Source organism: Nonomuraea sp. 3N208, from assembly GCF_052245935.1.
Lineage (GTDB): Bacteria > Actinomycetota > Actinomycetes > Streptosporangiales > Streptosporangiaceae > Nonomuraea.
Genome location: NZ_JBQQBR010000014.1, coordinates 1 through 230,686, shown reverse-complemented (window position 1 = coordinate 230,686; position 230,686 = coordinate 1). Strand labels below are relative to the sequence as shown.

Genomic DNA, 230,686 nt, shown 5'->3' with positions numbered 1-230,686 from the left:
CACCGGGCCAGCTGGCACAGCGGATCCCGCCCGGTCATCAGCTGCCCATCGGTGTGCTCACCGGAGTGCTCACCGGAGTGCTCAGTGGTAGCTGATCAGCTGGCCTGGCTGCTCGTCGCCGCACGCAGAGCCGGCAGGTTGTAGAGCTCCAGCTCGTAGACGGCATACATGCTCCAGCGGGTGTAGTTCGCATCGTTGATCTTCAGGCGCAGCTTCCTGACGCCTTGCAGGTCGGGAAGATCGGCGACGGAATACTCCATGATTCCGTCGTCATCGTCATGCGTCCACCGGAACGCGACGCCCTGAGCGGCGGTCGTCCAGTCGGTGCCGTTGGCCGAGACCTCGACGTCGACGTCGGTCAGGCCCTGCGGAATGCCACCACGGGTTGCGACCACGAGCGTGTTGAACGCCTTCGGCTCGTTCCAGTCCAGCACGACCTCGTGCGGGAACGGGTTCGCATCGGTGTAGCCCTGCTTGGCGGCGAACATCGTGCCGTATTCGCCGTCGACCATCTTCTGCGGGCCGTATTGCACGCCGCCATCGCCATCACGTGCCGCCGAAGCCGACACCGCCGAATAGCTGCGGGCGATGTTGGCGTCCGCCGTGTTGACCGCGCCCTTCACGAGCGTGAGCTCATAGGCCTTCGCGGTCTGGCCGTCGCTTGCCAGCGTGCGGATCTGGACCTTGTTCTTGCCGTTCGCCACGTTGACGTTGACGGTTGCACCATTGGCGACGGCGCTGCCGTCGACGGTGATCGTGCCGCCGGCGTCGGCCAGCGTCGGGGTCAGGCCGACGGTGTTCGCCCCCTGGTTGACGAGCAGCGCATAGTCACCGCGATGCCCCTCGAACTTGAATTCCGAGACATTGGTGAGCTTCAGGTCCTTCAACGTCGCGTCGAAGTGCTGCTGCCCAGGTGCGAGATGCACGCGGAATCCGTCGAACCGCACCTCTCTGTTTTCGAGGTTGGTGATCTCGATCCGGTGCTTGCCCGGTGTCAGCCCGGACTTTCGATACGCGGTGAAGCGGTCGTATTGGACCGCCTCGTAGAGATCGATGACCGTCGCCGGCCCACCGTCGACCGACACGGATACCTTTCCGGTCGTCGTGTTCTTCTCGAAGAACGCGTCGATACCGGTGCCGTCGAATACGTAGGTCGCCTTGTTGCCGGCGGTCTTGCTGAGGTGGATGCTGCCGAGGTAGGCGGACTGCCGCTGCCGCGGCGCCCAGCCGGCGGAGTAGCTGATGCTGTCATCGGTGCTGTCGAGCAGGAATGTACGCGGGACATCCTGCCCCTCATATGGGCTTGTCGGCTGGGGAATGGCGCCGACAGCCTCGCCTGCGGCCGCCCGCACGATGTAGCTGTGCAGAGTATCGAGATATGCCGGGTCGAGTGTGTAGCGCCGCGGGTCCTCCGGGCTGATCGCGCTGTCGACGATCTGCTCCGCCAAGGCCGAGTTGCGCTTCCTCAGGATGTTGAGGAGCTCGTAGTCCTCGAGACCATCGCGATGTGCCTCGAGACGCAGGCTGCTCTTCACCGTCAAGTTGGCCTTGTCGGGATAGACGATGTAGGAGTCGCCCTTCCAAGGACCCACGTACCACGCATTCCACGCCCAGTGCAGATGACCCTGCACGCCCTCGCGCTCGAGGTCCCAGAACAGCATGCGGCCGGTCATCGTCGGCTGCGTCCAGAACCGGTTGAGCCACGGAGGAGTGTTGACCTCGCACGTGTAGACCCACAGGTCCTGACCCGCGGCCTGCTGTGCCTTGTAGCCGGCCTTCTTGTGCTCGAATGCCGGCGTCAGCGGAACCCAGGTGTCGACATAGGGCTTGGTCTTGTCGTCGAGCAGGATGCCCTCGGGGTCGGCGTCCATGGTGCGGAAATCGGCGCCGATGCCGGCATTGATCTGCTGAATCTTGCGCGCGACATAGGTCCAGAGGTTGCGCTGGTCGGCGGTGATGGGCTCGTCGCGAATGTGCTGATACCACGTCAGGCCGTTCGTCCAGCCCTTGCTCTTCAGGTGCTCGTGCAGCGCGGTCAGATAGTTCGTCAGGAAGGCGTCGGTGACCGGCAGGCTGTCCGGCAGCTTGGTGTTCCAGCTGTCGTCGGGCTTTTCGTTGTCCGGCATCTTGTTCAGCGCGTGGACGAGATGCTGGTTCGCGAAGTTGGTGATCCCGTGCCGCTTGAACGCCTCGACGTAGCGGTCGAAGTTCGTCCAGTCGACGTCGCTCGGAATCCCCTGGACGAATTCCGACAGCTCCGTGCCGGTGGACTGCAGGAACAGGTCGGTGCGGAGCCAGACCATGTTGGTGCGATAGTCAGCAAGCTTGCGTGCGAACTCGTCCATGAGGTCGAACCACGCGTCGCTGTAGGTCTCGACGCCGTAGTAATACTTGCCGACGTCGTAGGCCTGGCCGGCCTCGCCGTTCCAGCTGAAGCCGTCCCAGGTGAAACCGTTCGTCATCGTCCAGTGGTAGTTGGTGAACGGTGACTTGTCGATCGTGGGGATCTCGATGTTGTGCACGCTCAGCTGGATGGGGACCGAGTAGTCGCCACGAGTCGTCTCGACCGTCGCCGTGCCGCGATAGGCGCCGGGCGCCGTGCCGCGTGGCACGAAGCCGGTCACGAAGACGGGCTGAGTCTGGCCGGCCTCGACCCAGGTCGCCCGGTCGTTGGACAGCGGGTCTGGCATGACCGACTCGGGATAGAGCAGGTTGCCCTCACGGTCGGGGAAGAACGGGTTCGCCGCGACCGTGCTGTCGTCCTTGTAGGCGACGAAGTGGTAGCTCAGGTTGGCTCCCGCAATCGGCCGCTTGCCGCCTGCGGTCAGGTTGCCGAATCTGACGCGCTCGATGCGCAGCCGTTCTTTCGCGCGCACGGCGATCTGCGCGCTCTCGTATTCACCGCGGGCGGCTACGAGGTTGATGGAGGTGCTCGGGCTCTGCGGGACCGTCGTCGTGCGATAGAGGGTCTTTTGCGGACTCTCAACCCATAGCTGCGCAGCGTTCGGACCGGCCATGGCAGCCGGCGCGAATGGTGCGAATAGTGCGAGCAGGATGGTAACGCAGAGTAAGGGGAGGGCTCGATGTCGCATGGCCACTTATGATGAGTTCTTGTGTAAGTCTGGTCAAGTGCCCTCATGCGACGATGATCGTCAAGAGGACGGCTTCGGGAGGGGAGCGTCGAAGTCGTAGAGGCGGGCGTCGACGTGATCGAGCGCGCGCCGTACCGCACCCAGGACCACGGCCTGCTCCCCCAGATCGGAGATCGCCACCACGGGAGGTTCGAGGCAGAACGGGTCCAGATGCCGGCGAACCGGCGCAAGCAGCACGTCGCCCGAGCGCGAGACGCCGCCGCCGAGTACCACCAGCTCGGGATCCACGGTCAGCACCAACGCGGCGATGCCTTCCGCCAGGTCGCGCGCGTAATGCTCGACCGCCCACTGCGCGGCCGGGTCGCCGGACCTGGCCGCGGCGAAGACCTGGGCGGCGGCGTCCCGTGGCGGCGTGCCGGGCGGCAGGCCCTGGAAGCCGGTCAGATGGACGGGCGCGCGGTGCCAGCCGAGCAGCGGCAGCGCACCGATCTCGCCCGCGCCGCCTCTGGCGCCTTTGAGCAGCTTGCCGTTCACCAGGATGCCCGCGCCCGTGCGCACGCCGGCCAGCACGAACACCAGGTCGTCCACGCTGCCGGCCTGGCCGCGCCAACGCTCGGCCAGCGCGGCCAGGTTGCAGTCGTTCTCCACCAGCACGGGGCAGTCGAAACTCGCGCTCAGCTCGCCCGCCAGATCGAGGCCGGTCCACTCGGGAAGGCCGACCGACAGCTTCACCACGCCCTCGGCGGTCACCACACCGGTGGTGCCCGCGCAAACAGCGGCGATGCGGTCGGCGGTCAGCCCGCCCTCCTCCAGCGCGGCCGCGATCGCTGTCCTGAGACCGGCCAGCCGCTCGGCGCGGCCGGCGGTGGAGGCGATCTGCTCGTCGTGCGCGGCCACGACCGTGCCCTCCAGATCGGCGACGCTGGCCCTGACCGTGTAGGAGCCGATGTCGATCCCGAGCACGTGGCCGCCCGCCGCGTGGAAGGCGAACAACCTGGCCGGCCGCCCCATCTGGCCGCTCTCCGGCGGCAGCTCCCTGAGCCAGCCTGCCCCCAGCAGCTCCTCGACCAGACCCTCCACGGTCGGTCTGGAGAGCGCGGCCCTCTTGGCGAGGTCGGTCAGTCCGAGCGGCCCCTGCGACCGGACCGTACGGAGCGTCGTCACGAGATTGATCCGGCGAAGCCGCGAGGTGTCGCCGCCGCGAATTGTCAACGCTTGCCCCCTTGACAGATGCTCTGCCGCACAAATAAAAACATCTTTCATTAGTAATGTACAACCCATGGGGGATGCGGATGGTCACTCTTGCCGTGATTGGGGCGGGCCTGCGCGGCACCGGTTACGCCAGACTGGCGCGCGAAGGCGGGTTGGCCGAGGTCGTGGCCGTCGCCGAGCCCGACGAGGGCAGGCGGGCCGACTTCGCCGCCGAGCACGGCATCCCGGCCGAGCGCGCCTTCGCCGACTGGCGGGACCTGCTGGCCGGCGGGCGGCTGGCCGACGCGGTGATCGTGGCCACGCAGGACCGCCTGCACCTCCAGCCCGCCGTACGCGCGGCCGAGCTGGGTTACCACATCCTGCTGGAGAAGCCGATGGCGCCGACGGAGGAGGACGCCGCGGCCATCGCCGAGGCCGCCGACCGCAACGGCGTGATCCTGGCGGTCTGCCATGTGCTTCGCTACGCGCCCTACACGACCAGGCTCAAGGAGCTCCTGGACGCGGGCAGGATCGGCCAGATCATGAACATCCAGCACCTGGAGCAGGTCGGCTGGTGGCACCAGGCACACTCCTTCGTGCGGGGGAACTGGCGAAACGAGGCCGAGTCGGCCCCGATGCTACTCGCCAAGGCCTGCCATGATCTCGATTGGATCGTGCACATCAAGGGCGAGGTGCCCGAGCGGGTCTCCTCCTTCGGCAAGCTCGTCCACTTCACCAAGGAGAACCAGCCCGCAGGTGCTGCCGACCGATGCCTGGACTGCTCGGTAGAGCCCACCTGCCCCTACTCGGCCAGGCAGTTGTACATGGAGTGCCTCGCCGATCCGAACCGGCACGTCTGGCCGCTCGGCGCGATCACCCGCGACTTCACCGAGGAAGGCGTGCTCACGGCCCTGCGTGAGGGCCCGTACGGCAGATGCGTCTACGCCTGCGACAACGACGTGGTCGACAGCCAGGTGGTGATCATGGAGTTCGCCGACGGCACGAGCGCCACCTGCACCATGACCGCGTTCGGCGCGCTCGAGCACAGGAAGACCAGGATCTTCGGCACGCACGGCTCGATCGACTGCGACGGCGAGACGCTCCGCGTCCACGACTTCCTCACCAATGAGGTGTCGGTGATCGACGCCCTCGCCGGTGCGGACGCCTCGGCCGCCTCCGGGCACGGAGGCGGTGACGGAGCGCTGATGGAGGTGTTCCTCGCCGCCGTCCGCGACAACGACCCGGCCTTGGTCCCGACCAACGCACAAGCCAGCCTCGCCACGCACCGGGTGGTCTGGGCCGCGGAACAGGCCAGGCACACTCGAACCGTCGTCTCGATAGGAAAGGCCCCCCACCATGCGTAAAATGACGGCTCTCCTCCTGATCGGTGCCCTCGGCCTGGCCGCCTGCGGCAAGAAGAACAGCGGTGAACCCGCCCAGCAGTCCCTGTCCTACCGCTCGTCCTGGGGGGCGGCGGAGCCCCAAGCGAAGATCATTAAGACGATCCTCGACGACTTCGCCAAGGAGACGGGCACCAAGGTCGACCTGAAGTTCGTCGGCCGCACCGGCAACGAGAACCTCAACGCCGAGATGGCCTCCGGCCAGGGCCCCGACCTGTTCGACACCACCACCGGCGACATCGACACCCTGACCGCCCAGCAAATCATCGGCCCGCTGGACGACGTGGAAAACGCGCAGGTCCCCGGCGAGGGCAAGACGGTCAAGGAGGTGCTCCCCGAGCCGGTACGGCGAGCCTCCTCCGGTAAGAACGGCCTGGCCTACCTTCCGCACACGATCATCTCCACCGCCGTCTGGTACAACGCGGCCAAGCACCCCGGGCTGAAGCCGCAGACCTGGGAGGAGTTCATCGCCTTCCTCGATGAGTCCAAGAAGGCCGGCCGTACCCCGATCGGCCAGGACGGCACCATCGCCTTCTACAACGTCTACTGGTTCTACAGCCTGCTGGTGGGCGCCAACGGCGCGGGGAGCCTCGCCGAGCTGGCCAAGGACGCCGCCAACTGGGACAAGCCCCAGGTGCTCGACACGGCCAAGAAGGTCGAGCAGCTCGCCAAGGGCGGCTACTTCCAGCGGGACTTCATGGCGACCAAGTTCCCCGCCGCACAGAACGCCTGGGCGCAGGGCACATACGACCTGAACCTCAACGGCACTTGGCTGGCCAGCGAGGTCCAGCCCCAGCTGGCTCCCGGCTTCAAGGTCGCCTCGTTCCAGATCCCCGCCGGCGGTAAGAGGTCCACCGAGGTGGGAACCCTCGGATGGGGCGTGAACGCCAAGGGCAAGAACGTCGAGACGGCCAAGAAGTTCCTGGCTTTCGCGCTGCAGAAGAAGTACATGGAGCAGTTCTCCACCGTGGCGCTGAACATCCCCTCGCGCGGTGACGTGCCCGCGCCCGCGCACATGGCGGACGTGCAGAAGGCGGTGCTGGAGGCCAAGGAGACGCACCTGAGCTACGACTACGCGGGTGCCGACAAGACCTGGTGGGGCGATATGTTCCTGCCCCTGAACGACAAGCTGCTCTCCGGCAAGATCGACGCGACCACGTTCGTCCGGGAGGGCAAGAAGCGGACGGCGGAGCACCTGGCGAACGGATGAAAGCCTATGAACGGGCCTTCTGGCCCTTCCTGCTGCCCGCGCTCCTCGTCTATACCCTGCTGTTCGTCGCGCCCTCGCTGTTCGGTATCTGGGTCAGCCTCACCAGATGGTCGGGACCCGGCTCGGAGATGGCCTGGCGGGGGCTGGACAACTACGTGGCGCTGCTGCACAACGAGGTCTTCGCCACGGCCTTCACCAACACGTTCGTGATGGCGATCGTCGGCGGCGGTCTGATCTTCTGCTTCACCTTCCTCGCCATGGTCGTGCTCAGACAGCTCAAGGGGCGGGCCTTCATCCGGGCCATCGTTTTCCTGCCGATGGTCATCTCGATCATCGCGATCGGCGCGGCGGTCGGCTTCCTGCTCAACCCCGAGGGCGCGGTCAACATCGTGCTCGGCTGGTTCGGCCTGGACCCGCAGCCCTGGCTCGGCCCCGAGATGGTGTTCCGCTGCATCGTGGGTGGGCTGGTCTGGTCGAGCACCGGCTTCTACGTCGCGCTGATGATGTCGGCCGCCGACGCCATCCCGGCGCACGTGTACGAGGACGCCCAGCTCATCGGGGCCACCAAATGGGAGCAGTTCCGGCACATCACGCTCCCGTTGACCTGGGACGTCTTCGCGGTCTCCGCCGTACTCTGGGTGGTCGGCAGCCTGAAGATCTTCGACATCGTGCTGGCCTTCACCACCGCGGGAACCGCTGCCGCACCGCCGATCCCCGCCCGCACGATCGCGGTGCAGCAGTACATCGTGGTGAAGGGCGCCGGCCTGCCGGACCTCGGAAGCGCGGCGGCCATGGGCGTGATGACGCTCCTCGTGACGGCCGTACTGATCGTGCTGACCCGGCGCATTACCAGGCGTGATCGAGTGGAGCTGTCATGAGACGTCTGATCGGGGACATCCTGCTGCCCAGGGCCACGGCCGTCGCGCTGTGGGCCTGGGTGGCCTTCAACCTCGCCCTGATCGCGTGGGTGGGCATCCAGTCGCTGAAGGAATCGGGCGAGGTGTGGCTGCATCCGTTCGGCCTGCCGGAGACCCCGCGCTGGGACAACTTCAGCTCGGCGTGGCAGGCGGCCGAATTCTCCGCCGCGGCCATGAACAGCGTGGTGCTGACCCTGTTCGGATCCGTGGTGATCGTGGCGGTGTCCGCCCCCGCCGCCTATGTGCTGGCACGCTCGAACCGGCGCGTCGCCGGCCGCACTATCAACTACTTCGCGATAGGGCTGAGCATCCCGATTCAGACGATCCTGGTGCCGATCGTGGTGATCAAACTGTCGGTCTACACCTTCATGGAGGACTGGGTCACCGGCTGGTGGGACAACCGCATCACCTTGCTGGTCTTTCAGGTGGCGCTGTCGGTGCCCTTCGCGGTGTTCGTGCTCACCGGCTACATGCGCTCGCTGCCGCACGAGATCGAGGAGGCGGCCGAGATCGACGGCGCCGGCCCGCTCCGCGCGTTCGTTCAGGTCATCATGCCCGTGGCCAGGCCGGGTCTGACCACTGTATTCGTGCTCAACGTCATGGGTCTGTGGAACGAGACCCTGCTCGCCCTGCTGATCGCCCCACTCCCTGAGGAACGCACCCTGCCTGCCGCGCTCCTCGGTCTGTACAGCAGCATGCAGTACAGCTCCGACTGGGGCGGCATGTTCGCGGGCATCGTGATCCTGGTCTACCCCATGATCGTGCTCTACATCTGGCTGGGCCGCCGCATCGTCGACGGCATGACCGCCGGAATCAGCAGATAACCCGCCGATCATCGGCACACGCTGCTGCCGGGCCAGAGCGTCACCGTCGGCATCGACGGCCGGCACGGCCACCTGCGCTGGTCGAAGGCGTACTCAAGTGCGTCACCCATCCACCCGCCCTTGGCGCCCCTGCCAGGACCCCGAACTCGGCAAGGGATGGTTTCGTGCGCGTCATCCCCGTCGATGACGGCTCATTCCGGCTGGACGGCGCCGAGTTCAGGTGCCGTCGGGCGCACTGCACTACTTCCGCGTTCACCCCGAGCAAGGGAAGCACCGGCTCGCCATGGTGCGCGCCATGGGCCTCAACACGGTCGAGACCTACGTGCCGTGGAACCTGCGGCTGCCGGGCCAGAATCGCGGCGCCGGTCACGGAGCAAGCCCTGCCTCGCGGGCACGGTAGCGCACGAGGCAGGGCCTGCTCCTGCGGAGTGCTGTCCGGTCAGAGAAGGCCTCGGGATGCGAAGGCCTCGCGGACCGCGGTGGCGGCGGTGGCGCCGCCGTGGCGTTGCGCCGTGGCCACCGTCGCCTCAGCGGCGGCGCGGAACGTGGTGTCTTTGGCGAAGTCGAACTGGGCATCGATGATGATCGCGCTGCCCAGGCTGTCGCCCAGGCGGGCGCGGATGTCGTACAGGGCCGCCGACCAGATCTCACCGTCGCGGTGGACCTCTCCCACCGCGTCCTCCGGGTAGCGCTTGGTACCGTCGAGGCGGCGCAGGCAGTGCGGGGTAGTGGAGGTGTAGGAGACTGCGTCCCAGTCGGCGACGCAGGCCTCCGGCGCATTCGCGGGAACGCCGGTCTTCCAGCTCGTCACGGCGACGGCGAGGTAGTCGCTGAAGCCCTCGCCGATCGCGCCGGACTCCAGCGTGGTGCCGAAGCCAGGCACCTGACCGTCCTGCACCGAGTGACCGTACTCGTGGACGATCACCTCGGCGTCCTCCGCGTCGTCCACACCTCCCTTACCGAGGGTGATGTTGGCCTTGTCCTCGCGGAAGAAGGAGTTGTCGGGACCGTACTGGTTGATCCGCAACTCGATCTGGCGCTGGTTGACCGGACGCAGCCGGGAGCCGAAGCCGACTGACTGCAGGTAGTGCTGGGCGGCGGTGACCCAGTAGTACCCCATCACCTGCTCGAACTGGTCGGTGTCGCGGTGGAAGGAGAACGTGCCCTTCACCGGCTTGCCGGTCTCACTCTTGACCCGGACGTAACGCCCGGTGAGGGTGCCGGAGCCGTCCAGGTCGGTGAGGGTGACGGTGCGGTAGGCGAGGGCGAAGGCCGCGCTGTCGCGGTCCTTGTCGTCGGTCAGTAACTGGTCGCCGAGGGTCTGGACCGGGTTGGGGTAGAAGATCGTCGCGGTGGGGTCGGTGCCGGCATGGGCGGTGCCGGGGACCAGCAGCGCGGCGGCGGTAGCGAGGGCGAGGCAGGCGGTAGTTCGGCGCTGCCGGGGGGTGAACACAAACAGTCTCCTCTTTAAGGGGGGTTATCGGGCGAATGTACGGCTCGGAGTGACCAGCTGTCACCTCGTACTCGACAGCGCCGTCGGCTCTTTCAACGCGCATTGGCCATAGACACCGCGCACAATGGCGCCGATCAGATACAGGTGCCGATCGACCGCAACAACTTCCGGCGAGCCGGACGCTCAAGAGATCGCAATGCTCGCGGAGAATACTTCGAAAGGTTCCGACGTGAAGCCTTGGAGCATTCGCGTGCTGGGGCTCCGCCGCGCATACAGCCAGGCAGCGGGGCCCTCGTCTGGCATGAGCTGCTGCTGCCGTCCGTGTCGGTCCTACCCGTTGACGAGGCCGCAGACCCCGCAGCCACCAAGTGCGGTCAGTTCCCACGAACAAAACCACAACGCAGGTCAACGAGGCGCCGTTGGCATTACTAGCACCGTTCGAGCGTGAGCAGCGGCTCAGAAAACACAGGCGCCGGTGCGTCGGGATCTGCGGCAACAGCCTGCTCCAGGCGGCGGAAGCCGGCCTCCAGCTCGTCGGGACTGAGGTGAGCGAAGAACGAAAGGGTGCGCAGGCGCAGCCGTTGGAGCATGTCACCGCGGGTGCCGGAGGACGGCTCGGTAACCGTGCCGAAGCCGGCAACGCGCCAGCCGGCCGACGTGAACGTCGCGATGACCTCATGCAGCGGCTGAAACAGCGAGGCGTCCACCTCAAGGCCGCGGGGGAAGTGCTCCAGCCACCACGGCCTGGGATGGTGGTCGCTGAAATTTCCGCGCAGTAGCAGCCGCCCGGCGGGCCTGAGCACCCTGGCCAGCTCCCGGGCCGCCCGCGGCTTGTCCTGGACATGGTGCCAGGACAAGAACATAAGAGCGTAGTCGGCGCTGCCGGACGGCACTGGCATGTCCTCGGCGGAGCCTGCCAGATACCGCACACCAGGATGCAGGGACTGCGCCTGCGCCATCTCGCGCATGCGGACCGACGGCTCGACGCCGATCACCGGCCCGAACGCTCGCGCCAGCGCGGGGGTGAACCTGCCCGTCCCTGAGCCGACGTCCAACCCGGCCAGCGGGCGCCGCTCGGGCAGCAGGGCTCCGAAGGCGCTGATCCACGTCTGCAGCTGCCGCTCGGTGAGCGCACGGCCACGCGCGTAGTTCTGGTACTGCTCCGTGTCGTAGTCGATCCGCCTCATCGGCAGCTCCCGCGTCAACCGGGCTACGGCAAACCGTCGGCCCGATATATCGAGTTGATACATCGGCACGATATGCGGAGTCGCGCCATGCCGCAAGTCGGGCATGGCGGTCGGGCGTGCCTGCGCCGCGATGACCAGCCAGGTCTAGGGTCGCGGCCGGATCCGTCGCAACCTGTCGCACAAGCGGAACCTGCCCCGGGGCCCCGTCCGGAAGTTCCGTCCGGCACCCGGATGTGTCACCAGGCTGGTCCACTTGCACTGAAATGATCAGAGGGCCGGACTCGCTGAGCAGGGCCGACTTCTCACAGACGGGACAGCCCGTTGACGAGGCCGCAGACCCGCAGCCACCAAGCGCGGCCACTTCTCGCGAACATCGATCATGCTTCCGACCGCCCAGTGCGGTAAAGACTCACGAGCATGTGTGGTCAGTTCCCACGAACGGAACCAGTTTCCCGTCCTCAGGTGGATACGCCGCACGTGATCGTCTCCCTTCGTGCGACCGCAGAACAGAAGCCGGGTCCGCCGGCTCAGTTGCCATGGGAGGATCCACGCCGGCGGCGGCCACGTCATTTCCTCCGTACGGCGGGCGTGCCGGAGGCGGCGTCGGCCGCGCCGGGGCGCGTGAGGCGTTCGGGGTCGACCACCTGGTCGAAGAGCGTCTCACTGATACCCGCGTCGAGTGCGGCCTGTTTGAGGGTCAGGTTCTCATCGAGTGCGTGGTGGGCGATGCGGGCGGCACGGTCGTAGCCGATCACCGGGCTCAGCGCGGTCACCATCATGATGGAGCGCTCGATGTTGCGCTTCAGAGTCTCCTCGTCGAGCTGCACGCCCTCAACGAGGTACACGCGGAAGTGGTCCATCATGTCGGTCAGGATGCGGACAGAGTGCAGGACGTTGTTGATGATGATCGGCCGGAACGCGTTGAGCTCGAAGTTGCCCTCGGCCCCGGCCAGGGAGACCGCGGTGTCGTCGCCCATCACCTGCAGGGCCACCATGAGCATCGCCTCGGCCTGGGTGGGGTTCACCTTGCCCGGCATGATCGAGGAGCCGGGCTCGTTGGACGGCAACCGCAGCTCGTGCAGGCCCGTCCGCGGCCCCGACCCGAGCCAGCGCATGTCGTTGGCGAACTTGAACAGCGTCACCGCCAGCGCGCGCACTGCCGACGAGACGCGTACGAGGGCGTCGCACGACGCCTGGGCGGCGAACTTGTTGGCGGCGCTGACGAACGGGTGACCGGTGAGCTCGGCGAGTTTCGCGGCGACCTCATCGGCGAAGCCGGGGGGCGCGTTCAGACCGGTGCCGACCGCCGTGCCGCCGATCGCCAGACGGTAGAGGCCGGACCGCGTGGCGGTCAGGTGCTCGATCGCGTCCTGCAGTTGGGCGGCATAGCCCGACCATTCCTGGCCCACGGTGAGAGGGGTGGCGTCCTCCAGGTGGGTGCGGCCGATCTTGACGACGTGCTCCCAGCGGCGGCTGTTGCGGTCGGCGGCCTCCCGCAGACGGGACGCCGCGGGCAGCAAGTGGCCGTCGATGGCGAGCAGGGCGGCCAGATGCATGGCGGTGATGAAGGTGTCGTTGGAGGACTGCCCCATGTTGACATGGTCGTTGGGGTGGATGGGCTCTTTGGCGCCCAGCCTGCCGCCGACGAGCTGGATCGCCCGGTTGGAGATCACCTCGTTGACGTTCATGTTGGATTGGGTGCCCGAGCCGGTCTGCCAGACATACAGCGGGAACTCTGAGTCGAGGTCGCCGGCGATCACCTCGTCGGCCACCCGGCAGATCAGGTCGGCCTTCCACTGGGGCAGCCGTCCGGCGCGGGCGTTGACCATCGCGGCGGCCTTCTTGATGTAGCCGTACGCGTGGTAGACGGCCTTGGGCATGCGGTCGTCGCCGATGTTGAAGTGGATCAGTGACCGCTGGGTCTGCGCGCCCCAGTAATGGTGCGCAGGTACCTGGAGCTCCCCAAGGGAGTCGCTCTCGGCGCGTGTGCCGCGCTCGTCCAGCCCGATCGGGACGTCCCTGATCGCCGGTGGGGATCCGGTCTTGGTCATCGCTGCTCCATGGCCTTGATCGGGTGGTAGGTGGGCTGCCACATCGCCTGGCGGATCTGTTCCACCGCGTTGTGGATCTCAGTGCGGGCCAGGCCCTCGGTGGCGGCTTGCTCAGCGACGGCCACGGCGACGGTCGCCGAGACCTCTCTGAGGTTGTCCACCTGGGGCAGCAGCGACGCGCCCGGCAGCGATGGGTCCACGAGCCCGGCGACGGCGTCAGCGGCAGCCTCCAACATGCCGTCGCTGACCTGGCGCGCCTTGGACACGACCACGCCGAGCCCGATGCCGGGGTACAACATCGCGTTGTTGGCCTGGCCGATGGTGTACGTGACACCGTTGTACGTGATCGGGTCGACCGGGATGCCCGTGGCGATCAGGGCACGGCCGTCCGTCCAACGGAGCAGGTCGGCCGGCATCGCCTCGATCCGCTCGGTGGGGTTGGAGATCGGGAAGATGATGGGTCGACCCCCGTCAGAGGCCATCGCGCGGACGACGTCCTCGGTGAAGGCGCCGTGCATGGTCGAGGTGCCCAGCAGCATGGTGGGCTTGACCCGCTCGACGACCTCGTGCAGCCCGACACCGTCCTCGCCGCGGCTCCAGCCGTCCACTTCGGCGGCCGGGCGCGCGTAGGGCCGCTGGAAGTCGCGGAGGTCCGTCATGTCGTCGATGAGGAGGCCCTGCTTGTCGATCGTCCAGATGCGGCGGGTGGCGGTGTCGCGATCGAGGCCGTCGCGGACCATGGCATCCCGCAGCTGGTCGGCGATGCCGCAGCCGGCCGTGCCCGCGCCGAACACGACGATCCGCTGGTCCCGCATGGCCGTTCCGGACACCCTGAGCGCGCTGAGCATGGCGGCCAGAACGATCGCGCCGGTGCCCTGCATGTCGTCGTTGAACGTGGGGATCTTGTTCCTGTAACGGTCCAGGATCCGGCGTGCGTTGGAGGGGCCGAAGTCCTCCCAGTGCAGCATGACGCCGGGGAACATGCGGGTGGCCGTGGTGACGTAGGCGTCGATGAAGGCGTCGTAACGGTCGCCGCGTACGCGGGCGTGCCGGTTGCCGACATAGGCGGGGTCGTTGAGCAGGGCCTCGTTGTCGGTGCCGACGTCCAGCGCGACCGGGATGACGCGGCCCGGGTCGATGCCCGCGGCGGCGGTGTAGACGGCCAGCTTGCCTGCGGCGATGCCCGCCCCGCCGCCGACGCCCCAGTCGCCGATGCCGAGGATCTCCTCGGCGTCGGACGCCACGATCAGGTCGACGTCATCCGGTCCCATACCTAGGTCCTCGAACGCCTTGGCGATCCCGTCAGGGTCGTTCACGGACAGATAGAGTCCGCGCGGTCGGCGGTACTCGTGGCTGTAGCCCTTGATCGCCTCGGCCACCGTGGGGTCGTACACGATCGGCAGCATCTCGCGGAGGTGGTCACTGAGCAGTCGGTAGTACAGGACCTCGTTGCGGTCCCGCAGCCCTTCCAGGAAGACGTTCTTGAGCAGGTCCGTGGGCTGGGCACGGTATTGCGCGTAGGCCCGCCGCGCCTGCTCGTCGATCGTCTCCACCGCGGGCGGGATCAGACCGTCGAGGTCGAGCTCGGCGCGTTCCTGCCGGGTGAAGGCGGTCCCCTTGTTCAGCAGCGGCTCCTGGAGCAGGCCGAGCCCGCGCACGGCCGTGACGTAACTTCCGTCGTCCTCTTCGGTGAAACCACGGCGTGAACTGGTGGAACGGCTGGCATAGGACATCATCGCCCCCGTGAGATTGAGTGTGCTGTCGATGCCCAGTTCGTGCCCCTCGCTCAGCCCATATAGCCCAATATGCGATAAAAGGCGCGTATCGCCATAAGCGCATGGGTTGCCGTGGGTGAGCATGGAGGATGCCGGAGACGACGACCTGCTGCGCTCGACGGTCTGGGATGTGGAGCCGTCCCCGGTGAGTGAGCTTCACCCGATCCAGGGGCCTCGAAGTCGGAGCGGTACATCTTCATCGCGCGGGCTCGCGACCCGGCCACGATCTTCTCCGACACCCCCTCGAACAGGCCGTCCGGCAAGCCGATCGTCTTCACCCGCTCCAGCTTGACGATCTCGGCCAGCAGCGTGTCCAACTGCAGTGGCCTCGGATCCTGCTTCAACTCCTGCGGGAACGCGCGCCCGCCGCCGACGCCCCCGGCCTTACCGTTACTCGGCGATCCTGATCATCCTGGTGTTCGGGGTGGCGACCGACTACGCGCTGCTGCTCGTCGCGAGATACCGCGCGGAGCTTCGCCGGCACCAGCAGCCGCGGATCGCCATGGGCATCGCCTGGCGGCCGTCTGCCTCACGTAACCGGATCTGCTAACCCACCACGCGGGCGACCCACGCCGTTCGCCCTGCTCCCACCGCTCCCCGGACGGAATCCGGCCAGCTGATCGAGTGCGACCTGCTGCCACACTCCTTCACCGTCCTCCGGGCGCGAGGAGCCGCATTACTTCATTTTGTGTTGAAGTAATGGCCCTGATCGCCTACATTTCTTCCCCAGGGGATGAAGTTTTTTCCGGAATCAGGGAGCAGATCATGAGCATCGACGGCACGTGGGCGTTCACCGCGGAGTCTCCGAGGGGCGCGCAGAGCTTCTCCGCGACGTTCACCTCGCACGGCGAACAGCTGACAGGGACGATGACCGGCGCGCAGGGCTCCTGGGAGATCGCCGAGGGCTCGGTGCGCGGCAACGAGGCGGGCTGGCTGGTGCGCAGGGCGATCATGGGGATGAACCTGCGCTTCACCGGTGTCATCGACGGCGATCAGTGGACGGGCAAGGTCAAGGCCGGATTGCTCGGAAGCTTTCCGGCCAGCGCGGTCCGCACGACACAGGAGCGGCCACCGCCGGCCCCGTCCGAGCCCACCTTGATCAGCCCGGAGGAACGGGCCGACCCGTACCCCCTGTACGCCCGCATGCGCCAGGAGGGTCCCGTCCGCAGCGTCGAAGGCCCGCTGGGCGCTCAGGTCTGGATGGTCACCGGGTACGGCGAGTCCAGGGCCCTGCTGAACGACTCGCGCATCTCCAAGCACCCCCGGTATGCCCCCCAGTGGCTGCGCGAGCTGGGCATCGTCACCGCCGACGAGGGGCCGACCGGAACGAACATGCTCAACAGCGACCCGCCTGACCACACGAGGTTGCGCCGCCTGGTGAGCAAGGGGTTCACCCCGCGCCGCATCGAGGCGCTGCGACCCAGGGTGCAGCACATCACCGACGATCTGCTCGACCGGATGGCACCGCTGGGACAGGCAGACCTGATCGACGCGTTCGCCTACCCGCTGCCGATCACGGTGATCAGCGAGCTGATCGGCGTGCCGGAGGAGGACAGGGCCGACTTCAGGTCCTGGACCGCCGCCATGTTGCTGCTGCCGCTGGAGGAGGACCTGCGTGCCAGGCGCTTGAAGGGCATCGAGGCCATCAACGCCTACCTCGCCGCCCTGATCGAGCGCAAGCGCGGCGATCTGCGGCCCGGCGTGCCGAGGGACGAGCAGCCCGACCTGGCCAGCGCGCTGGTGGCGGCTGCGGACGACGAGGACGGCGTCCTGAGCGGGCGGGAGCTGGTGGGCATGCTGAATCTGCTGCTCGTCGCCGGCCACGAGACGACGGTCAACCTGATCGGCAACGGCATGGCGGCGCTTCTGCGCCACCCCGACCAGCTCGCCCTTCTGCGCGCCCAGCCGGACCTGCTGCCTTCCGCGATCGAGGAGATGCTGCGCTACGACGGCCCCGTCGAGCAGGGAACAGGGCGGACGGCGGTGGAGGACATCCAGATCGGCGGGGTGACCATTCCGGCGGGGAGCCAGGTGACGGTGGCTCTGGCCGCCGCCGACCGGGACCCCGGGCGCTTCCCCGAGCCTGACCGTTTCGACATCCGGCGCGAGGACAACGCCCATGTCGCTTTCGGCCACGGGCTGCATTTCTGCCTGGGCGCGCCGCTGGCCAGGATGGAGGCGGAGATCGCCTTCCGCGGCCTGCTGGACCGCTTCCCGGACCTCGCGCTGGCCTGCCCGCCCGAGCAGCTGCGTCAGCGGCCGGGGACGGCCATCCTGTTCCGCGGCCTGGCCGAACTGCCCGTGAGGTTCACCCCAGCGGCTCGGTGATCAGCCGCTGGATGACCGGCGCCATCAGCGTGACGAGCGTTTCCGTGGACGCCGAGGCCAAGGGCTCCACGCCCAGCAGGTGGCGGGCCACGGCCAGGCCGGCGAGCTGGGCACCGATCAAACTGGCCCGCAGATGCGCGTCCGGCAGGTCGAGGTGCTTGGCGAGCGAGCCGGCGAACTCGTTCTCGATGAACTCGCGCAGCTTGGCCGCGGGCTCCCGATCGGTGACGGCCAGCCGGGTCAGGGCGCCCACCCCGTCTGCGGCGTCGCCTCCCTCGGTGACTTCGAGGAACCGGCGCACCAGCCTTTCCCCGAAGTGCTCCACCCCCTCCGACAGCAGCTCACCCACCGGATCGCGCTGCGGGCTGTACCTGTTCAGCACGGCCTCATAGAGACCCTGCTTGCTGCCGAAAAAGTAGTGGATCATCGCCGGGTCGACACCGGCGTCGACGGCGATCGCCCTGATGGTGGCCCGCTGGAACCCCTCGGCGCCGAACCGCGCCGCCGCGGCCTCGACGATCCGCTGCCGGTTGGCCGCGCCGGTGCGCCAGCGGCCGCGGCGCCCCTGCTCGCCAGCCGTGTCGTTCACGGCGTCAGTTTACTTCACCGCATGTCGAACTTATCCGAGACGGAGGACCCATGGACCGCAGTGTCCACGTCCTGGTGGTCGGTGGAGGGCTCAGCGGCTTGGCCGTAGCCACCCTCCTCGGCCACTATGGCGTGCCCTGTTTGATCGTCGAACGCCGGACCGAACTGCCACCCACCTCGCGCAACGAACGGCTCAGCGTGCGCGCCATGGAACTGCTGCGCACCCTCGGCTTAGAGGAACCGGTCCGCGCGGCCGGATTCCACCCCGATGAACTCGGCGACATGCTGCAGGCCGACACCCTGGCCGGCGCCGAACTCGGGCGGGCGCCGCAGCCGTGGGTGGCCGTGCCGCCGCAGCTGAGCCCGCTCGAGCCCGTTTGCTGCAACCACGCGTGGCTGCGTGAGCTGCTGCGCGAGCGCGCCTGCGTGCTGGGCGCGGAGATCTGGACCGGCTCCGAGCTGACCGGCCTGCGGGAGGAGACTGACGGGCTCGTCGCCGACGTGCGCCGGCCGGGGGGCGAGACGACCGTGCGGGCCTCATACGTGGTCGGCGCCGACGGCCCGCACAGCCTCGTCCGCGAGCGCGCCCTGATCGAGGCCGAAGGTCCGGGCACCATCGCTCAGCTGTACGGCGTGGCCTTCCGCGCGGATCTCAGCGAGGCCATCCGCGGGCGGCACTTCGCCGGCGTGCAGCTCGATGGGGTGGGCGGCACCCTGCTGAAGGAGTCCGGGCCCGACTCGTGGGTGCTGCTGCGCCCTCGCCCGGCCGACGACTCCCCCGACGACGGCGAGGACCTGGTCGAACTCGCCCGCGCAGCGGCAGGCCTGCCGGACCTGAAAGTCGAGATCAACGGCATCTTCAGCTTGCCGATCACCCTGCTCACCGCTGAGCGGTTCACGCGCGGCAGGGTCGCGCTCATCGGCGATGCCGCCTGCTCGCTGCCACCCACACCCGGCATGCACGGCGGCAGCGTGCTTCAGGACGCGCAGAATCTCGCCTGGAAGCTGGCTCTGATACTCAGCGGCAGGGCCGGTCCCGGGCTGCTCGACAGCTACGACACCGAGCGCCGCCCGCTCGCGAGCCTCGCGCTCACCGACGCGCTCACCCGGATCAGCGTGATCCCACCGTCGGAGGATCTGCCCGACCGGCTCACCCTGGAATTCGGTGCGGTGTACCGGTCCTCGGCAGTGGTCCCGGAAGGCGAACAGACCTTCGCCGACCCCCTGGAGTCCGCAGGACTGCCAGGCACCCGCGTGCCCTACCTGGGGCTCGACCTGTTCGGCCGGGACTTCGTCTGCCTGGCCGGCCCCGGCTGGACCAGCACCGACATCCCCCTCACCGCACTGGAGCCGTCGTGGGCCGAGGCCCTCGGCGTGAGCGCGAGCGGGGCCGTACTCGTCCGTCCCGATGGCATCATCGCCTGGCGCGCGCGGACGGCATCACCAGAACACGACCTCGAAACCGTACTCAACCAGATCCTGAACAGAGGAGATCAGCCGTGACCTTGCGCGTCATCATCGCCGGAGCCGGACTCGGCGGACTCACGCTCGCCCACGGGCTACGCCGAGCCGGGATCGACGCGGCCGTTTACGAACGGGACCCGGCACCGGACAGCCGCGCCCAGGGAGCCCGCTTCCACATCGACGACAGGGGAAAGCAGGCCTTGCACGCCTGCCTGCCCCCGGCCCATGCCGAACTGTTCGAGGCGACCCTGGGGCGCGACAGCCGAGCACTCAAGGTGATCGGCGACGTGAACGGCCGCCTGGAGCTGCTGGCCACCAACTCCTTCGACGGCGGACAGGGCAGGCCCGACGCCGTGCGGCCCGGCCACCCGGTGAGCCGTCAGCTACTGAGGCGCATCCTGCTGAACGGCCAGGAGGACCGCGTGCACTTCGGCCGGGAGCTCGTCCGGTTCGAGTACCTGAGCCAGGGTGTACGCGCGTACTTCGCCGACGGCGCCCACGCCGACGGAGATCTCCTGGTCGGAGCCGACGGCATCGGCTCCGCCATACGCCGCCAGCTCCTGCCGCACGCCGAGGTGATCGACACGGGGGCGCGCTGGCTCGGAGGCAAGACCCCGATCACCACGGAGATCACTAGCACCGGGATCATCGATCTGATCGGAAGCAACTTCACCATCACCGAGCTGGACGACCTCGGCATGATCCTGGCGGCCATGCAGTTCAGCGAGCCGCCACCGCGCGCCGCCGCGCGGCTGCTGCCAGAACTGGACCCGGGCGAAACCGCCGACTTCCTGATGTGGGCGCTGATCCCGCCCAGCGACAGGCTCGGGACGGGATTCCAGACCATCGGCGCCAGGCGGCTCTGGGAGCTCGCGCGCGAGCTGGTCGAGCCGGCTCATCCGACGTTGCGGCTGGTCGTCGAGCAGGCCTGGCCGGAGCAGACGCTCTGCCTGCCGCTCGGCGCCTCGATGCCGGTCGACCCGTGGCAGCCCACCGCCGTCACCCTGCTGGGCGACGCCATCCACGCCATGCCGCCCAACCGCGGCTCGGGCGCCAACACCGCCCTGCAGGACGCCGCGCGCCTGTGCCGCCACCTGGCCGGCGGACAGCCGCTGCTCGATGCGGTGGCCGCCTACGAGGAGGAAATGCGTCGTGACGGGTTCGAAGCGGTCAACGCTTCGGTGTCCGCCATGGGCGACTTCCTGCTGCGCGGCTGAACCCGTGCATCTGCTGCGCCGGGTCGGCGCCCACGTTCTCGAGACCGCGCTGCCCGTCATCGGCTTCACCGTCGCCTACGCCACGACGAGGCAGATCGCTCCCTCTCTGGCGGCCGCGCTGGTGGCAGCCGCCGCTGTGGCCCTCTTCCGAGTACGGCAGGCCCAGAAGCCGTGGGCGGCGCTCGCCGGGTTCGGCGTGTCGGCAGCGGCGGCGGCACTGGTCACCGCCTCAGGCAACGCCGCCGACTTCTTCCTGCCGCTGCTGGTGATGCGCGGGACACTCGCCGTCGCCACGCCCATCCTGCTCTTGCTCAGGCTGCCGCCGTTCGGGCTTGCGTACGGCGTGCTCACCCGGCAGGGCCTGGCCTGGCGACGCTGCGCCATCCAGTTGCGCGCCTTCACCATCGTCAACCTCGTCTGGTTTCTGGTGGACGCCACGCTCACCGCCAACCAGATCAGGCTCTACCTCGACGATCAGGCGGTCGCGATGGGAGCCGTCAAGGTCCTCATCGAGGCACCCACCTACCTTCTGTCCGCGGTCGTTCTCTGGAGGCTCTATCGCCGCCTGACCGCCCGGCCCTGCCACGGGCCAACCTGCCCCTACCACGCTCACGAGGATCAGGCCGCCGCTCGGTGACCGCTCCTCACGGCGCGCAGAGGATCGGTGCCAGGACTCGATCCGTCGCTGTGGTGCCGCATCCGTCCAGTCGAACGGTGACCTCGCCTTTCACCTGGTTTGACCTGCTCCCTCGCCAATGCCGAGCAGGATGGGAGCATGCGCAGTCCGGTGTTCACACAGCAGGTTGGCAATCTTCCTGCTGAGGTGACCAGCTTCGTGGGGCGTCGGCATGAGATGGCCGCAGTCCAGAAGCTCATGTCGACTTCGCGTCTGGTGACGCTGACCGGCATGGGAGGTGTGGGCAAAACACGGCTGGCGCAGCGGGTGGCCTCCGAACGCCACCGAGCGTTCGACGCGGTCTGGCTCGTCGATCTCGCCGATCTTACCGATCCATCGCTGATGACCCAGACGGTGGCAGCCGTCGTCGGGCTCCGGGAACGACCGGCGTGCTCGCCGATCGCCGTTCTCGGCGAGTTCTTCGCCCCGCAGCACGCCTTGCTGGTGATGGACAACTGCGAACACCTGATCGACTCTTGCGCCGTCTTGACCTACGAGCTCCTGCGCGCCGCGCCGAAGCTCCAGATCCTCGCCACCAGTCGCCAGTCGCTCGGCGTCCCCGGTGAGAGCACTGTGACGCTTCTCCCCCTTCCCGTGCCCGACCAGGACTCGCCCGAGGCGGAGCGGCCTGAGCAGTGCGAGGCGGTCGACCTGTTCGCCCAGCGAGCGGCGGCCGTCCTGCCCGAGTTCGTCATCGACGAGCACAGCCACGATTCGGTGGTCCGGATCTGCAGATTGTTGGACGGCATCCCTCTGGCTATTGAACTGGCCGCGGTACGTTTGCGCTCGTTCGCGCTCGGCGACATCGTGCGACAGCTGGATGACCGATTTCGATGGTTGACGGGTGCGGTAGCACCGCCGCGGCAACGGACGTTGCGCACCCTGGTCGATTGGAGCTACCGGCTTCTCACTCCTGGGGAGCGGACGCTTTGGGAGCGGATGTCCCTCTTTTCAGGGCATTTCGATCTGGATGCCGTTGAGTTCGTGTGCGGATACGGTGATATCGAGCCGCGTGACGTGGCCAACCTACTGGACGGCCTCATAGACAAGTCCCTCCTCCTCCGGGAAGATCACGCTGGCCACGTCCGCTACCGCATGCTGGAAACGCTACGCCAGTTCTGCCACGACAAGCTTGGCCGTCCTGACGAGCAGCGCATGTTCTTGCGCCGGCATCGAGACTGGTACGGCCATCTCGCTGAGCAGGCGGCCGCCGACTGGTTCGGGCCCGAGCAGGCAGCCTGGTTCACCCGTCTCAGGCTCGAGCATCCCAATATCCGGACCGCTTTGGACTTCTGCCTGCGCGAGCCGGGCGCGGCCGAGATCGGTCTACGCATGGCCATCGCGCTCCAGCAGCCCTTCTGGCTCGCCCACTCCTTCTACGACGAGGGGCGCCAATGGCTGGCGCGGCTGCTGCGAGCCGTGGCCGAACCCGCCGCGCTGCGCGCGCAGGGGCTGTACGTGAACGGATGGCTTGCGACGATGCAACGCGACATTTCGGCGGCCCTGCCAATGCTGGAGGAAAGCCGCATTCTGGCCGAACAGAGCGGCGATCGCGATTGCCTCGCGTACGCCACCGGTCTTTCCGGAATGGCCGTGCTCTACGAGGGACACCCGGAGAAAGCGGCGCCGCTGCTCCGTGACGCGATTGAGGGACACGCCGCCTGCGGCGATCAGTACGGGATTACGATGGCGTCGATCGTCCTGGCCTCCGCGTTGTATGAATTGGGCGATGCCGGACGCGCGGATGCGCTCACCGAGGAGTGTTTGGCACGCAGCGAAGACCATGGCGAGAGCTGGTGTCGTGTCTGGGCGCTGACCTGGCTCGCCATGGACATATGGACGCGCGGCCAGACCGCGCGTGCGGCATCGCTGGCGCGGGAGAGCCTACAACGAAGCCGCTCTTATCATGATCGGTCGACCATAGCGCTGAACGTGGAGCTTCTCGCATGGAGTGCCACCGTCGACGGGGATTGCGAGCGAGGAGCCAGGCTCCTCGGTGCCGCCGCGAATGTCGCCGGAGCGGTGGACGTTTCCGGCCTTCTGATGAAGTCTCACGTCCAGCAGCACGACCGCTGCCGGAGCACGCTGCTGAGCTCCTTGGGAGACACGGTCTTTACCAGGGCTTATGAGCGTGGTCGCAGGCTCACTCCCCAAGCGGCGATCAATGACGCTCTGTGCGAGCAGGACCGCACGACGCTGCCAGAGTCCGAACGCGAGCAGACACCATCGCCGTTGACCCGACGCGAAAGTGAGGTCGCGGAACTGATCGCCAGGGGGATGAGCAACAAGGAGATCGCCGCAACTCTCGTTATCGCTCAACGCACCGCCGAGGGACACATCGAACACATCCTGACCAAGCTCGGCTTCGACTCACGAGTCCAGATCGCGGCATGGTTCAGCACGCAGAAGACCGCCGAGTAGCAATGACTTAAGCTTGCGATTTAAGCAGGTTCGGGCACTCACCGGCGCGGCGGACCTGGGCGCCTACATCTGCTTCGAGCGACGAGGCAGGTCAGGGCTGAGGCCGCCTAAAGGACGAACCTGGGCACCGCGCGGCACCCGTCCGCGGGTGACCATCCGAGGTAAACGCGTCGGCCGGGTCAACATGGCCGGCGTGCTGTGCTTCCGGCCCCCGCATCTGTTCTACAAGCTGCTCGTCTATCACGGACGCAAAGACGAGCCGAAGAGCTTCACCTGGAGTGACTACCGTGACCTGATCGTCTCCGCCCACCTGCAGCTCGATGCCCCGCTCGTGTGGTGCTGGGACAACCTGAACATCCACCTGGCCGCGGAGCTGACCGAGTTCGCCGAGGCCAACGCCGACTGGCTGCGCCTCTACCACTTCCCAACCTACGCCCCGGAGCTGAACCCGGCTGAAGGCATCTGGTCTCTGCTCCGGCGGGCGATGGCCAACTTCGTCGTCGCCGACCTCCCCGGACTCGTCCGGATCATCAAACGCAAACTCAAGAAGATCCAATACCGGCCACCTGCTCAACGGCTGTCTCGCCCAGACCGGCCTGACGATCAAAGATTCCTTGATCGCATGACCGAGACCCTAGGAATTCAGCCTGTGTACTGCACGGCGTTCTCAAAGCTGATAGGCCAGCGGTGAGCTGGCAAGACGGCCTCTACCATGACCTCGCGCGACATTTCCATTCACGCGTGTCGGCGCTCGACCTCACTCGGCAGGCATGGGAGAAACGATGAGCGTCTGAGCGTGCATGTCAAGATCGATGACACCGCCACCGGCTTTGCGCAGCTTCCGCCGTTAGTTTACGGTCCCTTACTTGACGCGACGTACTGGAGACTTCTGCGCGAGATGCCTGGTCAGCGCGACTATCGCACTGTTCCCTTGTTCTGGGTGCCCTCCAAGGGGCACCGCAAAAAGGTTCGGGGTCCTCTGTGTGCCGCTCCAGGGATTCGAACCCTGAACCTCCGCCTCCTGAAGACGGCGCCTCTTGCCTATTGGGCTAGAGCGGCTGGGCCCCGGGCTTGGCTGGCGTGGGCCTGGCCCGGGGCGAGGGCGTGGTCCGGCCGGGGGGCGCCATTCCCGTCGGCCAGGCCGTGGCCCGCGGCCCTTTTCTTTCAGGGCCGTCGTCCGAGTGGCAGGATTCGAACCTGCGATGCTCCTGCTCCCAAGGCAGGCGGGCCGACCAAGCTACCCCACACTCGGATATGAATGTCGTGCATGAAAAGAGCCGCCTCGGATATGGCCGAGACGGCTTTCCTGGTAATCCTCGGGGACTATCCGGAAAGCCTGCGCGGCGGCAGCTCGGGGAGGGTCGCGGGTGGCCAGGTGGTGCTCAGGTCGCGCATTCTCGCCCCCTTCCCCGTTTGCTTTTCTCGGGTGGACGGTTACTACGGTAAACCAGTGATCGGCGAGGGTGCCACATATTTATTTTTCCGCGTGGTCCCAGGCCAGACCGACCCTGGTCTCCGGGGTTTCGACGCGGAAGCGGGGCAGTGATTCCGGGAAGTTGTCCCTGACGTAGTCGACCAGGAACTCGCGTACGTCGCATTTGAGGTCCCAGGAGGATGGCGAGTCGGCGGCGCTCATGAGGGCTCGGAGCTCGACCAGCCCGTTGGGCAGCACGTCGGTGACCTGGAGCGTCCAGTCTTTCTGGTCCCACAGCGGGTTGCCCTGCAGGAACTCGTACAGGGCCTCGCGGAGCTTTTTCACCGGCACCGACCAGTCCACCCGCAGGAACACGACGGCGAGGACGCGGCTGCCGTGCCGGGTCCAGTTCTCGAACGGGGTCTGGGTGAAATAGCTGACCGGCAGGACGAGCCGGCGCTCGTCCCACAGGCGCAGGACGACGTACGTGAGGGTGAGCTCCTCGATTCTGCCCCATTCGTCCTCGACCACGACGACGTCGTCGAGGCGTAGCGCGTCGCTGAAGGCCAGTTGGAGCCCGGCGAGCATGTTGCCGATGGTGGGCTGGGCGGCGATGCCGACGATGGCCCCGGCGATGCCGGCCGAAGCGAGCAGGCCGGCGCCGAGGGCCCGCACCTGCGGGAACGAGAAGAGCATCGCGCCGACCGCGACCATGATGATGATCGCGCCGGCGACTCGGCGGACCAGCGCGATCTGGGTCATGATCCGCCGCGCCCGGCGGTTGCGCTCGCCCTCGACCTGCACCAGCCGGTCGAGCACCACGTCCGTCAGCGCGTACGTCGCCTGCACGATCAGCCAGGTGAGCGCGGCGATGGTGACGAGGCCGAGCACCCGCTCGACCGTGCTCGCCAGGCCCCGCTCGGACGGCGAGTCGCCGAACATGCCGGGCCCGAACACCACGTTGAACGCCAGCACGGCGGCCACCGCGAACGCGGGCCACGTGCAGTGCTCCACCAGATGCCGGGCGAGCGCGAACTTGCGCCCGACCCTGTTCAGCATCCTGCGGACCGCCTCCACCAGGATGATCGACCCGATCACCGAGATCACGAGAATCGGCCAGTCCAACGGAGACTGCACGCAGATGCCCCCCTTTGTCTTAGAACGTCTCGTCAAAGGTCACATTGCCCTCAACCGCCACTTGGTAAGCGGAGACGCGCCGTTCGAAGAAGTTGGCCAGTTCCTGGACGTCCTGGAGCTCCATGAACGCGAAGGGGTTGGCGGAGCCGTAATGGCGGGGCATGCCGAGCCTGGCCAGGCGCTGGTCAGCGACGTACTCGAGGTATTGGCGCATCTGGTCCACGCTCATGCCGGCCATGCCGTCACCGCACAGGTCCTCGGCGAAGGCCAGTTCGACGGTCACGGCCTCCTCCAGCATGGCGGTGACCTGCTTGCCCAGTTCGTCGTCGAACAACGACGGTTCCTCGGCCCGGACCGTGTCCACCACGCTGAAGGCGAACTCCATGTGCATGGACTCGTCCCTGAACACCCAGTTCGTACCGGTGGCCAGGCCGCCGAGCAGGCCGCGAGAGCGGAACCAATACACGTAGGCGAAGGCACCGTAGAAGAACAGGCCCTCGATGCAGGCGGCGAAGCAGATGACGTTGAGGAGGAATTGGCGGCGCTCGGCAGCGGTTTCCAGGCGGTCCAGACCGTTGATCGAGTCGATCCACTTGAAGCAGAATTCCGCCTTGTCGCGAATCGAGGGGATGTGCTCGATGGCGGCGAACGCCTTCACCCGCTCATCAAGGTCGGGGAGGTAAGTGTCGAGCAGCGTCAGGTAGAACTGCACGTGGACGGCCTCCTCGAACAGCTGCCTGCTCAAATACAGGCGCGCTTCGGGGGCGTTGACGTGCTGGTAGAGGTTGAGCACCAGGTTGTTGGCCACGATCGAATCGCCGGTGGCGAAGAACGCGACCAGGCGGTTGATGAGGTGCCGCTCCTGCGGCGTCATCTTCGTCAGGTCGGCGAGATCGGAGTGCAGTTCCACCTCCTCGACCGTCCACGTGTTCCGGATGGCGGCGCGGTAACGCTCGTAGAAGTCCGGATAGCGCATCGGTCGGAGTGTGAGGTCCATTCCGGGGTCGAGCAGCAACGCTTTCTCCTCAATAACATCTACTTCTGTCTTTTACGGTCGCCCAGCGTCACCGCACGCGCCGCACAAGGCTGGGGTCTGTCATGGCCGGTCGTGAAGGCTCACGGGGTACGCGCCGTTACGAGCGCGTCGTTGGCCGTGTTCTTCGGTGAAGCGGTCACTTGGGTCACTGGGTCACTGGGTCACTGGGTTACTGGCAGGCTTCGCAGACCTCTGGGTTCTCCAGTGAGCAGGCGACGGCCTCCTGCTCGGGCGCGGCCACCGTGGTCTGGGCGATACGGGTCGCGGGGCGTGAGCGCAGGTAATAGGTGGTCTTCAGGCCCTTTTTCCAGGCGTAGGCGTACATCGAGGAGAGCTTGCCGATCGTCGGGCTGGCCATGAAGAGGTTCAGCGACTGCGACTGGTCGATGTACGGCTGCCGCGCCGCTGCCAGGTCGATCAGCGCCTTCTGCGGCAGCTCCCAGGCAGTCCGGTAGAGCGCCTTGAGGTCGCCGGGGATGCCGGGGACGTCCTGGATCGAGCCGTCGGCGCGCTTGATCGCGTCCCGCATCTGCTGCGTCCACAGCCCGCGTGCCTGCAGGTCGGCCACCAGGTAGCGGTTGACCTGGAGGAACTCTCCGGACAGGGTCTCACGCTTGAACACGTTGGACACCTGCGGCTCGATGCACTCGTAGCAGCCGGCGATGGAGGCGATCGTGGCGGTCGGCGCGATGGCGATCATGAGGGAGTTACGGAGACCGTTGATCGCGATCTTCTCGCGCAACGCGTCCCAGGGTGGCGTGCTCCCCACGTAATGGTCCGGGTGCAGGACTCCCCCGGCCGCCCGGGTGTCGGCGTACGACGGATGCCTGCCGCGCTCGGCGGCCAGATCGGCCGAGGTGTCGTACGCGGCCAGCGCGATCTCCTCGGCGATCCGCGTGGACAGCGCCAGGGCCTGCGGCGAGTCGAACGGCAGCCGCAGCGTGAAGAACACGTCGGCCAGCCCCATCACGCCGAGCCCGATCGGCCGCCACCGCTTGTTGGCCGCCTCGGCCTCAGGCGTCGGGTAGAAGCCCAGGTCGATGGTGCGGTCCAGGAAGCGGACCGCGGTGCGGACAGTGCGGCGCAGCCGCTCCCAGTCCATGTCGCCGCCCGCGAGGTGTGCCGCCAGGTTGACCGAGCCGAGGTTGCAGACCGCGGTCTCGGCGTCGTTGGTGACCTCGAGGATCTCGGTGCACAGGTTGGACAGGTGGATGACGTTCTCGGGGCGGGCGGTCTGGTTGGAGGCGCGGTTGGCGGCGTCCTTGAACGTCATCCAGCCGTTGCCGGTCTGGGCGAGGGTCCGCATCATGCGGCCGTACAAGGTGCGGGCGGGGAGCTGCCGGACATAGCGCCCGGCGGCCTCGTACGTGCGGTACGCGGCCGTGAACGGCTCGCCGTACAAATCCGTGAGGTCGGGCACCTCCTTCGGGTCGAACAGCGACCAGACCTCATCCGCCTCCACCCGGCGCATGAACTCGTCGGGCACCCAGTTGGCCAGGTTGAGGTTGTGCGTGCGACGCGCGTCCTCGCCGGTGTTGTCGCGCAGCTCCAGGAACTCCTCGATATCGGCGTGCCAGGTTTCCAGGTAGACGCAGGCCGCGCCCTTGCGCCGGCCGCCCTGGTTGACCGCCGCGACCGAGGAGTCGAGGGTACGCAGCCACGGGACGATGCCGTTGGAGTGGCCGTTGGTGCCCCGGATCAGGGAGCCGCGCGAGCGCACCCGAGTCCAGGAGATGCCGATGCCGCCGGCGTACTTGGACAACCGCGCCACCTGGCCGTACCTGTCGTAGATCGATTCCAGCTCGTCGCGCGGCGAGTCGAGCAGGAAGCACGATGACAGCTGCGGCCGGCGGGCGCCGGAGTTGAACAGCGTGGGAGAGCTGGGCAGGTAGGACAGCGTGGACATCAGGGCGTAGAGCTCGGCGGCCTCCTCGACCGTCTCCGACAACCCGCAGGCCACGCGCAGGAAGAAGTGCTGCGGCCGCTCCAGCACGGCCCGTGTCTCGGGGTGGCGCATCAGGTACCGGTCGTAGACGGTCCGCAGGCCGAAGTACTCGAACCGGCCGTCGGCCGCCTCCGAGACCAGCGCGTCCAGCTCGGCGGCGTGCGCGGCAACGAACGCGGCCAGCCCGTCCTGGATGAGGCCGGCCGCGTGGGTGGCGGCGATGGACTCGGAGAACGTCCGCACCCCGTGGCCGGCCGCCTCGTCGGCGATCTCCTCGGCCAGCAGCCTGGCGGCGACTCGGGAGTTGGCCGGGTCGGTGATCACCCGGGCCGCGGCCTCCTCGATGGCCAGCCGGCGGTCGATCTCAATGACCTGCGTCACGTGCTCTCTCCTCGCGAGCTCATCCCCGTGAGAGCGCGCGAGAGCACGGCGGGTCCCCGTAGCTCCGCGGCCCTCCCTCGAGGCCATGGACACTGCACAACGCTGGCAGGTCTTCGGGCTCGCGGGCGCGCTCAATGGCTCCTACTGGCCGTCGCTTCCCAGATCGCTCCAGTGCTCATGACGGCGGTCGTTCCCGCTCACCGCTGCGGGGCAGCCCCGGAATCGCACCGGGTTCCCTTTTGCTCCGCCTCCGGAGAGGCGAACCAGCGACGATCAGGATCCTACATCTAGTGGCCGTTCCCGCAACTACCCCAGCATGTTGTGGCTTTGGTCGCGTCCACCAATCCGAGATCCCGCAGGACGGCGCGGGTGCGCTCCACCTCGGAGCCGAGCCATCGCGTGAAGTCGTCGCCGCTGAGCGGGATCGAGATCCAGCCGGCCGCCCGGCAGGCGGCCTGCCAGCCGGGCGAGCCGGTGACGTCCTCGCACATACGGATGGCCGATTCGCGGCTCTCGTCCGGCATGTCGTCGGGCCCGAAGGCGGCTGTCCAGTCGGCGAAGTCCACGCGGACGCCGGACTCCAGCAACGTCGGCACATCGAGATCGGGCATCCGGACGGCGGAGGAGACGGTAAGCGCCCGCACCCGGCCCTTGGCGATGCTCGTACGCCAGTCCGCGAGCGTCCCCGCGGCGGCCACGGCCTTGCCGGACAGCAGCGCGACCCCGGCCTCCTGGCAGCTGGGGTAGCCGGTGTAGTCGACCTGCCTGGTGTCCGCCCCGAGCCCCTTGGCGATCAGGCCGAACAGCAGGTGGTCGGGCGCCCCCTGCGGCCCGCCCGCCAGCAACGTCTGCCCCGGCTGGGCGAGTAGGTGAGCGCCGAAGTCGGCGAAGTCCTTGAAGCGGGAGTTCGCGGGCACGACCACGACCTCCACGTCGCCGGCGAGCCTGGACAGCGGGGTGGCGGTGTGGAGCAGTGCCTTGCTGCTGTTCAGCTCGGCGTCGGCCAGCGCGGGCAGGCCGGTCAGGGTGATCCTCGTGCCGGCGCCGGTCTCGTACCCGGAGGTGCGGGCCGCGCCCGCGAACGCCTGTCCGACCCGGTCCCAGCGGCGCCCGCCAGGATTGATCGAGAACTCGGTCCGCCGGCCCGCCGCGCCGCGGGTGACGTGCTCGGTCCCGCAGCCGGCCGCGATCGCGGCCACGCCCAGCCCCCATGCGAAGAACCGCCGACGGCGCATGTGCCTCTCCTTCGCCTGCCCCTCCTTACCCTAAGTTATTCACCCATTACAGAGAGATGCACACGTAGGTGTTGAGATCACGCCGAAGACAGATCGCGAAATAGCGGGATTCATTCGGTCAAATAGCTACTTTTTCGCTGCTACTTTTTCGCCACGCCCGCCATCAGTGACGACGGCAACGACCAGTCCCCCACCAGTTTGGGCCGGTCAGGACGCCAGTCGACGGCTTGCACCAGCCCCGGCGGCTCCAGCACGAAGTCGCCGAAGAACGCACGGATCTCGGCAGGCGTACGATCGCCGCCGCTCGCCGCCGAGCCCTGCAGCCGCTCCTCCTCCAGCCGCCCTCGGGTGGTGGCGTGGGTGATCACCAGATAGCTGCCGGGGGGCATCCGCTCGCGCAGCGCGGCCACCGCCCGCTGCGGCTGCGCGGAGTCGGACAGGAAGTGCAGGATCGACACCAGCAGCACCCCGACCGGCTCGGCCAGGTCGAGGAAGCGCGCGGCCTGGGCCAGCACGTCATCGGGGTCCAGCAGGTCGGCCTCGACCACGACGGCCCCGCCCGAATCCGAGCTCCGTCGAGCTCCGTCGAGCTCCGCGAGCAGGGCCTTGGCGTGCGCGGCGACCACCGGGTCGTGGTCGACGTAGACGACCTGGGCCGCGGGTGCGACCTCGTGCGCGCTGCCCTGGGTCGGCAGCCCGCTGCCCAGGTCGAGGAACTGGCGTACCCCGGCGGCGGCCACGTACCGGACGGCACGCTGCAGGAAGGCCCGGTTGGCGCGGGCCAGCGGGACCGCCTCCGGGATCAGCTCGGCGAGCTGCTCGATGGCCAGACGGTCGACCGCGTAGTTGGCCGACCCGCCGAGCATGTAGTCGTACATGCGTGCGGGATTTGGCCTCTGTTGCTCGAACGGCCGCACAGTAATGAATTTATGTCGTTCGCAGCGGAATAACGAGGTTTGCGGCTGAATTGGGGGCCGATTACTCGACCGTTACGCTCTTCGCAAGATTGCGCGGCTTGTCCACATCGCGGCCGAGCGCGACCGCGGCGTGGTAGGCGAGCAACTGGAGCGGGAGCGTGAGCAGGATCGGGTCGAGCTCGATCTCGTTCTTGGGGATCACGATCACGTCGTCGGCCAGCTTGTGGTCGGGCTCGCGGTGCCCCACCATGAGGACCCGGCCGCCGCGGGCGCGGATCTCGCCGAGCGTGGTGAGGTTCTTGTCGAGCAGCTCGTCGTCGGGGACGATCGCGACCGTCGGCATGTCGGGGCCGATCAACGCGAGCGGTCCGTGCTTGAGCTCGCTGGCCGGGTACGCCTCGGCGTGCACGTAAGAGATCTCCTTGAGCTTCTGCGCGCCTTCCCTGGCCACCGGGTAGCCGCGCACGCGGCCGACGAACATCATGCTCGCGTGCGTGGCGTACTTCTCCGCCAGCTCGGCGATCTTGTCGCTCTGCGTGAGGATCTCCTCGATCTGCCCAGGCAGCCGGCGCAGACCCTCCACGATGCGCCGCCCGTCGGCCGGCGACAGGTCGCGCACCCGGCCCAGGTGCAGGGCGAGCAGCGCGAACGCCACCGAGGTGGAGGTGAACGCCTTGGTCGAGGCCACGGAGACCTCCGGCCCGGCGTGCAGGTAGATGCCGCCGTCCACCTCGCGTGCGATGGCGCTGCCCACGGCGTTGACGATGCCGATGACCCGGCCGCCCTTGCGCTTGAGCTCCTGCACGGCGGCCAGCGTGTCGTAGGTCTCGCCCGACTGGCTGATCGCGACGTACAGCGTGTTGGGGTCGACGACCGGGTTGCGGTAGCGGAACTCACTGGCCGGCTCGGCGTCGGACGGGATGCGCGCCAGCTCCTCGATGAGCTGCGCGCCGATCTGCCCCGAGTAGTACGCGGACCCACAGCCGATGATCTTCACGCGGCGGAAGCCGCGCGTCTCGCGGGCGTCCATGTTGAGCCCTCCGAGGTGCGCGACGTGGAAACGCTCGTCGAGGCGGCCGCTCATGGTGCGCGTGATCGTCTCGGGCTGCTCGGAGATCTCCTTGAGCAGGTAGTGCTCGTAGCCGCCGGTGTCGTAGTGGCCGGCGTCCCAGTCGACGGTCAGCGGCTCCTTGGCGGTCTCGCGGGCGTCGCTGGCGAAGGTGTGGAAGCCGTCGGCCTTGAGCACGGCCAACTCGCCGTCCTCCAGGTGCACGACCTGGCGGGTGTAGCGGACCAGGGCGGCCACGTCGGAGGCGGCGAACATCTCCTTCTCGCCGATGCCGAGCACGATCGGGCTGCCCATGCGGGCCACGACCACCTCGCCGGGCCGCTCGGCGTCGATGACGGCGATGCCGTACGTGCCGACGATGCTCTTGAGGGTCTTCCTGACCGCCTCCTCGAGGGTGTCGTTCTCGTCGGCGGCGTGGGCGATCAGGTGGGCGAGCACCTCGGTGTCGGTCTCCGAGGCGAACTCGACACCGTCGGCGATCAGTTTGGCGCGCAGCTCGCCGGCGTTCTCGATGATGCCGTTGTGCACGACCGCGATGCGCTGGTCGGCCGACAGGTGCGGGTGGGCGTTCTCGTCGCTGGGCACGCCGTGCGTGGCCCACCGGGTGTGCCCGATGCCCAAGCCGCCCTTGAACCGCGTGGGCACGACCTTGGCCAGGTCGGCCACCCGGCCTTTGCACTTGCGGAGCTTCAGCCCTTTGTTGGACACCACGATCCCCGCCGAGTCGTAGCCCCGGTACTCAAGCCGCTGCATGCCCTCCAGCAGGATGGGCGCCGCGTCCTTGGGGCCTACGTAGGCCACGATTCCGCACATCGAGGTCTCCTCTTTATCCGTAAACGATTCTGCGAAGCTGCCGGAGCGACAGCTCTGGCGCGGCCACGCGGCGGCCGCGTAATTCGGCGGCGATCCTGGGGAAGATCTCCTCGTTGGTATGGCCGCGGGACTTCAGCTCGCCGTGGCGGCGGCGGACGTACTCCTCGACGGACTCGAAGAAGTACGACAGCACGTCGGCGACCACCCGGGCGGCCTCGCCAGGGCCCAGTGGGCTCGTCCTGGTGAGGTGGGCGATGAGATCTTCGTACGGATGTCGTGCCGTGGACACAGAGAAGGACACTACGCATCTGGAACGAGACACGCCAACATCCTGCCCGATATCGGGCAGGATTTAACGCCAACCCCTCGGAGCTGGACGCTGGTAGTCCACATCTCGCACCCGATGTCCGTAACCCTCATGAACCTCATCCGTATCGTCCGGCCCGTCTGACACAGGCCTTTCAGGAAAACAGTTACGCTGAGTAGTCATATCGTGACGATCTATGGGGGAGATGTCATGCACATCTGGCTCGCCGCCATCCTTGCCGCCGGTGTGCTCACCGCGCCCGGGGAGGGTCTCGCCTCCGGGAGGCAGCACGATTTCGCCGCCGCCGCGCGCGAATTCGGGGTGCCGGTGAGCGTGCTGCTCGGGGTCGCGTACCTGGGCTCCCGCTGGGACGCGCACGGCGGGTGGCCGAGCACCGCCGGGGGGTACGGGCCGATGCACCTGGTGGACATGATCCCGGCAGGATCCTCCCTGATCGGCGACGCGCTGGGGGATGCGCGAGGGGACGACGCCCGGCCGATGCCGCGCCGGGCCGCCACGCCCCCGGCCACGGCTCTGCGTACCTCCCAGGCCGCGCCGCGGACGACGCTGCCCGAGGCCGGGCGGCTGGTCGGCGTCGATCCCGCCCGACTGCGGCACGACCCGGCCGCGAACATCCGCGCCGGTGCCGCCCTGCTCGCCTCCTATCAGGGCCGCTCCAGCACCGACCCGGCCGACTGGCACGGCGCGATCGCCCGATACTCGGGGGCGCAGGATCCGGCCGCGGCACGGGAGTTCGCCGACGAGGTGTTCGCGGTGATCCGGGAGGGGATGGAGCGCCGCACCGACGACGGGCACCTGATACGGCTGGACCCCGTACCAGGCCTGCGTGCTCCCCAGCCCGGCACGGACGTCGAGGGGCGTGCGAGCGCCGCCGGCGAGCAGGAGGCCGCCGACGCGGAGGCCAAGTCGGCCAGGCACGCAGGCGACCCCCAGCCGGTGGAAGGCGACGCTCAGGACGCCGGCGGCACGCTGCCCGGGGCCGGACAGCCGGCCCACGCCGGCGGACAGCTCCCCGGCGGCGGCTCCGGCGCCGGCGGTGATCTCGGCAGCGGCGAGGACCCCGGGGTAAGCGCGGAGACCGGCACCGTCCCCAACCCCAACGTCAGCGCGCAGACCAGCACCGTCGCCAACCCCGGGATCGGCGGAGAGACCGGCGCCGTCGCCAACCCCGTGGTAGGCGCGGAGACCGGCGCCGGCGTGGACGGCACAGGCGCTGCGCCGACGTCCGTGAACGGCCCTCTGTCCCAGGGCTGGAACGCCGAGCAGGCGGAGCCGCCGGTTCAGGGTGCCGGACAGGCGGAGTGCCCGACCACCCTCGCCTGCGAATGGATGCCCGCCGCCTACCAGCAATTCGGCAAGAAGAAGAACAGGGACTACGGCAACCACGACCGCATGATCCGCCCTCGATCCGTCGACTACATCGTCATCCACGACACGGAGGGCACCTACCAGGGCATCCCCTCCATGATCCGCAACCCGCAATACGTGAGCTGGCACTACACGATCCGCTCCAGCGACGGACATGTCGCCCAGCACGTGGCGACGAAGGACATCGCCTGGCACGCGGGCAACTGGGACGTCAACACCCGTTCCATCGGCATCGAGCACGAGGGCTACCTCGCGAAGGGAGGGACGTGGTACACGGAGGCGATGTACCGGGCGTCCGCCAAGCTCGTCCAGTACCTGGCCGGCAAGCACGGCGTCCCGCTCGACCGTGCCCACATCCTGGGCCACGACAACGTCCCGGGCACCACGCCGAAGGGCATCGCCGGCATGCACAACGACCCCGGCCCGTACTGGGACTGGGGCCACTACTTCGACCTGCTGAACAGCCCGCTGAAGGCGGTGGAGGGCGGCGACTCCGTCATGATCCGCCCGACGTACGGCAGCAACCGCCCCCGCTTCACCGGCTGCCTCACCGCCAAGGCCGGCCAGGACTGCCCGCCGCACGGCGCCACGACCGTGTGGCTGCACACGTCGCCGAGCGAGAGTGCCCCGCTGATCACCGACGTCGGCAAGCACGGGGGCAAGCCCAGCTCGTACAGCGTGTACGACCACGCGGCGCGCGCCTCGACCGGCCAGCGCTTCGCCGTCGCGGAGCGGCAGGGCGACTGGACGGCCATCTGGTACCTGGGCCAGAAGGCATGGTTCCACAACCCGGCCTCGAACCCCACCGCCGTCCCCGCCAAAGGCCCGCTGGTCACTCCGCTGAAGCCTGACACCCAGGTGTACGGCCGCGCCTATCCCGAGAAATCCGCCTACAGGCTGGCGTCGTACCAGCCGCTGACGCCGCTCCAGTACAAGATCGCCCCGGGGCAGACGTACACGGTGGGCGACACGATCACCGGCTCCTACTACGCCGCCGGCACGTTCCACCCGTCCAAGCACGTCACGACCACCGGCCAGACCAGCTACCACCAGATCCAGCTGGGCCACCGGGTGATGTTCGTCATGGCGAAGGACGTCCGCCTGATCAGCTGAATTTCACCCACGGGCCTTCGAGTGCGCGCGGGCACTCCGCGGAGACGATATGGTTTTCCCGTAGCCCGGCGCACGTCGCACGGGGTTCACGCGGAAGTGGCTCAGTGGTAGAGCATCACCTTGCCAAGGTGAGGGTCGCGGGTTCGAATCCCGTCTTCCGCTCGGAGCGAGACTCCTGGTGGAGTGGCCGAGAGGCGAGGCAGCGGCCTGCAAAGCCGTCTACACGGGTTCAAATCCCGTCTCCACCTCGGCGACCGGCGGACCATCCAGGATCCGCTAAAGTAAAGTGCAGCGCCATGCGGAAGTGGCTCAGTGGTAGAGCATCACCTTGCCAAGGTGAGGGTCGCGGGTTCGAATCCCGTCTTCCGCTCTGAGTTTCTAACTCAATATGGACGATTAGCTCAGCGGGAGAGCGCTTCCCTGACACGGAAGAGGTCACTGGTTCAATCCCAGTATCGTCCACCAGGCTCCATGGCAGATCAGCTCTGACCTGGTCAAACAGGAAACAAAGCCCTGGACTCCCGGCATATGTCGAGAGTCTGGGGCTTCTTGTTATTCCGGGTTGATCATGGCTGTTGTCGCCACCGGTGCTGACGTTGCGCTGACCCCTCATGCGGGTCCCACGACTTACCGGCGGCTCCCCCAGCGGGCTAGAGCCCGGACCCACGCGATGAGCAGGCCCCAGGCCGGCTACAAGCGTGCGCGCTGGATGGCGGCCAGATGACCCGGGCTGCCTTCATCGCAGGATCGCAGCGGCGATGATCGTGTGGATCCAGCGTTCCCACTGGTCGGGTGTCCACCCGCGTACGCCGGTGAGCAACAGGTAGACCTCGAAGCTGACCAGGGTGAAGATGATGTCGGCCGCCTCCTCGGTCGAAAGGTCCGGGCGCAGGGCCTGCTTGTCAGCGAGGAGCCCGGCGAGGTTGTGGTGGGCGGTGTAGCGCTGACCCTGGTTGGTCTCCCACTGGGCGGCCATCTCGGCATCGGAGCCGGCGGCGTCGCGGACGATCTTCATGATCGGCGCCACCCGGCCGAAGATGACGCGGCTGTTGGCCAGCCAGATGGCCAGCGCGCGGTGGCCGTCGGGCTCGTCGCGTACCTGCTCTACCCAGGGCCGGTCCAGCACCGGTATCGGATCGTCGTCGCCGACCGACAGCACGTCGATGATCTCTTTGAGAACCGTGGCCTTGTTGCCGAAGTGGAAGTACACCGTCTGCACCGCCACCCCGGCCGCGGCAGCGATCTGATCCAGGGTGGTCGAGGCGTACCCCTGCCGCAGGAACAGCTCCCGCGCGGCCTCGATGATCCGTCTCCGGGTGGTCCGCGCCTGGGCGGCCCGGCGGGTGCCTCTTCCGGTCGTGCTCTTGACAGGATCAGTCATTCGCTAGAGCCTACTACAAAGAAGTTCGCTAGAGCTTCCTCTAGCGAGACTCTATGGAGGTGCTCATGGATCCGGCCCTCAACGGCTTCCACCACGTCAAACTCCCGGTGACGGACGTAGAACGCAGCCGCGACTGGTACGAGCGCGTGTTAGGCCTGCGCCTCTTCATCGAGTTCGTCGAAGACGGCAAGCTCATGGGCGTCGCCCTCCGGGATGCGAACAACACCCTCGATGTGGCACTGCGCCAAGATCCGGTACGGGCCGCCGCGATGTCTGGATTCGACCCGATGGCCCTGTGCGTACCCACCCTGCGTGATCTGAAGGGCTGGCAGCAGCGACTGGACGACCTGGCCGAGCCGCACGGCGGCATCGTGACGGGTCACGTCGGCCAGGTGCTGGTCGGCCTGCACGATCCCGACGGCATCGAGATCCGCTTCTACCACCCCGCCCAGAGCGAGCCCGAGGACGCCCGATGAGCTTCGACCCCAGCGGCTATCTGCTCACCTCCACCGACGGGCCGCACCTGTGGTTCCTGGACACTCGGATGGCGGTGAAGGCCGGCGCCGACCAGACCGGCGGCGCCTTCACCCTCATCGAGTGGTCCGCCCCGGCCGGCTTCGGACCGCCCCAGCACATCCACGACCGCGAGGACGAGGCGTTCTACATCCTCGAGGGAAAGATCACCATCGACTGCGGCGACCACCACTGGACCGCCGGACCCGGCGACTTCGCCTTCCTGCCCCGCCGCATCCCGCACTCCTTCATCGTCACCGACGGACCAGTACGAGGTCTGCAGATCACCACGCCGTCGGGATTCGAGCAGTTCATCGCCGAACTCGGCCGCCCCGCGGAACATCCCGGCCTACCCGCCCCGGCCCCGCCCGACATCCCCTGCCTGATCGAGGCCGGCCAGCGCTACGGCCACCAGATCCTCGGCCCTGCCCCACGCCTTCGCTAACCGCCAGAACTCTCCGCTGCGCCTGCTGCAGCCGAGCAGGCTCCGCCTCTACACCCACCAGAGGGCGACCATGAGCGCGCTTCATCTGCTCGATGCCACGCCCTCCCCAGTCGCGTTGATCGCCGTGGCTTCGACGGCGATGTTGTTGTCGGCCGGCACCCCGGCCAAGGCCACAACGGCCGTGGAGGCGGGGCAGATGCGTGCTGCCGACGCGCCCCTGGCCTGGGGTCCGTACTACTCGCCGGGCGCCAGGCGAGCCAAGGCGCTCGGCACGGTCACCCCGACCGGCGAGGACCACGAGGTGATCCCGTCCGCCGCCACGCTGACCGTGTCCGGCAAGGTATCCGACCTGACCCTGACCTCCTCCTGCGGGTGGGCGGTGTTCAACATCGCCACGGTCAACGCTGCCGGCAACAAGGTGACCTGGAAGCCACACCACGTACGCACCTGCACCTACCGCACACCAAAGACCTTCTCCTTCAGCTACCACCGCGTGTACCAGGTCGACCTGAAGGTGTGCGCCGAGCGCCGGGCACCGGAGCCGTCGATCCAATGCACGACAGGCAATCCCGCCTGGGAGCCCATCTACATCTCCCCACACTGACCCGGCCTCCCGCCCGGATCGGGCCCGCAGGGAGAGCAGGGCCCGAAGGGTGACACCGGCCCGAAGGGTCCCCCGGGTCCAGCGGGAGCGGTCACCGTCTCTCACAAATCCGCCCTCGCCCTTGGCCACCATGCGACAGTGGGCACGTCGCGACCGGCGGCGGCTACGCGATCAGCAGCCCTTACAGCGCCAAGTATCCCTTCACGATCCTCTTCAACCCCGCCGTGATCACGAATGGGAAGCCGACCGGTTGGCAGTTCGTCGGCGGTAGCACCTTGGGGATCAGGGGCACTGTCTATGTGTTCTGTGTCCCGGGCTGACCACCCGCGGGATCGACCACGATGGTCTCGACGCCTCGGGCTTTGAAAGGTTCGAGGGAATCGGCGGTGGCGGACGCGTCCGTCACCAGGGTCCAGTGATCGGGCATGCGGGCCCAGGCATGGAACGGGCGGCGGCCCAGCTTTGCCGCGTGGACCAGGAGATAGACGCGGCGGGAACGCTTCATCATCAGCTCCTTCAGCCGCGTCTGCTGCAGGCTGGCCTCGCAGATGCCGTCCTCCGCCGTCACCCCGTCGGCGCCCAGGAAGACCCGGTCGAACGTCATGCGCTCCAAGGCCGCCTCCGCAAGCGGGCCGATGAAGCCCTGGCTCACGTGGCGGAGCGTGCCGCCCAGGCATTCGACCTGGACGCCGTGGGCTCCGGCCAGCTCCTGAAGGGCGTTCAGGCCCGTGGTGGCGACCGTCAGGTCCACCGCACGGCGCAGTTCGTGGGCCAGGGCGCCGGTGGTGGAGCCCGCGTCGAGGAGAACGGTTTCGCCAGGACGGATCTGGGAGGCGGCCCAGGCGGCGATGGCTCGTTTGGCGTCGAAAGCCTCGCCGATGCGCTGGCGCAGCGACGCCTCGGGGTGGGTGACCACCGCCATGGCGCCCCCGTACGTGCGGGCCAGCAGACCCGCGGCCTTGAGGTGAGCGAGGTCGCGGCGGATGGTGGAGGCCGTCACGCCCAGCTGGGCCGACAGCTCCTCGACGCTGGCCAGCCCGGTGGTGGTGGCCAGTCGGACGATCTCGTCGCGGCGTGCCTGTGCTGCGCGGCCCATCGGTGGTCCCTTCCCGTCACGCGCCCTGGGCCGACGACAGCTCGGCCGCCTGGCGGAGGGCTTCGATCATGCTACCGGCGTCGGCGACGCCCTTGCCCGCGATGTCGAACGCGGTGCCGTGGTCGACCGACGTCCTGATCACGGGCAGGCCGACGGTGATGTTGACACCTGCCTCGAGGCCGAGGATCTTGACCGGGCCGTGTCCCTGGTCGTGGTACATCGCCACGATGAGGTCGTAGTCACCGCGGCCCGCGAGGAAGAAGGCCGTGTCGGCGGGAAGCGGACCGTGGACGTTCATGCCCTCGGCGCGGAGGCGCTCGATGGCCGGGACGATCTTTTCTTCCTCCTCGCCGTACCCGAACAGGCCGTTCTCGCCGGCGTGTGGGTTGATGCCGCACACGCCGATCTTGGGACGGTCGAGGCCGGAGCCGCGCATGGCGGTCTCGCCGCGGCGGACGGTGCGCTCGACCAGGCCGGGCTCGATGCGGGCGACCGCGTCGATCAGGCCGATGTGGGTGGTGACGTGGATGACCTTGACCTTGGGTGTCGACAACATCATCGACACTTCCGCCGTGCCAGTGAGGTGGGCCAGGAGTTCCGTATGCCCGGGGTAGACGTGGCCGGCCGCGTGCAGGGCCTCTTTGTTGAGCGGTGCCGTGCAGATCGCCTGGACGTCGCCGGACATCGCCAGCTCGCTGGCCAAGCGGACGTACTCGTACGCGGCATGCCCCGCGATCCGGGACACCTTGCCCCACGGGAGGTCACCGGGAAGCAGGCCGGGGTCGATCACGTTGATCCGGCCCGGCTCGAACGTGGCCTCACCGACCCCCTCCACCGTGACCACCTCCGGCCGCACGCCGAGGATGCCGGCGGCCTTGCGCAGGCGTCCGGCGTCGCCGACGACGACCGGGCGGCAGAACGCGGAGACCTCGGGGGCGAGCAGCGCGCCGACGATGACCTCCGGTCCTACTCCGGAGCCGTCCCCCATGGTGAGGGCGATGAGAGGGATCATGTCAGCCTTTCGGTCGAGGGGAAGAGGTGCGGCCTGAGGTGGGCGGCTATGCGGAGGAGGCTGTCGCGGCCGCCGAAGCTGCCGGGTCTGGTGACGACCGACGCGCCTTGAGGAGTGCGGCTGTGCACGGCGCCATGGTGCACTTGGCCTACGGGTGTCAGCTCGCGGACGTCCAGCGCCTCCAGGACCCTCCTGGCGGTCTCACCGCCGGTCAGGACCAGGTCCGCGGGCTTCGTTCCGCCGTCGAGCGCCCGGCGGACGAGGTCGGCGAGGTCCGTGGTGAGGGTCGAGGGGGCCGCGGTGAGGGTCGAGGGGGCCGGGCACTCAACGGTCACGGTCACCACGGTGGGACCTGCGGTGAGCGCCTCACGGACGCGTGCCGCAGCGGCACCGTCGAGGCCAGCCGCGTCCAGGGTCACGGCTTGAGCACCGTGCTCGGCGAGCAGCCTGGCCTGCGCGGCCGCCGCCGGCTCCGCGGTGCCGACCACGACGAGCAGCGCGCCGGTTCCCGGTGACGCGTCACAGGCGCAAGTGCGGGCGGGTCGTGCGGCCGGTCGCCCAGCGGGCTCCAGGGCGCGGCCGAGGGCGGCGGCGAGGCCCCCTGCTCCGACGAGGCGGGTCCTGGGGTCGCCCTCGAGCGTGGCGGTGACGATGGCGTCCAGGTCGGCGTCCGTCTCCGCGTCGCACACGGCCACCTGCCCGGCATCGGCGGCCTCCGACAGCGCGGCCGCCAGGGATTCGCCGCCTACGCGTACGACGGCGAGAGGAACGAGGACCGAGGGAAGCCCGCCCAACACCTTGGCGACCGAGACAGGTGCAGGGCGGGGCTCTGCGTGCCATGCGCGCGTTTCACGCAGAGGCGTCCCGTACATGTAGGGGATGCCGCCGACGACCGTACGACCGGCGGACGGAAGCGCAGGAGCAAGCACGACGGGGACGGACGCGCAGGCGGCGAGCGTGGCGGCGACGGCGCCCCTGAGCAGGGAGTCGATCTTGACGAAGACACGGCGGTCGCCGGTGTGCCTCAGCGCTTCCCACACCACCTCCCCGGCCCGGGGATGGTGCCTGGTGTCGAGGTCGGCGACCAGGACCGGAGCCGGTGCGTAAGGCGGCCCGGATAGCGCGATTCGCGCAGGTCGCTCGCACGTCATGAGCACGGCCGCCGTCTCCGCCGCCCCTGACAAGTCGTCGGCCAGGGCGAACACGGCCGTCCGACCCATGCCCGCACCTCCAACTTCAGCAAATTGCGCGAATCACGCCGCAAGTATTGCACGAAACGCGCACGTTATGCCACAGTTGCCAACAAGTGAACGAAGGTGACGCGGATGTTTCCCGCACCCCCCGCTACGACATCCCACCTGGTCAACGGAGGGCTGATGTCTCAGTCCACACCCCCGGAGGTTTCCCGCCGCGCGTTCTTCAGGCTGGGAACCGGGCTCGCCGCCGGCTCACTCGCCGCCGGGTGCGCCGGGCCGACGGGCAGTCCCGCACCCGGCTCGATGGTGCTCGCCCTCAACCGCTCCCTGGTCTCCCTGGACAACAAGCTCAACCAGTTCGAAGCGGCGGTGACCGTGCAACGCGGCGTCCGCCAGGCCCTGACCCGGATCGGCCCGCGGCTCACCACGCAACCGGTGCTGGCCGAGAGCTTCGAGCTCACCGCACCGACGGAGTGGACGGTACGCCTGCGTCCCGCCGCCCGTTACTCCGACGGCTCCCCCGTCACCCCCAAGGATGTGGCGACCGCGCTGGAGATGTACCAGCAGGTCAGCGGCTCGTTCATCGCCACGTTCTTCCCCGAGTGGCCGGAGGTGACGGACGACGGCGGCGGCACGTTCCGGCTGCGCACGCGCAAGCCGCTGCCGATGCTCGACTTCCTGATGGCCAACATCCTCATCACCCCGTCCGGCGCCAACCAGCCGCAGGAACTGCAGAGCGGCCTCGGCAGCGGCCCCTACACGGTGACCGAGGCCGACCGCGGCACGGGCGTCTACACGCTGCGGGCCAACCCCGCGTACTGGGGGCAGAAACCGCGGGTGAGCACCGTGCACGTGCGGTTCATGCAGGAGGAGTCCAGCCGTGTCGTGGCGCTGCGCAGCGGCGAGATCGACGTGATCGACACGATCCCCCCCGACTCGGCCGAGCAGCTCAGGAACCTGCCCGACGTCGCGCTGGCCTCGGCCGTCGGCACCCGCATCAACCAGCTGTTCTTCAACTTCCGCAAGCCGCCGGGGCACCCGCTGGCCGACGCGCGGGTGCGCAGGGCGCTGACGTTCGCGGTGGACGGCCGCACGCTCGCCGAGGACGTGCTGCAGGGCACGGTGATCCCGGCCGAAGGCGTCGTCTCCCCCATCCTGGCGGGAGCTGTGAAGACCGGCCAGTACGTCCACGACCCCGCCATGGCCGCCCGGCTGCTCACGGAGGCGGGCATCAGACCGGGCGACCTCAACCTCAAGATCATCTGGGAGACCGGCGAGTTCCCGAGCGACAGCCTTCTCATGGGGGCCGGTGCGCACGCTCGTCCCGGCCGGCTCCGACGGCGGCGTCTTCGTCCGCCAGCCCATCGTGGTCGTGCCCGATGGCCGGTGGCTGCTGCCGATCTTCCGCTGCAAACGGCCCACGACCGGCAAGTGGGTGGGCGATGAGGACACCAGCGCCCTGTACGTGTCGGAGGACGGCGGCACGACCTGGACGTCCCAGGAGATCCCGGACAGCATCGGCTGCGTGCACATGAACGTCGTCCCGTTGGCCGACGGCACGCTGCTGGCCTTGTTCCGCAGCCGCTGGGCGGACGCGATCTACGAGTCCCGGTCGCCGGACGGCCGGACGTGGAGCGCGCCCGTGCCCACCGCCCTGCCCAACAACAACTCCTCCATCCAGGCCACCCACCTGGCCGACGGCCGGGTGGCGCTGGCGTTCAACCGCAGCAGCCGGGCCGACGCCACCGAGCGGCGCACCTCGCTCTACGACGAGATCGAAGGCCACGGGCAGAGCTCCGGCGCGGCGTTCTGGGGCGCGCCGCGGGCGCCGCTGACGCTGGGACTGTCCCGCGACGGCGGGCGCACCTGGCCCGACCTTCGCGACCTGGAGACGGGCGACGGCTACTGCATGACGAACGACTCCCGCGACGGGCTCAACAGGGAGCTGTCGTACCCGTCGATCACACAGACGGCCGACGGGGACGTGCACGTCGCTTACACCTACCACCGAAAAGTGATCAAGCACATCCGCATCGGCGCAGAGGAGATCGAGAGCGCATGACCGCAGCCGAGCTCGCCAGGAAGATCCGCAACCGGGAACGGGCCGTCGGCTACTGGGTGGTGCTTGACGCACCCGTCGCCACCGAGCGCCTGGCCCGGCTCGGGTACGACTACGTCGCCCTGGACGGCCAGCACGGGCTCATCGGTCATGCGGGCCTGCTGGCGAACCTCATGGCCATCGACGCCGGCGGCCGCTCGATCGGCCTGGTGCGGGTCGAGTCCGGCGACCCCGCGGTCATCGGCAGAGCCCTCGACTACGGCGCGGGCGGCGTGATCGTGCCTCTCGTGGACACGGCCGAGGACGCGGCCCGGGCCGTGTCCGCCGCCCGTTACCCCGGCACCGGCCGCCGCTCCTACGGCCCCATGCGCTCCATGTTGCGGATCGGCCCCACTCCGGCGGAGGCCGACGAGAGCGTGCTGGTCCTGGCCATGATCGAGACGCCGGACGGGCTGGCGAACATCGAGGCGATCTGCGCCACGCCCGGCCTGGACGGCGTGTACGTCGGCCCGTCCGACCTGTGCCTGGCCGTCGGCGGCAGGTTCCCGAACGATCCCGACGTCGCCGGCGTCTTCGAAGCGGCGCTGGAGCGCATCCGGACGGCCGCCGAGCGGGCCGGGATCGCGGCCGGCATCCACAACCCCACCGGCGAGCAGGCCGCCCGCCGCCTGGCCGAGGGTTTCACGTTCGCCACCGTTGCCTCCGACCTCGTCCACCTCGAGCAGGCCGCGGCCGCGCAGCTGAAGGCCGCGCGGGGCGGCGCCTGAAGGGTTCCTCCTCGGCGCATTGCTCGTGTCACCCGACGGCCCAAGCTGAAGCGGCCTGCCAAGAGTCTCACGGCCAGGTGTTGGCCTCGGCCTCGAACACCTCCCTGTCGCTCTCCACGGGCAGCACGCACAGCAGATGCCCTCCGGGAGCGCGCAGGATCCGGCACTCCATCCACTGCGACACCTGGGTCGCACCGAGCGCCACCAGGCGCGCCGTCTCGGCCTCCACGTCATCGGTCTCGATGTCGAGGTGGAAGCGGGGCGCGTCGTCGACCGCCTGGACGGCCGTGACGAGGCCGGGAATCGCCTGGTGGAGCGAGATGAACTGCTCCTCGCCCTGGAGGGGACGGGCGGTGGCGCCGAGCGCGGCCGCCCAGAAGGCCGCGGCCCGGTCGGCCTCGGGCGCGGGGGTGTCGATGAGGAGGGCGTAGACGCGGCTGCGATGCACGACCGCTCACCTTAGCGAAGCCGCAGGCCGTTGGCGCATCCCTTGCCGTCCGCATGCCGACCCTCGGCGAAATGTCGCCCAGCGCGAACTTTTGATGCCGCTGCGTGCATAGACCGTTTCGGCCCGGGTAGCGCCGTGGCATTGACTCCTCGGAGGAGGAAACCGTGGACATCAACATAGGCCAGGGCATCCAAGACGCCTGGCGGCAAATAGCGACGTTCGTTCCGAGGCTGGTCGCGTTCCTGGTGATTCTCTTCATCGGGTGGATCGTGGCCAAGGCTCTGGAGAAGATCGTCAACAAGATTCTGGAACGGGTGGGGTTCGAGCGGGCGGTGGAGCGCAGTGGTGTGCGCCGCTGGCTGGAGCGGAGCAAGTACGACGCCAGCGGCCTGCTGGCGAGGATCGTCTTCTACGCGATCATCCTGGTCACCCTGCAGATAGCGTTCAGCGTCTTCGGGCCGAACCCGATCTCGGCGCTGCTGACCGCCGTGGTGGCCTGGCTGCCCATGGCCCTCGTCGCCATCGTGATCATCGTGGTGGCCGGCGCCATCGCCAGGGGCGTCAGGGACATCCTGAACGGGGCGCTCGGCGGGCTGTCGTACGGCCGCTGGATCGCCACCGCCGCGGCGGTGTTCATCTGGGCGCTGGGCATCATCGCGGCGCTCAACCAGATCGGCGTGGCCACCACGGTCACGACTCCGGTGCTGATCACCGTGCTCGCCACCATAGGAGCCATCGCGGCCATCGGCATCGGCGGCGGGCTCGTCCGGCCGATGCAGCAGCGCTGGGAGCGCTGGCTGGGCCGGATCGAGGAGGAGGCGCCGCAGGCCAAGGCGCACGCGGAGGCGTACCAGCGTGGGCGCCAGGACGCCGCGGCGATGACCGAGGAAACGGCGCCCATCCGCACCACTCCGGGGGCTCCGTCCCGGCCGGAGGACATGCCGCCGACGTCGGGCCCGCCCCGCTCGGACATGCCGCCGCCCTCGGGCCCGCCCCGCTCGGACATGCCTCCTGGCTGACCCACCGTCGGAGATGCCTCCTGGCTGACCCACCGTCGGACATGCCGCATAGCCGGCCCGGACGGCGACCCGCCCACTCGGCCCCACCTCCGAGCCGAGCGGGGCGGGTGGCTCGCCGGTCAGCGGGTCCGGTGGGCCCCGGTCAGGCGGGGAGTTCGTCGTTCAGGAAGCCGAGCTCGCGGGCGAGCCAGCAGACCGCCGTCAGCCGCAGGGCCGCGGCGTCGAGCTCCGCGGGCTCGCCGGTGAAGGCCCAGCCGCGGTGGCGGAGCTCGTCGAGGAAGCCGAGCAGGTAGTCGCCCAGGGTCTCGCGATCCAGCGGGATCGCATCACGCAGCACAGCAGCGTGCTGGTCCACGGCCGCGACGAGCCCGGGCTCGCTGCCCATCCGCGCGAGCTGGGTGTCGCCTAGCTCGCCCATCAACCACCGAAAGGGCGAAGCCGCCCAACCTTCCTCAAAGACCACCAAACAACCCTAAAGCATTTTCCAAGGTCAGCTGCCATATGGCAGGCCGACGTAGTTCTCCGCGAGCGTCGTAGCCGCGGCCTCGGACGAGGTGACGTAGTCCAGATACGACAGCTGCAGCCGCCGCCCGTAGGCGTCGTCGTCCTCGAACGTGTGCAGCAACGTCGTCATCCACCACGAAAAGTGTTGCGCTCGCCACACCCGCTTCAGGCACGCCTGCGAGTACCCGTCCAGCAGCGCGGTGGAGCCGTCCGAGAAGTACGCGGCCAGCGCCTCGGTGAGCACGCGCACGTCCGCCACGGCCAGGTTGAGGCCCTTCGCCCCGGTGGGCGGCACGATGTGGGCGGCGTCCCCGGCCAGGTAGAGCCGCCCGTACTGCATGGGTTCGACCACGAAGGACCGCATCGGCGTGACGCCCTTCTCGGTGATCTCCCCGGTGGTCAGCGTGAAGCCGGGCACGCTCTCCAGCCGTTCCTTCAGCTCGTCCCAGATCCGCTCGTCCGGCCAGTCCTCGATCCGGGTGTCGGCGGGAACCTGCAGGTAGAAGCGGCTGACGGTGGGCGAGCGCATGCTGTGCAGCGCGAAGCCGCGCTCGGTCCTGGTGTAGATCAGCTCCTCCGATGACGGCGTGACGTTGGCCAGGATGCCGAGCCAGGCGAAGGGATATTCACGCTCGAAAACGCTCAGGACGCCCTCGGGGATGGACGGCCGGGTCACGCCGTGGAAGCCGTCGCAGCCGGCGATCACGTCGCAGTCGAGCCGCTCGCCATCGAACGTCACGTACGGCTCGGACTCCAGCCCGTGCACGGCCACGTCCTCCACCTCGAACCGCACGTCGCCGCCCGCCGCCAGCCTGGCCGCGATGAGATCCTTGACGACTTCCTGCTGCCCGTACACCGTGATCGACCTGCCGGGGACGAGCTTCTCGAACGGGATGCGGTGGCCTGCGCCGCCGTACCTGAGCTCGATGCCGTGGTGCGGCAGCCCTTCGCGCAACATCCGCTCGCCGACGCCCGCCTCGACAAGCGTGTCGACGGTGCCCTGCTCCAGCACGCCGGCCCGCACCCGCCGCTCGACGTAGTCGCGGCTGCGCTTCTCCAGCACCACGGAGGAGATGCCGCGGAGGTGGAGCAAATGAGACAGCAGCAGGCCAGCTGGGCCCGCGCCAATGATCCCGACCTGAGTTCGCATGAGGGAAGCATCCTGCCTCGAGCGGGGTAGGCCGAGTGTCTGCTTCCACTGAGCGGAATATTGGTGTGGAATGATTACGAGCATGTCAGGCGGATCCCGTGAGCCAGGCCGCACCGTGACGTCCAAGGTGCTGGCCCTGCTCGGCGCGTTCGACGCGGCCCACCCTCAGCTCACGCTGACGGACCTGGCCAGGCGGAGCGGGGTGCCGCTGAGCACGGCGCACCGGCTGGTGGCCGAGCTGGAGGAGTGGCAGGCGCTCAGCCGCGACCCCGACGGGCGGCTGCGGGTGGGGCTGCGGCTGTGGGAGCTGGGCCAGCTCGCCCCGGACAGGCTGCTCGGCCTGGCGCATCCCTGGTTGCAGGAGCTGTTCGTCACCACGGGCGAGAACGTGCACCTGGCGGTCCGCGACGGACTCGAGGTGCTGTACGTGGACAAGGTGTACGGCCGGCGCGCGGTCCCCATCGTCTCCAGGACCGGCGGCCGGCTGCCGATGCACCCGACGGGCGTGGGCAAGGCGCTGCTGGCGTACGAGCCCGACTGGTTCGTCAAGTCCTACCTGGCCCGCAAGCTCGAGCGGCCCACCCGGCACACGATCACGGAGCCGGGCCGGCTGGCCAGGGAGCTGGCGGCGGTCCGGGCCCAGGGCTACGCGCTCACGTACGAGGAGATGACGCTGGGCTCGTGCTCGGCCGCGGCCCCGATCCTGGTGGACGGGCGGCCCGTGGCGGCCGTGGGCATCGTGGTGGCCTCCCGGCGCGCCCGCGAGCTGCCCCGCCTCATCGATCCCCTGTTGAACGCCGCGGCCGCGATAGCGAAAGCTAGTCCCCCATCCTCTGGATCCGGTCCTTGAACAACGTGGTGGCGATGGCGGCCCGGTGCGGCTGCCCCCTGAGGAACGCCTGGGCGAAGTTCTTGGCCTGCTCGTAGGAGACCTTGGCCGGCAAAGGCGGCTCGTTCGGGTTGACGTCCACGTCGACCAGCGCCGGGCCGTCGTGCGCGAGCGCCTGCCCGATGATCAGGCCCACGTCGTCCGACTTGGTCACTTTGGCCCCGAACCCGCCGCACGACCGGGCCCAGGCCGAGAAGTCGGCCTCCGGCTCCGGGTACCGCACGCCGTGCTCCGGGTAGCCGAGCACCATCTGCTCCCACAGGATCTGGCCGAGCGAGTTGTTGTTGTTGACGATCACCTTGATCGGCAGCCGCTGCTGGACGGCCGTCAGGAACTCGGCCATCAGCATCGAGAAGCCGCCGTCGCCGACGTACGCGATGACCTGCCGGCCGGGGTAGGCGTGCTGCATCGCGATGGCGTACGGCAGCCCGTTCGCCATCGTGGCCAGCGTCCCCGACAGGTAGAACTCGCGCTCGCCGCGGATCGTCCAGTGCCGGGCCGCCCAGGTGGCGACGGTGCCGCTGTCGCACGTCATGATGGCGTCGTCGGCGGCGAGCTCGTCGAGCATGGAGACGGGGTACTGCGGCGCGATCGGGTCGCGCTCGGGGTTCTCCAGCGTGTCCATGCTGGCCCGCCACTCGGCCATCATTCGCTGATATTTCTCCAGATGGGCGTTGCCGTCCCGGCGGGACAGCAGCGGCAGCAGTGCCGCCAGCCCCTCCTTGGCATCGCACACCACCGGCACGTCGGTCGCGATCCGCGCCCCCGCCCTGGTCGGCTCCGCCTCGAACTGCACCACCCGCGCCTTGCCCGGCTCCGGCAGGAACTTCGAGTACGGGAAGTTCGTGCCCACCATGAACAGCACGTCGGCGTCGTCCATCAGCTCCTCGCTCGGCCGGGTGCCGAGCAGCCCGATCCCGCCGGTCGTGTACGGCGAGTCGTCCGGGATGACGGCCTTGCCGGGCAGCGTCTTGACCACGGGCGCGCCGAGCGCCTCGGCCACGGCCAGCACCTCCTGCCGGGCGTGCAGCGCGCCCTGCCCGACCAGCATGGCGGGGCGCTCGGCATGGTTGAGCACCTCGGCCGCCCACTCGACGTCCTCCTGCCGGGGAATGCCGGACGGTCGCAGGTAGACGGGCGCGGTCTGCGGCAGCCTGGCCGGCGCGACGTGCTGGTACGGGTCCGCGCCCGCCTCGGCCACCTGGATGTCGTTGGGCAGGGTCAGATGGGAGACCCCACGCCGGGCGTACGCCGTCCTGACCGCCTGGTCCACCAGCGACGGCAGCTGCGCCGGATTGGTGACCATCATGTTGTACTCGGCCACGTCGGAGAACAGCTTGTCCAGGTGGACCTCCTGCTGGTAGCCGGTGCCGAGCACGGACGTCTCCTGCATGCCGGTGATCGCCAGCACGGGCACGTGGTCCAGCTTGGCGTCGTAGAGTCCGTTGAGCAGGTGGATCCCGCCCGGCCCCGAGGTGGCCAGGCAGACCCCGATGCGCCCGGTGGCCTTGGCGTAGCCGGTGGCCATGAAGGCCGCGGCCTCCTCGTGGTGGACGAGGACGAAGCGCACCCGGTCGCGATGGCGCCGCAGCCCCTCCATGATGCCGTTGATGCCGTCGCCCGGCAGGCCGAAGACGGTGTCCACGCCCCACTCCGCGAGCCGTTCGATCAAGGATTCCGATGCGATTCGAGCCATGCGAGCGGCCCTACCCCACATCGCCGCGCCCATGTCAAGGGTGCGGATTCGAGGGTAGAGGGGCGGCATGCGCATTTTGGTCACGGGAGCCACGGGCACGCTGGGCAGGGCCTTGGTGCCCGCGCTGGTCAAGGCGGGTCACCAGGTGCGGGCGCTGAGCCGTACCAAGAGGGAGAGCCGCGGGAACGTCGAGTGGATGTGGGGCGACCTGTTCTCCGGCAACGGCGTGCCGGAAGCCGTCGCCGGTGTGGAGGCGATCGCGCACCTGGCCACGAGCGGCCGCAAGGGGCGCGGCGCGGTGGACATCCCGGGCACCCGGCTGCTCGTGATGGCCGCCCGCGAGGCCGGGGTCGGCCACCTGCTGCTCACCTCGATGGTCGGCGCGGACCGCGCGCCCGTCGGCTATCTCCGGTACAAGCTGGAGGCCGAGCGCCTGGTCGAAGAGAGCGGCCTGGGCTGGACGGTGCTCCGCGCCACCCCGTTCCACCAGTGGCTTCACCAGCGGCTGCGGGACTTCTCCGCGCTGCCGGTGTTGCCGGTCGACCCGACCGTGCCCTGGCAGCCGGTCCACACGGGCGAGGTCGCCGCCCAGGCGGCCGGCCTGCTGGCCGCCGGCCCGCAGCGCACCGAGATCGAGTACGGAGGCCCACAGGTGCTCGACACCGCGGAGCTGACCAGGACCTGGCTGCGTGCCCAGCACCTGCGCCGCGCCTGCCTGCCCGTCCGCTACCCCGGCCGTCTGTACGCGTCCATGCGCGCCGACCTCCTGACCACGGACGCGACCCCCAAGGGCGAGATCACCTGGCAGGACTACCTGGCCCCACCCCCGCCGGTCCTCTCGGACGACTTCGCCTCCGAGCACACCGCCTCCCCGACCAGCCCGGCCACCCAGCCGGAGCAGGACCCCGACCGGCACGTCTACGGCGGCGACGAGGGTTACGAACGCCCGACCCGCGGCTGACGCCAGGCAGCTCGGGCACCAGGCAGCTCAGGCACCGGGCGGGCCGGAGGCGCCGCCCCAGGGGTCGTAGTCGACCTCCAGCGGCTCCTGGGGCGGCCGCTCCCCCTCCGGCACATGCTGCAAGTTGACCCGGATGCGATACCACACGCTGCTGCGCCCCCGCATCCCGTCCACCAGCACGTCGGCGGGCTCCAGCTTGGCCGCCACCTCGGGATGCCGGGCCTTCCACCGCTCGAACCCCGCCATCGCCTCGTCCTTGTGCTCGGCTCTCGCGATCTCGATGACCGGCATCGTCTGCTGCCTGCGCCCACTGCCCTTGGGCGGCTTGGGTGCGGGCCCGAGCTCCTCGGCGAGCGCCAGCAGCCCGTCCAGGGACCCGGCGTGCAGGTCCATGTCCTCCCAGGGATCGCCGATCTCGGCCAGCCGCTGGGGCACGGTGTCGATGGTGAAGAGCTCCGGCCGGCACCCGGGCACCTCGTCCCAGGTCAGCGGCGTGGACACCCGGGCGTCCTGCACGGCACGCACCGAATAGGCGGAGGCCACGGTCCGGTCATAGGCGTTTTGGTTGAAGTCCACGAACACGCCGTGCCGCTCCTCCTTCCACCACCGGCTGGTGGCCAGGTCGGGGGCTCGCCGCTCGACCTCCCGCGCCACCGTCTCGGCCGCCTTGCGTACCTTCGCGAACGGCCAGCGCCGCTCGATCCGCGCGTACACGTGGAACCCGCGCGACCCGGACGTCTTGGGCCAGGCCACCAGCCCGTGGTCGGCCAGCACCTCCCGCGCCACCTGGGCGGTCTTCAGCACGTCGGCCCAGTCGACGCCCGGCACCGGGTCGAGGTCGATGCGCAGCTCGTCGGGCTTGGCGAGGTCGTCGGAGCGCACCGGATGCGGGTTGAGATCGACGCACCCCAGGTTGACCACCCACAGCAGCTGCGCCAGGTCGGTGCACACAACCTCCTCGGCGCTGAGCCCCGACCGGTATTTGAGCTCGGCCACCTCGATCCAGTCGGGCCGCTTGGCCGGGGCGCGCTTCTGGAAGAACGCCTCCTGCTCGATCCCGTGCACGAACCGCTTGAGCACCATCGGCCGCCCGTGCACGCCGCGCAGCGCGGCCTCCCCCACCGTCTCGTAGTAGCGGATCAGGTCGAGCTTGGTGTGCCCGGCCTGGGGGAAGACCACCTTGTCTGGGCTGGTGACGCGGACCTCGCGCCCGGCGACCTTGATGTCAGGCATACGGTCACGATACGCGGCGTCCCTCTCATTTCTCCGTGTCATCCGCGCCCGGCGGCACGTGGCAGGCGCAGCAGGCCGGAGACCCGCGCCGCCGCGGCATCCACCAGTGTGCCCGGCAGTGGTCGTCCCAAAGAGCGGACCTCTGGAGCGGCCGCGGCGTCGGACAGCGCATCGGGCAACGTGCGAGCCAGCTCCTCGATTCTTGGCATGTCCGTCGGTCCCGGCCAGCAACCAGTTAAAGACGAGCGCGTCCACGAAAGCCCGCACCGAACCCTGCGCCTCATGGGGTGGCTGCACCCGGCGGAACAAGCCGACGATCTCCTCAGGGCCAGGGCCGCCCTCACTCTGGTATTTGTGCACTGGATGGATTCCGAGGGACTGGCATAGGTCCTCCTGGTGCACCCGGACCCACACATCGTTCGCCCGGAGCCTGTCATAGCGCTCAACGACCACGGCGGTCTGGTCGCCGAAGGTCCGGATATCGGTCCGAGCCGCGGTCAACCCCACGGCCCGGGCGGCGCGGAGGCAGAGGTGCTCGTTGACGTCCTGGTCGATGAGGTCGGGGATGGCCGGCTTGATGATGTGCGTTGTAGGGATCCGCCCCCACGTTCGTCCCCATTTGCCACCCTCGCATAGGAGCGCCACTTTGGCCTGCACTCCAGCAAGGCTGAACTGCCCTTCCTCCGGACCGGAGTGCCATGCAGCGGAGTCGTGGTTCAGGCCGTGCACTATCTGCGCGATCCCGCCTCGTCCAGCCATTCGACGCCACCCGCATCGAGAACCCGCTCGTAGTGGCGCAAGGGGACGAACTGCGCAGCACCTCCTGGTCATAGGAGAACCGGATCCGGCCCATGGCGTCCTGCGTCAGCTCACCGACGCAGATGCCGTTCAGCAGGACCATCAGCGTGCGACCGGGCATCAGGGGTTCCTTCGTACGGCTGCGAGGACCTCATCCAGGTCGATGGGATGGCCAGGGGGCATCGCCCGCCTGGGCACGGCACGATCGTTGATCTCCATGGTGAGTCCCAGCACGCCCAGCGTCCGCATGACCAGGCCGAGTTCCAGCGTGTTCCGGCCGCCCTCCAGTCGGACGATCCACTGACGGCTCACCCCGACCTCGTCCGCCACCGCCTGCTGCGTCCGGCCAAGCGCCCGGCGTCGCTCACGTACGAGCGCGCCAAGCTCCATCGGAGTTCTCACGTACATGGCACCTCAGCAGTTGTCAACGTTCGGCGACATCAGCCTACTTGTCGCCGTACGGTGACACCAGTTTATTTCCTGGGCCGGTTGTGGGTCCTGCTTACCGAACCGAGCGACGACCATCCCCAGAAAATCCGCCCACCAGTCCTCCCGCCACGCCCATCGGTCGAGCAACTGCCACTAGATCGCGCCGAACTCACCATGGCGGCCGGCGCCGGCGGCGAAGCGGGCCGCTCCCTCAGCGGCGTCGGGCAGGGAAACCAGGCCGTGGCGCAGCTCGTTCCGCATGGCCTCCTCCTCGCCGAGCCCGTCCTGCTCCAGCACCGACAGCCGGTCGCCGCGCAGGCAGGCCTGCGGGAAGCGGGCGATCTCGCGCGCCAGCTCCTCGGCGTGCCGCCGGGCCGTCCCGGTAGGGACGAGCCGGTTGACCAGCCCCATCTCGTATGCCTCCCGCCCGCCCACCGGTCGCCCAGTGAGGATCATGTCCATGGCCCTGGACGCCCCGATAAGCCTGGGCAGGCGCACGGTGCCGCCGTCGATCAGCGGCACGCCCCAACGGCGGCTGAACACCCCGAACACCGCGTCCTCCTCCGCCACCCGCAGATCGCACCAGAGCGCGAGCTCCAGCCCGCCCGCGACGGCGTGCCCGGACACAGCGGCGATGACCGGCTTGCCCAGGCGCATCCTGGTCGGCCCCATCGGCCCGTCACCCTCCTCACCGACATGATTGTCGAGCGCCTTGAGGTCGGCCCCTGCGCAGAACGTGCCACCCTCGCCCCACAACACGGCCACGTCGGCGTCGGAGCCCTCGAAAGCACGGAACGCGTCCGCCAGGGCGTCGGCGGTCTTGCGATCGACGGCGTTGCGCGCCTCCGGCCTGCTGATCACCACGGTGATGACCGGCCCCTGGCGCTCCACGCGTACGGTCATGCGCTCCTCCTGGTGAACGTACCGGAGCTCGGATTCTCCTCGGGGAACCGTGCCGAGCGTACGCTGCACGCCAGGGTTCGGGCCAGCACCCTAGCGGCGGCGCGACCGGGCAACCCACGGTGCGGGTGGTGGGGGAACCCTCCCGGTGCCGACGGCGGCGGCGGCGGCGACGCGACGGGCGAAGAACGGAAGCGCGGACACGCACAGAACCAGCACCGCGAACACTCCAACCCCGGTCCACTGGTATGCGCCCGCAACGAACCTCGCCGTCATCAGCCCCTTCGAGTCCGCGGTGACCTCGGCGGGAAAGCCCTGGTCGTGCCGGTCCTCCTCCCCCGTCCGGATCTCGTGGACGCGTGCGCCCGGGCAGCGGACCGTGTGCACATAGGTGGTATTCGTCCTTCCTCCCCGTGCGCGCGTGGTCTCCGTATCGACCTCAGTCACCGTGCACGTCTGCCTCTCGCCGAGCGCCGCCAGCGCGACCGTTCCGCCGGCCACGGGCGCGAGGCCTATGAGGGCACCCCACATCCCGCAGGCGAGGACCACTATGACAATCGATGCCACGGGCCGGACCAGAACCTGTCGCGGCCAGCCGCCGATCAGGGCAACCCCGACGGTGTAGCAGAGCGCCCCAGCCAGCCCGAGTAACACCGTGACCACCGTCAGGTGCGGGGGAAAGATGTGGATCAACGTGCCGATCACGGTCAGGGCCGCGGCGATGACGATGAAGACGGTTCCGGTTCGCTGCCTCATTGCGATGAGCGTAGAGAGGCGCGGTATAGATCAGCTATAGCGGGACGCCCGAGGCCTTTTCCGTGGCGGTCACCATAAACTGCGGGTACGTGGCGACGTAGCGGCTGGTGTGGTCGGCGCGCGAGCTCTCGAACCCGGCAACCGTGGCACGCACCTCGTGGTCGGTGACCAGATCCGGCATTGTTCTCTGGAACACGCGCAGGGCGCTCACCATGAAGTCGCCGAACCCGGTGCCCATCTCGACGTTTGTTGCGCAACGTTATGTCGAAGTCGTCGACGACGAAACCGGCGCCTTCGACCAGCGTGGGGAGCTTGGCGCCGATCAAGCTGTCGGTGCCTGAAGCAGCAGTGACCCTCGGCCAGGCGTCACGCACCACCCGGAACCGCAGCCAGTCCTGCCGCGTGGTCAGTCAGGAAGGTGAGGTCCTCTTCGATCACATAGATTTCCCCGCCCGGCGGCAGCACCTCGTGCACGGCCCGCAGGACGCCCGCGGGGTTGGAGACGTGCTGCAGCAGAACCGGAGGATGCAGCCGTCGAAACGGCCACGGGCCAGAAAGCTTGCCTCAGCCCGCGGGTGGCGCACTCCCCTTCGGACTCGGCGTCACAGCCAATCATGCTTGGCCGCGTGCCAGACGAGCTGGAGCCTGGTCTCCACACCAGCCAGACGGGTGAGCTGGCGCACACGCCTCTGCACGGTCCTATGACTGAGGCCGAACTGCTTGCCGATCGCGCGATCGGTGTACCCGGCGATGATAAGAGAAAGCAGCCGCCGATCCTCTGGGCCGAGCGTGTTTTCGGTCGCGGGGAAGGGCACTGCACCTGCCCACACGGTTTCGAACACCCAGTTGAGTACGCCCAGCAAGGTGCCCGACGTGATCACCAGGGCGGCAGGTTCAACACTGGCCGACATCAATGGTACGAATGCCGCCCGCCCATCGAAGATCATCAGTTTGGTGGGAACGTCGATCGCGATACGCATCAGCTCGCCATTGGCGGCCGACCAGGCCAGCTGGTACGGATCGCCGGGCACGTCGATCATCGTGCGCTCATACACGGTCCGGTAGACAATGCCGGAGGCCATGGCCGCCCGCTGAGCCTGGTTGTCGGCCGAGATCACGATCGGCTCCTTGGCCAGGCTCTTGACCTCCTCCTGGGCCGCGCGTTGCAGGTGCTGCCAGCGAGCCATGACCTCGGCAGCGCCGATCACGACCTCCACCGCCTCACGGGCGTCACGCAGGGCGGAACGCTCGCGATACTCCTCCATGAGAGTGGCTATGAACGTCTGCACCCGCTGCATCTCTCCGTGGCGGCGCAGCAGCCCGGGTCCGAAGGCGACGTCCGGCTGTACGGCGTGCAGCCGGTTGCCGGCCCGCCGGATGAACCCCTCCTTGACCAGGTGATCAACGGCTACGGAAACCGTCTCGGCGGGGCGCCCCAGGCGCTCTGAGAGGTCGCTCTCGTCGCTCGCGGGCAGGCGGAGCAGGGCGAGATAGGCGTTTTCCTCCAGGTCATTAAGACCGAAAGTGTGTAACAAGAATCAAACCTCCCTTTCTATCGAGCCTTGCGGGTCTATTTACCTGACGTATTGCCGCCGTGTCGCTGATACGTCACGAGAACTCCGTTGATCCATAAACGACCTTGCCTGACTATCACTGTCAGATGATCTCGCACCCACGTGATCATCGGATAGTTCGAGCCCCCTCAAGGAGCACTGTGGATCGAAACACCAGGCGATGGCGCACGACCATCGCCGGCATCCTCGCGGCCGTGGCCTTACCCCTGGCCGCGGGACCGGCCCTCGCCAACGACGACCCGCCCGACGCCGTTCAGGCGAAGACGGAGGCCGAAGTCCTTCGGCAGCTCGACAAGGAGGACAAGGCCGTCTACTGGGTGCGTCTGAAGGACCAGGCCAACCTCCTAACCGCCCAGCAGGCCACCGACAAGGTCGCCAAGGCCGAGGCGGTCTATGCGGCCAAGACACAGACGGCCGAGCTCACCCAGAAGAACCTGATCGCCCTGCTCGACCAGGAGCAGGCCGAGTACGAATCGTTCTGGATCGTCAACATGGTCAAGGTCATCGGCGACACCGCGACGCTCGAGCGGATCGCCGAACTGCCCGAGGTCGCCGCCATCGAGGCCGACGACGAGATCGCGATCGACATGCCCGAGCCGGGCAAGGACGAGCCCTCGGTCAACGCCGTCGAGTGGAACATCAGCGCCGTCAACGCGCCCAGGGTGTGGACCGAACTCGGAGTCAAGGGCGAAGGCATCGTCGTCGCCAACCTCGACTCGGGCGTCGACTACACCCACCCGGCGGTCAAGTCCAAGTACCGGGGCCTGAACGCGGACGGCTCCTACAGCCACGCGTACAACTTCTTCGACGCCACTGGCCTGTGCACCGGCGGCGTCCCCTGTGACAACAACGGCCACGGCACCCACACCATGGGCACCATGGTGGGCGAGGACGGCGCCAACCAGATCGGCGTGGCGCCCGGCGCCAAGTGGATCGCGACCAAGGGCTGCGGCTCCAGCAGCTGTGCCCGTGAGCACCTGCTGGCCGCGGGCCAGTGGATCGCCGCGCCCACGGACGCCAACGGGCAGAACCCCCGCCCCGACCTCGCCCCCGACGCGGTCAACAACTCCTGGGGCGCCGACACGGTGGATCTGTGGTACACGCAGATCGTCGACTCGTGGGTCGCCGCCGGGATCTTCCCGTCCTTCGCCATCGGCAATGCCGGATCCTCCTGCGGCACCGCGGGCAGCCCCGGCGTCTACCAGCAGAGCTACGCCAGCGGCGGGTTCGACAGCGCAGGCAACGTCTACACCTCCTCCTCGCGCGGCCCCGGCATCAATGGCGACATCAAGCCGGACATCTCGGCCCCCGCGGTGAATGTCCGTTCCAGCCTGCCCGGCGGCGGCTACGGGTCCAAAACCGGCACCTCCATGGCGACACCGCACACGACCGCCACGGTGGCGCTGATCTGGTCCTACTCTCCCGCGTTGCGCGGCAACCTGGCCGAGACCCGGGCCCTGCTCGACCAGACGGCCCTCGACGTCAACAACGTCACCTGCGGCGGCACAGCAGCGGACAACAATGTCTGGGGCCAGGGCAAGCTCGACACCTACGCGGCCGTCTCCATGGCGCCGCACGGCCCGACCGGCATTCTGGCCGGCAAGGCCACCTCGGGAGGCGAGCCCCTCTCCGGCGTGACGCTGAACATCGAGGGTCCGATCAAGCGCTCGGTGGTCACCGGCGCCGACGGCACCTACGAGTCCAAGAACCTTTCCGTGGGCGACTACACGATCACGGCGATCAAGTTCGGTTACGAGACAGCGACGATGACCGCGACCGTCCTTGAAAACGAGACGGTCACCAAGGACATCGCACTGACGGCCGCCCCCTCGGGCAAGGTGAGTGGCACGGTCAGGAGCCGGGCCGGGGTCGCGGCCGGCGCCGCCATCACGGTGACGGGAACCCCGGTCACCGCGACCACCGACGACGAGGGCAAGTACGACCTGACCCTGCCACTGGGCGACTACAGCCTGGAGCTCGCCTCGCCCGACCTCTGCGCTGCGGACGCGACCAAGGCGATCTCGGTCACCGGTGACATCACCGCCGACGTCAATCTGGCCGACCGGATCGACTCCTACGGCTACACCTGCACGGCAGGCGAGGAGCCCTGGGTCGAGGGCACCGACCCGGTCACCCTGACCGGTGACAGCACCACCGCCACCTTCACCCTGCCGTTCACCTTCAACCTGTACGGCACGCCGTACACCTCCGGGCGGATCGGCGTCAACGGCGGCATCGTGTTCAACGGCACCACGCTGGGCAGCACCAACGTCACCATCCCCGCAACCGGCACGCCGAACGCCGCGCTCTACGCCCTGTGGGACGACCTCTACCTGGACGCGGACTCGGGGGTCTACACCCGGGTCACCGGCACCAGCCCGCGCAGGACGTACGTGGTGGAGTACCGCAACGCCGCTTTCTACAATCCCCGCACGTCCCGGCTGTCCTTCGAGGTGCTGCTGGGTGAGGACGGCTCGATCGGCTTCCGCTACAAGGACATCGACCCGACGGTCAGCCGGGAGACCGGGGACCAGGCCACCATCGGCATCGAGAACCACACCGGCACCGTCGCCTTCCAGTACTCGCTGAACAAGCCCGTCCTGTCCGAAGGGCTGAGCATCGACTTCAAGCCCACCAAGACCGGCATCCTGTACGGCTCGGTCACCGACGCCAACGACGGCGAGGCCGTCGCGGGTGCCACAGTGACCGTGAAGTCGGGTGAGACGGTGGCCGGCACCGTGACGACCCTCGCCGACGGCACCTACGCCGCCCAGTACCCAGCCGGGGACTACCAGGTCGAACTGGCGGCGCCGCACTACGAGAGCACGACCAAGACGGTGACCCTTGAGGGCGCCGGGGTGGCTGAGGGCTCTGCCACGCTGCGCACCGGCGCGGTGGCGGCCTCGCTCGACAGCCTCGAGGTGGTGGTCCCGGTCGCGCAGACGAGGACCAGGACACTGGAACTCAGCAACCCAGGCCTGGGCACCGCCTTCACCGTCGAGGGCGCCACCCCGTGGCTGACCCTCACCCCGGCCACCGGGAACCTGGCAACCGGCGGCACGACCACGCTGACATTCGGGATCGACACCTCCGCCGCCGAGCGGGGCACGATCCTGGAGACCACCCTGGTGGTCACGTCGGAAAGCGGCAGGACACCGACGATCAGCATTCCGGTCAAGGTCATCGTCCCGGCCTACCAGGCCGCCATCGACTCGGCCTCGAACACCTCCAGCGTGGACGCGGCCGGTGACACCTGGTACCAGGATCGGGCCTACACCACCACCACCGGGGTCGGCTACCTCGGCAGCACCTCCACCAAGTCCACCAGCCGCACCATCGCGGGCACCGACAACCAGATGACGTACCGCACCAATCGGCAAGGCATGTACGAGTACCGGTTCGACAACGTGCCGAACGGCACCTACACCGTCGAGCTGGGCTTCGCCGAGGTTGAGAGCACCAAGGCCAACAAGCGCGTCTTCGACGTCCTGATCGAGGACGCCGAGGTACTGCCCAACCTCGACATCGCGCTGAAGGTGGGCACCTACACCGCGCATACGCGGACCTTCACCACCGAGGTGACCGACGGCCAGCTCAATGTCCGTTTCGTCAGCAGCGCGGGCAAGCCGCTGGTCAACGCGATCAGGGTGACCGAGCGCTCCGACAAGTAAGTCCTGATCAGTGATTGGCCGGGGTCCCGTCCGGGGCCCCGGCCTCCTCCTGTGCCCCGCGCGGCCCTGGAGCGAGGGGATCTGGTCGCTCATCTGCGGGCCGATGGCATGGGTCGGGCCGTACAGTTCGATACCCAGCGACATCGGGCTCATCGGGTGGCCGCCCCTTGGCCGGGTCGACCCGCTTGAGGGAGTCCAGCACGGACAAGGCCCGATCCAAGAAGTCCTTGAAGCCATTGTCCCAGGCGCGCAGATCGGCGATGAGTCGATCTCCGGCTTGGCCTTTGAGCGCACCGCCATCGACCAGGCGAACGAGCGCGATCACGTCGTTGGCGTGCTGATCGCGCAATCGTTCGAACTGACGCCGGGCAGTCGCCTCTCTGACCGTGGGTGGATGGCGGGTATCACTCTGGGTGGATGTGCGGGGAGCCGGCTGTTCCTACGATGAGCGGGTGGTGGTGACTCCCCGCTGGCTGTTACCGGCCGGCCTCGGGCTGCTGATGCTGCTAGTTGGGTTGTCGTGGGTGCAAACGATCACGCGTGGCTGCGACTGCGTCTGGCCGTTCGCCGGAGGGGCCGCCCTTATCGTTGTCTGTCTCGTCATCGTGCGTGCGGGGCCAGGCCGTCCCGCCGAGGTGGCCGCTCTCCTGGCTCCTGCGGCCATAGCAGCGCTCACGGGGCTCGCGGTCAACAGCATCGGCTGGTTCATTCTGGTGCTCTACATCGCGTTCGTCGCGCTGACCCTGCGGCTCTGGCCGGGCATCGTCATCTGGCTCGCCTCGCTTTCCGTGGTGGTCACGGCGGCGTTCACTTCGCCCGACCCCGGGTGGCCGAACTGGCTGGCCGCCGTGACCCTCGTCTTCTGGAGCGGCTGGGCCGCGCGTTACCGCATTGAGGTGGGCGAGCGGTTGCACCGGGCGGAGAGCGCCGCCACCGCTGCCGCCGCCCTGGCCGAGCGGCAGCGGCTCGCCGCCGATCTGCACGACATCGTCGCGCACACGCTCGCCGTGACGGTGCTGCATCTGGGCGGTGTACGGCTGGCGCTCGAGCACGATCCCAAGGAAGCAGCGGCGGGGATCGCCGAGGCCGAGCGCCTCGCCCGGCAGAGCATGGCGGAGCTGCGAAGGGTGGTCAGTGTCCTTGCCGAGGAAGGCTCCGATCCTGCCGTGGTCGCTCCCCAGCCCACCGCGCCCCGGCTTCCCGAGCTCTTCGAGGAATACCGGACGGCGGGTCTGGAACTCGAGTCGAGCGTCGACGGTGAGCTGTCGGCGGTGAGCCCGACGACCGGGATGGTGCTCTACCGGCTCTTGCAGGAGGCACTGGCCAACGCGAGCCGCCACGCTCCGCGGTGTTCCGTCGAGGTACGGCTGCGCATATCGGAGGAAGGTGCTGTGCGGGCCACGGTCACCAATCCATTGCCCGACCGCCCACCTCGGCACAATAGCGGCATGGGACTTCGCGCGATGGCCGACAGAGTGCGCATGGTCGGTGGCCACGTCACTGCCGGCCCCGAGAACGGCCGGTGGGTCGTGCGGACGGAGCTGCCGGCATGATCTCGGTGGTGCTCGTCGACGACCAGGAGCTCGCCAGGGCAGGGCTGCGAACGATCCTGCGCCAGCCGTACGGATTCGACGTGGTCGGTGAGGCGGCCGACGGCCAGGCCGCGCTGGCGGAGGTCGCGCGCGTCCGGCCCGACGCCGTGGTCATGGATATTCGCATGCCGCGGATGGACGGAGTCGAGGCCACCCGTGCGTTACTCGCCGCGGATCCGGCGTCCCGCATCCTGGTGCTGACCACGTTCGGTGAGGACAGCGTTCTCGCGGCAGCTCTGCGGGCGGGCGCGTCAGGATTCTGCCTCAAAGACGCTCCGGCCGAGGACATCCAGCGTGCCGTCCGGGCGGTGGCGGCAGGCGACGGCTGGCTGGATCCCGCCGTCTGCGGGCGGGTCCTGCGACGTTATCGCACAGATCCGGTGACCGACCCCGACGCGGTTCGGCGGCTCGGCGACCTCACCTCTCGCGAGCTCGACGTGCTCAAGCTCATCGGCCGAGGGCTCACGAACGCCGAGATCGCCCGTCATCTCGTGGTCGGCGAGGGCACGATCAAGACCCACGTCGGCCGGATCTTCACGAAGCTGGCGGTGCGCGACCGGGCCGCCGCGGTCGTCTTCGCGTTCGACCACGGCGTGGTCCGCCCTGGGGAGCCACCGCCTATGCCTGGGGTCTGACTCCACGTTCTGTTCCCGGCCAGACGACAGGGAGCGGCCCATCGGAAACCGTGGAGGCATGCTTCTTCAAACCCCCCGTCTTCAGATCACCGCTCCCTCGCTCCCGGCCTTCGCCTGGCGGACCATCGCTTCCATCGCGGGCGTCGTCGTAGTCACTTTGCTGATGCTGAGCCCGTGGTACGGCTACCACCGCGACGAGCTCTACTTCCGCATGCTCGGTCAGTCTCCCGCCTGGGGGTACTTCGACCAGCCTCCACTGACCCCGCTTCTGGCGCGGCTGTCCACGGAGCTGTTCGGGGACACCATCGTCGGGCTGCGGGTCGTCCCTGCGCTGTGCGCGGGACTGCTGATCCTGATCGGTGCCGCGATCACGCGGGAGCTCGGCGGTCGCAGAAACGCGCAGACGCTCGCCGCCGCCGGCCTCGGCACCGGGATGTTCCCCCTGCTCGCCGGACACACCCTGCTGACCCAATCGGCCGACTTCGTGTTCTGGACGGCCTGCCTCCTGTTCGTGCTCCGTGCCCTGCTGCGCGGCGACGGACGATGGTGGGTGGCGGCCGGCGCCATCGCGGGAGCCGCCACGTTCAACAAGCACCTCATCGTCCTGCTGATCACCGGGCTGGCCACCGGCCTGCTCATCACCGTCGGATTGGCAGTGAAGGGGCCGCGCGCCGTCTTCAGCGACAGATGGTTCTGGTCCGGCGCGTTCCTGGCCGCTGTCATCGCCTCTCCGAATCTTCTCTACCAGGCCGCCAACGGCTGGCCTCAGCTCACCATGGCTGCCACGCTCAGCGAACCCGTGAATCGGATCATGTTCGTGCCCATGCTGGTGGCGCTGCTCAGCATGGGAGCGTTCGTGATCGCCGTCGTCGGGTGGCTCTGGCTGCGTCGGCGGCAGGAGACCCGGCCACTGACGATCGCGACTCTGGTGACGATCCTGCTCGGGCTGGTGTCAGGAGGACGGGCGGACTATGTCGCCGGCAGCCTGATCTTCGCCTTCGTGGCCGGCTGCGTGCCCACCACCGCGTGGATGGAGAGCCGGGTCGCCCGGCGCCGGATGGTGTGGTGGGGACTGCTCGGCAGCTCGGTCATCGGGATCGCCGTGGCGCTGCCGCTGCTCCCACTCGCGGCGCTCGGTTCCTCACCCAACGAGGTGTCCAGGGAGTCGGTGGGCTGGACGCAGTTCGTCGCCCAGGTGGCCGGGGTGCACCGGGCGCTGCCTTCGGGGACGATCGTGCTCACCTCCAACTATGGCGAGGCCGGCGCACTGGACCGGTTCGCACCGGACATTCCCGTCTACAGCGGCCACAACGAGCTGTGGCACCAAGGGCCGCCGCCAGAAACGGCGCAGACGGTAGTCGCCGTCGGGCTGCCGCCCGAGCGTCTGCGGCAACGCTTCGCGCTCTGTGAATCCGCCGGGGTCATCGATCACGGCACCGGAGTCGCGAACGAAGAGCAGGGCCTGCCCATCACGGTCTGCTCAGGACCGCGGACTCCGTGGATGACCGCCTGGCCCGACTTTCAGCACGCGAGCTGAGGAACGAGCATGAACACCGTCTTGGTCATCACGCCGACCTATAACGAACGAGACAACCTCCCCGGCATCGTCGGCAGGATCCGCGCAGCCGCACCCGCCGCCCACATTCTCGTCGTCGACGACAACAGCCCGGACGGGACGGGCCTGATCGCAGACAGGCTCGCGTCCGAACTCGACGGCGTGCACGTCCTGCATCGGGAACGCAAGGCAGGGCTGGGCGCCGCGTACCTGGCGGGCTTCCGCTGGGGACTCGCCCGGGGGTTCGACATGCTGGTGGAGATCGATGCCGACGGCTCACATCCGCCTGAGCGGCTCCCCGCCTTGCTGCACGCGGCGGAGCACGCCGACCTTGTCGTCGGCTCGCGCTGGGCGCCTGGCGGCCGCGTGGCGAACTGGCCACGGAGACGGGAACTGCTTTCACGGCTGGCGAACCGTTATGTACGGCTGGCGCTCCGCCTCCCCGTCGCCGACGCCACGGGCGGGTTCCGCGTCTACCGGGCCGCCGCACTCGAGAAGATCCTTCTCGGCGGCGTGGAGTCGCGGGGTTACTGCTTCCAGGTGGATCTCACGCTGCGAGCCGTACGTCACGGATTCACGGTGGCGGAGGTGCCGATCACCTTCGTCGACCGTACGGCCGGCGCGAGCAAGATGAGCGTTGGTGTCCTCTTCGAGGCGCTCTGGCGGGTGACCATATGGGCACTGGTCACTGAGCGCGGTGGTAGCGGCGCCGCTGGGCGGCCCACGGCGGGGGCGGTGGGGCGAACCCTCCCGGGTGGGAAGACTGGCCCTGCCGTACTGGGGGCACTGAAGGAGTGCTTACTGCACAGGGCAGTACATGAAGGAGAGGGATGGCAGCGCCGTGACTGACGATGTCACGCCCCGCGCGGGCGAGATGATCTGGATGCACAACACCTGGATGCGGTATGTCGCGACGGCCGCGGACACCGACGGCCGGCTGGCGGTGCTCGAGCAGCGCCTCAGCCCGGCCGGTGACCCGCCCCGCCACGTGCACGCCAACGAGGACGAGGCGTTCTACGTCCTCGACGGGCGGCTGGCGGCCACCATCGGCGATGACACCACGGTCAGCGCCGGGCCGGGGGAGTTCGTGTTCCTGCCCCGGGGAATTCCGCACAGCCTGCACGTTCAGACCGATGAGGTCCGTTGCCTGGTGCTGCTCACCCCGGCCGGGTTTGAGCGGTTCTTCGCCGCCATCGGCCGGCCCGCCCCCGGCAATGAGCTGCCCGAGCCCGCCGCCCCCGACGTGGCGGCGGTCGCCGCCGCGGCGGCCCGCTACGGTGTCACCGTTCTGCCGCCCGGCTGACCAAGCCCGAAGGTCGTGTGCAGGGGTTCGAGTGCCGTCCATGAGCATCCGGGCGGTCCAGGCCCAGCCGTCGGCGTCCCGCGATTTCCGAAGCCATGCCGTACAAGACGCCCGCGCAGTGCCAAGGGCCGTGGAGTGGATGGGACTCGGGCGGGGCTAGGCGTACCCTGACAGCGGCCGCACCGCCTGGATCGGCCGGCGCTGCGGGCTTCTGTCGCACCTTCGTCCCTGACAGCCGCTTCGAGGAGGCATCCCGGTGGATCTGGACCGATTCTTGGCCGAACTCGCAGACTGGTCCGACCAGCACGACGTTTCCGTGGAAACCCATCGTTACGGGCCTCTTCCTGACCACGAAGCCGATCTGCGGCTCCCTCCCGGTGCATCGCCACGCGGTCTCGTCGTGGTGATCCACGGCGGATTCTGGCGCTCCCGGTTCGGGCGCGAGACGACCCGGGCGCTCTGCGCCGACCTCGCCTTGCGGGGGTGGGCGAGCTGGAACGTGGAGTACCGGCGGCTGGGCACCGGTGGAGGCGTGCCCGCGACACTCGACGACGTGGCGGCAGCCCTCCGGCACCTTGACGAGGTGGGGCCGCCCGGCGACGGACCGGTCGTGCTGCTCGGGCACTCGGCCGGCGGCCAGCTCGCGTTGTGGGCGGCCGGGACGCGGCCGGTCGCCGCCGCCGTGTCGCTCGGCGGCGTCTGCGATCTGACCGAGGCGGCGCGTCTGGGGGTGGGAGACGGTGCGGCGCTCGAGTTCGTCGGCGGCGCGCCTGAGCAGCGGTCCGAGCTCTACGACCTGGCCGACCCGGCGCGCCGCCTCCCGAGCGGGTCTCCGACGCTCATTGTCCACGGCACCGATGACGATCGGGTCCCGGCAGAGCTCAGTCGCCGGTACGTGAAGGCCGCACAGGCGGCCGGGGATCCCTGCCACCTGCTCGAGCTGCGAGACGTCGGCCATTTCGAGGTGATCGACCCGCGGACCGCGGCCTGGTCGGCGATCGTCCAGAGGCTCGAGGCCTTGGTCAAGGGTGGGTGACGGCTCAGAGCGTCACCGCCCCCGCGACGAGATCGTCGAAGTGCTCCAGTTCCTCGGCCGGGCGGTCGATCCCACGCAGCGGGCCGTGGTCGACGAGGTGGGCGTCGGCATAGAGGCGGGCCACCAGAGCCTTGCGGTCGCCGTGGCCTGCGCGCTGCTCCCAGCCCGCCTGCTCCAGCAGCAGGGCTGCGGCGTAGACGTCCGCCATGAGCTGGGCCAGCGGGAACAGCCGGGCCTCGGCGGCCGAGGGCTCCAGCGAGGACCAAGCGGTGATCGCCTTGCGGAGATCCTCGATCCGTTCCCGCACGAGGTCTCCGGAGCCGGGCGGGGCCTGGTCGACGGCCGCTTCGAGCCGGTCGAGGAACGGCTCGTGGGCGTTCTCGCGCACCATCGCCCGCCGTACGTCCAGGCACAGGATGTTGTCGCCGCCCTCCCAGATGGGGTTGACCTGGGCGTCGCGCAGCAGCCTGGCGACCGGCCACTGCTCGATGTAGCCGTTGCCGCCGTGCACCTCGATCGCGTCGCTGGCGGCCGTCACGCCGAGCCGGGCCGCGCGCAGCTTGATCAGGGCGGGCGCCAGGCGCAGCCGGGGGCCGGCGTGGCCGTCGAAGACGAGCGCCTGCGCGGCTTCGACCTCGACGATCAGCTCGGCGAGCTTGCGGCGCATGAGCGGCTGGTCGATGAGCGGCCGGCCGAACGCCTCGCGGGCGCGGGCGTAGCAGATCGACTCCACCAGCGCGCGCCTGGCCACGCCGAGGCCCATCATGGCCACGCCGAGCCTGGAGGCGTTGGTGAGCTTCATCATCGTCCCCAGCCCTGACCCGGAGCCCTGCCCGGCCAGCAGGAACGCCTCCGCGTCGGTGAACTCGACCTCGGCCGAGGCGACCGAGCGGGTGCCGAGCTTGTCCTTGAGCCGCCTGATCCGCACCCCGTTGCGGCTGCCGTCCCGCCGTTCCCACAGGACCAGGAACGGCGCCACGGTCCCCTCGGGCAGCCGGGCGAGCACCACGAACGCGGACCCGTTGGCGTTGGAGGCGAACCACTTGAAGCCGGACAGCAGCCAGGAGTCTCCGGACAGCACGGCCGCGGCCTCCAGGGCCGCCAGGTCCGAACCGCCCGTTCGCTCGGTGAACATCTGAGCGGCCTCGCCGGAGTAGAAGCCGTCCGCGAAGATCTCCCGCACCCGATCGCGTACGTCCGGCGGCGCGTGCTTCTCGGCCAGCTGCACCACCATGTCGCCACCCGTGCCGAGCGCGCAGCCCATCCCGATGTCGGCCTGGTCGAGCAGATACGTCCACGCCGCGGCGAGCGCCGCCGGATCCGCCCCATGGGCCCGGGCCTCTTCCGCGAACGACGGCGCGGTGAAGTTGTCCACCATGAGCGCCTGCCGGGCGGCCTGGAACGACGGTGGCATGACGACTTGGCTGACGTCCCTGCCCCACTTGTCGTACTTCTCCAGCCGCGGCGGATGGCGGTCGGTCTCCTCCGCACACTCGGCCACCAGCCCGCCCATGAGCGCGCCCAGCCTGTCGAGATGCGGCTCGGCCCAGGCGTAGCCCTCGCCCAGGTGCCGCCGCATGAGCAGGTGCAGCGTGGGATCGCAGGCCCACCAGTTGCGCCCGGTCGCGCCCTGGTAGAGCTCGGTGGCGTAGCGGTCGCTGCGGTCGAAAGGTTCTACGAGATAGCGCCCCATGTCTGCGAGTGTTACATATAATCGACACGCGATGGAAGAGCGTAATAACACCTTGAGTGCGCGATCGGCCGTCTTGAGCGCGCTGCTGGGCCACCATCCCCCGCGTCTGCCGGCCCGCCATCTCGTACGCATCGGGGCGTTGTTCGGCATCGCCGAGGGCACCGTGCGCGTCGCGCTGTCCCGCATGGTGGCGGCGGGGGACCTGATTCAGGAAGATCGCTTCTACACGCTGTCCGAGCGGCTCGTCGAGCGTCAGGTCAGGCAGGATGAGAGCCGCGACCCGCACACCAGGCCGTGGGACGGCGTCTGGGAGGTGGCCGTCGTCACCGCGGAGCGGCGAGCGCCCGCCGACCGGGCCGCGTTCCGGCACGCGATGACCACGTTGCGCCTGGCCGAGCTACGCGAGGGCACCTGGCTGCGGCCCGCCAACCTGGTGCGCGAGTGGCCGGAGAGCGTCACCGCGCAGTGCACGCGCATCGACGGCCGCCCGCACCGCGATCCCACTCCCCTGCTGTGGGACCTCGACGGCTGGGCGGCCGAGGCCCGGAGGCTGGAGCGGGAGCTGGAGCGCGCCGACGGGCTGGCCGAGGGTTTCCTGGTGTCGGCGGCGGTGCTGCGCCACCTGCTGGCCGACCCGTTGCTGCCGGAGGAACTGCTGCCGGTCGGATGGCCGGGCGCGGAGCTGCGGGCCCTTTACGACGACTTCGACGCCCGCTACCGCGAGGTCCTGCTCCGCCATCTCAAGGACTGACCCGAGGATCACCCTCAGAGACTGACCCCGAGGACCATCTCAGAGACTGACCCCGAGGATCACCTCAAAGACCGACCCCGAAGATCACCCGCTTGTTCCTGAACTCGGTGACGCTCCACAGCTTGCCGTCCTGCACGGTGAGGTCCTCGGGCCCGATCGGGAACGGCCTGGTCTGCAGCTTCTTGTCGGCGTAGACGAGCAGCTTGCCGTTGGTGGTCGCGTTGGCCGCCTGGCTGAGGTACCACTTCCCGCCGTGCGAGATCGCGCCCTGGATCTTGGGGTGTCCCATCACGAAGGCCTCGTTGGGCTCGCCGCCGGAGAGGGCGAGGTCCCAGTGCGCCACCCAGCCGCCGGGATCGTTCTCCCGGTACTCGCCCGTGATCAGCTGCGGCGTGCCGCCGCTGCGATCGATCGACACGAACGAGAAGTGCGGCCCGTCCGGCCCTGCCTGCGCGACTCGCCAGAAGTCGCTCTGCGGGACCACGTAGCGGTAGCCGAAGGCGTGGAACTTGCCGTCGTGCCGCCCGATCAGCTTGGCGTCGCCCAAGTCGTTCTGCGCGGTCCGCAGGTCGAGCAGGTTGTTCAGGTCGAAGACGCGCAGCCCTCTGACCGTGTCGGCGACGTAGAGCAGGTCGCCGTCGAGCGCGATGCCGCCCGCATGGATGTTGATCGGCGCGTACGAGCCGTCCGGCTTCGCCGCCACCAGCAACGCGTGCTGGTACTTCAGCGTGCGCGGGCTCAGGAACGACACCCTGATCCCCCGCTCACCCGCCTCGGGCTTGAAGTACCAGCTCGCCACGAACACCGGCACCCCGATGGAGCCGGACTCCTCTCCGCAGGTCAGGCCCTGCGGATACCAGTCGGCGGTGTCCTGGTCCTTGGCGTCGAAGGCGTACCACTCGGCCGGCCTGGGCTTCATGGAGCCGAGCGCGCCGGCGGCCCCCCGGCGGGCCGCGGTCCTGTTGGCCTGCGCCAGCAGCGCTTCTACGGCGGTGCTGCCGATGTCCTGCGCGAGCTTGGCCGCCCCGTCGGCCAGGTCACCTGTCGCCCTGTTCAGGGCGTACGGCGCCTTCTCGGTGGGAGCCATCCCCGTTTCCGCCATATCTCCCTCACCTTTCCCGTTCCTTTACCTAGTGTGACGGAACGGGAAAGGCAATGGTTGCCGTCAGCGCCACAAATGCACCGGAAGACCGGACAACGCCAGCTCGCGATAGCGTCGCACGAGTCTCTCCCGGTCGCCGCCGAAGCGCGCCAGCGCCTCCCGCTGCCACACCGACCCCGTGCGGCGCAGCCGGGTCCGCTGCTCGATGACGCCCAGCGCGCGGTCGGCGTCGCTCGGCGTCACCCCGGCTCCGAGCAGCCCCGCCCGCGCCTCGGGCAGCAGGGTGAGCACCAGGTCCGCGGCACCGAACTCGCCGTCCGCCCCTGGCCAGGACAGCTTGGCGTCCAGCCCGTGCATGGCGGCCCGGTAGAAGTTCTGGTACGCCTCCGCGAACCGGTAACCGGTCAGGTCCCGCTCGGCCTGCGACAACGTCAGCCCGAGCAGGAAGGCCGTGTTGGCGGCCATGTCCGCGCACGAGGGTCCGGCCGGCAGCGCCCGCATCTCGATCCGCAGATGCCCGCCCTCGGCCGGGTCGTAGACGGGCCGGTTCCACTGCCAGATCGTGCCCTGGTGCAGCCGCAGCTCGGGCACCTCGTACGGCTCGGCGTCGTCGTGCAGGTCGGGCACGATCGGCTCGTAGTCGCGCACGTACCGCTCGAACAGCTCGTGCGCCCCCTCACGCACCCAGTCGGAGCCGAACGTGACCCGCCCGTCCCTGCGCCCCCACCGCTCCACGTCCCGGTCGTCGGCGGCCTCCTCCATCAGCGCGATCCGCGTCTCCTCCCACAACTGCCTGCCCAGGAAGAACGGCGAGTTGCCGCACGCGGCCAGGACCGGGCCGATGGCGAGCTGGGCGGCGTTGAACAGCCGGGCGAACCGTTCGGGCGGCGTGCGGATGTGCACCTGCCACGAGGTGTTGGCGGCCTCGAGGATCACGTCCTCGACCGACAGCTCCAGCTCGTCGATCTTGACCAGGAACGGCTCCAGCCGCAGCCGCCTCATGCCCCTGCTCAGGGCCCGATAGCGGTTCTGGTCGCTCATGGCGTTGACCGTGAAGTCCTCGGTGCCGAGGGTGGGCAGGATGCCGATGGGCAGCGCGCCCCCGCCGTCGACCGCGCCGTCCACCTTCGTCATCGTCTCCTGGACCTCGCCGCTCATCACCTCGAACGGCCTGCCCTCCAGCGGCGTCGGGGTCAGGTTGACCTCGACGTTGTATCGGCCCAGCTCCAGCACCACACGGGAGTCGGCGAGAGCCTCCAGCACCTGGGTGTTGCGCGGCAGCGGGCGGCCGCGCTCGTCTATGAGGAACAGCTCCAGCTCGGCCCCGATCGTGACCGGGCCCGCGCCGAAGCCGGGGGTGGCGAGCAGCTCGCGCAGGACGCCGAGCTGCTCCTGGAGGCGTTCACCGAAGCGGACGTACTCCGCCTCGGTAAATCGCTCCTTATCCAGATCTCGTCCCATCACCCCCTTCTCTCCTCTTTGTCAGGCTTGACACCTCACCAAGAGACCACCCCGGCATCCTCCAGGTAGCCGCCAGTGGGACCGCTCTCGTCGAGCGTCGCCAGCCGCACGGCGATCGCCGCACCCTGCTCGGCGGTACGGAAGCCGGCGTGGCCGTTGAGGTCGGTGGCGCAGTAGCCGGGGTTGGCGGCGTTCACCTTGATCGACGTGTCCTTGAGCTCCCTGGCGTAGAGGACGGTGATCATGTTGAGCGCGCTCTTGGAGGAGTTGTACGCGAGGAAGGTGGCTTCCGCGAAGGGGCTGTCCGGGTCCGCGGCCATGGTCAGCGAGCCCAGCTCGCTCGACATGTTCACGATCCGGCCGGCCGGCGAGGTGCGAAGCAGCGGCAGCATGGCGTTCGTCACGGTGACGACGCCGAACACGTTCGTCTCGTAGACGTCCCTGAGCGCCCCCGCCGAGGCCGTGCTGGGCACCACCTGACTGAGGTCGCCGGCGATCCCGGCGTTGTTGACCAGGATGTCGAGCGTGCCGTACTCCTGCTCGATCCACTTCGCGGCAGCCGCCACGCTGTCCTCGTCGGTCACGTCGACCCGCACGTACGGCAGCCCGAGCCGCTCAGCGGCGGCCCGCCCGCGCTCCTCGTCGCGAGCTCCCACGATCGCGGTGACGCCCTGCTCCGCGAGCAGCCGCGCGATCTCGTAACCGATTCCCTTGTTGGCACCCGTAATGAGAGCGATCTTCGTCATGTCTCCACATTCGCCCAGGCCGGAGGGGCGCGGGAGAGACCTGGAAAGGCTGGTATCAGCGGTACCACCCACAACCCGCCTGTCATGACGGAGTATGAGGACATGAACCGCGACCAACTCGCCGAATTCCTCCGCAGCAGGCGCGCCCGCGTCACCCCGGCCGACGTGGGCCTGCCCAACGGCGAGCGCCGCCGCACGCCGGGCCTGCGCAGACAGGAGATCGCGCAGCTCGCGGGCATGTCGATCGACTACTACATCCGGCTCGAGCAGGGCCGCGGCCCGCACCCGTCGAGGCAGGTGCTCAACGCGCTGGCCAGGGCGCTCATGCTGACCCAGGACGAGCGCGCCTATCTGTTCGACCTGGCCGGACAACCGCTGGAGGCGCCGGCGATCAGGGATGACGTGCCCGGCGGCGTGCTGCACCTGCTGGCGTTCCTGGAGGAGGTGCCCACCTACGTCCTCAATGCCCGCTACGACATCCTCGCCTGGAACCCCATGGCCAACGTTCTCATGGGCGACCTCGACAGCCAGCCGCTCGAGAACAGGAACGTGATCCGCTGGGTCTTCATGTCCCCCGACATCGCCGAGCACCTCAACGACGAGGAGAAGGGCCGCTTCGCCCGCGCCTCGGTCGCCGACCTGCGCGCCGCCGTCGGCCGCTACCCCGAGGACCGCAGGATGCGCGCGCTGGTCACCGAGATGCTGGCGCTCAGCCCCGAGTTCGCCGCACTGTGGTCCAGGCACGAGGTCGAGATCCGCAGGGAGCAGCGCAAGCGCATCACCCACCCGGTCGTCGGCGTGATCGACGCGATCTGCCAGGTCATGCCGGTGCCCGACCGCGACGACCTCCGCCTCGTGCTCTACACGACCGAACCCGGCTCCCCCTCGCACCAGGCCCTGCGCGAGCTGCGGCAACTGACCCTAAGCTGATCAGACAACCGCCGTGGAGATCCCCGCGTTCAGGCGGGGGAGGAGGCGGCGTACGGTCCGCATGATTCCTTTTGAAGGGCGTATGCGTAGCCGTCCGCTCGATGCAAGAGGCGCGGGGCAGGCGCAGGCGGGGGAAGCCGTGCTTGTCGGTTCGGGTGCGGGCGTGGGTGCCGCGGCCTGCGCATGCAGCGACCAGCACCGGGGACACGATTTCGGTGATGGTGTCGAGCTTGCCAACGGCCAGGGCGTCGAGGGTGTGGGTCTTAGGCAGATGATTGCGGGTGCGGTTCCACTTCGTCCGGCCTCCAGAGGCCACGCGGGTGGGCAGACGGGCGTCGAGTTCCCGCCACAGCGCCCAGCGGGTGGACTGCACGGCAGCGGCGTCCTTAAGCGGAGCCTTCGCATGGGCCAGGATCGTGGCCAGCAGTTCCGGTTTGCCCACAAGGAACTCTCTGATTGGCCGATTGGACTTCGCCTCATTGCACGGCACACAGGCCAGGGTCAGGTTTGCACCCGATCGGTTCCGCCGCGGCTACGGGGGTGGATGTGGTCGATGTTCAACGGAACCCCGCTAGCGCCGCAGTAGGCACACCGCCGCCCCCACTTGGCCAGCAGGTACTCGCGGACCTCGGTTCCGTGCAACGTGCCGTACTGGTACTCAACGCCTTCCAAGGGCTTCCCGGCGGTAATGGCGTGGGTGTCGAAGGCGACCCGCTCCACGTGCACCGCTCGCACGGGTGCCCAGCGGGCCAGCCGGTCGATCCATGAGACAGTGGTGACCACGCGGTGGCGCAGGGAGGGCGGAAGCCACCCCTCGGGGCGGGTGCGGTTGGAGAAGCGCGGCTTGCGATAGCGCAGGTTCCGGCTACGGCGACCGCGCCGGAAGGCGGCCCGCTGCTGCATCTTCTTGCGTATGGCCGCGCCGCGGTGGCCGAGCTGGATGGCGAACCTGGCGCGGCGCTCGGCAGCACGGGCGGTGAACAGCGCGATACCGGTGTTCTGGGAGCCGGGGTCAACCCCCAACTCCACCCCGTCGATCTCGCTTCCGTCAGTGGTGCGATCTTTGAGGCGGTGTGCCGGTGGACAATCGCCCTTCCCTTCTTGAGTAGCTTGCGGGCCCGCGCCCGAGTGCAGGGCTGTAGTGGACGCCCGTGCTTGTCAAGCACGAACACATACGGGTGGCACTCACGTGCCGCCTCCCGAACCTCGCGGTCCGGGGTGACGCCCCCGGCGGCAGGTGAACCGCCGGAGATCTCCTCTCGCACACGTCCCGCGCCGGGTACCGCCTGGCGGCAGCCCTCGACCCCCGTTTCGTCCCTGATCCCGGGGTTGTCTGCTGAGCCGAGTTCCAGAGCAGGCTGCTGAGGAAGCACAGCCTGGTGGGTCTGCTGTCCTGCGCGAAACGTAGCCAACGTCGGTCACCTCCCGTTCGATGTTGGCTGGTGCTGGTAACACGCGGGCTTTCCGTCATCTCGGCGGAAAGCCCCGCTTTTACGGGGGATCCGGTTACCTTCGGCGGCGAGCTCGATGTGCGACGTGTTAGCGAGCCGCAGCTGCACTACCGACGGCGGCCGTCCTGCTTGGGGGCGGCACGGCACCTTCCATCGAACACCTCCTGTCACAGGTAGGTCACCCATCGCACACACTACTGTCTGCAACCGCGCTTTTCCATACTGTTTTCGAAGAGAGGGACTGCCTTCCGCCTATCCGCTTCCTGCATGAGGGCCCGACTCAACGCGGTGCATGGGTGCGACTTCGCGTCAACGTGCGCATCTATCAGATCAGCTGACCCGGAATACTGCGCTTGAGGCGCTCCGATAGTGAGGCGATCGACCTGATCTCCCGGTCATACCAGTGCCGGGCCGTAACGATCTCCCCTGGGCCACCTATGCGGCGAACCCGGTTCACCCTCTCAGCAGTCCTTCTGCGACCTGCGGCAACTGACTCGAAAGCTAGGCTTATGAGATGCGAGCGGTTGCGTTTGAAATCTTCGGGGGCGAGCTCGATGTGCGCGAGCTACCCGACCCCGCCCCAGCCCTGCACGGAGCGGTGATCAGGGTCGAGGCGACAGGGCTATGCCGCTCCGACTGGCACGGCTGGCAGGGGCACGATCCCGACATCAAGGCGCTGCCCCACGTGCCGGGGCACGAGTTCGCGGGCGTGGTGGAGTCCGTCGGCTCCGACGTCCGCGGGTGGCGGGCCGGGGCGCGCGTGACCGTGCCGTTCATCTGCGCCTGCGGGGTGTGCGCGTCCTGCGCCGCCGGCGAGCAACAGGTGTGCGAGCGGCAGACGCAGCCGGGCTTCACCCACTGGGGCTCCTTCGCCGAGTACGTCGCCATCGACCACGCCGACGTCAACCTGATCGCGATTCCCGAGGACATGGCCTTCGCCACGGCGGCCGGGCTTGGCTGCCGCTTCGCCACCGCGTTCCGCGCCGTGGCCCAGGTGGGCGAGGTGCGCCCGGGCGAGTGGGTGGCGGTGCACGGCTGCGGCGGCGTGGGACTGTCGGCCGTGATGATCGCGACGGCGGCCGGCGCGCGCGTGGTGGCCGTCGACATCAGCAGCGACGCCCTGCGCCTGGCCGAGCTGGCGGGCGCCACGCATTTCGTCAACGGCTCGGCCGGCGACGCGGCGGCCCAGGTCAGGGAGCTGACCAGGGGCGGCGCGCACGTGTCCATAGACGCGCTGGGCAGCCCGGCGACGTGCGCCGCCTCCATCGAGAGCCTGCGCCGCAGGGGCCGGCACGTCCAGGTCGGGCTGCTGCCCGGCGGGGCGACGCCGGTGCCGATGGACCGGGTGATCGGTCATGAGCTGCGGTTGCTGGGCAGCCATGGCATGGCCGCGCACGCGTACCCGCCGATGCTGGAAATGATCAGGGGCGGGATCCTGCACCCCGATCAGCTTGTCACCCGGAGGATCGGACTCGCCGACACCGGCAAGGCTCTGGCCTCGATCGGCTCGGTGCCGGGCGTCACGATGATCACTCCCCAGACGCCGCACTGAACGTCCCCGGCCGCGACTGACCCCGTGCCGCGTTGTCCCCGTGATGCACCCCTATGGTGAGCCGTATGGAGTACACACGACTTGGTGACACGGGTTTGAAGGTCTCGCGGGTGTGCCTGGGCATGATGAGCTACGGCGATCCGGCCAGGCAGGAGTGGGCGCTGCCGCAGGACCAGGCCGAGCCGATCGTCCGCAGGGCGGCCGACGCGGGCGTGACGTTCTACGACACCGCCGACGTCTACAGCCGCGGCGCGAGCGAGGTCGTGACCGGAAACGTGCTGCGCGGGATCTTCTCCAGGCGCGAGGACTACGTGCTGGCGACCAAGGTCTATTTCCCAATGAGCAGGGGCGTCAACGACCGCGGCCTGTCCCGCAAACACATCGTCGCCTCCATCGACGCCTCGCTCGACCGGCTGGGCACAGATTATGTGGACCTTTACCAGATCCACCGGTGGGACGACGAGACCCCCATCGAGGAGACCATGGAGGCGCTGCACGACGTGGTCAAGGCGGGCAAGGCCCGCTACATCGGAGCGTCGAGCATGTGGGCCTGGCAGTTCGCCAAGGCGCAGCAGGTGGCCGAGCGCAACGGGTGGACGAGGTTCGTCTCGATGCAGAACCACTACAACCTCCTCTACCGAGAGGAGGAACGCGAGATGTTGCCGCTCTGCCTCGACCAGGGCGTAGGCGTGATTCCGTGGAGCCCGCTGGCGCGGGGTGTGCTGGCACGGGCCGGGTCGGCGGCAACGACGACCAGGGCGGGGTCGGACGAGCGCATCGACGCCCTGTACGACCCGGAGAACGACAAGCTGATCCTGGACCGGGTGGCGCAGGTGGCGGCCGAGCGGGAGCTGCCGGCCGCGCAGGTCGCCCTTGCCTGGCTGCTGCACCAGCCGGCCGTCACCGCGCCGATCGTCGGCGCCACGAAGGATCGGCACGTCGACGACGCTGTGGCGGCGGTTGACGTGTCGTTGTCGGAGGCGGAGCTGGCGTTCTTGGGCGAGCCGTACCGGCCGCGCGAGGTGCGGTTCTGACCATCCCGGATTGTCGGTCCCAGACCCTAGGGTTAGGGCATGCGGGCAAATGAGGAGGCGGCGTCGGCGCTGCAGGAATACGCGGAGTTGTTCGCGCTCAGCGGCGGCGACGCCTTCCGGGTGCGGAGCTACCAGAAGGCGGCCAAGGCCATCGCCGGGTTCCCCGAGGACATCTCGGTCGTCGACGTGCGCAACGTCCCCGGCGTCGGCGAGGCGATCGCCAAGAAGATGGAGGAGTTCCTGCAGCGCGGGAGCTTCCGGCAGCTCGACGACCTGCGGGGGCGCGTCCCCGATGGGGTGCGCAGGCTGACGCGGGTGCCGACTCTGGGCCCCAAGACGGCGATCATGCTGTTCGAGGACTACGGCATCGACTCCACCGACGCGCTGCGTGAGGCGATCTCCTCCGGCCGCCTCGACGGCGTCAAGGGCCTCGGCCCCAAGACCCTGGCCAACCTGCTCAAGGGCATCGAGCAGCTCGAGCAGTCCGGCCGCCGGGTGCACATCGGCGTGGCCATGTCGCTGGCCGAGCAGGTGATGGCGTCACTCTCCGCCGAGCGGGTCGCGTACGCGGGATCGCTGCGGCGGATGAAGGACACGATCGGCGACATCGACATCCTCGCGGTCGCGCCCGAGTCGATCATGGAGGAGTTCCGCGCCCAGCCTTACGTCGCCGACGTCATCGCGGCGGGCGACAAGAAGACCTCGATCCGCACCACGTCCGGCATCCAGGTGGACCTGCGCGTGGTCCCGGCCGCGTCATGGGGCGCGGCCATGCAGTATTTCACCGGCTCCAAGGAGCACAACGTCGCCATCAGGGAGATGGCGGTGAAGAAGGGATGGAAGCTCTCGGAGTACGCGTTGTTCGAGGGCGAGCGGGTGATCGCCGCCGAGTCCGAGGAGGACATCTACGCCGCGCTCGGCATGCAGTTCGTGCCGCCGCCGATGCGGGAGGACGGCGGCGAGGTCAAGGCCGCGCTCCGGGGCGAGCTGCCCGCGCTCGTGGAGCTGGCCGATCTCAAGGGCGACCTGCACACGCACACCAATCTCACGGACGGGATCGCGTCGCTGGAGGACATGGTGGCGGCCGGGCACGCCCGCGGCTACGCCTACTATGCGGTCACCGACCACGCGCCGGACCTGGCGATGCAGCGGATGACGCTGGACAAGGCGCTGGAGCAGCGGGGGCAGGTCGCCGAGCTCCAGCAGAAATATCCGGACATGCGCCTCCTGCACGGCACCGAGCTCAACATCGCCCCCGACGGGTCGGTGGACTGGCCCGGGGAGATCCTGCGGGAGTTCGACGTGTGCGTGGCCTCGGTGCACTCCCATTTCGGGATGTCACGGGACGAGATGACCCGCCGCTTCATCGCCGCCTGCGAAAACCCGTACGTGGACATCATCGGGCACCCGACGACGCGGAAGATCGGCAAACGGGCGGCGGTGGACGCCGACTGGGACGCCGTCTTCCGGGCCGCGGCACGCACGGGCACCGCGATGGAGATCGACTCGTTCCCTGACCGGTCCGATCTGCCGTCGGATCTGGTGCGGCTGGCCAAGCACCACGGGGTGAAGTTCTCGATCGACAGCGACTCGCACGCGATCCCGCACCTGGCGAACCAGCGGTTCGGGATCGGGATCGCGCAGCGGGCGTGGTTGACGACGGACGACGTCATCAACACCTGGCCTCTGGACCGGCTCCAGGCATTCCTGGGCCGCTGACCCGTCCCCGCTGGGGCGTTTCACGCTTTCCCCGCCTCTGCTCCCGGAAGGCAGGTCGGTTCTCGCTTCCCGCGTCCCTCGCCACTCTTGCCGGAGGACCCGCGGCGGATGGCGGCGTGCCGGTGCTGATGCGGGATTGCCGCACGCCCCCCGCCCGGCTCGTGCGGCCTGGCCACTGGAACGTGCGCTGGGCGGTTCTGCAGGTGGGGAGCCCGGGTAGTGGCTGGTAGAGGCGGTGGAACGTTCCGCTCGGGGCTCTCGAGTCGGCAAAGAGGGATGCCGAAGTCAAGCGAGAGGAGATTAAATGGTTTACAGGTAGGGAATAGCTGTTACGAGGTGAGATCGATGGACCAAGCCACTGCGACGATCGTGAAGCCGCTGCCCGACCACCTGTTCCGGGTGCACGACGCGAGTGCCGAGATGCGGTGGGAGGCCATGTCCGGGCAGGGCTACCACACGCCGACTGACCGGTTCTTCATACGCAACCACACCTCCACGCCCCTCATCGACGTCACCACCTGGCGGCTGCGACTGCACGGCGCGGGCGTGCGATGCCCGCACGAGTTCGGCTACGACGACCTCCGGGCCATGCCGTCGCGGACGTACGACCTGGCGATCGAGTGCGCGGGCAACGGGCGGCGCTTCTACGGCACGCAACAGCATGACCCCGCCCCGGGGACCCAGTGGGGCCTGGGGGCGATCGGGGTCGCGCGGTGGCGTGGGGTGCCGCTGAAATACCTGCTCAAGCAGGTCGACGTGCGCCCGGAAGCCGTGGACGTCCTGCCGTCGGGGCTGGACGCGCCCTTCGAGGATTACGGGCACGTACGCCGCCCGCTGCCGATCGAGAAGGCCATGGACGACGTGCTGGTGGCGTACGAGATGAACGGCGAGCCGCTGCCGCCCGATCACGGATTTCCGGTGCGGCTGGTGGTGCCGGGATGGGTGGGAATAGCGTCCATCAAATGGCTCGGCGACATCGAAGTTTCCACGACCGAACTCTTCACTCCGTGGAACACGGTGTTTTACGCAGGGGTCACCACGCAGCCCGTGAAGAGCGCTTTCGAGCTCGCCTGGAACGCCGTCCTGCCCCTCACCGGGCCGCACATCCTGCACGGCCGGTCCTGGTCGGGGCAGGGCAGGATCGTCCGGGTCGAGGTGAGCTTCGACGGCGGGCGCAGCTGGCGCGCGGCCGAGCACCACGGACATCACCTGGTCGGAGCCTGGCTGCCGTGGCACATCTCGTGGGCTCCCCGCCGCCCGGGGCGGTATGTGCTCATGGCCAGGGCGACCGACGAGACCGGGGCCACGCAGCCGCTGATCACGCCCCGGCATCCCTTCGGCTATCACTTCGACGCGGTCGTGCAACACCCGATTCACGTTGTCATCGGATAGGTAATTGTCACCGATCCCGGCTGAGCTGGAGATTTCCTTTACCGCTGTCGGGCGCATCGGAATTCATCTGAAAGACTCTCGCGGAAACCTTTCGGAAATTCCCCTGTGTGATGCTGCACAGACGCCGGGAAAAGGAGAGCAGATGCGCCAGCTGACCGCACTCGACGCCCAGTTCCTCAATGTCGAGACGGCGACCACCGCCGCGCACGTGGCCGGGCTGGCGATACTCGACTCGGCGAACGGGTCGCTCGACCGGGACGCGCTCGCGGAGTTGCTGCTCGACCGGATCCACCTGTCCCCCGCGCTCAGCCTGCGCCTGGCCAGGGTGCCGCTGGGACTGGACCATCCGTACTGGGCACCCGATCCCGACTTCGACATCGGCAATCACCTGTTCGAGCTGGCGTTGCCCGAGCCGGGGAACGACTGGCAACTGGCCGATGCCGTGGCGGAGATCCACGCCCGCAGGCTCGACCGGGCGCATCCGCTGTGGGAGATGCATCTGATCACCGGGCTGCCCGATGGAAGGGTGGCCATCTACACGAAGGTGCACCACGCCGCCATCGACGGCATCTCGGGCGCGGAGACCCTGGCCACCCTGCTCGACCTCACTCCGGACGGCCACCTCACCCGCCGGAAGCTCCCGACGACGGTCCAGCCGGTCAACGCGAACGGCAACCACGCGCCGAGCGCCGCCCTCGCCGCTGCCGGCCAACGCGATCGTGCCTCAAGCAACGGCCACGCAAAGGCCAACGGCCACGTCAACGGCCGGCCCTCCAAACACCCCGCCAAGCACAACGCCGGCACTATCGACGGCCGGCCAGCCGGGCAATGCGGCAGCGTCCCCGATGGCGACCCGTTACTGCCGGTCAATGGGCACGGGGAGAAGGCGCCCGGGCTGATCGACATGCTGGCCGGAGCCGCCGTGCGTACCGCCACTCACCCCGCCCGCGCCGTGCGGTCGGTCGTCAGAGCGGCCGGAGACCTGGACGCCATCCCGCTGGCGGCCACCATGCCGGGCGCGAAGCTGATCGCCAAGGCCGTGCGGGCGGTGGTGCGCGACCGGCCCAACCGCCCCGAGTTGCCGAGCCTCGCCGCTCCCCGCACCCCGTTCAACGGCCCCATCAGCGCCCGCCGCCACCTGTCCTTCGGCTCGCTGTCGCTCAAGGACGTCAAGAAGGTGGCCAAATCCAACGGCATGAGCGTCAACGACGTCGTCATGACCCTGTGCACGTCTGCGCTCCGCTCCTGGCTGCGCGAGCGCGACGCATTGCCGGAGGCGCCGCTGATCGTCGCCGTCCCCGTCGCGGTCCGTACGGCCGGGGCCAAGGACCTGGTCGGCAACCAGATCTCCGCCATGGTCGCCCCCATGCCCACCAACGTCCCCGACCCCCGCGAGCGCCTGCAGGCGGTCGGCGCGACCATGGGCCAGGCCAAGCGGCGTTTCGCGCTGGCCCCGGCGACGTGGCTGAGCGAGCTGTGCTCGATGCTGCCCGCGCCGGTCACGAGCCTGGCCACGCCGGCGATCTTCCGGCTGGCCGGCATGGCGTTCCCGCCGATCAATCTGATCATCAGCAACGTGCCAGGACCGCAGTTTCCGCTGTACCTGTGCGGCGGGAGGGTGCTGTCGTACTATCCGCTGTCCGTCCTGACCGACATGAGCGGCGGCCTGAACATCACCTGCTTCTCCTACGACGGCATGCTGGACTTCGGCATCGTCGCCTGCCCCGAGCGCGTCGACGACGTGTGGGGCCTGCTCCGGCACCTGCGTACGGCGCTGGATGAGCTGTCAGACGAGCGCGTGGGCGATGAGTTCCGCGACGGCGTCGGGGTCGATCTGGTGGCCCGTTAGCTGCCAGAGGTTCTCCTGGTAGAGCAGGACGGCGGCGAACGTGGCCGCCGCCACCTCCAGCCTGGCCGCATCGCCCCGCACCCCGGGCAACGCCAGCTCGAGCGCGAACCGTGCCCGCCTGATCAGCTCGCTGTTGAGGCGGCTGAGCCGTTCCTTGACCGAGCCGTGCGTGTCGGCCTCGCGGAACAGGATGCGCCGCATCGCCGGTGAGGCCCGCAGCGGCAGCCCGCGCGCGAGCCTGGCGAGCGTGCCCGCCGGGTCGCCCGGGACAGCGTCGACGTCGCGTCCCTCCTCGATGTGCGTACGCTCATCGACGAGAGCGACCAGTACGTCGATCTTGTGGGGGAAATAGTCGAAGACCAGCCCTTTGGGCACTTTCGCGAACCTGGCGATGACCGCAGTCGGAGTGGCCTCGTAGCCGGAGCCCGCGAACAACTCCTCGGCCGCGTCCAGGATGCGCGTGCGCGCGTCACCCGTCACCACAGCACGAACCATAGCGCCACCTGCGGCTTCATCGCCATTCCAGGAAGCGTGGCGCTTTCCTCACTGTCCCCCAATGAGTCAGCGGTGTAGCATGTGAGACGAAATTGTCTCAAACGATACGGCGGTGTCCAGGTGGCGATGAGCCGAGAGCAGATCATGACGGCGGCGATCCGGCACCTCAACAAGGACCCGTCCGCCTCCATGGCGCAGCTCGCCGATGCGGTCGGGGTCAGCAGGGCCACGTTGCACCGGCAGTTCAGCAGCCGCGAGGAGTTGATGCTGGCCCTGGCCTGCCGCGGCCACGACCAATGGGAGCACGTGCAGCTGGCCGCCGGCCTGGACGCCGCGACCGCCTCAGGGGATCGGGAGATGCTGGAGAAGGCGCTGAACGCGCTGCTCACCGGCCTGATCGAGGTCGCCGACGAATACGGCTTCGGTCTCACCGACTACGCCCTGGCCGTCCACCCCGAGTTGTCGCGCCGCGCCGAGCAGCTGGAGGAACGCGAGATCGCGTTCTACACCGCCGCCCAGCGCGCGGGCCTGCTGAGCGCCCAGCTGCCTGTCCGCTGGCTCAGCGACGTCGTCTACGGTCTGCTCGTGGCCGTGCGAGACGGCCTGCGCCGCGGCGACATCGCCCGCCGGGACGCCCCCCGGCTGCTCCTCGAGACGTTCGCGCACGGCGCGGCGCCCTGGAGGGAATCATGACTCTCACCACGTCGCCCGTCTCGGCGAAGCGGCGGTGGGCCGGCCTGGCCGTGTTGTCGGCCAGTGTGCTGCTCGTGGTCATGGACATGACCGTGCTCAACGTGGCGCTGCCGGCCATCTCCGAGGACCTGCGGCCCAGCTCCATCGAGCTGTTGTGGATCGTGGACGCGTACGGGCTGGTGCTGGCCGGGCTGCTGGTCACGGTGAGCGCGCTGGGCGACCGGTGGGGTCGCAAGCGGATGTTGCTGACCGGGTTCGCGGTGTTCGGCCTGGCCTCACTGATGGTGCTGCTCGCCGGCCGCCCGGCGGAGGTGATCGCGGTACGGGCGCTGCTCGGCGTCGGCGGCGCCATGATCATGCCGTCCACGCTGTCCATGATCCGCAACCTGTTCCCCGACCCCGGCGAGCGGGCCAAGGCGCTGGGCATATGGTCGGCAATGGCCGCGGTCGGCGCCGCGGTGGGCCCCATCCTGGCCGGGCTGCTGCTGGAGCGTTTCACCTGGCATGCGGCGTTCCTGGTGAACGTGCCCATCATGGCCGCGGCGATCGGCGCGGGGCTGGTGCTGCTGCCCGAGTCCAGGAACCCCGGCCCCGGCCGCTGGGACGCGCTCGCCACGGTGTTGTCGATGGCCGGCATGGTGACGCTGGTGTACGCGATCAAGAGCTTCGGCAAGTACGGCCCCGCCTCGGCGAGCGCCCTGGTGGCGACCGCGGTCGCGGCGGTGACGCTGGGCTGGTTCGTGATGCGCTGCCTGCGCAGGCCCGATCCGCTCCTGGAGCTCCGGCTGTTCCGCAGCGGCCCCTTCTCCGCCGGAGTGACGACGGCACTGACCACGGCGATCGCGATGGGCGCGGTGTTGTTGCTGCTCGCGCAGTGGATGCAGCTCGTGCGGGGCTACTCGCCGCTGGAGACCGGCGTGCGGCTGCTGCCCGCAGCGCTGGCCGCGCTCGTGGCCTCGCCGCTCGCCCCGTCGCTGGCGGCCAGGATCGGCGCCCGTACGGTGCTGGCGGGCGGGCTGGCGGTGACGGCGGCGGGGTTCCTGCTGCTCTTCCTGGCGCCGGCGCCGCTGGACTACGGGCCGGTGGCAGGTGCGCTGGTGCTGATCGGCATCGGGAACGGCGCGCTGGCGATCGCCTCCGCGGTGATCATGTCGGGTACGCCCGCGGCGAAGTCGGGCAGCGCGGCGGCCATCGAGGAGACCAGTTACGACATCGGCGGGGCGCTCGGCGTGGCCGTGCTCGGCAGCGTGGCGGCGGCCGTCTACCGCGACGGGCTCGACTACGACGGGCCGGCGGCCGGGGTCGCGCGGGAGTCGCTGGGCGGCGCGATCGACGTGGCCAGGGAGCTGGGCGCGGAGGGTGCGCGGCTGGGCGCGGAAGGCCTACAGCTGGGCGCGGAGGGCGTGCGGCTGGCCGAGCAGGCGACGGCGGCCTTCACCGGCTCACTCACGCTGACCAGCGGGGCGGGCGCGGCGTTGATGCTGGCCGGCGCGGTGCTGGTGTGGTTGCTGACGCCGCGCGACCTCGACCTGTCCGCCGGTCATTGAGCGCCGATGGCGGCCATGAGCATGGGGTACGCCCGATGCAGTTCCCGCTGCCAGAAGGCGTGGGCGTGGCCGCCGCGGTAGAAATGGGTGCGCACCGGGATGCCCAGCTCGTCCAGCCGGGCGGTGAACGATCTGGCCGCCCGGTTCGCCAGGTCCTCGACCAGGTCGCCTTCGCCCGCGGCCACGTAGAGGTCGACGCCCTTGAGATGGCGCGCCCGGTCGTAGGGATTGTGCGCCCGCCAGATCGAGCGCTGCGCCGCCGGATCGCCCCAGATGCGTTTCCAGTCCGTGCCGAAGCAGCCGATCGCGGTGCCGGCCATGACCGCCTGCGGCACGCCCGGAGCCAGGATGTGCACGGCGCCGCTGAACGAGGCCGCCGCCGCGAAGTAGCCCTTGGACGCGTACAACATGGCGCCCTGCCCGCCCATCGAGTAGCCGGCCACCGCGCGCCGCCCGCCCGCGCGAAAGCGGGACTCCAGCAGGGGCAGCAGTTCCCGCAGGTGGTAGGTCTCCCAGCGGGGCGGGCCGCCGTCGCCGCCGTTCCACCAGTCCGAGTAGCTGCCACAGGTGCCGCCGTCGGGCATCACGACCAGCACGCCGGCGCGGCGGGTGAGCGCGTCGACGTCGGTCCTGGTGCTCCACGAGGTGTGGTCGTCGAGCCCGCCGTGCAGCAACCACAACACCGGCCAGTCGCGGCGCGACTCCCAGCGGTGCGGCAGCAGCAGGCGCACCTTCGTGGTGGCGCCGCCGAGTGCCGGCGACCTGATCGTCAGCTCCATCCGGCGCTCGTCGAGCCGCCGCTCCTCCACCACCCGCGCCATTTCGGGTCCGCTCACCGAGGGTTTCGGTCCGGCCTGCTCCTCCCCGCCGGACCGCACCACCGCCACGCCCGCCAGGAACAGACCACCGGCGACCAGCGCGCCGACCAGGCAACCGCGTAATCGGGGTGCCATCGAAGCCTCCTCATTGGATGCGCGGATAATAGCGGGATGAGATCAATAGGAACCACGGACCTGTCCGTTTTCCCGATATCGCTCGGCACCAATGTCTTCGGCTGGACGGCGGACAAGGAGACGTCGTTCGCGGTCCTGGACGAGTACGTCGAGAACGGCGGCAATTTCATCGACACCGCCGATGTCTATCCGTACTGGGCGACCGGCGACTCCGCGTCCGAGATGATCATCGGCGACTGGCTGGCCCACCGGCACAACCGCGACTCGCTCGTCCTGTCCACCAAGGTCGGCATGCTCGAAGGACTCCAGGGCCTGGCCCCGGCGACCATCCGCACGGCGGTCGAGGACTCGCTGCGGCGGCTCCGTACCGATTACATCGACCTCTACTGGGCGCACGTGGACGACCACGACACGCCGATGGTGGAGTCGCTGGCCGTCTTCGACGCGCTGGTGCGCGAGGGCAAGATCCGGTACGCCGGCGCGTCCAACCACAGCGCCGCCCGGCTGGCGGAGGCGCTCAAGATCTCCGACGAGGAGGGGCTGGTCAGATACGTCGCGCTGCAGCAGCAGTACAACCTGGTCGAGCGTGACTACGAGGGCGAGTTGCGGGACGTGGTGGCCAGGGAAGGGTTGGGCAGCACGCCGTACTTCGGGCTGGCGCGCGGCTTCCTGACCGGCAAGTACGCGCCCGGCGTCGCCGTCGAGAGCCCGCGGGCGGGCATGGCCGGCGAATACCTGGCCACGGAGCACGGGCGGCGCACGCTGGAGGCGCTGACCAAGGTGGCGGCCGAGCGTGTGGTCCACCCGGCCTCGGTGGCGCTGGCCTGGCTCGCCGCCCAGCCGACGATCACGGCGCCGATCGCGAGCGCGCGCAGCGTCGAGCAGTTGCAGGCGCTGATCACGGCCGCAGAGCTGACGCTCAGCCCGGAGGAGCTCGCTCTCCTGGACGAGGCCTCCCGCCCGTGACCGCGCACATCGGCAGGGTCGGGCTGGTCACTAGACCCTGAGGGCTGGGTGGGGGGAGGCGAGGTCAGCGGGTGCGGTTGACCAGGCTCGCGCACAACGCGCGCAGGTCGGCCGCGTCCGGCAGGCATTCGTCCAGAGCGTGCAGGGCCGCCGATACGTACCGGTCGGCCACGGCTTGGGCGGCGCTGCGGCCACCGGCCTCCTCGACGAGGCGCGCGGCGTGCCGTACCGACTCTTCGTCCGTGACGCCGGCCGAAAGGACGGCGGACAGCTCGCGGGCGGCGGGCGAGTCGGCGGCGAGGGCGGCGAGCACGGGCAACGTCTTCTTGTCGCGCCGCAGGTCGCTGTGCACGGGCTTGCCGGTGACGCGGGGATCGCCCCAGATGCCGAGCATGTCATCGGCGACCTGGAACGCCACCCCCAGGTCGCGCCCCACCGCCCACATCCGGTCCGCGAGCTCGGGCGCGCCGCCGCCCAGCGCCACGCCGGCCGCCGCGGCGGCCCCCAGCAGGCCGCCGGTCTTGCCCGCCGCCATCTCGATGCACTCGCCGATCGTGACCTCGTTGGGCCCGCGCCAGGGGCGGTTCTCGAAGGCCATGTCGGCGCTCTGCCCGTGCACGAGCTCGACCAGCGCCGCCGACAGATACTTCATGGCCTCCGGCATCCCAGCGAGCTGCTGGACCGCCAGGGCGAGCAGGGCGTCGCCGGTGAGCAGCGCAGGCCCCACCCCGTACGCCTTCCAGAGCGCCTCGCGGTGCCTGCGCCGCTCATCATGATCGATGATGTCATCGTGCGTCAGTGAAAACGCGTGCACCAGCTCCACCGCCACCGCCGCCGGCAGCGCCGACTCCGCCGTGCCCCCGACCGCCTCGGCGCTGAGCAGGGCGATCGCGGGCCGCACGCCCTTGCCACCGTCCCCTTGGTACGGCCGACCATCCGCGTCCGACCAGCCCAGCGCGAACGCGGCCATCCTGGCGCCCCACGGGTGCAGCACGGAGACGGCCTCGCGGAGAGCCGGTTCGAGCAGGCGCCGGCAACGCTCCAAGGCGCCGCCGCCCAGCGGGCCTGCGGCCGGATGGCTGAGATTCAACTGGCGCTCCTACCCTGTACGATCTTGAACCTACATGCAGGCGCATGTGATAATCCACTTATAAATTGACATTTGTCAGCAAATGTCCGGCATGTGAGATATGGCGCCGCAGGCACAACAGGAGGCACCCGTGGCGATCCACGCCACCTCTAGGGCACGCGTCATCCTCCTCTGCTATTCGATCATCATCTGACCCCCCTGCGAGAATACGCAAACCCGACAAACTTCATATAACACGCTTATGTCCGTATATCGCACTCCGGATCAGGGGATCGCCGCCATGCCGCACGCCACGGACACCCCCGTGACCAGCCCGAAAATCCTCCCGTTCTACAAGGCCATCCCCCGGCTCGCGAAAGACCCGGTCACCGAGCTGGCCAGGATGGGCGTCGAGGCCCGTGGCCAGATCGTCCGGCTCGACCTGGGCCCGTTCCGCCCGTACCTGATCTCGCATCCCGACCACGTCCAGCAGGTGCTGAAAACGGACTGGTCGAACTTCGTGCGCGCGGGCATGTTCTGGCGGCCGCTGCACCGCGTGACCGGCCAGAGCATTCTGGCCGAGGACGAGGCCTGGGCGTCCGCCAGGAAGATCCTCCAGCCCCTCTTCACCCCCAGATACCTCAACTCGCTGGCCGAGGACATGGCCGACGTCGTCGCCGACTGCATGCTGGAGCTCGATGAGCACGCCCGCACCGGGCGGCTGATCGACGGCGGCGGCCACAAGATGACCGCCATCGTCAACGAGGCCGTCATGAAGCTCCTGTTCGGTGGCCGTATCCCGCGCGAGACCGTCGACCTGCTACAGCCCGAGATCGCCACCTGCGCCACCTCGATCCACTTCCGGCTGATCTTCCCCTTCGCGCCCTACTCCATCAAGGTCCCCGGCGACCGGGCCTTTCTCAGAGCCGTGAAGAAGATCGACGAGATCATCTATTCCCTGATCGAGGAGAATTCCCGCGAGGAGGCCTCCCGTGCGGAGGAGCCCAGTAAGGAAATCATCTCCACCTTGCTCACGGCCCGGAAGGCGCACGACGGGACGGTGGACGTGCGGCAGGTGCGGGACGACCTGGTGAGCATGTACGGCGCGTCCTCGGAGACCACCGCCATGTCGCTGGCCTGGCTGTGGTCGGTGTTGCACGATCATCCCGACGTGGACGCCAAGCTGCGGGACGAGATCGACCGCGTGGTTGGCGGCGGCCCCGTACGGCCTGAGCACGTCGCTCAGATGCCCTACCTCCGCATGGTGCTGCAGGAGCTCTTACGCGTCTACCCGTCGGCCTGGATCATCCCCCGCCAGACCGTGGCCGACACGGAGATCGGCGGCGTCCGGATCAAGGCCGGCTCGCAGGTGCTGGTCAGCCCGTACACCACCCACCGGCTGCCGCAGTTCTGGGATCGCCCGCTGGAGTTCGATCCCGAGCGCTGGGCCGGCGAACACCAGCTCCTGCATCGCTACTCCTACATCCCCTTCGGCACGGGCCCGCACGTGTGCCTCGGCCAGCATCTGTTCTACATCGAGGCGTCGCTGGTGATAGCCAACGTGATGAGCCGATACCGGCAGGTGTTGACCAACCCCCAGAAACTCACCCCGGTGCCGGGGGCGTCCGTCCGGCCGAGGGAGAGCCTCTGGCTGCGGCTGGAGCCTCGCGATCGGGACGCACGGGCATGACCACGGCGATGACGTCCGGCATCGCCGCGGCGGCCGGCGAGCTGGTGACGAGCCTCATGCTCAGGCCGTGGGGGCAGGTATCGGCATCGATCTACGAGACCGGCCGCCTGGTCTCCCTGGCCCCCTGGCTGACCGGCCACCAGGCGCGCATTTCCTACCTGATCGGCACCCAGCGGGAGGACGGCGCGTGGGGCGCGCCGGACGGGTACGGCCTGGTGCCCACGCTGAGCGCCACCGAAGGCCTCCTGTCGGCGCTGTCGCGCGCGGACTCCGGCGCCGACCGCGGCTACCTCACGCACACGGCCGAGCGCGGCGTCCGCGTGCTGGCCACGTGGCTGGGCCAGCGGCTCACGCTGCCGGATATGCCGGCGATCGAGCACATCGTCCCGTCCCTCGTGGCCCTCATCAACCGGCACGTGACGCATCTCACGGGGCACCCGCCGCTGCCGTTGCCCGAAGGGATGAGCGAGGACACGCTCCGGCTGGTCAGGTCATGGATCAAGTCGGGAATGGAGATCCCGGAGAAGCTGCTGCACGCCCTGGAGATCGCGGGCGAGGAGGCCTCCGGCGCGCCCGGCATCCGGCCAAGCCCCATCGGGACGATCGGCGCCTCGCCCGCGGCGACGGCGGCCTGGCTGAGAGAGCGGAGTGACGGTGACGCCTCCGAGGCGGCCCGCGGCCATCTGGAGGCGATCGTCCGGCTCCACGGCGGCCCCGTGCCCGTCGGGCTGCCGATCACCATGTTCGAGCGGGGCTGGGTGCTGAGCTGGCTCGGCCGTGCGGGCGTGCCGGTCGACGTGCCGCCCGAGATGGCGGCCGACCTGCGGGCGGCGATCGGCCCCTTAGGAACGCCCGCCGGGTCCGGCCTGCCGGCCGACGCCGACACGACGTCTGTGGCGTTGTACGCGCTGGCGCTGCTGGGAGTGCCGTGCGAGCCCGACAGCCTGTGGCATTTCCGCTCCGGCGTGCACTTCTCCACCTGGCCTGGGGAGCAGGGCGTCTCGGTCAGCGTCAACGCGCACGTGCTGGACGCCTTCGGCGAGTACGTCGCCCGCAAGCCGGCCGCCGCGCCGAGCTACGGAGAGGCGATCCGCGACCTGGCGGCCTGGATCCAGGAACGGCAGCGGCCTGACGGCAGCTGGACCGACAGGTGGCACGCCTCTCCCTACTACGCGACCGTCAGCTGCGCCCTCGCGCTCGACGCCTTCGGCGGGGAGCCGTCGGCGGCGTCGGTACGCACGGCGGTCGAGTGGGTGCTGGGCACCCAGCGGCCGGACGGCTCCTGGGGGCGATGGGAGGGCACCGCCGAGGAGACCGCGTACGCGATGCAGACCCTGCTGATGACGAGGAGCCGATGGGAGCCGCGCTGCACGGAGGCCGTCGGCCGGGGTCAGGCGTACCTGGCGCGCTCGGCCGGCAAGGAGCATCCTCCGCTCTGGCACGACAAGGACCTGTACACGCCGCTCGCCGTGACCCGCGCAGTGGTGATCGCCGCGCAGCACCTCGCCGAGCGGGCGTGCCGCCCGTCGCCGGACGGCGCCTCGCCCTAGCCGCCATGCGTGTCGACGTCCCTGGCCAGCTCCCGCACGGTGTACGCGTGCGTGTCCCTGGCCATGTACCAGGCGCCGTTGAACGCCACGCTCCTGCGCTGTCCCTCCGCGATATCCGCCAGCTCGGGCGGCAGCTCCGCGAGCGCGGCGGCGAAGGCGGCGTTGAGTTCGGCGATGTGCGCGGAGACCCGTTCGACCGCCGCCTCAATGGTCATCCCCGCACGCTCCAGGATGAGGACGGAGTTCGGCTTGCCCTCGCGCCTCTCGCGTTCGAACGTCCTGATGTCGTTGGCGAGCCGCATGCACGCCGCGCCGAGGGCTGTGGCCGACGCAATCGATTCCCAGTGAGCGACGTCGGCGGGCATCGGGCCGGAGACCGCCAGGGCGGCCGCCCACCAAGTGGGGTAGAGGATCGTGATGCGACCATTCGCGACGTATTCGTCGTACGCCGGCCAGGGCTCGCCGCCCGAAGCCCACACGCGCTCGCGCGCCATGGCGGCGCCGGCGAGGCCGAGCCGCCGCACCAGGGTCGGCACGTGCGCCGCGGCGCCGGGGTGCGCGTGAAAACGCGCGCACCAGGCCTGCCAGGCGTGCAGCGCCTGGCCCGCGAGCTCCGTGGCATCGGCCGGCGCCGGCTCGCCTTCGAGGATGGCGGCGAGCCGGGCGAAGAGCTCGACGACGTCACTGCCGGACGAATGGCCCGCGACGTTGTCGGCGAGGTCGTCGAGGCCGAACAGGATCGCGGTCAAGGCCCCGAGGTCGGCGATCTCGTCCCGCCCCGCGCGCGGGAACGTGGCGGCGGCGGACAAGCAGCTGAAGGCGAGCCGGCTGGCCGAGCTGTCGCCGTCGGCGAACAACGCGGTGTAGGGGCGCAGCAGGCGCTCCCCCAAAGGCACGGCGTCGAGCGCGGCGTTCAGGACGGCGCTCCGGTCCTGTTCCGGCACGCCGGCCAACTGGTGCGAGCGCATTAGGAGGCGATCTACGAGGTCATTGCGAATGGAGAAGTATGCAGCGGCGTCGCTCACGTTCGCAGGATATCGATTTTTGAGCATTGTTGACCAATGTTGTCAAAAATCGGATATTTGTGTGCAAAGTGTTTGGTGTTGTTGTGAGGTACTTTGACGTGCGCTACAGTTCCTTGATCGACACGGTCTGTTGCCACTGTGTGCTCTTGGGCGACCGGCGCACGATAGACATTCACAGGGTGGGTATAGATGGGCTTCCGCAATACACGACTGCGGACCAAAGTCACTGCTCTGCTGCTCTCCCTGGCGGCGTTGTGGGCCTTTGCCGCGTGGGTCACTCTTCGCGAGGGTGTCAACTTGCTGTGGGTGACCCAGCTGAACTCCAGCGTAGTCGACCCCAGCGTGCGGGTCCTCGAGGAGCTGCAGAAGGAGCGCCGGTTCTCGGTCGTCGAGCTGAGCGACCCCACGCCGCGCGCCCGCAGGGAGCTGGAAAGCCAGCACAAGCAGACGGACCTCATGATCACCGCATTCAGGGAGTCGGCCGGCGGGACCATCGTCGACTGGGCGATGGACGACGAGGGCGCCCGCCGGCTGGCCGAGGTGTTCCGCCGGCTCGACTCGATCAAGCAGACCCGGCAGGCCCTCGAAGCCGGACGATTGAACCGGGTCCAGGCGATGGACGCCTACGCCGCCGTCATCGACCCGTTCTACAGCCTCTACGGCGCAGTGGCGACTCTCGACGACAAGATCATCGCCAAGGAGATCCGCGCCCTGTCCGCCCTGAGCCGGGCCCGGGAGGTCCTCAGCAGGGAAGACGCGCTGCTCACCGGCGTGCTCGCCGAAGGACGGCTGTCCCCTGCCGAGCACGCCGAGTTCACCCAGACCGTGGGTGCCTGGCACATGGTCGCCGACCAGGCCGCAGCGGAGCTACACGAATCCGATCGGATCGCCTACGACAAGCTGGTCAAGGGCCCGTCGTTCGTCCAGCTCGCCAACCTGGAACGGCAGGTCGCCGAGCAGAGTCCGACCATCGGCGCCCTTCGGTTCGGGGCCGAGGAGTGGAAGACGGTGTCGGGGCGGGCCCTCAACGACTTCAACACCATGGTGCTCGCCGGCGGAGACCGCGTGGTCGACAGGGCCGTGCCGGTCGCCGTCAACGTCGTCATCCGGCTGGTCCTGGCCGGTGGTCTCGGGCTCATCGCGGTCATCGCCTCGATCATCCTGTCGATCACTACGGCTCGCGCGCTCTTCGCCCAGCTGCAGAAACTGCGTGACGCCGCGCACGAGCTGTCCGACAAGCGCTTGCCCGACGTGGTCGGCAGGATCGGCCGGGGCGAGGACGTCGACGTGGCCGCCGAGGCGCCGCCGCTGCAGTTCGGCGACGACGAGATCGGCCAGGTGGGCCAGGCGTTCAACACCGTGCAGCGCACGGCGATCATGGTGGCGGCCGAGCAGGCGGAGTTGCGCCGCGGCATCCGCGACATTCTGCTCAGCCTGGCCCGCAGGACGCAGGGCCTCGTGCACCGGCAGCTCACCGTGCTCGACGTGATGGAGCGCCGCGAGACCGACCCCGAGGAGCTGAAGGAGCTCTTCCGGCTGGACCACCTGGCCATCCGCATGCGGCGCAACGCGGAGAACCTCATCGTGCTCTCCGGCTCCTCCCCCGCACGCACCTGGCGCCGCTCGGTCCCCATGGTCGACGTCGTGCGCGGCGCGCTCGCCGAGGTCGAGGACTACACCCGGGTCACGCTCCTGCCGATGGGCGAGGTCGTGCTCATCGGCCGGGCCGTCGGTGACGTCGTGCACTTGCTGGCCGAGCTCATCGAGAACGCCGTGTCCTTCTCACCGCCGTACACGAACGTGCAGGTCAGCGGGCAGCTCGTGGCCAACGGCTACGTGGTCGAGATCGAGGACCGGGGCCTGGGCATGAAGCCCGAGGACCTGGAGGCCGCGAACGAGCGCATCGCGAACCCGCCCGAGTTCCGCATCACCGGCACCGCCCGCCTGGGCCTCTACGTGGTCAGCCAGCTGGCCAGGCGGCACGACATCCAGGTGGTGCTCAAAGCGTCGCCGTACGGCGGGACCACGGTCGTGGTGCTGTTGCCGCAGGAGCTCGTCCAGCTCGACCCCAGCCCGGCGCCTCAGCGCGGCGACGCTGGGGAGCGGCTGCCGCGCCGGCCGACCGCGGTGGCCACGGTGCCCCGCCCCGTCGCGGGGGAGATGGCCCGCCCCGTCGCCGGGGAGGTGGCGCGCCCCGTCACCGGGGAGAACGTGCGCACGCTCAAGCCCGCCCGCCCGGTCCCCGCACCCGTTCCCGAGCCGGCCCCCGAACCAGTACCAGAGCCGCCAGCTGAACCGGAGCAGCAGCCCGTGGCCGAATTCACACCATCAGGGCTGCCGCTGCGCGTGCCCCAGGCGAACCTTGCGCCCGCGCTGCGGGAGGACACGCCCACACAGCCAGACTTCGAGGAGGACGATGACGAGCGCTCGCCGGAGGAGATCCGGGCGATGATGGGATCTCTTCAGTCAGGCACCCGCCTTGGCCGGACGCAGGCGGCCAAGATGCTGGATGAGCAGCAGGGAGGCGAGGCACCATGACCCCCACCACGGGCACCGACCTCAACTGGCTGATGGACGACCTCGTCGGCCGCGTCAAGGAGGCCGAGCACGCCATCGTGTTGTCCTCCGACGGCCTGCTGATGGCCTCGTCGGCCGGGTTGCAGCGCACCGACGGCGAGCATCTGTCCGCCGTGGCCTCCGGGCTTCAGAGCCTGGCCAAGGGCGTCTCGGAGCACATCTCCGGCGGCGCGGTGCGGCAGACGGTCGTGGAGTGGAAGAACCAGTTCCTCATCGTGACCATGGCGGGCGAGCGTGCCTGTCTGGCGGTGTTGTGCGCGCAGAACGCCGACATCGGGCTGATCGCGTACGAGATGGCCATGATGGTCGCGCGGGTGGGCCAATACCTCACCTCGGGCGCCCGCAACGCCGAGGCCATCGCCAGGAGCGACCGGTGACAGGCGCCGACGGTCCGATGGATGAGCACTGGGTCGACCCGGAGATCGTCCGGCCCTACGTCGTGACGCGGGGCCGGACCCAGCCGGCGCACGGCAGGTTCGACTTGATCTCCATGGCCCTGGCGGTGGGTGGTCCGCCGGGCCCGGACGCCGGGCTGGACCCCGAGCACCTGCGGATCCTCCAGATCTGCCGCGAGCCCAAGTCCGTCGCCGAGATCGCCGCGTATCTCAACCTCCCCGCCGGCACGATCCGCGTGCTGCTCGGGGATCTGTTCGATCGCGAACTCGTCTCTGCCCAGGAACCACAATCCGAGGTGGACATGCGTGACATGAAGATGTATAGGGCGGTGCTCGATGGTCTTCGCTCGCTCTGACCGACCGCGCCTGCCGACGGCGATCAAGATCCTGGTCGCCGGCGGGTTCGGCGCGGGCAAGACGACGATGGTCGGCGCGGTCTCAGAGACCCGGCCGCTGCGGACGGAGGAGGTGCTCACCGACCGCGGGGTCGGCGTGGACGACCTCAGCTCGGTGGAGGCCAAGCGCACCACCACGGTGGCGATGGACTTCGGCCGGATCACCCTCGGCAACGACTACGTGCTCTATTTGTTCGGCACGCCTGGGCAGGAGCGGTTCTGGTTCGTGTGGGACGAACTGGCGGAGGGCTCGCTGGGCGCCGTGATTCTGGCGGACACGCGGCGGCTGGCGGACTGTTTCCCGTCGGTGGACTATTTCGAGCGGCGGAGCACGCCGTTCGTGGTGGCGGTCAACTGTTTCGAGGGAGCGCCGACGTTCGAGCTGGACGAGGTGCGTCTCGCGCTCCAACTCGACCCATCGGTCCCCATCATCATGTGCGACGCCAGGAAACGGGATTCGAGCAGGGAGGTCCTGATCGCCCTGGTGAAGCACTCGGCGAAGCTGCGCGCGGAGCCGGTCGGCAGCTGAGCACACCGTTGTCAGGCTGGATTGACAGAGGGCTCGTGTCAATCCAGCCTGACAGGCATGCGCACCATTGCACCGTCCAGCCCCGCTCCCGGGGCGCCGATGGCGGAACCCAACGACCGGACGACGAAAGGCGCCGGTCACCACGCACACCTTGCCGGACAGATCCCTCATCACACCCGGAACTCTAGGGCCTGTCATGTGGCGATGCGGCGGAGGTAGGTGTCGAGTTCGGCGGCGCCGGTCAGCATCGCGCGCCCGCGGGCGGACAGCCGGCCGCGCCAGTCCCGCAGGGCGTCCTCCAGCGGCGCCAGCCCGCCGGCCGCGCGTACCTGCTCGATCAGGGGCGCGATCTGCTCCAGCAGGTAGCCGCCGCGTCTGAGCTGGTGCGCGAGCTGGGCGTCGCGTACGTCGGCCGCGGTGTAGACCCGGTAGCCGGTCTGCGAGTCACGTCGTGGCCGCACCAGCCCGGCCTGCTCCCATTTGCGCAGCGTCGCGGGCCGGATCCCGAGCTTCCTGGCCAGCGGCCCGATGAACGTGACGCCCGGCCCGGGAGGGGCGGCGGGCGTCAGGTCGCGCAGCGCGGTCTCCACGGCCAAGAGAGTCCGGCGGTCGTCGAGGAGCTGGGCGTGGCTCTCGTCGATGATCTTCAGCGCGTCCTCGACCGCGCCCCGGTTCACCGCCTGCATGATCGAGGTCGCGGTCTGGTGGCCGTGGGCGGGCACCAGGGCGAGGAACGCGCGGAGGGCTTGCGCGTGCCGCGGGGTGTAGGTGCGATAGCCGTGGGGCGTGCGACCGGCGCCCGGGAGGATGCCTGCCTGCTCGTAGTTCCTGATCGCCTGGGTGGACAAGCCGTGCTCGCGGGCCAGGTCCACCGGCCTCAGCCGCTCACCGGATGCCATGGGATGTGTCACCGTATTGAAGGTAGATCCCACCGGAGCGGCGGGTGTCGCGCGAAAGTTTACAGGGAATGTTCAATGATACCGTAGAAGGCATATCTTCATCGAAGAGAACAGGCCTGCTCGTCCACAACGCCGCCTATTCCCTCGACGGCGAGGGCGTCGCCGCCGTCACGAGTCTCCTGCAGGCCCCTGCCCGCGCGGCCTCACCTGCTCGGGCTCGGCGAGGCCACGCACGGCGAGGAGGCGCTTCCCGAGCTGCGGAACGAGAGCTTCCGGCATCTCGTCGAGCACGAGGGCTGAGGACCGGCCGGCCTCGGAGCGGCTGGGCTTCTTCGGGTTCGACGGCCGCCTGGAGATGACCTGGGCGGCCGGTCCCCGGCAGGCGCTGACCGCGCTGCACGGCTATCTGGCGGCCTGGTTGGACGCGGGCCTGCTCCCCTGCACCGCAGGCGACCTGGACCGCCCGATCGGGGCCGGCGACCGATGGAGCAATCCCGCGGCGGCCATGGACGCCCACCCGGGTTTGGCGGCTGATGAGCCTGCGCGACGGGATGATGGCCGGCAACCTCCAGGCCGGCTCCGAGTACGGCCAACGCTGGTCTACGCCCACAACCGCCATCTGCAGCGGGAGAAGAGCACCTGGCAGCTGGCAGACATGGCGCTGGAATGGTGGAGCGCCGGCGCGATCGTCAGCGCCCGCCTGGGCGACCAGTACGCCTTCCTGGCCTCGGCGCTCGGCGCCATGCCGCACCAGGCGCTCCGGTCCCGCGAACCGACGTGGCGGCCAACTACGGATACTTCGCGCTGGACCCGGCCCAACCTCGGTGAGAACGACGGGATCGCCTTCATCAAGGACGTGCCCGCCTAATCTTGCTCGGGCAGGCAGACGGTGCCGGGCCGCGGCAGCGTGAGGTCGATGAGGTAACGCGTGGCGTGCTCGATCGCACACCGGTTCCTGGACAGGTAGAGCACGTGCCCCGGGCCCTCGTACCGGATCGCGGCCGAGCCGGGGACGCGCCGCACCAGGCTCTCGGTCCACGGGTAGTCGGTCCAGGTGCCCGCGCCCAGCATCGGCGGGAGGCCGGCAATGGGCAGGGGCCGGGACGGGTAGGGGATCGAGAACGGCCAGCCCGAGCAGCTCAGGAGGTCGAAGACGCCGCCACCGAAGCTCGGTGAGATCTCCCGCGCCCGGTCCCGTTCTTTACGGTATTCGGCATAGGTTCGGTATCCCCTGCCATCGCCACATGTCATGCCCAGGTTGTAAGGCATCGACCAGACGCGGGCATTACCCAGGGCGGTGTCCGCGAACCCGGAACCGTCGCCGCGTCTGGCCTTGTCCACCGCCTCGGCGAAGGCCACCCACCGCGTGTGTCCCGGCCCAGGATCGCTGGCGAAGCCGAACCACCTCAGGTAGGAGCCGGTCAGCTTCCCCTTGCCGAACTGCTGGGAGGTGACCGGGATCGGCGTGCGGTCCGCCCGCTCGGTCAGCGCGCGCCAGACCTTCCCGGCGTCCTCCCCACGCAGCGCGCAGGCGGCGGTGGCCTGGCACCAGGTTGTGAAGCGAGTGAGGGACCGCTCTGTCTCGGGGTAGGCCAGCAGCCATTGGTCGCTCCACCCGTCGGGCTGGTTGATCACCCCATCGAGGTACATCGCACGGATGCGATGCGGGAACAGCCGCATGTATGCGGTCGCGGGGACACCGCCGTAGGACTCTGCCATGAAGCTCAGCCGCCGCTCCCCCAGCGCGGCCCGGATCGCCTCCATGTCCCTGGCCACGGAGAGTGAGTCCAGCCTGGTGTACAGCCCGCTACGGTCCTGGTCGTGGCATTCGCGCATCGCCTTGGCGAACGCGGCGGCCTGGGCGTCGTACTCGGCGCGGCTATGCGGCTCGACCAGGTGCGCAACCGCGGGCCGTGCGCAGACCTCGGGCAGCTTGGCGCCCAGGTCCGTGTTGCGGGGGTTCGAGGCGACGAGGTCGAAGCGTTGCCGTAGACCGGCCATGTCAGGTGCGAACCTCTTCAGGTCCTCTATCCCCTTGCCGCCCGGCCCGCCGGGGACGTGCAGCACGCTCCCGATCCGGCGGCCGGGATCGGTAGCCGGGAACCGCGCCAGGTCCAGCGTGATCTTCTTCCCGCCTGGGTCGGCCCAGTCCAGCGGGACGGTGATGGTGGCGCACTGCATGCCCTCGGGGACGTTCTCGCCCGCACACCTCTTCCACTCGATCGACTCGCCGTCGGCCGCCGCCGAAGCCGTCGGCGGGACCAATCCGGCCAGCGCCGCCGTCGCCAGCCCGGCGGCCAGCGAGCGTGCCATGCCACGCATGTCTGAATCCTCCTTCTCGTTGGTTCCGTCCAGATCTACGCTTGCGGGGCGCGCGGCTGGACACCACGGGAACAGCCCCCGTTTGCGATTCGGACATCCGGAAAGGCACGCAAGCCGGATGTCCGTCAGGCTGAGAAGGGTGAGTGTCTCTCGCGACCCGCCGGCGGCCCTCGCGCGCGCCATCGGGTACGCCCTGCTGTCGCTCCCGATGGCAGCCGCGGGCCTGGTCTACGTTGTCGTGCTGCTGATGTCGGCACTCTGGACGGCGTTGGTGATTGGGGCGCCGCTGCTCGCCGTCGGCCTGCTCGGGGCACGTGGGCTCGCTGCGGTCGAGCGTCGCCTGGCCCGCGTGTTGCTGCGGATGGAGGTGGCCGCGCCGCCGCCGTTCCGTCCCCGCCCCGGCCTGATGGGGTGGATCGGGTCGGCTCTCGGTGACGCCGCCGCGTGGCGGGCGGTCGTCTATCTGCTGGTCAAGCCGCCCGCCGCGATCCTCGCCTGCGTGGCCCCCCTGCTCCTCGCCCCCCGCGCGGTACGCGCCGCGCTCGCCCCTGAACGACTGCTCGTACGGAGGCTGCTCGGGCAGACCGAGACGTCGGCGCGGATCCGCGAGCTGGAGGCGACCCGCGCGCAGGCCGTGGAGGACGCTGCCGCCATCGTTCGCAGGATCGAACGCGACCTGCACGACGGGACGCAGGCCCGGCTGGTGGCCCTGGCGATGAGCCTCAGCATGGTGAAGGAGGAGCTGGCCGAAGCGGGCCACGGCGAGCGGCTCGGCCGTGCGCGCGACCTGGTCGACGTCGCGCACGGCAACGCCAAGCAGGCCCTCGCCGAGCTGCGCGACCTCGTGACCGGCATCCATCCGGCCGCCCTGGACCAGGGGCTGGAGCCGGCGCTGGCCACGCTCGCCGCCGGCAGTGCCCTGCCCGTGGACCTCCACGTCGACCTGCCCGGACGGCCGTCGCCGGCGGTCGAGACCATCGCCTACTTCTGCGCGGCGGAGCTGCTGACCAACGCCGCCCGGCACAGCGGCGCCCGGCGGGCCGGGATCGAGCTCAAGGAGCGTGACCGCCGGTTGCGGCTGCGCGTCCGCGACGACGGCGCCGGCGGTGCGGCGATGGGCCTCGGCACAGGGCTGCGCGGCCTGGCCGACCGCGTACGGGTCGTCGACGGGACGCTGGAGATCCACAGTCCGCCTGGCGGGCCCACGGTGGTCTCCGTGGACCTGCCCGCACACACCTGAGGGGCCGCATGCGCATCGTCATCGCCGAGGACGCCGCCGTGATCCGGGACGGGCTGTCGCTCCTGCTGACCACCCGGGGCCACGAGGTCGCCGCCGCCGTGGGCGACGCCGAGTCGTTGTGCGCCGCCGTCGCCGCGCACGGCCCCGACGTGGCCGTGGTGGACATCCGCATGCCGCCCACCCACACCGACGAGGGCCTGCGTGCCGCGATCCGGCTGCGCCGCGAGCATCCGGGCCTGGGCGTGTTGGTGTTCTCGCAGCACATCGAGACGCGCTACGCCGCCCAGTTGCTCGCCGACGGCTCGCGTGGGGTGGGCTACCTGCTGAAGGACCGGGTGTCGGAGGTGAGCGAATTCGTGGCCGCGCTCGACAGGATCGCGGCCGGGCAGGCCGTACTCGATCCAGAAGTGGTGACCCGGATCATGAGCCGGCGCGGCGCCGTCCTGGGCACGCTCACCGACCGCGAACGCGAGGTCCTGGCCCTGATGGCGGAGGGCCGCTCCAACACCGCGATCGCCTCCGCCCTGTTCCTGTCGTACGGCTCCGTGGAGAAGCACGTCACGCAGATCTTCGCCAAGCTCGGCCTGCCCCCTTCGCCCGAGGACCACCGCCGGGTGCTCGCCGTCCTGCGTTACCTGGAGTCCTGACCCAGGGGCACCCGTTCTCGGGCCAGCACCTGCTCGCAGGCCAGCAGGAGCACTCCCGCGCTCCAGGCGTGCGACAGCGTCAGGTACATGCCCTTCGGCTGGAAGCAGTCCGTCTGGTAGTAGCGCTCGGTGATCATGCCGCGGTAGGCGTTGACGTCGCCGTCGGCGGCGGGGAGCAGCTGGCGGAAGCACTCCAGGGTCTCGTGCGCCCGCTCCGCGTAGTGCGGATCGCCCAGCGTCTGCGACAGCTCGATCAGCTCCGCCGTGCACACCAGCCCGTACGCGTGGACGTGCTGGTTCGACGGGGACGCCTGGTCGGCGCCGCGGGTGGCGAAGCCGTACACGCCGAGCGGGCTGCGCGGCGGGAAGCGCACGTTGTAGGAGTAGCGGAAGGTGAGCATCCAGTCGGCGGCGCGGCGGGCCAGGTCGAGCCAGCGGCGCGCACCCGTGCGGCGGTGCAGCGCCATGTACGCGATCACGGCCGCGTAGCCGTCCTCCGAAGTCGGGGCGAGGTCCACGTCCTCGGGCGCGCCGTAGAGGAACTCGTCGTCGACGAACGACGCGTAGTACTCCCCCGCGCGCTCGGCGGCCCGCAGGTAACGGTCCTCACCCGCCTCGGCCAGGGCGGCCACCCAGGTCAGGCCGGAGGCCCCCGACCAGGACAGCACCTCGCCGGTGGCGGCGTGGTGCAGGCTGCCGAGGTTGCCGTCGGCGCGCTGGCGGGCGACCATCGCGTCCAGGTTGGAGCGGGCGGCGGCCAGCCACCCGGGATCCGGCCGCAGCCGCAGCGCGCGGAGCAGGAACAGCGTCGCCTCGCCCAGCGTGCGGGCGTGCAGGGCGTCCTTGACCGGGGTCCAGCTCTGCGACCAGCCGGCGTGGCGGTACCAGGTGCCCCAGAAGGTGCCGGACGGCGACAGGTTGGCGCAGATGAAGCCGATGACCCGGGCGGCGGCGTCCACGTGCTCGGGCCGTCCCCTCCGCAGCCCGTGCGCGAGGAGCGCCGCCGCCCACGGGATGCCGCTCACCCAGCCGACGTGCATGGCCTGCCGGTCCACCCGCTCACCGTTGGTGCCGCTCACCTCCCGGTCGAAGCCGACCGTCTCCAGCAGCACGCCCGGGTCAGGGTCGTAGTGCCAGCGGTACAGCCCGTCGGCCGCGATGCCGGCCGCCGACTCGACGTCCTCCCAAGCGCCGATGGGCGCGCCGGACAGGCGCAGCTCGCGGTCCTCGCGCAGCAGCGCCGCGTACGCGTGCCGGTCGGCGGGCAGCACGCACGTGGCCAGCGTAAGCTCGTGCTCCTCGCCGGGTTGCCAGACGTGGGTGGCGGCCTGGGCGGGCAGCGGCAGCGCCGAGCCGTAGTACGTGATCGGATATTCCTGGTACGGGAACAGCAGCGAGACAGTGGCCCGGCCGGCCGCGTGCTCGATGGCCAGACCGGTCGTGCCGAGCGGCGACTCCTCATCCGCTATCAGCGCGATGCCGGAGGCGTCGCCCCAGGCCATGACGGCAGGGGTGGCCGCACGGTCGGCGCGGAAGCCCCACCGCGACGAGACCATCTCCTGCGGCCGGTCGGCGCCCGCCTCGAAGCGGGGGAACACCCGCTCGCAGGCCGCGGGCCGGTTCTCTCCGTAGAACAGACCGGGGATCAGCCACCACGGGCCGGCGGCGGGCACCGACCTGCTGACGCGTACCCATCCCGCGGCAGGCGCGGCCCCGTCGTAGCGGATGGTGAGGCGTAGCTCGCGGCGGCCCGTCGGCAGCCGCTCACCCCACCGCCACGCCACCGTGCACGGCTTGGGCACCTCGACGACCAGCTCGCCGCCGTCGGGGTCGGCGATCGTCACCATGCTTCAACCGTGAACGCGCCCTTGCGGGTGGTCAGCTCGACGAGGTCGGTCTCGACGGCGGAGAGCGGATCCTCGAGCGGGATCCGGAACGTACGGATCTGGCTCGGCCCGAAGTCCGCCGTCAGCCTGATCCCGGCCAGGGGGATGCGCAAGGTGGCCACGCCGGCCCGCCCGGTGCTCTCGACGGCGCGGACGACGAGGTCGCGCGGCGTGTCCTCGTGCGACTTGACCGCGGTCACCATGATCTGGCCACCGTCGTCGTCCAGGTAGGCGCGGGCGGCCGGCAGTGCGCCGTCGTGGAAGCTCTCCAGCATGGCACGCACCGGGGAGCCGAGCAGCGCGGCCCGCCGCGCGAGCCCGGCGGCCCGCCAGTCGCCGGCGTGCGGCACCAGCAGGTAAGTGAACCGCTGCGTCCCCTGGTCCTGGTAGGAGTAGTAGCCCTCGGGGTCGAGCAGCCGCGGGTCGTGCCAGGCGTAGACCGGGCTGCGCACCGCGGTGATGCCGATACTGGGGCTGCGGCCGGGGCCGGCCGGTGAGACGTCGTAGCCGTGCTTGGCGTTGTTCACGACGGCGAGCCCGGCGCCGGGCCCCGACAGATCCACCCACGACTGCGCCGGTTCCTCGGCCCCGTCGAGTGGCCTGCTCAAGTGCCCGAACGGGATCTCGTAGGTGGCGGCCGGCGATTCCAGCGCGACCGGGAAACGCAGCTTCATCAGGTGGGCCTGCTCGCGCCAGTCCAGCGTGACCCGCACCTCGACCGCGTCGTCTGCACCGGCGCCCAGGATGAACTCCTCGACCATCGTCGAGCGGCCCCATTCCCGCTCGACCCGGATGCAGGCACGCAGTGGGCCGTGCTCGCGCAGCACGATGTTCGTGGTCGCCATCGCCTCGCCCGGCCAGTCGTAGGAGATGACGCGGTGCCCCCAGGTGTCGGTCGGGTCCTCGCAGATCACCGTGTGCTGGCCGGCCGCGCCGGACACCAGGTCGACGCCGGTGCGCTTGTCGAGCAGGCTCGACAGCCAGCCGGTGGCGGGGTCGAGCTCCAGGCGCAGCACGTCGTTCTCGATGTGGTGCTCGCTGCACGACAGTCCGCTCGGGGCCGTCGCGGCGCCCTGGCGCAGGCGGTAGAGGCGGTAGCCCAGTGGGGGCAGCTCGGCCTGGAAGACCGTGGCGCCGCGCCCTTTGTCGTCGGTGGTGGCGACCGACTGGATGCGCTGGCAGGGCACGTCGGCGCCGTCGGCGTCCACGACCTGCACGCCCGTCGGCGCGAGCCCGTACTGCATCTCGACCCGGGTCGTGACCGGCCACGGGTGCGGGTTGAAGACGACCACCGGCTGGGTGCCGTCCTCCTGCGGGATGCGGATGTCGCGGGCGATCACGTTGTGGGCCCTGGTGATGATCCGCTTGGCGATCGCGACGGCCTCGCCCAGCTGGTCGCGGGCGTCGTCGTAGGCGGGCTCGATGGCCGAGCCCGGCAGCACGTCGTGGAACTGGTTGAACAGCACCTGCTTCCAGGCGCGCTCCAGCTCCGCGCGCGCGTCGTGGCCGGCGACCGCGGCCCAGCGCTCGGCCGACAGCACCGCAGCCTGGGCCCGGCGCTGCCAGGCCTTGACGCCGGAGTGCGAGGAGTAGCAGCCGGCCGCGTGATGCTGCAGGTCGTCGCGCCACACCGGCAGCTCGGCCAGGCCGCGCTCGCCGAGGCGCTTGGCCATCTCGTCGAAGTAGCGGCGCGGCGAGGACATCGTCAGCTCGCCGAACGTGCCCATCCGGTCGTAGCGGTGGATGGACTCGATGTTGGCCTTGGTGGGGCCGCCGCCGTGGTTGCCCACCCCGTAGAAGATCATCAGGTCGCCGAGCGAGCGGTCGAGCTGGCCCAGGGCCTTCTCTGTCTGTCCCGCGACCTCGCCGGGCGGGCTGCAGTATTCAAACGGGATCCGGTACGCCAGCACGCGGCTGCCGTCGCGGCTCTCCCACCAGAACATCGTGCCGGGCAGCTCGCTCTCGTGCGGTCCCGGGCGCAGGAAGCAGTAGGAGTCCATGCCCTGGCCGCGGAGGATCGCGGGCAGCATGGCGTTGTGGCCGAACGGGTCCACGTTCATGCCGACCGTCGCGGTGATCCCGAACTTCTCCTTCAGGTAGCGCTGGCCGTACAGGCCCTGGCGGACGAACGACTCGCCGGAGGGCATGTTGCAGTCGGGCTCCACCCACCAGCCGCCGGCCATGACCCAGCGGCCCTCGGCCACCTTCTCCTGGATCCTGGCGAACAACTCCGGGTCCGACTCCTCCACCCAAGACAGGAGAATGACCTGGTCGCAGGTGAAGACGAAGTCCGGGTACTCGTCCATGCGGTGGATCGCCGACCAGAACGTCGCGCGGGCCTCCTGGTAGCCCTCCTGCCAGGGCCAGAGCCACACCGGGTCGAGGTGGGCGTTGCCGATCATGTGCAGGGTGCGGTCGGGGGTGGCCGCCGGGCGGGGGGCACGCGGCAGGCCGGGCGGCTGGGCGCCGGAGGGTGCGTTGGCCATGGGGGCGGGGCGCCTGGTCATGCGGCCGCCCAAGCGTCGACCTTCTCGCTGATCATGTGCAGCATCAGTGTGTGGATCTCCTGGATGCGCGGCGTCTCGGAGGAGGGGGCGAGGAGGAGGTGGTCGGCGTGCTCGGCGGCGGCACCTCCATCTTTGCCGCCGAACAGTACCGTCACCGCGCCCTTGCTCCGGGCGGCCTTGAGCGCACTGACGACATTGGGCGAGTTGCCGCTGGTGGTGAACGCGGCCACCACGTCGCCCGGGCGGGCCAGCGCCTGGACCTGACGGGCGAACACGTCCTCGTAGGCGTAGTCGTTGGCGATGCACGTCATGACGGTGGCGTCGGTCGTGAGCGTCACCGTGGGCAGCGGGCGGCGGTCGCGTTTGTAGTGGCCGATCAGCTCGCCGGTGAGGTGCTGGGCGTCGGCCGCGCTGCCGCCGTTGCCCATCGTGTAGAGGGTGCCGCCGTGCGCGAACGTCTCGATGATCAGGTCCGCGGCGGCTTCGACGTCCGGGATCAGCGCCGTCATGCGCCGCGCGGCGGCGAGATGTCCTTCCACATGGGCCGCGAGCACCGCCGGCAGCTCGCCCGATGCCTCACGCACGGTGCGCACCTCCCCGCCCGGACCCCCAAAAGGACTCGGGCCCGTGCGCGCGGGACGCCTCACCTGTCCCCCAATCCTCTCAAAGGACCCCGGCCCGTGCGTCCGGGTCGGTTCTGCGGCGGCGGGTCGTGGAGTCGGCTGGTCAGGCATGGGTCTTCCCTGAGACGAGATCATGTGCGACGGCGCCGGCCCCCACGACGCACACGCCCGCACCGAGCCGCGCCAGCTCGATGCGCACGCTCCGGGCCGCAGGCGGCATGGCGTCCCTGGCGACGGCGGCGGCGACGGGTTCGACGAGCCGTGCACCGGACCGGGTGACACCGCCGCCGAGGACGACAAGCTCGGGCTCGAACGCGTTCACCAGGTCGATGATCGCGCTGCCCAGCGCCCATGTGGTCTCGTCCCAGATCTCGCCCGCGAGCGGATCCCCCGCCTCGGCGGCGCGGGACACGTCCTCGGCCGTCGGTTGCCCGACGCCGGACAGGGAAGACGGCCGCCCCGAGGCCAGCGCCTCACGCGCACGCTCGGCGATGGCCGTCCCAGACGCGTACGCCTCCAGGCAGCCCAGCCGCCCGCACGTGCACCTGCGCCCGCCCGGCCGCACCATCACGTGCCCGAGCTCGCCCCCGTTGCCGGCCGCGCCGCGGTGCAGCCGGCCGCCGATGACGGAGCCGCCGCCGACGCCTGTCGAGATGGTCAGGTAGAGCATGGTGCTGGTGCCGCGGCCCGCGCCGTACCGGAATTCGCCGAGCGCGGCAGCGGTGGCATCGTTCTCAAGGGCGGACGGCACGCCGAACGCCTCCGCCGCCATCGCGCCCACCGGCACGTCGATCCATCCGGGCAGGTGCGGCGGGCACTCCAGCACGCCGGTCGAGGCGTCCAGCGGCCCTCCGCAGGAGATGCCGACGGCGGCCACCTCGGGCAGCCCGGCCTCGGCGATCGCCTTCCTGCCCAGGTCGAACAGCCTGTCCAGGACCCGGCGGTGCCCCTCCTCCCTGCGGGTGGGTGCGACCTGCCAGCCGTGGATCAGGCCATCGCCGGTGACCACGCCGGCGGCCAGCTTCGTGCCGCCGATGTCCAGCGACAGCACGGGGGGAAGAACGTGCTCCATGGGGGCCTCCGACGGGAACAGGTGTCGCGTTAGGGGATGTGACATCGTTCCCACAGCGGATCCTAGGGCGACCTATCCTGCCGGTCAACGCACGAGATGGGGGAAATGTCAGATTTTGGGCGGTGACGCAGTGGATTCGCGGGACACGAGGTGCACGGTGAGCACAGTCGTGACAGAGTCCGCATCCGGCATCTCGATCCGCTCGTCCAGCCGGCGTATCGCCGTCGCCCCCAGGCTGAACGTGTCCTGCGAGACTGCGGTGACCATGGGCGACACCATGCTCATCCAGGGCGCGTCGTCGAAGGCGACCAGGCTGACGTCGTCCGGCACCCTCAGCCCCAGCTCGCGGATGGCCCGCCAGACCCCCTCGGCGAGCACGTTGTTGGCGGCGAAGACCGCGGTCGGCCGGTCGGGCCCGCGCAACATGTCGAGCGCCCGGCGCCGGGAGTCGGCCACGTCCCAGCCCGACGAGACGACCAGGTCGGGATCCACCTTGATGCCGCCGGCCCCCAGCGCCTCCAGGTAACCCTGGTAACGCTCGTAGCCGGTGGTCCAGTCTGTCTCGTCGATGAACAGGGCGATCCTGCGGTGCCCAAGCCCGACCAGGTGCGCGGTGGCCGTACGGGCGCCGACACGGTTGCCGACCACGACCCCGTCCGTCGAACCGGCCGCGAACTGCCGGTCCACCTCCACCACCGGGATGTGGTGGGAGGCGAGGTAGGTGGACACGGCCGAGGAGTTGGGCGTCACGACCACCCCGGCCACCCTGAGCGCGACGAGCGCCTCGGCGGCCTCGCTCTCCGCCTCGGCCGACAGGCTCGTGTCCGCCAGCACCATCGTGTAGCCGCGCTGCCTGGCCTCCCTGCTGGCCCCGGCCGCCAGCTCCGCGTAGAACGGGTTGCGCAGGTCGCTCACCAGGACCCCGACTGACCTGCTGACCTGCTGCTTGAGCGTGCGGGCCATGACGTCGGGCACGTACCCGAGCTCGGCGGCCGCGCGCAGGACCCGCTCGCGCACGTCGCTGGCGGCGTACCCGCGGCCGGTCAGCGCGCGGGAGACGGTGGAGCGGGAGACGCCGGCGGCCTCGGCGACGTCCTTGATCGTGGGCCGCCGGGAACGGCTGAGGGGGGTACGCCGCTCTATGGTCATCGATGCCCTTCCCCGACCACGTCGACCAGTGCCTCGGCGTGCTGCCCGAGACGCAGATCGCCGATGGTCAAGTCGACTGCCAGGCGAACGCGGCGTCGCGGCACGACGTCGGCGCCGAGACGGAGATGCACCTGCTCCATACCCCCACCGGGCAGCCTTAGCGTCAGCGGCCCTTGTTCCCGCTCCCAGCCTGCGGGAACGACGGGCTCGATGGTGACCACGACCTTCTCGGGGAACGGGTTGCGCACGGTGGCCGTGAGCACCAGCTCGCCGCCCGCGGGGACGCTCGCGTAGTAGGGCGTCAGGCGGCACAGCACCCCGTCCGCCCCCAGGTCGAGCCGGTCCAGCGGGAGCAGGTCGTAGTGCAGGGCGACGAGTTCCTCACCGCGCTCGGTGAGCATGTGCAGGTAGTCGTCGTCCACCCAGCGCGGGCGCCAGTGGCCGCTGACCATGAGGTCGGGGCGCAGGCGCCGGTAGAGCGCGGCGCTCTTGCGGTAGTCCTCGATCTGAAACCTGTTCTTGTACTGGAAATTCAGGCTCTCCTGGCGTTCGCCCGGAATGCCCATGCCGTCCTGCTGGTCACCGGTCACCAAGACGCGATGGCCGTCCACCTGGAACTCGTACGCCGCCGCGAACAACGTGTGCCCCGGCAGGTCGTGCACCGTGATCTCGTACTCCCGCCACCGCACGGTCTCCCCCAGCTCGAGCACCCGGTCGGAGGGAATGGGGTCGAACCATTGGCACGGCAGATCGTGGTGGAGCGGGGCGGCCAGGATGGGGGCCATGTGGGACGGTGTCCAGATCTCCGTGCCCTCGACGTCGCGCAGCAGCGGCATGCCGGCCACGTGGTCGTCGTGGTAGTGGGTGGGCAGGGCGACCTCGATGCTGGTGACGCCGTAGTGCTCGCGGAGGGCGGGGAGCGAGGCCAGCCAGGGGCGGCGGGCCGCGCGTGAGGTGTTGTGCACCAGACCGGTGGACATGTCGTAGCCGAAGTCGAAGATCATGGCGGCGCCGGACTCCGACAGCAGCACGTAGCTGTGGGAATTGGCGCTCTTGTTCATCAGCAGGTGGGAGGTCACCTCGACGAACGGGTTGTGGAGGAGCCCGCGCACGTCCCAGGGGTGGGGGCGGCGGAAGTTCACGTACCGCTGCATGGACTGGGAGAGCTGCTGGAGTGCGTCGTCCGGGTCGATCATCGGCTCGCCGTGCGACGGCAGTAACACCTCGAGCTCCTCCCGCTGGAGGAGCTCGCAGCTCAGGATGACCATGGCCGGACCCTCGTTCTCGGTGTACGACCACTGGGTCGCGGCCAGCGACCACACCTTGCCGGGGGCGTAGATGAGGTCGCCGGTGAAGGCGGCCTTGCCGACGACGTAGGTCACGGAGCCGGGGGTGTGCCCTGGGGTGGGCAGAACCCTTACCTGCACGCCGCCGTATGTGGCCGTCCGGTATTCGGGCACGACGCCGGCCACAGGCACCGGGTCGAGCAGCGAGAACCGGTCGTCGCGCAGGTCGTAGTCGTTGCTGATCTGCCGCCCCGACCACATCTCGCCGACCTTCTCGAACAGGTCGAGCTCCACCGGCGGCACGTGGATGGGAATGCCTGCGCCGACCGCCCTGGCCAGGCCCTGGGCCTGGTCGCGGTGGTGGTGGGTCATCAGGACGTCGGTGAGGCGGTCGATCCCCATCTCGGCGAGGAGGTCGAGCACGCGGCCGGAACCGAAGTCGATCGCGATCCCGGTGCGCTCCTCCCCCGCCTGTGCGGGGGCCGCCACGACGTAAACGTGGCAGGTGTCCGCTATGCGGAACACCCCCGGCACAACTTCGGTCACATCACTGCTCACGAGGCGCGATCCTATCCGGTATCGTTCCCACAATCTCCGCCTGCCTCATCGCCGCCGCCACCACATCGCCACCAGCTCGAGGTCCGCGCCGCTGATCTGCTCCAGGGAGTTGTCGATGGACTCCGCGTAGTACAGCGTGGGCACGCCGAGCGAGGGCTGAGCCTCGGCGTAGGCCAGCCAATCCGCCCTGCTGGGCATCGGCCACTGGTCGGTGTCGATCAGGTGGCCGGGCATGGCGTGGGCGGCGACCGCGTGGCGGAAGCGGAGCTGGTCGACGGCCGGCACGGGCTCGCCGCGGGCGTCGAGCTCCAGCACGTCGTTGAGCCGGACCATGTCGGTGACGTCGCCGAACGCGGGATGCGGCGTGTGGGTGACCATGAGGGCGTCGGGTTTGACGCGTTTGGCGGCGTCGTACATGGTGGCGAGCAGCTCGTGCAGGAGCGCCAGGCCCCAGGTCGAGCCGTACGACTTCAGGTGTGACCCGCTGGGGAACCACTGCGTGAAGTCGATCTTGAATCCGTCCGCCCCGAGGTCGCCGAGCAGCCGCTCCATGATCTGCTGGACGCGGAGCCGGTAGGCAGGGTTCGACGGGTCGGCGGCCACGGCCCGTCCGCCGGCGTCGAGCACACATTCCTCGGCCGGCAGCCCGTCGGACGACCAGGCCCGCCACCACAGGAGCACCCGCTGCCCACGCGCGTGCCTGTCCGCGATCCACTCGCGCAACGCGGGCCATTTCGCCGGGTCGGGCTCCATGTCCCCGTACGTCAGCTGCCAGCGGTCGTCGATGACGACGGTCCCCGGCACGACGCCGTGGCGTTCGAGCCTGGCCAGCCACTCGTCGTAGAGGTCCTGCCGGGACAGCTCCACCGGTGACCGGCCGTCGGCCCTGCGAGCTCCGGCGCACTGGGCGCCCCAGCCGCAGAAGATCGGCTCGCTCCACCACGCGTGCTGCTCGTGGACCGGCCCGGCGGGCGCCATACCGTGCGCGACCAGGTCGTCGCGGTGGTGTGCGATCGCCTCCCACGGAGAGGACGCGGTACGGAACACGACCGCCGGCGACGTCCACGAGCCTCGCACCACCGTGTGGCACTCGTAGTCGAAGCGGAGCATCATCCCGCCGTCCAGCGGCTCGTACGCGAGCTCCGTGAAGGTCAGATCGGCGATCCCGGCGCGTACCGAAGCCCCCAGCCACGGCCCGTCCGGCACGGCGGTGGCGCCGTCCTGCTCCTCCTTGGTGAAGGCGAGGACCAGCGGCGGCGGTGAGAAGACGGCGTGCAGCCGGCCCGGCGAGGCGTCGCCGATCACGGTGAGCGCGAGCGGCACGGACACCGGCCGCACGACCTGCACGGGGTGGGTGGGGGTGGGATTGAAGACGCCGCGGGCGTGCAGCCCGCTGCGGAACGTGCCGGCCGCGCGGCTGTTCAGCACGGCCCGCCCGCCCATCAGCGTCACGTCGCCGAGCACGCCGTCGCCCTCGACCCGCACCTCCAGCGCGATCGTCTCGGGGGTGCAGGTCAGCCGGACGGTCTTCGACTCCCACGCGGTCGTGCGCTGCGGAATGTCGAAGATCGCCACGTTGCCGCGCTCGACGAGCACGGGCGGAAGCGTCTCGTACGTCTCGTCGCGCCCGCTCGCGGTGCCGACGGAGGCGAGGAGGCTGAGCGTCATCCAGCCTTCCAACTCGGCGCTGGGGTCGGTACGGGAGACGGTCAGCCGGTAGTGCCCGCTGTCCAGGTGATAGGCCTGGTCGGTGGTGGTGATGCGCATGTGTTAGCCGAATGCCTCGATCCTGGGCAGGTCGGGAGCGCTGCCGCCCCCGGCGATGAGCTGTGCGTAGTATCGCCCGGAAACCTTGATGGTCCGGACGCCGGTCCCGTAGTCGACGTGGACCAGCCCGAACCTGGGCCGGTAGCCCAGCGCCCATTCGAAGTTGTCCATCAGCGACCAGTGGAGGTAGCCGCGCACAACGCACATCCGGGCAGAAGAAGGGCCCGGCCTCGCGAGGAGGCCGGGCCCTCGGCGCGGAAGACGCCCCGGGCGGGGGGTGGGACGCCTTCGGCGGGGAGGCGCCTCAGGGCAGGCGGCGCCTCGATGGGGGGCAGGGACTCAGTGTTGTACGGCCTTCTCCGCGCCGACGCCGGTCAGGGAGCGGACCTCGATCTCGGCGTACTTGGAGGCGTTGAACTCCTTGCTCATGATCGTGCCGAGGTAGCCGCACAGGAAGCCGATCGGGATCGACAGGATGCCGGGGTTGCTCAGCGGGAACCAGGCGAAGTCGGCCGTCTTGAAGAGCGCCGTCTCGCCGCCGGACACCACCGGCGAGAAGATCACCAGCACGAGGGCGGAGACGAGGCCACCGTAGATCGCCGACACGGCGCCCGCCGTGTTGAACCGCTTCCAGAACAGGCTGTAGAGGATCGCGGGCAGGTTGCCCGAGGCCGCCACAGCGAACGCCAGCGCCACCAGGAACGCCACGTTCTGACCCTGGGCGAGGATGCCCAGGCCGATCGCGACGGCGCCGATGACCAGCGCGGAGATGCGGGCCACCACGACCTCCTGCCGCTCCGTCGCATTGCCGCGCTTGAAGACGTGCGCGTACAGGTCGTGGGAGAAGCTGGAGGAGGAGGCGAGGGTGAGGCCGGCGACCACGGCCAGGATCGTGGCGAAGGCCACGGCCCCGATGAGCGCCAGCAGGAGCGTGCCGCCGACATCGCCGAAGATGTCCTGGCCGACGGCCTGGGCCAGCAGGGGCGCCGCGGTGTTGCCCGCCTTGTCGCCCGCCACGATGGCGTCCTTGCCGACCAGGGCCGCCGCGCCGAAGCCGAGGACGAGGGTCAGCAGGTAGAACGTGCCGATGATGCCGATGCCCCACAGAACCGACTTGCGGGCGTCCTTGGCGGTGGGGACGGTGTAGAAGCGGATGAGGATGTGCGGCAGGCCCGCCGTGCCGAGCACCAGCGCCAGACCCAAGCTGATGAGGTCGATCTTGCCGGCCAGGCCCTGGGCGTCAGTTCCGTACTTCAGCCCGGGGATGAGGAAGTTGCCGGGGTTGGCCTTCGGGCCGCTGGTGGTGGCGGCCTGGCCGAGCAGCGCCGACAGGTTGAAGCCGAACTTGCCCAGCACCAGCGCTGTCACCAGCGCGGCACCGCCCATCAGCAGCACGGCCTTGACGATCTGGACCCAGGTGGTGCCCTTCATACCGCCGAACACCACGTAGACGATCATCAGCGCGCCCACGCCGACGATCGTCCACGCCTTGCCCGCCGGGCTGGTGATGCCGAGCAGCAGGCCGACCAGCGCGCCCGCGCCGACCATCTGCGCCAGCAGGTAGAAGATGCTCACCACGATCGTGGACACGCCGGCGGCCGTGCGGACCGGCCGCGGGCTCATCCTGAACGCCAGCACGTCGGCCATGGTGAACTTGCCGGAGTTCCGCATCAGCTCGGCCACCAGCAGCAGCGCCACGAGCCACGCGACGAGGAACCCGATCGAGTACAGGAACCCGTCATAGCCGGACAAGGCGATGATGCCCGCGATCCCCAGGAAGGAGGCCGCGGACATGTAGTCGCCGCCGATGGCCAGGCCGTTCTGCACGCCGGTGAACGACCGTCCGCCCGCGTAGTAGTCGGCGGCCGTCTTCGTCTGACGGCTCGCCCAGAAGGTGATCCCCAGGGTCGCGGCGACGAAGGTGAGGAAGAGGATCATTCCCAGGGTTGTCGACTCCACTAGAGCTTCTCCTCAACCTCGTGGCGCAGCTTGTCGGCGATCGGGTCCAGCTTCTTCTCGGCGTGCCTGGCGTACGCCCACGCGATCCAGAACGTGGACACGAACTGCAGCAGGCCGAAGACGAGCCCGACGTTGATCTCCCCGAGCAGCTTGATCCCCATGAAGTCGCGCGCCCACCCGGACAGCACGACGTACAGCAGGTACCACGCGAGGAACGCCACGGTCATGGGGAACGTCCAGGCGCGGAATCGTTTCTTCAGCTCTTGGAACTCAGTGCTCTCCTGGACTTGTTCATATACGGACGCGTCATGTTCTCTTGTTGTCACGGGACCTCCACTGTGATGCGGATCACGCCCAAGGTAAGAGCGCAACCTACCCGTCGTGGAGATCCGTAGCTGGGTTGTTCGCTGAGCCGACGGCGTGCGGCGATTAGATGGGGCTGGCTTGCGGTGAAAGGTCCTTTCAGCGCGATGAGCGGTCGGCCATCCCTTTCACCCCATTACGGCCTCTACCGTGGCGCCTCCAGGGAGAGGGCGAACAGGTGGAGCTGCGGGCGGGTGAGCGTGGGGAGGGTGAGCGAGCGCAGTTCCTTGGCCGGGTCCAGGGCCGCCTGGGTCTCGAACAGGCCGACGCGTAGCGCGTTCGTGCCGTTCTGGCCGTGGCGGTGGGTGCAGCGCAGCACCTCGGTCGTCCCGGCGCCGGCCTGGCCGCCCCAGTCGGGCAGGATGAACGGCACCTGGGCGGTGGAGCCGTCGACGTACGTGGCGGTCAGCGCGGCGCTGACGCTGCCGGAGGTGCCGGCCCCGAGCAGGCGCACCTTGGCGTACGTGCCGGCCGGCACGTCGATGGTCTGCCCCTGCCCGGTGACGTTGTTCTCGACCCCGTCGCCGTAGGCGGGGAAGACGAAGCTCAGCCCTTCGTGCGTGAGCGGCCCGGCCGGCGGCAGTTCCTCGGCCGGGTAGGTGTAGCCGGACCCGTCCACGTTGCCGTCGGTCATGACCTCGTGCGTGGAGACGCCGTCGTTGTCGAAGTGCGCCGACAGGTCCACCGGTGTGGTGGCCCCGGGCGGCGGGACCGGCGGCAGGCCCCACGGCTCACCGGGCTCGGCGATCGTCACGGGGGCGACGACGAGGCCGGGCCGCCGGCCGCTGTAGAGCAGGACCTCGTGTCCCCGGCCCAGGGTGATCTCGACCAGGCCCTCGCCCAGGTCCTTGACCTGAGCCGGCCGGCCGTCGTCGAGCATGGCGGCAAGCGGGCCGTCGATCCCATGCTTGATCCTCAGCGGCTCCCCTGCCAGGCTCCTGACGCGAACGAAGTCCGTCCGTCCCGACTTCCTGACCGCCGAGACGAGGAACGCGCCCTCGGTCCTGAAGTCGTGCAGCACGACGTCCTGCCAGGCCGCGGGCACGGCGGGAAAGATCCGCACGATCCCGCCCCAGCTCTGGCAGAGCATGTCGTGGATCGACTGGGCCGCCGACAGCGGCGTCTCGATGACCGGCCCGCCCTCGGCGTAGTGGGTGTTGGCCCGGCACGGGTAACGGGCGGCCGGATCGAAGAACCTCTCGAGATAGGACAGGGCGGTGTCGCCCCGGCCCATCATCGCGTAGAGCGAGGCCGCGCCGGTGAAGCTGTAGCCGCGGTGCGCGCTGGTCAGCGACTGCCAATGCACGACGGACTTCTCGATGAGCGCCCGGTTCTCCGGCTGGTTCCAGTTGACCAGGTAGAGCGGGTAGATCATGAGGAGGTGGGAGTAGTGGCGGTGCGACTGCGCGTACGGCGTGTTCGCGCCGATCATGAACCCGTTGCCGTCCACCGGGTAGCCGGCGAGCTTGTCCAGGACCTCCTGCCACTTCGGCTTGAGCGGGTCGTCGATGCCCAGGCGCGCCGCGGACTCCAGCAACGTCCCGCACCCCCACCTGATCAGCGCCAGGTCGTAGTTGGTGTCCTGGGACGGCGTGACGGGGTATTCAGGTGACAGCGTGCTGGGCAGATGCAGCTTGCCGTCCGCGCCAGGGGTCAGGAAGTGCAGGTAATAGTTGATCGCCCGGCGCAGCAGCGGGAAGACCGTGTCGCGCAGCACCTGGTCGTCCATGGTGTGCCGGTAGGACAACCACGCGTTGTGCAGGGCCCAGGTGAGGTCGCCGACCTCCGCCCCCGAGCCTGGTGTGCCGACGCCGCGGTTGGCGAACATGTCGGAGCTGCGGCCCACGCCTGCCGAGTCGGCGCGGTAGGCCGCCGGCACGTTCTCCACGAGTTGCTGCCGGTTGAGGTCGAGCGTGCTGGTGAGCGAGTCGAGCTCCAGGTGGTTGGAGCCGTTGATGAGCCAGTATTCGAGCTGCACGTTGAGGTTCCACCAGACCGCCGGCCACGGGGTGGGCTCCAGCCAGGGGCCGGTGGTGGCCATGACGGGGCCGCCCGCCCTGCTGGCCGAGGCGACCTTGTAGAGCTGGATCCAGTAGAAGCTCTGCAGCCGCTGATCGGGCAGGGAGATGAAGCTCTTGGCGTAGAAGTGGTGCCACCAGTCCCGGTGCCGCTTCCGTAAGATCCCGTACGGCGCGGCGTTCCGGATCTTGCCGCGCGCGGTCTCATGAGCGTCGGCGGACGGGAAGCTGTGGGCCACGGCCACCAGGAGCGTCCCGTCCTTGACGCGGTAGGCGGTGGCGGTCTGCCCGCCGCCGGCGAGCGGCTGGATGACCTGCTCGACGCCGTCGGTGGTGGTGGTGCTCCATGGAGGGTTCGGGGTGTAGCCGCTCGGCGGCGCCTCAGTGGCCGCGCGGGGGCTCATGGCCTCCTCCGGGTGGAAAACCCAGCGCACCTGCTCCTCACCACTCGCCTCGGCCTTGGCGACGAGGACCTCGTCATGGACGAACGCGGAAAAGGCCAGCGTGCCCTTGTCGGTCGTGATGGTGCCGGTGACCTCGGCGTCCCACAGGCTGAGCCGCCAGTCAACGGCGGTGATCGTGCCGGCGGGGTCGAGGGTGACGTGGCCGACGGGCAGGCGGCAGGTGCCCCAGCCGCTGCCGAACTGGGGCCGGTGGTCCTGGACGCGACCGTGCTGGACGGTAAAGCGGATCTTGTTCTGGCCCGGCTCCTGGTAGATCATGCTGCCCAGCAGCCCGTCCCCGAGGAACGGGCCCTCGTGCCAGGCCTTGGGCAGCTTGCCCCAGAGCAGGTCCTGAGACTTCATGAACTCCGGCCAGGGCACGCGTTCCTGCAGGCGCCACGCGGCCGCTTCAGCGTGCGCGGGCGCGGCGGTGGTGATGGGGACGAGGGCGAGCCCCAAGCCGCCGATGACGGCTCGCCGACTCGGATCTTCGATGGGGGGTGTCATTCAGGACGCTCCACGATAGATCGGATCTTTCGCCTGTATGACACATGAATTCACCGCCGTCAAGGGATCTTGTGCTCGCCCATCAACCTTAAGGAAACCTTCCTTTCTACTTGAACTGGGAAGACAGCGTCGGCAACGCCTTTTGGTCAACAACTCAGGCTTTCCCGAGCGAGCCAAATCATCGGATGCATCTGGACATCGCGCTCTGGCGCCGGTACAACACACGCATGCCGTTACAGCGCACGATGGCCATCGCCGCCATCACGATCCTGCTGGGCACCAGCCCGGCCCACGCCGCCGAGTGGCGGCAGGTGAGCTTCACCTACAACCTGCAGAAACCCTGGAACCTCAACCTGAGCCAGCGTTACGCGTACGACCCGGCCACGGACACCCACCGCATGTGGGTCTACTCGACCGACGAGCCCATGTCACAGGGCTCGGACACCGACCCCCGCACGGAGATGCGCTGGTTGCAGGAGTACACGACCGGCCGCCACATGTGGGAGGCAGATGTGTACGTGCCCGCGAGCACCGACGGCGCCACCATCATGCAGATCCTGCGGGTCAAGCGCCCGTCCGGCACGCCGGCCACAGATTTCATGGTCAACGCCTACAACCAGAACGGCGGCACCATAAGGATCTACAACGGGACCGTCCTCAAGACCGGCGCCTACAACTCCTGGTGGAACCTGAGGGTCGCGCACGACGCCACCGCCGGGAAGATCGACGTCTACGTCGACGACCGGCACGTGGCCACCGTCTCCGACCGCGGCCCGGCGACCCGCCACTTCAAGAACGGCGTCTACCACCACGGCTCCGGCCGGGCCGAGTCCCGTTTCCGTGACCTCCGCTACTGGGTCAGCCCTTGACCGCCCCCGCCGTCAGCCCTTCGACGATGTAGCGGCGGATGGCGGCGAACATCACGAGCGTGGGCACGACGGACACCACGGTGGCGGCCGCCATGGAACCCCAGTCGATGTCGTACTGCGTGATGAAGGAGTTCATGGCCACCGGGATCGTCTTGGCATCCTCACTGTCGATGAACGTGATCGCCAGGAACAACTCGTTCCAGCACTGCACGAACGCAAAAATGAACGTCGCCGCGATGCCCGGCAACATGACCGGGATCACCACCCGCACCATGGCCACGAGCCGCGACGCCCCGTCCACCTGCGCGGCTTCTTCCAGCGCGACCGGCACCCGCTCGTAGAAGCCGCGCATGATGATCGTGGCGAACGGCACCAGCATGGCGACGTACACGAGCATGAGCCCGGCGAGCCGGTTGAGCAGATCGAGGTCGGACATCAGCAGGTAGAGCGGGCCGAGCGCGATGAACAGCGGGATCATCTGGGTGACCAGGAACGCCAGCATCAGCGCTCCTCGCCCGGGGAAGGCGAAGCGGGCCAGGGTGTAGCCGCCGAGCACGCCGACGGCCGTCACCGCCCCGGCCGCGACGAGGGCGACCAGGAGGCTGTTGAGCAGGTACGTGCCGAAGTCGGCGAAGGAGAACAGCTCCGCGTAGTGCTCGAACGTCACCGTGCCCGGCCAGTACTTGAGCGGCACCGAGAAGATCTCGGGCTTGGGCTTGAGCGAGGTGACGACGATCCAGTAGAGGGGGAAAAGGGTGATCAGCAGCCAGGCGGCCAGCACGACCACCTTGGCGACCGTCGTGACACGTCTCATCGAGCCTTCTCGAATCTCGTGGCGTTGAGGTAGAAGACGCTGAAGGACAGCAGCAGGCCGAGGACCAGCAGGCCGACCGCGCCGGCCCGGCCGTAGTCACCGCCGATGACCTGCTGGATGAGGAAGGTGGTGATGATGTCGGTGCTGCCGGCGGGGCCGCCGCCGGTCATCGAGTAGATGAGATCCGGAAAATTCAGGATCCAGATGATCCGCAGCAACACGATCAGCGCCAGCGTGGGCCGGATGTGCGGCAGCGTCACGTGCCAGAACTGGCGCAGCCGCGAGGACCCGTCCACGGCCGCCGCCTCGTACAGCTCCTTCGGGACCGACTGCAGCGCCGCCATGATCATGATGGCGAAGAACGTCACGCCGTACCAGACGTTGGCCACGATCACCGACGTCATCGCCCACCCCGGCGTGGCCAGGAAGCCGATGCGCTGGTCGATGATCCCCGTCTTGAGCAGCAGGTCGTTGATCACGCCGAACTGCCCGTTGAACATCCACCGCCACAACAACCCGATGAGGAACCCCGACATGGCCCACGGGAAGAACACCCACGCCTGGTAGAGGCCGCGTCCCCGGAAGTGCCGCCGCAGCAGCAGCGCCAGCCCGAACCCGAGGAAGAACTGGAAGAACAGCGACACGACCACCCACGTGCCGGTGTTGCGCAACGCCGTCCAGAACCGGTCCTCACCCAGCACGGCACGGAAGTTCTCCAGGCCGACGAAGGGCGTCGAGGTGAGGTCGAACAGGTTGTACCGCTGGAAGGCCATCACCGCCCCGCGGATGACCGGGTAGTACGTGAACAACGCCACGAACACCACACCCGGTAGCAGGCACAGCGCGATGAACCTGGCCCTCCGGACGTTGAAGGTCCTCACGACACCTTCTTGGCCTGGTCAATCCAGAAGGCATCCCACGACTTGAGCACGTCGGCGACCGTCTTCTTGCCGGTCAGCAGGGCCTGGACGTCGCGGTCTGAGTCGACGCCGAACTGGCTCCAGCCCGGGTAGTCAACCGGCCTGATGGTGGTCACCTGCTTGGGGTCCTGCTGCGCCTGCAGGTACGCCTTCCACGCGCCCTGCGAGAACTGCGGGTCGTTCTGCGCCTGCTTGGAGATCGGGATGAGCGAGTTGCCCTTGGCGAAGGCGATGCTCTGCTTGGTCTCCGACAGGAACTGCACGAGCTTGACCGCCTCCTTCGGGTGCTTGGTGAAGGAGGTGGCGCCCCAGCCGGCGTAGCCGACGGGCTGGAAGGCGTACCCCGTGGGGCCCTTGGGGATGGGGGTGGTGGACCAGGCGGTGACGCCGCTGTCCTCGACCGTCTTGATCACTTCCGGGTCCTGGATGAGCATGCCGGTGACGCCCGAGGTGAAGCCCTGGACCATCTCGGGGTAGCCCCAGGACACCGAGTCGGGCGGCGACGCCTCCTTGAAGATCTTGACGAAGAGGTCCATGGCCTGGGCGGCCTCGGGCGTGGAGAAGATCGTCCGCTTGTCCTTCAGATAGAAGGACTTCTCGGGGTTCAGTGCCTCGCCGTTGTACGCGCTGATCATCATCACCGCGTAGTCCGCGCCGCCCTTGCCGCCCCTGAAGGAGTAGCCGTAACGGTCGCCCGAGGTCATCTTCTTGCCGGCCTCGTAGAGCTCCTGCCAGGTCGTCGGGGGCTGGGCCATGCCGAAGTCCGTACGGTAGAACAGCGTGCGCTGGTAGAAGCCGTACGGGATCAGGTACGCCTTGCCGCCGACCTCGACGGCCTTCTTCTGGGCCAGCTCGGTCAGGTCCGACCAGCCGGCCCACTCCGTGGTGGGCAGCTCGGCCAGCCAGCCGTTGTTGGAGAAGGACTTGGCCGTGTGGTCGCGTACTTCCAGCACGTCCAGGTCCTTCTTGGTCTGCAGGATCTGGGTGATCTTCTGGTCGGCGCTGTCGAGTGGCGGCGAGACGAGCTCGACCGTGACGCCCGGGTTGGCCTTCTCGAAGTCGGCGATCAAGGACTTGATGAGCTTCGTACGTTCGGGGCTGGTCAAACTCTCGATCATGCGGAGCCGTACCTCTCCCGAGGACGACGAGCCGGAGCCGGAGCCGCAGCCGGCGAGCACCAGCGTGGCGGCGACCGCGGCCGCCAGGAGGGGCTTTGTCATGGGGAGCCTCCCGCGTGTTTCTGACAGCGCCGGTTTGGACAGCGCTGTCAGTCACGCTAGGCGACCGACGCCTTCCAGCGCTAGACCGAGATCCTTGATCAAAGTGTCCGCCGGCTCCAGGCCGACCGAGAGGCGGACGAGGCCGACCGGGATGCCCATGGTGGCCCGAACGCTCTCCTCGGTGGACAGGGCGGGTGCGTTCACCAGACTCTCGAACCCACCCCAGGACACGCCGATCCTGAAATGTCGCAATTTATCGAGAAAGATCGCGACCTCTTCCCGCGATTCGGTCGCCAGCTCGATGCTGAACAAGCTGGAGAACCCCGACATCTGCCGCAGGGCGACGGCATGCCCCGGATGTGACGGCAACCCCGGATGGTTGACCACCCGCACGGCCGGATGATCGGCCAGGAACCCCGCCACCGCCAGCCCTCGCTCCTGGTGCGCCGCCATCCGCACGGGCAGCGTGCGCAACCCCTTGATCACCTTGGCCGCGTCGTGCGGTGACATCGCGGCCCCGTACAGCTGGTATTCCGTCAGCGCCAGCGGCCGGATCAGCCGCGAGGAACCCACGACCACGCCGCCCACGAGGTCGCTGTGGCCGCCGATGTACTTCGACAACGAGTGCACGACCAGGTCGACGCCCATCGTCAGCGGCTTCTGGAAGATGGGCGTGGACCAGGTGTTGTCCATCACGGTCACCAGCCCGCGCTCGCGCGCCCACCCGGTCACCTCGGCGATGTCGACGACCGCGTAGGCCATGTAGGAGGGGGACTCGAAGTAGAGTAGGCGCGTGTCCGCCCTGATAGCGCTGTCACCCTCCGCGAGGTCGCCGACGTGCGTATGCGTGACGCCGAATTTCTCCAGGTAACGCAGGAACTGCGTGGTCGGCCCGTACACGGCGCCCAGCACCAGCACGTGGTCGCCGGCCGACACGAGCGACGAGATCGTCGCCGAGATGGCGCCCATCCCGGAGCCGAAACACTTGGCCCGCTCTCCCCGCTCCAGCGCGGCCAGCTTACGCTGAGCGAGATCAACCGTCGGGTTGGTCCCCCTCCAGTAGACGTACCGCTCATCCTCGTTCCTGACCGCCTCGCCCAGTTCCTGGGCGGTCGCGAACGTGAACAGCGAGTTCTCGAACACCGGCGGGTTGACCGCGCCCAGCACCCAAGGCTCGTCCTCACCCAACCGGCCACAGATCCATTCGTCATCATCCATGGGGGCAGCGTATGACAGCCGACACTCGCAAGCCGACCATGGCGGACGTGGCCCGGCATGCGGGCGTGAGCCTCAAGACCGTCTCCCGGGTCGTCAACCAGGAGCCCCACGTCCGGGACTCGCTGCAGCAGCGAGTGCAGGCGGCCATCAGCGCGCTCGGCTACCGCCGCAACGAGGCCGCCGCCCGCCTGGCCAGGGGCGCGACCATGCTGACGCTGGGCCTGGTGATGGAGAACATCTCCAACGAGTTCTACTCGCGCCTGGCCGCCGCCGTGGAGGCGGCCGCGGCCGAGCACGAAGCGCTGGTCGTGTTCGGCTCGTACGAGGAGAGCCCGGACAAGGAACGCATGCTCATCGAGTCCATGTCCGCACGGGGCGTGGACTCTCTGATCATGGTCCCCTCGGCGGCCGACCACGCGTGGCTGGCCGAGCACGCCAGCCTGCGCATGGTCTTCGTGGACCGCGTGCCGCGAGGGCTGGAGGCGGCGGACGTGGTGGTGCTCGATGACGTACGGGGCGGCCGCGCCGCCACCGAGCACCTGCTGGCCCGTGGTCACCGGCGCATCGCGCTGATCTCCGACGACGACGGGCTGAGCTCGGTGCACGACCGGGCCACCGGCTACCGTACGGCGCTCCGCGCGACCGGGGTGGGGGCCGACGAGGCGCTGGTGGTGCGAGGGGTGTTCGAGCCGTGGCGGGTCTCACACGAGGTGACCAGGCTCCTGGACCTGGAGGATCCGCCGACGGCGTTCTTCGCCACCAACAACCGGGCCGCGATCGGGATCCTGCAGGCGCTGCGGGAGAGGCCGGAGCGGCCGGCGTACGTGGGGTTCGACGACTTCGCGCTGGCGGACGTGTTCAACCCGGGGGTGACGGTCGTGCGCTATGACGTGGCCCGCCTGGCCCGCAGCGCGGTGGACCTCCTGCTGAACCCCTCGCCGGCGCCACGCCGGGTGAAGGTGCCGGTGGAGCTGGTTGCCAGGGGCTCGGGCGAGCTCCCCCCGCCCTGATCTCCGTGGCCGGGTGATGTCCCGATACGCCGCCATAACCCTCCTCAGCCTCGCTAGGCTCCATCCCGTGCCGCGTACCACCGCCGAACTCACCGCCCTCCTCGACCACCGCCCCGAGCTGGCCGCCGCCCCCTCGCAGGAAGTGCTCGAACGCCTCCTGGCCAGGCCCGATCTGGCGGTCCCCGTGCTGCTCGACCTGGACGCCGACTGCCACACCGTCAGCCAGGCCGTGCAGGCGGCCGGCGGCGAGACCACCCGCGCCGAGCTGGCCGCGACGCTGCGCGACCCGCACGGGCGGCTCGACGATGCGCTCGGCACACTGGCCGCCCACGGCCTGATCGCGCTCGACGGCGACACGGTACGCTCGCCGCACCACCCCGGCCTCTGGGCTCACCCGTTCGGGCTGGGCAGGCCGTTGCGCGAGTTCACGAAGAAGATCACTGCCGAGGCACTGAAGGCCATGGTCAAGGCGCTCGGCGGCCAGCCCCTGGGCCGCAAGGCCGACTTGGTGACGCAGGCCGAGGAGCTGCTGCGCAACGGCGCGTCCGTACGGGCCACGGCCGCCCGCTTCCCCCGTCAGGCTGCTGAGCTGCTCAAGACCATGACAGTCGGCCCGCCGGTCCTGGAGCAGCTCTACTACGGGTCATCGGAGCATCCCGTGCAACGCCTGGTCAAGGCCGGATTCGTGATACGCGACGGCTGGAACTACGAAATGCCCCAAGAGGTGGCGCTGGCCCTGCGCGGCGACGGCTGGCAACCGGCGCTGACCGGTCAGCCCGGCGTGCCGGCCGGGCCGCGTACCGACGCCGACGGTGTGTCCGCCGCGCTGGCGGCGATCGACCGCGTCGAGGCCCTCGTGGAGCTGGCCGCCACGACCCCGATCGCGGAGCTGAAGTCCGGCGGCGTGGGTGTCCGCGAGCTCAAGCGTGTCTCCAAGGCGCTCGGCGTGCCCGAGCAGGAGGCGGTCCTGTGGCTCGACGTCGCGTACGGCGCCGACCTGCTCGCCTCGGAGTCGGACGAGCAGCTGGTCAGCACCACGCTGGTGGACGACTGGCTGGCGCGCTCCCCGGACGCCAGGTGGCGGGCGCTGACCGACGCCTGGCACGGGCTGCCGCAGGCCGCGACGTACCGGGTCGTGGGGTGTTGTGCGGACCACATGGAGCCGATGTCGCCACCTTACGAGTTCGAGTGCGGGGCGGGCCGGATTCGGCGCGCGGTCCTGGACGTGCTCCGCACCCTGTCCCCCGGGCTGGGCACGGACGCTGCAGGGCTGCGTGCGGCGGTGGGCTGGCGCACGCGGGCTTTGGTGGACTCGGCGCACGCGGCCGACGAGTTCGTGGCCGCAGCACTCCGCGAGGGCGAACTGCTGGGCATCATGGCCGACGGGGCCCTGACCCAGCTGGGCCGCGCCCTGCTGGCCGAGCAGGGGTCAGGCAGGAAAGAGGCGGACGAGGCCGGACCGGACGGTGGTGGCGTCGGCGGCCTGGGCCGCTTGTTCCCCATCCCATCAGCCACCGCGACCCTGCAGAACGACCTGACCGCGATCGTCTCCGGCCTCCCCACCCCGGACCTGGCCGCCTTCCTGAACGCCTGCGCCGACCTGGAGTCGCGCGACCGAGCCAGCGTGTGGCGCTTCTCGGAGAAGACCATACGGGGAGCGTTGGACTCGGGCACGGACGCCGACACCCTGCTCGCCGACCTCGCACGTTTCTCCGCCAAAACGGTCCCCCAGCCGCTGCGCTACCTCGTCACCGACACGGCACGCAAGCACGGCACGATCAAGGTCGCCGGCACGCCGTCCGTGATCATCGCGAGCGACCCCGCCGTCATCGCGGAGCTATGCGGCGCCAGGGCGCTCCGCAAGCTGGGCCTGCGCCAGATCGCCCCCACGGTGGCCCTCGGCGGCCTGCCACCCGACGAGACCCTGCGGCTGCTCCGCCAGTCCGGACACGCGCCGGTCGCCGTGTCCGCGGACGGGACGATCAAAGCGGAGTCCGCCCGTCGCCGCCGCCTCCCGGTGGAAGCCCTCGGCCAACGAAACGACGCCGCCGCCGCCGCGGCCGCGATCCTCCAGGGCGGCAAGTCGAGCACGGCCGGCGAGGCGCTGGCCTTGGCCGCCGTCACCGGCGAAGTGATCGTCATCGTGTGGCAGCGCCGCGAGCACTACATGGAGGACCTCACCATCACCGGCAACGTGGTGACCGGCTACTGCCACGACTGCGACGCCGACCACACTCTCGAGCGCACCGAGGTCAAAAAGGCGTATCTGCTCTAGGAGTGAGCAGACGCTGCCTTCCGCAGCCCACGCTCAGCCCAGCAGGCCGAGATACTGGGCGAGACGGCCCTGGACTTGGGTGAGCAAATCCTCGTCCAGAGTGCCGGTCCGATCCTCCAACGCCGTCTTCAGGAGGGGCTGAACGGCGGGGATCCGGATCCAGCACTTCTTGATGACTCCGCCCTGCCCCTAGCAAGCTGAACGTCGAATCGAGTGCGCCGCGACGTCGAGCCGGAGATCGGGCAGGCGAGTACGAACGGCCATGTGGGATCGCCGTTGGAGTCACCACCCGTGACGACGACCACCGGGCGACGCTCATCGTGGATAACGCGCTCTTCCTCTGGGATGAGGCGTACTGCCTTGTCGCTGACGAGGTACACGCCACCAGCCACATAGGGACCCGGCACTATTCCTCCAGAAGGTGCCGGGTCGCGTCGTCCCGGTGCTCGGCGAGCTGGCGGCTCTCCACGACCAAGTCATCGACGCCGCCAGGCTCGTCCTGGGGCAGGGGATTGCGCTTGGCCCAGGCGCGCAAACGCGCCAGGCCGGAGCCGAGGTCGGGGAGCGGCGGTCCACCGGCCAAATCAAGCCGCACCTCACGTTGGTTCTGCTTGATCGCCTCCTGCATGGGAGCCGTCTGATAGGTGAGATCACGTAGCTGGCCGGCCGACCATCGCCCGTACTCAGCGAGAACACCGTCCACGATCTCGGCGAACTCAGAATCGATAACAATCTGTGGCGCGTCGATCAAGTGGACCGTGCATTCGCGATATCCGGCGAAAGGATCGGCGCTCTCCTCGACCTCGATGACACCCGCTTCGGACAAGTCCCGTTCGACTTCTGAGAGGCGGAGACTGTGCGGACCGTAGTGACGCCAACGCCATTCGACGCCGGATCCCGGCGGGAGCCCCTTATCGACGGCGCGAAGATCGGCAAGGTAGAGAAGCTTGGCGAGCTTGGTGTGGTTGACGCGCATGCCGCTGGCGCGAGCAGTTGCCAGCAGGTAGGCAACGGCTGCGGCGGGGCCGCGGAGAGGCGCAGAGACCGACACAATGTCCAGTGTAGAGACCGGATGAGCCACAATAAGCGCCCCCAACCACCTCAGCTATCGAACGCATATTCTATGCTAACTCTCTGATACTCAGAGGCTACCCTGAGTTGCAGCCGAGATCCGCCTGAATGCCGAACTCCCCACGCCCCCTCTATGACGAACGCGGGCGCCAGTCGCCGCGGTCGAGGTCGAGGTCCTCGGGGGTGTGCAGCCTGACCATGGTTCTGGCCACGCCGGGCGGCACCCGGTGCGGGGTCAGGAACGACACCGCCACCATCACCACGAACGCGATCGGCACCGTCCACGCGGCGGGCTGAGCCAGCAGCGCGGCCGTGAAGCCGCTCGGGGCCCCCGTGATCGTGGCCAGCACCGCGGCGCAGGCCAGCCCGCCGCCCACGAACAGTCCGGCCAGCGCCCCCGTGGTGGTGAGCCGTCGCCACCAGATGCCCAGGACGAGCAGCGGGCAGAACGACGAGGCGGCCACCGCGAACGCCAGCCCCACCACGTCCGCCACCGGCAGCGCCCGCGCCCACAGCGCCAGGCCCAGGGGCACCGCCACCGCCATGAGCGTGGCGATCCTGAACGAGCGCACGCTGCCCTTGAGCAGGTCTTGCGCGATCACTCCCGCCACGGACACCGTCAGTCCTGACGACGTGGACAGGAACGCGGCGAACGCCCCGGCGGTGACCAGGGCGGTCAGCAGGTCGCCCAGCGTTCCGCCGATCATCTGGGCGGGCAGCGTCAGCACGACCGTGTCCGTGCGTGCCAGGTTGGGCGTGTAGAGGCGGCCGAGCCAGCCGTACACCGCCGGGAGCAGGTAGAAGGCGCCGAGCAGCGAGAGCACCACCAGCGTCGTACGGCGGGCGGCCCGCCCGTCGGGATTGGTGTAGAAGCGCACGAGCACGTGCGGCAACCCCATGGTGCCCAGGAACGTGGCCAGGATCAGCGAGTACGTCGAGTACAGCCCGTACTCCTTGGCCCCGGCCAGCGGCACCTGCCAAGTGGCCGCGTCCGCCGCGCTGACGCCGGGCGCGCCGTCCGCCTTCCAGGCCATCAGCAGGAACACCAGCGGCACGGCCAGCGCCGTCAGCTTGAGCCAGTACTGAAATGCCTGCACGAACGTGATCGACCGCATGCCGCCCGACAACACGTTCACCGCCACGACGACGGCCACCAGCAGCCCGCCGACCCAGACGGGCGCGCCGGTGATCGTCCGCAGCACCAGCCCGGCGCTCTGGAACTGCGGCATCAGGTAGAGCCAGCCGATCAGCACGACGAGCACGCTGGCCGTGCGGCGCACGGTCATCGATTCGAGCCTGGCCTCGGCGAAGTCGGGCAGCGTGTACGCCCCGGAACGGCGCAGCGGCGCCGACACCAGCACCAGCAGCACCAGGTAGCCGCCGGTCCAGCCGACGGGCAACCACAACATGTCCACGCCGAAGGACAGGATGAGCCCGGCGATGCCGAGGAAGGAGGCCGCCGACAGGTACTCGCCGCCGATGGCCGAGGCGTTCCAGAGCGGGCTGACGGTGCGGGAGGCGACGTAGAAGTCGGAGGTGGTGCGGGAGACCCTGATGCCGAACGCCCCGATGAGCACAGCTGCCACGACCACGACGAGGACCGCCGTCAGGCTCATGCGATCGGCTCCGCCGGCCGTACGCGCCGAAGGGTGACGATTCGTCCGCTCATCGGCGCTCGACCAGTTCGGCGAAGTGGCGTTCGTTGCGCTCGGCCTGGCGGACGTACCACCAGGCGCCGATGACGAAGGCGGGGTAGATGAGGCCGGCGAGCACCGCCCACGGGAGCGGCACGCCGAGCAGGTGCACCTCGCGCAGCTCCGGGATGAGCAGGAACAGCAGTGGCAGGCCGCCGATCACGCAGGCCAGCAACGTGCAGACGAACAACGCCAGCCGGAACTGGGTGCGCAGCAGGGAGCGCATGTAGACCTCGCCGAGCCGGGTCTGCTCGTCGATCTCGCGGGTGGCGGGGAAACGGGGGCGGCGGGCGGCGGCGGTGCGCGGACTCGTCACGGCCACCCGGCGCGGCGTCTCACGCATGATGCGGCGCGCCGGACGCGGTTCTGGGCTCATTCCTGCCTGCCCTTCCTGGCCCGGCGGACCAGCAGGTCGCGCAGCTCGCGCGTGTGCCTGCGGCTGACCGGGATCTCCGTGTCGCCCACGCGCACGGTGCACTTGCCGTCATCGATGTGCAGCTCCTCGATGTACTTGACGGCGACCAGGTGGCTGCGGTGCACCCGGACGAACCCGGCCGAGGCCCAGCGTTCCTCCAGCGTGGCCAGGGGGATGCGGACCAGGTGGCTGCCGGTCGCGGTGTACAGCCGCGCGTAGTCGCCGTGCGCCTCCACGTACATCACGTCGGCGCTGGACACGAACCGCGTCACCCCGCCCAGCTCGACCGGGATCGTGTCGGTCTCGCCAACTTCCACGGGCACGTCGGCCGACACGGCGACCCGCCGGATCGCCTCGGCCAGCCGCTCCGGGCGTACCGGCTTGAGCAGGTAGTCCTCGGCCTTGATCTCGAACGCGTCCACGGCGTGCTCCTCGTACGCCGTCACGAACACCACCCGGGGCGGGTTGGCGAACTGCGACAGCAGCCGTCCGAGCACCACCCCGTCGAGGCCGCGCATCCTGATGTCGAGGAACACCGCGTCGATGGGCCGGCCGTCGGCGATGGCCCGGTCGAGCAGGCGCAGCGCCGCGGCGCCGTCCCTGGCGGTGGCCACCTCACCGATGCGGGGGTCGGCGCGGAGCAGGTACGACAGGTCTTCGAGCGCGGGGAGCTCGTCATCGACCGCGAGGACCCGGAGTTGTGCCATAGATAGTGATAAAACCGACAACAAAGATCGAGGTCAACGGGCAGAGACGCCCGGGTGATATTTCGGCAATCTTATGTTGACTTTAGTACCCGCGCCGGCACCGGTTTCGACGACCAGGCCATACTCGTCGCCGTACACCTGGCGCAGCCGCTCGTCCACGTTGGCAAGCCCGACGCCGCCCGGCGAGGCGATGTCACCGGCGAGGATGCGGCGCAATCGCTCGGGGTCCATGCCGAGCCCGTCGTCCTCGACGCTGATGCGGCACTCGGCTCCGGCGTCCTCGGCAACGATCGTGATGCGCCCGACGCCGTTGCGGCTCTCCAGTCCATGTCTGACGGCGTTCTCGACCAGCGGCTGCAGGCACAGGAACGGCACCGCGACCGGCAGCACCTCGGGCGCGATGCGCAGCGTGACCTGCAACTGGTCGCCGAACCTGGCCCGCTCGAGTATCAGGTAACGGTCGATCGAGCGCAGCTCCTCGGCCAGCGTGGTGAACTCGCCGTGCCTGCGGAAGGAGTAGCGGGTGAAGTCGGCGAACTCCAGCAGCAGCTCCCTGGCCCGCTCAGGGTCGGTGCGCACGAACGAGGCGATCGTGGTGAGCGAGTTGTAAATGAAGTGCGGCGAGATCTGCGCCCGCAGCGCCCGCACCTCGGCCTCCATGAGCAACGTGCGCGAGCGGTCGAGCTCGGCCAGCTCCAGCTGCGAATCCACCCATCCGGCCACCTCCTGGGCGGCCCTGACCAGCCCGGCCGAGGCGTTCTGCCCGTAGGCGGCCAGCGCGCCGACGACCCGGTCGTCGGTGGTGAGCGGCACCACGACGGCGTGCCTGATCGGGCATTCGAGCAGGTCGCAGTCGATGGTCAGGACCTGCGTGCGGCCGTCCTTCAAGGTGGCCGCCGCGTGCTCGAACGCCTGGTCGGCGTGGTGGTCGCCGGCGCCGTCGTAGACGAGCAGCCGCTCGCCGTCGGTGATCGCCAGCGCGGCCGAGCCCAGCAGGGCACGCAGGTGCCGCGAGGCGCGCTCGGCACCGTCGGCGGTGAGCCCGGCCCGCAGCGGCGGCCCGGCCAGCGAGGCGGTGTGCAGGGTCTCGAACGTGGCCCGCTCGGCCGGGCTCGTGCCCAGCTCCCGGCGGCCCCGCATGACCCGCCACAACACGATCGCGGGCACGCCGACGAGGACCGCGACCACGGCGACCCCGACCAGGTATTCCACGGGGTCAGAGCCTAACTCAGCGTGTCCATTGGTTCGCTCCGCTCAGAGGGCCTTGGCGATGACGTCCCGGTACGACTCGGCCTCCTCGGCTGAGTCGTACTTCGTCCGCGGCCAGAAGAATCCGCGCAGCCCGTCCTTCTGGTTGCGCGGCACGACGTGGACGTGCAGGTGCGCCACGCTCTGGCTGACGCGGTTGTTCATGGCCACGAACGTGCCGCCCGCCTCGAGCCCCGCCTCCACCGCCCTGGCCATGGCCTGGACCCGTTCGAAGAACGGGCCGACGTCGGCGAGGTCGGCCAGCGTCTCCACGTGGACCCTGGGCACGACGAGCACGTGTCCCTTGAAGACCGGCCGGGCGTCGAGGAACGAGACCGCCACCTCGTCGGAGCTCACCACGTAGGCGGACCGCTCCCCGGCGATGATCTCGCAGAACAGGTCGTTGCTCACCGTTTGACCTTATCGGCGAAGGCCGTCCAGCTCGTCATGTTGGGCCCGGACCATTCCTCGGGCGCGTGCAGGAACCGCTCACCCACGCGCTCGCGCAGCCGCGCGGGCACCTCGGGCACCTTGGCGCCCCGGCAGTGGTAGACCAGCCCGCCGCCGCGCTGCCCCATCGCCATCCAGGGCAGCCACGGCGACACCCGGCACCAGGAGAACACGCACGGCACGTCGGCCACGCCCGACTCCAGATCCCGCGCGGCGGCGAAGAACTGGAACAACTCCAGCGCCCGGTACGTGTCGGACGCCGAGTTCTCCGGGTAGTCGGCGACCTTGAGCGGCGAAGGGTAGGCCAGTCGCACGTCGATGTTGTAGACCACCTGGGCGCCCAGCCGCGTCACCGGCACCGGGTAGGCGCCGAGCCGCTGGTTGACCGGGTCGTTGAAGACATGGAGCACCTCGACCGCCCGCCCCGTGAACGGGTTGTCCCACGTGTCGAGCACCTCCCGCGTCTGCGGGTCGAGGTAAAGGGCGGCCTCCCTGGTCAGCAGCTGCCAGCCACCGTCGGACTCGACCGCCCTGGCCACGTTGATCCCTTCGAACCCGAACAGGTGGTGCGGGCCGTCGTCGTTCTGCCAGCCGTACACGTCGCCGGTCCAGTACGAGATCGTCTCCGCCCCGTCAGCGGAGGCGCGTACCCGAATGAAGTCCATGATCCGCAGGTTACTTCACGCTCACCGCGAAGATCGCCTCGCCGGACTGCCGCCTGCTGTCCTCGGTCGTCGGCGTCCGCTCCTGGCCGCAACGCCAGCAGTTGAACAACCTGATCTGGGTCGTGCCCGGCCGCTTGGGGTTGAAGACGAAGTAGGTCGTGCCGCCGGAGCCGGGCCCGCCGCCCTCGCTCTCGTGCTCCTCGCTGATGAACGAGGCCACCTTCGTGTCCGGCACCGCCACCAGCGACCAGTCGTCGCCTACCGACGGGTTGTCGGCCACGGCCAGCGAGAACCGCTGGCCGGGCCGCACCTCGACGTGCACGGTCGTCCCCTTGGCGCCCTTGACCACCATGCCGTAGTCGCTCACCGCCGTCCCGCCGCCGCATCCCGCGACGGCCAGCAGGGCGAGCCAGGCGGCCGCTCGAAGCCTCATTCCGGCAGGTTATCGGCCTCCAACGGGTCCTGGGGCATCGCGTGGAGCTCCCGCCCTACTTGCCCTTGCGGCGCCTCATGATGCGGCGCACCACGAAGGCGGCCACGGCGCCGGCGGCGGCGATGAGCAGCACGGGCCGCTTCTTCGCCCCTTCGGCGGCGTCAGCGGCCGTGGTCTTGACGGTCTCGGCTGCATCCGCCGCCGTGGTCTTCACGGTCTCGGCTGCATCCGCCGCCTTGGTCTTCACGGTCTCGGCCGCGTCGGCCGCCTTGTCCTTGGCGGTCTCGGCAGCGCTGCTCGCCCTGCCTTTCAGGTCGGCCTTGCCGGCCAGCGCGCCGACCGTGTCGCCCAGTTCCTGCCGCGTTTCCTTGATGTCTTTACGCACGTCGCCCTCTTCCTCCTCGTCGGGGTCCCCGTGCGTCCGCTGTAGCGACTCCTCCTCGGTACGCAGGCTTTCCGTTGCCTCGGATCGTTCGTCGCGGATGGGGGTTTCCGGAATGAATGTCTCGTGTTCCTCGCGGGCGGCCTCCGCCCGCTGCGCGTTCTCCGCCGCGCCGGGCCTCGTCGGAGGCACGTTGATCGACTCACGCTCGGTCGGCGTGCCCACTCTCGCTCTGCGGGCGCCGACGTCGCCTGCGTGATGCTCGCTGTCGTATCCGGGGTCGGTCTCGCTCATCGCCGTACCCTCCCCTTGACCATGTCGATATCGGCCTTGACGCTCGCGACGGTCTCTTCTGGGACCAGCGGCGCGGCTCGTTTCACCTGGTTCTTACCGGTCAGGCCGAGCACGGCGGCGACGACGAACAACGCTCCCGCCACGATCGCCGCAGCCGCCCACCCGGGCATGATCAGAGCGAGGAGCAAGACGACGGCCGCCACCAGTGTGCCGCCGCCGAGGAACGCGACCGTGCCGGCCGCGCCGAACAGGCCCGCGCCGAAGCCCGCGTGCTTGCCTTTCTCCGCGAGTTCCATCTTGGCCAGGCGGAACTCGTCCTTGACGAGCCTGGAGACCTGCTCGGAGAGATCGTTGACCAGCTTGTGGGTGTCGTTCACGACGCTCGCCTCCTCCGCTGAGGAAAGCGACTACCCAAGCGAATGGCCTTCTATCACGCGCTACTTCCGCTTGGCGCCCCTGAGCAGGAAGCCCACAACCGAAAGAACGGGGTCCTTCGGCACATCGCACCAGTTGTCCGGCTGCCGCGGCTTGCTCCACGGGGACGGGAGCTCGCACGGCGGCACCTGCGGCTTCGGCCGTTCACACCACGATCCGGGAGGTTTCATACCTTCATGCTAACTCCCGGACCTCTCGCAGAGGAGGTGGATCAGCGGGGCCACACCTCGATAGGGGTCTGACCTGCCCGCCCGGTCCTCGGCCGCCAGCAGGTCGTCGAGGGTGTCGGGGATCGGGGCGTCGTCCGGTACGGCGTCACTGAGGGCGCGCACGCCGTACCACTGCAACCTCTCCAGTCCCTGTACGGCGAGCCGCCCGGTGAGCTCCTTCAGCCGGTCGGCCCTGGCCGCGACGCCGAGCCGGTTGACGTACCGCGTGTCGTCGAAGGCCCGCCGCGCCTCCGGCCAGTCACCCATCAGCGCGGGTCGCAGGGCCAGGGCGTCGCCGTTGCGGACGAGCAGCGAGAGCAGGCCGCCAGGGGCGAGCACCCGGGCGATGGCGGCGATGAGCGGGTCGGGGTCGTCGAAGTACATCAGCACGCCGTGGCACAGGACCGCGTCGAAGCTCGCCGGCTCGAACAGCTCCCCCAGGCGCTCGGCCTTGGCCTGGACGGTCCGGATCCGCATGCCCGGCTCGATCCGGGATTCAAGGAGGTCCAGCAGCTCGCGGGAGGCGTCGAGGGCGGTCACCTGATCGCCTCTGGCGGCCAGCCTGAGTGCTTGCGTGCCCTGGCCACAGCCGACGTCCAGGACACGTCGCGGGGGCGGCGGGAGATGCTCGGCCAACTGCCTGGTGACGAGCTCTTGTCTGACCGCGTCACGCAGCGTCCCCAGCCGCGCCCGCCACTTGCCCTCCGCCCCCGAGAACCCCATGTGAGGATTGTAGCCGGGCCCGATCTTCGGTGGTCGGAGGTAACCTGCCGTGGTGCTGGTACACGGGGTTTGGGCGGCCGACGGGCTGGCCTTCTGGGCAGAGACCGCCGACGCACCGCCTCCGGGCCGCGCGCGCCGGTACGACGGGCCGCGGCCGCATCCGTTCGCGGCGCCCGCGTCCAGTGTCGCGGCCGTGCTCGGGCTCGACGACGTGCCGGAACGGACGCTGGAGCTGTTGCTTCCCGGTTCGGCCAGGGAGCCGTTGCCGTCGCCGGAGACCGGCCGGCTCTCGGAGGTGGCCCGGCCGCGGCTGCGTCTGTGGCAGGTGACCGCGGTCGTGCCGTCCGCCGCGGCGGCGCTGCGCGTGCTGGCCGGGCACACCGGCACCGCCACCCTGCGTCACTGGGCCGCCGTCGCCGACTTCGCCCGCGACCTGGTACGCCGCGGCCGTATCATCCCCCAGCTCGTGCCACCGGTCGCAGGGCATGTGGACGGCGACATGTGGGCGGTTCCCCAGGCCGATGCGCGGGCCGTGTGGCGGCCTGTGGTGACCGGGGTGGATGCCGGATATTTCCGGGAGCTGGCGCTGGCCATGCCGCCCGTGTGCCGTACCTCCCGCACCGAGCGCCCCTCCGCCGGCGTGCTCCGGGAGGCACTCGAAGCCTTCACCGACGCGCTCGTCCGCCAGACGCTGACCGAGCCTCTCGTCGCCCGCCCCAAGACCCTCCAGGACCGCTGGCTGGCCGCGCTGACCGGCGCGGACCCCACCTGCCCGGACGTGCCCGACCTGCGCAGGGAGCTGGAGAAGTGGCACGACGCGGCGACGGCGGCCGAGGGCGCGGCGCGGGTGTGCTTCCGGCTGCTGGAGCCGGAGGACACCGACGACTGGCGCGTGGAGCTGGCGCTGCAGGCCGCCGACGATCCGAGCCTTTACGTCCCCGCCGCGGAGGTGTGGAGCGGCACGCGGGTGCCCGGCCTGCCGCCGATTCCAGAGCGGGAGCTCCTGACCGGGCTGGGCCGGGCGGTCCGGCTCTACCCTGAGCTGGACCGCGCCCTGCGCGTGCCGGAGCCGAGCGAGCTGGCGCTGGACACGGCGGGGGCGTTCGGGTTCCTGCGGCAGGCGGCGCCGTTGTTGCAGGCGGCCGGGTTCGGGGTGCAGCTGCCCCGCTGGGCCGGGCGCACCAAGCTGGGTCTCAAGCTGACCACCAGGACCAAGGCGCAAACGGCGGCCGTGAGCCAGGGGTTCGGGATGCGGGAGCTGGTCGACTTCCGCATCGACCTGGCGGTGGGTGAGGAGACGATCAGCGAGGCGGAGCTGGCCGAGCTGGCCAGGCTGAAGGTGCCGCTGGTCCGAGTGCGCGGCCAGTGGGTGGAACTGGACGACAGGCAGCTGAAGGCGGCGCTGAGGGCCGTGGAAGGCGAGCGCACGGGCGAGGTGACGGCCGCCGACATCCTCCAGCACGTGGTCAGCGCCGATCTTTGGGGCGACGACGAGCTGCCGCTGCTGGAGATCGACGCCGACGGCGTGCTCGGCGACCTGCTGTCCGGCCGGGCCGAGCGGCGGCTCGAGCCGCTCGCGACTCCGGCCGGCCTGGACGCCATGCTCCGGCCCTACCAGGAGCGCGGCCTGGCGTGGCTCAGCTTCCTGTCGCAGCTGGGCCTCGGCGGGGTGCTGGCGGACGACATGGGGCTGGGCAAGACGATCACCACGCTGGCCCTGCTCGTGCACGAGCGGTCGGACGTGCCGACGCTGCTGGTGTGCCCGATGTCGCTGGTGGGGAACTGGCAGCGGGAGGCGGCCAGATTCGCACCGGGGCTCCGGGTCTACGTGCACCACGGCAGCAGCCGGGACGCCGCCGAGATCGAGCGCGCCGACCTGGTGATCACCACGTACGGCACCGCCCAACGCGACCTGGAGACTCTCAAGCAGCACGAATGGCGCAGGGTCGTGTGTGACGAGGCCCAGGCGATCAAGAACAGCGGCACCCAACAGGCCCAGGCCGTGCGGTCGATCCCGGCGCCGACCAGGCTGGCCCTGACGGGCACCCCGGTGGAGAACCACCTGGCCGAGCTCTGGTCGATCATGGAGTTCGCCAACCCCGGACTGCTGGGGTCGCGGTCGCGGTTCAGGACCCGGTTCCAGGAGCCCATCGAGGCCCGCCAGGACGAGCAGGCCGCCCGGGCTCTCAAGCGGGCGACGGGCCCGTTCATCCTCCGCCGCCTCAAGACCGACAAATCCATCATCTCCGATCTGCCGGAGAAGCTGGAGGTCAAGGAGTGGTGCCCGCTCACGCCCGAGCAGGCCTCGCTCTACCAGGCGGTGGTGGACGACATGCTGGCCAAGATCGACGACAGCGAGGGCATCGAGCGGCGCGGTCTGGTGCTGGCGACCATGGCCAAGCTCAAGCAGGTCTGCAACCATCCGGCCCACCTGCTCAAGGACGGCTCCCGGCTGGCGGGGCGGTCGGGCAAGCTCGCGCGGCTGGAGCAGCTGGCCGAGGAGATCCTGGCGGAAGGCGAGAAGGCGCTGCTCTTCACCCAATACGCCGAGTTCGGGTCGATGCTGCAGCCGTACCTGGCGCAGCGGCTGGACCGCCCGGTCCTGTGGCTGCACGGCGGCCTGCCGAAGAAGACCCGCGACCGGCTGGTCGAGCGCTTCCAGCAGGACCCCGAGCCGATGTTGTTCGTGTTGTCGCTCAAGGCCGCCGGCGTCGGGCTCAACCTGACGGCCGCCAACCACGTCGTGCACGTGGACCGCTGGTGGAACCCCGCCGTCGAGGACCAGGCCACCGACCGCGCCTTCCGCATCGGGCAACGCAAGAACGTGCAGGTACGCAAGCTGATCTGCGCGGGCACCCTGGAGGAGCGGGTGGACGAGATGATCGAACGAAAGAAGGCCCTGGCCGAGCGGGTGGTCGGCACGGGCGAGGAGTGGCTCACGGACCTGTCCACCGACGAGCTGCGCGAGGTGTTCCGCCTGACCGCGGAGGGGGTGAGCTGATCATGGCGTGGTTCGACGGCGGCAAGCCGATCAAGGTCGACGGCGGCATCAGGGCCCGCACGCAGCGCGGCACGATCGGCTCGACCTGGTGGTCCAGGCGGTTCATCGACATCCTGGAGCGTATCTGCGACAAGGGGCGGCTCTCCCGTGGCCGGGCCTACGCCCGCCAGGGCCAGGTCCTGTCGATCGACCTGTCCGCGGGCGAGGTCAGGGCCGCCGTGCAGGGCTCGCGGCGGGATCCGTACGAGATCGTGATCAGGATCGAGGCGTACACCGAGAGCCGGTGGGCCGCGCTCGAGGAGGCCATCGCGGCGCAGGCCGTCTACCGGGCCAAGCTGCTGGCCGGGGAGATGCCGGTCGAGATCGAGGAGCTGTTCGCCGCGATGGGGGTCGATCTGTTCCCGCGCGATCTGGACATGGACTGCTCGTGCCCGGACTGGGGTTTCCCGTGCAAGCACCTGTCAGCGGTGCTCTACCTCCTGGCCGAGTCGTTCGACGACGACCCGTTCCTGGTGCTGGCCTGGCGCGGGCGTACCCGCGAGCAGTTGCTCGGGTCCCTGGCCGGCGGGGAAGCGGAGGAGCTGCGGGTGGAGGACGTGCCGTTCGCCGACCGGCTGGCCGACTTCTACGCCGCCGGCGCCACCGCGCACCGGCCCGAGCGCCGCCCCGCGGCCGCCGCCCCTGACCTGCTGCTGCGGGTCTTCCCGCCGCCCGGCGATCTGGCGCGCGTGCTCGGCCCGGCGTACCGGGAGCTGGGTTAGCGGTCCTCGAACGAGGCGGGCACCATGACGCGCACGCCGTTGGGGACCACACGGAGCCTGATCGGGGTGCGCAGCCGCACCTCGCCGTCCACGTCGGCGGCCATGGGCGGGTCGGTCTCCAGGTACATCTCCCGCCCGACCACGAACGGCCCTCCCGCGAGGCTCCGCCAGCGGCCGGTGGTTGCCCTGAGCAGGGTCTCACCGAGCAGCCGCAGCTTCTTGCCCGAGCCGAGCTGGTAGGCCACCAGCAGGCCGTTGTCGATGCTGATGTCCTTGGCCACCTGCCAGCCGCCGTGGAAGCGGCCGTTGGCGATGTTGAGCTGGTGGGTGAGCAGCTCGTGGCGCTGCCCCTCGACCGTGATGTACGCCCGGAAGGGCTTGTGGTTCGGCAGGATCGTCAGCGCCGTCAGCGGGTAGGCGGGCCGGCCCACGATGCGCTTGAGCCACGGCTTGACCTTGCCCGCCACCTCGACCGACACGCCGAAGCTGGCCAGGTTGGCGAATTCCCGGTCGCCCGCCATGCCCAGGTCGATGTCGGCCACCTTGCCGGTGGCGAACACTCTGATCGCCCCGGCCAGGTCGAGCGGCAGGCCGAGGCTTCGGGCGAAGTTGTTGGTGGTGCCGAGCGGCAGCACGCCGAGCGCCACGTCGCGGTGCGCCACGTGGCGCACGGCCGAGGAGAGCGTGCCGTCGCCGCCGCCCACGATGAGCAGGTCCGGCTTGGTCGCCAGGGCGGTGTCGAGCAGGTCGCGCAGCCGCTTGGGGTTGTAGACCGACAGCTCGGCCAGCGGCTCGAACCCGAGGTTGTGGATCTGCTCGATCACCTCGAAGTAGTGGCGGCGGCCCCGGCGCGAGCGAGTGTTCACCACCACGGCCACCCGGCGATCCCTCAGGATCGCCTCGGTGTGCTCGGTCTTGGTGCGCAGTTCGCTCATGGTCATCAATCGTAGGGCCGCCAGGCTACCCCGGCGGCCCGTCGATTTACTTCTTGGGCGGGACCACGTGAACAATCGCACCCAGGTTGCCCGGGAGCGGGGAGAGCAGCTTGAACTGCACGCCCAGCGCCTTGCCCTCGTCACCGGGGTTGCCGGTGCCGAGCACCGAGCCGGCGGCCACCTGGCCGTACAGCTCGGGAGCCGGAGTGCCGTCCGCGTGCACCACCCGGGTGGTGTACGTCTGGTCGCCCTTGGACGGCACGACCACCGAGGCGTCGAAGTCCCGGTAGGCGAGCGCGCCGTTGAGCACCTCGAGGCCCGGGTACCAGGTCTTGGCGTCGGTGAAGTGCGCGACGCCCTTCTGCGCGGGGAAGTCCGTGCAGTACTCGCTGAACGGCTCGTCCGGCGCCTCCAGGCACTCCTTGAACGGGTACGTCTTGCCGAACCCGAACGCGGCATTGGACGTCTGTACGCGCCCCTGGAGGTTCTTGTTGGCCGTGGGGTCCTTTTCGGCCGCGGTCCCGGTGCGGCGCAGCGGCTCGTAGTGCGAGTCCACGATCAGCAGGCTGCCCTTGGGCCCGAGGCTCGGCGGCAGCCGCAGGGTGCTGCCGAGGTTGTTGTTGACGAACGTCGAGTCGCGGTACCACACCAGCAGGCCCGGCGCGTTGTACTTCAGCTTCTGCACCTTCCACGCCCCGTCGCGGAGGTAGTCGGTGTCGTAGGTGTACTGCAGGCCCTTGTCGAAGCCGTCGAAGTTACGCCACTCGGCCAGGTAGAACCGGGAGATCTCGCGCTCGCCGTTGTTGCGCGTCCAGCCCTGGCCGCTGGTGTTGGTGAACGTGCCGCCGACGGCCTTCCACCCGTTGTCGCCGCCCTCGACGTCGTCACTCCACACGGCCGTGCCGCCGTTGGTGAGCTGGAAGTCGTCGGCGTGCCAGCCACGCTCCTGGAAGGCGGCGTCGGTGTTGAACGTCAGCCGCAGCCTGATCGTCTGCCCGGCGAACGGCGTCAGGTTCACGTAGTCGTGCCGCCAGCCGCCGCTGTCACCGGTGAGGCCGTACTTCTTGTTACCGAAGGACTTGAGGTTCTTGTTCGGGTCCGGGTAGTCGTCAGGCGTGCTGACCTCGGCGCCGGCCTCGTTGTAGACCTTCTGCTGGGCCCACGTCTCGCCGCCGTCGGTGGAGACCTCGACGAAGCCGAAGTCCCAGTCCTGCTCGATCACGTAGTTGTTCCACATCCACAACTTGAGATCGGTCCCGGCGGGGACGGACAGGTCGCGGGTCAGCGTGAGGTTGGCCCAGTCCTGGTCCAGGCCGGTCCACCAGGCGTTCGAGCCGCTGTGGACATCGATCATCTTCTGCGGCGTGGAGGCCAGGTTCACCCGGACGCCGTCGGCGGTGAGCTTGGGCGTGCGTGAGGACTGGCCGACCGTGACGAGTTTGGCGGCGTCACCGGGATTGAACGTGGTCGGGTTCGCCCAGCCGAGCACCCACTTGTCCCACAGGCCCATGTGGGCCGGCATGGACTGGAAGATCGGACCGGAGTGGGAACCGCTGGACATCAGGTCCCAGAAGTCCACCGCGGAGCTGGCCTGGCCTGAGGTGTCGTACAGGTCGGGCAGACCCAGGTCGTGGCCGTACTCGTGGGCGAAGACGCCGACGCCGGAGTCCTCGGGCTGCACGATGTAGTTGGAGATCCTCTTGTCGGTGCCGGGGACCTTGTAGCCGCCGGCGACCGCGCTGGAGTGGGCCCAGATGGCATAGGTGCCCTCGGCGCCGCCATCGGAGGACTTGTCCTTGCCGGCGTGCACCAGCACCAGATGGTCGATGACGCCGTCGGGTTCCTGGTGGTTGCCGTCGCCGTCGACGTCGGAGATGTCCTCGACGTCGTAGTCGGCCCACGGGAAGCCCGGCTGGGTCTGGGCGAGGGTGGTCACCGAGTCGATGGCCAACTGCTGGGCGCCGAGCGGGTTGTCCGGGTGGCCGGACATGTCCTGGGGCGCGCCGCCGCAGGCCGCGGCGCCGTACCAGGCCTCGGAATGCGGGACCTTGATCCAGCCGACCGCCGAACCGGTGACGGAGTAGGCGCCCTTCGACATCTCCTCGTACATCTTCTTCATCGTGAAGCCGGAGATGTCGATGCCGGGCTTGCCGTCGCGCGGGTCCTTGAGGTCGGGGCGGACGCGCTCGGTGATGCCCTTGTCGGTGTAGAGCATCTTGTTGAAGTGCTCGGGGCTGAAGTCCTTGACCCAGAAGGAGTTGTTGTCCTTGTGCGGGAGCGTGGCCGGGTCAGGAATGTTGTTGTGCAGGGGGCCGTTCTTGAGCGTGCCCGGCGGCTCGACCAGGCAGTCGTCCGGTCCGCTGTTGACCGTGCGCAGCCGGTTGAAACCGGAGAAGTCGTCGCCCGCCTGCTCGTTGAATTCGACCAGCAGGGTCAGAAGCTTGGCGGTGCGGGTTTGCTTGGAGTTCTTGAATATCCATTCAGCCGGATTGCGGCCGGTCCTGATGGCCTCGTTCTCACGCGCGGCCAGAATGCGGCCCGCGGCCGGATTCCCGCTGGAGAACTTCCTGTCGAACTTCTGCGCCGGGGTGAGCGAGCGCGCGTTCTGGTTGGTCGGACGCGGCTCCTCCGGCTCCTTCCCGACCGTGGGTGGCACGTAGTTGATGTAGAAGTCCGAGGCCGCGGGCTCATAATGCGCGACGGACGCCGCTTGAGCGCTGGGCACGGACAGGGCGGCGCCAAGCAGGGCGACCGCCGGTAAAGCTGCTAATAAGCGCTTCGTTCTGGGCACCAGGAACCCTCTCTGCCCGGGATCGCCGGGCGCATGGCCATAGGGTGTGCAATGCCGGACGCTAGAGCGTCAGTCAACCGATCGTAAAGTACGTTGTTGAAACGTGATCAAACTACGACAATTAGAACATCAACCGCGCGGCCATCACTCCGCCCGCGACCGCGCCGCCGTAGCAGATCACCGCTATCAGCAGATCGAACCTGGCGATGCCGAGCAGCTCCTCGCTGGTGAACCTGATCCGGTGCGCGGCGTGGAACAGGCACAGCACGACGACCACGAGCAGCGCGAGCCGTACGAGCACGTGGCCGGCCAGCGCACGCAGATGCTCGGCGGTGGGCCAGTCCAGCACGCCGAGCGGCATGAGCACCCCGAAGAGCAGCACGAGCACCGGCAGCACGAGCGCCGCCACCACTCCCCCGCCGCTGAACAACAGCCACAGGTACGGCTCCACCGTGCGCTTCATGGCGACCTCAGGACGAAGTAGGCGATCACTGCGGAGACCAGCAACCAGAGCGAATGGTTACCACCCTGGATCATCCACGCGGGCACCCGCCAGCCGTCCAGGCGTACGACGGTGGCCTTGGGCGCGAGGTTGAGGAACGTGATGGCGTGGAAGCTGGTGGCGGCGAGGGCGACCACGTTGATCGCGATCATCCACGGCTGCCCGGCCAGCGCGGCGAACTCCGGCAGGCTCCCACCGACGACCGCGTCGAGGAACATCAGCAGGAAGACGATCGACCAGGCCACGAAGACGCTGGTCAGCTCGCGCAGGACGAAGATCGTGTAGTTGCGGGTGCGGGCGAACCACAGGTTGTCACGGCGCGGCCGGTAGGCGGTCGTCATCGTCTGCTCCAGGGCAGCACCGAGCGCATGGCGGCGGTCAGCTTGTAACGCTGGATGGCCTCGGCCGGGTCCACGTGCTTGGGGCAGACACGGGTGCACTCGCCGACGAACGTGCACCCCCACACGGCGTCGTCCAGGTTGAGCACGTCGAACCGGTCGTCCATGTCCCGTGAATCCAGGTTGTAGCGCTGGGCGAGCGCGATGGCGGCCGGGCCGAGGAAGTCGGGGTCGAGGACGTAGACGGGGCAGGCCGAGTAACACAGCAGGCAGTTGATGCACATGCTGTACTGCTTGTACGCCTCCAGCTGCGCCGGCGTCTGGGCGTACTCCGTGCTCAGCGGCAGCTCCTCGCCCTCCCTGACCAGCCAGGGCCGCACGGAGGACAGCTTGGCCAGGAAGTCGTCGATGTCCACGACGAGGTCCTTGATCACTGGGAAGCCCTTGAGCGGCTCGATCCGCACCGGCCCCTCGCCGAACTCGGACAGGAAGGTGCCGCAGGTCAGGCGGGGCTCGCCGTTGACGTTCATGCCGCAGGAGCCGCACACGCCCATCCGGCACGACCAGCGGTAGGTCAGGCTGCCGTCGAGGTGGTCCTTGACGTAGTTGAGCCCGTCCAGGACGGCCCAGTCCTCCATGAGCGGCACGTCGTATCCCTGGAAGGACGGCGCATCGTCCTCGCCGGGCCGATAGCGCGTGACCTCCAGCCGGATGGTCTTGGACGCCGTCCGCTCGATGGCTTCCTTCGTCTCAGGCGCGCTCATTGGTTCCCTCACCCTCCTCATTCGCTCCGCGGGTGGCTTGCTTCGCGGCGCCCCCCACTCCGCTCACTACGCCGGGTTCAGTCACGGCCATAGACCCTTTCCCCCGGCGGCCAGCGGGTGATCGTTACAGGGAGCAGGGTGACCGACGGGGTGCCGTCAGGGGCGCGGTGCACCAGCGAGTGCGCCAGGTAGTTGGCGTCGTCCCTGGACTCGAAGTCGGTGCGCTGGTGCGCGCCGCGCGACTCCTGCCTGTTCAGCGCGCAGGCCACGATCGTCTGCGCGACGTCCAGCATGGTATGCAGCTCCTGCAGGTTGATCAGCTCGGTGTTGAATGCGGCGCCGGTGTCGTCGAAACACACCTCGTCGGCGCGTTCGCGCAGCTCGGCCAGCGTGTCGACGGCCTTGGCCAGCACGTCTCCGTTGCGGTAGATGCCGGCCGCGCCCTCCAGCGTGTGCTGCATCTCCTCACGCAGGTCGACGACGCGCTCGCCGCTCCTCCTGCCCTCGCGCGCGCGTTCCAAGCGCCGCCGCTCGTCATCGCCCTGGCTGCGGACGGCCGCCGCCTCGCCGCCCCGGTGGGCCCTGGCGAACGCGGCGGCGGCGGTCCCGGCACGGCGGCCGAAGACGAGGCACTCGGGCAGCGAGTTCGAGCCGAGCCGGTTGGCGCCGTTGATGCTCACACAGGCGGTCTCGCCGGCCGCGTACAGCCCGGCGACGGGGGTGGCGCCGTCGATGTCGGTGTGGACGCCGCCCATCATGTAGTGCACGACCGGGCGCACCGGGATGAGGTCCGTGGCCGGGTCGAGGTTCTGGTAGCTCTTGCACAGCTCGCGGACGAACGGGATGCGGGTGTCGATCTTGCCTTCGCCGAGGTGGCGCAGGTCCAGGTAGACGACCGGCCCGTACGGGGTGTCGACGGTGCGGCCCTTCTCCTGCTCGTGCACGAACGCCTGCGACAGCCGGTCGCGCGGGCCGAGCTCCATGCTGCGCAGCTTCGGCGTGGGCGTGGGCTTGCCGAGGTCGTAGTCCTGCAGGTAGCGGTAGCCGTCCTTGTTGATCAGCCAGCCGCCCTCGGCCCTGGCCGCCTCGGTGATGAGGATGCCGGTGAAGGGCAGGCCGGTCGGGTGGTACTGGACGAACTCCATGTCCTTGAGCGGCGCGCCGGCGTGGTAGGCCAGGGCCATACCGTCGCCGGTCTTGATGGCGGCGTTGGTGGTGAAGGGGAAGACCCGGCCGCAGCCGCCGGTGGCCAGGATGACGGTCCTGGCGGGGATGGTCTCGATACGGCCGGTCCTGATCTCCACGGCCACGACGCCATGGACGCGGCCGTCGTCCACGACGAGCTTGGTGACGAACCACTCGTCGTACCTGATGATGTCCAGATATTTCAGGGTTGTCTGGAACAGGGTGTGCAGCAGATGGAAGCCGGTCTTGTCGGCGGCGTACCACGTGCGCATCTTCTTCATGCCGCCGAACGGCCGAACGGCGACACGGCCGTCCGGCTCGCGGCTCCACGGGCAGCCCCAGTGCTCGAGCTGCATCAGCTCGCGCGGCGCCTCGTACACGAACGCCTCGACCGCGTCCTGATCGGGCAGCCAGTCGCCGCCGGAGATCGTGTCGTAGCAGTGCTCGTCGAGCGTGTCGTCGAGGCCGATCACCCCCGCCGCGCCGCCCTCGGCGGAGACGGTGTGGCTGCGCATCGGATACACCTTCGACACGACCGCCACCTTCAACGACGGGTCCAGCTCGGCGACCGCGATGGCCGCGCGCAGGCCCGCCCCGCCTCCCCCGACGATCAGCACGTCGATCATTGATGCCTCAGCTCCCGTGGTCGGGTTGGATCGGGTCCTTCACCCGCTTGCCGTCGTGGCGGATGGCGGACAGGTGGATGCTTCCGTCGTGGTACTCGTGGCGGATCCGGCGGCAGCCGCAGTCGAAGAACTGGTCACGGATCACCAGGCCGTAGCCGTCGTCGTCGACGAGGCGCTGACCTCCGGACCTCTTCCCGCAGGGGGCTGTCTCGGGGTCGAAGGGGATCTTCGTGCCTGTCATCGCCGATCTCCCTAGATAGGCGAAACGTCATCTCCACACAAGCACCGCGATCTGGTTCGTGAAAGGTCAGTCGGATGTGTCCTGGCGAGGCGGAACCTCCGGCGTGCCGCCCTCGTCCACCGCTGAGCGGGGGTAGTGCAGGTCGAAGGCGGGCCGCTCGGAGCGGATGGGCGGAATGCTGGTGAAGTTGTGCCGGGGCGGTGGGCAGGAGGTGGCCCACTCCAGGGAGTTGCAGTAGCCCCAGGGGTCGTCGAGCGTGACCTTGGGGGCGTGCCTGGTGGTCTTGAACACGTTGTAGAGGAACGGCAACGTGGAGGCGCCCAGCAGGAACGCGCCGACGGACGAGACCTGGTTGAGCCAGGTGAAGCCGTCGGCCACCCCGTAGTCGGCGTAGCGCCTGGGCATGCCGAGCTGTCCCAGCCAGTGCTGCACCAGGAACGTGGTGTGGAAGCCGATGAACAACGTCCAGAAGTGCACCTTGCCGAGCCGGTCGTCGAGCATCCTGCCGGTCATCTTCGGCCACCAGAAGTAGAACCCGGCGAACATCGCGAACACGACCGTGCCGAAGACCACGTAGTGGAAGTGAGCGACGACGAAGTAGGTGTCGCTGATGTGGAAGTCGAGCGGCGGCGAGGCCAGGATGACACCGGTGAGCCCGCCGATCAGGAACGTCACCAGGAAACCCATGGCGAACAACATCGGCGATTCGAACGACAGATGCCCCCGCCACATGGTCCCGGTCCAGTTGAAGAACTTCACCCCGGTCGGCACCGCGATGAGGAACGTCATGAACGAGAAGAACGGCAACAGCACCTGCCCGGTCGGGAACATGTGGTGCGCCCAGACCGTCATCGACAGACCGGCGATCGCTATCGTGGCGCCGACCATCCCCAGATAGCCGAAGAGCGGCTTGCGGCTGAACACCGGGATCACCTCGGTGATGATCCCGAAGAACGGCAGCGCGATGATGTACACCTCGGGATGGCCGAAGAACCAGAAGAGGTGCTGCCAGATCAGCGGCCCGCCGTTGTCGCTCAGGAAGACCTGCGTGCCCAGCTTGCGGTCCGATTCCAGCACCAGCAGCGCCGCGGCCAGCACGGGGAATGCCAGCAGCACCATCACGCTGGTGAGCAGGACGTTCCAGGTGAAGATCGGCAGGCGGAACATGGTCATGCCCGGCGCCCGCATGCCGATGATCGTGGTGATGAAGTTGACCCCGCCGAGGATGGTGCCGAGCCCCGACAGCACCAGCCCCATGATCCACAGATCGCCGCCTACCTGCGGCGAGTAGATCGACGACGACAGCGGCGTGTACGCGAACCACCCGAAGTCGGCCGCCCCGCCCGGCGTGAAGAACCCGGCCAGCACCATCAGCCCGCCGAACAGGAACAACCAGTACGCCACCGCGTTCAGCCGGGGGAAGGCGACGTCCGGCGCGCCGATCTGCAGCGGCATCACCACATTGGTGAACCCGGCGAACAGCGGCGTGGCGAACAGCAGCAGCATGATCGTGCCGTGCATGGTGAACAGCTGGTTGTACATCTGCTGGCTGATCAGGTCCATGCCCGGCTGCGCGAGCTCCGCCCGCATGATCATTGCCATGACCCCGGCCGCGAGGAAGAACCCGAACGAGGTGATCAGATAGAGGTATCCGATGACCTTGTGGTCGGTCGTCGACAACCAGGAGGCGATGACGGTCCCGGTACGGCGACGCCGGACCTGCTCGATCGAGGGCTCGCGAACGGTCGTCACGGCTGCTCCCTCCAGTGCGGAGTTGGGCCTGCCCCGATCTACCCATTCCACGCCAACCGCAGCCGCGCGGGAAGTCGTTCTTTGACATTGGCGGCCGATGATTTTGCTCGCGGCTTGTCCCGGATGGCAGACGGCGGCGAGGCCGCGCCTCGAGTTCTTCTATCCTTGCGGTCTGGGACCGATGCCAAGGAGAGATCTGTGACCGCTCAGCGTGACTACGCCGCCCTCGTCCAGCGAGGGCTCTCGCTCGACCTCACCCGGGGCAAGCCGTCGCCGCGCCAGCTCGACCTCTCCAACGACATGCTCAAACTGCCGTCGTCATACAAGGCGGCCGACGGCACCGACGGCCGCAACTACGGCAACCTGCAGGGCCTCGCGGAGCTGCGCGCGTTGTTCGCGCCGGTGATCCAGGTGCCCGCCGAGCGACTCGTTGTGGGCGGCAACGCCAGCCTGGCGCTCATGCACGACACGGTGGTGCACGCGCTGCTGTCCAAGGTGCCCGGGGCCGAGCGACGGTGGATCGAGGAGCCGGAGATCACGTTCCTGTGCCCGGTGCCCGGCTATGACCGGCATTTCACGATCTGCGAGCGGTTCGGGATCAAGATGGTCCCCGTGCCGATGAACGCCGACGGCCCCGACATGGACGTCGTCGAGCGCCTCGTCGCCACCGACGCGAGCGTCAAGGGCATGTGGTGCGTGCCGAAGTACAGCAACCCGTCCGGCATCGTGTACAGCGACGAGACGGTCCGCAGGCTGGCCGCCATGCCGGCCGCCGCCCCCGACTTCCGGATTTTCTGGGACAACGCCTACGCGGTGCACCACCTCACCGACACCCCGGCCGAGCTGGCCGACCTGCTGGCGCTGGCCGCCGCGCACGGCAACGCCGACCGGGTGTTCGTGTACGCCTCCACGTCCAAGGTGACGCTGGCCGGGGCCGGCGTGTCGTTCTTCGGCTCCTCGCCGGCGAACGCCGAGTGGTTCCTCCACAACACCGCCAAGCAGTCCATCGGCCCCGACAAGATCAACCAGCTGCGTCACGTGGAGTTCCTGCGCGACGGCGCGGGCCTGGCCGCGCACATGCGGCGGCACGCCGACCTGATCGGTCCGAAGTTCGAGCTGGTGGACAAGGTGCTGACCGAGCAGCTCGGCGGCCTGGCCACCTGGACGAGCCCCAAGGGCGGCTACTTCATCAGCCTGGAGGTGCCGCACGCGGCCGAGGTGGTGGCCAGGGCCAAGGCGGCGGGCATCGCGCTGACGCCGGCCGGCGCCACGCACCCGTACGGCAAGGACCCGGACGACCGCACGATCAGGATCGCGCCGACGTACCCGGAGCTGGACGAGCTCGAGCAGGCCATCAACGGCCTGGCCGTCTGCGTGCGCCTGGTGGCCGAGGAGCGCGGCTGACCGCCTAGCGGTTGTGCCTGAAGCCGAAGATGTAGTCGCGCGTCTCGCTCGGATGGAACGAGACGCCGACCTCCGGCTCGAAGACGACGTTGTCGCGGGCGCAGTAGTAGAGGCCCTCCCACACGGCCAGGGCCTTCTCCCTGGCCGGGGCCTCGACGTTGTCGCGCCTGCGCGCGCCGTACGAGCCGAGCACGTTCAGCAGCCCGAACCCCCAGAACAGGCCCGTCAGGCAGAACGGGGCGAGCAGCACCTCGCCCCACTGCGGATTCTGCCCCATCGCGATCACCAGTGACACGACCAGGTGCACCAGCGCCGCCGCGCACAACATGATGTAGCCCTGGTTCCTGGCCCACGGGGTGTAGTGGCGGCTGGGGAACGACAGCCAGACCGCGAGCTGCGTGCGGCTCATCACGTGCTTGGACGCGCCCAGCGTCGCGGCGGTGGGCAGATCGGCGACCTCACGCGTGCCGGGCAACCTGACCCGCCCGATCTTGTACGTGGTCCCCGCGGCGACCGCTCCGGGGACCGCGACGAGCTGGTCGGTCCGCGAACACTCCGGGCACCTGACTTCCACCCGGGCAGTTTGTCCCTAAGGAGCACTCTGCGCAAACCATAAGCTGCATGATGTGAGACCGATTGATGCCTTGGTGAACGCCCTGTCCGATGCCCGGGTGCTGACCGACCCCGACGTGATCGACTCCTACGCCCGCGATCGGACGTTCCTGGAGCCCGGCAAGCCGCTCGGCGTGGTGCTCGCAGCCTCCCGCGACGACGTGGTCACCACCATGAAGTGGGCGAGCGAGCACCGGGTGCCGGTGGTGCCGCGCGGCGGTGGCACCGGCCTGGCGGGCGCGTCCGTCGCCGGCGACGGCGCGATCATCCTGTCGCTGGCCAAGATGACGGCGATCAGGGAGCTCTCCCCCGCCGACGAGATCGCCGTCGTCGAACCCGGCGTCATCACCGCCGACCTGGACCGGGCCGCCAGGGAACACGGGCTCATGTACGCCCCGGATCCGTCCTCGTACCAGATCTCCACGATCGGCGGGAACCTGGCGACCAACGCCGGCGGACTGCGGTGCGTGAAGTACGGCGTGACCAGGGACTCGGCGCTCGGCCTCGAGGTCGTACTGGCCGACGGACGGGTGCTGAACACCGGCCGGCGCACCATGAAGGGCGTCACCGGCTACGACCTGACCGGCCTGTTCGTCGGCTCGGAAGGCACGCTGGGCGTGATCACCGCGGCCACGGTGCGGCTGCGCCGGGCGCCGGCCGGGCCGCCGGCGACGTTCGCGGCCGAGTTCGGCTCGCTGAGGGACGCGGGGGCGGCCGTGTCGGCGATCATGGCGGCCGGTTGCCAGCCGTCGCTCATGGAGCTGCTCGACCGCGCGACGCTCGAGGCCATCAACGACATGCGGAACTTCGGGCTGGAGGCCGGCACGACGGCCATGCTCATCGGCCAGTCCGACGCAGCGGACGGGCAGGTGGTGGCCGAGCGCATGGAGCGGATCTGCATGGAGAACGGCGCCTCGTTCGTGGCCGTCTCCTCCAGCCCGCAGGAGACCGAGGAGCTGATCGGGCTGCGCAGGATGGCCTACGACGCCAAGGAGCGGCTCGGGGCGTGCCTGGTGGAGGACGTCTGCGTGCCGCGGTCCGTACTGCCCGACATGATCACCGCGGTCGAGGCGGCGGCGGCCCGGCACGGCGTGACGATCTGCACGGTCGCGCACGCCGGGGACGGCAACCTGCACCCGGTCTTCATCTTCGACCGCGGCATGCTGGAGCCGCCCGCCGAGGTGTGGGCGGCAGCGGACGATATCTTCACGCATGCGCTCGAGCTGGGCGGCACGCTCACCGGGGAGCACGGCGTGGGGCTGCTCAAGCAGCGCTGGCTGGCGATGGAGGCGGGGCCGGTGGCCGCGGAGGTCCAGCGCGGAATCAAGGCCGTCTTCGACCCCCTGGGCATACTCAACCCGGGCAAGGCCATCTGAGCGGCCCTTGACCAAGCCGTGACCTTGGGCGTCGCCACGTACACGACCTGCGACGAGACGCTGACTTGTGGCGTCAGAAGATGAATCTTCTGATACGTCCGGCAGACGTCCCCAGCGTCACACTGATAGCGTTTTGCCTCATCTACTGGGTTGTGATGGGGGTCCGACGTGAATCAGTTCCAGCCGTTGGCGGCGGACGACCCGCGACGGCTGGGGGCGTATGACATCGTCGCCCGGCTCGGCGAGGGCGGCCAGGGCGTTGTCTATCTGGGCAAGAGCGACTCCGGGGAACAGGCCGCGGTCAAGCTGCTGCACCACGCCCTGGTGGCCGATGCCGACGCCAGGACCCGGTTCCTGCGCGAGGTGGCGGTGGCACAGCGGGTGGCCAGGTTCTGCACCGCTCCCGTGCTCCACGCCGACCTGGACGGGAGCCGCCCGTACATCGTGAGCGAGTACGTTCCCGGGCCCTCCCTGCGTGAGCTGGTCATCAACGAGGGCCCGCGGCGGGGCGCGGCGCTCGAACGGCTCGCGATCAGCACGGCCACCGCGCTCGCCGCCATCCACCGGGCCGGAATCCTGCACCGCGACTTCAAGCCCGCGAACGTGCTCATGGGGCCCGAGGGACCCGTCGTGATCGACTTCGGCATCGCCCGTGCACTGGACTCGCCGGGCGCCACGGCCACGGGGATGGCGATGGGGACGCCGTCGTACCTGGCGCCGGAGCAGCTAAGCGGCGCGACGGTGTCGGAGGCGGCCGACGTGTTCGCGTGGGGCGTCACGATGGTGTTCGCCGCGACCGGCAAGCCCGCGTTCGGCGCGGACTCCATTCCGGTGGTGATGAACCGGATCCTGAACGAGGAGCCGCAGCTCGGAGCGATGGAAGGCGAGCTGGGCGACCTGGTGGCCGCCTGCCTGTCCAAGGACCCGACCCAGCGCCCGAGCGCCGACGAGCTCATCGTCCGCCTCACGGGCCAGCCCGCGCCGAAGTCGGCCATCGAGCCGGTGACGGGGCAGCAGCCCGGAACGGGTTCGCAGCCCGGCTCGGGCCAGGGCGCCTCCCCCGGCCCCCGGCCGCAGCCCACCGGCCCTCAGCCCATGGTGCCGGGTCAGCCGCAGCCGCCCGCTGCACCGCCACAGACGGGCCCCTACGGTGTCCCTGCCGCCGCCCAGAACGGCCCCGGCCAAGGCGCCTCCCCCATGGGCACCGCCCCCGGAGGCGGCTCACCACACGCCGGCCCGTACCCCGGGACACCCGGCGGCCCTCAGTTCGGCGGCCCTCAGCTCGGAACGCCCGGCGGCCCGCAGCTCGGCGGCGCCCCCGCCGGGACGCCCGCGTCCGGTATGCCCGCCGGCGGCCCGTTCCAAGGCGGAGCACCGAACGGACCAGGCGGACACAGCGGCCCGGGTGGTCCTGCTGGGCACGGCGGGCCGGTCGGGCACAGCGGTCCGGGTGGGCACAGCGGGGGGCCCGGCGGGCCAGGTGGGCCTGGCAGGCCGCCCGGTGGAACGGGCGGGCCGGGCGGTCCTTCACGGCCCGGTGACGGTGCGCCGGCGAGGCAGCGCCGCACCCTGACCCTGGCCCTGTCAGGAGCCGCCGCCGCAGCCCTGCTCGTGGTAGCCGGCGCCGTCGTGGTGCAGGCGAACAGCAAGCAGGTCCCGGTGGTGGCCGTGGGCGACTCGAGCGCGAACACCCCCGGCGACGGCTCGGGCGCCGGCCAGCCCGGCGAGCCTCCCTCGGCGGATGTGACCCCTGCCCCCGTCATCCCGACGGAGACCTCGGACCCGGTTCCCACCGTGGACATCGAGGTGCCGGAGGAGACGAAGAAGCCGAAGAAGGAGACCAAGCAGCCGGTCGCCCAGGTCCCGACGACCCCGGTCGAGACAGCCCAGCCACGGCCTCAGACCACCACGAAGCGGCCCGAGCCTTCGCCGAGCCCGACCAAGAAGAAGCAGACGGACACGGTCGACCCGGAAACCGAGCCGACGTCGGAGCAGCCTCCGACATCCGGCCCCACAACCACTGTTGCTCCTACAAGCAAGCCGACCAAGACATACGTCCCGCTCAAGCCGAATCCTTACAGGCCGACATCCCTGTGCGGCGCCGGCTATAAGATCGTCGACTCGCACGCCCTGTCCGTCGCCACGATCTACCTCCTGTACAACTCCAGTGCGGGCAAGAATTGCGTGGTCACGATGTCGCGCTACGTCCACCCGGGCAAGGTGCAGATGAATGCGATCCTTCAGGTGAAGGGCGGATCCAGCGCGAGCAACCCGGGCAGGTTCACGGCATACGCGGGGCCCATCAGGCTTCCCGCCGCGAAGAAGTGCGTGATCTGGGGCGGACAGTGGGCTGAGAAGAGCTGGAAGTCGGGCTGGAGCCACTGCAGCTGACGTCGCTCCGGCCCTCGGCCGCAGCCTTTCCCCCTACCAAGCCCTGCCCGGTGCCCCATGTCTCACGGGCAGGGCTTTCGCATGGGGAACTTCACAGCTAACGTAGTTGACGTGATCGTCAGGTCGTCGCCGGTGCTGACGCCGAGGGGCAAGCGGACGAGGGCCGCGTTGCTGGAGGCGGGACGCGAGGCGTTCGAGGAGCACGGCTACGACGCCGTGCGGATCGACGACGTGTGCCGGCGGGCCGGGGTCTCGCACGGCTCCTTCTACACCTACTTCGGTTCCAAGGAAGCGCTGTTCGGCGAGGTGGCCGAGGCCGTGGTCGGGGAGATGTTCGCGGCGAGCGTCGTCGGGGAGACGGCCACGGGCGATCCGTACGCGCGCATCGAGGCGGCCAACCGCCTCTACCTACGGGCGTGGGCGGCGAACTCGCGTCTTGTCCGGATGGTGGAGCACGCGGCCGTTTCCGAGGAGAGGTTCGGGCAGCTGCTGCTGGAGCTGCGCGAGGTGTTCGTGCGGCGCGGGGCGGACGGATTGCGGCGGCTGCAGGAGCAGGGGCTGGCCGATCCGGCGTTGGATCCCAGGCTCACCGCCATCATGCTGGGTGGAATGGTGGAGCATTTCGCTCATGTCTGGATCGACCTCGGGGAGCAGGCCGACGAGGAGCTGGCCGTCGATCATCTGACGCGGCTGTGGGCGCAGGCCATCGGGTTGACGCGGACGTCAACTACGGAGGGCTCATGATCAGGAGCAGGATCGACACTCAAGGGGACGAATACCGGCGACGGCGCGAGGCGATGCTGGCCAAGCTGGCCGAGCTCGATGCCGAGCACGCCAAGGCGGTGGCCGGCGGCGGGGAGAAGTACGTCGAGCGGCACCGCAGGCGAGGCAAGCTGCTCGCCAGGGAGCGCATCGAGCTGCTCGTCGACCCGGACTCGCCGTTCCTCGAGCTGTCGCCGCTGGCGGCCTGGGGCAGCGAGTTCCAGGTGGGGGCCGGGATGGTCGTCGGGATCGGGGTGATCGAGGGGGTCGAGTGCATGATCACGGCGAACGACCCCACGGTCCGCGGCGGGGCGTCGAATCCGTGGACGTTGAAGAAGTCACTGCGGGCCGCGGACATAGCGATGCAGAACCGCCTCCCCTACGTGAACCTGGTCGAGAGCGGCGGCGCGGATCTGCCGACGCAGAAGGAGATCTTCATTCCGGGTGGGCGGATATTTCGGGACCTGACCAGGCTGTCGGCGGCCGGGATCCCGACCATCGCGCTCGTCTTCGGCAACTCCACGGCCGGCGGCGCGTACGTGCCCGGAATGAGCGACCATGTGGTGATGGTGCGGGAACGGGCCAAGGTGTTCCTGGGTGGCCCGCCCCTGGTCAAGATGGCGACCGGGGAGGAGTCCGACGACGAGTCGCTGGGCGGCGCGGAGATGCACGCCAGGGTCAGCGGGCTCGCCGACCACCTCGCCCAGGACGAGCACGACGCGCTCAGGATCGGGCGGCGCATCGTACGGTCGCTCAACTGGCGCAAGCTGGGCATCGCCCCACTCCCTTCACGGGATCCGAAATATCCGGCGGACGAGCTGCTGGGCATCGTGCCCGAGGACCTCAAGGTGCCGTTCGACCCACGTGAGGTGATCGCCAGGGTGGTGGACGGGAGCGAATTCGAGGAGTTCAAGCCGCTCTACGGCGCCTCGCTGGTGACGGGATGGGCGCGGATCCACGGCTACCCGGTTGGAGTGCTGGCCAACGCGCGCGGCGTGTTGTTCAGCGAGGAGTCGCAGAAGGCCACCCAGTTCATCCAGCTCGCCAACCAGTCCCGCACCCCGCTGCTCTTCCTGCAGAACACGACCGGCTACATGGTCGGCAAGGACTACGAGCAGGGCGGCATCATCAAACACGGCGCCATGATGATCAACGCGGTCTCCAACTCGACCGTCCCGCATCTGACGATCGTGATGGGAGCCTCGTACGGCGCCGGCAACTACGGCATGTGCGGGCGCGCCTACGACCCCCGCTTCCTGTTCAGCTGGCCGAGCGCCAAGTCGGCGGTGATGGGCCCGGCGCAGCTGGCCGGGGTGTTGTCCCTCGTGGGGCGGGCATCGGCGCAGGCCAAGGGGCAGGTGTACGACGAGGAGGCCGACGCGGCGATGCGTGCCATGGTGGAGGCCCAGATCGAGGCCGAGTCGCTGCCGTTCTTCCTGTCTGGACGGCTCTACGACGACGGAGTGATCGACCCGCGCGACACGCGGACCGTGCTGGGCATGTGCCTGTCGGCGATCAACAGCGCACCGATGCCGGAGCCCAAAGGATTCGGGGTGTTCCGGCCGTGATCACGCGTCTGCTCGTCGCGAACCGGGGCGAGATCGCCCGCCGCATCTTCCGTACCTGTAGGTCGCTCGGCATCTCCACGGTCGCCCTCTTCGCCGACCCCGACGCGGACGCACCCCACGTGGCAGAGGCCGATCTCGCGGTACGGCTGCGCGGCGCCCGCCCGTCCGATACCTACTTGGACATAGACCGGATCATCGAGGCCTGCGCGGCATCCGGGGCGGACGCGGTGCATCCCGGCTACGGCTTCCTGTCGGAGAACGCCGCGTTCGCGCAGGCGGTGCTGGCGGCGGGGCTGACCTGGGTGGGCCCGCCGCCCGCGGCCATCGAGGCCATGGGAACGAAGATCACGGCGAAGCGGCTGATGGAGGAGGCCGGGGTCCCGGTCCTGCCCTCGCTCGATCTGACCGCGCCCGCCGAGTTCCCGCTGCTGGTGAAGGCGTCCGCCGGTGGGGGCGGCCGCGGCATGCGGATCGTACGGGAGGCTCGGGAGCTGGCGGGCGAGGTCGAGTCCGCGCGGCGGGAGGCGGAGTCGGCCTTCGGCGACCCGGCCGTGTTCGCCGAGCCGCTGCTGGAACGGGCCAGGCACGTCGAGGTGCAGGTGCTGGCCGACACGCATGGGACCGTGTGGGCGCTGGGCGAACGCGAGTGCAGCGTGCAGCGGCGGCACCAGAAGGTCGTCGAGGAGTGCCCCTCGCCGGGCGTCTCACCCCAACTGCGGGAGCGGTTGTGCGAGGCCGCGGTCAGGGCCGCGCGCTCGATCGGGTACGTCGGGGCCGGGACGGTGGAGTTCCTGGTCAAGGGGGATCGGGTGGCGTTCCTGGAGATGAACACCCGGCTCCAGGTCGAGCATCCGGTCACCGAACTGGTCTACGGTGTCGATCTCGTGCGGTTGCAGCTGGAGGTGGCCGAGGGGGCCGCGCTGCCACCCGTGCCGCCCGATCCGTCCGGGCATGCCGTAGAGGTGCGGCTCTATGCGGAGGACGGTGACTATCTGCCGCAGTCGGGGGAGTTGAGGCGGTTCGAGGTCGGCGGCGACGTGCGAGTGGATTCGGGGGTCGAGTCGGGGTCGGTCGTCTCGCCGTACTACGACCCGATGCTGGCCAAGGTGATCGCGCATGGCTCGTCCCGTGCGGCGGCGGTGCGGAAGCTGGTGGCGGCGCTGCGGGAGGCGCGGCTGCACGGCCTCACAACGAATCGTGATTTGTTGCTGAATATCCTGACAAATCCGGCTTTCGTGGCCGGTGACACCCACACCGGTTTCCTGGCCCCCGATGGACCCGTTCACGCCGGTGTTCCTCAGCGGACCGACGAGCCACCTGAGCTGTCCGCACTGGCCGCCGCCCTCGCCCTGGCCGCCGCCCACCGCCGCCGCGCCCCCGTGCTGGCGGGCCTGCCGAGCGGCTGGCGCAACGTCCGTTCCCAGCCCTCCCGCGCCTGCTTCGCCGGGATCGACGTCGTCTATGACCCGCTGCCCGGTGGCGTCGTCACGGTCAGCGCCGAGCCGCACCGGGTGGTCCTGGAACGCGACGACGTCCGGCACACGTTCGAGATCGCCCAGTACGACGAGGACGGCACCGTCTACGTGGACCATGCCGGCGGCCACGCCGAGCTGATCCCGGTACCGCGCCTGCCCGAGCCCGTCGAGCACGTCGCGCCGGGGTCCCTGCTGGCCCCGATGCCGGGCAGCGTGCTCAGGGTCGAGGTAGCGGCCGGCGACCGCGTGACGAAAGGCCAGTCGGTGCTGGTGCTGGAGGCGATGAAGATGGAGCATCGGATCGCCGCCCCGGCCGACGGCGTGGTCTCCGGCGTGCACGTCGAGAAGGGACAGCAGGTCGAGGCGGGCGCCGTACTGGCGATCATCCAGGAAGGGAACCCATGACGAGCCTCGTACGCAAGGACCTGGCGGGTGGCGTCGCCACCGTCACGCTGGACTCACCGCACAACCGCAACGCCCTGTCCGTACGCCTGCTCGCCGACCTCCAAGACTCGCTCACCTGGGCGCTGGCCGAGCCCGCGGCCAGGGTGATCGTGCTGACCGCCACCGGGACCGTGTTCTGCTCGGGCGCCGACCTGAAGGAGCAGAAGGCGGGCGCGCCGGTGACGGCGTCGCTTCCGGAGATCTTCACGCTGCTCTGGGAGAGCCCGAAGCCGGTCGTCTGCCGGCTGAACGGCACCGCCCGGGCAGGCGGCCTGGGGCTGGTGGCCTCCTGCGACTTCTCGATCGCGCCGCTGACGGCGTCGTTCGCGTTCACGGAGGTACGCCTCGGCGTCGTGCCCGCCATGATCTCCGTACCGGTGCTCAGGCGGCTCGATGCCCGGGCGGCGGCCGAATACTTCCTGACCGGCGAGGTGTTCGGCGCCTCCAGGGCCGCCGAGATCGGGCTGCTGTCGCGCGCCGTGCCGGAGGAGGAGCTGGACGCGACGGTCGCGCACTACGCCGGGATGCTGATCAAGGGCGGCCCCGAGGCGCTGGCCATCACCAAGCGGCTGCTCAGAGAGGTGCCGCAGCTGTCGTTCGAGGAAGGGCTGCGGCGGATGACGGAGTTGTCCGCCGAGCGGTTCACCTCGGAGGAGGGACGGGAAGGAATCGCGGCGTTCTGGGACAAACGCCCGCCGAAGTGGGCATCGCCGTGACGCTGCGGATCGCGAACTGCAGCGGCTTCTACGGCGACCGGCTCTCGGCGGCGCGGGAGATGGTCGAGGGCGGGCCGATCGACGTGCTGACCGGGGACTGGCTGGCCGAGCTGACCATGCTCATCCTGGCGGGCAACCGGCTCAAGGGCCGTCCCGGCTACGCGCCCACGTTCCTGCGGCAGCTGGAGGACGTCCTCGGCCCCTGCCTCGACAAAGGCATCAAGATCGTCTCGAACGCGGGCGGCCTGGACCCGGCCGGCTGCGCAGAGGCCGTGCACGAACTGGCCGCCCGGCTCGGCCTGTCCCCCAAGGTCGCGTACGTCACCGGCGACGACCTCACCGGCAGGCCGCTCGACCTGGTGAACGCCGACACCGGTGAGCGGCTCGACGCGACCCCGCTGACCGCGAACGCGTACCTGGGCGGGCGCCCCATCGCGGCCGCGTTGTGGGCGGGGGCGGACGTGGTGGTGACCGGCAGGGTGACGGACGCGGCGCTGGTCACGGGGCCGGGCATGTGGCGCTACGGCTGGGGTCCCGGCGATCTCGACGCGCTGGCCGGCTCGGTGGTCGCCGGGCACGTCATCGAGTGCGGCTGTCAGGCGACCGGGGGCAACTACGCGTTCTTCCAGGAGGTGCCCGACCTGGCGCGCTGCGGCTTCCCGATCGCCGAGCTGCGGGCCGACGGGTCGGCGGTGATCACCAAGCATCCCGGCACGGGCGGCCTGGTCTCGATCGGCACGGTGACCGCGCAGCTCGTCTACGAGATCGGCGGCCCGCGTTACCCCGGTCCCGACGTGGTGGCCAGGTTCGACACGATCACGTTGTCGGAGGACGGGCCGGACCGGGTGCTCGTGTCCGGGGCCCGAGGGGAGCCGCCGCCGGACACGCTCAAGGTCGCGGTCAACTACCTGGCCGGCTACCGCAACACGATGACGCTCGTGCTGACGGGGCTGGACATGGAGGCGAAGGCCAGGGTCGCGGAGGAGTCGATCTGGGCGCGGATCCCGCGTGAGTCGTTCGACCAGGTGGACGTGACGCTGAGCGACGGCGGGCTGCTGCGGATCACGGTCATGGACCCCGACCGGCACAAGGCCGGCCGGGCCTTCTCCTCGGCGGTGGTGGAGACGGGACTGGCGAGCTACCCGGGCTTCTACGGGCTCACCCCGCCGGGCGACGCCTCGCCGTACGGCGTGTACTGGCCGGTCCTCGTCCCGGCCGCCGAGGTCCGCCCGCGGGTGTTCGTGGACGGCGAAGAGCTGCCCCTTGCCGACGACGCGCCCCGGGCCGCGACGGCCCTCCACCCGCTCCCCGCACCCGCCCAGGGCGAGGTGACATCCACGGTCGGTGGAGCGGTGGTGCGAGCGCCGCTGGGGCGGATCGCAGGGGCTCGATCAGGCGACAAGGGCGGTAACGCGAACCTGGGGGTCTGGGGCGACACCGCCGGCCGGTACGGCTGGCTGGCGGCTCATCTCACGGTCGCCAGACTCAAGGAGCTGCTCCCGGCGCTGGCCCCCTACCGAATCGAGCGTCACGAGCTGCCCAACATCATGGCGCTCAACTTCGTCGTCCACGGCCTGCTCGGCCGGGGGGTGGCGGCGAGCCCGCGCATGGACCCGCAGGCCAAGGCCCTGGGCGAGGAGCTACGCGCCCAGCTGTCTGACATCCCCGCCGAGCTCCTCCCCGACTCCTGAGCCCGTTCATGATCGGCCGCCCGCGCCGGCTTGCCGGCCCTCGACGAGCCCCGCCCGCACCTGGTCACCGCCGACGATCGACGACCCGCCTGGACCTGGGGCGCGGGCCTGGTCACCGGCGGCGCGTGGCGCCGCGCAGGACTGTGGGACAGGCCCTCCAGCCAAGCAGCCCCGCCCCCAGCAGGCCGGCCTGCCCGCCGAGCCGCGACGCCCGCACGTCGGGAGCGGGCCGGAAGGCAAGGCGCTGCGCCAGGCCGACGCGTACCGGCTCCAGCAGCGCGTCGCCCGCCTGCGACAACCCGCCGCCGATGACGACCAACGCCGGATCAAGCAGCAGCGTGTACGTGGCCAGGGCCAGGGCCAGCGCCTCGACCGCCTCCCCCCACACCTCGACCGCCACCTCGTCCCCTTGCCGCACCCTGCGCAGAACGTGCTCGGCGAAAGGCTCGCCGCACCGGGCCGCGATGGCCCCGGCCGACGCGTAGGCCGCCAGACAGCCTCGCTGCCCGCACCCGCACGGCAGCCCCTCCGGCCGGACCGGGATGTGCCCGATCTGCCCGGCCCATCCGCCCGCGCCCCCGTACACGGAGCCGGCCAGGACGACCGCGCCCGCGATCCCCGTGCCGATCGGCAGGAACAACACGTCCCGCCCGCCCTCTCCGTAGGCCAGCTCGGCCTCCCCTGCGGCCCGCACGTCATGTCCCAGCGCCACAGGCAGGTCGACGTCCGTGAACGCGGCTACCGGGACGTCCCGCCACCCGAACGCCGCGGAGAAGACCGCGTGCGTGGCCGTGACGAGCCCCGGCACCGCCAGCCCCACGGCCACCGGCCACATCCCGGCCCGCGGCCTGGACAGGTCGCCGACGAAGGCCGAGATGGCGGCGATCACCCGCTCTGCCCCTTCGGCGCGGGGCGTGGGCCGGCGCTCGACGTAGAGGATCGTCCCGTCACGAGCGACAAGTCCGCCTTTCATGGTGGTCCCGCCGACATCGACCGCTACAACGCACTCCATCCCGCCCTCCACAATCACTTTGAGATCAGCATCCTCCATAGAGAAAGATGTCCCCTATGACCGCCCGCCGTCTCACCCTCGACGACCTGGACGACTGCACGCGCCTGGCCAAGGACCGCGGCTGGCTGCCCGAACGGCATAAGTGGCGCCTGCTGTTCGAGGTCGGCGAGCCGTACGGGATCGACGCCCCGGACGGCGACGGCCTGGCTGCGACGAACATCCTGACCTGCTACGGCGACGACCACGCCGTGATCAGCATGGTGCTCACGGCCTCCAGGTTCGGCAGGCGCGGCCTGGGCCGCCGCCTCATGGAGCACGTGCTGGAGCGGGCCGGTGACCGGACCGTCTCCCTGTACGCCACCGAGTACGGCCGCCCGCTCTACGAACGGCTCGGCTTCCGCGTCGTCGGCCGGGCCGCCAAGCACACGGGCCTCTTCAGAGGCGAGCACTCGGGCCGGACCCGCCCCGCCACCCCGGACGACCTCGGCACGATCCTGGCGCTCGACGCCGAGCTGTTCGGCACGGACCGGTCCGCGCTCCTGCGGCGCATGTTCACGTTCGGCGAGCAGGTCAGGATCGCGGACGGCGGCTTCGGCCACCGCTGGCGCAATGACGACAACACGGTCATCGGTCCGGTCGTGGCACGGGACGAGGAGACCGCGCGGGCGCTGATCGGCGATCTGGCGCTGGGGGCGGACGGCGAGGTACGCATGGATTTCGACCTCGCCCATGAGTCGATGATCAGATGGGCGGGCGGGCACGGTATCGCCGACCCGTGGCAGGTCTCGCGTATGGTGCGCGGCGGCGACCTGCCCGGCGATCCCGCCTGCCAGTTCCTGCCGTTCATGCAGGCCCTGGGTTGACCGGGTGCGCAGCGCCCACTTAAGGTCACCACCAGAATATCGTTCTACCCGGCAGTCGGCCGGCCGGCGGCCGGCTCGGCAGCTTGGTGGCATGCGCGAGCTGGCCTGCGAAGGGCGGTCTATGACCTCCACCCACATCGACATCAGCGCCATCGACTTCGACGCGCTCGGCGCGTGGATGGACGGCCAGGGGCTGCCCGGGGGCCCGATCACGGGCGTGGCACCGGTCATGGGCGGCACGCAGAACGTCATGGTCCGGCTCGAACGCGGCGGCCGCCCGTACATCCTGCGCCGCCCGCCCCTGCACGCCCGCCAGAAGAGCAACGAGGTGCTGCGCCGTGAGGCGCGGCTGCTGGGAGCGCTGCGTGACACGCCGGTCCCCGCGCCCGCGCTGGTGGCGGCGCAGACGGCACGCGAGCCGGTCTTCTACCTGATGGAGCCGGTCGACGGGTTCAACCCGTCGGTGGGGCTGCCCGAGCCGCACGCGTCCGACCCGGCGATCAGGCACCGGATGGGGTTCGAGGCCGCCGCCGCGCTGGCCGAGCTGGGGCGGGTCGATCCGGGCGTGCTGCCGGGCTTCGGCCGGCCCGAGGGGTTCCTGGAGCGGCAGGTGCCCCGCTGGCTCAAGGAGCTCGACTCGTACGGCGACCTCGACGGCTACCCAGGCCCCGACATCCCCGGCCTACCGGAGACCGCCGACTGGCTGACCCTCCACCTCCCCCGGTCGTTCACCCCCGGGATCATGCACGGCGACTATCACTTCGCGAACCTCATGTTCGCCTGCGACGGACCCCGCGTGGCCGCGATCGTGGACTGGGAGATGTGCACGATCGGCGACCCGCTGCTCGATCTGGGCTGGCTGCTGGCCACCTGGCCCTCCAACAACGGCCACGTGCCCGGGCTCCCGTCGCCTCAGGAACTCGTCGCCTACTACGCGGCGCTGTCCGAGCGCGACCTGTCGGCGATCGGCTGGTACGCGGTCATGGCCTGCTTCAAGCTCGGCATCGTGCTGGAGGGCACGCACGCCCGGGCGTTCGCCGGCAAGGCGCCCAAGGACATCGGCGACCTGCTGCACGCGACGACGCTGGAGTTGTTCGAGCGGGCGCGGGAGTTCAGGGACGGCGTTCTCGGCTGACCGTATATAGCGATTTTCGGAAAGCACGATCACAGGACATCTCCGAGACGTACAATTGCGCGCAATTGCACTGATATTTCGGGGAAGGATCGTCATGCGCATGCGGTTCCTCGGCTCCACCTCGGAGGCGGGCGCCTGTCCCACCCTGTACGAGACCGACCGCGGCACCATCGTCGTGCAGGGGCTCCAAGTCACCGACGCGGAGGCGCTCGCCGACCTCCGCGACGTCCTCGACGGCGAGACCGCGGTCGAGGTCCCCCGCGAACTCATCACCGAAATCGCCCGCCGGGTCCTGTCTGACAACACGGCAACCGCTTTCCCGACCAGCGGAGAGGCACCGGCTGCAACCGGTTGATCACAATTGCGGCCGACGCTGGCATGATCGACGCAACCGGGGCTAGCCTCTTGCGGCGTGACGTCGTTTCAGCAGGCGCGCATCGACCTCGGCGGTCAGCTACGGCAACTGCGCGAGGCCGTCCAACTGTCGGGCAAGGAGCTGGCCGAGCGGCTGCGCTGGCAGCCGTCCAAGGTCTCACGGCTGGAGAACGCCCGGCAGACCCCCACCGAGGATGACGTGGTCGCGTGGGCGCAGGCCGTCAGTGCCGCGCCCGACACGACCGACGAGCTGATCAGGCAGGTCATTGCCCTGGCGGAGCGGCACGACAGCTGGAAGCAGCGCTACCGCAGCGGCCTGGCCGCCATCCAGGAGGACATGCGGGACCTCGAGGCCCGGACCAAACTGTTCCGGGCCTTCGAGCCGGGCATCGTCGTGGGTCTGCTGCAGACCGCCGAATACGCCAGGTACGTCTTCCGCAAGGTCAAGCGCCTCTACAGCGCCGCCGACCAGATCGACGCGGCGGTGCGGGTGCGCATGCAGCGACAGGAGATCCTGTACGACCGGAGCAGGACGTTCAGGTTCGTGGTGCCGGAGTCGGCGTTGCACACCACGCTGGCCCCGGCCGACGTCATGCGCGGCCAGCTTGATCGATTGCTCGCGGTCAGCACATTGCCGAACGTCGAGTTCGGTGTGATCCCCTTCGGCACCGAGCTGCCGTCCGCGCCGATCAACGGGTTCTGGATCTACAACGACGCCATGGTGGGCGTGGCCACGATGACGAAAGACCTGGTCCTGCGCGATCCCGATGACATCGCCTTCTACGTCAACGCGTTCGACGCCTATGCGAAAGTGGCCGAGTTCGATGAGGGCGGGCGGGAAGTCCTGATCCGCATTCTTCACGCTTACCGAAAACAAAGCCCACATTAACCGTCGCAATTGCTTGCCTCCCACCGCAAGATCGTGCAATTCTGTCGCGAGACGATGCGGAGGTGACGCATGATGCTTGATACCGCGCTCAGCCTCGAGCGGTTCGCCTGGCACGCAGGTCGTCACGCCGACCTGTCCGTCCAGACCCTGGCATTGTCCAGCGACCCGGCCTACGTATCGGTCCGCAACCGCTTCTCGGCCACCCTCGCGGAGACCGTGACGTGTTCGGACGAAGGGGCGTTCATTACGTCGTGGGGCTACCGCTTGGGCACGACCGACGACGTGGAATCCGCCGCCGCCCGCCTTGCCTTCCTCCTCGCGGCCCTGCCCGCCTGAAGCTCACGAAAAAGCGGGCCCGTGGCGAATGCGGGCCCGCTCTTCGGCGTTAGGGCGAACTAGTTGAGGTCGGCCTTGTCGATGTCGGGCTTGTCGACGTCGAGCTTGCGCTGGATGGCGACGAGGATCTCCATCATCTCCAGCTGGCTCCCCTGCATATCGGTCACTTTCGACTCCAGCCTGTCGAACCTGACGTCCACCTGCTCGAACCTGGCGTCGACCTGCTCGAACTTGGCGTCCATCTTCGTTTCGAGCCTGTCGACCTTGTCTTCGACCCTGGTGAGCCGCTCATCGAGCTTGGTGACCTTCCCGTCAAGCGTCTTGACGCGGCTGGCCACTCCGTTGATCCGCTCGGTGAGGTCCTGCGCCAGCTCGGCGTGGTCTGCCCGCATCTGGATGAAGTCGTTGTCGAGGGCGGTGCCGAGCGTGCAGCAGATTTCCTTGTACCCCAAGGTAATCTCCCATAGGTTGGGGGGGAGGGACCGGGGATATATGCGATCTCCGGTCCCGTTGACTGCGTCGAGAATACCCCGCTGATCGCCGTCCGCAAACGAAACCGAAAAAAGTTTCCCCAGGTCAGAGGGCAGATAGCGACACTAAATCCGGACTAATCCTCGTATTTGCGGCAAAGAAATTTGGGGCGCCGACCTGGCGGCGCCCCTTCGTAATTACGTCGCGCAGTCGTATAGACCGTCCTGCCCATCCACCGCCGTGCAGTTCTCCTGCACCCAACTCGTCACCTCGGCGTTCCCCCGCCCACCGGGCCCACCCCGATCATCACCCGCCATGACATACCGGAGCTGTCCCGACGACGCGAGCTCCTTGAGCCGCTCGACGGTCATGGCCGGATCGCTGCCCGTGAAACCACCCATGGCGATCACCGGCTTGCCGGTGGACAGGATCAGGGACGACGCCTGCTGCGCGCTGCTCACCGCGACCAACCAGGTGGCCTTGCCCTGGTTGGCCACGAGGTATTTGGCCACGGAGTCGCTCACCCCACCCCGCATGAAGCCGGACGGCCGCTGCGTGCCTGCCGTCCCGCCCTGTCCGGCCTGGCGGCCGGGGAACTGGCCGCCGCCGGGCATGCCGCCCGGCCGGGCGAACCCGCCCATCCCACCGCCCGTCGAGGGCCCGGCGGTCGGGTTGGTGCCGTTCACCTGGGACTGCAGCGGCGTCACCGCGTACGCGGCCGGCCCGGCCAGCCCGGCGATCACCGTGGCCGCCAGCGCGAGAGCCGCCACCTTGACCGTGACCTGCGCCCGCATCCGGGCCAGAACAAGCACCACCACGGCCACCAGGGTCGCCCCGAGCACGATCCAGGCCAGCCACGGCGCCCAGTCCGGCGTGCGGCGCAGCACCACGAACGACCAGCCACCGGTCACGGCCACCGCGAGCGGCAGCACCCACGCCCAGGCCCGCGACCGCCGGTACGCCCGCCACATGACGACCACGCCCATCCCGCTCAGCGCGGCCACGGCCGGCGCCATGGCGGTCGTGTAGTACGGGTGGAAGGTCCCGCTGGAGAAGCTGAACACCATGTAGTGGACGACGAGCCAGCCGCCCCACACCAGCCACGCCGCCCCCGAAGGCGCGTCCTCGGACGGCAGGCGCCGCACCCGCGTCACGACCGCGAACGCCAGCGCCGCCACGCAGAACGGCAGCAGCCAGGAGATCTGCCCGGCCATGACGTCGTTGAACAGCCGCCCGGCCCCGGACTCCCCGCCGAAGCCGGCACCCCCGCCCCCGCCGCCGGACTCGCCCTGGCCGAAGATCCGGCCGAGGCCGTTGTAGCCGATGACCAGGTCCCAGACGGAGTTGTCGGTCGAGCCGCCGATGTAGGGCCGCGACTCGGCCGGCCACAAGTCCACGATGACCATCCACCAGGCGCTGGACGCCAGCAGCACCGCGCCGGCGGCCAGCAGATGCCCTGCACGCTTGAGCCACGACACCCGGGCGCAGGCCAGGTACGCCACCCCGAACGCCGGCACCACCAGGTACGCCTGCAACATCTTGGCGTTGAACGCCAGCCCCACGAACAACGCGGCGAACAGCAGCGACCGCAGCCGCCCTGTCCGCAGCGACTCCAGGCAGAACCAGGCGGCCAGCACCAGCAGCAGCACGAGCACCGTGTCCGGGTTGTTGTCCCGGTTGATCGCCACGGTGATCGGTGTGAGCGTCATGACGACGGCCGCGACCAGCGCGGCCACGTGCCCCGCCCGTACTCCCGCCGGGAAGGCCCGCCGCACGGCGGAGTGGACCAGCCCGACGGCCGCCACGCCGGCCAGGGCCTGCGGGATCAGCATGCTCCACGTGCTGTAGCCGAAGATCCGCGCCGGCAGCCCCATGACCCACAGGGCCAGCGGCGGCTTGTCCACGGTGATGAAGGACCCGGCGTCGAGCGCGCCGAAGAAGAACGCCTTCCAGCTCTGGGTGCCCGAGACGATCGCGGCGGCGTAGTAGGCGTTGGCGTTGCCGCTCAGCGCCCACGCGTAGAGGACGAACGCGGTCGCCAGCACTGCCCACAACGCGGGACGCGACCAGCGGGGATCGTCCTCGGCGCCCAGGAACAGGCGGGCGGGCAGCGACCGGCTCTCGGCGGCCCGGTGCGCGGGCCGCGGCGCGGTGATGGTCATCGGACGGTCCTCCTCTTGGGGTTGAAGACCCACACGCGCAGGAGCAGGAAGCGTACGAGCGTGGCGGCCGCGTTCGCGACGATGACGGCGAGCAGCTCCACCCCGTGCGAGACCCCGTCGGGCAGCAGCGAGAGGCTGCCCGAGGTGAGCGCCAGCCCGACGAGGAACGCGATCAGCCCCTCGAACTGGTGCCGCATCGCCCCTGCCGACCCCGTGACGCCGAACGTGAAGCGCCGGTTGGCGGCGGTGTTGGCCACGGCCGTGACCAGCAGCGCGACCGCGTTGGCGGCCAGCGGCGAGACCATCGGCCGCAGCAGCGAGTACAGCGCCAGGTATGCCAGCGTGCTGACCACCCCGACGATCGCGAACCTGGGCAGCTGCCTGGCCATCCCCTTCGGCAGCTCGGCCCGCTGCACCCGTGCGGGCACGGGGATGCGCGCGGCCCCGGACAGCGTCTTGCGCGCCACCCTGGCCAGGCCACGCAGGTCGTCGAGGGCGGTCCGGAGGATGTCGACCCGGCTGTCCGGATCGTCCACCCAGTCCACGGGCACTTCGTGGATGCGCAGCCCGTGGCGCTCGGCCAGGAGCAGCAGCTCGGTGTCGAAGAACCATTCCTCGTCCTCGACACCGGGCAGCAGGGCCTGGGCGATCTCCGTACGGACGGCCTTGAAGCCGCACTGCGCGTCCGAGAACCCGGCCCCCATCACCGAGCGGAGCAGCAGGTTGTACGAGCGGGAGATGAACTCGCGCTTGGGGCCGCGCTCGACCCGCGAGGCCCGCGACAGCCGGGTGCCGATGGCCAGGTCGCTGTGGCCCGACAGCAGCGGCGCCACGAGGGGCAGGAACGCATCCAGATCGGTGGACAGGTCCACGTCCATGTAGCTGACGACGTCGGCGTCGCTCTCCGACCAGACTCGCCGCAGGGCCCGCCCGCGGCCCTTCTCGTCGAGGTGCACGACCCGCACGTGCGGGAGTTCCCCGGCCAGCTCGGTGGCGATCTGCCGGGTGTTGTCCGCGCTGGCGTTGTCGGCGATCGTGATCCGGAAGCCGTAGGGGAGGTTCCCGGTCAGGTAGGCGTGCAGGCGGGTGACGCTCGCGCGCAGCGCCCGCTGCTCGTTGTAGACCGGGACGACCACCTCGACCAGGCGCGTCCTGACTGCTGTGGTGTTCATGCACCTAGCACATGGTTCGCGCCTTTAACGGGACTTATCCGATTCTGAGTTACGGATGAGAGTTCGGGAGGAATCCAGCGTCTCCGATTCTGAGTCACGCATGAGAGTTCCAGGGAGATCGATCGTGGCGATCGCTCCGCCGCCCGGCGCGTTCGCCAGGCTCACCTTGCCCTCGGCCTCCTCGACGGTCTGGGCGACGATCGCCAGCCCGAGCCCGGATCCGGGCAGGCCGCGGGCGGACGGTGAACGCCAGAACCGCTCGAAGACGTGCGGCAGCTCCTCTTCGGGCAGTCCCGGGCCATAGTCGCGCACGGTGAGCTTGCCGCCCTTCAGCGACACCTCGACCTGGCTGTCGGGGCTGAACTTGGCGGCGTTGTCGATGAGGTTGAGCACGGCGCGTTCGAGCGAGGTGGCGCTGCCGACGACGTACCAGGGGCTGAGATCGGTAACGACCTCGGCGCCACGCAGCCTGGCCCGTTCCACGGCCGCCGTCACCACTTCGTGGAAGGCCAGCTCGACGTGCGGCTCGTGCTCGGTGTCGCCCCTGGCGAGCTGGAGCAGGTCCGCGACCAGCGTGGACAGCTCGGCGAACTGCGCCTTCACGTTGACCAGCAGGCGCCGCTTGGCCTCGGGGTCGAGGCTGCGGCCGGTCTGCTCGCTGCGCAGCAGCAGGTCGATGTTGGTACGCAGGGTCGTCAGGGGCGTGCGCAGCTCGTGCCCGGCGTCGGCGACCAGCTGCTTCTGGCGTTCGCGCGAACCGGCCAGGGCGGTGGTCATGGCGTTGAAGGAAGAGCTGAGCCGGGCGATCTCGTCGTTGCCCTTGACGGGAATGCGCGTGTCGAGGTCCTCGGTCTGCGCGATGTGCTCGACAGCCCGGGTGAGCCGCCCCACCGGGCGCAGCGCGGCACGGGCGATGAGCAGCCCGGCGGTGGCCGCGCCCAGCACACCGAGCGCGGAGACGAAGCCGAGCAGCATCGCGACATTGCGCAGGGTGTACTGCAGGTGTCCGATCGGCCGGGCGTCCATGACCGCCATGCCCGGGCCGACGTTGATGGTGAGGATGCGCATGGGGGTGCCGTCCTCGGCGACCCCGTTGTGCATGTGAGGCTTGCCGCCCTCCCGCGCCATCTGGGTGTCGTCCGGCGTGACCTTCAGCGCGACGCCGTAGTAGCAGGTGGGGCGGCCGTCGCTGTAGATGATCTGGGTCGACTGCGGCGGGCCGTAAGGGCCGGCGGGCGCCGGTTCCGGCCTGCAGTGGTCCACCAGCCAGGGCAGGTTGTTGCTGGCCTTCGGCTTCAGTTCCCGTTCCACCTGGTCATAGAGCTGCTTGCGCACGATCATGAAGCAGGCGCCCGCGCTGACCGCGATGGCCAGTGCGACCGCGGCCGCGACCAGGAAGGTGAGCCGGGTGCGCAGGCTGCGCCAGATCACGGCGACGTCCGGAGCACATAGCCGACCCCGCGCACGGTGTGGATCACCCGCGGCTCACCCCCGGCCTCGGTCTTGCGTCGCAGGTACATCACGTACACGTCGAGCGAGTTGGAGCTCGGCTCGAAGTCGAACCCCCACACCTCGCTCAGGATCTGATCCCGGGTCAGCACCTGCCGCGGATGCGCCAGGAACAGCTCCATCAGCAGGTATTCGGTCCTGGTCAGGTCGAGCCCGCGCCCGCCCCGCATGACCTCCCTGGTCGCCGGGTCCATGCGCAGATCGCCGTACGACAGCGTGCCGTCCTCCTCGGGACCTGTGCTCAGCGCGCCGCGCCGCAGCAGAGCGCGGACCCGGGCCAGCAGCTCGTCCAGCTCGAACGGCTTGACCAGGTAGTCGTCGGCACCGGCGTCCAGCCCGGACACGCGGTCGCCGACCGCGTCGCGGGCCGTGAGCATGAGGACCGGGATGTGGTTGCCCGAGCCGCGCAGCCTGCGGCAGGCGGTCAGCCCGTCGAGGCGGGGCATCATGACGTCGAGCAGCACGGCGTCATAGGACTCGCGGGCGAGCTCGTCCAGCGCCGCCTGCCCGTCGTTGGCCGTGACGACTTTGTAGCCTTCGAACTCCAGACTCGACTGCAGCGCCTCGCGCAACGCGGGCTCGTCGTCCACCACCAGCAACCGTGCGGGCTCACTCATGGTGCAAACGCTAGAGGCTCATCATGAAAAGCTCATAAACGCGCTCATCCACGTTTCATGAGGATCATGATCTCAGGAGGGCCATCGCGGCGTTGTGACCGCCGATGCCGCTCACGCCGCCGCCTCTGCGGGCACCGGCGCCGCACATGAGGATACGGCCGTGCTCTGTCTCCACGCCCCATCCGCCCTGGCCTTCTTCGGCGTACGGCCAGCTCAGGTCGGTGTGGAAGATGTGGCCGCCGGGCAGCCCGGCCTCCCGTTCCAGGTCCACCGGACTCTTGGCCTCCACGCACGGAGTGCCGTCGGGGGCCTGGAGCAGGCAGTCCTCGATGGGCTCGGCGAGGACGGAGTTGATGGAGGCGAAGGTGGCGCGGAGGGCATCATCGCGCGCCTTATCAGGATTCTTCCGGAAGAGCCGGGCGGGCATGTGCAGCCCGAACAACGTCATCGTCTCCGCACTCCCCCGCAACCCGGGCCCGAGGATCGACGGGTCGGTCAGCGAGTGGCAGTAGACCTCCGCCGGCGGCAGCTCCGGGATCTCGCCCCGCGCCGCCTGCGCGTACGCCGCCGCCAGCTGATCGCGCCTCTCGTTGATGTGGAACGTCCCACTAAAGGCCGCCTTCGGATCAACGGAGGTGTCCTTCAGCCTCGGCAGCCTGCTGAGGACCATGTTGACCTTCAGCTGCGCCCCCTCGGGCAGGGTCTGCGGTCTGCCGAGCAGCCGGTCCAGCACCGCGGGCGGCAGGTTGACCAGCACGTGCCCGCCGTTCACCGCGTGCTCCCCGTCCGCGTCCACGAACGCGACCTCCCCGGACGGCGAGATCCCGATGATCTCCGCGCCGGTCCTGATCTCGGCGCCCGCCCGCCGGGCCGCCGCTTCGAGCGCCCCGGACACCGCTCCCATGCCGCCGACGGGCACGTTCCACTCGCCGGTGCCGTCGCCGATCACGTGGTAGAGGAAGCACCGGTTGGCCAGCAGGTCGGTGGCCGGGTCGGCGTACGTGCCGATGAGCGCGTCGGTGAGCACGACGCCGCGCACGGTGTCGTCGCCGAACCGCTCGTCCACGGTCGCACCGATCGGCCGCTGGAACAGGTCCCGCCACGCCTCCGCGCCGACCCGGCGCTCGATCTCGGCGGCGGAGCGCAGGGGTTCGAGCAGGGTGGGGGCCAGCGCCTGCGCCACCCGCGCGGTCATGCCGTAGAAGTCCTGCCACGCCTTGTGGTCGGCCTCGCCGCCGGTGACGGCCGCGAAAGAAGCCGCCGTACGCGCCGCGTCCTCGTTGTCGACCAGCAGCCCGGTGTCGCCGGTGGGCGTGTACGAAGCGTAGCGGCGCCGCCGCAGCTCCAGGGCGAGCCCCAGGTCGCGGACGATGCTCGAGGGCAGGAGGCTGACGAGGTAGGAGTAACGCGACAGCCGCACGTCCACGCCGGGGAAGGCCTGCGCGGAGATCGCCAGCCCGCCCGCGTGGTCCAGCCGCTCCAGCACCAGGACCCGCCGGCCGGCTCCGGCGAGGTAGGCGGCCGCGACCAGCCCGTTGTGCCCGCCCCCTGCGACAATCACGTCATACGACCTCATCCTCGCACTTTAAAGCCCATACCACTCCTCTCGTCAACGCCAGGGGAAGGGTTCCTTGATCGGCTCGGGCTCGCGATGCGATGCTGCTCGGGACGGCACGTTCCAGGAGACATCCACTCAAGTGGACGGCGGTCTCAGCGGACCCTCGGAAATGCCGTAAACTTCCACGTTCGCCCTGAGCAGGGTAAGGATCACGCGAGGAGCACGAAACCCACCATGCGCCGCACCACCGACTCCGTACTCCAGCCGTCCGACGAGGTGGCCGAGGCCCTGGCCGGCGGCGCGCCCGTCGTCGCACTGGAGTCCACGATCATCTCCCACGGACTGCCGCAGCCGCGCAACCTGGAGGTGGCGCGTGAGCTGGAGGGAGTCGTCCGGGCCGCCGGGGCCGTGCCGGCCACGATCGCCGTGCTGGACGGCGTGCCCAGGATCGGCCTGACCGAGGTGGAGCTGGAGCGCATCGCGACCGAGTCCGGGCTGCGCAAGCTGGGCCAGCGGGACCTGCCCGTGGCGGCGGCGCTGAAGGCCAGCGGCGCGACCACCGTGTCGGCCACGTCGTTCCTTGCCGCCCGCGCCGGGATCCGGGTGTTCGCCACCGGCGGGCTCGGCGGTGTGCACCGGGGGTGGACCGAGGACCAGGACGAGTCCGCCGATCTCGACACGCTGGCCCGTACCCGCATCACGGTCGTGTGCGCGGGCGTGAAGTCCATCCTCGACGTGCCGGCGACGCTGCAGCGGCTGGAGACCAGGGGCGTGAGCGTGGTGGGCTACCGCACCGACACCTTCCCCGGCTTCTACCTGCACTCCTCCGGCCAGCCGATCGACTGGCGGATCGAGTCGCCCGACGAGGCGGCGGAGATCATGCGCGGCCAGGACGCGCTCGGCGGACAGGAGACGGCGCTGATCGTCGCCAATCCGGTCCCCGAGGACGTGCAGCTCGACCCCGAGCTGCACGACCGGGTGCTGGCCGAGGCGCTGGCCGCCGCCGAGCGCGAGGGAGTCAAGGGGCAGGCGATCACCCCGTTCCTGCTGGGCTACCTGGTGAACGGCACCGGCGGCGCCTCCCTGGAGGCGAACCTGGCCGCCGTACGCGGCAACACCGCCCTGGCCGCCCGCATCGCCCTAGCCTGGGCGCGACGGTGACCAGGCGATCTCATGCCGACTTCTGAGACCGCTGTGACGGACCGCGGGCTGCTGGTCATCGGCGACGTGGTCACCGATGTGGTGGCGTTGCACGGTTCGCCCGTCATGTCGGGCACCGATACGGCCGCCGACATCGTGCTGCGCCCCGGCGGCTCCGGCGCGAACACCGCCGCCTGGGCCGCCCACCTGGGCGCCGACGCCCGCCTGCTGACCAGGCTCGGCTACGACAGCAGCGACTGGCACACCGCCGAACTGGCCAAGATCGGGGTACGCCCCCACGTGACGGTGGATCCCGAGCATCCCACCGCCGTGGTGATCGCGATGGTGGACAGGAGCGGCGAGCGTTCGATGCTCACCAATCGCGGCGCGGGCGGCCTGATCTCAGAGGACGACTGGGACCCTGCCCTGCTGGACGGCGTCGCCCGCCTCCACCTGTCCGGGTACCTGCTCTTCGCCGCGCCTGGCCTGCGCCTGGCCAGGGTCGCCATGGCGGACGCGGCGGCCGCGGGCGTGCCGGTCAGCATCGATCCTGCCTCGACGGGACCGCTGCGCGACTTCGGCATCGAACGTTTCCTGTGCGAGACCGCTCCCGCCGGCCTGATCATCCCGAACCTCGACGAGGCCCTCCTGCTCACCGGCTCCTCAACCGCGGAGCGCGCCGCCGTACTGCTGAGTGAGAGATACGGCACAGCGGCCGTGAAGCTGGGCGCCGAGGGCGCGCTGGCCGCCGTGGACGGCGCGATCGTGGCAACGACCCCCGGGTTGCCCGCCGAGGTCGTAGACTCCACCGGAGCAGGTGACGCATTCGCCGCGGGGTTTCTCACAGCAAGTTTGCAGGGGGTCGGCGAACCGGGCGCTTTGGAGTCAGGTTGCCGTGCGGGTGCCGCATGTGTGGCCCAGGTGGGCGGCCGTCCACGGTACGGTTTGGACCTGAACCGTCTTTACCCAATTCACACTGATTGATAGCTTGCCGCGTAGGCTGCACCATTAGCCACATGCGTTACGGGCGCCACCACGCGGCTCACTGGGGAGGATAAGGTCCGCCGATGGAAGTCGAGTCATCGATCTGCCTGAGCGACCTAGTCCCTGCTCTGCGCTGGAGCCGACCACAGCAGGTGGCTGAGGCGCTGGGCGATCCGCGCCTGCCCGCGGGGTGGTGGTCCTCGCTCGCGCTGTCGAAGGCGCTCGGCACGGCGGGCCTCGACTGGATCTGTGAACGTCTCGCCCGGCTGGCCTCCTCTCGCTGGGATCACCTGCCGCTGGTCGACCTGCTGCCCGCGCTGACGGTCCACCGCGTCGACCCGGCGTTGCCCGGCTGGCCGGAGGCCACCCGTACGGCGATCATCGGTCTCGGCGGCTGGCAGCGGCTGCGCCGCCTGTCCCCCAGCGACCTGAGCACCCCGTCCGCGACGCCCGAAGTCGTGATCGGCTCGGTCTTCCGCGAGATACTCGGCCGCATCCCCGCCCAGCGGGAGGCCGCACAGCCGGGTCGCCCGGAGGTGACGCGCCCGCTGCCGCGCGGCGCGACCCCCGCGCAGGACGAGACCAGAAGGACGGGGCCGGATCCCCAGACCGGCTCGTTCGCCGCCCAGAGTGGTCCGTTCGCCCCCGCCCAGGGTGGTTCCCCCGCCGCGCGGCCCGAAGGCCCCGCGCGGCAACCGCAAACCGCCGGCCCTCTCGCCGCCGCCCATGGTGACGGCCCGCCACAACGCCAGAACGGCGGCCTCCCCGGCCAGCCGCCGGAGCGTCAGGCGAGCCCCTTCCCTGCCGCGGACGCCGGCTCCCAGCATCAGACGGCGCCGCCATCGGACGGCGGGCGCCAGACCGGGTCCTTTCCCGCTCAGCAGGAGCGCGGCCCACAGCGTCCAGCAGGGTCGATCCCGCCCCAGCCGGAAAGCGGCCCACAACGCCAGACAGGGTCCTTCCCGGCGCAGCCGGAGAGCGGTCCGCAACGCCAGACAGGGTCCTTCCCCGCGCAGCCGCAGGGCGGCGGCGGACCACGCCAGGGCTTCGCGGGCGAGGGCGGCCTCCCCCAGCGCCCCGGCCAGCCCGAACGCCTCCCGCAGCGCCCCGCCGGCCCTCAGTCCGGCCGCCGGGACACCGGTTCCATGCCACGCATCCCGACCTCGGGCGGGCCCGTTCCCGGCGGTCCGAGCACAGGATCCTTCCCGGCCATCCCCGGTGGTCCGAGCACCGGGTCGCTCCCAGCCATCCCCGGCGGTCCGAGCACCGGCTCGCTCCCAGCCATCCCCGGCGGTCCGAGCACCGGCTCGCTCCCAGCCATCCCCGGCGCGGACGCCTCCAAGAGCGCCCCGCGCACTCCCGCGTACTCGACGCCGGGCGCGGCGTCCTCCAGTCCCGTGCCGTCCGACACCGACCACGCCATGGTCCGAGTGGTGGACAGCCTGTTCCGCAACCTGGACAAACTCGAGCTGGCCGTGGCCGTGCACCGGCTGTTCGCCGAGGACCCGGTCAGCCTGCGCACGCTCGCGCACAAGATGCTGGTCGAGCGGGACGCCCTCTCCCAGGCCCAGCGCACCGCCGAGGAACGTGTGCTGCACTGGCTGCGCTCGTCGGAGTCCGCCCCGGTCACGGGACACATGTTCCGCCTGACCGAGTGGCTCGGCGCGGCAGCCACGGAAGACCAGCTCATCGGCGCCGACCCGGCCCACCCCGTGACAGTGCCGTCGCTGCGCACCCCGCTGTGGCGGGTGCTGGTCACGCTCATGCCGGACCGCCGCCTCCAGGACGGCTGGCTGGTGGTGGGCGACATCCACGGCCTGCAGGCCCGTACGCGGCAACTCCTCGCCTCCAGCCCGCCCGACGCCGACGTCGTCGAGCTGATGGCGGAGCTGGGCATCCGCGCCCATTCGGCCAAGGCATGGCTCGATGCCCTGCCTAGCGAGACCGCGCCCAACCCGGCCGCCTCGTCCGAGTCGCCGGCCCAGCCTCTGCCCCGCCGCACCCCGGGCGCCAACGGCCACCACCACCGGGGCGGCCAGCCCATCCCGCCCGCGACCACCGCCTCCATTGACCCGTCCGCGGCCCTGGCCACGCTGTCGGCGCTGTCGGGCGGCCGTTCCGGCATGTTGCCCGTGGCGGGCACCCCGGCCACGCCGCCCCCGCCGCTGCCGAGCCCCTCCTCGGACCCGCGCCGCTGGCAGCGCATCGAGGTCACCCCTGAGCACCTGCGCGGCGGCCCGGTGCCGGTGCCCGAGGGCTACGCCGCGCAGCTCGGCATGCGCCCCGGCACCCTGCTGTCGGTCACCGGTCCCGGCGACAACGCCATCGTCCTGGTCTGGCAAGGTCACCAGCCGGTCTTCGACTCGCTCCAGCCGGTGCTCATGCGGCTGAACGCGCGCCCGGGCGACCAGGTGTACGTCACGGTGGACGGCTACCGCCTGGAAGCCCAGCTGACCGCCTGAGCGCTCACCACGTCCATCGGGTCCGGCGGCGCACGTAACGGCGCCCGGCCCCGTGCGGGGTCAGAGGGCGTTTTCCTGGAGGCCCCCGGCCACGTGCGGCGGGTGGCGGTCCACTTGGCGAAGCCGTACATGATGGGGGTGGAACGGAAAGCCCGCGTCGGGAGAGCACCACGGACGAGGTGCCGGTACGCGACAAGAAGCCCGGCAACGAAACGCAGGCGACCGAGCACCAGCGCGATCGTGCCAGCAGGCACGAAACCGAAGAGCACGGCCGAACGCGACGACACGGCTAGGGCCCCGGCACCGAAGCGCGAAGCCGCGAACGAATCCGGCCCCACAAAGCCGGGCCGCACGAAACCGGGCCGAACGAAACCCGGCCGCACGAAACCAATGCACGAGGCCGGCGTCAAGGACGCGCGCCACCCATCGCACGAGCGGCATGGTTCGTGCCGAGGGGCGCCCGTTATGGGGCGTCGAAGAGGTGGAGCCGGTGGGCGGTGGCGGCGGCCTCGCCGCGGGTGGCGGCCCCGAGCTTGGCCAGGATGTTGGATACGTGCACGCTCACCGTCTTGACCGAGATGAACAGCGCCTCGGCGATCTCCCGGTTGCTCCGCCCGTTCGCCACCTCGCGCAGCACCTCCAGCTCCCGCGCCGTCAGCCCCAGCGGCTGCCCGTCCGCAGCCGTCTCCTCGGATCCCCCGATCCTGGCCCGCCGTCCGAAGACGTCGATCTGCTCCAGCAGCGGCGTGGCGCCGAGGTGCACGGCGAGCTCCCGGGCCCGCGTCAGCCGCGTCGCCGCCTCCTGCCGATCCCCGGCCGCCAGCGCCGCCTGCGCGGCGCCCATCGTGCTCCTGGCCTCCGCGTACGGCTGCCGCAGCGCCGCCCACGCCCCCGCCGCCAGATCCCAAGCCTTGAGCTGCCAGGCGGCCAGCTCCGCGGCGTCCTCGATCGGCGTCTCCGGCCCGGTCAACGCGCTGAACGTGAGCCGGTGTGCCTGCTGCAGATCCCCCACGGCCGGGAGCTCCTGCCCCAGCGCCCGAAGCCGCGGCATGAGCGACAGAGCGAACTGCACGAGCGCACCGGGAGCTTGCACCGCACCCACGCCCGCGCCCACGCTCGCACCGGAGCCGGCCTGGGCGGGAGGGGCGGTGGGACCCGCGACGCCCCCGGAGCGCAGCCCGGGCGGCACGACGGCCAGGAGGAGCCGGGCGAAGGTCACCAGCACCGGCCAGGCATACCGCGGGCTGATGACCAGGTCGCGCTCTTCCAGAGCGCGGGCCGCCGTGCGTACCGCCTCCTCCATCTGCCCCCGCCCCTGCAGCAGCTGCACCTCCCTGCACAGATGCGGCAACACCGTCTGATCTCGGTACGTCCCCCGAGACAATACGCTGCGCGAGGCCCCCAGCATCTGCTCCGCCCGGTCGAACTGCCCCCGTGCGAGCGCGATGTCCGTGACGAACCCCTGCAGGCTGGCCCGGTAGGGAGCCGGCGGTGTGAGGTCGAGCGCGTGCTCGATGGCCTGGAGCGCCTCGTCCCACCGTCCGAGCGACACCAGCGGCTCGGCCAGGTTGATCGCCAAGAATGTGCCCGACGTGCGGGCCAGTCCGTAGTGGGCGGCCTCCTCGACGCCGTCCCTGGCGACCTGGGCGGCCCGCTCGTGCCAGCCCGCGCCCTCCAGCGCGTCGGACTCGGAGATGGCGCAGCGCATCAGCGCGTTGTACGCGTCTCCGCCGGAGGCGATGCCTCGCGCCTCGGCGAACGCCGCCATCTGGGCCTCGATCTCGGCATAGCCGAAGCGCGCCCAGGTCAGGTTGATGAGGGCGTGCGCCCCGACGTTGGCGTCGCCCACCTCGCGAGCGATCGCCCTGGCCTGCTCGGCCGTGGCGACCTTCTCCGACCAGTCCTCCGGCCCATGGAGCATGCGCGACAGTGTCTCCAGCACCTGGCCGCGGAGCTTGCTCGGCGGGTCGGCGGGCACCAGCTCGGCGGCGCGGCGCAGATCGTCGAGGTAGCCGGGACGCCCCAGGTCGTAACGGGTCAGGCCACGCTGGCGCAGCACCACGGCGGTCCTGATCGGATCGGCCTGCTGATCCAACTCGGCCAGCGCTGCGCTGGCCAAGGCGATGGCCCGCTCGTATTCGCCGGCGAGGTGGGCCACCGTGGCGATCTGCTTGAGCACGCCGAGCCGGTCGCAGCCGATGCGCTCGGCCGCGTCGGGCACCTGGTCCCACAGCTCCAGCACCCTGGACAACATGCCGAGCTGCTCGTCGTACGCGGTGGACTTGCGGGCCGCGGCGGCCGCGTGCCACGCGCCGACCAGGGCCCAGGTGGAGTCGTGGGCGGAGTGCCAGTGGTGGGCCAGCTCGATCGCGCCGCGTGGGGCGGGCAGGATCGACAGGTCGCGCTCCAGCGCCTCGGCGTAGCGCGTGTGCAGGCGGGTGTGCTCGCCGGGCAGCAGGTCGTCGTGGAGCGCCTCGCGGATGAGCGCGTGCCTGAAGCTGTAGCCCTCGCCGTCGACGACCAGCACGTTGCCGGCCACGGCGGGCCGCAGCGCGCGGGAGAGCGCGCTCTCGTCGAGTCCGGCGACCGCGGAGAGCAGGTCATGCTCGATGCGCTGGCCGCCCGCGCTGGCCACCCGCAGCAGCTCCTGGGTCTCCTCCGGCAGCCGCTCGACGCTGGCGAGCAGCAGGTCGCGCAGCGACTCGGGCAGCGCGTCGCCGCCGCCGGCCTCGCTGAGCAACGCCTCCACGAACAGCGGGTTGCCCTCGCTGCGCGCGTAGATCAGGTCCATGTCGGCGGGGGACGGCTCCCGCTCCAGGATGCTGGCCGCCTGGGCGATCGCCTCCCTGCGGGTCAGCCTGCGCAGCTCGGCCCTGGCCACCCACTCCACCCGGCCCAGCTCGGCGAGCATAGGCCGCAGCGGGTGGGTGCGGTGCAGCTCGTCGGTGCGGTACGTGACCACGATCAGTAAGCGGCCGGCGGTGCGCTGGTAGCGGACCAAGAAGGACAGCAGGTCGCGGGTGGACCGGTCGGCCCAGTGCGCGTCCTCGACGACGAGCACGACGGCGCGCTCCTCGGCCAGCCGCTCCAGCAGCCCCAGCACCAGCTCGAACAGGCGGGCCCTGGCCTCCGGACCATCCTTGTCCGGCTCGCCGAACTCGGGCAGCAGCCGTGCCAGAGCCCGCGTCGTGCCTCCGGGCACGAGCGCCGCGACCCCGTCGCGGCCCAGCTCCCGCACGAGCCCACGCAGCACGGCGGTGAACGGCGCGAAAGGCAGGCCCTCCGTGCCCAGCTCAAGGCAGCCGCCGACGAGCACCATGGCGTCGTCGGCCCGGTCGACGAACTCGCCGACCAGCCGCGTCTTGCCGACCCCGGCCTCGCCGCCGACCAGCACGGTGGACGGCACCCCGGCACGTGCTCTGGCGAGCGCGTCTCCGAGCACGGCGAGCTCGCGGGCACGCCCGACGAACAGGGGGCTCACGGCGTGGATACTCACGTAGGCAAGGATGCCATCCGTCTCCGACAGAAGCGCCGGCCCGCCATCCCTTGAGACGGCCGCACTCCGGTGGTGGGCCCCTTCGGAAGGAGGGCGGAGAAGCGCCGGCCTGCACTCCCTCCGTCGGGCAGAGGGCGGCGGGGTGCGGGAATCGGCGGCGCCGGTGCCGGGAGATCTCCAGCGGCCGAGCTGCGGCGAAAGCGGCATGCGCGGAAGACCGGGGCTAGCGCAGCACCTTGCGGGAGAAGAAGACCGGGGCTAGCACCTTGCGGGAGAAGAAGACCGGGGCTAGCGCAGCACCTTGCGGAAGAACGTGGCCGAGGCCTCGTATCCGAGCGCGTGGTAGAACTCCGGCGCCCGCCGCGTCGCCATGGCCACGTATCCCGCCTCGCGCGAGCGGGCCCACCGCTCGAACTCCTCCAGCAGCGCCCGCCCGACTCCCTGCCGGCGCGACCCCGACTGGACCATGGCCTCCTCGACCCAGGCGACGGGTCCGTTCGCGAACAACGTCAAATGCACGAACCCCAGCAGGTAGCCGTGGACTTGCCCGTTCACGACGGCCGTGAGCAGCAGGGCGTCGTGGTTCGCCAGCAGCTCGGGCAGGGCGGCGTCGAAGGCCTCGCGCTCGGGCCGGAACGTCAGCCCGAAGTCGCGCACCAACGCGAACACCTCGTCCGCGTCCGACTTCTCCGCCCTCCTGATGAGAAGATCGTCAGCCGTCATGAGCAATGACACTAGATGGTCCTGCATCGCCTGCGCAAATACCCCCTACAGGTCGCCCAGGCCGAGTTGGCGGGCGATGAGCATGCGCTGGACCTCGCTCGTGCCCTCCCCGATCTCCAGGATCTTGGCGTCGCGGTAGAAGCGGCCGACGGGGAACTCGTTCATGAACCCGTACCCGCCGAACACCTGCGTGGCCTCGCGGGAGTTGTCCATGGCCGCGTTGGAGGCGACGAGCTTGGCGATCGCCGCCTCCTTCTTGAACGGCAGCCCGGCCAGCATGCGCTCGGCCGCGTGGTAGTAGGCCAGGCGGGCGGTGTGGGCCCGCGCCTCCATGTCGGCGATCTTGAACTGGATGGCCTGGTAGTGGCCGATCGCATGGCCGAACGCCTTCCTGTCCCTGACGTACTTCAGGCACTCGTCCACGCAGCCCTGGGCCAGGCCCACGCTGAGCGCGGCGATCGCGATGCGGCCCTCGTCCAGGATCTGGAGGAACTGGGCGTAGCCGCGGCCGCGTTCGCCGAGGAGGTTGCCGGCGGGCACGCGGCAGTCAGCGAAGGACAGCTCGCGGGTGTCGGAGGCGTTCCAGCCGACCTTGGAGTATTTCTTGGAGACGGTGAAGCCGGGGGTGCCGCTGGGGACGAGGATCGTGGAGATCTCCCGATCGCCGGTGAGCGCGGCCACGCCGACGACGGCGGTGATGTCGGTGCCGGAGTTCGTGATGAATGCCTTCGTCCCGTTGATCACCCACTCCGAGCCGTCGAGCACGGCCGTCGTCCGCATCCCGCCCGGCACGTCCGTGCCGCCGCCCGGCTCGGTCAGTCCGAACGCGCCCAGCTCGGTCCCGGCGGTGAGCCTGGGCAGCCAGTGCGCGCGCTGCTCCTCGGTGCCGAACCGGTAGATCGGCATCGCGCCCAGCGATACCGCCGCCTCCAGGGTGATCGACACGCTGGAGTCGACGCGGGCCAGCTCCTCCAGCGCCAGGCACAGGGCGAAGTAGTCGCCGCCCATCCCGCCGTATTCCTCGGGGAACGGCAGGCCGAACAGGCCCATCGCGCCCATCTGCCGCACGATGTCGTACGGGAACTCCTCGCGCTCGTAGTAGTCGCCGATCACCGGCGCCACCACGTCGCGGGCGAACGCCTCGACCGTTTTGCGCAGCTCTTCGTACTCGTCCTTGAGCATTTCAGCCTTTCGACAGCGCCTGCACGACGCGGGATGGGCTGGGCCGGCCGAGCAGCTCCGCCAGCCAGGTGCTGGTGGCCACGAGCTTGCCCAGGTCGAGCCCGGTCTCGATGCCGAGCCCGCGCAGCATCCAGACGAGGTCTTCGGTGGCGAGGTTGCCGGTGGCGGACTCGGCGTAGGGGCAGCCGCCGATGCCGCCCGTGGAGGCGTCCACGGTGGTCACTCCCGCCCGCAGCGCCGCCAGCGTGTTGCCGAGCGCCTGGCCGTAGGTGTCGTGGAAGTGCACGGCGAGCCGGTCCGGCCGGCGGAACGCCTTGATCAGCGCGGTCACGTGCCCGGGCGTGCCGACGCCGATGGTGTCGCCGAGCGACAGCTCGTAGCACCCGAGCCCGAGCAGCCGCTCGCCGACCGTGACCACCTGCGAGATCGGCGTCGGCCCCTCCCAGGGGTCGCCGAAGCACATCGACACGTATGCCCGCACCTTGATCCCGTTGTCCACCGCCCTGGCCACGACCGGCTCGAACATGTCGAACTGGCTCTCCAGGCTCCGGTTGAGGTTCTTGGCCGCGAACGTCTCGGTGGCGCTGGCGAAGATCGCGATCTCGTCCACGCCCAGGTCGAGGGCCCGGTCGAGGCCGCGCAGGTTCGGCACAAGCACCGGGTAGCGCACGCCCGTCCTGCGGTGCAGCCTGGTGAGCAGCTCGTCGGCGTCGGCCAGCTGCGGCACCCACTTCGGGTGCACGAAGCTGGTCGCCTCGATCACCTTGTGCCCCGCGTCCGCGAGCCGGTCGATGAACTCGGCCTTGACCTCGACGGGCACGACCGCGGACTCGTTCTGCAGCCCGTCGCGCGGGCCGACCTCGTAGATCGTGACCTGGTGCGGAAGGCCTTCCATGGGGTACGGCATCACGCCTCCTCCCCCTCGCTGGTGACCACGGCCAGGACGGCGTCCATGTCGACCGGCCGGCCGGCTTCGGCGGGCAGTTCGGAGAGCACGCCGTCGCACGGGGCGGTGACCGTGTGCTCCATCTTCATGGCCTCCACGATGACCAGCGGCTGGCCCTTGCTCACCCGCTCGCCGACCTGCGCCTTGACGACCAGGACGGTGCCCGGCATGGGGCTCCTGACCACGCCGTCACCGGCCGCGGCCGCGCCTGGGCGGTCTCCGGGGTCGCCGATGAGATGACGCGTGAAAGCCCACGCTCGGCCGTCCTTGCCGAGCCAGAGCGTGTCGGCGTCGCGGACATGAAGGTAGTGCTCGGTACGGCCGCCGACGGTGACCACCAGTCCGGCCCCGCCCTTCCGGACCCGCGCGGCGACTTTCTGACCGTTTATCAGGACTTCGGCGGACTCTTCGGGCAGGCCGCGCACCTGGACCGCATGCACGCCATCCCGAGACTCCAGCCGCCAGGTCGTCCACGCACGCTCGCCGACCCGCCAGCCGTCGGTTACCTCCCACGGGTCGTCGCCCCGCGGGAGGGCGTGGAAGACCAGCCCTGCGGCGGCGAGCACCTCATCCTGCACGTCCACACCGGGGATCAGGCCGGGCAGCACGCGCTCGACCAGGCCGGTGTCCAGCTCACCCGCCACGACGGCCGGATGGGCGGCCAGGGCGCGCAGGAACGGGACGTTGGTGACCACGCCGAGTACGGCCGTGCCGGCGAGGGCCCGGTCGAGCGCCCTGAGCGCCGCCTCCCTGTCCGGCGCCCAGGCCACGACCTTGGACAACATCGGGTCGAACTCGCTGCCCACGACCCCGCCCTGGACCAGCCCCGAGTCCACCCGGACATCGGACGTGGCGGCACCGCCGGGCTCACGCAGGAGCAGGACGCGGCCGCCCGTGGGGAGGAAGCCGCGGGCCGGGTCCTCGGCGTACACACGGGCCTCGACCGCGTGCCCGTCGAGCCGGACGTCCTCCTGCCCGAACGGCAGCCGCTCCCCCGCCGCCGCCCGCAGCTGCAGCTCCACCAGGTCCACACCGGTCACCAGCTCCGTGACGGGGTGCTCGACCTGCAGGCGCGTGTTCATCTCCATGAAGTGGTAGGCCCCGGTGGCGCCGTCCACGATGAACTCGACCGTGCCGGCGCCCACGTACCCGACCGCCCTCGCGGCCTCCACCGCCGCCGCCCCCATCCGGGCGCGCATCGGCGGCGTCACGAAGGGCGACGGCGCCTCTTCGATGATCTTCTGGTGCCTGCGCTGCAGGCTGCACTCGCGCTCGCCGAGGTGCACGACGTTCCCATGGGCGTCGGCCAGGATCTGGATCTCGATGTGGCGGGGGCGGTCGACGTACCGCTCGATCAGCAGGGTGCCGTCCCCGAAGGCCGCCCGTGCCGTACGGCGTGCCGACTCCAGCGCCTCGGGCAGCTCGGCGGCCGACCGCACCAGCACCATGCCCTTGCCGCCGCCCCCGGCGGACGGCTTGATGAGCGCGGGGAAGTCCCGCCAGGCCTCCAGCGCCTCGTCCGGCTCGGCCGCGCCCGGCACCACCGGCACCCCGGCGGCCGACACGGTGGCCTTGGCGCGGATCTTGTCGCCCATCGCCTCGATGGCCTCGGCCGGCGGGCCGACGAAGACCAGCCCGGCCGCGGCGCAGCGCCGCGCGAACTCGGCGTTCTCCGCGAGAAACCCGTATCCGGGATGGACGGCTTGCGCCCCCGAATCCCGAGCCGCCCCAACAATCGCCTCAATATCGAGATATTTCGTCACCTGGAGGGCTACGTCGGCTTCGAGCACGTGCTTGGCGCCCGCGTCGGACGCCGTGTGCACGGCCACCGACGTGATGCCGAGCCCGCGCAACGTGCGGACGATCCGTACGGCGATCTCGCCCCTGTTGGCGATCAGAACACGCTCGAACAACATGGTCACTCCGTCACATCCGAAAGACGCCGTAGCCCGCGGGCTCGAGCGGGGCATTGGCCGCCGCGGAGAGCGCCAGGCCGAGGACGGTGCGGGTGTCGAGCGGGTCGATCACGCCGTCGTCCCAGAGCCTGGCCGTGGAGTAGTACGGGTTCCCCTGGTGCTCGTACTGGGCCCTGATCGCATCGGCGTCGGCGTTGCCGACGGTGGTGAGGACGTTCGCGGCCTGCTCGCCGCCCATGACCGAGATGCGGGCGTTCGGCCACATCCACAGGAACCTGGGCGAGTACGCCCGCCCGGCCATCGCGTAGTTCCCTGCCCCGAACGATCCGCCGATCACGACCGTGAACTTGGGCACCCGCGCGCAGGACACGGCGGTGACCATCTTGGCGCCGTGCTTGGCGATGCCGCCCGCCTCGTACGCCTTGCCGACCATGAACCCGCTGATGTTCTGTAGGAAGACGAGGGGGATGCGCCGCTGGTCGCACAGCTCGATGAAGTGCGCGCCCTTCATGGCGGATTCGCTGAACAGGATGCCGTTGTTCGCCACGATCCCCACCGGATGGCCGTGAACATGGGCGAACCCGGTCACGAGCGTCGATCCGTACTCCGCCTTGAACTCCAGGAACCGCGACCCGTCCGCGATCCTGGCGATCAGCTCGTGCACGTCGTACGGCTGCCGCGTGTCGCCGGGCACGATCCCGTACAGGTCGCGCGGGTCCTGCCGGGGCGGCTCCGGCGCGATCGTGTCCCACGGCCGGGCGGCGCGCGGGGCGAGTGTGGAGACGATGTCGCGGACGATGGCGAGGGCGTGCGCGTCGTCCTCGGCCAGGTGGTCGGTGACGCCGCTGACCCGGGAGTGCAGGTCGCCGCCGCCGAGCTCCTCGGCCGTGACCTCCTCGCCGGTGGCCGCCTTCACCAGCGGCGGGCCGCCCAGGAAGATCGTGCCCTGGCCGCGCACGATGACGGCTTCGTCGCTCATCGCGGGCACGTACGCGCCGCCCGCCGTGCAGGAGCCGAGCACCGCGGCGATCTGCGGGATGCCGCGGGCGGACATCGTGGCCTGGTTGTAGAAGATGCGGCCGAAGTGCTCGCGGTCCGGGAACACCTCGTCCTGCTTGGGCAGGAACGCTCCACCGGAGTCCACGAGGTACACGCACGGCAGGCGGTTGTGCAGGGCCACCTCCTGCGCGCGCAGGTGCTTCTTGACGGTGATCGGGTAGTACGTGCCGCCCTTGACGGTGGCGTCGTTGGCGACGATCACGCATTCGCGACCGGAGACCCGGCCGACCCCGGTGATGATCCCGGCGGCGGGCGCCTGGTCGTCGTAGAGGCCGTTCGCGGCCAGCGGCGACAGCTCCAGGAAACGGGAGCCCGGGTCGAGCAGGCCGTCGACGCGGTCGCGCGGCAGCAGCTTGCCGCGCTCGACATGCCGCCGCCTCGACCGCTCGGGGCCGCCGAGCGCGGCGACGGCGAGGCGTTCGAGCAGCTCGGCGGCGAGCCGCTCGTTGAGCTCGGCGTTGCGTTTGAACGCCTCACTCCCCGGGTCGGCGACCGACTTCAGCACCGGCCAGTCGCTGCTCATGCGTCCCCCCTCATGGCACGGATGTTAGTCATCATTAACGTAGCCGTCTAGTATGTGAGACGTGACCACGGCTCCCACCACCTCTACCCGCAATCGGCGCAACAGGCGCGCGGAGATCCTGGAGGCGGCCGCCCGGCTGTTCGCGGCACGCGGCTTCCACGGCGTCTCGATCGAGGACATCGGCGGCGCGGTGGGCGTCTCTGGTCCCGCCCTCTACCGGCACTTCAGCGGCAAGGACGCGTTGCTCGCCGAGATGCTCCTGGACGTCAGCTCGCGGCTGCGCGAGTCGGCCGTCGCGGTCGCCACCTCCGCCCCGGACCCGCGGCAGGCCCTCGACGCGTTGCTCAACGTGCAGATCACGTTCTCGATCGAGCAGCCGGCGCTGATCACGGTGCACGACAGGGAGCTGGGCAACGTGCCCGAGCCGCAGCGGCGGCAGATCAGGCGGCTGCAGCGGCTGTATGTCGAGGAGTGGGTGACCGTGCTGGCCGAGCTGCACCCCGCGTGCCCGGCGGCCCGCCTGCGCGCCACCACGCACGCCGTCTTCGGCCTGCTCAACTCGACCCCGCACAGCGCGGGCGAGCTGCCAGGACGGGACATGCGGCCGCTGTTGCACGCGATGGCGAAGGCGGCGATCGCCTCCGCTGTTAGCGAACGCTAACCTATCTGCTTCTTCCATAAAGGCCTTGTTGGCCCAACTATCTAGATATATCGTCACGGTATCTCGATAGTTGGAGGACGTCATGCGAGATCCAGATTTCTGGGACGCCCCGCCGCCCCCTGTCCCTCCCACTCCCCCGTTCCCGCCGGGCCCGCCGCCCGGCCCGGAGAGGTTACGGCGAGCGGCGTTCGGGCCTGACCACCCGTTCGCACCGCCTGCGCCGGAGTTCGGCACGATGATCCACTGGGAGGCGCCCGCGCCGCGCGTACGCCGCGGCGACGTCCGGGCGGCCCTGCTGGCCCTGCTCCTGGAGGGACCGCAGAATGGCTACCAGATGATCCAGGACATCGAGCAACGGAGCCGCGGCGTGTGGCGCCCCAGCCCCGGCTCGGTCTACCCGGCGCTCCAGCAGCTTGAGGACGAAGGACTGGTGACGGCCAACGAGTCGGGCGGCAGCCGCACGTACCAGCTGACGGAGCGGGGCCGCGAGCAGGCCGCCCGGCACGCCGAGGAGGCGCCGTGGGAGGAGGTCGCGAGGTCGGTTCCGGCCGACCGCCACGAGCTGCGCCTGCTGTGGGCCCAGCTCAACGAGGCCTTCGCCCACCTGGTGCGCACGGCCGGGGACCGGCAGGTGGAGGAGGCCAAACAGTTGATCAAGAAGACCCGCAAAGCCGTTTTCCACATCCTGGCGGAGGACTGATGAGCGACCATCCGGCCGTCGCCGTACGGGGCCTGCGGAAGACGTACGGGAAGGTCGAGGCCGTCAAAGGCGTCGACTTCGACGTGCGTCCCGGCGAGGTGTTCGGCTTCCTCGGCCCCAACGGCGCCGGCAAGACCACTACCATCAGCATGCTCTGCACCCTGGTCAACCCCACCGGCGGCAGCGCCACCGTGGCCGGGCACGACGTGGTGCGCGAGCGCGACGAGGTACGCAGGAACATCGGCCTCGTCTTCCAGGACCCCACCCTCGACGGCTACCTGAGCGCCGAGCAGAACCTGCGTTTCCACGCCGAGCTGTACGGCGTGCCGAAGAACGTCGTCGGCGACCGGATCCGCCAGGTGATGGAGATGGTCGCGCTGTGGGACCGCAAGGACGCCAAGGTCATGACATTCTCCGGCGGCATGAAGCGCCGGCTGGAGATCGCCCGCGGCCTGCTGCACTCCCCCCGGGTGTTGTTCCTCGACGAGCCGACCGTCGGCCTCGACCCGCAGACCCGCTCGGCCATCTGGGGGTACATCAACCAGCTGCGGCTTACCGAGGACATCACCATCTTCATGACCACGCACTACATGGACGAGGCCGAGTACTGCGACAGGATCGCCATCATCGACCACGGCGAGATCGTGGTCATCGAATCGCCCGAGGCGCTGAAGGCAAGCGTCGGCAAGGACCGTGTGCAGATCCACACCGACGATGACAACAAGGCCATCGAGGCGTTGCGGGAGCGGTTCGGGCTGGAGGCGGCCGTGCACGAGGGGGCGGTGACGTTCGCGGTAGCGTCGGGCGAGGAGTTCGTGCCCCGGCTGTTCGCGGAGCTCGGCATGCCGATCAAGGCGGTGAGCGTGGCGCGGCCGTCCCTGGACGACGTGTTCATGTCGTACACCGGCTCCACGATCCGCGACGCCGAGGCGGGCGACGGCAACATGGCCTTCATGCGAGCGATGGCGAGGCGATGACGTCATGGTTACCGAGGCGATAAGCGTACGGGTGCCCGCGCGCAGCGCCGGGCACGACCTGCGGGCGATCAAGATCGTGCTCCATCGGGAGATCCTGCGCTTCGTCAACGACCGCACCCGTATGTTCTCGATGCTCGTGCAGCCGGTGCTGTGGCTGTTCGTCATGGGCACGGGGCTGGGGACGTTAGTTCAGGGCTCGATCCCCGGGATCGACTTCCGCACGTTCATGTATCCCGGCATGATCTCCATGACCGTGATCATGACCGGTATGTTCTCGGCCGGCTCCATCGTGTGGGATCGCGAGTTCGGCTTCCTGCGGGAAATGCTGGTCGCGCCGGTCTCCCGCGGGGCGATCGTGGTCGGCAAGTGCCTGGGCGGCGCCCTCGTGGCCACCGCGCAGGGCGTCATCATCCTCGCCATGGCCGGGCTGGTGGGTGTGCCCTACTCGCCCGTGCTCATGGTGACGTTGCTGGCGGAGATGTTCCTGGCGGCCTTCACGATCACGGCCTTCGGGGTGATGCTGGCCGCGCGGATGAAGAACATGCAGACGTTCTTCGGGCTGATGCAGATGGCGATCATGCCGATGATGTTCCTGTCGGGGGCGATGTTCCCGCTGGCCAACCTGCCCTCGTGGCTGCACGTGCTGACCGTCGTCAACCCGATGACGTACGCGGTGGATCCGATGCGGCAGGCGGTCTTCGCCCATCTGGACGTGCCGCCGCAGGTGAACGCGATGCTCAACCCCGGGGTGCAGTGGTTCGGCTACCAGGTGCCGGTGTTGCTGGAGCTGGGGGTCGTGGCGGCGCTGGGGGCCGTGTTGCTGGGAGTGGGGATCGCGGAGTTCCGGCGAGCGGAATAGGACGAGCTCCCGGATTCGGGCTGCGGCTCCACGAGCTGAGGACCGCAAGAGCCTCGCGAGGTGGAGCACCACAAAGCCGGAGGCCCGGGGTGAGATCCCCGGGCCTCGGCTCATTTCATGACAGTCAGCGCTTCACGCGGACATAGTCCTTGCGGCTGCTGGAGCCGTAGGTGTCCTCGTCACCGCCGAACACGAACCTCCAGTGCCCGGAGTTCCAGGCCTTGACCTTGGTGTAAAGCCGCCCGCTGTCGCTGGACCAGAACGACTTCACGTACTGCCACTTCTTCGACTTGAGCGGCTTGAAGAACAGCGCCACCTTGCCCGAGTAGCCCTCCCAGGACCCCTCGTCGTCGACCTGCAGCTTGCCCGTGAACTTCAGGTATCTGCCGCGCTTGATCGGCTCAGGGTAGGCGTTGAACTTGATCAGCCGCGTGTCCGCCTTCTCCACGGGCGGCGGAGCGGGCTGGTTGACCTTGACCCAGTCGGCGTCGCTGACCGAGCCGTTGACGCCATGCGTGCCCGCGTACTCGGCGCGCCACCAGCCGGAGGTGACGGCCTCGGTGGAGGCCCAGAAGCGGCCGTGGCGGCCGGTCACGTCACTGGTGACGTACTCCCACCTGGACGAGCCGCCGGCCTTGAAGAAGATCGCCACGCGCTGGCCGGCCACCCCGCCGCGGTCCTCGACCAGCAGGGCGCCGGTGAAGGAGAGCTTGTCGCCCTTGTCCACGGGCTCGGGCCGGGCGTCGAAGCCGACGATCTTGCTGCCGAGGTTGCGGCGCTTGACGTCGACCCGATCGGCGTCGCTGACGGAGCCCTTGGCCGCGGCCGTGGCCGCGAACTCGGCCCGCCACCAGCCGGTCGCGTTCGCCCGCACGGTGGCGCCGAACCAGCCGCCGCGGCCGGTCGTCACCTTGGCGACCTCGCGGTAGGTGTCGGAGCCGCGCTCACGGAAGGTGATCGAGACGGTCTGGCCGGAGTACCCATCGCCGTCGGCCAGGAGCCGGCCGGAGACCTTGATCAGGTCACCCTTGTCGACGAGGTCCGGGCTGGCGTCGAAGTCGATGATCTTGGTGTCGAGCACCTTCTTGACGACGACGTCGAACGTGCCGCTGCGCGAGGCGTCGCCATCGCCATGGGCGAGGGCGCGCCAGCTCCACTTGCCGACGTTCGTGGAGTCGAAGGACTTGGTGCCGGTCCACCTCGTCCAGTCGCCTCTCTTGGCCGGCGTCAGCGTGACGGGTGTCTCGACGCTCACCTCGCCGGGCGGCTTGAGCATGAGCTCCGCCTTGTCCGCGTTCTTGGTGGCGAAGCTGAACGTCGCCGTGACCGCGCCCTTGGTGACGTCGATCGGCGGGCTGGGACTGATGCCCACGGAAGTGAGGAAAGGTGCCGGGGCCGCCGTCGCGGCGGTCGGTGCGAGGGCTACCAGGGCCCCCGCGCCGACGATGATGGCGAGGGCGGCGACACGGATGCGTTGTAACATGCGGGTTCCTTTCTGGAGACCCAGTCGTTCAACGCGGCATTGAGGGTGCCACGTGTGTCATCTCAGTAGACGTGCACATGGCCGAGAAAGTTGTGGATTCTGACAAACGGTTATAGATCGGGTCAATAAGACCGGTCCACAAAACATGTCACCGGTGTCCAGCAGACGGCAGCGCCGATCAAAGACATAATCGATGGTGTGGCGCGCGACACTGTTGAGACTCATTTCACCCAGGCGGTTGCAACGCTGACGGCGGGTCCCGCGCGAGATCCCGGCCTGCCGGTCCGCGAGGGCACGACGCTGACCGGCGAGCAGTGCAGGTCGCTGTTCCGCCGCCAGCTCGAGAGCCGGCTGCTCGACATCGCCGCCCGCTGGCTGCGCGAGCAGGACGAGGGCTTCTACACGATCGGCTCCGCCGGCCACGAGGGCAACGCCGCCGTCGCCGCCGCGCTGCGGCCCGGGGATCCCGCGTTGCTCCACTACCGTTCCGGTGCGTTCTACCTGACCCGGTCGGAGCAGGCGGAGCGGGTTCCCGAGCAGGGCATCAGGGATGTGCTGATGGGCCTGACCGCGGCGGCGGAAGAGCCGATCGCGGGCGGCAGGCACAAGGTGTTCGGCCACCCCGACCTGGCCGTCATCCCGCAGACCTCGACGATCGCCAGCCATCTGCCCAGGGCGGTGGGTGTGGCCTTCGCCATCGAGCGGGCCAGGGCCCTCGGCACGGCCTCGCGGTGGAAGCAGGACGACGCGATCGCGGTGTGCAGCTTCGGCGACGCCTCGATCAACCACGCGAGCGCGTTGTCCGGCTTCAACACCGCCTCCTACGCGACCTACCAGGGACAGCCGCTGCCGATCCTCTTCGTGTGCGAGGACAACGGCATCGGCATCAGCGTCCGCACGCCCCAGGGCTGGGTAGAGGCGGCCGCGCGGCGTCCCGGCATCGAATACTTCGCCGCCGACGGCTGCGACCTGGCCGATGCCTATGACGTCGCCCTACGCGCCGTCCAGCACGTACGCACCCACCGCTCCCCCGCGTTCCTGCACCTGTCCACCGTGCGGCTGATGGGGCACGCCGGATCCGACGTCGAGGTGGCCTACCGCACCCAGCGCGAGATCAAGGCCGACCTCGAGCGCGACCCGCTGGTGCGCACGGCGGCGCTGCTGGTCGAGGCGGGACTGGAGACTCCTGAGGAGCTGCTCAGGACGTACGAGTCCATGCGCGAGCACGTGCTGCACATCGCGCTGGAGACCACGCGCAACCCGCGGCTCGGCACCGCCAAGGAGATCATGGAGCCGATCGCGCCGCGCAGTCCCGAGCTGATCGCCAAGATCAGCCCGATGGCGGCGTCGGGTCAGGCCAGGGAGAAGGCGTTCGCCGGGTCGCTGCCGGAGAACGACAAGCCGATGACGCTGTCGATGGCGATCAACCGTACGCTGGCCGACGCGCTGACCGTCTACCCGGAGATGGCGGTGTTCGGCGAGGACGTCGCCAAGAAGGGCGGCGTGTACGGCGTGACCAGGGGGCTGCAGAAGCGGTTCGGAGCGGCGCGGGTGTTCGACACGCTGCTGGACGAGCAGGCCATCCTGGGGCTGGCGCTCGGCGCCGGCGTGTCCGGGCTGCTGCCGGTGCCGGAGATCCAATACCTGGCATACCTGCACAACGCGCTCGACCAGATCCGCGGCGAGGCGGCCACGCTGTCGTTCTTCTCCCGCCACGCCTACCGCAACCCGATGGTGGTGCGGGTGGCCGGGTACGCGTACCAGAAGGGGTTCGGCGGGCATTTTCACAACGACAACGCGATCGGCGCGCTGCGCGACATCCCGGGGCTGGTCATCGCCTCGCCGGCGCGGCCGGACGACGCGGCCGCGATGCTCCGCACGTGCCTGGCCGCGGCGCAGACGAGCGGGTCGGTGTGCGTGTTCCTGGAGCCGATCGCGCTCTACCACACGCGGGATCTGTTCGACGACGGCGACGGGGGGTGGCTGTCGCCGTACGTGCCGCCCGCTCGGTGGGCGGAGACGCACGTGCCGATCGGCCGGGCACGCTCCTACGGCGACGGGCGCGACCTGACGATCGTGACGTTCGGCAACGGGCTGCGGATGAGCCTGCGGGCCGCCGTGCGGCTGACCCAGGAGGGGTACGGCTGCCGCGTCCTCGACCTTCGCTGGCTGGCGCCGCTGCCGCTGGACGACCTGCTGCGGTCGGCCGAGCTGACGGGCAAGGTGCTGATCGCCGACGAGACCCGGCACAGCGGGGGCGTCTCCGAAGGCATCATGGCCGAGCTCGCCGACGCCGGGTACACCGGGTCGGTGGCCCGGGTGACCTCGGCCGACAGCTTCATCCCGCTGGGGGCGGCGGCCGACCACGTGCTGCTGTCGGAGGAGGAGATCGAGCAGGCGGCACGCAAGCTCCTCGGCTGAGGCCTGCCGACCGGCGGGCCTAGAGCGGATTCATGAGATACCCGCCGAAAACCGCAGCCGTGAGCGACACCAGGAAGAAGAAGAACACATAAAAGCCGCCCGGCAGGAACGTCAGCCTGGCCAGTTGGTCGGCGTCGGAGTCTCTCGCCTGCCGCCTGCGCCGCTTCTGCTGCAGCTCGATGATCGGCCGGATCCCGCCCAGCAGCAGGAACCACACCGCGACCAGGGCGACGACCTGCTGGACCTCGGCGGCCGCGTACATGATCAGGGCGAACACGGCGCCGCCCGTCGCCAGGAGGATCAGCGCGCCGTACAGGTTGCGGATCAGCAGCAGCATGCAGACCAGAAACAGCAGGACGGTCCAGATCAGCAGCGTGATGCGCCCCTGCGCGGTGAGCCAGGCGGCGGCCAGCCCGAGCAACGGCGGCGCGAGATAGCCCGCCAGCGCGGTCAGGACCATGCCGGGCCCGGTGGGGCGGCCCCTGGTCAGGGTCACGCCTGAGGTGTCGGAGTGCAGGCGGATGCCTTCGAGCTTGCGCCGGGTGACCAGCGCCATCAGCGCGTGGCCGCCCTCGTGGGCGATCGTGATCAGGCCCCGGGACAGCTGCCAGGACATGCGGAAACCGACGATCACGAGCGCGACCAGAGCCGAGACCACCACTACCCAAGGGTCGGGGTCAGGCTGAACCTTGATCAGGTGGGCCCAGAACTTGTCCATCGAGGAGAAACCCTATCCAGGTAAAGTCTCGATCGTGGCCACAGAACAACATTCTGACGCGGCGGCGCCGGTCTGGTGGCCGGTCCCTGGACTTCGCCCGCCGTACACCTGAAGGCCTCCCGTCTGCGACCTTCTTTCCCGAACCTGGCGTCGTGGACTACGTACGGTGGGTGTCGGCGAGGCGTGGCCGTGGACTGTGTGCCGGCACAACGGCGCGGCCATGATCTGATGGAAAGGTGTCCATCTTCCAGGAGGTCAAGGGCGAAATCGACGCATTGTTCAGATTCGACGACAATCTGATTGTCCGCCATCACGACGAGTTCGATGTCCGGCGCTGGTCGGCGATGGCGCTCGGCCGGCCGCACGGGCTGCTCTTCGGGTGGACGCCCATGTGGCGCAAGACCATCAGGGACCGAGCCGCGTAGCAGCTCGACGCGCTCGGCCCCGCATAGCAGTCGTTCTGGAGTGGACATGGCCAGGGTCAGAGGTTTCAGGCGCAACGGCGCGACCCGCGAGGAGGCGCCCGAGCACTCGATGGACCCGCGGGCCGCCGAAGAGCCTCCCTACCGGCCGACGGTCATCGACAACGCGATCTACCAGGACGGCGAGCGCGTCGACAACCCCGGCTCGCTGGCCGACGCCTTCGAACGCCTCAAGGAGATGCCGGACAGCATGGCCTGGATCGGGCTGTACCGGCCCAAGGAGTGGGAGCTGGTCAAGCTCGGCGAGGAGTTCGAGCTGCACGAGCTGGCGCTGGAGGACGCCATCGTCGGCTCCCAGCGGCCCAAGGCCGACCGGTACGGCGACACGCTGTTCGTGGTGCTGCGCGCCGCCCGTTACCTGGACGACGTGGAGGAGGTCGCGTTCGGCGAGGTGCACGTCTTCATCGGCCCCAACTTCGTGATCACCGTACGGCATGCCGAGGCGCCCGACCTGCAGGCGGTACGCAAGCGGATGGAGTCCGACCCCGACCTGCTCCAGCAGGGCCCACAGGCGGTGCTCTACGCGATACTCGACGCCGTGGTCGACGGCTACGCGCCGGTCGTGGCTGGGCTGCAGAAGGACATCGAGGAGATCGAGGTCCAGGTCTTCGGCGGGGACCCGTCGGTGTCGCGCCGCGTGTACGAGCTGTCCGGCGAGGTCATCGAGTTCCAGCGAGCCACCGCGCCGCTGGTCGGGATGATCCACGGCTTCATCGCGGGATCCGCGAAGTACGGGGTCAACGACGAACTGCAGAGCTACCTGCGCGACGTGGCCGACCACGCGATCACCGTCGCGGAGCGGATCTCGGCCTTCCGGCAGATGCTGCAGAACATTCTGGTCGTCAACTCGACGCTGGTGACGCAGGCGCAGAACGCGGAGATGGCACGCATGACGGAGGCGAGCATCCAGCAGGGTGAAGAGGTCAAGAAGATCTCCGCCTGGGCGGCCATCCTGTTCGCACCGACTTTGGTCGGGACCATTTACGGGATGAATTTCGACTTCATGCCGGAAACACACTGGGCGTTCGGCTATCCGTTCGCGATCCTGCTGATGGCCGTCGTCTGCCTGGTCCTCTACGTGGTCTTCAAGCGGCGGGATTGGCTCTAGTCTTCACCTTTCGTGATCAACCGCGTATGAGCGGCTGGACGGCGACGTCCTACAAGGCCGCAACCACGAGGCCGATCAGGATCAGGGTCGCGAGGGTGAGGCGGACGGCAGCGAGCGCCCGCCTCCGGCCGACGGCGGTCACGCCAGACCCTCACGTCTCCAGCCCGACATGCGCCTCCAGGCGTTCCAGGCGCTGGACGAGCGGTTGCAGCTCGCTCCTGATCGCGGCGGACAGCGCCGCGATCTGGCCCTGGCCCTGGGCGGGGTCGGCCTGCTGGGTCTGGGCGCGCAGGTGGACATAACCGGCCAGGGCCGCCACGACAGCCCGGCGGGTGAGACGGGGCTCGGCGCCCAAGGCACGCAGGACCTGGCCGGCGGTGCCATCGGGCTCAGCGACCAGGCCCAGCAGCAGGTGCTCGCAGCCGACGTAGTTGTGGCCGAGTGAGGTCGCCTCGTTGACGGCGAACTCCAGCGCGTTGGCGGCGGGTCCGCTGAAGCTCCGCACGTCGCCCGCCTCCGCGTGCGCGGCCGGTGCCTGCTGCCGGGCCAGGTCGCTCTTCGCCTGTTCGAGGCTGATGTCCATGGCGCGCAGGACGTGCAGCGCCAGGTTGGCGCCCTCGGTCAGCATGCCGTCGAGGAGGTGCTCGGTTCCGACGCTCGCGGCCCCTTCCGCGCGGGCCCGCTCCGCGGCGAGCTTGAGCACAGTGCGGGCCCTGGCCGTCAGATGGGTCAGCGCGCCGGTCGGCACGTCCAGGTCGAGATCGGACAGCACGGTCTGCCTGATGGCGGCCACCCGGCGCACAGCCTGCTCCAGCGCTCGCTGGCAGACCGCCGACACGGGCACGCCGGCTTGCTTGACCGCCTCAGCCAGCTCGTCGGGCAGATACACATTGATCTTTGGCATGCCCCTACTATAACCCCAATGGGGTTATGTGGCTAGGCCGGGCAAATGGCGATGGCGTATATCGAGCAGCCGAGTGATGATCGCTGTGAGGCGCGCTACCGGCTCCGGTTCCGCAAGGGAGAGTCACATGGCCGACCATCCGACCAACGACGCCATCGCGCTCATCAGCGGCGAGTTCTGGGGCCGCAACCCGCACGAAGAACTGCGGTGGATGCGGGAGAACGCCCCGGTGTACCGGGATGACGAATCCAACGCGTGGGGCGTGGCCAAGTACCACGACGTGCGATACGCGTCGCTGCACCCGGAGATCTTCTCCAGTGCCGGAGGCATCCGGGTGGAGACCGGTCAGCTGCCCATGATGATCGACATGGACGATCCCGAGCATCTCAGCCGGCGCAGGCTGGTGAACCGCGGCTTCACACCGCGCCGGGTCGCCGCACAAGAGGACCGGATCCGGCTGATCTGCGATGGCATCATCGACCGGGTCTGTGAGCGCGGAACCTGCGACTTCGTGTGGGACATCGCCGCGCCACTGCCACTGATCGTGATCGCGGACGCCCTCGGGGTCGCGCCGGAAGACCACGAGGACCTCATGAGGTGGTCCGACGACATGTTGCGCGGGTTGACGGGGATCTCCGACGATGCGGCGCTGATACGCGCGGGTGAGGCGTTCGAGGAATACCGGGCTTACGTGACCACCGTGATCGCCGATCGCCGCGCAGGGCCGCGTGAGGATCTGATCAGCGTGCTGGTGCACGCCGAGACCGACGGCGAGCGACTCGACCACGATTCGCTCGTGTACGAGTCGCTGCTCATTCTGATCGGCGGGGACGAGACCACCCGGCACGTCCTGTCCGGAGGCGCGTACCAGCTCTTCCAGCAACCGGAGCAGCGCCGGACGCTGATCGACGATCCGCGGGCCATCCCCGTCGCGGTGGAGGAGATGCTGCGCTGGGTGTCACCGATCAAGAACATGAACCGCACCGCCACCCGCGACGTCGAACTGGGCGGCCAGCTCATCCGCAAGGGTGACAACGTCCTGCTGCTGTACCCCTCGGCCAATCGCGACGCCGACGTCTTCCCCGCGCCGGACCGCTTCGACGTGGGACGGCGGCCCAACGACCACATCGCGTTCGGACTCGGCGGCCACTTCTGCCTCGGCAACAGCCTCGCCCGGCTGGAGTTGCGGGTGATGTTCGAACGGTTGCTGAACCGCCTCCCGGACATGGAGCCGGTCGACGAGGAAGAGCCCGCCTACCGCGCCGCCAACTTCGTCTCCGGGTACGAGTCCATGCCCGTACGCTTCACCCCCGCTTCGCCGGTGGGCGATCGGGGATAGCAGCCGCGCGACGAGCCGCCGCCGCTCCAGCAGAGGGCGGCGCGGGCTCGTTCTTCAGAGCAGAACGCTGCTGCGGCATGCGGAACGCATCTCATAGCGTGGGCCCATGAAGCTTCTCTTCGACGGCACGCCCCAAGGAGGGCTCGCGTGAAGCTCGCGACACTGCGGCTGCCACGCCGGACTACGGCCGCCCGCATCGACGGTGATCATGCTGTGGAGATCGGCGCGCCCGACGTGGGGGCGTTGCTGGCCGATCCCCAGTGGCGGGAGATCGCGGTCACCGCCGACGGGCCCAGGCATCCGCTGTCCACGGCCGATCTCGCGCCCGTGGTGCCCCGGCCCGGGAAGATCATCTGCGTGGGGCTCAACTACCGCAACCACATCCTGGAGATGGGAAGGGAGCTGCCCGAGCATCCGACGGTGTTCGCGAAGTTCGCCGAGGCGCTGGTCGGGCCGTACGACGACATCGTGCTGCCCGCCGTCTCGCAGGCCATGGACTGGGAGGCCGAGCTGGCGGTGATCATCGGTACGACGGCGCGGCACGTCCCCGCCGAGCAGGCGCCGGCGTGCATCGCGGGCTATTCGGTGCTCAACGACGTGACGGCCAGAGACTACCAGAACCGCACGTTGCAGTGGCTCCAGGGGAAGACCTTCGAGGCCACCACGCCGTTCGGCCCCTATCTCGTGACGCCGGACGAGGTGGACGGGGCTCCGGTGACCCTGGTGTGCGAGGTGGACGGGGAGGGGATGCAGCAGGCGGACGCCGGCGACCTGGTGTTCTCCCCCGCGGAGCTGATCGCGTACCTGTCGGAGATCCTCACGTTGCGGCCGGGCGACGTCATCGCCACCGGCACGCCTGGGGGCGTCGGGCACGCCCGCAAGCCGCCACGGTACCTGGCGGACGGCAGCAAGGTCGTGACGCGGATCTCCGGGGTCGGGGAGCTGGTGAACACGGCGCGCCGCCACGGCTGAGCCGGGCTGGACGGATGCCCGCCGGCGCGTGGGAGAAGCGTACGTTCGTCAGTGAGATAGCCGGCGTGTGGACGGTCACGCCTGTCCCGCGAGGAAGCGGCGCACGTCGTCGATCTCGTCGTCGAGCAGTCCGTCCGGCAGCTCCTCGAACGGCCGTACACTCACCTGCGCGCCCTTCCTCCCCCACACGCCCCTGATCACGCCGTCCACCAGCACGACCGGCCGCAGGACGCCGCCACCGGGGAACACCTGCTTCGTGTGCTCGGGGGCCACGATCGGGTCTCGGCTCCGCCAGCCCATGAGGAATTCGTCGAAGGCAGGCAGCAAGCGTGCCACCACCGGCTCCTCACGAGCGGGCGGCGGTTCGTCCGCGCTCAGGCTCCAGGCCGTCCGGGCCTGGCCGAGTGAGAGGCCGGACCAGGCGGCCAGGTCCTCGGGGGCGGCCGGGTGGTGGGCGCGGCGATAGCGGACGGCCAGTTCCTTCAGCGCGCGCTCGCGGTCCGGCTCGGGGACGATCGGAGCACCCAGCCAGTCGGCGGCGTGCACGTACGTGGGCTTGCCCGCGCGGAGCGGCCCGAGCACGGCCAGGCCGTGGTACGCGGCCAGCGCCACCAGGTGCACGATGCCCTGCCCTCGGGCCCGGCCGGCCAGGCTTTCCTCCAGGTCGCTCTTGGTGAGCGGCCCCTGGCCCTCGAGCGCTCCGGCGATGAGCGGGAGCAGATCGTCGCCGGAGACGCCCTCTTCGGCGAGGCGGCGCAGGATGTTCGTGTCGCGCCTGGTCAGCGCGTGGATCCAGGGGAGGTCGTCGGCGTGGGCGAAATGGAGGGTGCCGCGCGGGCCCCAGGTCCTGACGATCTCGCGGGCATGCCAGGCGGACTCGACGTCCGCCGGGGTGAGGATGGCCGAGCGGGCGCGGAAGGCGAGGAGGGCGGCGGGCACGTCTTGGGCCTGCATCGCCCCCAGACGCCGGACGATCTCGCCCGCGGTCAGAGCCGGTGGGCGGTGCAGGAGTTGTGCCTCGATGCTTCTCATGGCGTGAGTCATCGTAGGAGGAGGCGTCTACCCGCTGGTAGCCGCGTTGGGTTCTGACAGTGTCGGTCGGACGCCGTACCTTAGTGCGCGTGTCCGAACAGCCCTTGACCCTCGACACCGTCCTCACCGACGAGGCGGTCCTGTCCACTTACCGCCGGATGTTCGCCGCGCTGGCCCGCGACAGCGGCGCCGTGGTGGACGACCCGGCCCTGGTGGACATCGCAGAGACGCTGTTCGCGGCGTTCGCGGAGGCGGGCGAGGAGTGGCTGACGCACGAGCAGATGCGCTTCGCCTGCCGGGCCTACCCGAGCGACCAGTTCGACAACCGGCTGCGGGTGCTCAAGGGTCTGGGCGCGATCCGCGAGGTGTTCCCCAAACCCAACCAGCTGCGTTATCGGGCCTCGTTCACGAGCGTGGTCGGGCTGATGTTCATCCGCCGGATGATGGACGACGGCGGGCAGTCGGAGATGCACCGGCTGCTGGCGCTCGAGGACCTCAATGTCGCCGATCCGCGCACCACGATGGAGGAGGCCAGGCAGAGCGCGGTCAACCTGGCGCGAGCGTTCCGGCTGTGGGCGCTCGAGCTGATCACGCTCACCACGGGCACGATCGAGGAACTGCGCGAGCAGGCGCCCAAGCTGTGGGGCACCGAGGAGATCGCCCGGCGCGCGCAGCGTTTGCATGGCACGATCCTGACCCGCTGGCCCGAGCTCGACCGAGTCTGCACCGATCTGCGGGCGGCGATCTACGCCTACAGCGACGCCTCCCGCCGGGCCGCCGGCCGTCTGGCCGACTCGGCGGGCACCACGCGCAACCTGACGTTGCTGCCGACGGAGACGTGGCGGACGTTCTCGCAGACCGCGACGAAGGAGCGGCTGGCCGCCGTGCTCGACGGGTTCGTGTTCGACGCGCCCGCGCCGTGGCACGACCCGGCCGCCATCGCCCGCGCAGTGGACGAGGCGCCACGGCCGGCACCTGCCCAGCCCACTCCCCCGCGCTCCAACCTGCCCGATCCCGGGCCTTCCGACTCACTCGACTCCTCACCGGGTGTGGCGATGGAGCGGCTTCGTTCGGTGGCCGAGTCGTTGCTGGGCGACGCCTCGCGGGTGGCGCTCGCCGACGTGCTCGGTCCCGACTGGCCGTCGGCCCGCCGCCTCCTCGCCGACCTGACCACCGTCGACCTGCGTCCCGAGCTGCCTTACCGGCTGGCCTGGTCCGATGAGCTGACGATCGATCCCGGCCGCGAGCCGGCATGGTTGTCGCACGGCTGGTTGGAGCGCACGTCATGAGCGCCGCCGACAACCTCGAACCCACCCAGGAGCCCAACCGCCCAGTGTCCAGCCATCCAGAGGCTTCCAACGGGGCTCCGGCTCCGACGCGCCCCTCCCCCGACCGCACGGAATCCGACCGCACGGAATCCGACAGCACGGAATCCGACCGCGTTCGGGCTCCGGCGCGCATGGGAAGAGCAGGGCGGGTTGGCACCCCTGTGAGGGTGCGGTCTGAGGCGCTCGAGGGGCGGGTCGCGCATGCGCGGACGCGTTCGGGTGGGCCGCTGCGGCTGGAGGCCGGGGCTGCCGCGCCCGCCGGGATGGTACGCCTGACGTGGCCGGACTCCACCGGGCATGCCGTGCCGGTGTGGCCCGACGGGGTGACGCCGTCGTTGCTGGACGAATACCAGGTCACGGCCGTCCCCGTGGAGCGGGCCGGCGAGACCAGGCGGGTCCTGGCCACCGTACTGAAGTGTTGCTGGACGGACCTGTCGGTGGACCCGTGGCCGGGGGATCCGGCGCCCGTGGAGCTGGTGCTGGACACGTACCGGGCGTTGATCGGGCGTACCGACGATCTGATGCGCAACTGGGCTATCGGGGCGCTGCGCCGCCTGCACGACTCGGCGTGGATCGTCCTGGACGACGGCGTGGTGATGCTGGGCCCGCGTTGCGCCCTGTGGCCGGTGGAGTCGCACGCGCAGCTCCAGGAGCTGGTGCGGCGCCTGCCCGAGCCGGAGCGGCCCGATCTCACCGTGGTGCGCGACGCCGACATCGTGGCCGCCGCCCGCCCCACCGAGGTCACCCCTTCTCCGGAGGCGGAGGCGGAGGCCGGAGCACGCGTCGAGGGCGGCGCGGCCGAGTTCGACGATCTGCTTGGCGGCTACGACGAGCGGCGGCGGGCCGAGCTGGTGGCGGCGTTCATGGTGGTGGAGCACGCCGCCGAGCCGGTGCAAGAGGTCAGATTCGCCGCCCTGCGCGACCCTGCGCTCCGCCGCACGCTGGGCGAGATGCTGGCCCGGCGCGGCCGCACTCTCATCCAGCACCGTGACCGCTGGATCTCCGGCTACGACGACGCCCTCAACGACGTGGAGCCCGGCGTAACCCCGTTGGGGGTGAGCGAGCGGGCGGTGCTGACGCTGGTGCTGGTGCACTCGGTGGCCATCCCGCGGGCCGAAGGTCTGCTGCCCGAGGACTCGTGGTTGTCGCCGCACCCCACCCCGGCCGACGAGCTGCGCCGCCACACGCAACTGCCGATCGGCGAGCTGGAGGCGGCGTTGCGGACGCTGCGGCACGCCGGGCTGCTGGGCCAGGTGAAGGCCGGCGAGGAGGCGGGCGGCTATGTGCCGGGGCCGCAGTTCCACCGGCTCACCCCGGCGGCGCGGCGGCGGTTGCAGGAGGAGCTGATCCTGGCGGCCGGGCCGAACACGCCGCTGGCGGTCGCGGTTCGGGCGCGGAGGTCCGCGCAATGAGCATTTTCTCTGGAAGGTTTACGGGGGTCACAGGTGTCGCAGGTGGAGAACGTCGTGGGGGACCGGGTGCTGATCGCCGTGCAGGCGGTCAACATTTCGCGGCTGTCGACCCATCCGGTGCCCACCGTCCCCGGCACGCTCATCGTGGTGGCGGGCGCCGGGCCGAAGGACTCCAACGGCGCCGGTAAGTCATCGTTCATCGCCTCCATCACGGCGCTGCTCGGGGACGAGCAGTGGCGCTTCGCGTCCGGCGCCAAGGCGGTGTCTGAGCTGCTGTTCAACGCGGAGCTGGCCAGTGGGGCGGGTGCCCGCCAGTGGGCGAGCGCCGACCACGGCTACATCGTGGGGGTCTTCGCCCCGCCCGGCATGGATGGCTTTCCCGACCAGACGTACGGCACGCGAGCGGTTTCCGACCTCAGCACGTCCGCCGCCGACGCCGCGCCTCCCGGCTCCGCGGAGGGCGCGGGTGGGGAGCTTGCACTAGGTGGGCCGGATGGCGAGGAGGCGAGCGGGGAGCTGTTCGAGGTGCCGGACACCTCGGGCGGCGCGCTCACCGTGTGGCTGAAGGTCAACCAGGAGGCACCGCACCTGGAAATCCGCTGGCGGGAGGGCGTGCATCTGGCGGCCTCTCCGTCCGAGGCCGAGCGGGTGGCGCGGGCCGACGAGATCTGGGCGTCGCTGCCCAAGTCGGCCGGGCGGCGCGATGTGGTGGCCCGCGACCTCACCAAGGTCCTCTACGGCGACCGGGTCAGGTGCGTGTCGTTCCTGTCCACTTCCGTACGCAGCAAGGTCGCCACCAACCTGCTCTCCCAGCCGCTCAACGAGATCTCCCCCGAGCGGGTCTTCGAGGCCATCGCCGCGCTCACCGGCCTGGACTCCGAGCTGGAGCAGGAACGCGAGGCCCGCAGGGACGAGCACGCCAAGCGGGTGCGCGCGGCGCAGGCGGCCGACCGGCTGGCCGAGTTCGAGGCGGAGTCGAAGGCGTTGCTGTCGACGTTCGACCGGCGGGATCAGGCGAGGATACGCCTGGCGGACGCGTTGCGATGCTGGCGCGGCAGGCAGGCGCGCAAGCTGGCCGACGCGGCGGCCAAGGATGAGTCGCTGGCCACCGACCTCGAAAGGCACCACGCGGCCGGCGAGACGGCGGCCGAGGCGATCGCCATGGTGAAGGCGGAGATCGCCACACTGCGGGAGGACACGCTCGACCGGCAGGTGTCGCAGGCCCGCAAGGAGCTGGCGGCGCTGCAGGCCAGGGCGGCCAAGCTCGATGCGGACCGCGCCGTGGCCGAAAACTCCGCCGACGAGCTGCGCGGCCAGACCCAGGCTCTCGAGGAGACCCGCAGATTCGCCGACGGGCGTGACGTGCCCACGGCGGAGCGGGAGCTGCGGGAGGTCCGGCTCCGTCTCAACGAGGCGCTCAAGGCGCTGGGCGTTGCCGACCGGGAGGTCCACTCGGCCCAGACCGCGCTGGACGACGCGGAGGGCGGCCCGGCGGCGGCCCAGCTCAACGCGCTGGCGGCGGCGGGCATCGGCGCGACCGGCCTGCTGGACGCGCTGGACGTGGCGGAGCAGGCGCGTGAGGCCACGCAGCCCGGTGGCCTGCGCGGGTGGCCGCACGAGCACGCCGTGATCGTGGATGCCGCCGAGCTCTCCTCGGCGGCTGGCGCCCTCGCGAAACTGCCCGGGTCCGTGCTGGTCAGCGCGGCCGGGGTGAGCGTCGTGGGGGCGTTCGACGGGGTGGCGACCGGGCGCGAGGCCCGCATCAAGGCGGCCGAGCAGCGGCTGCACCGCGCCAAGGACACTCAGGAGACGGCGGCGCAGGCCGTACACGCTGGGGAGGAAGCCGTCGCGGAGGCGCAGCGGCGGCTGGAGGGGGCCAAGGCAGGGGTGCGCTTGGCCGAGGTCGAGTCGAAGCTGGCCGAGCGGCGGGCCAGGCTGGGCGAGCTGAACGCGGCCATCGAAGAGCTGGCCCCCAAGGTCGCCGAGGCCGAACGGCTGGCCGGGACGCTGGACTTCCGCGCCCGTACGCGGGACATGGAGATCGAGCGGCTGGAGGGGCGGCGGCAGCGGCTCGAGGCCGAGCGGGCGCAGGCCCGTGACCAGGAGGCGAAGGTCGGCACCGAGCGGGAAGCGCTCAAGCTCGACGCGCTGGCCGCCGACTGGGGCGGCACCGTGGAGACGGCCCGCGAATGGCTGGACACGCTGCCGGAGGAGGAACGGCCCCGTACGGCCGAGGAATGGTGGCGGATCGCCGAACGGCACTTCGACCAGGCATTGCGCGACACGTTCCCGGAGGAGGACGCGGAGATCCCGGAGGAGCTGCGGTTCCTGCTGAGCGAGCGGGGCGGGAGCACCGCGCGGGAGCAGGCGACGTTCGCGGCGGTGTGCGGGGCCCTGGCGTCATACCTGCGAGGTCAGGAGGAGTACGAGCGGCACCAGCGGCGGCAGACCGAGGCGCAGATCGTCTCCAGGCAACGCGACCTGGCGGCGGCGGCCAGGGGCGCAGAGGAGGCGGCGCAGTCGACGGCCGTGCACCGCGCGGCGCTCACGGCGGCGATCAGGGCGCGGCTGACGCGGGTGGCGGAGGAGTTCGAGAAGCTCGACACCTCCTACGGCGGCTACGGCGCGACGCTGGAGTTCCCCGTGCCGCCCGCGCCCGCCGATCCCGAACAGCGCTGGCAGTGGCGGGTGACGCCGAAGTGGCGGCGCGGCGAGGGGCAGGGGTTCGTGCCGTACAACCGGCGGGCCAACACCGCGCTCATGGACGAGAAGGCCGTCAAGCTGGTGTGCGCGGCGGCCATCGCGTCATCCGGGGGTGGGCATCTGTGCCTGGTGCTCGACGAGCTGGGCCGCAACCTGGGCAAGGAGCACCGCAGGGAGGCGGTGGCGCTGTTCAGGAGGATCGGCGAGACGTACGGGATCACGGTGATCGGGGCGCTGCAGGACGACATGGAGCCGTACGCGATCGACGCCTGCGGCCAGTACGTCAAGCTGCGGCGCTCGTCGGACGCGATGCCGTACAACGAGCCGCCGGTGATCGTGGGGCACGACGAGCACGCGGAGCGGGTGCGAGCGCTGGCCGCTTACGTGGATCGGAGCTAGCGCGGCCCTGATTCCAGCACAAGTCCCTTCGAAGTCACGACCGGCAAGGTGGACACGTCCGGCCGCCAGAGGCGGCTCACGAGGACGGACGCCGCCGGCGACGTGGCGGCCCGTGTACATCACGTCCCTGACGAGCGCGTGCGCGAACCGGAAGCGGTCCACCGTCTCCTCCTCGTCGATCACGCCGACGGCGAGCGCGGGGTCGAGCCCGTCCAGGACCAGCTCCTCGTCCTGCCCGTGCGGCGAGGCGGCGCGGCGCGGTCAGCCGGTTCCCGTGCCCCGCCGATAGATGTCACGCGCCGCGGACCGGCGGGCCGGTGTAGGAGGCGCGCAGGCGGAGGAGGGTGCCGCGCTCGTACTCCTCCATCGCGTGCGCCAGCCAGCCCGCCACCCTGGCCACCGCGAAGATGGCCTCGCCCGCGCCGCTCACCATGCCGCTCACGGCGGCGAGGATGGCCAGGGCGAAGTCGACGTTGCGTTCGGGGAGGCGGCGTCTGCGCATCTCCTCCAGCACGGCCGTGCCCGCGGCGATCCGCTCGTGGCCCGGGGCAGCCTCTTTGACCAGGTCGAGGAGGAGGCCGCCGCGGCCGTCGCCGTTCTTGTAGATGCTGTGGCCGAACCCCGGGATGCGCTCGCCGCGCCGTACCCGCTCCGCGATCGCCCGCGCGGCCTGGCCGGGCTCGACGATCTCGGCGAGCAGGCGCTCGGCGCCGTACGACGCGCCGCCGTGCAACGGGCCGCCCAGCACGCCGAGTCCTGTCAGGACCACGGCGTACGGGTCGGCTTTCGCCGAGGCGGCGACCCTGGCGGCCAGCGTCGAGGCGGCCAGTTCGTGGTCGGCGAGCAGCACCAGCGCGGCCTTCACCGCGTCGAGCAGGGCCGGCGGGGCGGGGTGTGGGCACAGGCGGGACCACAGCCGCTCGGCGATCGAGTCCCCCTGCGGCTCGCTGAGTTCGGGCAGGGCGTCGACCAGGCCGGCGATCAAGCGGCGGCCCGTGCCGGCGACGGAGGCGGGGTCGAGCTGGTAGCGGAGGGAGTCGGACGCGCCGAGGACTGTGGTGATCACTTGGAGGCGGTCGAGGGGCAGGAGGTCGTCCGGCAGTCCCCGCTGGGCGGTGACGGCGGCCCGCAAGGCCCCGGGCTCACACCGCCACGCCACCACACCGGCATCAGGCCTCACCGCCTCCGAGCCCGTGTCGGCGCCTCCTGAGCCGGCGCGCTCCATCCCCGAGCCGAGTCCGCGGGGCGCAGCAGACTGGGATCGGCGCGCGCCGTGCAGCACGCCGGGGTCGCCGGTCCAGAGCCATTCGGCGACCGTTTCGAAGCCGCTCGTCGTGGCCAGCTCCAGCGCGTCGATCCCGCGGTAGTAGGGCCGGTCGACGCCGAGCGAGGTCACGGCCGACTCGATCACGAGCTCTGGCGGCTGGCTGCGTGGCCGTCCACGCCGGGCGAGCCGTTCGATCTCCTCGGCGGAGAAGAGGCTGCGCCGCCCGTCGTCACCGTGCCGCCGCTGCAGCACTCCCCTGCTCACGTACGCGTACAGCGTGGCGGGCTTGACGCCGAGCCGTTCCGCCGCCGTGGCCGCGTCGATCCACTCCACCCCTGCCTCCATGTTGATAAAAATCAATATTGATCCATGTTGAGTGCCCATGTCAACGTGGGGGCATGCCAAAGGTTCATTTCCTCGACGTGACCAACCGGGATGGCGTGCAGACCGCGCGCACCGGCCTGTCGAAGTTCGGCAAAACCATGGTCAACTTCTATCTGGCCAGACTGGGAGTGGCGCAGTCCGAGATCGGTTTCCCGTTCCTCTTCCACGAGGTCCCGTACGTGAAGGCGCAGCTGGCGCTGGCCGAGGCGGGCGCGTTCGGCGAGCTGCGGCTGTCCGGCTGGTGCCGGGGCGTGCCGCAGGACGTGGAGCAGGCCGCGCCACTTGGGCTGAAGCACTACAACCTGTCCATCTCGACGTCCGACTACATGATCCAGAACAAGTTCCGCGGCCGCCTGGATCGGGACGCGATCATCAGGGAGATGACGGCCGCGGTCCGCGTGGCCAAGGACGCGGGCGCGCTGACCGTGGGGGTGAATGCCGAGGACGGCTCACGTACCGATGACGGGTTCCTGCTGGAGTTCGCGCTGGCGGCCAAGCAGGCGGGCGCCGACCGGGTGCGGTACTGCGACACGATCGGCGGCGACACGCCCGACAGGATCCGCGAGCGCTTCGCCAAGCTGGCCTCGGCCACCGCGCTGCCGGTCGAGACGCACTGCCACAACGACCTGGGCATGGCCGTGGCCAACTCGGTGTCGGGCGCGCTCGGCGATCTCGACGCCGGGCAGGACGCGTGGATCAACACGTGCGTGAACGGCATCGGCGAACGTTCCGGCAACGCCGACCTGCTGTCCACCATCCTGGCCTTCGAGCACGGCTTCGGGCTGAACGCCGAGATCGGTGACGCGCTCGACCTGTCATGGGCGCGCCGCTTCGGGTTGTGGGCGAGTTACGCTTTCGGGCAGCCGCTGCCGTACAACCAGGTGGGGGTGGGGCGTAATGCGTTCGCCCACGAGTCGGGCATCCACGCCGACGGGGCGCTGAAGGATCACGGCAACTACGAGCTGTACGACGAGGCGACGCTGGGCCCGTTCCCCGAGGACTGGCATACGCGGAGCGGGCGGGTCGTGCTGACCGGCGAGTACGGCGGGAAGGCCGGGTTCCGGCACGTCATGGACGGGCTCGGGATCGACGAGATCGCGAACGAGGACTTGGCGTTCCGGCTGGTCCAGCTCTGCAACGCGATGACCGGCAGACCGCTCACCGACGACGAGCTGCGCCTGATCGCGACGTATCCACGCGAGCTGTCCCTGCTCTTCCCCGGCTACGAAGGCGGCTGAGGTCGCCGGCCTCGGCCCGCTGCACGAGCGCATCGACGCCGGCGTCAGCGTCGATGCGCCGGAGACCATGGCCTATGGCGAGCACGCCTTCAACCGCGGCCGAGGTTGGCGACGAGCAAGCGGAGCAGGTGTTTGACGGTGGTGTGCTGCTCGGGGGTCAGGCCCATGGCGTCACCGATGGCGAGCGGCACGGTGCGCGCTCGTTCGCGAAGGCGCGTGCCCGCCTCGGTGAGGATGATGGCCACCGAGCGCTCGTCGTCGGCGCGTCGTTCGCGGCGGATCAGGTTGCCGGCTTCGAGGCGCTTGAGAAGGGGGGACAGTGTGCTGGACTCCAACTGGAGTGCGGCGCCCAGCTCCCGCACCGAGACCGAGCCCTGCTCCCACAGCACGAGCATGACCAGATATTGAGGATAGGTCAGCCCGAGCTCCTCCAGCAGGGGCCGGTATCGCGCGGTGACCGAGCGCGAGGCGGCGTAGAGGGCGAAGCAGAGCTGGTCGTCCAGCAGGAGCGAGCCCTCCTGGAGGCTGTCGTTCGGAGCCGAGTCCACCCGTCCCTCCCTGGCGCATGCGATCGATGACGATGTCACCCTAGCCGACCGAGGCGTACACGACCAAGTCGTACCCAATTAAGTTGTGCACGACTTAGTTGCGCGCTACTGTTCTGAGGTGTCACCCACCCCGACGCCCACATCACAAGGAGCGCGCCATGTCCGAACAGGCCATCCGTCCCGTGCTGGAGCCGGCTGCCGCCGCGTTCGCCGAAGCCACCGCCAACCCGCCATACCTGTTCGACCTCGGACCGGCCGAGGGCCGCAAGGTGGTGGACGAGGTGCAGTCCGGCGACATCGCCAAGCCCGAGGTCGCCGAGGAGTGGGTGACCGTCCAGGGCGGTCCCACGGGCTCCGTCCAGGCCCGCATCGTCCGGCCCGCCGACGCCGACGGCCCGCTGCCCGTGATCATCTACATCCACGGCGCCGGCTGGGTGTTCGGCAACGCGCACACTCACGACCGGTTGGTGCGCGAGCTGGCGGTCGGCGCCCGGGCCGCCGTCGTCTTCCCCGAGTACGATCTGTCCCCCGAGGCCCGCTACCCGATCGCCATCGAGCAGAACTACACGGTCGCCCGCTGGATCGTCACCGACGGCGCCGCCCATCGCCTGGACGCCACCCGCATCGCCGTGGCCGGCGACTCCGTGGGCGGCAACATGTCCGCAGCGCTCACCCTCATGGCCAAGGAACGCGGCGACGTTCCGCTGGTGCAGCAGGTGCTGTTCTACCCGGTCACCGACGCGAGTTTCGACACCGGCTCCTACCACCAGTTCGCCACCGGCTACTTCCTGCGCCGCGACGCCATGCAGTGGTTCTGGGACCAGTACACCAACGATCCCGCCCAGCGCGCCGAGATCACCGCCTCCCCGCTGCGGGCCTCTCTTGACGACCTCGCCGACCTGCCACCGGCCCTGGTCATCACCGCTGAGGCCGACGTACTCCGCGACGAAGGCGAGGCGTACGCCAACAAGCTGCGCCAGGCCGGTGTCCCCGTCACGGCCGCCCGCTACCAGGGCATCATCCACGACTTCGTCATGCTCAACGCCCTGCGCGAAACCCACGCCGCCGGCGCCGCCATCAACCAGGCCATCAGCGCACTGCGCACCGCCCTCGGCACCGCATGATCCGGGCCGCCTGTGCGGAACCCCGGTTCTGACGGGGTCCGCACCGGCGCGCACCGCCGCAGTCCTCCTGGGCGGACTAGAGCGCTCCGCCGCAGCCTTCCGTGAGGCCCTTGGCCGGGTTGGTGCCGGTGTTCTTCTTCGGGGTCTTCTTCGGGGTCGAGCTGGACGGAGTGCTCGGCGAGGCGGTGGCGGCGAGAGGCGGCTTCGTGGCGGACGAATCGCGGATGGCCTTGGTCGCGATGGTGCGGATCTTCTCCCAGTCCGGGTAGCCGGTGTTGATCAGCGGCGGCACGAACTGCACGCTCGTCACCTTCGCGTTCTTGACCTTCAGCGCGAGCGGCACCAGTTGCGTGAGCATCGAGCGCGGGATGTCGGTCCTGATCAGCTCTTTGGTGGCCAGCGCGATCTTGTTGAACCTGGTCAGCACCGTCCCCGGATCCGCCTGGCCGAGCAGCGCCCCCAGCACGCAGCGCTGGCGCCGCATCCGGGTGTAGTCGTCGCTGTTGGTGCGCGAGCGGGCGTACCACATGGCGTCGGCGCCCTTCAGCTTGCGCGTGCCGGCCTTGACCAGGCCCTCGTTGTACTTGCCGAAGACGACGTCCGTCTCAACGGTGAGCGTGACGCCGCCGATGGCGTCGATGAGGCGGGCGAAGCCCCACATGTTGACCAGGGCGTACCAGTCGACCTTGACGCCGAGGGTGTAGCCGATCGTGTCCATCAGGACCTTGGGGCCCTGGCGCTGCTTGCCGCCGAAGATCTCCGGGTGCGCGTCGGCGTACTCCCAGACACTGTTGAGCAGGTCGCTGCGCCCGCCGGCGGCGTCGGGCGGCAGCCGGAAGCCGTTGGGGAACCGCACGGCCATCGGCGTGCCCGGCCGGAACCGCACGTTCTCCAGGTTGCGCGGCAGGCTGAACAGCACGGTGTTGCCGGTCTTCACGTCCACGCTGGCCAGGTTCATGCTGTCGGTCCGCACACCGACCCGATGATCGTCGGCGTCGCCGCCGAGGAGCAGGATGTTGACCCGCTGCCGCCCCGCCCACGGGTCCTCGGGCTTCGGCTGGGCCACGGCCGGCGACTCGCCGTCGGACGGGTTCTCCTGGAAGATGTCGTTGAGCGTCTGCTGCGAGGTCCACACGAACTGCCCGAGCCACCCGAACGGCACCATCACCACGACCGCGAGCAGCCCGGCCACCGTGCCGCTGACGATCTGCCCGGTCTGCGGCAGCCGCCCAGGCCCCAGCACCATGAACGAGTGCACGATCAGCCCGAACCAGGCCAGCCCGAGGACCCCGGCGCCGATGATGATCGCGGTCAGCCGGGAGTTGTCGACCAGCGAGCCCGCGAGGACGTCGAGGTCGTTCATCAGCAACACCGCGAGCAGCGCCAGCAACCCCGCGGCGTAGCAGGAGATCAGGACGAGGCCGGTCTTGCGCCAGCCCGCGCGCAGGTGAGCCGCCCCCGGCACCACTGCCGCGAGCACCAGCCAGCCGAGGAGCTCGCCGGCACTCGCCGGTCCCTTCGCCTGCTGCACGCCATCCCCGTTTCCCCAAGTGCCCACCCTAGGCATGAATCGAGTCGGCAGCCTACGCATGGAATACGAAATATGTCTTTATCGGAGAGTGAACATCAGAAACCGAATAAAATTCGGGCATGCCCTTCTCTGAGATCGAGTACGGCGTGGCCGATCGCGTCGCCACCATTACATTGAACCGCCCTGATCGCCTCAACGCGTTCACCTTTGCGATGCGCGGCGAGTTGCTCGAGGCGTTCGACCTCGCCGACGCCGACGACGAGGTGCGCGCGGTGGTGGTCACGGGCGCAGGCCGGGCCTTCTGTGCGGGGGCCGATCTCGGCGGGGGCGGCGACACGTTCGCGCGTGTGGACGGCGCCTCTCGGAAGCCCGCCGAGCTCGTGGACGGATCCCCGCGGGACGGCGGTGGCACGGTGGCGCTCAGGGTCGCCCGATCGCTCAAGCCGGTGATCGGCGCGATCAACGGTCCCGCGGTGGGCGTGGGGGTCACGATGACGCTGCCGATGGACGTCCGGCTCGCCTCGGAGACGGCGCGGTTCGGGTTCGTGTTCGCCCGGCGGGGCATCGTGACCGAGGCCGCGTCGAGCTGGTTCCTGCCCAGGATCGTCGGCATCGCCCAGGCCATGGAATGGGCCGCCACCGAGCGGGTCTTCCCGGCCGCCGAGGCGCTCGAGGGGCGGCTGGTCTCGCGGCTCTACCCTGCCGAGGAGTTGCTCCCGGCGGCGTACGCGCTGGCCAGGGAGATCGCGGACAACACCTCCGCCGTCTCCGTGGCCGCCATTCGCCGGCTCATGTGGTCCGGCCTGTCGGCGGCCTCGCCGTGGGAGGCGCACGCGGCAGACTCCCGGCTCATGGCCGAGCTGGGCGGCGCGCCGGACACCGTGGAGGGTGTGACAGCATTCCTGGAGAAGCGGAAGGCCGACTTCCCGATGAAGGTGAGCCAGGATCTGCCGTCAGGTGTGCCGTTCTGGCCGGAAAATCCTTATCGTGGCTAACATGTACGAGATCACCACGCTGCGACTGCCGGACGACTTCGAGGGCGAGGTCGTCGCGACGCTGGTCTCCAGAGCTGCCGGATCCCGCAGGGCCGTGCTCTACCTGCACGGGTTCACCGACTACTTCTTCCAGGACCACCTGGCCGACTACTACGTCCAGCGCGGCATCGACTTCTACGCGCTCGACCTGCGCAAATACGGCCGCTCGTTGCTGCCGCACCAGACCAGGGGCCTGATCAGGAGCGTCACCGACTACTTCCCCGAGATCGACGAGGCCGTACGGATCATCAGGCAGGACCACGACGAGCTGACGATCAACGCGCACTCGACCGGCGGCCTGATCGCCCCGCTGTGGGCTGACCGGGTACGCGGCCGCGGCCTGGTGCAGGGTCTCGTGCTCAACAGCCCGTTCTTCGACTTGAACGTGGCCGCGCCGCTCCGCGTGGCCGCCGACCTGCTCAAGACGCCGCTGTCGTACACGCGCAGGGCGCTCCCGGTGGGGATCAGCACCGCGTACGGGGAGGCGCTGCACCGCGACCACCACGGCGAATGGAACTACGACCTGGAGCTCAAACCGCTGGGCGGGTTCACGGTGCACGCCATGTGGCTGGCCGCCATCCGCCGAGCCCAGCGGCGCCTGCACGCGGGTCTCGCGGTGGACGTGCCCGTCCTGGTGCTCTCCTCGACGTCGGGCCTGCGGGTACGCGACTTCGTCCCGGAGGCACGCTCGGCCGACGTCGTGCTGGACCCGCGGCAGATCGCCCGCTGGGCCACCTCCGTCGGGCCGCACGTCACGTGCGTACGCATCCAGGACGGCGTGCACGACCTGGTGCTGTCGGCCGAGCCGGTGCGCAAGCAGGTGTTCGCCGAGCTGGACCGCTGGATGAACGCCTTCGTCTACCAGGGGAAGGAGAACAATCCGTAGTAGGCCGCCGCCACCATCAGCAGCCCGGTGCCACCGAGCACGCCCGCGACCGCGACATGCTGCCAGCGACTCGGCTCCATGCCCTCGCGCAGCGCCGACACGAACGCCGCCACCGCCGTGACCTCCTGGATCAGCATGAGGACGGCCAGCAGCCGCACGACCAGCCACCCGGCCAGCACGGCCGGCCAGGCTCCCGCCTGGTTGATCGAGAACAGCACCAGCAGCATGATGAACGCCACCACCGACGCCAGCAGGCCCAGGCTCGTCCACGCGATCCTGACCAGCCGGCGCCTGATCGGCCGCCACAGGCGGGCGTTGCTCTCGACGGTCAGGTGACCGCGGCCGCGCAGGCGGACGAGGACGGCGGCGACCGGGCCGGCGACGTAGCCGACCGCGGCCAGGCAGATCGTCAGGCCCAGCATCGTGCCGCCCGCGTACCAGGGCGCCTCGGGCACGTCGCTGGCCTCGAACCGCTGCACAGGGGTGGCTCCCGCCATGTGCACCGCCGGCTTCGCGGTGGCGGGCAGGCCATTGATCCAGTTGGTGAGGGTCTCCAGGTAGCCCTTGGTGAACGGCCCGCCGTGGACCCGCATGGCGTGATCGCCCTTGGCCATGAACCGGATCGTGTAGTGGTCGTTGCCCGCCTTGTCCATGGCCGTGATGAGCGCCTTGGTGGACTCGACGAAGGGGATCGAGGGGTCGGTGGTGCCGTAGAACGCCAGGACCGGCTGCTTGATCTGGCTTAAAGCAGGCATCGCGTCGTAGCGCAGGAAGTTGAAGCCGACCCCGCCCATCGCCCTGGTCAGCAGGTCGCGCGCGCCGACCGGGGCACGCAGCCTGAGCAGCTGCTCGTTCAGCGCCCAGGCGACCTGACGCAGCGGGGAGACATTCGGCGAGGACACCAGCACCACGAACCCCACCGCCGTGCTCTTGGCCGCCGCGATCGGCACCACCCAGCCGCCCTCGCTGACGCCCCAGATCCCGACCCGCGTGGGGTCCACCTCGGGCAGCGTACGCAGGTACTCCACCATGCGCAGCGCGTCGTCGGCGAGCAGCCCGAAATCACGCTCGCGGAAGTTGTAGCCGATCGTGCGCTTGTCGAACGCGATCGTCACCACGCCCGCCTTGGCCAGGAACTCCGCCTGCGGCGTGAACTCGGTACGCGAGCCGTTGCCCGAGCCCGACACGAACACCATCGCCGGATGCCGCCCCGGCGTCTGCGGAACCCGCAGCGTGCCCTCCAGCCGCTGGTTCTCGGCGGGAAGCGAGATCTCCTGCCTGCGGACGTCGGCGACCGCCACCACCGGCCGCGCCTCACCGACCGGCTGCGGCGCGATCGCCTGGAAAGCTGGATCCACCTTGAGCGGCGGCGGGTCGAACGCGGGCGGCAACACGTAGCCGACCGTCGCAAGAGCCACCAGCACCAGACCGGCGGCTACGCTCAAGGTGCCACGGCCTGTGCGCATCGGCCTCCCCATGTGCGTTGTTTGCCCGCTCCGATCTTCCAGCCTACTCCTGGCTGGTGGGACCGCAGGGGCCGCTTTTGTCGGTGAGAACTGTTAGCTTCCTGCGACATGCGGATCCTGCACACCTCCGACTGGCATCTGGGGCGCACCTTCCATCGCGAGAGCCTGCTCGCCGGGCAGGCGGCGTTCGTCGATCACCTGGTGGAGACGGTGCGGGCCGAGCGGGTCGGCGTGGTGGCGGTCGCCGGCGACGTCTACGACCGTGCGTTGCCGCCGGTCGACGCGGTCGCCCTGCTGGACGAGGCGCTCGCCCGGCTGGTGTCGGCTGGGGCGCGGGTGGTGCTGATCAGCGGCAACCACGACTCGGCGCTGCGGCTGCGGTTCGGGTCGGCGTTGTTCGAGGCGGCAGGGGTGCACGTGCGGACCGCGCCGGATCTCGCCTGGGAGCCGGTGCTGGTGGACGGGGTGGCCTTCTACGGCATCCCCTACCTGGAGCCGGAGCTGGTCCGCGCGCCGTGGGAGCTGGCCGACCGCAGTCACACCGCGGCGATCACGTACGCGATGGACCGGATCAGGGCCGATGCCGCACGCCGTCGCGCGTCGGTGGTGCTGGCCCACTGCTTCGTCACCGGAGGGCAGGCCAGCGACAGCGAGCGGGACATCAGCGTCGGCGGGGTGGCCCACGTGCCGCTCGCGGCCTTCGACGGGGTGGACTACGTGGCGCTGGGGCACCTGCACGGGCGACAGCGCATGGCGGAGACCGTGCGTTACTCCGGGTCGCCGCTGGCCTACTCCTTCTCCGAGGCCGGGCAGGTCAAGGGGTCGTGGCTGGTGGAGCTGGGCTCTTCGGCCGAGTTCGTGCCGGCGCCGGTGCCCCGGCCCGTCGGGCGGCTGCGCGGGGAGCTGGAAGAGCTGCTGACAAACCCGAAATATGCCGACCTCGAAGGTCATTGGCTGCAGATCATCCTCACCGACGCCGTCCGCCCCAAATCCGCCATGGACCGGCTGCGCGCCCGCTTCCCCCACACGCTCGCCCTCTCCTTCGACCCGGTCGGCGCCGTGCCGTCGGCCCAGCCCGCACGTGTGAGCGGGCGGCCCGAGGCGGAGGTGGCGCTCGATTTCGTCAGGGAGGTCCGCGGCGAGCCTGCCGCATCTGAGGAGGAAGACCTGCTAAGACAGGCCATCGAGGCGTCGAGGGCGAAGGAGACGATGGCGTAGATGCGGCCGCACCGGCTCACGCTGACGGCGTTCGGGTCCTTCCCCGGCACCGAGACGGTCGATTTCGACGCCCTGGCCGAGGCCGGCCTCTTCCTCGTCCACGGACCCACCGGAGCGGGCAAGACCACGATCCTCGACGCGCTCTGCTTCGCCCTCTACGGGCAGGTCCCCGGCCAGCGCAACAGCGCCCGTAGCCTCCGCTGCGACCACGCCCCGCCGTCGGCCGGGCCGTCGGTCACCCTGGAGGTGTCGATCCGCGGCCGCTTACTCCGCATCCAGCGCTCGCCCTCCTGGCACCGGCCCAAGCTGCGGGGCACGGGGTTCACGGAGGAAAAGGCCAAGGTCGTCGTCTCGGAGCGGCACGGCTCCTCCTGGCACGGCCTGACGACCCGGCTGGACGAGGCGGGAGACCTGGTGGGCGGGCTGCTCGGCATGAACGCCGACCAGTTCTGGCAGGTGGCCATGCTGCCCCAGGGGGATTTCGCCAAGTTCCTGCGGGCGGACGGGGAGGAGCGGGCGAAGCTGCTGGAGCGGCTGTTCACGGTCAAGGTGTTCACGGCGGCGGAGTCGTGGCTGGCCGAGCAGCGCAAGCTGGCATGGCGTGCGGCCCAGGAGCTCCGGCAGCAGGTGGACTTCGCCATTCAGCGCGTGGAGGAGGCGGCGGGCGACGACCTCCGCGCGGCACTGACGCACCCGATCCCCGCTACGACGTCGCCCGCCCGGACCGTGTCCGCCCACGAGGTGTCCATGCAGGGGCGACCCGCCCTCTTCGGCCTGCCCGCTCTCCCCAAAGCAGCCGCCAGACCGGGAGCCGCCGTACCCGGACCCGCCGCACCGGGAGGCGCCCCTGCCGCCTCGAGCGCAGCCCGGTCGGAGATCGACGAACCGCCGACCCCCGACGCCGATCCGTTGCGGTGGGCCGGGGCGTTGCTCGACGCCGCGCGGGCCGTCGTGGTGCGGACGGCCCAGGAGCACGAGACGGCGGAGCGGGTGTCGCGTTCGGCACGCCTGCGTTTCGACCAGGCCGCCGCCCTCGCCGACCGGCAACGCCGCTACGCCGAGGCGCTCACCGCCCGCCGCACGCTCGACGAGCGCGCCGACGAACGAGCCGACCTACAGGCCATCCTCGACGACGCCTCCCGAGCGGATCGGGTGATCCCCCTCGTCACCGCGACCAGGCAACGCGAGGAGGCGGCCGCCAAGACCCGCACCATGGCCGCCGACGCCCTGTCCCGGGCCCGGCCTCTCCTGTCCGACGCCCTCACGGACCCCGACGCCGACCGGGTGGCAGGGGACCGCACTGCTCATGCCTCGGGCACACGAGCCCTCGGGGGGCCGTCAGCCGGGGAGCTGGCGGCGTTGGAGCGGCGGCGGCAGGCGGAGATCGCGCGGCTGTCGGAGCTGCTCACTGAGGAGGCCAGGCTCTCCGTCGTCCGGCGGGACCTGCTGCGCGTGGAGGCGGAGCTCGCCGAGCTGGTCGCCACCGACGACACTGTCGCGGCCCGGCTGGCCCTCCTGCCCGGGCTCATCGAGCAGGCCGAGGGCAGGCTGGCCCAGGCGCGGGCGGATGCCGCCGGGATCCCGGCCGTGCAGGCCGTACGCGACGCGGCGGCCGACCTGATCGAGGTCGACGCGGAGCTGGGCCGGCTGGCCGTCGAGCTCGACGCGCTGGCACAGCGCGAGGCCGAGGTCTCCGCCGCCGACGCCGAGCTCCCCGAACGCCTTGCCGACGCCGGCGCGGCCCTGGCGGAGGCACGCGCGCAGGCGGCGGCCATCCCGGCGGCCGCCGCGGACGTCGACGTCGCGAGGGCCGCGCTGGAGGCCACCCACCGCCGCGACGCCCTGGCCACCGAGCTGGACGCGACCGCCGCCGCGCACCAGGTGCTCGTCGACCACGCCCAGACGCTCCGGGAACGCTGGCTCGACCTGCGCCAGGCCCGCATCGACGGCATGGCGGCGGAGCTGGCCCGCGAGCTGGCCGACGGCAGCCCGTGTGCGGTCTGCGGGTCCGCGCACCACCCCGACCCCGCCTCGCCGACTCCCACCGCCCCGTCGGCCGACGATGAGCAGGCGGCGGAAGACGCGCACGAGGCAGCCCTGCGCGAGCGGGAGGCGGCCGAACGGGCCCTCGCCTCGCTGGAGTCCCGGCACGCCGCCGCGACGGAGGCCGCCGGCGACTTGGACCCCGAATCCGCCGAGGACGCCGTCCGGCGAGCCGAGGAGGAGCTGGAACGCCAGCAGGCGGCGGCCGACCGCGAGCCCGCCCTGGCCGCCGCGCTCGACCGGGTCGAAGCCGACCGGGAACGGGTCAGGGATCAGGCCCGGGAAATCGCCGAGGCCCTCGCCGCCCACCGCGCTCACCGCACCCGTCTGGAGACCGACCGCACCCGCCTCCACACCCGCCTCACCGCCGGTCTCGCGGAGACGCGCTCGGCCGTCGCGGGTGCGCTTCCGGCAGCGGAAATGGTCCAGGAGGGCGTCCCCGCTCATAGCGTTTCCGACGTGGCACGAGCCGCCGAGCCAGGCGATCCTGCGCCCGGGGCGTCGCATCCAGGTGCACCTGATCCGCGGGGCGGCGCTGAGGTTGCCAGGGGTGCCGAGGGCGTCGGTGCCGCTCAGCGTGCTGCTGACGCGGAGGGCGTCCCTGACAGCGCTGGCCAGTTGGATGGTGTGGTCGTGCTTGATGCGGCCGAGCGGGAGCTGCGCAGGCTGCGGGAGTCGGCGAGCCGGGAGCCGCGGCTGGCGGAGGAGGCGGCGCGGCTCGGCCGGGAGCGCTCGGAGCTGGAGGAGCAGGGCCGGAGGGTGGCGGCGCGGCTGGCGGCGTCCCGTACCAGACATGAGGAGCTGAGCGGTGACGCCGCGCGGCTCGGCGCCAGGCTGGACACCGCCCGCGGCGCCGACACGACGATCACGGCCCGCCTGTCCAGGCTCGGCGACGAGGCCGAGTTGCTGCGCGAGGCGCTGGAGGCGACGCAGGCAGCGGTGGCGGCCGCCGACGAACTGGACAGGGCCCGCCGGCAGGCTCAGAAAGCGGCGGTCGAAGCGGGGTTCGCGGACGTGCCGGACGCGCAGGCCGCGTACCGGAGCCAGGCCGAGCGCGAGGACAAAGCGGAGCGGCTGCGGCGGCTGGACGACGAGCACGCCGCCGTCACCAAGACGCTGGCCGATCCCGAGCTGGCCGCCGCCGCGGCCGAGCCCGTGCCCGATCTGGCGGCGATCGGCGCCGAGCGGGACGCGGCGGAGGTGGCGTACACGAGGCTGGCCAGCGCCCGCGACCGCGCTGCGGCCAGGGCGCGCCGCCTGGAGGAGCTGCACGGCGCGTTGACGGCGTGCGTCGAGCGGTGGCGCCCGGCGGCCGACCGGCACCGGCTGGCCGAGCGCATGGCCGCGCTGGCCGGCGGCACGTCCACCGACAACCAGTGGAACATGAGCCTGACTTCATACGTGCTGGGCGAGCGGCTGCGGCAGGTGGTGGACGCCGCGAACGAGCGCCTGGACCACATGTCGGCCGGCCGCTACCTGCTCCGGCACGACCTGCGCAAGACGGCAGGCTCGCGCGGCAGGTCGGGCGGCGGGCTCGGCCTGCGGGTGGCGGACGGCTGGACCGGCGTCGACCGCGATCCGGCGACGCTGTCGGGCGGCGAGAGCTTCATCACCTCCCTGGCCCTGGCACTGGGCCTGGCCGACGTGGTCACGGCGGAGGCGGGTGGCGCGGAGATCGGCACCCTGTTCGTGGACGAGGGTTTCGGCACGCTGGACGAGGACACGCTGGACGGCGTGCTCGACATCCTGGACGGCCTGCGCGACGGGGGCCGGGCCGTGGGCATCGTCAGCCACGTGGCCGAGCTGCGCTCCCGGATCACCGCCCAGCTCAAGGTCACCAAGACGCGCACGGGCTCCACGCTCGCCGCCATCGGAGTGGGGTAGCGGCGTCCCCGGCCGACCGCGCGGAGATCTACGCTTGACGGGTCGCTCACTGAAGGAGTCACCCATGCGCGTCGTCGTCACAGGAGCCCACGGCAAGGTCGGGCGTGCGGCCGTCAAGGCGTTGATGGAGGCCGGTCACGCGGTGACCGCCGTCGACCTCACCCGCCCGGTCTGGGAGCGGCCCGAGCCCGGCGAACCCTCCTACCTGCAGGCCGACCTGACCGATGCCGGGCAGGCGTTCGCCGTGGTACGCGGGGCCGAGGCGGTGGTGCACGCCGCCGCGCTCCCTGACCCGACCCACAACCCGCCACAGGTGGTGTTCCAGAACAACCTGATGTCGACGTTCAACCTGATCGAGGCGGCCGTGCGGTTCGGCGTGCCGCGGTTCGTGAACATCTCCAGCGAGACCGTCCCGGGGTTCTTCTTCCCCGAGCGGAAGTTCCTGCCCGACTACGCGCCGGTCGACGAGGATCACCCGATCCGGCCGCAGGACCCGTACGCGCTGGCCAAACACTTCGGCGAGCAGCTCATGGACGCCGCCGTCCGCCGCTCCGACATCAGGTGCATCTCGTTGCGGCCGAGCTGGGTCCAGCACGAGGGCAATTACGAGCGCAACCTCGGCCCGATGGTCCGCGACCCGTCGCTCGCCGGCGCGGGCCTGTGGAGCTACATCGACGCGTACGACCTCGCGGACGCCATCGTCCTGGCCGTCGAGTCACAGTTGCCCGGCCACGAGGTGTTCTACATCGCCTCGCCGGACAATGTGGGCGGGCACGACTTCGCCGCGACGTTGCGGCAGTACTTCGGCGACCAGATCGAGCTGCGGCCGCTCGGCCGGCCGGACGCGTCGGGCATCTCGTGCGCGAAGGCACACCGCCTGCTGGGCTGGAACCCGAAGCGGTCGTGGCGCGACTATCTGGACGAGGACGGGCGCACCCGTCAGCGGTGATAGCGCAGCCACACCAGGCCGTCGGGCGAGGGTGGACGAGCAGGATGACGTCGTCCACCAGCCAGTCCGCCAGGAGCGCGCTGATGAGCGTGCCGCCGCTGTCGACCCGCACCGCCCTTACGCCCACATGCGCCACCACCAGGTTTCTCGGCGAAAGGCTCGGCCTTTCAGGGGCGGGGGGTATAAGGCGGCCTTCTGCTGCAACGCGGACACCAATGCAGCATGCAACGTCGCGGCAGGACAGATCGCCAGGCACACAATTTCGAGCTTAGGAGGCGGAGGATGTCAAATACGGACGTTGCGCCACACACGCCACACACATGTCAAATGTGTGTGTAACTCGCGCTACTGTGCGCCACCAATACCGGAGAAGGCCTGATCAGCCGAGGGCGCCGATCAGGTCTGGAAGCATGGCCGGGTCGTGGAAGAGGGTGGCGCCCAGGCCCGTCAGTCGGGCTGGCGGGGTGAGGCCGCCGGCGTAGGCCAGGCAGCGCATGCCCGCGCTGACCGCGGCCATCACCCCGAACGGGCTGTCCTCCACCACCACGCACCGCTCCGCCGCCACTCCCATCGTGGCGGCCGCGTGCAGGAACAAGTCCGGCGCCGGCTTGCCCTCGGCCACGTCCTCGGCGCTGAACACCCGCCCAGCGAACCGCTCGGCCAGCCCCGTGACTTCCAGGCTGCGGCGGATCGTGGTGTGCCGGCCGTTGGAGGCCACGCAACTGGGCACGGTCAGCCGGTCGAGTGCCTCCTCGATGCCCTCGACGGTGCACAGCTCGGCCTTGATCGCGGCGGCGTACTCGGCGATCAGCCCCTCCCACCAGCCCGCCGGCGTCTCGCCGATCTGCTCGGCCCAGTACTCGTTGGTGCAGCCCACGAACCGCTCGGCGTACTCCGCCTCGTCGATCGTCCAGCCCAGGCGACGCAGCGCGGCCGTGCCCACGCGTACGGAGATGGGCTCGCTGTCCACGAGCACCCCGTCACAGTCGAAGATCACCAAATCGACAGCCAATCGTCGTTCCTTTCCGCGAGTGATCCTCTTTGCAACCTATCGGGACGCGGGGAGACATGTGACATTGCGCAGTTGATAGCGACAAGACGCTGTAGGCCGACACGGCCGGCTGCCGGAATCCGGCCGCCTCGCCGGCCTCGCAGCGCTATCGTGGTGGCCATTACACGGTGAACATGAACCGTGGCGCCCACGGCCGCGCCGATGCCCCTGGCAGGCGCGGCCGTACTTATGCGGCGGGAGCACTCTACGCCGGCATGACGGCGATCCGGCCCACGGGGACGCCGCCGCCCAGCACGTCCACGTGCTCGAACGCCGCGGCAGGTGTGACGTCGCAGCCCATCAGCCGCAGCACGCCCAGCGCGATGGCCGTCGTGGCTCGCGGGCTGCCGTCGATGACCTTCACCACCGCCGTGTGCCCCGACGCCAGCGCCGCCACCAGCACGCCCTCGGCGCCGCCCTTGACGAGAGCGCCCGGCAGGGCCCGCATCAGCTCGGTGTTCGGGTGGCCGGTGCCGCCGACGTACTCGGGGTGGGCGCGCATCGCGTCGGCGACCTGGCGCGGCGCGCTGCCCGGCGCGGCCAGCACCAGAGACTGCACGGCCCGCGCCAGCCCGGTCAGCGACAGCCCGAACAGCGGCGCGCCGCACCCGTCCACCGCCACGTGCGCGGCCTTCTCCCCCGCCAGTTCCTCGGTGACCGAACGCACTCGCAGCTGCAGGGGGTGCTCGGGCGACAGGTAGCCGGGCACGTCCCAATTGTTCGCGACGGAGGCGGCGAGCATGGCGGCGTGCTTGCCCGAGCAGTTCATTCGCTCGCGGGAGAAGCCGGCGCCCTGCCTGATCAGCTCGTGCATCGTCGGCTGGTCCTCCGGCCAGGACGGCGGGCAGCGCAGCGCCCCGGTGTCCAGGCCGTAGTCGGCGAGCACCTCCCGCACCACCCGTACGTGGAAGTCCTCGCCCGTGTGGCTGCCCGCCGCGATCGCGAGGCGCGGCCCCGCCAGCGCGCGAGCTCCGGCGCCCGCCGTGAGGCAGGCCAGCGCCTGGAACGGCTTGGCCGACGAGCGGGGCAGCACCGGCGCGTTCACCAGGCCCAGCGCCACCTCGGCCCGCCCCGACGGGTCGAGCCCGACGGCGCTGCCGTAGTGGACGCTCTCGACGAATCCCGAGCGGATCACCTCGGCCAGGACGGCGAGCTCAGGCACGTGCGGTTCTCCTTCTCCATGTGACGGGCTGGCGCGCCTCCAGCGTGCGGGCCAGCTTCGACAGCGACATGTTGACCACCAGATAGATCAGCGCCACGACCAGGTACGTCTGGATGAGCAGGCCGTTGTAGGCCGCCAGGACCTTGCCGCTGTAGAGCAGCTCGCCGTAGCTGACGACGAAGCCGAGCGAGGTGTCCTTGAGCAGCCCGACGGACTGGCTGACGAGTGACGGCAGCACCCTGCGGGCGGCCTGCGGCAACACGATCAGCCGCATCGTCTGGAGCCGCGTGAGGCCCACAGCCAGGCCCGCCTCGGTCTGGCCGCGCTCGATCGAGTTGACGCCGGCGCGGAAGATCTCCGCGTACGCGGCCGCGTTGGACACTGTCAGCGGCGCGACCAGCTTCCAGAACAGCGGCAGGTCCATCCCGTACCGCGGCAGCGCGAACAGCACCACGTACACCAGCAGCAATGCCGGGATCGTCCGGACCACCTCGACATAGGTGGCGGCCGGGCCGCGCACCCATGCCCGCGGTGACACCCGCCCCAGTGCGAGGACCAGCCCGAGCGCCATCGACAACGCCGCCGACACGACGGCCGCCAGGAACGTCGACCACAGCCCGTCCAGCAGGTACCGCCACATGGGCCAGGTCGCGTACGGCTGCCACCGGGCGGCGTCGAGCTGCCCGTTCGCCGCGAACTGCCGCACGGCCAGCGCGGCCAGCGCCAGGGCGGCCAGCGTGCCGAGCACGGTCGCCACTCGGATGCGCCGGCGCGCCTTGGGCCCCGGCTCGTCGAACAGAACAGTGCTCATCGGAGAATCACCAGCCGACGCTCCAGCCTGCCGGTGACGAAGCCGGCCGCGGCGGCGATCAGCCCGTACGCGATTCCCGCGCCAACGAAGATCGGGATGGGCTGGGCCTCGACGAGGTTCACGCGGTTGGCGGCGGCGGTCAGGTCGACGACTCCGACGGCCGCGGCCAGCGCGGTGTTCATGGTGGTGGCGATGAAGATGTTGCCGATCGGCTGTACCACCGTCCGCAGCGCCTGCGGCAGGACGACGTTCCGCAGCGACTGGCCGAAGGTCAGGCCGATCGCCCGCGCCGCCTCGCCCTGCCCCTTCGACACCGAGTTCACGCCCGAGCGCAGCGCCTCGCCGATGTAGGCGGCCTCGTACACGGCGATCACCACGACGGCGGTCACCATCAGGTCGGCCTGGATGCCGATCTCCGGCAGGCCGAAGACGGCCAGCACGAGCAGCACCAGCAGCGGCAGGTTCTGCAGCGTCTCGACGTACGCCGTGCCGAGGGCGCGCAGCACCCCCACCGGGCTGACGCGCAGCGCGCAGACCAGCACGCCCAGCACCGCCGCGCCCGCGAAGGACGCGGCGGTGAGCTGGAGCGTCACGATCAGCCCCTGCCACAGCTCGGGCAGGTGCTCGAGAAGGACTCCCATCAGGACCCCGGCACGGACCCGATCTGCGGCGGTGCCGGCGCATCGCCGGTCACGACGGTGCCGATGGACGTCTTCCAGATCTCCTGCCAGACGCCCGCGTCCTGCATCTTCTTGAGCCAGTCGTTGACGAACTTCTTCGCCTGGTCGTCGCCGTGCTTGAGCCCGATGCCGTACGGATCGGTGGTGAACGGCTTCGTCACGATCTCGATCGACGGATCCTTCTTGGCGTCGGCGATGAGGATCGTCTCGTCCTGCACGTACGCCACGCCCCGGTCCTGCTTGAGCGCCTGGATGCACTCGGGGTCGCTGCCGAACGTGATGATCTCGGCCTGCGGCGCCAGCTTCTTGATCGCCGGGATGGCCGGGGTGTTCGCGCCCGCGAGGACCTTCTTGCCGTTCAGGTCCTCCGGCTTGGTGATGCCCGTCGTGCCCTTCTTCACCGCGATCGTCAGACCGGAGGTGTAGTACGGGCCCGCGAACGCGACCTGCTTCGCCCGCTCCTCCGTGATCGTGTACGTCTGGAACACCACGTCGACGGTGCCGTTGGCGAGCAGCGCCTCCCTGGTCTCCGACGCCGAGTTGACGATCTTCACCTTGGGCTCGCCCAGGATGTACTTCGCCAGGGCCTTGCCCATCTGCGCGTCGAACCCTTCCACCTCGCCGGTGGCCGGATTCTGCTGCGACAGCAGGGGTGCGTCCAGCGAGCCGCCCACGAGGAGCTCGCCGCGCTGCTTGATCTTCTCCATGGTGGAGCCGGGCAGGATCTCGGCCGCCGTCGCGACGGGCGCCTTGGCCAGGACGTCGCTCTGGGGGGACGTGGCCCCGGGGACAGCGGGGCTGCTCGACTCACCGCAGGCCGACAGGACTAACAGGGAGACTGCGGCGGCAGCGACAAACCTCTTCATCTGGGCTGTAGCGCGGAGACCCGGTCCTTCAGCTTCAGGGCCGGGAGGAAGCGCCACCCCTCCTTTCGAAAACAGTATGGAAAACATCGGTAACAGAGGGTAATATATGCGGCGGGTGAGGCTCTGATGACAGGAGGTGCGCGATGGCGATCCGCCGCTCCGCCGCCAAGCGGAAAGGTCTGCCGTCGGTGGTACAGCTCCGGCTCTATCCCACCGCACGCGCTGCGGGCTGGGGTGCTGTCAACCAGCCGCACGCTACCGGCCTCCTCTCAGCCAGACGGGACCGTGAGAGCAAGCCACCAGCTTTCGCCGGTGGTAGTTGACGAACGGCCGCTTCCTTCGATTTCGAAGATAGTCCGGACCGTAGTGGGATATTTCGCAGCAAGTCAATACGTTGTCGGCGGAAGTCCTGCATGGTAGGTAGGTATCTCACGTCAAACGCTCCCCTGGCTTGAAGGTCGGGGCTTGTCCGCCGTGGACGGCTGTGCGTCGTCGGCGGGTGGGCGTTGTTTGACCAGCCCGAGCCATCACCGACAAGGAGGTGCATCCTTGATGGCTACGTTTCACGCAGGACAGAAGACCCACCGTGCCGTGCTTCCTCAGCGGCACGCTCTGGAACCTGTCTCAGCAGACAACCCCGGGAGCAGGGACGAAACGGGGGACAGGCGCGCGGCAAGCCGCGCACCCGGCGTGGGACATGGGCGAGGGGAGACCCACCGCACCGCACCGCGCGGGGGGCGTCACCCCGAGGCGTCAGGCGACGCTGAGGGAGGCCGCGGCATTCCCGCCGCACCCCAGTCACACCAACCGCGCGTGTTCGTGCTGGACAAGCACGGCGCGCCGCTTCAACCCACCCGCCCGGCGATGGCGCGCAAGCTGCTGGCCTCCGGCCGGGCGGTGATCCACCGGCACACCCCCCTGGTCATCCGGCTGAAAGACCGGGACGCCGACACCTGCGCGGTGCCCGGCGTCGAGGTCGGCGTCGACCCCGGCAGCAAGCACACCGGCCTGGCCGTCTTCCACGACGGCGACGGCACCCGGACCGGGCTGTTCGCGGTGCAGCTCGACCACCGGGGCGGGCGCATCCGCGACCGGCTGGCGGCGCGGGCCGCCTTGCGGCGGCGCCGCCGGGGCGCGAACCTGCGCTACCGGGCGCCGCGTTTCCTCAACCGAGACCGGCACGAGGGATGGCTGCCCCCGGCGCTGCGACACCGGGTGGAGACCACCATGAGCTGGGTGGACCGACTGGCCCGGTGGGCGCCGGTGCGGGCCGTGCACGTGGAGCGGGTGGCCTTCGACACCCATGCCATGTCCGCAGGCCGCCCGCTGGAAGGGGCCGAGTACCAGCAGGGCACCTTGTGCGGGTACGAGGTGCGCGAATACCTGCTGGAAAAGTGGGCCCGCACCTGCGCCTACTGCGGCACCAGCGGCGTGCCGCTGAACATCGACCACATCCATCCCCGCGCCCGCGGCGGCTCGGACCGGATCTCGAACCTGACCGTGGCCTGCATCGGCTGCAACCAGGCCAAGAACGCGCGCCCAGTACAGGAGTTCCTGGCAGGACGCCCGAAGGTGTTGGCGCGTGTGCTGGCTCAGGCCAAGGCGCCGCTCAGGGACGCGGCGGCCCTCAACGCGACCCGGCAAGCGCTGTGGCGGGCCCTGGCCGCGACGGGCTTGGCCGTGCACGCCGCCTCCGGCGGGCGGACTAAGTGGAACCGGTCGCGGACCGGCGCCGCCAAGTCGCACACTCTGGACGCCCTGCACGTCGGCGAGCTCGACGCCGTGACCAGCTGCCCGGCCGTCGTGCTGGTGGCCGCCTGCGCCGGTCGCGGCCGCTACGCCCGCACCCGCACCGACCGGTACGGGTTCCCCCGGCTACGGCTGCCCAGAGTCAAACAGATCCACGGGTTCGCCACCGGTGACCTGGTATCCGCCAGCGTGCCCTCCGGCAAAAATGCCGGGGTTCACACCGGCCGGGTCGCCGTCCGCTCCACCGGCAGCTTCAACATCACCACCGCTCGCGGCACCGTCCAGGGCATCGGCCATCGGCACGTCCGCCTGCTGCAACGCGGCGACGGTTACGCCTACCACCACCAAGCAGAAAGCGAAGGCGATGCGCCACCGTGACTGGTTCGACGGCGAGTCGCCTGGCGTCGAATCGCCGTCCCCTCCCTGCTGCGCATGAGTCTGTTTCCTCTACGGCCTGAAGGCCGGAATATCCACGGAGATTTCTGATGAATCAAAGGCTGCCCGTGCAGGGGGCACAGGGCGATCTGCTGCGACTCGTCGCCACCGGCAAGGCGGAGTCCCGCGCCGACCTGGCGCGCTTATCCGGCCTGGCCGCGTCGAGCGTGTCGCTGCGCGTGGAGGAGCTCATCGACGCGGGCCTGCTGGCCGAGGAGGGCTCCGGCGCCTCCCGGGGCGGCCGACGCCCGCGCCTGCTCCGCCTCTCCCCCACGGCCGGCGTGCTGGCCGTCGCCGACCTGGGCGCTCACCACGTACGCCTGGGTCTGCTCGACCTGAGCGGCACCCCGTTCCTGGTGGAGGAACGTGCATGCGAGATCGCCGACGGCCCGCGGACCACGCTCGACGGCATCGCCGACGCCTTCGACGAGCTGGTGGCGGCGCACGTACCGGCCGGAGTGCCGCTCCGCGGGGTCGGCACCGGCATTCCCGGCCCGGTGGACCCCGCCACCCGCCGCGTCGTCACCCCTTCCCGCATGCCCGGCTGGAACGACTTCCCCGTCGCCGACCACCTGGCCACCCGCTACGACCTGCCCATCCTCGTCGAGAACGACGCGAACCTGATGGCGGCCGGCGAGGCCCGCTGGTGGCCGGACCACGAGAATCTCATGGTCGTCAAGGCAGGCACCGGCATAGGTTGCGGCGTGATCGTCAACGGCCGCCTGCATCGCGGCCGCGGCGCGGCCGGCGACATCAGCCACGTCCGGGTCCGCTCCGACTCCTCCGTCATCTGCGCCTGCGGCCACCCGGACTGCCTGGAGGCGTACGCGAGCGGCGCCGCCCTGATGACGGCACTGTCGGAGGCCGGCATCGAGGTGACCCGCCCGGCCGACATCGTAGGTCTGGTGCACGACGCCGTCCCTGAGGCGACGAGCATGGTCCGCAACGCCGGCCGCCGCATAGGCGAGGTGCTGACGGTCCTGGTGAACTTCTTCAACCCGGACGTGGTGGCAGTGGGCGGCAGCCTGTCGGCGGCCGAACCCCTGATCACCTCGATCCGTGCCGCCGTCTGGGAACGCTGCCTCCCCCTGGCCACCAGAGACCTGGAAATCGCCCCAGCCAGAGCCGGCCGCGACGCCGCGTTGCTGGGAGCGGGCTCTCTCCTCCTAGAAGCCGCCCTGACTCCGCCCTAACTGCATGGCCCTCCGCATCGGGCGCTTCGCGCGATCGAGCTCCGGACAGACATCCCTGGAGCCGGAATGTCAAGCGGCGAGGTCGTGTTGCCGGTGTGACCATGCGGTTGCTTGGTCGTAGTGGGTGTGGGTTTTGAGGCATCCGTGGAGGATGCCGACGAGCCGGTTGC

At 69.8% G+C, this 230,686-nt stretch carries 192 protein-coding genes, 6 tRNA genes, 5 pseudogenes and 1 riboswitch; of the genes and pseudogenes, 96 read left to right on the top strand and 107 right to left on the bottom strand.

Annotated elements, in window-relative coordinates; all coding sequences use genetic code 11:
• Positions 1-95: 95 nt before the first annotated feature.
• Both ACTWPT_RS22885 and ACTWPT_RS22880 read right to left on the bottom strand, forming a co-directional pair.
• Entirely contained in the window at positions 96-3,017 is a 2,922-nt protein-coding gene (locus ACTWPT_RS22885; protein WP_443179464.1) for a glycoside hydrolase domain-containing protein, read from the bottom strand.
• A 135-nt stretch (positions 3,018-3,152) separates the two neighbouring features.
• Complete coding sequence (locus ACTWPT_RS22880) at positions 3,153-4,304, bottom strand: ROK family transcriptional regulator (protein ID WP_443179463.1); 1,152 nt, start codon at positions 4,302-4,304, stop codon at positions 3,153-3,155.
• Positions 4,305-4,384: 80 nt separating this feature from the next.
• Between ACTWPT_RS22880 and ACTWPT_RS22875 the strand changes: the two genes are divergently transcribed.
• The 5 genes from ACTWPT_RS22875 to ACTWPT_RS22855 all read left to right on the top strand — a co-directional run bounded on the left by ACTWPT_RS22875 (position 4,385) and on the right by ACTWPT_RS22855 (position 9,034).
• The gene (locus ACTWPT_RS22875) at positions 4,385-5,647 is read left to right on the top strand and encodes a Gfo/Idh/MocA family protein (RefSeq protein ID WP_443179462.1); all 1,263 of its coding nucleotides are present in this window, start codon (positions 4,385-4,387) and stop codon (positions 5,645-5,647) included.
• Between the two features lies 1 nt (position 5,648).
• Positions 5,649-6,893, top strand: coding sequence for an ABC transporter substrate-binding protein (locus tag ACTWPT_RS22870; protein WP_443179461.1), 1,245 nt, complete (start codon positions 5,649-5,651; stop codon positions 6,891-6,893).
• On the top strand, positions 6,890-7,771 hold the full coding sequence (locus ACTWPT_RS22865; protein ID WP_443179460.1) for a carbohydrate ABC transporter permease: 882 nt from the start codon (positions 6,890-6,892) through the stop codon (positions 7,769-7,771). The genes ACTWPT_RS22870 and ACTWPT_RS22865 overlap by 4 nt, the downstream gene beginning before the upstream one ends.
• Positions 7,768-8,634 (top strand): carbohydrate ABC transporter permease, encoded by an 867-nt coding sequence (locus ACTWPT_RS22860; protein WP_443179459.1) that lies wholly within the window; start codon positions 7,768-7,770, stop codon positions 8,632-8,634. The genes ACTWPT_RS22865 and ACTWPT_RS22860 overlap by 4 nt, the downstream gene beginning before the upstream one ends.
• 220 nt (positions 8,635-8,854) lie before the next feature.
• Positions 8,855-9,034 carry a beta-galactosidase gene (locus ACTWPT_RS22855; protein WP_443179458.1) on the top strand — a complete coding sequence of 60 codons (180 nt, stop codon included), beginning with the start codon at positions 8,855-8,857 and terminating at the stop codon, positions 9,032-9,034.
• A gap of 39 nt (positions 9,035-9,073) precedes the next feature.
• On the opposite strand, the gene ACTWPT_RS22850 is transcribed toward ACTWPT_RS22855, so the two are convergent.
• From ACTWPT_RS22850 to ACTWPT_RS22830, 5 genes are all read right to left on the bottom strand, one after another.
• On the bottom strand, positions 9,074-10,087 hold the full coding sequence (locus ACTWPT_RS22850) for a M36 family metallopeptidase (protein ID WP_443179457.1): 1,014 nt from the start codon (positions 10,085-10,087) through the stop codon (positions 9,074-9,076).
• 428 nt (positions 10,088-10,515) lie between these two features.
• On the bottom strand, positions 10,516-11,274 hold the full coding sequence (locus ACTWPT_RS22845) for a class I SAM-dependent methyltransferase (protein ID WP_443179456.1): 759 nt from the start codon (positions 11,272-11,274) through the stop codon (positions 10,516-10,518).
• Between the two features lie 566 nt (positions 11,275-11,840).
• Positions 11,841-13,325 carry a class II fumarate hydratase gene (locus tag ACTWPT_RS22840; protein ID WP_443179455.1) on the bottom strand — a complete coding sequence of 495 codons (1,485 nt, stop codon included), beginning with the start codon at positions 13,323-13,325 and terminating at the stop codon, positions 11,841-11,843.
• Complete coding sequence (locus ACTWPT_RS22835; protein ID WP_443179454.1) at positions 13,322-15,061, bottom strand: NAD-dependent malic enzyme; 1,740 nt, start codon at positions 15,059-15,061, stop codon at positions 13,322-13,324. The genes ACTWPT_RS22840 and ACTWPT_RS22835 overlap by 4 nt, the downstream gene beginning before the upstream one ends.
• A 50-nt stretch (positions 15,062-15,111) precedes the next feature.
• Positions 15,112-15,417: a hypothetical protein gene (locus ACTWPT_RS22830; RefSeq protein ID WP_443179453.1), complete on the bottom strand. Its 306-nt coding sequence runs from the start codon at positions 15,415-15,417 to the stop codon at positions 15,112-15,114.
• An 83-nt stretch (positions 15,418-15,500) separates the two neighbouring features.
• On the opposite strand from ACTWPT_RS22830, the pseudogene ACTWPT_RS22825 reads away from it, so the two are divergent.
• Together ACTWPT_RS22825 and ACTWPT_RS22820 are read left to right on the top strand one after the other, a co-directional pair.
• A pseudogene (locus tag ACTWPT_RS22825) lies at positions 15,501-15,611 on the top strand (MMPL family transporter); the annotation flags it as partial.
• A 254-nt stretch (positions 15,612-15,865) separates the two neighbouring features.
• Complete coding sequence (locus ACTWPT_RS22820; protein ID WP_443179452.1) at positions 15,866-17,428, top strand: cytochrome P450 family protein; 1,563 nt, start codon at positions 15,866-15,868, stop codon at positions 17,426-17,428.
• Here the strand turns inward: ACTWPT_RS22820 and ACTWPT_RS22815 are convergent.
• Positions 17,409-18,017 (bottom strand): TetR/AcrR family transcriptional regulator, encoded by a 609-nt coding sequence (locus ACTWPT_RS22815; protein WP_443179451.1) that lies wholly within the window; start codon positions 18,015-18,017, stop codon positions 17,409-17,411. The genes ACTWPT_RS22820 and ACTWPT_RS22815 overlap by 20 nt on opposite strands.
• A 50-nt stretch (positions 18,018-18,067) precedes the next feature.
• Between ACTWPT_RS22815 and ACTWPT_RS22810 the strand changes: the two genes are divergently transcribed.
• From ACTWPT_RS22810 to ACTWPT_RS22790, 5 genes are all read left to right on the top strand, one after another.
• Complete coding sequence (locus ACTWPT_RS22810; RefSeq protein WP_443179450.1) at positions 18,068-19,519, top strand: FAD-dependent monooxygenase; 1,452 nt, start codon at positions 18,068-18,070, stop codon at positions 19,517-19,519.
• Positions 19,516-20,697 (top strand): FAD-dependent oxidoreductase, encoded by a 1,182-nt coding sequence (locus tag ACTWPT_RS22805; protein WP_443179449.1) that lies wholly within the window; start codon positions 19,516-19,518, stop codon positions 20,695-20,697. Before ACTWPT_RS22810 ends, ACTWPT_RS22805 begins: the two co-directional genes overlap by 4 nt.
• Positions 20,698-20,701: 4 nt before the next feature.
• Positions 20,702-21,334, top strand: a complete 633-nt coding sequence (locus ACTWPT_RS22800; protein ID WP_443179448.1) for a DUF3159 domain-containing protein — start codon at positions 20,702-20,704, stop codon at positions 21,332-21,334.
• 138 nt (positions 21,335-21,472) lie between these two features.
• Positions 21,473-23,794 (top strand): ATP-binding protein, encoded by a 2,322-nt coding sequence (locus ACTWPT_RS22795; protein WP_443179447.1) that lies wholly within the window; start codon positions 21,473-21,475, stop codon positions 23,792-23,794.
• A 13-nt stretch (positions 23,795-23,807) separates the two neighbouring features.
• Positions 23,808-24,485 carry a transposase gene (locus tag ACTWPT_RS22790; protein WP_443179446.1) on the top strand — a complete coding sequence of 226 codons (678 nt, stop codon included), beginning with the start codon at positions 23,808-23,810 and terminating at the stop codon, positions 24,483-24,485.
• A gap of 293 nt (positions 24,486-24,778) precedes the next feature.
• Here the strand turns inward: ACTWPT_RS22790 and ACTWPT_RS22785 are convergent.
• The 9 genes from ACTWPT_RS22785 to ACTWPT_RS22745 all read right to left on the bottom strand — a co-directional run bounded on the left by ACTWPT_RS22785 (position 24,779) and on the right by ACTWPT_RS22745 (position 34,030).
• Positions 24,779-24,853, bottom strand: a tRNA-Leu gene (locus tag ACTWPT_RS22785).
• A gap of 117 nt (positions 24,854-24,970) precedes the next feature.
• Positions 24,971-25,046, bottom strand: a tRNA-Pro gene (locus ACTWPT_RS22780).
• Positions 25,047-25,268: 222 nt separating this feature from the next.
• Positions 25,269-26,345 (bottom strand): mechanosensitive ion channel family protein, encoded by a 1,077-nt coding sequence (locus ACTWPT_RS22775; protein WP_443179445.1) that lies wholly within the window; start codon positions 26,343-26,345, stop codon positions 25,269-25,271.
• Between the two features lie 19 nt (positions 26,346-26,364).
• On the bottom strand, positions 26,365-27,321 hold the full coding sequence (locus ACTWPT_RS22770; protein ID WP_443179444.1) for a ribonucleotide-diphosphate reductase subunit beta: 957 nt from the start codon (positions 27,319-27,321) through the stop codon (positions 26,365-26,367).
• 229 nt (positions 27,322-27,550) lie between these two features.
• Positions 27,551-29,707: a ribonucleoside-diphosphate reductase subunit alpha gene (locus tag ACTWPT_RS22765; RefSeq protein WP_443179443.1), complete on the bottom strand. Its 2,157-nt coding sequence runs from the start codon at positions 29,705-29,707 to the stop codon at positions 27,551-27,553.
• A gap of 87 nt (positions 29,708-29,794) precedes the next feature.
• Positions 29,795-29,990, bottom strand: a riboswitch (cobalamin riboswitch).
• A 4-nt stretch (positions 29,991-29,994) separates the two neighbouring features.
• Positions 29,995-30,942: a tripartite tricarboxylate transporter substrate-binding protein gene (locus ACTWPT_RS22760; protein WP_443179442.1), complete on the bottom strand. Its 948-nt coding sequence runs from the start codon at positions 30,940-30,942 to the stop codon at positions 29,995-29,997.
• Between the two features lie 140 nt (positions 30,943-31,082).
• Positions 31,083-31,859 (bottom strand): SAM-dependent methyltransferase, encoded by a 777-nt coding sequence (locus ACTWPT_RS22755; protein WP_443179441.1) that lies wholly within the window; start codon positions 31,857-31,859, stop codon positions 31,083-31,085.
• Between the two features lie 61 nt (positions 31,860-31,920).
• Positions 31,921-33,741 (bottom strand): glutamine--fructose-6-phosphate transaminase (isomerizing), encoded by a 1,821-nt coding sequence (glmS, locus tag ACTWPT_RS22750; RefSeq protein WP_443179440.1) that lies wholly within the window; start codon positions 33,739-33,741, stop codon positions 31,921-31,923.
• A 13-nt stretch (positions 33,742-33,754) separates the two neighbouring features.
• Positions 33,755-34,030, bottom strand: coding sequence for a hypothetical protein (locus tag ACTWPT_RS22745; RefSeq protein ID WP_443179439.1), 276 nt, complete (start codon positions 34,028-34,030; stop codon positions 33,755-33,757).
• Between the two features lie 228 nt (positions 34,031-34,258).
• Here ACTWPT_RS22745 and ACTWPT_RS22740 point away from each other — a divergent pair, with 228 nt between their 5' ends.
• The 5 genes from ACTWPT_RS22740 to ACTWPT_RS22720 all read left to right on the top strand — a co-directional run bounded on the left by ACTWPT_RS22740 (position 34,259) and on the right by ACTWPT_RS22720 (position 37,015).
• Positions 34,259-36,550: an N-acetylmuramoyl-L-alanine amidase gene (locus ACTWPT_RS22740; protein ID WP_443179438.1), complete on the top strand. Its 2,292-nt coding sequence runs from the start codon at positions 34,259-34,261 to the stop codon at positions 36,548-36,550.
• Between the two features lie 90 nt (positions 36,551-36,640).
• Positions 36,641-36,712, top strand: a tRNA-Gly gene (locus ACTWPT_RS22735).
• A 15-nt stretch (positions 36,713-36,727) separates the two neighbouring features.
• A tRNA-Cys gene (locus ACTWPT_RS22730) sits at positions 36,728-36,798 on the top strand.
• A gap of 50 nt (positions 36,799-36,848) precedes the next feature.
• Positions 36,849-36,920, top strand: a tRNA-Gly gene (locus tag ACTWPT_RS22725).
• Between the two features lie 20 nt (positions 36,921-36,940).
• Positions 36,941-37,015: transfer RNA gene (locus tag ACTWPT_RS22720), tRNA-Val, on the top strand.
• A 271-nt stretch (positions 37,016-37,286) separates the two neighbouring features.
• Here ACTWPT_RS22720 and ACTWPT_RS22715 read toward each other — a convergent pair.
• A complete protein-coding gene (locus tag ACTWPT_RS22715) occupies positions 37,287-37,931 on the bottom strand; it encodes a TetR/AcrR family transcriptional regulator (RefSeq protein ID WP_443179437.1) in 645 nt (214 codons plus the stop codon).
• A 65-nt stretch (positions 37,932-37,996) separates the two neighbouring features.
• Here ACTWPT_RS22715 and ACTWPT_RS22710 point away from each other — a divergent pair, with 65 nt between their 5' ends.
• The 3 genes from ACTWPT_RS22710 (at position 37,997) to ACTWPT_RS22700 (ending at position 39,493) form a co-directional block, all read left to right on the top strand.
• Positions 37,997-38,407 (top strand): VOC family protein, encoded by a 411-nt coding sequence (locus ACTWPT_RS22710; RefSeq protein ID WP_443179436.1) that lies wholly within the window; start codon positions 37,997-37,999, stop codon positions 38,405-38,407.
• Positions 38,404-38,889: a quercetin 2,3-dioxygenase gene (locus tag ACTWPT_RS22705; RefSeq protein WP_443179435.1), complete on the top strand. Its 486-nt coding sequence runs from the start codon at positions 38,404-38,406 to the stop codon at positions 38,887-38,889. Before ACTWPT_RS22710 ends, ACTWPT_RS22705 begins: the two co-directional genes overlap by 4 nt.
• A gap of 70 nt (positions 38,890-38,959) precedes the next feature.
• Complete coding sequence (locus tag ACTWPT_RS22700) at positions 38,960-39,493, top strand: hypothetical protein (protein WP_443179434.1); 534 nt, start codon at positions 38,960-38,962, stop codon at positions 39,491-39,493.
• A gap of 295 nt (positions 39,494-39,788) precedes the next feature.
• On the opposite strand, the gene ACTWPT_RS22695 is transcribed toward ACTWPT_RS22700, so the two are convergent.
• The 3 genes from ACTWPT_RS22695 to ACTWPT_RS22685 are packed head-to-tail and all read right to left on the bottom strand — an operon-like array spanning position 39,789 to position 42,821.
• Entirely contained in the window at positions 39,789-40,589 is an 801-nt protein-coding gene (locus ACTWPT_RS22695; protein ID WP_443179433.1) for a DeoR/GlpR family DNA-binding transcription regulator, read from the bottom strand.
• Between the two features lie 16 nt (positions 40,590-40,605).
• A complete protein-coding gene (pdxA, locus tag ACTWPT_RS22690) occupies positions 40,606-41,601 on the bottom strand; it encodes a 4-hydroxythreonine-4-phosphate dehydrogenase PdxA (protein ID WP_443179432.1) in 996 nt (331 codons plus the stop codon).
• Positions 41,598-42,821, bottom strand: coding sequence for a four-carbon acid sugar kinase family protein (locus ACTWPT_RS22685; protein ID WP_443179431.1), 1,224 nt, complete (start codon positions 42,819-42,821; stop codon positions 41,598-41,600). The genes pdxA and ACTWPT_RS22685 overlap by 4 nt, the downstream gene beginning before the upstream one ends.
• A 105-nt stretch (positions 42,822-42,926) precedes the next feature.
• On the opposite strand from ACTWPT_RS22685, the pseudogene ACTWPT_RS22680 reads away from it, so the two are divergent.
• From ACTWPT_RS22680 to ACTWPT_RS22670, 3 genes and pseudogenes are all read left to right on the top strand, one after another.
• Positions 42,927-44,033: pseudogene (locus ACTWPT_RS22680) on the top strand (ABC transporter substrate-binding protein); the annotation flags it as partial.
• A 73-nt stretch (positions 44,034-44,106) separates the two neighbouring features.
• On the top strand, positions 44,107-44,859 hold the full coding sequence (locus ACTWPT_RS22675; protein WP_443179430.1) for an exo-alpha-sialidase: 753 nt from the start codon (positions 44,107-44,109) through the stop codon (positions 44,857-44,859).
• Positions 44,856-45,623 (top strand): HpcH/HpaI aldolase family protein, encoded by a 768-nt coding sequence (locus ACTWPT_RS22670; RefSeq protein ID WP_443179429.1) that lies wholly within the window; start codon positions 44,856-44,858, stop codon positions 45,621-45,623. Before ACTWPT_RS22675 ends, ACTWPT_RS22670 begins: the two co-directional genes overlap by 4 nt.
• A gap of 67 nt (positions 45,624-45,690) precedes the next feature.
• Here ACTWPT_RS22670 and ACTWPT_RS22665 read toward each other — a convergent pair whose 3' ends face one another.
• Positions 45,691-46,071, bottom strand: a complete 381-nt coding sequence (locus tag ACTWPT_RS22665) for a VOC family protein (protein WP_443179428.1) — start codon at positions 46,069-46,071, stop codon at positions 45,691-45,693.
• A 170-nt stretch (positions 46,072-46,241) separates the two neighbouring features.
• Here ACTWPT_RS22665 and ACTWPT_RS22660 point away from each other — a divergent pair, with 170 nt between their 5' ends.
• The gene (locus ACTWPT_RS22660) at positions 46,242-47,090 is read left to right on the top strand and encodes a mechanosensitive ion channel family protein (protein ID WP_443179496.1); all 849 of its coding nucleotides are present in this window, start codon (positions 46,242-46,244) and stop codon (positions 47,088-47,090) included.
• Positions 47,091-47,232: 142 nt separating this feature from the next.
• Here the strand turns inward: ACTWPT_RS22660 and ACTWPT_RS22655 are convergent, their stop codons facing one another.
• Complete coding sequence (locus ACTWPT_RS22655; RefSeq protein WP_443179427.1) at positions 47,233-47,508, bottom strand: DUF6401 family natural product biosynthesis protein; 276 nt, start codon at positions 47,506-47,508, stop codon at positions 47,233-47,235.
• Between the two features lie 72 nt (positions 47,509-47,580).
• A complete protein-coding gene (gene pobA, locus ACTWPT_RS22650) occupies positions 47,581-48,744 on the bottom strand; it encodes a 4-hydroxybenzoate 3-monooxygenase (protein ID WP_443179426.1) in 1,164 nt (387 codons plus the stop codon).
• Positions 48,745-48,826: 82 nt separating this feature from the next.
• Between pobA and ACTWPT_RS22645 the strand changes: the two genes are divergently transcribed.
• Positions 48,827-49,594, top strand: coding sequence for an IclR family transcriptional regulator (locus tag ACTWPT_RS22645; RefSeq protein WP_443179425.1), 768 nt, complete (start codon positions 48,827-48,829; stop codon positions 49,592-49,594).
• Here the strand turns inward: ACTWPT_RS22645 and ACTWPT_RS22640 are convergent.
• Complete coding sequence (locus ACTWPT_RS22640; protein ID WP_443179424.1) at positions 49,563-51,329, bottom strand: thiamine pyrophosphate-dependent enzyme; 1,767 nt, start codon at positions 51,327-51,329, stop codon at positions 49,563-49,565. The genes ACTWPT_RS22645 and ACTWPT_RS22640 overlap by 32 nt on opposite strands.
• A gap of 67 nt (positions 51,330-51,396) precedes the next feature.
• Here ACTWPT_RS22640 and ACTWPT_RS22635 point away from each other — a divergent pair, with 67 nt between their 5' ends.
• A complete protein-coding gene (locus ACTWPT_RS22635; protein WP_443179423.1) occupies positions 51,397-52,290 on the top strand; it encodes an SDR family oxidoreductase in 894 nt (297 codons plus the stop codon).
• Positions 52,291-52,317: 27 nt separating this feature from the next.
• Here the strand turns inward: ACTWPT_RS22635 and ligD are convergent, their stop codons facing one another.
• The 8 genes and pseudogenes from ligD to ACTWPT_RS22595 form a co-directional block, all read right to left on the bottom strand.
• On the bottom strand, positions 52,318-53,523 hold the full coding sequence (gene ligD, locus ACTWPT_RS22630) for a non-homologous end-joining DNA ligase (protein WP_443179495.1): 1,206 nt from the start codon (positions 53,521-53,523) through the stop codon (positions 52,318-52,320).
• Positions 53,524-53,561: 38 nt separating this feature from the next.
• The gene (locus ACTWPT_RS22625) at positions 53,562-53,732 is read right to left on the bottom strand and encodes a hypothetical protein (RefSeq protein ID WP_443179500.1); all 171 of its coding nucleotides are present in this window, start codon (positions 53,730-53,732) and stop codon (positions 53,562-53,564) included.
• Positions 53,733-53,775: 43 nt separating this feature from the next.
• Positions 53,776-54,282 (bottom strand): annotated as a pseudogene (locus tag ACTWPT_RS22620) (HipA domain-containing protein); the annotation flags it as partial.
• Positions 54,283-54,441: 159 nt separating this feature from the next.
• Positions 54,442-54,723: a helix-turn-helix domain-containing protein gene (locus ACTWPT_RS22615; protein WP_443179422.1), complete on the bottom strand. Its 282-nt coding sequence runs from the start codon at positions 54,721-54,723 to the stop codon at positions 54,442-54,444.
• A gap of 180 nt (positions 54,724-54,903) precedes the next feature.
• Positions 54,904-55,653, bottom strand: coding sequence for a crotonase/enoyl-CoA hydratase family protein (locus ACTWPT_RS22610; protein ID WP_443179421.1), 750 nt, complete (start codon positions 55,651-55,653; stop codon positions 54,904-54,906).
• Between the two features lie 90 nt (positions 55,654-55,743).
• Positions 55,744-56,406: a hypothetical protein gene (locus ACTWPT_RS22605; RefSeq protein ID WP_443179420.1), complete on the bottom strand. Its 663-nt coding sequence runs from the start codon at positions 56,404-56,406 to the stop codon at positions 55,744-55,746.
• Positions 56,407-56,440: 34 nt separating this feature from the next.
• Positions 56,441-56,644: a hypothetical protein gene (locus tag ACTWPT_RS22600; protein ID WP_443179419.1), complete on the bottom strand. Its 204-nt coding sequence runs from the start codon at positions 56,642-56,644 to the stop codon at positions 56,441-56,443.
• Between the two features lie 364 nt (positions 56,645-57,008).
• Positions 57,009-57,671 (bottom strand): hypothetical protein, encoded by a 663-nt coding sequence (locus tag ACTWPT_RS22595; RefSeq protein ID WP_443179499.1) that lies wholly within the window; start codon positions 57,669-57,671, stop codon positions 57,009-57,011.
• A 39-nt stretch (positions 57,672-57,710) separates the two neighbouring features.
• Between ACTWPT_RS22595 and ACTWPT_RS22590 the strand changes: the two genes are divergently transcribed.
• On the top strand, positions 57,711-57,854 hold the full coding sequence (locus tag ACTWPT_RS22590) for a hypothetical protein (RefSeq protein ID WP_443179498.1): 144 nt from the start codon (positions 57,711-57,713) through the stop codon (positions 57,852-57,854).
• Here the strand turns inward: ACTWPT_RS22590 and ACTWPT_RS22585 are convergent.
• Positions 57,831-57,941: pseudogene (locus ACTWPT_RS22585) on the bottom strand (helix-turn-helix domain-containing protein); the annotation flags it as partial. The gene ACTWPT_RS22590 and the pseudogene ACTWPT_RS22585 overlap by 24 nt on opposite strands.
• Positions 57,942-58,120: 179 nt before the next feature.
• Between ACTWPT_RS22585 and ACTWPT_RS22580 the strand changes: the two are divergent.
• The 8 genes from ACTWPT_RS22580 (at position 58,121) to ACTWPT_RS22545 (ending at position 67,772) form a co-directional block, all read left to right on the top strand.
• A complete protein-coding gene (locus ACTWPT_RS22580; protein WP_443179418.1) occupies positions 58,121-61,651 on the top strand; it encodes a S8 family serine peptidase in 3,531 nt (1,176 codons plus the stop codon).
• Between the two features lie 103 nt (positions 61,652-61,754).
• Positions 61,755-62,099 (top strand): hypothetical protein, encoded by a 345-nt coding sequence (locus ACTWPT_RS22575; RefSeq protein WP_443179417.1) that lies wholly within the window; start codon positions 61,755-61,757, stop codon positions 62,097-62,099.
• 4 nt (positions 62,100-62,103) lie between these two features.
• A complete protein-coding gene (locus ACTWPT_RS22570) occupies positions 62,104-63,204 on the top strand; it encodes a sensor histidine kinase (protein WP_443179416.1) in 1,101 nt (366 codons plus the stop codon).
• Positions 63,201-63,878, top strand: a complete 678-nt coding sequence (locus tag ACTWPT_RS22565; protein ID WP_443179415.1) for a response regulator — start codon at positions 63,201-63,203, stop codon at positions 63,876-63,878. Before ACTWPT_RS22570 ends, ACTWPT_RS22565 begins: the two co-directional genes overlap by 4 nt.
• A gap of 58 nt (positions 63,879-63,936) precedes the next feature.
• The gene (locus ACTWPT_RS22560) at positions 63,937-65,415 is read left to right on the top strand and encodes an ArnT family glycosyltransferase (RefSeq protein ID WP_443179414.1); all 1,479 of its coding nucleotides are present in this window, start codon (positions 63,937-63,939) and stop codon (positions 65,413-65,415) included.
• A gap of 9 nt (positions 65,416-65,424) precedes the next feature.
• A complete protein-coding gene (locus ACTWPT_RS22555; RefSeq protein WP_443179413.1) occupies positions 65,425-66,282 on the top strand; it encodes a polyprenol monophosphomannose synthase in 858 nt (285 codons plus the stop codon).
• Positions 66,275-66,736 (top strand): cupin domain-containing protein, encoded by a 462-nt coding sequence (locus ACTWPT_RS22550; RefSeq protein WP_443179412.1) that lies wholly within the window; start codon positions 66,275-66,277, stop codon positions 66,734-66,736. The genes ACTWPT_RS22555 and ACTWPT_RS22550 overlap by 8 nt, the downstream gene beginning before the upstream one ends.
• 256 nt (positions 66,737-66,992) lie before the next feature.
• Complete coding sequence (locus ACTWPT_RS22545; RefSeq protein WP_443179411.1) at positions 66,993-67,772, top strand: alpha/beta hydrolase family protein; 780 nt, start codon at positions 66,993-66,995, stop codon at positions 67,770-67,772.
• Between the two features lie 4 nt (positions 67,773-67,776).
• Here ACTWPT_RS22545 and ACTWPT_RS22540 read toward each other — a convergent pair whose 3' ends face one another.
• Complete coding sequence (locus ACTWPT_RS22540) at positions 67,777-69,465, bottom strand: acyl-CoA dehydrogenase family protein (RefSeq protein ID WP_443179410.1); 1,689 nt, start codon at positions 69,463-69,465, stop codon at positions 67,777-67,779.
• 52 nt (positions 69,466-69,517) lie between these two features.
• Between ACTWPT_RS22540 and ACTWPT_RS22535 the strand changes: the two genes are divergently transcribed.
• On the top strand, positions 69,518-70,216 hold the full coding sequence (locus tag ACTWPT_RS22535; RefSeq protein WP_443179409.1) for a PaaX family transcriptional regulator C-terminal domain-containing protein: 699 nt from the start codon (positions 69,518-69,520) through the stop codon (positions 70,214-70,216).
• Positions 70,217-70,280: 64 nt separating this feature from the next.
• Here the strand turns inward: ACTWPT_RS22535 and ACTWPT_RS22530 are convergent, their stop codons facing one another.
• From ACTWPT_RS22530 to ACTWPT_RS22520, 3 genes are all read right to left on the bottom strand, one after another.
• A complete protein-coding gene (locus ACTWPT_RS22530; protein ID WP_443179408.1) occupies positions 70,281-71,318 on the bottom strand; it encodes a hypothetical protein in 1,038 nt (345 codons plus the stop codon).
• Between the two features lie 63 nt (positions 71,319-71,381).
• A complete protein-coding gene (locus ACTWPT_RS22525) occupies positions 71,382-72,779 on the bottom strand; it encodes a glutamate--cysteine ligase (RefSeq protein WP_443179407.1) in 1,398 nt (465 codons plus the stop codon).
• A gap of 35 nt (positions 72,780-72,814) precedes the next feature.
• The gene (locus tag ACTWPT_RS22520) at positions 72,815-73,525 is read right to left on the bottom strand and encodes an SDR family oxidoreductase (protein WP_443179406.1); all 711 of its coding nucleotides are present in this window, start codon (positions 73,523-73,525) and stop codon (positions 72,815-72,817) included.
• Positions 73,526-73,609: 84 nt separating this feature from the next.
• Here ACTWPT_RS22520 and ACTWPT_RS22515 point away from each other — a divergent pair, with 84 nt between their 5' ends.
• Positions 73,610-74,455 (top strand): helix-turn-helix transcriptional regulator, encoded by an 846-nt coding sequence (locus ACTWPT_RS22515; RefSeq protein ID WP_443179405.1) that lies wholly within the window; start codon positions 73,610-73,612, stop codon positions 74,453-74,455.
• 501 nt (positions 74,456-74,956) lie between these two features.
• Here ACTWPT_RS22515 and ACTWPT_RS22510 read toward each other — a convergent pair.
• Positions 74,957-75,016 (bottom strand): hypothetical protein, encoded by a 60-nt coding sequence (locus tag ACTWPT_RS22510; RefSeq protein ID WP_443179494.1) that lies wholly within the window; start codon positions 75,014-75,016, stop codon positions 74,957-74,959.
• A 6-nt stretch (positions 75,017-75,022) separates the two neighbouring features.
• Positions 75,023-75,621, bottom strand: a pseudogene (gene iscB, locus ACTWPT_RS22505) (RNA-guided endonuclease IscB); the annotation flags it as partial.
• Positions 75,622-76,420: 799 nt separating this feature from the next.
• On the opposite strand from iscB (ACTWPT_RS22505), the gene ACTWPT_RS22500 reads away from it, so the two are divergent.
• The 5 genes from ACTWPT_RS22500 (at position 76,421) to ACTWPT_RS22480 (ending at position 83,452) form a co-directional block, all read left to right on the top strand.
• On the top strand, positions 76,421-77,458 hold the full coding sequence (locus ACTWPT_RS22500) for a zinc-dependent alcohol dehydrogenase family protein (RefSeq protein ID WP_443179404.1): 1,038 nt from the start codon (positions 76,421-76,423) through the stop codon (positions 77,456-77,458).
• 65 nt (positions 77,459-77,523) lie between these two features.
• A complete protein-coding gene (locus tag ACTWPT_RS22495; protein WP_443179403.1) occupies positions 77,524-78,492 on the top strand; it encodes an aldo/keto reductase in 969 nt (322 codons plus the stop codon).
• A gap of 39 nt (positions 78,493-78,531) precedes the next feature.
• Positions 78,532-80,211 (top strand): DNA polymerase/3'-5' exonuclease PolX, encoded by a 1,680-nt coding sequence (polX, locus tag ACTWPT_RS22490; protein WP_443179402.1) that lies wholly within the window; start codon positions 78,532-78,534, stop codon positions 80,209-80,211.
• Between the two features lie 345 nt (positions 80,212-80,556).
• On the top strand, positions 80,557-81,603 hold the full coding sequence (locus ACTWPT_RS22485; protein ID WP_443179401.1) for a sulfite oxidase: 1,047 nt from the start codon (positions 80,557-80,559) through the stop codon (positions 81,601-81,603).
• 142 nt (positions 81,604-81,745) lie between these two features.
• Entirely contained in the window at positions 81,746-83,452 is a 1,707-nt protein-coding gene (locus ACTWPT_RS22480) for a WS/DGAT/MGAT family O-acyltransferase (RefSeq protein ID WP_443179400.1), read from the top strand.
• Here the strand turns inward: ACTWPT_RS22480 and ACTWPT_RS22475 are convergent.
• Positions 83,390-83,935 (bottom strand): TetR/AcrR family transcriptional regulator, encoded by a 546-nt coding sequence (locus ACTWPT_RS22475; protein ID WP_443179399.1) that lies wholly within the window; start codon positions 83,933-83,935, stop codon positions 83,390-83,392. The genes ACTWPT_RS22480 and ACTWPT_RS22475 overlap by 63 nt on opposite strands.
• Positions 83,936-84,073: 138 nt before the next feature.
• Between ACTWPT_RS22475 and ACTWPT_RS22470 the strand changes: the two genes are divergently transcribed.
• Positions 84,074-84,640 (top strand): TetR/AcrR family transcriptional regulator, encoded by a 567-nt coding sequence (locus ACTWPT_RS22470; RefSeq protein ID WP_443179398.1) that lies wholly within the window; start codon positions 84,074-84,076, stop codon positions 84,638-84,640.
• Complete coding sequence (locus ACTWPT_RS22465) at positions 84,637-86,187, top strand: MFS transporter (protein WP_443179397.1); 1,551 nt, start codon at positions 84,637-84,639, stop codon at positions 86,185-86,187. The genes ACTWPT_RS22470 and ACTWPT_RS22465 overlap by 4 nt, the downstream gene beginning before the upstream one ends.
• Here the strand turns inward: ACTWPT_RS22465 and ACTWPT_RS22460 are convergent.
• On the bottom strand, positions 86,181-87,140 hold the full coding sequence (locus tag ACTWPT_RS22460; protein ID WP_443179396.1) for an alpha/beta hydrolase: 960 nt from the start codon (positions 87,138-87,140) through the stop codon (positions 86,181-86,183). The genes ACTWPT_RS22465 and ACTWPT_RS22460 overlap by 7 nt on opposite strands.
• A 36-nt stretch (positions 87,141-87,176) precedes the next feature.
• Between ACTWPT_RS22460 and ACTWPT_RS22455 the strand changes: the two genes are divergently transcribed.
• Entirely contained in the window at positions 87,177-88,106 is a 930-nt protein-coding gene (locus tag ACTWPT_RS22455; protein WP_443179395.1) for an aldo/keto reductase, read from the top strand.
• Positions 88,107-88,170: 64 nt separating this feature from the next.
• Here the strand turns inward: ACTWPT_RS22455 and ACTWPT_RS22450 are convergent, their stop codons facing one another.
• Positions 88,171-89,196 (bottom strand): polyprenyl synthetase family protein, encoded by a 1,026-nt coding sequence (locus tag ACTWPT_RS22450; protein ID WP_443179394.1) that lies wholly within the window; start codon positions 89,194-89,196, stop codon positions 88,171-88,173.
• A 241-nt stretch (positions 89,197-89,437) separates the two neighbouring features.
• On the opposite strand from ACTWPT_RS22450, the gene ACTWPT_RS22445 reads away from it, so the two are divergent.
• Both ACTWPT_RS22445 and ACTWPT_RS22440 read left to right on the top strand, forming a co-directional pair.
• Positions 89,438-90,865 carry a cytochrome P450 gene (locus ACTWPT_RS22445; RefSeq protein WP_443179393.1) on the top strand — a complete coding sequence of 476 codons (1,428 nt, stop codon included), beginning with the start codon at positions 89,438-89,440 and terminating at the stop codon, positions 90,863-90,865.
• A complete protein-coding gene (locus ACTWPT_RS22440) occupies positions 90,862-92,415 on the top strand; it encodes a prenyltransferase/squalene oxidase repeat-containing protein (protein ID WP_443179392.1) in 1,554 nt (517 codons plus the stop codon). Before ACTWPT_RS22445 ends, ACTWPT_RS22440 begins: the two co-directional genes overlap by 4 nt.
• Here ACTWPT_RS22440 and ACTWPT_RS22435 read toward each other — a convergent pair.
• Positions 92,412-93,440, bottom strand: a complete 1,029-nt coding sequence (locus ACTWPT_RS22435) for a terpene synthase family protein (protein WP_443179391.1) — start codon at positions 93,438-93,440, stop codon at positions 92,412-92,414. The two genes, ACTWPT_RS22440 and ACTWPT_RS22435, sit on opposite strands and share 4 nt — an antisense overlap.
• A 189-nt stretch (positions 93,441-93,629) precedes the next feature.
• Between ACTWPT_RS22435 and ACTWPT_RS22430 the strand changes: the two genes are divergently transcribed.
• The 4 genes from ACTWPT_RS22430 to ACTWPT_RS22415 are packed head-to-tail and all read left to right on the top strand — an operon-like array spanning position 93,630 to position 97,336.
• The gene (locus tag ACTWPT_RS22430) at positions 93,630-95,978 is read left to right on the top strand and encodes a sensor histidine kinase (protein WP_443179390.1); all 2,349 of its coding nucleotides are present in this window, start codon (positions 93,630-93,632) and stop codon (positions 95,976-95,978) included.
• Entirely contained in the window at positions 95,975-96,394 is a 420-nt protein-coding gene (locus ACTWPT_RS22425) for a roadblock/LC7 domain-containing protein (protein ID WP_443179389.1), read from the top strand. The genes ACTWPT_RS22430 and ACTWPT_RS22425 overlap by 4 nt, the downstream gene beginning before the upstream one ends.
• Positions 96,391-96,768, top strand: a complete 378-nt coding sequence (locus ACTWPT_RS22420; RefSeq protein ID WP_443179388.1) for a DUF742 domain-containing protein — start codon at positions 96,391-96,393, stop codon at positions 96,766-96,768. Before ACTWPT_RS22425 ends, ACTWPT_RS22420 begins: the two co-directional genes overlap by 4 nt.
• Positions 96,749-97,336 carry a GTP-binding protein gene (locus tag ACTWPT_RS22415; RefSeq protein WP_443179387.1) on the top strand — a complete coding sequence of 196 codons (588 nt, stop codon included), beginning with the start codon at positions 96,749-96,751 and terminating at the stop codon, positions 97,334-97,336. Before ACTWPT_RS22420 ends, ACTWPT_RS22415 begins: the two co-directional genes overlap by 20 nt.
• 194 nt (positions 97,337-97,530) lie before the next feature.
• Here ACTWPT_RS22415 and ACTWPT_RS22410 read toward each other — a convergent pair whose 3' ends face one another.
• Positions 97,531-98,235 carry a TioE family transcriptional regulator gene (locus ACTWPT_RS22410; protein WP_443179493.1) on the bottom strand — a complete coding sequence of 235 codons (705 nt, stop codon included), beginning with the start codon at positions 98,233-98,235 and terminating at the stop codon, positions 97,531-97,533.
• 355 nt (positions 98,236-98,590) lie between these two features.
• On the opposite strand from ACTWPT_RS22410, the gene ACTWPT_RS22405 reads away from it, so the two are divergent.
• Positions 98,591-99,103 (top strand): erythromycin esterase family protein, encoded by a 513-nt coding sequence (locus tag ACTWPT_RS22405; RefSeq protein WP_443179386.1) that lies wholly within the window; start codon positions 98,591-98,593, stop codon positions 99,101-99,103.
• Here the strand turns inward: ACTWPT_RS22405 and ACTWPT_RS22400 are convergent.
• Positions 99,100-100,557 (bottom strand): alpha/beta fold hydrolase, encoded by a 1,458-nt coding sequence (locus ACTWPT_RS22400; protein ID WP_443179385.1) that lies wholly within the window; start codon positions 100,555-100,557, stop codon positions 99,100-99,102. The two genes, ACTWPT_RS22405 and ACTWPT_RS22400, sit on opposite strands and share 4 nt — an antisense overlap.
• Before the next feature lie 139 nt (positions 100,558-100,696).
• On the opposite strand from ACTWPT_RS22400, the gene ACTWPT_RS22395 reads away from it, so the two are divergent.
• Complete coding sequence (locus tag ACTWPT_RS22395; RefSeq protein ID WP_443179384.1) at positions 100,697-101,797, top strand: sensor histidine kinase; 1,101 nt, start codon at positions 100,697-100,699, stop codon at positions 101,795-101,797.
• Between the two features lie 8 nt (positions 101,798-101,805).
• Complete coding sequence (locus ACTWPT_RS22390; RefSeq protein WP_443179383.1) at positions 101,806-102,444, top strand: response regulator transcription factor; 639 nt, start codon at positions 101,806-101,808, stop codon at positions 102,442-102,444.
• On the opposite strand, the gene ACTWPT_RS22385 is transcribed toward ACTWPT_RS22390, so the two are convergent.
• The 11 genes from ACTWPT_RS22385 to ACTWPT_RS22335 form a co-directional block, all read right to left on the bottom strand.
• Positions 102,429-104,291: a hypothetical protein gene (locus ACTWPT_RS22385; protein ID WP_443179382.1), complete on the bottom strand. Its 1,863-nt coding sequence runs from the start codon at positions 104,289-104,291 to the stop codon at positions 102,429-102,431. The two genes, ACTWPT_RS22390 and ACTWPT_RS22385, sit on opposite strands and share 16 nt — an antisense overlap.
• Entirely contained in the window at positions 104,285-106,837 is a 2,553-nt protein-coding gene (locus tag ACTWPT_RS22380; RefSeq protein WP_443179381.1) for an alpha-mannosidase, read from the bottom strand. The genes ACTWPT_RS22385 and ACTWPT_RS22380 overlap by 7 nt, the downstream gene beginning before the upstream one ends.
• On the bottom strand, positions 106,834-107,421 hold the full coding sequence (locus ACTWPT_RS22375; protein ID WP_443179380.1) for a D-sedoheptulose-7-phosphate isomerase: 588 nt from the start codon (positions 107,419-107,421) through the stop codon (positions 106,834-106,836). Before ACTWPT_RS22375 ends, ACTWPT_RS22380 begins: the two co-directional genes overlap by 4 nt.
• A 142-nt stretch (positions 107,422-107,563) precedes the next feature.
• Positions 107,564-108,532, bottom strand: coding sequence for an ROK family protein (locus ACTWPT_RS22370; protein ID WP_443179379.1), 969 nt, complete (start codon positions 108,530-108,532; stop codon positions 107,564-107,566).
• Positions 108,533-108,640: 108 nt separating this feature from the next.
• Positions 108,641-109,681, bottom strand: coding sequence for a LacI family DNA-binding transcriptional regulator (locus tag ACTWPT_RS22365; protein ID WP_443179378.1), 1,041 nt, complete (start codon positions 109,679-109,681; stop codon positions 108,641-108,643).
• A complete protein-coding gene (locus ACTWPT_RS22360; RefSeq protein ID WP_443179377.1) occupies positions 109,678-111,525 on the bottom strand; it encodes an MBL fold metallo-hydrolase in 1,848 nt (615 codons plus the stop codon). The genes ACTWPT_RS22365 and ACTWPT_RS22360 overlap by 4 nt, the downstream gene beginning before the upstream one ends.
• Positions 111,526-111,570: 45 nt before the next feature.
• The gene (locus ACTWPT_RS22355; protein ID WP_443179376.1) at positions 111,571-113,292 is read right to left on the bottom strand and encodes a hypothetical protein; all 1,722 of its coding nucleotides are present in this window, start codon (positions 113,290-113,292) and stop codon (positions 111,571-111,573) included.
• Between the two features lie 3 nt (positions 113,293-113,295).
• The gene (locus tag ACTWPT_RS22350) at positions 113,296-113,499 is read right to left on the bottom strand and encodes a family 1 glycosylhydrolase (RefSeq protein ID WP_443179375.1); all 204 of its coding nucleotides are present in this window, start codon (positions 113,497-113,499) and stop codon (positions 113,296-113,298) included.
• A gap of 132 nt (positions 113,500-113,631) precedes the next feature.
• A complete protein-coding gene (locus ACTWPT_RS22345; RefSeq protein WP_443179492.1) occupies positions 113,632-115,230 on the bottom strand; it encodes a solute symporter family protein in 1,599 nt (532 codons plus the stop codon).
• Positions 115,231-115,250: 20 nt separating this feature from the next.
• A complete protein-coding gene (locus tag ACTWPT_RS22340) occupies positions 115,251-115,577 on the bottom strand; it encodes a DUF485 domain-containing protein (RefSeq protein ID WP_443179374.1) in 327 nt (108 codons plus the stop codon).
• A gap of 182 nt (positions 115,578-115,759) precedes the next feature.
• Positions 115,760-118,582 (bottom strand): glycosyl hydrolase family 95 catalytic domain-containing protein, encoded by a 2,823-nt coding sequence (locus tag ACTWPT_RS22335; protein ID WP_443179373.1) that lies wholly within the window; start codon positions 118,580-118,582, stop codon positions 115,760-115,762.
• Between the two features lie 227 nt (positions 118,583-118,809).
• Here ACTWPT_RS22335 and ACTWPT_RS22330 point away from each other — a divergent pair, with 227 nt between their 5' ends.
• On the top strand, positions 118,810-119,451 hold the full coding sequence (locus tag ACTWPT_RS22330; RefSeq protein ID WP_443179372.1) for a hypothetical protein: 642 nt from the start codon (positions 118,810-118,812) through the stop codon (positions 119,449-119,451).
• On the opposite strand, the gene ACTWPT_RS22325 is transcribed toward ACTWPT_RS22330, so the two are convergent.
• From ACTWPT_RS22325 to ACTWPT_RS22310, 4 genes are read right to left on the bottom strand one after another with little or no spacing between them, the layout of a single operon-like run.
• The gene (locus tag ACTWPT_RS22325; protein ID WP_443179371.1) at positions 119,441-120,265 is read right to left on the bottom strand and encodes a carbohydrate ABC transporter permease; all 825 of its coding nucleotides are present in this window, start codon (positions 120,263-120,265) and stop codon (positions 119,441-119,443) included. The genes ACTWPT_RS22330 and ACTWPT_RS22325 overlap by 11 nt on opposite strands.
• Entirely contained in the window at positions 120,262-121,146 is an 885-nt protein-coding gene (locus ACTWPT_RS22320) for a carbohydrate ABC transporter permease (RefSeq protein ID WP_443179370.1), read from the bottom strand. The genes ACTWPT_RS22325 and ACTWPT_RS22320 overlap by 4 nt, the downstream gene beginning before the upstream one ends.
• A complete protein-coding gene (locus ACTWPT_RS22315; RefSeq protein WP_443179369.1) occupies positions 121,143-122,405 on the bottom strand; it encodes an ABC transporter substrate-binding protein in 1,263 nt (420 codons plus the stop codon). The genes ACTWPT_RS22320 and ACTWPT_RS22315 overlap by 4 nt, the downstream gene beginning before the upstream one ends.
• 51 nt (positions 122,406-122,456) lie before the next feature.
• The gene (locus ACTWPT_RS22310) at positions 122,457-123,623 is read right to left on the bottom strand and encodes a trans-sulfuration enzyme family protein (protein WP_443179368.1); all 1,167 of its coding nucleotides are present in this window, start codon (positions 123,621-123,623) and stop codon (positions 122,457-122,459) included.
• Between the two features lie 11 nt (positions 123,624-123,634).
• Between ACTWPT_RS22310 and ACTWPT_RS22305 the strand changes: the two genes are divergently transcribed.
• A complete protein-coding gene (locus tag ACTWPT_RS22305; RefSeq protein WP_443179367.1) occupies positions 123,635-124,633 on the top strand; it encodes a LacI family DNA-binding transcriptional regulator in 999 nt (332 codons plus the stop codon).
• 67 nt (positions 124,634-124,700) lie between these two features.
• Positions 124,701-126,908, top strand: a complete 2,208-nt coding sequence (locus ACTWPT_RS22300; protein ID WP_443179366.1) for a helicase-associated domain-containing protein — start codon at positions 124,701-124,703, stop codon at positions 126,906-126,908.
• 406 nt (positions 126,909-127,314) lie between these two features.
• On the opposite strand, the gene ACTWPT_RS22295 is transcribed toward ACTWPT_RS22300, so the two are convergent.
• From ACTWPT_RS22295 to ACTWPT_RS22245, 11 genes are all read right to left on the bottom strand, one after another.
• Entirely contained in the window at positions 127,315-127,959 is a 645-nt protein-coding gene (locus ACTWPT_RS22295) for a type II toxin-antitoxin system antitoxin SocA domain-containing protein (protein WP_443179365.1), read from the bottom strand.
• 151 nt (positions 127,960-128,110) lie between these two features.
• Positions 128,111-129,595 carry a sodium/solute symporter gene (locus ACTWPT_RS22290; protein WP_443179364.1) on the bottom strand — a complete coding sequence of 495 codons (1,485 nt, stop codon included), beginning with the start codon at positions 129,593-129,595 and terminating at the stop codon, positions 128,111-128,113.
• A 49-nt stretch (positions 129,596-129,644) separates the two neighbouring features.
• On the bottom strand, positions 129,645-130,049 hold the full coding sequence (locus ACTWPT_RS22285; protein WP_443179363.1) for a hypothetical protein: 405 nt from the start codon (positions 130,047-130,049) through the stop codon (positions 129,645-129,647).
• On the bottom strand, positions 130,046-130,795 hold the full coding sequence (locus ACTWPT_RS22280) for a LytR/AlgR family response regulator transcription factor (RefSeq protein WP_443179362.1): 750 nt from the start codon (positions 130,793-130,795) through the stop codon (positions 130,046-130,048). Before ACTWPT_RS22280 ends, ACTWPT_RS22285 begins: the two co-directional genes overlap by 4 nt.
• 33 nt (positions 130,796-130,828) lie before the next feature.
• A complete protein-coding gene (locus tag ACTWPT_RS22275; RefSeq protein ID WP_443179361.1) occupies positions 130,829-132,007 on the bottom strand; it encodes a histidine kinase in 1,179 nt (392 codons plus the stop codon).
• Positions 132,008-132,049: 42 nt separating this feature from the next.
• The gene (locus ACTWPT_RS22270) at positions 132,050-132,454 is read right to left on the bottom strand and encodes an HIT family protein (RefSeq protein WP_443179360.1); all 405 of its coding nucleotides are present in this window, start codon (positions 132,452-132,454) and stop codon (positions 132,050-132,052) included.
• Complete coding sequence (locus tag ACTWPT_RS22265) at positions 132,451-133,158, bottom strand: DUF1838 family protein (RefSeq protein ID WP_443179359.1); 708 nt, start codon at positions 133,156-133,158, stop codon at positions 132,451-132,453. The genes ACTWPT_RS22270 and ACTWPT_RS22265 overlap by 4 nt, the downstream gene beginning before the upstream one ends.
• A 10-nt stretch (positions 133,159-133,168) precedes the next feature.
• The gene (locus ACTWPT_RS22260) at positions 133,169-133,591 is read right to left on the bottom strand and encodes a protease inhibitor I42 family protein (RefSeq protein ID WP_443179358.1); all 423 of its coding nucleotides are present in this window, start codon (positions 133,589-133,591) and stop codon (positions 133,169-133,171) included.
• Between the two features lie 55 nt (positions 133,592-133,646).
• Complete coding sequence (locus tag ACTWPT_RS22255) at positions 133,647-134,267, bottom strand: DUF3618 domain-containing protein (protein WP_443179357.1); 621 nt, start codon at positions 134,265-134,267, stop codon at positions 133,647-133,649.
• Positions 134,264-134,644: a phage holin family protein gene (locus ACTWPT_RS22250; RefSeq protein ID WP_443179356.1), complete on the bottom strand. Its 381-nt coding sequence runs from the start codon at positions 134,642-134,644 to the stop codon at positions 134,264-134,266. The genes ACTWPT_RS22255 and ACTWPT_RS22250 overlap by 4 nt, the downstream gene beginning before the upstream one ends.
• A gap of 237 nt (positions 134,645-134,881) precedes the next feature.
• Entirely contained in the window at positions 134,882-135,634 is a 753-nt protein-coding gene (locus tag ACTWPT_RS22245; protein ID WP_443179355.1) for a class I SAM-dependent methyltransferase, read from the bottom strand.
• A 49-nt stretch (positions 135,635-135,683) separates the two neighbouring features.
• On the opposite strand from ACTWPT_RS22245, the gene ACTWPT_RS22240 reads away from it, so the two are divergent.
• Both ACTWPT_RS22240 and ACTWPT_RS22235 read left to right on the top strand, forming a co-directional pair.
• Positions 135,684-138,635 carry a DEAD/DEAH box helicase gene (locus ACTWPT_RS22240; RefSeq protein WP_443179354.1) on the top strand — a complete coding sequence of 984 codons (2,952 nt, stop codon included), beginning with the start codon at positions 135,684-135,686 and terminating at the stop codon, positions 138,633-138,635.
• A gap of 2 nt (positions 138,636-138,637) precedes the next feature.
• Positions 138,638-139,396: an SWIM zinc finger family protein gene (locus ACTWPT_RS22235; protein WP_443179353.1), complete on the top strand. Its 759-nt coding sequence runs from the start codon at positions 138,638-138,640 to the stop codon at positions 139,394-139,396.
• Here ACTWPT_RS22235 and ACTWPT_RS22230 read toward each other — a convergent pair.
• From ACTWPT_RS22230 to ctaD, 8 genes are all read right to left on the bottom strand, one after another.
• Positions 139,393-140,331, bottom strand: coding sequence for a diacylglycerol/lipid kinase family protein (locus ACTWPT_RS22230; RefSeq protein ID WP_443179352.1), 939 nt, complete (start codon positions 140,329-140,331; stop codon positions 139,393-139,395). The two genes, ACTWPT_RS22235 and ACTWPT_RS22230, sit on opposite strands and share 4 nt — an antisense overlap.
• Before the next feature lie 46 nt (positions 140,332-140,377).
• A complete protein-coding gene (locus tag ACTWPT_RS22225; RefSeq protein WP_443179351.1) occupies positions 140,378-143,122 on the bottom strand; it encodes an immune inhibitor A domain-containing protein in 2,745 nt (914 codons plus the stop codon).
• A gap of 121 nt (positions 143,123-143,243) precedes the next feature.
• Complete coding sequence (frdD, locus tag ACTWPT_RS22220; protein ID WP_443179350.1) at positions 143,244-143,585, bottom strand: fumarate reductase subunit FrdD; 342 nt, start codon at positions 143,583-143,585, stop codon at positions 143,244-143,246.
• The gene (locus tag ACTWPT_RS22215) at positions 143,582-143,965 is read right to left on the bottom strand and encodes a hypothetical protein (RefSeq protein WP_443179349.1); all 384 of its coding nucleotides are present in this window, start codon (positions 143,963-143,965) and stop codon (positions 143,582-143,584) included. Before ACTWPT_RS22215 ends, frdD begins: the two co-directional genes overlap by 4 nt.
• On the bottom strand, positions 143,962-144,726 hold the full coding sequence (gene sdhB / locus ACTWPT_RS22210; protein ID WP_443179348.1) for a succinate dehydrogenase iron-sulfur subunit: 765 nt from the start codon (positions 144,724-144,726) through the stop codon (positions 143,962-143,964). Before sdhB ends, ACTWPT_RS22215 begins: the two co-directional genes overlap by 4 nt.
• 77 nt (positions 144,727-144,803) lie before the next feature.
• Positions 144,804-146,537, bottom strand: a complete 1,734-nt coding sequence (gene frdA, locus ACTWPT_RS22205; RefSeq protein ID WP_443179347.1) for a fumarate reductase (quinol) flavoprotein subunit — start codon at positions 146,535-146,537, stop codon at positions 144,804-144,806.
• A 7-nt stretch (positions 146,538-146,544) separates the two neighbouring features.
• Positions 146,545-146,778 carry a hypothetical protein gene (locus ACTWPT_RS22200; protein WP_127934875.1) on the bottom strand — a complete coding sequence of 78 codons (234 nt, stop codon included), beginning with the start codon at positions 146,776-146,778 and terminating at the stop codon, positions 146,545-146,547.
• Positions 146,779-146,844: 66 nt separating this feature from the next.
• A complete protein-coding gene (ctaD, locus tag ACTWPT_RS22195; protein WP_443179346.1) occupies positions 146,845-148,530 on the bottom strand; it encodes an aa3-type cytochrome oxidase subunit I in 1,686 nt (561 codons plus the stop codon).
• Between the two features lie 198 nt (positions 148,531-148,728).
• Here ctaD and ACTWPT_RS22190 point away from each other — a divergent pair, with 198 nt between their 5' ends.
• Positions 148,729-149,934, top strand: coding sequence for an aminotransferase class I/II-fold pyridoxal phosphate-dependent enzyme (locus ACTWPT_RS22190; RefSeq protein WP_443179345.1), 1,206 nt, complete (start codon positions 148,729-148,731; stop codon positions 149,932-149,934).
• 4 nt (positions 149,935-149,938) lie between these two features.
• Here the strand turns inward: ACTWPT_RS22190 and ACTWPT_RS22185 are convergent, their stop codons facing one another.
• A complete protein-coding gene (locus tag ACTWPT_RS22185; RefSeq protein ID WP_443179344.1) occupies positions 149,939-150,508 on the bottom strand; it encodes a hypothetical protein in 570 nt (189 codons plus the stop codon).
• Between the two features lie 52 nt (positions 150,509-150,560).
• Between ACTWPT_RS22185 and ACTWPT_RS22180 the strand changes: the two genes are divergently transcribed.
• The 7 genes from ACTWPT_RS22180 to ACTWPT_RS22150 all read left to right on the top strand — a co-directional run bounded on the left by ACTWPT_RS22180 (position 150,561) and on the right by ACTWPT_RS22150 (position 160,969).
• Positions 150,561-151,922 carry an FAD-binding oxidoreductase gene (locus ACTWPT_RS22180; RefSeq protein ID WP_443179343.1) on the top strand — a complete coding sequence of 454 codons (1,362 nt, stop codon included), beginning with the start codon at positions 150,561-150,563 and terminating at the stop codon, positions 151,920-151,922.
• Between the two features lie 168 nt (positions 151,923-152,090).
• Entirely contained in the window at positions 152,091-154,313 is a 2,223-nt protein-coding gene (locus tag ACTWPT_RS22175) for a protein kinase domain-containing protein (RefSeq protein ID WP_443179342.1), read from the top strand.
• Positions 154,314-154,424: 111 nt separating this feature from the next.
• Positions 154,425-155,057 carry a TetR/AcrR family transcriptional regulator gene (locus tag ACTWPT_RS22170; RefSeq protein ID WP_443179341.1) on the top strand — a complete coding sequence of 211 codons (633 nt, stop codon included), beginning with the start codon at positions 154,425-154,427 and terminating at the stop codon, positions 155,055-155,057.
• Positions 155,054-156,643 carry an acyl-CoA carboxylase subunit beta gene (locus tag ACTWPT_RS22165; RefSeq protein WP_443179340.1) on the top strand — a complete coding sequence of 530 codons (1,590 nt, stop codon included), beginning with the start codon at positions 155,054-155,056 and terminating at the stop codon, positions 156,641-156,643. The genes ACTWPT_RS22170 and ACTWPT_RS22165 overlap by 4 nt, the downstream gene beginning before the upstream one ends.
• Positions 156,640-158,523, top strand: coding sequence for an ATP-binding protein (locus ACTWPT_RS22160; RefSeq protein WP_443179339.1), 1,884 nt, complete (start codon positions 156,640-156,642; stop codon positions 158,521-158,523). Before ACTWPT_RS22165 ends, ACTWPT_RS22160 begins: the two co-directional genes overlap by 4 nt.
• Positions 158,520-159,278: an enoyl-CoA hydratase-related protein gene (locus ACTWPT_RS22155; RefSeq protein WP_443179338.1), complete on the top strand. Its 759-nt coding sequence runs from the start codon at positions 158,520-158,522 to the stop codon at positions 159,276-159,278. The genes ACTWPT_RS22160 and ACTWPT_RS22155 overlap by 4 nt, the downstream gene beginning before the upstream one ends.
• On the top strand, positions 159,263-160,969 hold the full coding sequence (locus ACTWPT_RS22150; protein ID WP_443179337.1) for an acyclic terpene utilization AtuA family protein: 1,707 nt from the start codon (positions 159,263-159,265) through the stop codon (positions 160,967-160,969). Before ACTWPT_RS22155 ends, ACTWPT_RS22150 begins: the two co-directional genes overlap by 16 nt.
• A 112-nt stretch (positions 160,970-161,081) precedes the next feature.
• Here the strand turns inward: ACTWPT_RS22150 and ACTWPT_RS22145 are convergent, their stop codons facing one another.
• Positions 161,082-161,981, bottom strand: a complete 900-nt coding sequence (locus tag ACTWPT_RS22145) for an ROK family protein (protein ID WP_443179336.1) — start codon at positions 161,979-161,981, stop codon at positions 161,082-161,084.
• A gap of 56 nt (positions 161,982-162,037) precedes the next feature.
• Here ACTWPT_RS22145 and ACTWPT_RS22140 point away from each other — a divergent pair, with 56 nt between their 5' ends.
• From ACTWPT_RS22140 to ACTWPT_RS22120, 5 genes are all read left to right on the top strand, one after another.
• Complete coding sequence (locus ACTWPT_RS22140; RefSeq protein ID WP_443179335.1) at positions 162,038-162,844, top strand: GNAT family N-acetyltransferase; 807 nt, start codon at positions 162,038-162,040, stop codon at positions 162,842-162,844.
• 121 nt (positions 162,845-162,965) lie between these two features.
• Entirely contained in the window at positions 162,966-163,979 is a 1,014-nt protein-coding gene (locus ACTWPT_RS22135) for a phosphotransferase family protein (RefSeq protein ID WP_443179334.1), read from the top strand.
• Between the two features lie 94 nt (positions 163,980-164,073).
• Positions 164,074-164,334 carry a hypothetical protein gene (locus tag ACTWPT_RS22130; RefSeq protein WP_443179333.1) on the top strand — a complete coding sequence of 87 codons (261 nt, stop codon included), beginning with the start codon at positions 164,074-164,076 and terminating at the stop codon, positions 164,332-164,334.
• Between the two features lie 57 nt (positions 164,335-164,391).
• On the top strand, positions 164,392-165,243 hold the full coding sequence (locus tag ACTWPT_RS22125) for a helix-turn-helix domain-containing protein (RefSeq protein ID WP_443179332.1): 852 nt from the start codon (positions 164,392-164,394) through the stop codon (positions 165,241-165,243).
• A gap of 69 nt (positions 165,244-165,312) precedes the next feature.
• Positions 165,313-165,579: a hypothetical protein gene (locus ACTWPT_RS22120; protein WP_305921852.1), complete on the top strand. Its 267-nt coding sequence runs from the start codon at positions 165,313-165,315 to the stop codon at positions 165,577-165,579.
• A 59-nt stretch (positions 165,580-165,638) separates the two neighbouring features.
• Here ACTWPT_RS22120 and ACTWPT_RS22115 read toward each other — a convergent pair whose 3' ends face one another.
• The 6 genes from ACTWPT_RS22115 to ACTWPT_RS22090 all read right to left on the bottom strand — a co-directional run bounded on the left by ACTWPT_RS22115 (position 165,639) and on the right by ACTWPT_RS22090 (position 173,086).
• Positions 165,639-166,031, bottom strand: a complete 393-nt coding sequence (locus ACTWPT_RS22115; RefSeq protein ID WP_443179331.1) for a coiled-coil domain-containing protein — start codon at positions 166,029-166,031, stop codon at positions 165,639-165,641.
• Positions 166,032-166,247: 216 nt separating this feature from the next.
• Positions 166,248-168,212: a glycosyltransferase family 39 protein gene (locus ACTWPT_RS22110; RefSeq protein WP_443179330.1), complete on the bottom strand. Its 1,965-nt coding sequence runs from the start codon at positions 168,210-168,212 to the stop codon at positions 166,248-166,250.
• Positions 168,209-169,384, bottom strand: coding sequence for a glycosyltransferase (locus tag ACTWPT_RS22105; RefSeq protein WP_443179329.1), 1,176 nt, complete (start codon positions 169,382-169,384; stop codon positions 168,209-168,211). Before ACTWPT_RS22105 ends, ACTWPT_RS22110 begins: the two co-directional genes overlap by 4 nt.
• A gap of 24 nt (positions 169,385-169,408) precedes the next feature.
• Positions 169,409-170,815, bottom strand: a complete 1,407-nt coding sequence (locus ACTWPT_RS22100) for a sensor histidine kinase (protein WP_443179328.1) — start codon at positions 170,813-170,815, stop codon at positions 169,409-169,411.
• Positions 170,812-171,510 carry a response regulator transcription factor gene (locus ACTWPT_RS22095; protein WP_443179327.1) on the bottom strand — a complete coding sequence of 233 codons (699 nt, stop codon included), beginning with the start codon at positions 171,508-171,510 and terminating at the stop codon, positions 170,812-170,814. The genes ACTWPT_RS22100 and ACTWPT_RS22095 overlap by 4 nt, the downstream gene beginning before the upstream one ends.
• Positions 171,511-171,574: 64 nt before the next feature.
• Positions 171,575-173,086 carry a phytoene desaturase family protein gene (locus ACTWPT_RS22090; RefSeq protein ID WP_443179326.1) on the bottom strand — a complete coding sequence of 504 codons (1,512 nt, stop codon included), beginning with the start codon at positions 173,084-173,086 and terminating at the stop codon, positions 171,575-171,577.
• 216 nt (positions 173,087-173,302) lie between these two features.
• Here ACTWPT_RS22090 and ACTWPT_RS22085 point away from each other — a divergent pair, with 216 nt between their 5' ends.
• The 3 genes from ACTWPT_RS22085 to ACTWPT_RS22075 all read left to right on the top strand — a co-directional run bounded on the left by ACTWPT_RS22085 (position 173,303) and on the right by ACTWPT_RS22075 (position 177,654).
• Entirely contained in the window at positions 173,303-174,229 is a 927-nt protein-coding gene (locus tag ACTWPT_RS22085; protein ID WP_443179325.1) for a pseudouridine-5'-phosphate glycosidase, read from the top strand.
• 12 nt (positions 174,230-174,241) lie between these two features.
• Complete coding sequence (locus tag ACTWPT_RS22080) at positions 174,242-175,192, top strand: carbohydrate kinase family protein (RefSeq protein ID WP_443179324.1); 951 nt, start codon at positions 174,242-174,244, stop codon at positions 175,190-175,192.
• Positions 175,193-175,275: 83 nt separating this feature from the next.
• The gene (locus ACTWPT_RS22075) at positions 175,276-177,654 is read left to right on the top strand and encodes a hypothetical protein (protein ID WP_443179323.1); all 2,379 of its coding nucleotides are present in this window, start codon (positions 175,276-175,278) and stop codon (positions 177,652-177,654) included.
• A gap of 463 nt (positions 177,655-178,117) precedes the next feature.
• On the opposite strand, the gene ACTWPT_RS22070 is transcribed toward ACTWPT_RS22075, so the two are convergent.
• The 6 genes from ACTWPT_RS22070 to ACTWPT_RS22045 all read right to left on the bottom strand — a co-directional run bounded on the left by ACTWPT_RS22070 (position 178,118) and on the right by ACTWPT_RS22045 (position 187,499).
• Positions 178,118-181,150, bottom strand: coding sequence for a helix-turn-helix transcriptional regulator (locus ACTWPT_RS22070; RefSeq protein ID WP_443179322.1), 3,033 nt, complete (start codon positions 181,148-181,150; stop codon positions 178,118-178,120).
• A gap of 288 nt (positions 181,151-181,438) precedes the next feature.
• Positions 181,439-181,873, bottom strand: coding sequence for a GNAT family N-acetyltransferase (locus ACTWPT_RS22065; RefSeq protein ID WP_443179321.1), 435 nt, complete (start codon positions 181,871-181,873; stop codon positions 181,439-181,441).
• Positions 181,874-181,918: 45 nt separating this feature from the next.
• On the bottom strand, positions 181,919-183,055 hold the full coding sequence (locus ACTWPT_RS22060) for an acyl-CoA dehydrogenase family protein (RefSeq protein ID WP_443179320.1): 1,137 nt from the start codon (positions 183,053-183,055) through the stop codon (positions 181,919-181,921).
• A gap of 1 nt (position 183,056) precedes the next feature.
• The gene (locus ACTWPT_RS22055; protein WP_443179319.1) at positions 183,057-183,962 is read right to left on the bottom strand and encodes a hydroxymethylglutaryl-CoA lyase; all 906 of its coding nucleotides are present in this window, start codon (positions 183,960-183,962) and stop codon (positions 183,057-183,059) included.
• Positions 183,962-185,917 carry an acetyl/propionyl/methylcrotonyl-CoA carboxylase subunit alpha gene (locus ACTWPT_RS22050; RefSeq protein WP_443179318.1) on the bottom strand — a complete coding sequence of 652 codons (1,956 nt, stop codon included), beginning with the start codon at positions 185,915-185,917 and terminating at the stop codon, positions 183,962-183,964. Before ACTWPT_RS22050 ends, ACTWPT_RS22055 begins: the two co-directional genes overlap by 1 nt.
• A gap of 10 nt (positions 185,918-185,927) precedes the next feature.
• A complete protein-coding gene (locus tag ACTWPT_RS22045) occupies positions 185,928-187,499 on the bottom strand; it encodes a carboxyl transferase domain-containing protein (RefSeq protein ID WP_443179317.1) in 1,572 nt (523 codons plus the stop codon).
• Positions 187,500-187,560: 61 nt separating this feature from the next.
• Here ACTWPT_RS22045 and ACTWPT_RS22040 point away from each other — a divergent pair, with 61 nt between their 5' ends.
• The 4 genes from ACTWPT_RS22040 to ACTWPT_RS22025 all read left to right on the top strand — a co-directional run bounded on the left by ACTWPT_RS22040 (position 187,561) and on the right by ACTWPT_RS22025 (position 190,696).
• On the top strand, positions 187,561-188,160 hold the full coding sequence (locus tag ACTWPT_RS22040) for an SACE_7040 family transcriptional regulator (RefSeq protein WP_443179316.1): 600 nt from the start codon (positions 187,561-187,563) through the stop codon (positions 188,158-188,160).
• Between the two features lie 82 nt (positions 188,161-188,242).
• A complete protein-coding gene (locus ACTWPT_RS22035) occupies positions 188,243-188,860 on the top strand; it encodes a PadR family transcriptional regulator (RefSeq protein WP_443179315.1) in 618 nt (205 codons plus the stop codon).
• Entirely contained in the window at positions 188,860-189,837 is a 978-nt protein-coding gene (locus tag ACTWPT_RS22030) for an ATP-binding cassette domain-containing protein (RefSeq protein WP_443179314.1), read from the top strand. The genes ACTWPT_RS22035 and ACTWPT_RS22030 overlap by 1 nt, the downstream gene beginning before the upstream one ends.
• 4 nt (positions 189,838-189,841) lie before the next feature.
• Positions 189,842-190,696: an ABC transporter permease gene (locus ACTWPT_RS22025; protein ID WP_443179313.1), complete on the top strand. Its 855-nt coding sequence runs from the start codon at positions 189,842-189,844 to the stop codon at positions 190,694-190,696.
• A 124-nt stretch (positions 190,697-190,820) separates the two neighbouring features.
• Here ACTWPT_RS22025 and ACTWPT_RS22020 read toward each other — a convergent pair whose 3' ends face one another.
• Complete coding sequence (locus ACTWPT_RS22020) at positions 190,821-192,179, bottom strand: hypothetical protein (protein WP_443179312.1); 1,359 nt, start codon at positions 192,177-192,179, stop codon at positions 190,821-190,823.
• 198 nt (positions 192,180-192,377) lie between these two features.
• Here ACTWPT_RS22020 and ACTWPT_RS22015 point away from each other — a divergent pair, with 198 nt between their 5' ends.
• On the top strand, positions 192,378-194,600 hold the full coding sequence (locus ACTWPT_RS22015; protein ID WP_443179311.1) for a thiamine pyrophosphate-dependent enzyme: 2,223 nt from the start codon (positions 192,378-192,380) through the stop codon (positions 194,598-194,600).
• A 19-nt stretch (positions 194,601-194,619) separates the two neighbouring features.
• Here the strand turns inward: ACTWPT_RS22015 and ACTWPT_RS22010 are convergent, their stop codons facing one another.
• Positions 194,620-195,318, bottom strand: coding sequence for a M50 family metallopeptidase (locus ACTWPT_RS22010; RefSeq protein ID WP_443179310.1), 699 nt, complete (start codon positions 195,316-195,318; stop codon positions 194,620-194,622).
• Positions 195,319-195,554: 236 nt separating this feature from the next.
• Here ACTWPT_RS22010 and ACTWPT_RS22005 point away from each other — a divergent pair, with 236 nt between their 5' ends.
• Both ACTWPT_RS22005 and corA read left to right on the top strand, forming a co-directional pair.
• Positions 195,555-195,743: a hypothetical protein gene (locus ACTWPT_RS22005; RefSeq protein ID WP_443179309.1), complete on the top strand. Its 189-nt coding sequence runs from the start codon at positions 195,555-195,557 to the stop codon at positions 195,741-195,743.
• 46 nt (positions 195,744-195,789) lie between these two features.
• Complete coding sequence (gene corA / locus ACTWPT_RS22000; protein WP_443179308.1) at positions 195,790-196,908, top strand: magnesium/cobalt transporter CorA; 1,119 nt, start codon at positions 195,790-195,792, stop codon at positions 196,906-196,908.
• 151 nt (positions 196,909-197,059) lie between these two features.
• Here corA and ACTWPT_RS21995 read toward each other — a convergent pair whose 3' ends face one another.
• Positions 197,060-197,812, bottom strand: a complete 753-nt coding sequence (locus tag ACTWPT_RS21995) for a Clp protease N-terminal domain-containing protein (RefSeq protein WP_443179307.1) — start codon at positions 197,810-197,812, stop codon at positions 197,060-197,062.
• Positions 197,813-197,939: 127 nt separating this feature from the next.
• Here ACTWPT_RS21995 and ACTWPT_RS21990 point away from each other — a divergent pair, with 127 nt between their 5' ends.
• Both ACTWPT_RS21990 and ACTWPT_RS21985 read left to right on the top strand, forming a co-directional pair.
• Positions 197,940-199,151, top strand: coding sequence for a cytochrome P450 (locus ACTWPT_RS21990; RefSeq protein ID WP_443179306.1), 1,212 nt, complete (start codon positions 197,940-197,942; stop codon positions 199,149-199,151).
• A gap of 147 nt (positions 199,152-199,298) precedes the next feature.
• Complete coding sequence (locus ACTWPT_RS21985) at positions 199,299-200,123, top strand: fumarylacetoacetate hydrolase family protein (RefSeq protein ID WP_443179305.1); 825 nt, start codon at positions 199,299-199,301, stop codon at positions 200,121-200,123.
• A 75-nt stretch (positions 200,124-200,198) separates the two neighbouring features.
• Here the strand turns inward: ACTWPT_RS21985 and ACTWPT_RS21980 are convergent, their stop codons facing one another.
• Positions 200,199-201,155 carry a winged helix DNA-binding domain-containing protein gene (locus ACTWPT_RS21980; RefSeq protein WP_443179304.1) on the bottom strand — a complete coding sequence of 319 codons (957 nt, stop codon included), beginning with the start codon at positions 201,153-201,155 and terminating at the stop codon, positions 200,199-200,201.
• An 89-nt stretch (positions 201,156-201,244) separates the two neighbouring features.
• Between ACTWPT_RS21980 and ACTWPT_RS21975 the strand changes: the two genes are divergently transcribed.
• The 3 genes from ACTWPT_RS21975 to ACTWPT_RS21965 all read left to right on the top strand — a co-directional run bounded on the left by ACTWPT_RS21975 (position 201,245) and on the right by ACTWPT_RS21965 (position 206,997).
• Positions 201,245-202,444, top strand: a complete 1,200-nt coding sequence (locus ACTWPT_RS21975) for a hypothetical protein (RefSeq protein ID WP_443179303.1) — start codon at positions 201,245-201,247, stop codon at positions 202,442-202,444.
• A gap of 206 nt (positions 202,445-202,650) precedes the next feature.
• On the top strand, positions 202,651-203,895 hold the full coding sequence (locus tag ACTWPT_RS21970) for a hypothetical protein (protein ID WP_443179302.1): 1,245 nt from the start codon (positions 202,651-202,653) through the stop codon (positions 203,893-203,895).
• A gap of 42 nt (positions 203,896-203,937) precedes the next feature.
• On the top strand, positions 203,938-206,997 hold the full coding sequence (locus ACTWPT_RS21965) for a chromosome partitioning protein ParA (protein WP_443179301.1): 3,060 nt from the start codon (positions 203,938-203,940) through the stop codon (positions 206,995-206,997).
• A 292-nt stretch (positions 206,998-207,289) separates the two neighbouring features.
• On the opposite strand, the gene ACTWPT_RS21960 is transcribed toward ACTWPT_RS21965, so the two are convergent.
• A complete protein-coding gene (locus ACTWPT_RS21960) occupies positions 207,290-208,597 on the bottom strand; it encodes a citrate synthase (protein WP_443179300.1) in 1,308 nt (435 codons plus the stop codon).
• 65 nt (positions 208,598-208,662) lie between these two features.
• On the opposite strand from ACTWPT_RS21960, the gene ACTWPT_RS21955 reads away from it, so the two are divergent.
• Positions 208,663-209,886, top strand: a complete 1,224-nt coding sequence (locus tag ACTWPT_RS21955; RefSeq protein WP_443179299.1) for a LeuA family protein — start codon at positions 208,663-208,665, stop codon at positions 209,884-209,886.
• A gap of 89 nt (positions 209,887-209,975) precedes the next feature.
• Here ACTWPT_RS21955 and ACTWPT_RS21950 read toward each other — a convergent pair whose 3' ends face one another.
• Positions 209,976-210,434 (bottom strand): MarR family winged helix-turn-helix transcriptional regulator, encoded by a 459-nt coding sequence (locus ACTWPT_RS21950; protein WP_443179298.1) that lies wholly within the window; start codon positions 210,432-210,434, stop codon positions 209,976-209,978.
• 158 nt (positions 210,435-210,592) lie between these two features.
• Here ACTWPT_RS21950 and ACTWPT_RS21945 point away from each other — a divergent pair, with 158 nt between their 5' ends.
• Positions 210,593-211,558: an alpha/beta hydrolase gene (locus ACTWPT_RS21945; RefSeq protein ID WP_443179297.1), complete on the top strand. Its 966-nt coding sequence runs from the start codon at positions 210,593-210,595 to the stop codon at positions 211,556-211,558.
• A 76-nt stretch (positions 211,559-211,634) separates the two neighbouring features.
• Here ACTWPT_RS21945 and ACTWPT_RS21940 read toward each other — a convergent pair whose 3' ends face one another.
• On the bottom strand, positions 211,635-213,089 hold the full coding sequence (locus ACTWPT_RS21940; RefSeq protein ID WP_443179296.1) for an LCP family protein: 1,455 nt from the start codon (positions 213,087-213,089) through the stop codon (positions 211,635-211,637).
• A 119-nt stretch (positions 213,090-213,208) separates the two neighbouring features.
• Here ACTWPT_RS21940 and ACTWPT_RS21935 point away from each other — a divergent pair, with 119 nt between their 5' ends.
• Together ACTWPT_RS21935 and ACTWPT_RS21930 are read left to right on the top strand one after the other, a co-directional pair.
• Positions 213,209-214,084 carry an enoyl-CoA hydratase-related protein gene (locus tag ACTWPT_RS21935; protein ID WP_443179295.1) on the top strand — a complete coding sequence of 292 codons (876 nt, stop codon included), beginning with the start codon at positions 213,209-213,211 and terminating at the stop codon, positions 214,082-214,084.
• Between the two features lies 1 nt (position 214,085).
• Positions 214,086-215,009 carry an alpha/beta hydrolase gene (locus ACTWPT_RS21930; RefSeq protein ID WP_443179294.1) on the top strand — a complete coding sequence of 308 codons (924 nt, stop codon included), beginning with the start codon at positions 214,086-214,088 and terminating at the stop codon, positions 215,007-215,009.
• Here the strand turns inward: ACTWPT_RS21930 and ACTWPT_RS21925 are convergent.
• Positions 214,982-216,475: an alpha/beta hydrolase family protein gene (locus ACTWPT_RS21925; RefSeq protein ID WP_443179293.1), complete on the bottom strand. Its 1,494-nt coding sequence runs from the start codon at positions 216,473-216,475 to the stop codon at positions 214,982-214,984. The genes ACTWPT_RS21930 and ACTWPT_RS21925 overlap by 28 nt on opposite strands.
• A gap of 108 nt (positions 216,476-216,583) precedes the next feature.
• Here ACTWPT_RS21925 and ACTWPT_RS21920 point away from each other — a divergent pair, with 108 nt between their 5' ends.
• The 3 genes from ACTWPT_RS21920 (at position 216,584) to ACTWPT_RS21910 (ending at position 222,569) form a co-directional block, all read left to right on the top strand.
• Entirely contained in the window at positions 216,584-217,693 is a 1,110-nt protein-coding gene (locus tag ACTWPT_RS21920) for an exonuclease SbcCD subunit D (protein WP_443179292.1), read from the top strand.
• Positions 217,694-221,620: an AAA family ATPase gene (locus ACTWPT_RS21915; protein ID WP_443179291.1), complete on the top strand. Its 3,927-nt coding sequence runs from the start codon at positions 217,694-217,696 to the stop codon at positions 221,618-221,620.
• A gap of 64 nt (positions 221,621-221,684) precedes the next feature.
• Positions 221,685-222,569 carry an NAD-dependent epimerase/dehydratase family protein gene (locus ACTWPT_RS21910; RefSeq protein ID WP_443179290.1) on the top strand — a complete coding sequence of 295 codons (885 nt, stop codon included), beginning with the start codon at positions 221,685-221,687 and terminating at the stop codon, positions 222,567-222,569.
• 379 nt (positions 222,570-222,948) lie between these two features.
• Here ACTWPT_RS21910 and ACTWPT_RS21905 read toward each other — a convergent pair whose 3' ends face one another.
• The 5 genes from ACTWPT_RS21905 to ACTWPT_RS21885 form a co-directional block, all read right to left on the bottom strand.
• A complete protein-coding gene (locus tag ACTWPT_RS21905) occupies positions 222,949-223,581 on the bottom strand; it encodes an HAD family hydrolase (RefSeq protein WP_443179289.1) in 633 nt (210 codons plus the stop codon).
• Positions 223,582-223,825: 244 nt separating this feature from the next.
• Positions 223,826-224,782 carry an asparaginase gene (locus tag ACTWPT_RS21900; protein ID WP_443179288.1) on the bottom strand — a complete coding sequence of 319 codons (957 nt, stop codon included), beginning with the start codon at positions 224,780-224,782 and terminating at the stop codon, positions 223,826-223,828.
• Entirely contained in the window at positions 224,775-225,593 is an 819-nt protein-coding gene (locus tag ACTWPT_RS21895) for an amino acid ABC transporter permease (RefSeq protein WP_443179287.1), read from the bottom strand. Before ACTWPT_RS21895 ends, ACTWPT_RS21900 begins: the two co-directional genes overlap by 8 nt.
• Positions 225,590-226,234: an amino acid ABC transporter permease gene (locus ACTWPT_RS21890; RefSeq protein ID WP_443179286.1), complete on the bottom strand. Its 645-nt coding sequence runs from the start codon at positions 226,232-226,234 to the stop codon at positions 225,590-225,592. The genes ACTWPT_RS21895 and ACTWPT_RS21890 overlap by 4 nt, the downstream gene beginning before the upstream one ends.
• Positions 226,234-227,139, bottom strand: coding sequence for a glutamate ABC transporter substrate-binding protein (locus ACTWPT_RS21885; protein WP_443179285.1), 906 nt, complete (start codon positions 227,137-227,139; stop codon positions 226,234-226,236). The genes ACTWPT_RS21890 and ACTWPT_RS21885 overlap by 1 nt, the downstream gene beginning before the upstream one ends.
• A gap of 813 nt (positions 227,140-227,952) precedes the next feature.
• Between ACTWPT_RS21885 and iscB (ACTWPT_RS21880) the strand changes: the two genes are divergently transcribed.
• Both iscB (ACTWPT_RS21880) and ACTWPT_RS21875 read left to right on the top strand, forming a co-directional pair.
• Positions 227,953-229,266 carry an RNA-guided endonuclease IscB gene (gene iscB, locus ACTWPT_RS21880; protein WP_443179284.1) on the top strand — a complete coding sequence of 438 codons (1,314 nt, stop codon included), beginning with the start codon at positions 227,953-227,955 and terminating at the stop codon, positions 229,264-229,266.
• A gap of 107 nt (positions 229,267-229,373) precedes the next feature.
• A complete protein-coding gene (locus ACTWPT_RS21875) occupies positions 229,374-230,516 on the top strand; it encodes an ROK family transcriptional regulator (RefSeq protein WP_443179283.1) in 1,143 nt (380 codons plus the stop codon).
• Positions 230,517-230,686: the final 170 nt, after the last annotated feature.

Coding starts and splice junctions, on each gene's coding strand:
- ACTWPT_RS22120 (WP_305921852.1), top strand. CDS start 165,313: ATGATGCTTGATACCGCGCTCAGCCTCGAGCGGTTCGCCTGGCACGCA.
- ACTWPT_RS22365 (WP_443179378.1), bottom strand. CDS start 109,681: ATGACCATAGAGCGGCGTACCCCCCTCAGCCGTTCCCGGCGGCCCACG.
- ACTWPT_RS22290 (WP_443179364.1), bottom strand. CDS start 129,595: ATGAGCCTGACGGCGGTCCTCGTCGTGGTCGTGGCAGCTGTGCTCATC.
- ACTWPT_RS22560 (WP_443179414.1), top strand. CDS start 63,937: ATGCTTCTTCAAACCCCCCGTCTTCAGATCACCGCTCCCTCGCTCCCG.
- ACTWPT_RS22640 (WP_443179424.1), bottom strand. CDS start 51,329: ATGGCTCGAATCGCATCGGAATCCTTGATCGAACGGCTCGCGGAGTGG.
- ACTWPT_RS22820 (WP_443179452.1), top strand. CDS start 15,866: ATGAGCATCGACGGCACGTGGGCGTTCACCGCGGAGTCTCCGAGGGGC.
- ACTWPT_RS21915 (WP_443179291.1), top strand. CDS start 217,694: ATGCGGCCGCACCGGCTCACGCTGACGGCGTTCGGGTCCTTCCCCGGC.
- ACTWPT_RS22410 (WP_443179493.1), bottom strand. CDS start 98,235: ATGGCATCCGGTGAGCGGCTGAGGCCGGTGGACCTGGCCCGCGAGCAC.
- ACTWPT_RS22345 (WP_443179492.1), bottom strand. CDS start 115,230: ATGATCCTCTTCCTCACCTTCGTCGCCGCGACCCTGGGGATCACCTTC.
- ACTWPT_RS21995 (WP_443179307.1), bottom strand. CDS start 197,812: ATGCCAAAGATCAATGTGTATCTGCCCGACGAGCTGGCTGAGGCGGTC.
- ACTWPT_RS22075 (WP_443179323.1), top strand. CDS start 175,276: ATGGAAGTCGAGTCATCGATCTGCCTGAGCGACCTAGTCCCTGCTCTG.
- ACTWPT_RS22470 (WP_443179398.1), top strand. CDS start 84,074: ATGAGCCGAGAGCAGATCATGACGGCGGCGATCCGGCACCTCAACAAG.
- ACTWPT_RS22135 (WP_443179334.1), top strand. CDS start 162,966: ATGACCTCCACCCACATCGACATCAGCGCCATCGACTTCGACGCGCTC.
- ACTWPT_RS22840 (WP_443179455.1), bottom strand. CDS start 13,325: ATGACCAAGACCGGATCCCCACCGGCGATCAGGGACGTCCCGATCGGG.
- ACTWPT_RS22870 (WP_443179461.1), top strand. CDS start 5,649: ATGACGGCTCTCCTCCTGATCGGTGCCCTCGGCCTGGCCGCCTGCGGC.
- ACTWPT_RS22715 (WP_443179437.1), bottom strand. CDS start 37,931: ATGACTGATCCTGTCAAGAGCACGACCGGAAGAGGCACCCGCCGGGCC.
- frdA (WP_443179347.1), bottom strand. CDS start 146,537: ATGATCGACGTGCTGATCGTCGGGGGAGGCGGGGCGGGCCTGCGCGCG.
- ACTWPT_RS22515 (WP_443179405.1), top strand. CDS start 73,610: ATGACGGAGTATGAGGACATGAACCGCGACCAACTCGCCGAATTCCTC.
- ACTWPT_RS22685 (WP_443179431.1), bottom strand. CDS start 42,821: ATGGGTCGGACGGCCGTGTTCGCCCTGGCCGACGACTTGTCAGGGGCG.
- ACTWPT_RS22355 (WP_443179376.1), bottom strand. CDS start 113,292: ATGCGCATCACCACCACCGACCAGGCCTATCACCTGGACAGCGGGCAC.
- ACTWPT_RS22415 (WP_443179387.1), top strand. CDS start 96,749: ATGGTCTTCGCTCGCTCTGACCGACCGCGCCTGCCGACGGCGATCAAG.
- ACTWPT_RS22095 (WP_443179327.1), bottom strand. CDS start 171,510: ATGAGTGAGCCCGCACGGTTGCTGGTGGTGGACGACGAGCCCGCGTTG.
- ACTWPT_RS22305 (WP_443179367.1), top strand. CDS start 123,635: ATGACAGCCGACACTCGCAAGCCGACCATGGCGGACGTGGCCCGGCAT.
- ACTWPT_RS21945 (WP_443179297.1), top strand. CDS start 210,593: ATGTCCGAACAGGCCATCCGTCCCGTGCTGGAGCCGGCTGCCGCCGCG.
- ACTWPT_RS22405 (WP_443179386.1), top strand. CDS start 98,591: ATGACCTGGGCGGCCGGTCCCCGGCAGGCGCTGACCGCGCTGCACGGC.
- ACTWPT_RS22090 (WP_443179326.1), bottom strand. CDS start 173,086: ATGAGGTCGTATGACGTGATTGTCGCAGGGGGCGGGCACAACGGGCTG.
- ACTWPT_RS22105 (WP_443179329.1), bottom strand. CDS start 169,384: ATGAACACCACAGCAGTCAGGACGCGCCTGGTCGAGGTGGTCGTCCCG.
- ACTWPT_RS22530 (WP_443179408.1), bottom strand. CDS start 71,318: ATGGCGGAAACGGGGATGGCTCCCACCGAGAAGGCGCCGTACGCCCTG.
- ACTWPT_RS22385 (WP_443179382.1), bottom strand. CDS start 104,291: ATGGTGACGATCGCCGACCCCGACGGCGGCGAGCTGGTCGTCGAGGTG.
- ACTWPT_RS22325 (WP_443179371.1), bottom strand. CDS start 120,265: ATGAGACGTGTCACGACGGTCGCCAAGGTGGTCGTGCTGGCCGCCTGG.
- ACTWPT_RS22445 (WP_443179393.1), top strand. CDS start 89,438: ATGTCCGTATATCGCACTCCGGATCAGGGGATCGCCGCCATGCCGCAC.
- ACTWPT_RS22495 (WP_443179403.1), top strand. CDS start 77,524: ATGGAGTACACACGACTTGGTGACACGGGTTTGAAGGTCTCGCGGGTG.
- ACTWPT_RS22770 (WP_443179444.1), bottom strand. CDS start 27,321: ATGCGCTATCCGGACTTCTACGAGCGTTACCGCGCCGCCATCCGGAAC.
- ACTWPT_RS22370 (WP_443179379.1), bottom strand. CDS start 108,532: ATGGAGCACGTTCTTCCCCCCGTGCTGTCGCTGGACATCGGCGGCACG.
- ACTWPT_RS22215 (WP_443179349.1), bottom strand. CDS start 143,965: ATGACGACCGCCTACCGGCCGCGCCGTGACAACCTGTGGTTCGCCCGC.
- ACTWPT_RS22575 (WP_443179417.1), top strand. CDS start 61,755: ATGGCATGGGTCGGGCCGTACAGTTCGATACCCAGCGACATCGGGCTC.
- ACTWPT_RS22455 (WP_443179395.1), top strand. CDS start 87,177: ATGAGATCAATAGGAACCACGGACCTGTCCGTTTTCCCGATATCGCTC.
- ACTWPT_RS22200 (WP_127934875.1), bottom strand. CDS start 146,778: ATGACAGGCACGAAGATCCCCTTCGACCCCGAGACAGCCCCCTGCGGG.
- ACTWPT_RS22500 (WP_443179404.1), top strand. CDS start 76,421: ATGCGAGCGGTTGCGTTTGAAATCTTCGGGGGCGAGCTCGATGTGCGC.
- ACTWPT_RS21890 (WP_443179286.1), bottom strand. CDS start 226,234: ATGGGAGTCCTTCTCGAGCACCTGCCCGAGCTGTGGCAGGGGCTGATC.
- ACTWPT_RS22050 (WP_443179318.1), bottom strand. CDS start 185,917: ATGTTGTTCGAGCGTGTTCTGATCGCCAACAGGGGCGAGATCGCCGTA.
- ACTWPT_RS22440 (WP_443179392.1), top strand. CDS start 90,862: ATGACCACGGCGATGACGTCCGGCATCGCCGCGGCGGCCGGCGAGCTG.
- ACTWPT_RS22315 (WP_443179369.1), bottom strand. CDS start 122,405: ATGACAAAGCCCCTCCTGGCGGCCGCGGTCGCCGCCACGCTGGTGCTC.
- ACTWPT_RS21910 (WP_443179290.1), top strand. CDS start 221,685: ATGCGCGTCGTCGTCACAGGAGCCCACGGCAAGGTCGGGCGTGCGGCC.
- ACTWPT_RS22845 (WP_443179456.1), bottom strand. CDS start 11,274: ATGAGGCGGATCGACTACGACACGGAGCAGTACCAGAACTACGCGCGT.
- ACTWPT_RS21935 (WP_443179295.1), top strand. CDS start 213,209: ATGCCCTTCTCTGAGATCGAGTACGGCGTGGCCGATCGCGTCGCCACC.
- ACTWPT_RS22280 (WP_443179362.1), bottom strand. CDS start 130,795: ATGGCACAACTCCGGGTCCTCGCGGTCGATGACGAGCTCCCCGCGCTC.
- ACTWPT_RS22065 (WP_443179321.1), bottom strand. CDS start 181,873: ATGACGGCTGACGATCTTCTCATCAGGAGGGCGGAGAAGTCGGACGCG.
- ACTWPT_RS22540 (WP_443179410.1), bottom strand. CDS start 69,465: ATGGGGCGCTATCTCGTAGAACCTTTCGACCGCAGCGACCGCTACGCC.
- ACTWPT_RS22080 (WP_443179324.1), top strand. CDS start 174,242: ATGCCGACTTCTGAGACCGCTGTGACGGACCGCGGGCTGCTGGTCATC.
- ACTWPT_RS22835 (WP_443179454.1), bottom strand. CDS start 15,061: ATGATGTCCTATGCCAGCCGTTCCACCAGTTCACGCCGTGGTTTCACC.
- ACTWPT_RS22705 (WP_443179435.1), top strand. CDS start 38,404: ATGAGCTTCGACCCCAGCGGCTATCTGCTCACCTCCACCGACGGGCCG.
- ACTWPT_RS22865 (WP_443179460.1), top strand. CDS start 6,890: ATGAAAGCCTATGAACGGGCCTTCTGGCCCTTCCTGCTGCCCGCGCTC.
- ACTWPT_RS22555 (WP_443179413.1), top strand. CDS start 65,425: ATGAACACCGTCTTGGTCATCACGCCGACCTATAACGAACGAGACAAC.
- ACTWPT_RS22645 (WP_443179425.1), top strand. CDS start 48,827: ATGTCAGGCGGATCCCGTGAGCCAGGCCGCACCGTGACGTCCAAGGTG.
- ACTWPT_RS22875 (WP_443179462.1), top strand. CDS start 4,385: ATGGTCACTCTTGCCGTGATTGGGGCGGGCCTGCGCGGCACCGGTTAC.
- ACTWPT_RS22760 (WP_443179442.1), bottom strand. CDS start 30,942: ATGCGCCGTCGGCGGTTCTTCGCATGGGGGCTGGGCGTGGCCGCGATC.
- ACTWPT_RS22010 (WP_443179310.1), bottom strand. CDS start 195,318: ATGGACAAGTTCTGGGCCCACCTGATCAAGGTTCAGCCTGACCCCGAC.
- ACTWPT_RS21920 (WP_443179292.1), top strand. CDS start 216,584: ATGCGGATCCTGCACACCTCCGACTGGCATCTGGGGCGCACCTTCCAT.
- ACTWPT_RS22230 (WP_443179352.1), bottom strand. CDS start 140,331: ATGAGCGAACTGCGCACCAAGACCGAGCACACCGAGGCGATCCTGAGG.
- ACTWPT_RS22390 (WP_443179383.1), top strand. CDS start 101,806: ATGCGCATCGTCATCGCCGAGGACGCCGCCGTGATCCGGGACGGGCTG.
- ACTWPT_RS22025 (WP_443179313.1), top strand. CDS start 189,842: ATGGTTACCGAGGCGATAAGCGTACGGGTGCCCGCGCGCAGCGCCGGG.
- ACTWPT_RS22350 (WP_443179375.1), bottom strand. CDS start 113,499: ATGTGCGTTGTGCGCGGCTACCTCCACTGGTCGCTGATGGACAACTTC.
- corA (WP_443179308.1), top strand. CDS start 195,790: ATGGCCAGGGTCAGAGGTTTCAGGCGCAACGGCGCGACCCGCGAGGAG.
- ACTWPT_RS22335 (WP_443179373.1), bottom strand. CDS start 118,582: ATGACACCCCCCATCGAAGATCCGAGTCGGCGAGCCGTCATCGGCGGC.
- ACTWPT_RS22520 (WP_443179406.1), bottom strand. CDS start 73,525: ATGACGAAGATCGCTCTCATTACGGGTGCCAACAAGGGAATCGGTTAC.
- ACTWPT_RS21990 (WP_443179306.1), top strand. CDS start 197,940: ATGGCCGACCATCCGACCAACGACGCCATCGCGCTCATCAGCGGCGAG.
- ACTWPT_RS22525 (WP_443179407.1), bottom strand. CDS start 72,779: ATGGGACGAGATCTGGATAAGGAGCGATTTACCGAGGCGGAGTACGTC.
- ACTWPT_RS22695 (WP_443179433.1), bottom strand. CDS start 40,589: ATGGGCCGCGCAGCACAGGCACGCCGCGACGAGATCGTCCGACTGGCC.
- ACTWPT_RS22700 (WP_443179434.1), top strand. CDS start 38,960: ATGAGCGCGCTTCATCTGCTCGATGCCACGCCCTCCCCAGTCGCGTTG.
- ACTWPT_RS22625 (WP_443179500.1), bottom strand. CDS start 53,732: ATGCCAAGAATCGAGGAGCTGGCTCGCACGTTGCCCGATGCGCTGTCC.
- ACTWPT_RS22245 (WP_443179355.1), bottom strand. CDS start 135,634: ATGGGGTTCTCGGGGGCGGAGGGCAAGTGGCGGGCGCGGCTGGGGACG.
- ligD (WP_443179495.1), bottom strand. CDS start 53,523: ATGCCTGACATCAAGGTCGCCGGGCGCGAGGTCCGCGTCACCAGCCCA.
- ACTWPT_RS22130 (WP_443179333.1), top strand. CDS start 164,074: ATGCGCATGCGGTTCCTCGGCTCCACCTCGGAGGCGGGCGCCTGTCCC.
- ACTWPT_RS22030 (WP_443179314.1), top strand. CDS start 188,860: ATGAGCGACCATCCGGCCGTCGCCGTACGGGGCCTGCGGAAGACGTAC.
- ACTWPT_RS22860 (WP_443179459.1), top strand. CDS start 7,768: ATGAGACGTCTGATCGGGGACATCCTGCTGCCCAGGGCCACGGCCGTC.
- ACTWPT_RS22465 (WP_443179397.1), top strand. CDS start 84,637: ATGACTCTCACCACGTCGCCCGTCTCGGCGAAGCGGCGGTGGGCCGGC.
- ACTWPT_RS21925 (WP_443179293.1), bottom strand. CDS start 216,475: ATGCGCACAGGCCGTGGCACCTTGAGCGTAGCCGCCGGTCTGGTGCTG.
- ACTWPT_RS22165 (WP_443179340.1), top strand. CDS start 155,054: ATGATCAGGAGCAGGATCGACACTCAAGGGGACGAATACCGGCGACGG.
- ACTWPT_RS22045 (WP_443179317.1), bottom strand. CDS start 187,499: ATGAGCAGCGACTGGCCGGTGCTGAAGTCGGTCGCCGACCCGGGGAGT.
- ACTWPT_RS22265 (WP_443179359.1), bottom strand. CDS start 133,158: ATGGACTTCATTCGGGTACGCGCCTCCGCTGACGGGGCGGAGACGATC.
- ACTWPT_RS22110 (WP_443179330.1), bottom strand. CDS start 168,212: ATGACCATCACCGCGCCGCGGCCCGCGCACCGGGCCGCCGAGAGCCGG.
- ACTWPT_RS22430 (WP_443179390.1), top strand. CDS start 93,630: ATGGGCTTCCGCAATACACGACTGCGGACCAAAGTCACTGCTCTGCTG.
- ACTWPT_RS22885 (WP_443179464.1), bottom strand. CDS start 3,017: ATGGCCGGTCCGAACGCTGCGCAGCTATGGGTTGAGAGTCCGCAAAAG.
- ACTWPT_RS22330 (WP_443179372.1), top strand. CDS start 118,810: ATGCCGTTACAGCGCACGATGGCCATCGCCGCCATCACGATCCTGCTG.
- ACTWPT_RS22485 (WP_443179401.1), top strand. CDS start 80,557: ATGGACCAAGCCACTGCGACGATCGTGAAGCCGCTGCCCGACCACCTG.
- ACTWPT_RS22635 (WP_443179423.1), top strand. CDS start 51,397: ATGCGCATTTTGGTCACGGGAGCCACGGGCACGCTGGGCAGGGCCTTG.
- ACTWPT_RS22085 (WP_443179325.1), top strand. CDS start 173,303: ATGCGCCGCACCACCGACTCCGTACTCCAGCCGTCCGACGAGGTGGCC.
- ACTWPT_RS21955 (WP_443179299.1), top strand. CDS start 208,663: ATGCCAAAGGTTCATTTCCTCGACGTGACCAACCGGGATGGCGTGCAG.
- ACTWPT_RS22605 (WP_443179420.1), bottom strand. CDS start 56,406: ATGAGGCAGCGAACCGGAACCGTCTTCATCGTCATCGCCGCGGCCCTG.
- pobA (WP_443179426.1), bottom strand. CDS start 48,744: ATGCGAACTCAGGTCGGGATCATTGGCGCGGGCCCAGCTGGCCTGCTG.
- ACTWPT_RS22795 (WP_443179447.1), top strand. CDS start 21,473: ATGCGCAGTCCGGTGTTCACACAGCAGGTTGGCAATCTTCCTGCTGAG.
- ACTWPT_RS22480 (WP_443179400.1), top strand. CDS start 81,746: ATGCGCCAGCTGACCGCACTCGACGCCCAGTTCCTCAATGTCGAGACG.
- ACTWPT_RS22425 (WP_443179389.1), top strand. CDS start 95,975: ATGACCCCCACCACGGGCACCGACCTCAACTGGCTGATGGACGACCTC.
- ACTWPT_RS22655 (WP_443179427.1), bottom strand. CDS start 47,508: ATGGGCGAGCTAGGCGACACCCAGCTCGCGCGGATGGGCAGCGAGCCC.
- ACTWPT_RS21980 (WP_443179304.1), bottom strand. CDS start 201,155: ATGAGAAGCATCGAGGCACAACTCCTGCACCGCCCACCGGCTCTGACC.
- ACTWPT_RS22710 (WP_443179436.1), top strand. CDS start 37,997: ATGGATCCGGCCCTCAACGGCTTCCACCACGTCAAACTCCCGGTGACG.
- frdD (WP_443179350.1), bottom strand. CDS start 143,585: ATGAAGCGCACGGTGGAGCCGTACCTGTGGCTGTTGTTCAGCGGCGGG.
- ACTWPT_RS21875 (WP_443179283.1), top strand. CDS start 229,374: ATGAATCAAAGGCTGCCCGTGCAGGGGGCACAGGGCGATCTGCTGCGA.
- ACTWPT_RS22595 (WP_443179499.1), bottom strand. CDS start 57,671: ATGGAGGAGTATCGCGAGCGTTCCGCCCTGCGTGACGCCCGTGAGGCG.
- ACTWPT_RS22380 (WP_443179381.1), bottom strand. CDS start 106,837: ATGACCAGGCGCCCCGCCCCCATGGCCAACGCACCCTCCGGCGCCCAG.
- ACTWPT_RS22020 (WP_443179312.1), bottom strand. CDS start 192,179: ATGTTACAACGCATCCGTGTCGCCGCCCTCGCCATCATCGTCGGCGCG.
- pdxA (WP_443179432.1), bottom strand. CDS start 41,601: ATGATCCCTCTCATCGCCCTCACCATGGGGGACGGCTCCGGAGTAGGA.
- ACTWPT_RS22140 (WP_443179335.1), top strand. CDS start 162,038: ATGACCGCCCGCCGTCTCACCCTCGACGACCTGGACGACTGCACGCGC.
- ACTWPT_RS22740 (WP_443179438.1), top strand. CDS start 34,259: ATGCACATCTGGCTCGCCGCCATCCTTGCCGCCGGTGTGCTCACCGCG.
- ACTWPT_RS22035 (WP_443179315.1), top strand. CDS start 188,243: ATGCGAGATCCAGATTTCTGGGACGCCCCGCCGCCCCCTGTCCCTCCC.
- ACTWPT_RS22055 (WP_443179319.1), bottom strand. CDS start 183,962: ATGCCGTACCCCATGGAAGGCCTTCCGCACCAGGTCACGATCTACGAG.
- ACTWPT_RS22260 (WP_443179358.1), bottom strand. CDS start 133,591: ATGAGGCTTCGAGCGGCCGCCTGGCTCGCCCTGCTGGCCGTCGCGGGA.
- ACTWPT_RS22255 (WP_443179357.1), bottom strand. CDS start 134,267: ATGAGCGAGACCGACCCCGGATACGACAGCGAGCATCACGCAGGCGAC.
- ACTWPT_RS21895 (WP_443179287.1), bottom strand. CDS start 225,593: ATGAGCACTGTTCTGTTCGACGAGCCGGGGCCCAAGGCGCGCCGGCGC.
- ACTWPT_RS22610 (WP_443179421.1), bottom strand. CDS start 55,653: ATGACCGTACGCGTGGAGCGCCAGGGGCCGGTCATCACCGTGGTGATC.
- sdhB (WP_443179348.1), bottom strand. CDS start 144,726: ATGAGCGCGCCTGAGACGAAGGAAGCCATCGAGCGGACGGCGTCCAAG.
- polX (WP_443179402.1), top strand. CDS start 78,532: ATGCGGGCAAATGAGGAGGCGGCGTCGGCGCTGCAGGAATACGCGGAG.
- ACTWPT_RS22310 (WP_443179368.1), bottom strand. CDS start 123,623: ATGGATGATGACGAATGGATCTGTGGCCGGTTGGGTGAGGACGAGCCT.
- ACTWPT_RS22285 (WP_443179363.1), bottom strand. CDS start 130,049: ATGAGCCCAGAACCGCGTCCGGCGCGCCGCATCATGCGTGAGACGCCG.
- ACTWPT_RS22060 (WP_443179320.1), bottom strand. CDS start 183,055: ATGCTCAAGGACGAGTACGAAGAGCTGCGCAAAACGGTCGAGGCGTTC.
- ACTWPT_RS22145 (WP_443179336.1), bottom strand. CDS start 161,981: ATGGAGTGCGTTGTAGCGGTCGATGTCGGCGGGACCACCATGAAAGGC.
- ACTWPT_RS22155 (WP_443179338.1), top strand. CDS start 158,520: ATGACGAGCCTCGTACGCAAGGACCTGGCGGGTGGCGTCGCCACCGTC.
- ACTWPT_RS22670 (WP_443179429.1), top strand. CDS start 44,856: ATGACCGCAGCCGAGCTCGCCAGGAAGATCCGCAACCGGGAACGGGCC.
- ACTWPT_RS22400 (WP_443179385.1), bottom strand. CDS start 100,557: ATGCGTGGCATGGCACGCTCGCTGGCCGCCGGGCTGGCGACGGCGGCG.
- ACTWPT_RS22565 (WP_443179415.1), top strand. CDS start 63,201: ATGATCTCGGTGGTGCTCGTCGACGACCAGGAGCTCGCCAGGGCAGGG.
- ACTWPT_RS22600 (WP_443179419.1), bottom strand. CDS start 56,644: ATGGGCACCGGGTTCGGCGACTTCATGGTGAGCGCCCTGCGCGTGTTC.
- glmS (WP_443179440.1), bottom strand. CDS start 33,741: ATGTGCGGAATCGTGGCCTACGTAGGCCCCAAGGACGCGGCGCCCATC.
- ACTWPT_RS21885 (WP_443179285.1), bottom strand. CDS start 227,139: ATGAAGAGGTTTGTCGCTGCCGCCGCAGTCTCCCTGTTAGTCCTGTCG.
- ACTWPT_RS22460 (WP_443179396.1), bottom strand. CDS start 87,140: ATGGCACCCCGATTACGCGGTTGCCTGGTCGGCGCGCTGGTCGCCGGT.
- ACTWPT_RS22235 (WP_443179353.1), top strand. CDS start 138,638: ATGGCGTGGTTCGACGGCGGCAAGCCGATCAAGGTCGACGGCGGCATC.
- ACTWPT_RS22810 (WP_443179450.1), top strand. CDS start 18,068: ATGGACCGCAGTGTCCACGTCCTGGTGGTCGGTGGAGGGCTCAGCGGC.
- ACTWPT_RS21930 (WP_443179294.1), top strand. CDS start 214,086: ATGTACGAGATCACCACGCTGCGACTGCCGGACGACTTCGAGGGCGAG.